This is a genomic window from Tolumonas auensis DSM 9187, from assembly GCF_000023065.1.
Classification (GTDB): Bacteria; Pseudomonadota; Gammaproteobacteria; order Enterobacterales; family Aeromonadaceae; genus Tolumonas; species Tolumonas auensis.
In genome coordinates this window covers 2296619-2527304 of sequence record NC_012691.1, presented here as the reverse complement: position 1 = coordinate 2527304, position 230686 = coordinate 2296619, and the positions used below count along the sequence as shown (strand labels likewise).

Below are 230686 nucleotides of genomic sequence, written 5' to 3'. Positions count from 1 at the left end.
ACGGATTGTTTTCGAAACCATCTTCATTGACGTTGGCAATATACATAGTTGGCTTCAGGGTCAGGAAGCTCAGATAGCGGATCACGGCTTTTTCTTCGGCACTCAGATCCAGTGCGCGCAGCATGCCAGCTTGTTCCAGCTGTGGCAGACATTTTTCCAGCACTTCCAGTTCAGCTTTGGCGTCTTTATCGCCGCCTTTGGCTTTTTTCTGGATACGCTGAATAGCGCGTTCACAGGTTTCCAAATCAGACAGCGCTAATTCGGTATTAATGGTGTCGATATCGTCAGCCGGATCAACTTTACCCGCAACGTGGATGATGTTGTCATTTTCAAAACAACGCACCACGTGACCAATTGCTTCGGTTTCACGAATGTTGGTCAGGAACTGGTTACCCAGACCTTCGCCTTTGGACGCGCCTTTTACCAGACCTGCGATATCCACGAATTCCATGGTGGTTGGCACAATGCGTTGTGGTTTGATGATCTCAGCCAGTTGATCCAGACGTGGATCAGGCATAGGAACCACACCGGTATTCGGTTCGATGGTACAGAACGGGAAGTTGGCAGCTTCGATACCAGCCTTAGTCAGCGCGTTGAACAGGGTGGACTTGCCTACGTTTGGCAAACCGACGATGCCGCATTTAAAACCCATAGTGGTTGATTCCTCAATATCAGGCGGTAGCCTTGAAGCTGTGTAAGCGATTCATGGCTTTGGTCATATCATTAGTGAATAGTATATCAGTTGCGCGCACCGCTTCGTCCAGCGCGTCGTCAATCAGTTGTTGTTCTGCTTTTGGTGCTTTGGTCAGCACAAAACCAACAACTTGTTCTTTTGTTCCGGGGTGGCCGATACCTAAACGCAGGCGATGAAATTGATTGTTATTGCCCAGTTTATTGATGATATCTTTCAGGCCATTATGCCCACCGTGGCCACCGCCTTGTTTAAACTTGGCAACACCCGGCGGCAGATCCAGTTCATCATGCGCCACCAGAATACTCTCTGGCGGGATCTGGAAAAATTTAGCCAAGGCGACGACTGATTTTCCGCTCAGATTCATAAACGTAGTCGGGATCAGCAAGCGGACATCTTGCCCGTTGATCTGAATGCGTCCGGTCAGGCCGAAATATTTAGGATCTTCGCGCAGACTGCCGTTGTAACGTTCAGCCAGCGAAGCAACATACCATGCCCCGGCATTATGGCGGGTATTGGCATATTCCGGACCGGGATTGCCCAGCCCGACAATCAGCTGTATTGGTTGTGTCATAACAAACAGTTCCGGCAGATAGAAAGAAAACTGGCCTTTATCAGGCCAGTTGCAGCGGAATGTCTTTACTGGTGCGGACAATGTTGTTCTGGGCATCCAGATAAACCAATCGCGGCTTATGCTGTGCGACTTCATCTTCGGTCATCGGCCCGTAGGCACAGATGATGATGCGGTCGCCCACAGCAGCTTTACGTGCAGCAGCACCATTCAGGGAGATCATGCGGGAACCGCGCTCACCAGAAATAGCATAAGTGGAAAAACGCTCGCCATTTTCAATGTTGTAGATATCAATCGCTTCATATTCGACGATACCGGCAGCATCCAGAAAGTCCTGATCGATTCCACAGGAGCCTTCATAATTCAGTACCGCATGGGTAACACGGGCCTGATGCAGTTTGCCTCGCAGCATGATTCGTTGCATTGCTTTTTCCTTACGTAACTCGGCTTCGGTGTGCCACAGATCACACCAGCGGCGCGACTATAAACTATCTGGTGGTTGCGCGCAAATTGACCACTAAATTATCGATCAAACGAGCTCGATTGCCCAGCCATGCGGCCATCAGAATAACAGCTTCGGTACTTTGTCCGCTCAATGGCAGCAGCGTCTCAGCATCCACAATATCAATTGCATCGGTACGGAAACCAGCCGAATTCAGTTTGTCTGCTGCTTCGGTAATCAGTGCCGGAATAGCAGTTTGCCGTGCTGGCAATTGTTCGCCGATCCAACCCATAACTTTCGCCAGTGTTGGTGCAATAAGGCGTTCTTCTGCGGTCAGGTAACCATTCCGGGAGCTGAGCGCCAGACCATCTTCTGCCCGTACTGTTGGGACTCCGATAATTTCAATCGGCATGGTCATATCACGTACCATTTTACGGATCAGCGCCAGTTGTTGGTAATCTTTCTGACCAAAACAAGCCACATCCGGCTGTACGATATTGAACAGTTTGGTAACGACCGTGCTGACACCGCGGAAATGGCCGGGACGCATGGCACCTTCCAGCAAATAAGAGATCTCCGGAACTTCCACAAAAGTCTGTGTTTCCAGACCCTGCGGATACATGATGGCCGGAGTCGGCGTGAATACAGCCGTTACACCTTCCTGTTCCAGTAATGCACAGTCGTCACTCAGCGTGCGCGGGTAATTAACCAGATCTTCTGCCCGATCAAACTGCATCGGGTTAACAAAAATACTGACGATAACGACATCAGCATGGTTCTTGGCTTCACGCACTAGGGTCAGGTGACCATTGTGCAGATTTCCCATAGTCGGGACAAACGCGATGCGTTTGCCTTGTTGACGATGTTCCCGGATAACGGCGCGCAGGGCGTCGATCTGTTCGGTGACTAACACGATCGGACTTCCTTAATTGAAGGTATGTTCAGCAGCCGGGAATTGGCCGTTGGCTACCTGCTCGACATAGAGCTGGATAGCTTTTCGTACATCTCCCGTTTCTGCCAGGAAATTTTTACTGAATTTAGGGATATAACCGGTTGTTACACCTAATGCATCCTGCATGACTAATACCTGGCCATCAGTTTGCGCACCGGCACCGATACCGATCACCGGAATACGTAATGCTTTGGTGATCCGTTCAGCCAGTTGTTCTGGCACACATTCCAGCACGACCATCTGAACACCGGCGGTTTGCAATGCTAATGCGTGGTGATAAATTTCTTCTGCCCGCTGTGCGTCACGGCCCTGAATGCGGAAACCACCGAACAGATGCACGGATTGCGGGGTTAAGCCCAGATGCGCACAGACAGGAATGCCATTGCGGTTAAGTTGTTTTACGGTGTCGCACAGCCAGTCGCCACCTTCAATTTTCACCATCTTGGCACCCGCAGCCATCAGACGGCCTGCGTTGATGCATGCGGAGTGCACATCGCTGTAACTCATGAATGGCAGGTCGGCAATCAGCAGGGCGTTTTGTACGCCACGGGCTACGTTAGCGGTGTGATAAACCATATCGTTTACTGTTACCGGTAGTGTGTCGTTATGACCCTGAACCACCATGCCCAGCGAGTCGCCAACTAAAATGGAATGAACACCTTCATCATCAAACAGACGGGCAAAGGTGGCATCGTAAGCGGTGATCATGGCGATCTTTTCTCCGCTTTGTTTCATTTTCTGCACCTGGGTCAGGCTGATTTTGCTCATAGCGACTCCTGTGAAACAATAATTAATCCGGTAGGCGGAACAGTGTACTGCGATCACAGGCAGCAACCAGTCCGGCTAACTGACGTCCATCCGGTAATGCCAGCTGTGGTGCTATGTCAAATAACGGCACCAGTACGAAAGCCCGCTGAGTCATACCGTAATGAGGGACGGTCAAACGTTCATCCTGAATAATCTGCTGTCCATACAAAAGTAAATCCAGATCCAGTGTCCGCGGACCCCAGCGCTCATCTTTACGCTCACGCCCTTGTTCCAGCTCAATGCGTTGCAATTCATCCAGCAGTGCATGGGGGGCCAGCGATGTATTCAACCGGGCTACGGCATTAATGTAGTCCGGCTGATCCTGTGGTCCCATCGGGGCTGAGCTATACAGCGGAGAACAGGAGACCAGTTCACTTGCCGGTAGCTGCTGCAGCGCTTTAATCGCCCGCAAGATCTGCACCCGGGGTTCAGTCAGATTAGCCCCGAGAGCAACAAAAACCTCAGTCATGGCGACGCTGGCCGGATTGCTGCGGATAACGACGACGGCGGTGTGGTCGTTTGCGCGGCGCATGTTCTTCGCTCTGAGGTTGTTCAACAGCAGCAGTAGTTGCCGTGGCCGTACGTGCCGGGCGGGCATGCGTATGTTCCGGACGGATAAAGTCATGTGTCTGCTGATAATCCTGCCACCAGGCGACGATATCGCGCAGACGTGGTTCAACATGCGCCCGTAATTCGAGGAAATCGAAAGCGGCACGGAATTTTGGCTGGGCAAACAGTTTTTCGGCCCGCTTGCCGGAATAGCGCGGCAGACGTTCCTGCAGCAACCAGATTTCCCGTACATCGCTGGTAAAACGACGTGGAATGGCAACCCTATGGATCTGCTGTTCAATCGCTTCGTTCATCGCCATCTGCATGGAATCCAGATAGGGCAGATTGCTTTCGTTGCTGATTTCACGCTGACGCATTGCCACTACACCCCACAGCAGGGTGGCATAGAAGAATGTCGGGGTAACCGGCTGTTCGGTTGCTACCCGCTTATCTGAGTTCGCTAATGCTTTTTCCAGGAAGCGCTCATAGGCTGAATTATTATCCGGTGTCAGCAGTTTTGCCGCTTGCGGGAACAATTGCTGGAACAGACCGAATTTACGCAGTAGCTGATAAGTGCTGAGCGCGTGCCCTGCCAGGAACAGTTTGATGGTTTCCTCAAACAGACGGGCAGACGGAATATCCTGCAGCAGAGGGGCGAGCCGGGAGATCGGTTCAGCACTGCGGTCACTGATGGTCAGGCCCAGTTTTGCGGCAAAGCGAACGGCACGCAGCATCCGTACCGGATCTTCCCGGTAGCGGGTTTCCGGATCACCGATCAGTTCCAGCTTACCTGCAGCCAGATCATTCAGTCCGCCATGGAAATCATGCAGTGAAAAATCTTTGATGTTGTAATACAGCGCGTTCACGGTGAAGTCGCGGCGTTCTGCGTCTTCCTCGATGGTGCCGTACACGTTATCGCGCAGCAGCATACCTTCTTCGGATTGTTCAGCAATATTTTTGCTGGTGTTAACCTGATGGTGATGTCCGCGGAAGGTGGCAACTTCGATGATATCACGGCCAAATACGATATGAGCCAGTCGGAAACGGCGTCCAATCAGGCGGCAATTATTAAATAATTTACGGATCTGTTCAGGATGTGCGTCAGTGACCACATCAAAATCTTTCGGTATTTTTCCCAGCAATAAATCACGCACCCCGCCACCAACCAGATATCCCTGATAACCGGCTTTATGCAGACGATAAAGCACCTTCAGTGCGTTTTCACTGATCATGCTACGAGAGATGCTGTGTTGGTCCCGGGTTAAAATACGTCGTGGTGAGCCTGAGCTGACAGCCGTTTTTTTCTCGCTGACAGCGCGCTGACGCTTTGGCGCAGCGGGTTCAGTCGGGGTTGTTTTTGGCGTCGCTGGTGTCTCTTCTTTACCAAGCACTTTGCGATACAAATTGGCGATATGGGAAAAAATAGTACACCTCGGAATTTCTGACACAAAAAAAGAGCGGGCGGTATGATAGCGCACCCCAGCGTAAATGCGAACATCGGGGCGGCCTGATCATGCTTTTTTCAGGTGGCACGGTAATTTATGGCGCTGATCCTGCTGCCTGACACACTTTTACCACCATTAACATGCAGACTACCATCCTGGGCCGGTCAGGGGTTGTTCAATTATAAGTAATGGAGAAAATATGAACATCTGGCGTTGGATTGTATTAGCCGCTGTGATTGTTGTCGTCGGGTATCGTTTTTCCTTAAATGAACAGAAACAACCTGCTGCATCAGTAAAGAAATCAACGCAGGTCGTGGTGGCGCCGGTAAAAAGAGAAGATTTTAAGGCTGGCTGGCAAGCTGTCGGGCGTGTTGTTGCGAAATCGTCGGTGGAACTGAAGCCCCGGATAGAAGGCCAGATCTCGAAAATTTTCTTTAACGAGGGGGCTTCGGTCAGCGCAGGACAAGTACTGATTGAGCTGGATGACAGTGATTACCGCAATAAATGGCAGCAGGCAAAAGCGGTTCTGCAGCAGGATCAGGCTTTGTTGAAAAAAGCGCAGGCTGATTTGAGCAGAGCGAAAGTATTGCTGCAGAAAAAGTTTGTATCTGAAGCAGATATGAATGGTTATCAGGCTGCCGAACAATCGGCTGCCGCACAGGTAAAACAGGACGAAGCCAGTCTGGCTATTGCGGCCCGTAATCTGGATTACACCAAAATCAAAGCACCTTTCAGTGGACGTACCGGCGCACATCTGGTTTCTGCCGGTGCCACCGTGCAGGCATATAACACCATACTGACTACGCTGAATCAGCTGGATCCAATATCGGTCAGTTTTACCTTACCGGAAAAATATCTTCCTGATTTACAGGAATCATTACGTACCGGTGCACTGGATGTCACCGCGCAGATTAACTCCGGCACAGCGGTCGAACAGCGTCACGGCTCGGTTACTTTCCTGGATAATAACGTTGATAGCAGCAGTGGCACGATCACACTGAAAGCCGACTTTGCCAATCCGTCAGGCGACTGGTTACCCGGGCAATATGTTACGGTGCAGATGGCAGCACGAACCTTAAAGCAAGTGCTGGTTATACCGGGAAAGGCGTTGCAGCAGGGACCGGAAGGATTGCAACTGTTTGTGGTTGATAATGGGATTGTACAGCGGATCATGGTTGAAGAACTGGCCGCAAACGATGGCTGGAGTGCAATTCAGGGTGAATTACAACAGGGTGATCTGGTGGTCACCGAAGGGCAATTCCGGCTGAATGATGGTTCACCGGTCAGTATTGCTTCAACTACCAAATCCGGAGCGGAGTAGAGATCATGCAACTCTCGATGTTATCTATCCGCCGGCCGGTGATGACTTGCCTGCTGATGGCATTCTTTACGCTGTTTGGCATTCTGGCTTACCGGGCATTGCCGGTCAGTGAATTACCGCAGATCGACTTTCCGACTATTAACGTCACAGCCAGTTTGTCAGGGGCGTCACCGGAAACGATGGCTTCGGCGGTCGCAACACCACTGGAAGGGCAGCTGGCGACCATTTCCGGTATCGATAACATTAGCTCCTCGAGTTCTCAGGGTATCACCCGGATCACGCTGCAATTTGATCTCGACAGAAATATTGATGCGGCAGCGCTGGATGTGCAGAGTGCGCTCAGCTCCGCACAACGCAAATTGCCCCAGAACATGACGTCATCGCCGTCGATGCGTAAATCGAATCCGGCGGATGCTCCCGTTTTTCTTATTGCGTTGCACTCTGATAGCTTGCCGATTTCTACGGTGACTGAGTATGCCGAAAGTAAGCTGGCACAATCACTTTCTATGCTGCCCGGAGTAGCGCAGGTTTCGGTATATGGTTCGAAACCTTACGCGGTTCGTATTCAGGCTGATCCGGATAAACTGACCGCCCATAATCTGGGACTGGATGAGCTGGCCACCGCGGTTGCGGATAATAATGTTAATCAGCCACTGGGTGATTTGGACGGTGAATTCCGTAGCTTAAGTCTGAAGAGTAACGGACAGCTTAAAAATGCAGCCGCATACCGTAAGCTGGTCGTTGCTTACCGCAATGGCGCGCCGCTTTATCTTTCCAGTATCGCGAATGTGCTGGATAGTGAGGAAAATACCCGTGTTGCCAGCTGGTTTATTGATAAGCCAGGTATCATTCTCGCGGTACAGCGGCAGGCGGGTGCCAATACGATCAGCACCGTTGATGCTGTACGTCAGGCGTTACCTCAATTTCAGTCGATCCTGCCTGATTCGATCCAGATGGATATCTTATACGATCGCAGCGAGTCGATCCGCGCCTCTATCCATGATGTGCAATTTACCTTGTTACTTTCCTGTGCGCTGGTCGTACTGGTTATCTGGTTATTCCTGCGTAATCTGTCTGCAACCGTGATCCCGGCACTGGCTGTGCCGCTGTCAGTATTAGGTGCGGTGCCGGTAATGTATTTACTGAATTACAGTTTGGATAACCTCTCTTTGCTGGCTTTGACTCTTGCGGTCGGTTTTGTGGTCGATGATGCTATCGTGATGATGGAAAATATCGTCCGCCACATGGAGCAGGGCATGGGGGCGATGCAGGCAGCAAGGAAAGGGGCCCGGGAGATCGGTTTTACCATCTTGTCGATGACGCTGTCGCTGATTGCCGTGTTTATTCCTCTTCTGTTTATGGGCGGGTTGATGGGGCGTCTGCTGCATGAGTTTGCGGTCACCATTAGTGCTGCCATTGCAGTATCAGGTCTGGTTTCGTTAACACTGACACCGATGCTCTGCAGCCGGGTGTTACGGGCGGAACAAACAACCGCAACGCAGGGTCGGTTGTCTCAATGGCTGGAGCGAGGTTTCAGCACATTAACGGAAAGTTACAGCGTGTCTCTGGTTGCCGTTCTGCGTCATCCCCGCTGGGTGATGTTCACTTTTTTTGTCAGCATGGCATTAACGGTGCTGCTGTATCAGCAATTGCCAAAGGATTTTTTACCGAGCACAGACAGCGGCCAGATCACTCTGACCACCAAAGCGGCACCGGATACTTCTTTTGCAACCTTATCCCGCATGCAGCAGCAGGTTGCTGAAATCGTGAAGGCGGATCCCAACGTTGCTGCATTTATGTCGTCGGTTGGCAGTACTGGCCCGAATGGCAGTGCCAACGGTGGATCCATGACGATCCGGCTGGTTCCGCGGGAGCAGCGTCTTTCCGCTGATCAGGTGATTGCTGAACTGCGGCAGAAGGTGAACCATATTCCGGGGCTCAGCGTCTATCTGCGTAATCCGCCGTCGATTCGTATCGGCGGCATGTCGACGGCATCCGAATATCAGTTCACCGTCCAGAGTAATGATTTTAATGAACTGACGCAGTGGCATGATCGTTTCCTTACGGCAATCAGAGCGATTCCGGGGCTGCGTGATGTGACCAGTGACCAGGAGGTCGTTGGTGCCGGTCTTTCCGTGGCCGTAGATCGCGATAAGCTTGCCAGCTACGGATTGACGTATAGTCAGGTTGAAACGGCACTGCAGAGTGCATTTGCCGCACGTCAGGTGTCTACCATTTATGCTGATACGGATCAGTATGCTGTGATTCTGGAAGTATTACCGGAACGGCAGCAGCAGGCTGCAGATTTAAGCCGGATCCGGGTACGAAATAATGATGGTGTCCTGATCAGTCTGGATACTGTCGCCAGTTTCAAACGTCAGCCCCAGACGCTCACTGTCAATCATCTGGGGACATTACCCGCAGCGACTATCTCTTTTAATATGAGTTCCGGAATGGCGCTTGGCGATGCCTTAAAAGCGTTGGATCAGGTAAAAGAAGAACTGCTTCCGCCAGCCTCAGTAGTCACCAGTTTGCAGGGCAGTGCTGCCGCATTTGCCAGTTCGCAATCCGGCATGATGGTGTTGCTGGTTCTGGCTTTGCTGGTGGTCTATGGTGTGCTGGGAATGCTGTATGAGAGTTTTGTACATCCGCTGACTATTCTTTCCGGCTTGCCCTCGGCGGGTCTGGGGGCGTTGCTGACACTGTGGTTATTCCAGTTTCCGGTCACACTGTATGCCTTTGTCGGCATCCTGTTGCTGATTGGCATCGTGAAGAAGAACGCCATCATGATGATCGATTTTGCACTGGATCGGGAGCGGGATGGGATGACGCCGGATGATGCGATACATCAGGCTTGTCTGGTGCGTTTCCGGCCGATCATGATGACCAGTATTGCCGCTCTGGCTGGCGCGTTACCGATAGCGCTGGGTTATGGCGCCGGCGCTGAATTACGTCAGCCACTCGGTGTTTCGATCGTCGGCGGATTATTGCTGTCGCAGATTGTCACGCTTTATCTGACACCGGTTATTTATCATTATCTGGCACCATGGCACGCTAAGCTGAATTTCCGCTCTTAATGATGATGAACACTGGCTGCTGTCGGCACCAGCGATAACTGCCAGTGTTTTACCGCCCATTTCAATAATGCTTCTGCACTCATATCAGCGGCCTGTTCCGGCAGCGGCTGGCCCAAAAAGGCCAGAGCCCGGCACAGCGTTGCAGCCACCGGTAATTCTTCAATCGATGGTGCATGGTTTTGTTTTGACAGTTTCAGACCATTATCCTGCAGTGCCAGTGGCAAATGCAGCCAGTCCGGTACTTTCCAGCCGAGTTGCTGATACAAGGTGATCTGCCGAACCGTCGGATCCAGTAAATCAGCGCCCCGCACCACTTCGGTAATGCCACTGTCGGCATCATCAATTACGACCGCCAGATTATAGGCAAATAAACCATCCCGGCGTTTCAGGATAAAATCTTCGCTGGCGAGATGCGGTTCAACTTCTACCAAGCCTAACAATTGATCATGAAAGGAGAGGCAAGGAGCATCGACTTTCAGACGTACGGCAGCATTCTCCGGCGGATAATGCCGGTCACGGCAGGTGCCGGGGTAGAAACCACCAGCAGCCTGGATCTGTGCCCGGGTACAGTGGCAATGATAGGTTTTTCCCTGCCGGTATAAGTCATCCAGTACAGCCTGATAGCGTTCATGGCGCTGACTCTGATACATCACCGCACCATCCCAGTACAGGCCGAATTGTTCCAGTGTACGTAAAATACCTGCAGCCGCGCCGGGTTGTTCACGTGGCGGATCGAGATCTTCGATGCGTACCAGCCAGCGTCCTTGTTGTGAACGGGCACGCAGATAACTGCCAACTGCAGCAATCAGAGAACCGAAATGTAACGGGCCTGATGGGGAAGGGGCAAAGCGTCCGATATAAGTCATAGCGTCAAGTTTATAAAATAACAAAAGGGAGCCGCAGCTCCCTTGTCATCTTGTTGCAATTTAGCCAACCAGCTGTTTTTCTTTGATTTCAGCCAGTGTTTTGCAATCGACGCACAGTTCAGCGGTCGGGCGCGCTTCAAGGCGACGAATACCGATTTCAACACCGCAGGATTCGCAATAACCGAAGTCATCTTCTTCCAGCTTTTTCAGTGTCTTTTCGATTTTCTTGATTAATTTACGCTCACGATCACGGGCACGTAATTCCAGCGCAAATTCTTCTTCCTGTGCTGCACGGTCTACCGGATCCGGGAAGTTAGCCGCTTCATCTTTCATATGATCAACGGTACGGTCAACTTCTTCACGCAGCTGGTTTTTCCATGCTTCCAGAATTTTCCGGAAGTGCTCTTTCTGCTGGTCATTCATGTACTCCTCACCAGGGGCTAACTGATAAGGGGTGACGCCCGCGATGGCCAGCGGTCCCAGAGATTTTTTGTTATCTTCTGCTGACATGCCTATCTCCTACTTTTACATGACACAGCACGTCACTGTGTGCTGGCGATGAATTTTGAGGCCGGTATCTATATCAGATGCAGCCTCGCCTCGCAAATCCGTTGGCAAAAAATGTTAGCCAAGCCTGAAACTTCATCACAACCTCACATGAAATGCCTGATTCCCGATTGTGATTTCAAACAGGCACCACTTTATGGGGACTCGGTATTACCATTTCAATGCTATCGGCAAAATAATTTCTCAAAATGAGAATTGATAACATGTACTGGTTTTCTACTATTTTAGTCCCGCATGGTTATGAATGTCCGGTTATATAGCAGAAATATGAACTATTGCTGCTTTTCATCAACTGATTGATTAAGTAACGGCCAGCGCCGTAATGGCTTATACCAGACACCGTCGGCAGCGGAGATCGATTCATACAAAATGAACTCTGAAACCTGCAATCGCAGGGCAGGCGCAGGGCACTGCGTCATAGCGCGCGCGTTACGAAACAATGTGATATGAGGGCGATAATCTGTGCTGACAGGCAAGCCAAGTTGTGTCAGCGATTCCCCTAAGCGGTTTACCAGATGCAGCAAGGGCGGGGCAGGGTGTTGCGGTCCCAGCCACAAGCAGTGGGCATGACGAAATAAACCGTATTGATCCAGTGTTAGCTCAAAGGGTGGACTGCGTAGTTCTGCGGCAACCTGATAAAGTTGCGGCAGAATATGCTCGTCCTGCATGCCCAGAAAATGCAATGTAAGATGAAAATTGTTTGCATTGACTGGTTTGCGGTGTCCTTCTTCATGCAGTTGTTGCTGACAATGATGTAAGGCACTGGCCACTGATTGTGCCGGTAGTGCAAAAAAGAGACGGCGTTGCATCAGCTATTTGCTTTGCCGTTATAAAGTTTACCGCCTTCCTGCAAATAGAGTTCAAGTACGGCTTTTCCTGCCGGTTGTTGCACATTACGGCTCACTTCAATCCCGGCGTTACTCAGATATTCATACGATTGTTCAAATACCGGGCCTTCGTCAAAACCAATAGCACGGGCATCTTCTCCCGTAGCGGCGCAGACCAAACGTTTGACTCCAGACCAAAGGATCGCCCCCATACACATGGCACATGGTTCACAGGAGGTGAATAGTTCATATTCACCGGACTGGCTGTTCAGGCTGAACTGTTGCAGACGTTGCTCACCCAGCATGATAGCCATGACTTCGCCATGCAGTGTGGAGTTATTCTGCGCTACAACCTGATTTACACCGACACTTAATAAGACGCCGCTCTGACGGTGGACAATGATGCTGGCGAACGGGCCACCGGTGCCACGCAGAACATTCTGACGTGCCAGTTCAATTGCCAGGGTCATTTTTTCTTCATCGGAATGCAGGGCTTGTTGCCAGTCCACTACCTGATTGATCCAATCCGGCAGATGAATGGCCAGCTGAGCTTGCGGGGCCTGGGTAATTGCTGTGCAGTGGTGTTGACACACGACCTGTGACTCCTCATTTAAATAATCAGCGAGGCGGCATAGTAGCATTGTTGCAGCAATAAAAAAGCGGACGATGCTGCCATCATCCGCTTATGGGTGATTAGATAAAGTTAAATAGCGGTACCGTAATAAGCGGCAGTATAAAGTGCTTTAACATCAGCTACAGTCGGTTTGCCCGGGTTAGTCAGTGTGCAAGGATCTGCGTGTGCATTCACACTCATACGATCCAGTACATCGCGGAATTTGGCTTCAGCAAAATCCACCTCATCACACGCTTTGAAACAGCATGGAATGCCTAGTTTGGCATTCAGTTGCCGTACCGATTCCGCCAGATCAGTCAGACCCAGCAATTTCTCCACCCGATCATATTTGTCGCTGAACCGGCGATTAAAGTTGATGATATAAGGCATCAGAATGGCATTTGCCAGACCGTGAGTGACACCGAATTCACCACCGATTTTATGTGCCAGAGAATGTACCAGACCTAAAGACGCATTGGTAAATGCCATGCCTGCCAGCGCAGACGCATTGTGCATGTTGAATCTGGCTTCTTTGTTATGCGGATCGCTATACGCTGTTTCCAGATTTTCCAGCACCAGCTTGATGGCTTCAATGGCATAAGGATCTGTGAATGATGTCGCAGCGATAGACGCAACAGCCTCGGTTGCATGAGCCAGTACATCCATACCGGTATTTGCTGTGATATGCGGTGGCATCAATTCAGGCAGAGCCGGATCAAGGATCGCCAGATCAGGCACCATATCGGCTGCTACAATCGGGTATTTGATATGATTTTCGGTGTCAGTAATAACAGAAAACGCAGTGATTTCTGAAGCGGTGCCGCTGGTGGAAGGGATTGCAACAAAACGGGCTTTATTACGCAGAGGCGGCATAGAGCCGACAGCAATAATATCTTCAAATTTCAGGTGAGGATGTTCATAAAAACACCACATCACTTTGGCCGCATCCAGCGCCGAACCGCCACCAATTGCGACAATCCAGTCAGGTTCAAACTCCAGCATTGCTTGCGCGCCGCGTTGAACAGTTGCTACTGACGGATTAGGTTCCACGCCATCAATGACGATACTGGTCATGCCGGCTTTTGCCAGCAGTGCCTGTGCCTGCTCCAGAAAACCAAAGCGCTTCATTGAACTACCACCGGTGACCAGTGCTGCTCGTTTGCCTTTTAATGTACTAAGGGTTTGAAGGGCATTTTCGCCATAGACGATATCGCGGGGAACAGAAAAGTGCATTACGCTCATGAGGAGCTCCTGTTATTAACTTGATAATGAAAGATGTATATCAAATGAGATTTTAATGAGTCTCAGGTTGATATCATCTTCATTCAGAACAGGAGGTGCGTCTTTGATTTACTTAACAGAATTTTTATTTTAATTATTAAAATTCAATAAGTTTTTTCTATATTTGAAGCTTGTTGTATTCAGCGTGCAGAGTGCGCTGCATGATACGAACTGTGTTGGTAAAAAGTAATTAATTGAGAACAGTAGACATTTTGCAACAGGCTACATACCAGCAATATGCTGAAAGGCAGAAGCTGCATTCTGATCTGCATATTGGTGCATTAACCAGTTGTGCATGGCATTTGCCGACATTAATCCGGTTTGGCGTTTCCACAGCGGCTTTTTACGCTGATCATTACCTTCCAGAGGTTCATAGCAGATCCAGCTGTTTTGTTGATGACCAAGGTGTTTTGATACGCTGATATTATTTGAAATATTAATAAACATAAGTTTCCTTTAATAATTATGTGCCCATGCCGGGCTGCTAATTTTTAGTTTGGTTAAAGATAAATACACATGTAAGTGCTAAAAGCAAAATGCAGAGATAACGTCCATAAGATGGAAGGCTGTGCCGGAACAACGAGACTTTCTAGAGATGATTTAGAAGAGACGGTGTAGCGAGAAAAGACAACGCAGTTATTACTTAATCATTGAGCAGAATCTAATCTATAGGGTTATCGCCCGCATAGCAAGTGCATTTAGTGAATTATTTTAGTAAATGCACTTGCTACCCACCAAAATTCAGATCATTGAGTTTCTGGGGAGATGATTATTCGAATTAATCCGGCTCAGGCAAATGTAGTCACTACCAGATAAGATGTGTAACCCGAAAAGCAGCCCAGCAGTAAAATTCCGCCGGATCGGCTGATCATTTTTTTCTTTCTCATGCCAACACCGAATATGAATAATGACAGGGTTAGTAACGTCATTACCAGAATATCGCGGGATAAAATTTCAGGATCGGTCTGCTGTGGTGAAATTGAACCGGCTATACCGACAACCATCAGTGTATTGAAAAGATTTGAACCGATAATGTTGCCCAAAGCGATGTCGTCTTCACCTTTGCGTGCTGCAACAATCGAAGAGGCCAGTTCTGGTAAGGAGGTTCCAATAGCAACAATAGTCAGGCCAATAATTAAATCACTGATGCCAAGTTGTTGCGCGATGCTAACCGCTCCCCATACCAGAAACCGCGAGCTGATGATCAAAATAATTAACCCGCTAATCATCCGGAATAATGCAAGGCGAACAGGTATGTTCGGCTGACTTGATAATTCGGTATTCATTTCATCAGCGAAAGCATCGCTTCGCTGTTTCATGCCTTGCCAGACAGTCCAGCCCATCAGTAGAAGAAAAATGACAATCAGCATGATGGCATCAAGTCTGCTCAGCACACCATCCCATAGCTGATAGATAGCGACACCGGTTATGGCTGTCAGAATTGGTAATTCTTTACGTAATATCTGTGAATGAATAGTAATCGGACAAATGACTGCAGTCAGACCAAGAATTAAGGCGATGTTAGTAATATTGGAACCGTAAGCATTACCTAGAGCGATGCCGGGATTTCCCTGTATGGCTGCCAGCGCAGATACTACCATTTCCGGCATTGAAGTACCGAAACCGACAATCACCATACCAATCAGTAGCGGGGGCATTCCAAAATAGCGAGCTGTTGCCGCTGAACCGTCAACAAACCGCTCGGCACTCCAGACCAGTACAACCAGACCTAATATTATAGCTAGTAATGGCATAGCCATTTGATTCATCCCATAACAGACGGATTATTAAAAATAATAACGAATATAAACGGATACTTCATTTCGGAAAAACAAATAGTGTATGGCAGGAATTATGAGTGGTTATTTCGTACGCATGCTGAGATAACGCAGCATGCGTACGAAATAAGGTCGCGATATGCGACCTCGTTCGATTAACGGGAACTCCCCGTTAGCTGGGTACGACACTGTCAACTGATTGAGATAATGCAGGATGACAGTGACAAGAAATGAATAATTGTTATTCACCTGGTGTTACATCAATAGATCTTAACATTTGCTTCAATTGCGCAATTCCGTCTTCACCAGGAAGAGAAACGGCCACATTGAGTATGTTGGGAGTAACTTTTTCTTCTGACCATGGACATGATGCTGTAATAACCCTGATTGGATAACCATGGAAATGAGGCAATACAAGGTCATGACTAATAAAATGCGCTTTTTGTAATTTTTCAACATTAACCATAAGTGCTCTCCTGTGGTTCACTGAGTCTTTGTTATAACAGACCTAATCCTCCCTGAATCAAACTTACATCACCAAAATTAACTTTAATTGACGGCCAACGCAGTCGGGATGGTATCTGTCTCGCATTCTGAGAAAAATAATGATTGTTTTCAAAAGAGTTAGCCGTGTTGCAATACAGGCTGATCAGTGAGTTAGGAGCACCACATGCTGAGCATGTTCCTTTGGGAATAACGGCTGGCTGTCGATGTGGAAGAGATATGCCTAAACATATACCTAAAAAGTGCGGATTCTAATGAGAGTTAATGAAAACCACTAGACAATAAAAAACCCGCAAAGCCTTTCAGCTAGCGGGTTCAATGTATGTTTTGAAACATTCTGGTACTGTTCAAAACCAATTTTTGGTGGGCTGGCGTCGTCTGAGTTTGAGTTTTATCAATTTGAATTTAAAGGTTTTTTGTGATTGATTGCTTGTTGTTGTGTTACTCTTGGTGTTACTTTTGACTATTCCACCCATATTCTTAGCTGTCTACTTAGCCAAAACTAGAGATATAGGATACCGGTTCAATTCCCTGAAGGCTCGGTTCAACTCCTCAAAAAAACATCGGTTCAACTCCCTAAGAGGCTGGTTTATCTGTCTAGTTTTTTCCGAAACCACTACATAAAACATACGCTATATAAAAGCTATGCGACTATTCTTTCTACTTTATCTTAAGCAGTTCTTCCCCGCTTGTTGTGTACGCAGTCATCGACTACGCTTTCGCGATCCCTTCTCAGGCTAGTCAGACCTTGCCTTTTCCACAGTGGTTAATTTGTCCAGCACTCGCATCAATGGCTCAAAGTGAGCTTTTACTGCCGTATCGCTGAATAGATCAGGTTGATAAATACCAGCATCATAAAAGTCATTCAGCATGACACCGCCTTTCATGTAGCGATAATTAGCCCTGTTGGGTTTCCATTCGTACTGTTAATCGGTGTGTAAGTTCACTGAGCTAACACGTTTCTGCCCCATTTTGTTTTACGACCAGCCTTAATCTAACTATCCTCAAGGCTCTAAGTGAATGTTATGAGGTTAAACTTTGAACTATTACTCGCGTTGAGCATGAGCGAGATCATGTTAAGTTACACAATGCTTTGATTTACATACGCATTAGTCTGAATATAACCTTTATGTCTATTCTTAATATCAATGGAAAGTACGTAATGACAGATCTGAACCAACTAATCGCATCGGCTGTAAAAGAATCAGGTGCGGATGACTCAATCAAATCTCAATTGACTGAATCCCTTAAGAAAGAACTGAGTGGCTACGTAAATCTCGAACTATTAAAGACCAAGTTAGAAGTATTATACAACTTCGAAAAAAACTATCTGGAACTCGTCAAAGAATACAAAGAGGAAATCAAGTTTGCTTCTACCTTGCAAGAAGATTTACGTAAAGAGCGATCAAAATTCTTCTCTGAAACATTAAAAGAAGTTTCCCATACTCTAAGCGAATCTCAGGTTGATGGTGATGTTGCATCAAAATGGCTCAAAGAACTTGTTGATAGTTACACCAAGAGCCTAGATCTTAGCAGCAGCCTAATTGAAGAACATACACTTGATACTATCGGTAAGATTCGTGCTGAGGCTAAGTTGAATAAGCCTTCTGTCGCCTCTAGTGATAACCATTAATGGAATATGACACTCACATAAAGCATCTGGTTTGTGTGCTTCACTTAGTCAAGCAACTCAAAGCTGTTCACGAAGATTTAGGCAAGAGAACCAGAGAACATTTATTGCGAGTGTTATATAGAATCATGCAAGATAAACTAGCAGAATCGAAAGTGGCTCCAACCGTCATGATGGAGCTACTAACAGCTTTACGAGAGGCAAGGGAAGACCTAGTTTTTCGAAGTGTTAATGAAGATCCTCAACTCTATTCGTCTTTCTTCCAATATGAAAAGAATGAAAACCTTTTATCACTCTCATTTGAAAGAGAATATTCAATATTTATTAATGCCAATCTGGAAAAACTTTCAATCCGTATAACTGATATAAATGATGAAGTTACGCAGAGAAAGTTAAAGCATATCACAGAAGAATTTGTAAGCTTCAAACAGTCAAAAAGCACATCTTGTATAGACTCATTCTTTTTGGAAGATAAAGTAAAACAAATCGAAAAGATATTCTCAATCTTTGATAAAGATAAAGATAGGCTTGAAGAAATCAATTACATAAGAAGGAAAGATCAAGTTCTCTTTGAAAGAGAATTTAATAGACTTTTAGGAGAACAAAATGGGGATATTTAGTCGTATTGGTGGTGCATTGCTCAATTGTATCAGCAAACCAGTAGATGTTTTATGTGAATGGGCTAGTGAGCCTTTAAAATCCAGATCTCACGAAAGGAGCGAATCCTCAAGAGAATCTGAACATAAACGCAACATGGATACATTAACTGCTCAAAAACGTTCTGAACACGAAATCAGAACAAAGGAGATGGAGCTTGAACATGAACTAAGGGCAAAAGAGAAAGAGCTAGACGTAGATCTTGAGGTCCGTAGAGTTCGTGAAATCGAAAAGGCAGTCGCCGAAATCCAAGAATGGAAAAAAGAAAAAGAGTTTGAGCGAATGGAGCGCACTACCGTAGCTATTGCTCTTTATCTTGAACAGTTAACGAAGCTAAACGTTGAAACAATCAATGCGATAGGTCATATGCAACTTGAGCTAAAGGAACGTGCTCAACAGCTTGTTTATGAAAAAACCATTCAGTATAAACAACTTCAAAATACCGCAATCGAAGAAGCGATGAACGATTTCATTAGAATCGAAGATAAATTTGGTGATAATGAAAGAGCAAAAGACATTCTAATTCGAGCTGTTGATACTAAAATGGGTAACATTATTCATACTTCAACTCGTTTCCTAGAAGAACTGAATAGAGACATTGTTAGCTTAAACCAAAGCATTGACAGGCTGACCAATCAAGGTCAAAAATTCATCGAAAATCATTTAGAGCGTTTTCATATTACTGATGCTGGTGCGCCACTTTCAATTGCCAGTGATGGAAAGACTATTCCATCGTTGAAAGACATTAACTAACCATTTGTGTAAGCCCCGTATGGGGCTTTCTACTATTGGGCAACTTAAGGCTTATTGTCACGATACATCTCCCCCCCAAGTCTTACAAAGCTGACTTACGTAAACCCTTAACTCATTTTTGTCCAAAAACAACTTAGAATAAAAAAAGAATGTTCCAACAGCAAAGGGCTTTCGCCCCTTGCTATCCCCGCAGTAAAAATCATGATCTACAACTGCTTCTTGGCATCCACCATCTTTTTTATCTCTATCCCCAACTGAATAGAACCGATGATAACGGGCAAATATTTATTGGCGGTCTCGGCTTGTTGTTGCCATTTTGGGTGCTGCGCCAGCACATCCACTGCGGATGTTAGAATTTTCTTGATTGTCATTTTAATGATTTCCTCTTCGTGTTCGTTCCTGCCACTACGGTGTGTTTTGGGGTTTAAATCACCTTTAATACACCACGCAACAAACTGTTCATCTGAAGAAAACGGGTGTTCTGTCATCTTACTCATCTGTTCAAATGCTCTGTCTAAACTTTCCGGCCTCGCATACGGGCGGAACGGATAATTGCGGATAAAGCATCCTTTCTGCTGACAAAAATGGTCCATATTTTCAACAAGAATTGAACGAGTATTTTTGCTATCAAAATAAATAACATTGTTTTCTCCTGCGTAAATACCGTGCTGTGGAACATCACCCTGATAGGTAATGATGTGGTCTGCGATTTCCATCGTTTTGTCCTCATAAGGAAATAAAATGCCCCAACAGAGGCAAAATAGGATGAAAGATAAACCTGAGAATTGGCCTTCAGCCGTTCCAGTTTTGTATTGGGTTTATTGATGGGTTTCGTAGGTGTTGCTATTGCTATACGAAGTTGGTTTTTCAGAGAAATATTTTTGGGAAGGGTGAATGCGGTGCAGTGAAAAATAGAAGGAGGTGATGAGCCTCCCTTGGTATCAAATGTTGACTAAGGTAATCAGTTGTCCCACATCAGACAGCTAAACGCTGATGTGTTGGTTGCAGGCAGCGTGACTGAAACACCTTTAACTGGTAGGGCGAGTTTCTGACCATCTGCGGTGACGATTGTTATTGATTTGGCTTTACGTAACTTAGCCCACATGTCGTAAAAGTTGTTTTCACCGACACGAGAGTTAGTTTCATAAGGCGCTTCATATTCGCTTCCGTTAACTATCAACGAAAAACCTTTAGCGGCATAAGAGCCATATTCTTGCCCTTTGACAGTGGCGGTCATAGACACCTTGGCAATATCACTGCATGCGATATATAGGCTGTTGTGCGCATCAACCACGGCGGTGTATTCGGTTGTTCCCTGACCCCAACCACTGCTCCATTGACCAGCTTCGCCATACGCCAGCGCATTGTTACTCAGCAACGCAACTATTGGTAAAAGTAATGATGCTTTCATTATTTGTTTTCCTTATCCAATGTAATAACCCAGCACATTTTGCATAAAACCACTACAAGCAATAATGCCAATAACGCCACCGATGAGTTGTGGACCAACTTTCCAGAATAGACGTTGTTTGAACATATCTTGAGCTCCATTTGCTATCAAGATATCCGGTTTGACGAAGCGACGGAATAGTTCACCGCCCATCAAACCCAGTGACAAGAAAAGTGAGCCAAAGACAAAGAACCAAAAATGCCCCCAGAATCCGAGGTGAGGTGAGCCGCCAGTAAAGAGTGAATAAATCGTGGAAACTAAAATAAAAAGTGTGGCAATAATCGGATAACGGATCATGGTTTTTTCCTTAGTATTTGTAGTGGAGTCTGTTCATCTGGACTGAAAGCGAAGGTAACCAGCCATGCGAGGATGAGTGCAGACGCATGAAATGAAGGATGTGACATGTATCGATTAACGTAAAAATTGGTTGTTTTGCGTTAATAATCAACCTTCAGGGGTGATAATCACCTTTTTAAGCCCTTACGGTCAATGAGTCTATAGCCAACTATAAAGGTTGACTGGAGGACTCATGACCGAGATCAACATTAAGCTGCTGACCAAGGCGATTGGGAAAGCAATTGCGCGCCAACGACAGCAAAAAGCCATGACGCAGGAGGAAGTGGCAGAGTACCTAAATATCGGTATGGAAGCTGTTTCCCGAATGGAGCGAGGTATTGTGGTGCCAACCATTGTCCGACTGGCTGAATTGGCTCAACTTTTTGACTGTGAGTTAACTGATTTCCTACGTGAAACCAGCAATCGTCCTACTGAGCAAAGCATTATATTAAGTCAGCAACTAGCCAGATTGAATGATACTGACCGGAAACTATTACTTAATACGATGATGCAACTGGTTGAACGACTTGCTGATTCTTAAGCATGAGTATTTGTAGTTAACTTAATTGGTTGTATTAGCCTGTTTCCCCAATTTAGGCGTTAACGTTGTTTTTCTCCGCTGTTGAATAGGCTGTTCACTGGCTATCTGATGAGTGAAAACAGCCGTTTTGTCATCGTGAACTGGTCCGTCAGGATAGAACTCTTCCATGACCAATGGTATTTCTTCCTCCGAGTCTTCGAACTGGCCGTTTTGCAGCAATTGTCGGGCTGTATGCTCCAGTTCAATCATGCCTAAACCCGCCTCTAAATCGGATTCAGCAGCGTCTTTGGCTTGGCTGATGGTAGTGGCAAGCTCCGCACCTTCCCGCAAAGTAAGGTCCACGTAATACACCGGTGTTTGATACGACAGTGTGGTGGTCTTGGCGCGAAGCTTGAGCAGTAAGGGCAGATAACGCGTATTACCGCCGCTCAATGCCTGAAAGTATTGCAGACGGGCGGCTAAGGTTCGCACCGAGTTATAACCGGTTGTTCGGAAGATGAAACTGCCTAACTCATCGCCTTGACCATCAACCTGCACATTCAATCGGCCATACAATTTGCAACCATGTTCTCGCGCATACGGGCAAAACTGCGGGCCCGCACAAGGCTGTTCTTCTGTGCCACCGGCTGCACTCACTCGTCGGGCTTTCTCTCCATCGCCAACACACAGCGGTCGTCCGGTTTGTCGGTCAAACGCACTGTATTCCGCACGCAGATTTAAGTCGGTGTCATTAAACAGCATCCGAACCGGTATCGCGCGAATTTTCTGATTCGGCGCGGCCTCTGAGAGTTTTTGATGCAGCGGGTGCAGTAACCATTCCCCCTTGTTTTTGATTTGTGTGGTTAAGGTAAAACTATCGTCTTTTTCCGGTAGCCATTTATCGTTTTTACACACTAAACGGCCAATCGAGATACGCCCGATAACGGGCGGGGTAATTGCCAGTCCTTTAATCATACGGACTCCTAATATGGGTTAATGAGAAGGATGAGCAGTGGTTTGAATGGTGAAGCGACGCGAGCCCGGAACAGGTTTGCAATATTGTTGGATCAACTCAGGGTGTTCTTGACTGATTTTATCGACATCAGCTACCAGCCGGTCTTTGGCTTTGCGCCAAGTGACTTTGCCTTGTTGGAATAACGCCGCCGTACAGGTGCCTAACGCCACTTGAATGCGTTGTTTGATTTCGGACTCTTTGCGCTCAGCGACTTCCTTCTGTTCACGTAAATTGAGTAATTCGGCAAACAGTTGGTTGTATTCCGGCGACTCCGATAAATCGAGCGTTTGACCGTTATCCGCTGGAAACAGGGATAACAGTGCTTTGCCTGCATCATCAGAGCCATCGGGCTCAGGTTGTCGGTTGTCTTGCACACAGGCCCAGAACTGCGACTCCCGTTCGATTAAATCCGCAATTTTGTCATCATCGCGTTCAATACGATAAATCCGAAAATCCTGCCCACCAATCAACACCGCTACATCGGCCCACGCATGACCCGTCACCGCCAATTGATGTAATACCTGACATTGGTAAGCAATCGGTATCCCGTCTTCCCATTGAGGTGCCGAGTGATAACCCGCCGTTTTAATTTCCAATATCCCGCAATCTGCTTTACCCACCACTTCACGGTCAAGGTTCGCCAACATGAACGGATAATCTGGATGCTGAAGTACCGCATTGACCCGTCGTACACGTCGGCCTGTTCTGGCGGCATACACTTTGGCTAATACCGGCTCTAACACCGTTCCCCAAATCACGGCTTCCTTCTCGGATAAATCCGCGGCTGGCTTACGATTGGTTTTCTCAAGCCACAGCGATAACGGGCTTTTATACGGCGATAGCCCCACGGCTACTGCTGCATCCGAAGAACCAATCCCTTGCGCTCTGATTTTCAACCATGCTTCACGGCCTAAATCAGTGGTCGAGGCCAACCGAATGGCTTGGTAATAACGTGCTTTCATAGAAACTCCAGAAATGAAAAACCCCGAGGGCAAGGCCGTTCGGGGCTACTGAATGAATGGAATAAAGGGGATAAAGAAAATAAATCAGTGAACGAGCGTTAACGCCTGTTCTAACGCTTTGTGTTTCAGTTGTGCGCCCTGACCAAACCAAGCGGAATCAAGGCGATTGTCTTGATTGCGTGCTCGACGATGATGGTCGACATATTCCGTGACCGCATTCAGTAACCCCCACGCCGTGCCACTGGCAGCCGAGTAATCTGACCCCATGCCTTCCCCCAGATACAAACCACTCACTTTCTGGAAGATTTTGGAATCGGCATTGGCTTCGCTGTACTCCGGTTCATTCAACACAATACGTAAATATTGGTCTGCTTCCTCCGGCGATACAGAGCGCTGTCCCAACTGCTTGAGATTGCGCATAAACGCATCCCAATTGGAAAAGCCCAGCCCTAATGCTTCTTTCACCTGCATTGGGTCAAACTTGGTGGAGTGCGGTATTTTCACGGCACCGGAGCTCTCCCGCGTTGCCATCTGCAAGGTGTTATTACACACCACGCGAACTGAGGTGAATTGCGCGGTCGTACATAACGTACCGTCACAACTGGTGGCTAATAACAGATAGGCTTTAATACGGTCATTGCCTTTAATGCGTGCTTCTTGACCGGTTTTCGCTAACGCCCAGAGTTTACGCCCGCCTTTTAATACCCCCGCCGTTTCTAATTCAAAACCACCGACAGACACCAAGTCTTTATAAAAGTTCAGCACCTCATGCGGCTGCACGACTTTATAACGATTGGAGACCACCGATAACGGCTCTAACGAATCAGAACGATAAAGTACCTTGGCATCGGAATGAGAACGAATATTTAACGCAGCAGAGTCCGCATTAAATAAAACGTCCGACTGTTGAATAGACCAATCCATACCCGCCTCTTTAAGCCAGATATTAATTGGTTGTTGTTCGGTGAGTTGATTGCCTAAACCGTGCCATGGTGTTGCACCGATATAAGCCATGGATGATATTTCATGAGCCATAAATATATTCCTTGTTGTTTGGTATTTACGTCTAAGGAATGATATATATTTGTAATAAATTCGGATTGACTGTTTTTTAGTGGGGCACTAATCTATTGCCACTTCTGCTATTAGTAGCAGAAGTGGCAATAAGTTCTCTATTTTGATGAGTTAGTTGTTTCGTTTTTTTCGTCGTTAATGTATTCGTTTGGACTTATAGCTTTCAGTAGTTTTTTTTTCAAATTCAATGGCCATGAAACAAATCGACATATTGAAGGTGACTCAATTATCATCTTGTAGCTCATTGCGGAATAAATGAATGCCATTTCTCTCAGCGAAAAATACAATGACATATTAGGGATGAATCCTATTGTGCACTCTATTAACTCATTTGTTGTAAGTGTTGAGTTCACTGCTTTTCTTAGGCTTTCATCATCTATTTCATTGTATGCTAAATCTTTACTTCCTAAGGCTGTGTATATTTTATTGAGAGATTTTTCAATCTTAGATGTGAAATTAATATCATATTCATCTGATTTTTCTGTTCCTATATCTAATTCTTCTTTTAGGTTTATATTCCACTCAGATAAGCAATCAATTAATGTAAAGAACTCCACGTCATTTGAAAAGATTGATGATTTATTGAAAAAGCTCATCCCATGAGATGGAATTGCTTTTTCTTTGAAGTTTTCTGTTGAAACTATCTTGTAAATGTAAGGAGTTAATGTGTTATTTTTAATATTGGAGTTGCTGGTTTTAATAAGTAGACAGATATATATCTTTGTATAAGTGGATGTTAGTCTGTAATTGGGATGGTTTTCGCTATTTTTAATTATCTTTAATGACTCCATTGCTGCGGAGTCGAAATTGAGATCATAAATTTTAATTAGGGTGTCGAGCATGTAATAGGGGGAACTATTTTTATATTTAAGGTTTTGCCTCTGGAACCAACATGAGTTTTCCCTGTCGAATCTGTGGTGGATTAAATAATGTAAAATGTGTGCGGATTTGCTCATGTATTTATCATTTAGATTTGCATGATATCTGATAGATAAGTTTTCTGTCATGTTTATTATTTTTTGTTGATTCTTTTTTCCTTTTTTTATAGATCTATTTATTTCAGTTGTTAAGTTATTTAATGACTTCCAGTGTTCGGTTTTTGTGTGCTTTGATTTGTTTATTGCGGAGAGGTAATAATAAGAGAATTCATCAATGTGATCTCTAAAATATAAAGCAAGACGCATTCCTTGTAGAGCGGACGATATCAATAAAAATAGTTCTTTACTGGCATTTTTAGAGTCTTTATTTCCTTTTTTGTTGAGTGTTTTGTGTTGTGTGATTAAATGTTCAACTCTTTCATTAATTGTTTTTTGTTTTAATGCTGACTTTAAAGATATTTTCCCTATAAATTCATTGAACTCTGTTGTTTCTTCAGTTGTTAAATTTTTATTTTTTAAGATTGCCTTTATGTAATTTCGAATCAGTACATCAAGTGGCGTTTTTTCTTCTGTTTCTAATTTTGAGTTAATAAGGTTTATAAAATGATAAATAGGGCTGTTTGTACTAAAGTTTTCAATTAAATTAAATAATAGTAGTGCAGAAAAAGGAACTATTAATTTCTTTTGAAATTCCTTGTTGTAATCTTCTTTTTCCATATCAAGCAGATATGGTGAAGAACTTAAATTTTTCATTGCTTCTTCAACAAGTTCTAATACACCACCAAGTTGAACCATCAGCTGTTCATCATTACCTGAAAGAAAAGAAACTAGCCGGTTAAGTAATACATCAGAAAAAATATCTTGTTTTGTTGTGAAGCTACGCTTTATGGAAAGTTGTTCTTTTCTGTCATCAACTAAATCACAAGCATCAAAAAGCGATGAAATGATTTCCTCATAATTAATTGATTTTACTATCACTAAATTTTTCTCCTTGTCTCTGCAGATTTTCGGAGGTTACATAAATCCAAAAACTCTAGTCTTGTTTTAACTCAACGAGCGAAGGAAAAAACATGAAAAAATTAAAGGATACAAGCATCAAGCTGATACCAATGCATTTAAACCATCTTAGTCAAATGCTATCCACTTCAAATTGTGGAAATCATATCGTCACTACAAAAGAACATACGCCTTTGGTAGGCCATAGGTGTTCCCCAATCTTCGGTGATGGTGATCGGATCATTCGAATCAAAGAGTTTGCTGCAATGATCAGTCTTAGTCGTTCAACGATCTATGACCGCTTAAACCCAAAGTCACCACGATTCGACCCTACTTTTCCTAGACCCATCAAACTTGGTGCGTCAGCGATTGGCTGGCACTTAGTCGATGTTGCTGCGTGGATTAGTTCTTTAACTTCAACAAATTGATTCTTTGGAGCGTAATTATGAATACTTTTGACAAAAATCCAGTGCAATTTCCTTTTCATGTATTACCTATTGGGTTGCAACAGGTAATCCAGAGGGTACATGCAGAAACTCAGGCACCATTACCTTTGATTGCATCTTCGTTACTTGGAGCAATGTCGCTGTCTTGCCAAGACCTTTTTGACGTGGAACCAAAGGAAAAAATGCGTTACCCAATTTCGCTATACCAAATGATATTAGCGGAATCTGGAGAACGTAAATCGACCGTAGATCGATTGCTAATGAGTGGGATTCGTGAACTTGAAGCAGAGTGGGAAATAGAGCATCAAGACCACGTATCAAACAATAAAACTGATATTTCAGTATGGGAAGTGCAATATCACGCACTTCGTAAAAAGTTACAGCAAGATATCAAGAAGGGCGAAGATCCAGAGAAAACGATAAAAGCACTAATTGAATGTTCAAATGCAAAACCTAAAGAACCAGTTCGTAAACGTGTCGTGATTAATGACATCACGACGGCGGCTATTAAAAAAATGTTGGGCACTGGTTGGCCGTCTTTAGGTCTTTATTCTGATGAAGCCGGTAGTATTTTGTTCGGTGAATTACTCAGTGATTCGGCTTTACTGAACTCATTGTGGAATGGTAGTTCCATTGAGGTTGATCGTGCCAGTACTGAGGTGTTTAAAATCGAAGATGCTAGACTCAGTTGTATGTTCATGGTTCAGCCACAACTGTTTGAAGCATACATGGCGAAAAAAGGCGAACAGTCGCGAGCTTCAGGATTCTTCGCTCGGACGCTATTTTGTGCACCTCTTTCGACGATAGGACAGAGAACAAGCGACAAAGAAGAATGGTTAATTAATAACTCAAATCCAATGGCGTTGGAGGCTTTTAACAAGCGAATTAGAGAACGATTACAAAAAGCTGTATGGCGAAGAATTACAGGACAACCTCGAGACATTATTCGGTTTTCTCCTGAAGCTAGTGCGAGATGGTCTGCTGAATTTAATCGCGTTGAATCACTGTGCACGCCGTTGGGTTCGCTAGAGAATTTTCGTGATTATGCTTCAAAGCATGCTGAACATGTATCCAGAATCGCTGGGGTTTTGGAGGGATTTTGTAGTGGTGATGCATTGGTTTCTGACCAGATCATGTATGCAGCTATAACAATAGCGAACTGGTATTTTGATTCCTTCATCTATTTGATGAGTAAAAGTTGTATTCCAGAAGAAATTAGATTTGCAGATTTACTTGATAGTTGGTTGCAACACAAAATACATAATTATCCGAATTGTGTATTTCCAAAAAATCATCTTCTAAAGTTCGGCCCCAATAGTGTTCGCTCAAAATGTTCACTGGAGAAGGCCTTAGCCACACTTTTTCAACGGGGAAAGATTAATGTATTTAAACATGGAAAAACAAACTATATTCAATATTTGCCATATGGCACACCTAGGGTTTAAAAAATAACTTCAGAGTGTTTAATTAACATCCTTCATGGATTTTTCTCATAATTGATGGAGGTTTTCTTACGTAACGTCTTATTTTTATATTAATTTTTGTTGGTATTGTAATATATGCCAATGATACATTTCTACTCTTAATGTAATTCATTTAATTAATAACGGCATAGTTAGGGGTTATCTATGCCGTTTATTGAGGTGTATATGTATTTCGATAATCAACTGACAACCATTGAATATAATAATTTAACAAACAGAATGACTAAGAACTATGGATCTTTAGATCTGTATAAGGTTAATAGAATCATAGAGACAGTGCAGAAAAGCTTACGGTATTATAGTAGGGTAAGAGCATTCAGGATAGACTTACGTTTTGCCAATGATTACATGGATGGAGATGTAGATACTCCATCCCATTTTCAACAAGCAGACCCGAAGGCAATTACTCGTTTCTTTGAATCACTTAAGAGTCAATTAAAGGTATATCGTAAAAATAAAAATATAATGGTAAGTAGAGATGATTTTAAATATATCTGGACAAGAGAGAAGGATGAATCATTTCATCATCACTACCATCTTGTTTTATTGTTTGATAAGGATGTTTATTATCATTTAGGTGATTGCTCACCTGATAACTCATCTGGGATTGCAGCTATGATTCAAAAGGCTTGGTGTAGTGCTTTAAGAGTGAGTTTTCCAGAATATGCAACATTGGTGCATTTTCCTGATAACTGTGCGTATAACCTAGAAGGTAAAAATGCGACATTACAGGATGAGAAATTTATATGGGCTTTAGAGCGATTCTTATATCTCTCTAAAGTCGATACGAAAACGACAGATGATGGTTTTCGTAATTTTGGCTGTAGTCAGTTTCCCGTTTATTCATTGTGATTGATTAGGCAAATGATGATCTGGCGCTGATGAATTAAAAACTTTGATATATCCGTGCCAATTGCTTCCCAAACGCGCTATAACGCAGTAGGATTAACCTAATACATTTTATTAGGTGCAAGCCTTTACATGCCTGCAAACGTCACTGAAAAGCGTTTAGATGCACTCCCGCAGGCAACTCGGGAGCGGCTTGCGCATATCGACTTTACCTTGATGTTTAAAGGTGAAGCGGTGCGGGCTGACTTGATCGCACGCTTCAACATCGCACCCGCTCAGGTGACGAAAGATTTCACTCTCTATCGTGAATTGGCACCTCAGAACATTGAGTATGATGCACAACGCCGGTTGCATGTTCGCAGCGCTCAGTTCCATTCTCTGTTTCAATACGACCCGCTACGCACACTGGCAACGTTGAGTCAGGGCTTTGGTGATGGTTTCTCTGGCAAACGTGGTGTGCCATTCCCTTGTGAAGCGCCACATCATCTCAATCAGCCTGCACTGTCTATTATCGCGACCTTGACCGAAGCTATTCACAAACGCAAAGCAGTTCAGATCAACTATGTCTCACTGAGCAGTGGTGAAACGCTGCGTGAGATTGTGCCGCATACACTGGTTGATAGTGGCTTACGCTGGCATGTACGCGCTTATGATCGCTTACAACACGCATTCAGAGATTTTGTACTGACGCGGGTAAAACAATGTACGTTCGTTACTGATTCAACGCTGAACGAAGCAGAGCAATCAATGAACGATGAGCAATGGAGCGCCCTTATTTCGCTCGAATTAGTGCCACACCCGAATCTCAAACATAAAGAAGCGATTGCACTTGATTACGCCATGACTGATGGCCTGAAAACCATTCAGATCAGGGCCGCGATGGCCGGTTATTTATTACGGTTATGGAATGTTGATTGTTCGGCAGACCATCACCTGACAGGGGCTGAATATCAGCTCTGGTTACGCAATTCAGCATGTCTGGCGGTGGCGCATAACGCCCTATTAGCACCAGGCATGAGTTAATTTTTATTTTAGCTGGGCATCAGCCTGGCAACAGGATAACAACATGGATCACAGCGTTCACAACAAACTGGTTTCTTTCATCTGGAGCATCGCCGACGACTGCCTGCGGGATGTCTATGTGCGTGGCAAATACCGTGACGTGATTCTGCCGATGGTGGTGCTGCGCCGTTTAGACACCTTGCTTGAGCCATCGAAAGAAGCGGTGTTGGAAGAGGTTCGTTTCCAGCAGGAAGAAATGAACGCGGTGGAACTGGATGACGAGCCATTAAAAGCGGCATCGGGTTATGTGTTTTACAACATCTCGAAATGGACGCTGAAAACCCTACATGCGGCGGCCACCAATAATCAGCAGATCTTGTTGCAGAATTTTAATGAATACCTGAATGGTTTTAGCGACAACGTCAAAGAGATCGTTGGGCGTTTTAACCTGAAATCGCAGATCCGCCATATGGCTGAAAAACAGGTGTTGCTCGATGTGGTGGAAAAGTTCATTTCACCCAACATCAACCTGACACCGCAGGAATGCGAAGATGCCTCTGGCAACAAACTTCCGGCACTGACCAACCTCGGCATGGGTTATGTGTTTGAAGAGTTGATCCGTAAATTTAACGAAGAGAACAACGAAGAGGCGGGCGAACACTTTACCCCGCGTGAAGTGATCGAGCTGATGACGCATCTGGTGTTTGACCCGCTCAAAGATCAGTTACCGCTCACCATGACCATCTACGACCCCGCCTGTGGCAGTGGTGGCATGCTTACCGAATCGCAGAACTTCATTGAAGAGAAATATCCGGCAGTGGGTGCGAGCCGCGACATTCACCTCTACGGCAAAGAGATCAACGACGAGACTTACGCGATTTGTAAGTCAGACATGATGATCAAGGGCAATGATCCCGCCAATATCAAAATCGGCTCAACCCTCTCGACCGATGAATTCTCGCACATGCGGTTCGACTTTATGCTCTCAAACCCGCCCTATGGCAAAAGCTGGGCGTCGGAGCAGAAAAATATTAAAGAGGGAACCGAGGTCATCGACCCGCGCTTTAAAGTGCAGTTGACTGATTACTGGGGCAAAGTGGATGCGAAAGGCAGTGATGCCACGCCACGTTCCAGTGACGGGCAATTGCTGTTTCTGATGGAAATGGTCAGCAAGATGAAGGCGCCGGTTAATGGCACCATTGGCAGCCGTATCGCCTCGGTGCATAACGGTTCAAGCCTGTTTACCGGCGATGCCGGTGGTGGTGAAAGTAACATCCGCCGTTATCTGATTGAAAACGACATGCTCGAAGCCATCGTGCAACTGCCGAATAACCTCTTCTATAACACCGGAATCACCACCTATATCTGGTTGCTGAACAACAACAAACCAGAACGCCGCAAAGGGAAAGTGCAACTGATCGATGCCAGTCAGTTATTCCGCAAACTGCGTAAAAATTTAGGCAATAAAAACTGCGAATTTGCGCCGGAACATATCGCCGAAATCATGCAAACCTACCTTGAATTTAACGAGGTGGAACGCCAGCTTGATGCCAATGGCGACGCCATCGGTTTAGCCAGTAAAATTTTCAATAACGAAGATTTCGGTTATTTCAAAGTCACCGTCGAGCGCCCTGATCGCCGTAAAGCGCAGTTCAGCGCCGAGCGCATTGCGCCGCTGCGTTTTGACAAATCACTCAGCGAAGCGATGGAATATTGCTATGGCGAATATAACGACAAGGTCTATCAAGCTGGTTTCTTGGCAGAACAGGGTAAACACATTACCGATTGGTGCGAGAAAAACGACATCAGCTTAAATAACAAAGCCAAAGAAAAGCTGCTCGATACCGCTTTCTGGCTCAGTTCACGCAAGTTACTCGATGCCGCACAAACGCTGATGGAAGGTGTGGGTGAGGCTGAGTTTACCGATTTCAATCTGTTTAAAGACAAGGTCGATGCAGCACTGAAAGCCAGCAGTTTGAAACTATCCGCGCCCGAAAAGAATGCCATTTTAAATGCCGTGAGCTGGTATGACGAAACCGCAGAAAAAGTGGTGAAGAAGGTGCTCAAACTCTCTGCTGATAAACTGGCGGAATTACTGGAACTCTATAGCTGCGAAGAGGGCGACCTGCCTGATTTTGGTTATTACCCGCATGGCAAGAAAGGCGAATTCGTCACGTATGAAAGCAGCAGCGATTTGCGCGACACCGAGTCCGTGCCACTGAAACAGAGCATCTATCAGTATTTCCTTGATGAAGTAAAACCGCATGTTGCTGAAGCTTGGCTGAATATGGAATCGGTGAAGATTGGCTGTGAAATCAGCTTTAATAAATATTTCTACCGCCATAAACCACTGCGTAAACTTGAAGCGGTGGCACAAGAAATCATTGATCTGGAAAAACAGGCCGATGGTCTGATTGCGCAGATTTTAGGGCTGACAACCCACTCGGCAACGGTATAGGCAGGAGACGCAAGCATGACGACGTTCACTGTAATGCCGAAGTATGAGGCGTATAAAGATTCTGGTGTTGATTGGTTAGGAGAAATACCAGAAGAATGGAGCACTCGAAAAGTAAAATATTTGTTCCGTATTGGTCGAGGGCGTGTTATCTCGCAGCAAGAACTTGATGATAATGGGTGTTATCCAGTGTATTCATCTCAGACTCAAAATGATGGGATACTAGGATACATATCAACTTTTGATTTTGATTGTGAGCAAATTACTTGGACGACAGATGGTGCCAATGCAGGAACCGTCTTTCTTCGAAAAGGTAAGCATAATTGCACAAATGTTTGCGGTACATTGCAACCAATTAACAAGCAGAAAATAAGTCTAGAGTTTTTAAAAAACGCATTATCAATTGCGGCTCAATTTTACAAGAGACCTGATACAAACGGTGCAAAAATAATGAATGGCGAAATGGCAGAGATTTTTGTCACGTTTCCGCCATTAGAAGCTCAAACCGCCATCGCTAATTTCCTCGATGAAAAAACAGCCAAAATCGACGAAGCGATTGCCATCAAAGAAAAGCAAATTGAACTGCTGAAAGAACGCAAACAGATCATCATTCAACAGGCTGTCACACAAGGCTTAGACCCGACTGTGCCGATGAAAGACTCTGGTGTGGAATGGATTGGGAAGATTCCGGCGCATTGGGAAGTTCGTCGAAGTAGATTTGTTTTTTGTCAGCGAAAAGAAAGAGCTAGATCAAATGATGTTCAGTTGTCCGCAACTCAAGCCTATGGTGTCATTCCTCAAGAGCAATATGAGGAAATGGTTGGTAGAAAGGTTGTTAAAATTTCTTTTCATTTAGACAAACGAAAACATGTAGAAATAAATGACTTTGTTATCAGCATGCGTAGTTTTCAAGGTGGTCTCGAGAGGGCTTGGGCCTCTGGGTGTATTCGATCCTCTTATGTCGTGTTACGGCCTGTAAATTCTGAAGAGATAGACGCGGGGTTTTTTAGTTATTTACTAAAACTACCCAGTTACATTAATGCCTTACAAATGACGGCAAGTTTTATCCGTGATGGGCAAGATTTGAATTTTGATAATTTTTCTCAGGTTGATTTATTCATTCCGCCTATTGATGAACAGCGCGCGATATTTTCAGCAATTCAATCTAAGGTCGATGAGATAAATAAAGCAACAGAGATATTTATTGGGCAGATCACTAAATATCAGGAATACAAAACCACTCTCATTAACAGCGCCGTTACCGGCAAAATCAAAGTGGTGTAACCATGAGCTATCAGCCACCGTTTCAGCTCACCCACACCATGATGCGCCATGTGGCCCACATCGGCGAACTGATTGGCACATGGAAGGCGGCTAATCAAAACCAGTTGGTGCCCGAGCTGCGCCGTGGCAACCGTATTAAAACCATTCAGGCATCGCTGGCAGTCGAGCAAAACACGCTGACACTGGAACAGGTAACGGCGGTAATCGAAGGCAAAACCGTGCTGGGCCTGCCAAAAGAGATTCAGGAGGTGCGCAATGCCTTTACCGCTTATGAAGCGTTAGAGCGCTGGCACCCGCAGCACATCGACGACTTACTGGCCGCACACGCCTTATTACTGCATGGCCTGATTGATGACGCAGGCCACTGGCGCAGCAAAGGGGCGGGCATCTATCGCGGTGAGCAACTCGTACATATGGCCCCACCAGCCAGCCAAATTCCACGCCTCATGGCCGATCTGTTCGCTTGGCTAGCCAACACCGATGCCCACCCGCTGATTGCCTCGGCGGCCTTTCATTACGAGTTTGAATTTATTCACCCGTTTGGTGATGGCAATGGCCGCATCGGGCGCTTATGGCAAACGCTTATTTTAAGCCACTGGCAGCCGATGCTGGCGTTCCTGCCGGTTGAAACCGTTATCAAACATCGCCAGCAAACCTATTACCAATTACTGACCGAATCTGATCAGAAAAGCGATTGTTCGGCTTTTATCGAATTTTTGCTGCAAGCGATAGAAGACAGCCTGCAAGAAGCCATTAACACCCAACCTGATACCGAAAAAACGCGGGTACAAACGCGGGTACAAACGCGGGTACAAACGCCGGAACTGATCTTGGCTTTGTTAAGCGAGCATCCGCAAATGAGTTTGGCCGAGGTCGCACAGCAGATAGAAAAATCAGTCACGACCGTCGAACGCGCCGTTGCCAAGCTGAAAACACAAGGCCGTATAGCGTTTATCGGGCCGAAAAAAGATGGTTACTGGCAGGTTATACAAGAATAAAAAATCAGGGAGAAAACATGGTAAGCCACACCAACGAACAAGCGCTGGAAGCAGCCATAGAGAAAGCCTTAACCGGCCTGTGTATGGAAGAGGTGAAAGCGGGTATTAATGAACCTGCTGGTGCTTATATCACCCAGCATAATGGTTTCCAGCAAGGTTTTCCGGCTGATATCGATAAGCAATATGCCCTCGATTTACGCTTGTTCTGGCAGTTTCTTGAAAACACGCAAGCTGAAGAATTAGCTAAGCTGAAAGTGCATCATGCCAACGACTGGCAGCGCAAAGTGTTAGAGCGTTTCGACCGTCTGATCAAAAAACACGGTGTGCTGCATCTGCTCAAGAAAGGCTTAAGTGTGGATGATGCTTACCTGACCCTGATGTATCCGGCGCCACTCGCCAGCAGCAGTCAGGCAGTGAAACAGAATTTCACCGCGAATATTTTCAGTTGCACCCGACAGGTGTGTTACTCGCAACTCAACCCGTTGCAAGAAATTGATATGGTGCTGTTTATTAACGGCATCCCGCTGGTGACACTCGAACTGAAAAACGCGTGGACGGGTCAAACCGCGCGTTACCACGGCCAGAAACAATACCGTGAAGATCGCGACATCAATCAGCCTTTGCTGAACTTTGGCCGTTGTCTGGTGCATATGGCGGTGGATACCGATGAAGTCTATATGACCACCAAACTGGCTGGTAAAGAGACCTTCTTCCTGCCATTTAATAAAGGCAATAATCACGGTCAGGGCAACCCACCCAACCTGTTCGGCCACAAAACGGCCTATCTGTGGGAAGAGGTCTTCACCAAAGTGAGTCTGGCCAACATCATTCAGCACTTTGTGCGTTTAGATGGCTCATCGAAAGACTTACTCAACAAACGCACCCTGTTCTTCCCCCGTTATCACCAGCTTGATGTGGTGCGCAGGCTGGTCGATCATGCCGCACATTATGGTGTCGGGCACACCTATCTGATCCAACACTCTGCCGGTTCAGGCAAATCAAACTCGATCACATGGGCCGCCTATCAACTGATAGAGGCGTACCCAGCAACCAATGATGTGCATGGCAGTCATGGCATCGATCAGCCGTTATTTGATTCTGTGATTGTCGTGACTGACCGCCGCCTGCTAGATAAACAGCTCAGAGAGAACATCAAAGAGTTCTCTGAGGTGAAAAACATCATTGCGCCAGCGAATAAATCATCAGAGCTGAAATCGGCCCTCGAAAATGGCAAGAAGATCATCATCACCACCATCCAGAAATTCCCGTTCATTGTTGATGGCATTAGCGACCTCAGCGACAAACGTTTTGCCGTGATCATCGACGAAGCGCACAGCTCACAATCGGGCACCGCGCACAGCAAAATGAACGAAGCGATGGGGAAAACGGAAGAAGAAGCTGAAGATATTCAAGATCTGATCTTGCAGTCGATGCTATCACGCAAGATGCGGGGCAATGCCTCTTATCTGGCGTTCACAGCAACACCGAAGAACACCACATTAGAGAAGTTCGGTCAGCGACAGGAAGATGGCAGCTATCGGCCATTCCACCTGTATTCAATGAAACAGGCCATCGAAGAAGGCTTTATTCTGGATGTGGTGGCGAATTACACCACCTATCGCAGTTATTACGAAATCAGTAAATCGGTCGAAGACAATCCGCAATTCGACAGTAAAAAGGCACAGAAGAAGTTACGTGCATATGTCGAAGGCAGTCAGGAAACCATTAATGTGAAAGCCGAAATCATGCTGGAGCATTTTATTCCGCATGTTGTGAATGCCAAGAAGCTGAAAGGGAAAGGCAAGGGGATGGTGGTGACGCAGAACATCGTGTCTGCCATTCGTTATTTCAAAGCCATTACCAAACAGCTCGACGCGATAGGCAACCCTTTCAAAGTTCTGATCGCATTCTCAGGCACAAAAGAGGTCGATGGCATTGAATATACCGAAGCTGATCTGAATGGTTTTGCTGAAAATGACACCCGCGATAAATTTGATACTGATGAATACCGCCTGCTGATTGTCGCGAACAAATATCTGACAGGGTTCGATCAGCCGAAACTCTGCGCGATGTATGTCGATAAAAAACTGGCTGGTGTGCTTTGCGTGCAAGCATTATCACGTTTGAACCGAGCAGCACCGAAATGGGGTAAGAAAACCGAAGATTTATTTATTCTCGATTTCTTTAATGCGGTGGATGATATCAAGGCCGCCTTCGACCCGTTTTACACTGCGACATCATTATCACAGGCGACCGACATTAACGTGTTGCATGAGCTAAAAGACGCGCTCGATGACGTGGGCGTGTATGAGTGGTATGAAGTCGAAGAGTTCGTTCAGCGTTATTTCAAAGGCGATGACGCCCAACTACTCAGCGGCATTATCGATGTCGCTGCCGAGCGCTTCAATCAAGAGCTGGAACTCACCAACGCAGAGCAAGTTGATTTTAAAATCAAAGCCAAGCAGTTCGTAAAAATCTACGGCCAGATGGCATCGATTATTCCTTACGACATGTTGTTGTGGGAGAAACTGTTCTGGTTCCTCAAATTCCTGATCCCGAAACTGAAAGTACAAGATCCAGAAAGCGATCTGCTGGATGAACTGCTCAACTCAGTCGATCTGGCCTCTTACGGCCTACAGCGCGTCAAACTGAATTACACCATTGATTTAGATGCACAAGAAACCACCGTTGACCCGCAGAACCCGAACCCGCGTGGTGGGCATGGCGGTGATGTCGAGACAGATCCGCTGGACGCGATCATCAATAACTTCAACGAGAAATGGTTCCAAGGCTGGAGCTCAACGCCAGAAGAGCAAAAAGTGAAGTTCGTGAACATCGCCGACAGCGTGAAAAAACACCCTGATTTCGAAGCGAAATATCAGAACAACCCTGACCCAATCAACCGCGAACTGGCATTCGAAAAGATCTTGAAAGAAGTGATGCTACTGCGCCGTAAAGATGAATTGGAGCTCTACAAGCTGTTCGCCAACGATGCAGCATTTAAAACATCATGGATGCAAAGCGTGCAGAGAATGGTTGGGGTGTGATGGTTTATTAGATAAGAAGTGAGAACAATATGTCCGAAATTATAAATAAAATAGATATAAGTAAGATATACGAGCAGGATTTAAATTTTTTATTTGGTGCTGGAGCTTCATTTGGGTTGTTTCCAACATTGGCAACACAAATGAAAGATGAAAATGGCAATTATGAAACCATCGAAACGCTTGCTCATTATTTTGAATCAAAAAACAAAAAAAATTTAAACTCTCTATTGTTCATGTACTATTACAAAGAATGTATTGAGCCTGTAATGAAATTTAACTGGAGCGAAAACAAAGGTTGGCATATTGACTTTGATGATAGAATTGAATTAGAGGTAATGAGTAATTACAAAGCGCTATTATTTACACTGTTTTCTATTTTGGATAAAAAACATCATCAAGAAAAAAAGGTTAATATATTTACAACCAATTATGATTCTTGTTTTGTTGAAGCTTACGAAGAGTTGCTTGAAGAAAATAAAACTCAGTTAAATTTAAATGACGGGTCAAATGGTTTTAAGCGAAAAGTGGTCGAAGCTAGAAATTTTGATTCAATACAGGTTAGGAAAAGCACTTTTGATAAGAATGCCACTATAGTTCCTCAGGTAAACATTATTCACCTGCATGGATCTGCTTATTGGAGAAAGAAAGGTGAATCAATAGAAGTCCAATACCATAATAACAATAATGATAGATTGATTGAGCGATTTCCAGAAAGCGAATTGAAAATATTTAAATCTTTTATTAAAAAATCTGACTCAAAAAAAGAAGAGCTAAAAATTGAATTCTCCTCTGATTTTGACGAAATAGAAAAGGAATTCTGGGTTAAGTACAATAAACTTCCAATTGTTAATCCCACAAAATGGAAGTTTTATGAAACAGTATTTGAGGAGCATTACTATCAAATGCTAAGGTATATGAGTTACCAGTTAGAAAAAAGACAATCGACATTAATTGTTTTTGGTTTTTCATTTGCAGATGAACATATTAGACATTTAGTTAAAAGGTCTCTATCCAACAATTATCTTACAATGTATATATGCTGTTTTGATGATTCCCAGCTTTCAAAGATGAAAAGCTATTTTGCTGAATATGCCAATGTTAAGTTTATTAAGATCGAACAAAACTTAAACTTCAGCGAATTCAATAATAATGTTTTTTCTATTACCCCTTTGGTGTAGGGTGGAAATATGTCTATATTGGTTGGTGAGGTAGTTGGCGTAAATGGTGTAACTGTCACGGCTAGACTTTATGAGGAATCTAACAAAGATACTTTATTCTACGGTGGGAAATTATTAAAAGGTATATCAATCAGAGAGTTCGTAAAAATAGAGCGCGGATTTAAAGAAATTATTTGTCTTGTTGAGGGAGAGTTTCTTGATGAGAAACGTTATGAAGATAATGAAGAAAAGAGATATTATATTAGGAGAGTAGAGCTAAAACCAATAGGTTATTTTGAAAAGGGAGTTTTTTTCGAGGGTATCAAGTACCTGCCTCTTATCAAAGATAGAGTATATCTTCTTGAGGAAGAGAGAGTTTCAGATATTTATGGTAAACCAGTGGACGAAGATTTCATAATAGGTCGGTTATTGAAAGAAGAAATACCAATCTCTTTGAAGTGGGATAAATTATTTAATACTCATATTGGTGTTTTTGGCAATACTGGTAGTGGGAAATCAAATACGTTAACAAAGTTATATACTACTTTATTTGAACATAAAATTGAACAAATTTGCGGGAAAAGTAGGTTTGTTGTAGTGGATTTTAATGGAGAGTACGCAACCAATCAACTGGTATCTAAAAAATACAAAACCATTTACAATCTAAACACAAAAGATGAATCAGATAAATTCCCACTATCTAAAAATGAATTCTGGAGTTTGGAATCACTTTGCATTCTATTTCAGGCTACTGCCAATACTCAAAAGCCATTTATAAATAGAATAATTAACAGCAAGGATAAATATAAAAGCATAGATAATAGCTTGGAGATTTATTTAAAGAAAACATTTGAAAGAATATTTACCGCGGCGCAACCCAAGGCTGACTCATTGGATTTGGTTAGAAATGTAGCTAGTTTGTTGGAGTTGGATGATATAAACATCTTATTGAAGTCTGTTGGTTGGAACACTACTCGATCAAATTTTTATTGCTTGTTTGGTGGTTCTACGGTTTACTTTAATTCAGAATCTAATGGTTATAACTTAGTATTTAAGTCTAAAGTCGACAGCTTGAAACTAAAAACGATAGATGCTTTCGAGGAACTAAAGCTTCGTTGTGACTTGCAGCTAATTAACGATTTGATTTTTGGCTATGTTCAATATGAGTTTATTCAGCCATTATTAAAAAGAATAGACGCATCTCTAAATGCACTTAAAAAAGTTATTTCTGTGGTGGATGAAGAAGTCAATAAAAAAACTGTTACAATTATCTCATTTAGAAAGTGCAATCAAAGTATAAAGAAAGTACTCCCATTGCTAATTGCGAAGCACTATTATCATCCTCACAGGGATAATGTTGATAATCCGCCGAAAAATACAGTTCATTTGATCATTGATGAAGCGCATAATATTTTATCTCATCAGTCAACTCGTGAAAGTGAAAGCTGGAAAGACTATCGCTTAGAACAATTTGAAGAGATTATTAAAGAGGGGAGAAAGTTCGGATTTTTTCTGACTTTATCAAGTCAGCGCCCCGCAGATATTTCTCCAACTATTATTTCACAAGTGCATAACTTCTTTATCCATAGGTTAGTCAATGAGAGAGATTTACAACTTATAGATAATTCAATCAGCACATTAGATAGTATATCGAGGAATATGATACCTAACTTATCTCGTGGGTGTTGCATTGTGACAGGAACCTCATTTGATCTCCCCATGGTTCTACAGGTTGATCTGTTAGAAAGAGAAAAACAGCCAGATAGTGAGGATGTTAATTTAATGAAGTTGTGGAGCAATGAAAGCAACATGTAGTAACCAAATTAATTTGGTTACTACAATCCAACTATTAGAGGAACATGCGCCATATGCTAGACTTTGCTTAGTTTTGACAAGGTTAAGTGGGAGCTATGCAGTTAACGAATTATCACTTTCTACAGCAAATAGCGGATCTGCCATTTGTAGAAGCTATTTACCTGTTTGGTTCTCGAGCAAGAGGGGATCATCGTGAGCGTTCGGATATCGATCTCGCTATTTTGTGTCCTAATGCTAGCGAGAGAAATTGGCAGACAATAGTAAATATTGTTGATGATGCAGATACCTTGTTGCCAATAGATTGCATCCGTTTAGATCACGAACAGCTAAGCAGCCCGTTACGGATTCAGATAGAAAAGGATAAGAGGCTGCTATATGAACGCCCAATTAAAAATTGATGCATTAGGTAATGCATTAAAACGTCTGGAAGAATCTCTTGCCTTTGATCTTTCTCAGCCATTGGTTGTCGATGCCTGTATCCAGCGATTTGAGTTTTCTATTGAACTAACATGGAAAATGCTAAAGAAATGTTTAGCAATTGAAGGTATCGAAGTTAACACTCCACGAGAAAGTATCCAGCAGGCGTATGCAATTCATTGGTTAAATGATGAGTCTGAATGGCTAAGTATGCTGAAAGATCGCGTGCTTACATCTCAAACTTACAAAGATGATCTAGCCTTAGAAATCTACCGCCGCTTGCCCGCACATTTTGCCGCAATGATGGCGCTATACCAATTGTTGAATACACGCTTCATTCAATGACTAGTGCAAGAATGAAAGTCGAGGTCTGCTGAATAGCTGAGAAAAAACAAGTCGGTACTGATATTCAGTACCGACTTGTTTATGCAGTTAATGCTTGTTAAACCGATCACAGGTTAGCTAACTATTTACTATTTTTAATCCCTTACTGCCACCCAGACTGAACCATCCTTGGGCCGCAGCCTCGATATGATCACTCCACCATTGCATCATTTTTATGCGTTGTTCAAAGTAATCACTTCGGTTGTAGGCCCGACGGATCTCATTATCATCTGCATGAGACAGCGCAGCCTCAATAACATCAGGGTTAAATTCCTGCTCGTTTAGCGTTGTGCTTCCAAGAGAGCGCAGACCATGAGCGACCAGTCGACCGCCATAGCCAAGGCGTTTCAATGCTGCATTTGCAGTTTGTTCATGAATATGACCAAGTGGATTACGATAACTGGGAAATACATGGGGTCGATGACCACTGATTGGTTTCATTCTTTCAAGCAGGGCAATGGCTTGTTTTGTTAATGGAATCCGGTGCGTTCGATCCATCTTCATCCGTTCTGCCGGAATAGTCCATATCTTAGATTCTAAGTCGATCTCATCCCATCGCGTACCGGCTGACTCGTTCGGTCGGACTAGGGTATGAAGACTCCATTCAATCTGGCAGCGGGTGGTGGCATCTAAACGACCATTGATAATGTCTGCCATCAGAAGCGGTAATTCATCGGGTCTGATTGTTGGCATGTGTTTTTTAGATGGTTTCTTGAATACTTTTCGAATATCAGCGCAAGGGTTTGCATCGAGAAGCCCGTGATTAACGGCATAAGACATAATTTCATTTACACGCTGGCAAAGCCTACGGACTGTTTCCAGCTTGCCATCGGCTTCTAACGGTCGCAGTAGAGAAATAACCATCGGGGCACGGATGAGATCTATGGTTTTGTTCGCTAGCTCTGGAAGGATATACATTTCGAGTGAACGCCATGTGTCTTCTGCATAGTCTTCAGAAACATCATGGCGCTTCATATCCAGCCATTGCCTAGCAATCTTAACGAACGTGTTACTACTTGCCTCATCTCTGGCTTTGGTAATTGCGATTTGTTCTTGCAAGTAGGTTTGTGGGTCAATGTTTTCAGATAACAACGCACGTGCTTGCCTACGCCGCTCTCTGGCAGCCGCCAAAGTAACATCAGGGTAGGGGCCAAAACTTAAATTAGCTCTTTTTTTATTGTCTGGACGGTAGTAGTTGAATAACCACATTTTGTTACCGTTGGGCTTGATCCTTAGATACAGACCATCCCCATCACCGAGGTTGTATTCTTTGTCTTCCGGCTTTGCTGTTCGCAGCTTGGAGTCGGTTAATTTGTCTTTACTCATAGAGGCATCTCCACAACAGTAACACCAAAATTGATGTTACCAGACCGGTGTTACCAATAATGTTACTATTTTTATTGGCTCTAGGTGAACTATTGTGGATTACATCGGACAATAAAAAACCCGCGAAGCCTTATGCTGCGCGGGTTTTTGTATTTCTTTGTACTGCTTCGTACAAGTATTTGGTGGAGCTGGCGGGATTTGAACCCGCGTCCGAAAAACCTACATCCTCAGTACTACATGCTTAGTCGAATCTTTAAATTCGCCACCCAGCTGCGGACCGACACGCTACTGAATAACTAGTCTGATTAGTTTTAACGCTTCCACCCCAGACAAGGTTTCCACGCGATCCTATGAAAGATGACCTTCCAATCCCCTAGGACATAGGCAAGCTAGGGTAGAAGGGCTCCGAGCAGGGTATTAAGCTGCTAAAGCGTAGGTTTCGTCGTTTGCGACTATTTTTTTGCGGTTTGTTAACGAGGCCTACCGCACCTCGGCATGCACCTTGGGTTTCGAGTGTCCCGTCGAATCCAGAATCAGCCCCAATGTGTTACTGCTACTATACCTCAGAAACAAATGCTATCCAAGGTTATCTGCCTTTGTTTTTCATCATTCGTTCTTTATCCCGCTGCCATTCACGCTCTTTCAGATCTTCTCGTTTGTCGTGTTCTTTCTTACCCTTAGCCAAACCAATTTCAACTTTGACCCAGGCACGACTCCAGTACATAGACAGAGGGATCAAGGTGTAACTCTGGCGTTCGACCAGACCAATCAGGCGCTCTAATTCGCTTTTCTTCAATAATAGTTTTCTGATCCGGGTGGGATCACAAACTACGTGAGTAGAAGCAACGTTCAATGGTGTAATCGTCGCCCCGAATAAGAAGGCTTCGCCATTTTGCAGTAACACATAGCTGTCGCCGATATGGGCTTTACCTGCTCGCAGAGATTTGACTTCCCAGCCCTGCAATGCCAGACCAGCCTCGTATTTATCTTCAATAAAATAATCGTGGCGGGCTTTTTTGTTCAGCGCGATGGTACTGTCACCGCCTTTTTTCGTTTTATTTTTACTCATGTCGCTGAAACCTTTTATAAACTTAGGTCTTCTATTATACGTACTGTAATAATGCTGTAAAACCAAAGCCACACAGGTTTAGTGATTGGTCACGGCCTCATGCTAGAATCAGCGCAGTAAGAGGAGTGATTATGGCGCGAGTTAACCGCAGTGCGCTGGTGATGTTCAGTGCAGAACAAATGTTCAGATTAGTCAATGATGTAGAAGCCTATCCATATTTCCTGCCGGGCTGTGTAACCGGAAAGGTGCTGGAGCAATCAGATGGTCAAATGGTTGCAGCAGTCAGTGTATCCAAAGCCGGTATTCATAAAACATTTACGACGCGAAATACGTTGACCCCATACAATTCCATTAATATGGAGCTTGTTGACGGTCCGTTCAGAATGTTACGAGGGATCTGGCGTTTTGTTTCCCTGGATGAGCATGCCTGCAAAATTGAGTTGGATCTGGAATTCGAATTTATGTCCCCGCTGATTGAACTGGCTTTCGGTAAGATTTTCAGAGAGCTTACAGGCGCAATGGTGCAGGCGTTCACTCAACGAGCAAAGGAGGTTTACGGTGCCTGATCAAATTCAGATTGAGGTGGTATATGCCTTACCGATGCGTCAGACAACATTGACTCTGAAAATAAATACCGGGAGCAGTGTTGAAGACGCTATCCGGGAATCAGGAATTCTTGCGAGACATCCGGAAATTGATTTGGCAGTTAATAAAGTGGGGCTATTTGGCCGGGCAGTGGCATTGAGCACCCGTCTTGAGCGGCCAACCCGCATTGAGATATACCGTCCGCTACTTGCTGATCCAAAAGAAATCCGCAGACAGCGTGCTGAGAAAGCAAAGCTGCAATCGCTGAAATAAATAAGCCGTCGAGTGGCGACGGCTTATCTCAGTTCCCCGTCTGATAGGGGAAATCAGAGCGGTCTGTAGAAATCTGCCGGAGGACGAAAATCACCGGAAACAGCAGCAAGACGATCATTTTTAAACATGAGGCGCATGTCTTTGCGCTCTGCTTTATCCCAGCCCGGTTTCAGATAATAAATGTAATACCAGACATTTGGATCATTCTGATCGGTGACCATCGGGCTACCCATCACATATATTACCTGTTCGCGGGTCATGCCAACGCGAAGCTGATCCACTTGTTTCTGTTCGACATAATTACCTTGTGGAACATCAATACGATAGACACAACCAGTAGTGGCTGACATCATCACGCCGGCTAACAGTGCCGCTATCCATTTGCGATTTTGCATGTCGGTTCTTCTTGTCTGACGGTCGATTAAGCTGTCCAGATGATAACGGGTAAATATCATCAGGGAAAGCGTTAGCCACTGATCAGCAACTCACGGGCATTAGCCAGTGTATTAGATGTGATCTGGTTGCCTCCCAGTAAGCGGGCTAATTCATGTAGCCGCATTTCCTTATCCAGCAATTGCATTGATGTTTCTGTCTGCTGACCATCATTTTGTTTAGCAACCAGATATTGCTGGTGTCCATGCCCAGCCACCTGAGGCAAATGCGTTACGACCAGAACTTGTGTCGATTCACCAAGTTTACGTAGCATTTTCCCTACAATAGATGCAGTTCCGCCACTGATCCCCACATCCACCTCATCAAAAATCAGGGTTGGTGTTGCTACGCGTTGTGCCGTAATCACCTGTATCGCCAGACTGATCCGGGATAATTCCCCCCCGGATGCTACTTTTGCCAGCCCCTGCAAAGGTTGTCCCGGATTGGTTGATACCTGAAACTCAGGGATATCAAGCCCTAATGCAGTCGGTGTCGGCGTTTCTTGCGGATGAAATACGATCTCTAATCGTCCATCCGGCATATTCAGCTGACTAATCTGTTCTGTGATTTGTTGGCTGAGTTCTGCCGCATAACGTTTCCGGCTGGCGGATAACTTTTGTGCCGCATCAAGATATTCATCCCGGGCCTGTTGTAGTGCGGTAGCTAACTCCTGTAAACGTTCATCTGCCGCACCTAACTCCTGAAGTTCCTGACGTAATTGCCGATGTTTTTCTGCCAGTTCTTCAGGTTTGACATGATGCTTACGGGCTAACTCCATTGTCTTTGAAAGACGATTTTCGACTTCAATGAAGCGGGTAGGGTCAATATCGAGATTATCAAGATAACTGCGCAACTCATAATGACTTTCTTCAATCTGGATTTTTGCATCCTGCAGCATCTGAGCGACATTTTTCAGCAGCGGATCCATCTCCCCCAACTGCTCCAGTTTATCCAGAACATTTTGCATCAATGTACCAATCGTAATGTCGTCGCCATCATGCAGTAATTGCAGACAAAACTGACTGTCATGAAGCAGCGATTCGCTGTTTGCTAACCGGGTGTGTTCAACTTCAATTTCTGCAAATTCACCGGGACGCAGTGCAAATTCATCCAGCTCCTGAACCTGATATTCCAGAAGTTGTAAGCGTGACTGACGTTGTTCCTGAGCCTGACGCAAACGTTGGCGTTCCGCATGCAAACTACGCCAGCTTTGATAATGCTGACGGGTTGAGTCCAGTAATCCCTGATGGTTAGCATAAGCGTCCAGCACGGTCAGCTGATATTCAGATTTCAGTAATAACTGATGTGCATGCTGACCATGAATATTGATCAGCGTATTGCCCAGTTGTTTCAGCTGTGCCAGAGGAACCGGAGTGCCGTTGATATAAGCCCGGGAACGCCCTTCATTTGTGATAACCCGCCGCAGAATGCATTCATCCTGTGTGTCGAGTTCATTAGCGCGCAACCATTGCTGTGCGTTCAGATTTTTTTCGATATTAAAGCGGGCGATGACATCAGCTTTATCTGCGCCATGGCGCAGCATACCGGCATCTGCCCGTTCACCAAGACAAAGACCTAACGCATCAATGGCTATTGATTTTCCCGCACCAGTCTCTCCGGTGACGCAGGTCATGCCATCACGCAGATCCAGTTCCAGAAATCGGACAATCGCAAAGTTATGAATGGTGAGTTGTGTCAGCATACCGGGCAGACTCCACTGCAGATAAACTGACTTTGAGTATATACTGTATATAGATACAGTAAAGAGGGCAGTGAATAAATTTACTGTATATTAAAACAGTTGATTGCTCCAACCTAATTTAGTGCGTAATACATTGAAATAATCATAATCTTTAGGATGCAGCAAAGTTAGCTGGTGCGGTGCCCGGCGAATAATAATTTCATCTCCGGGATGAACTGAAAGTGTAACGTGACCATCACAGCTTACATGCAACTGCTCATCAGGATTATCAGGTGAAATAACCAGTTTAACCTGACGATGTGCATCAATTACGATCGGACGACAGCTCAGTGTATGTGGAAACATTGGTACCAGCGTCATAACATCCAGTTGTGGCATAAGGATCGGTCCACCCGCAGAAAGGGCATAAGCAGTTGATCCGGTTGGTGTTGATACAATCATGCCGTCAGCCCGCTGACTGAAAACAAAACTATCATCAATATAGACTGAATATTCAATCATATGGGCTATTTTGCCCGGGTGCAGTACAGCTTCGTTGAGTGCAGTATTTGATGATTTCGGTTCACCATGGCGATAGATGGTTGTCTCCAGTAAAAAACGATGTTCAGTCTGATAATCACCGGATAGCACCTGCTGTAATGACACTTCGAAATCATGCGGAGATAAATCAGTCAGAAACCCCAGATTACCGCGGTTAACACCAATCACCGGAACATCATAACGAGCCAAGACGCGGGCTGCGCCCAGCATATGGCCGTCGCCACCCACCACTATTGCCAGATCTGCATTTTTTCCAAGTTCCACTATATCCATGCAATGCTCAGCCGGACATGGTAATTGATGTGCCAGGCGGGTCTCAGTCAGGACGTTGTAGTTTTGCTCGCGCAGGAATTTATACAATGCATTGATGGTTTGATTAACATCATCATTGTTTGCTTTGCCGAGTAATGCCAGCGTACGAAAAGCCTGAGACATGAGTTCATTCCGGAAAATACTGTGGTTTCAGTATAACTCTTTTGCCTGTTGAACCAATAAATTACCTGCAGATGAAAAATAGCCTCTTGAAAATAACAATGGCATCCCCATATTTGTGCCATTACGTAACATTCAGGTAGTGAGAGATGACTAATCAGGAACAAGTTCAGGAACCCATCAATCAGGAAACTCAGACCGCGGACCAGCAAGAAACAGTGGCGATCGAAGGTGTAGCTATTGATTCCGCTTATGTTGTCGAGCTTGAACAGAAGCTGGAACAAGCCAGTAGCATTGCTGCGGAAGAAAAAGATCGCGCGCTGAGAACCGTTGCTGAAATGGAAAACCTGCGTCGCCGTACAGCATTAGACGTTGAAAAAGCACATAAGTTTGCCTTAGAGAAATTTGTAACTGAACTGCTTCCTGTTCTGGATAATCTGGAGCGCACAATCCAGGTTGCGGACAAACAAAATGACGCAGTAAAACCATTGCTGGAAGGTGTGGAACTGACACTAAAATCAATGGCTAACAGTGTTGCTAAATTCGGTGTTATCGCGCTTGACCCGCAGGGGCAGGCATTTGATCCGAATCAGCATCAGGCTATGAGCATGATTGAAAATGGCGATGTAGCGCCGAATACCGTTATTGCTGTAATGCAAAAAGGGTATGAATTGAATGGCCGGGTGATTCGTCCGGCCATGGTGATGGTTAGCAAAGCACCAGCAGCCAGCGCAGAAGTTTAATTTATTATTTCCCCTTGAATAGATGAGGGGATAACACCATATAACTGTCAACGCCGTTTGGTGGGTTAACTTGAAAATTGCGGTTCAGCCCCCACTTAATAAATAACGGTTTAAATGTAGTAAGAAATTCTGGAGACATATCAAAATGGGTAGAATCATCGGTATTGACTTGGGCACCACCAACTCATGCGTGGCTATTCTGGATGGTGACACGGCTCGTGTAATTGAAAATGCGGAAGGCGATCGTACAACTCCTTCCATCATTGCTTACACCGATGATGGTGAAATTCTGGTTGGTCAACCAGCAAAACGTCAGTCAATCACTAACCCGAAAAACACCCTGTACGCAATCAAGCGTTTGATTGGCCGTCGTTATGAAGACGAAGAAGTACAGCGTGACATTAAAATTATGCCATTCGACATCGTGCGTGCTGATAACGGCGATGCATGGGTAGACGTAAAAGGTCGCAAACTGGCTGCACCACAGATTTCAGCTGAAGTGCTGAAAAAAATGAAGAAAACAGCCGAAGATTTCCTGGGTGAGCCAGTCACTGAAGCAGTTATTACTGTTCCGGCTTACTTCAACGATGCGCAACGTCAGGCAACTAAAGATGCTGGTCGTATCGCGGGTCTGGACGTAAAACGTATCATCAACGAACCAACTGCAGCCGCTTTCGCTTACGGCGTAAACAAAGTGCAGGGCGAACGTAAAATCGCTGTTTATGACTTGGGCGGTGGTACATTCGATATTTCCATCATCGAAATTGATGAAATGGACGGTGAAAAAACCTTCGAAGTTCTGTCTACCAACGGTGACACCCACTTAGGTGGTGAAGACTTTGATAACCGCCTGATCAACTATCTGGTAGATGAATTCAAACGTGAGCAGGGCATCGATCTGCGTAAAGATCAGCTGGCACTGCAACGTCTGAAAGATTCTGCAGAAAAAGCAAAAATTGAACTGTCATCTGCTCAGCAGACCGAAGTAAACCTGCCGTATATCACCGCAGATGCTACTGGTCCTAAGCACATGAATATCAAAGTAACCCGTTCTAAACTGGAATCTCTGGTTGAAGATCTGGTTAAGAAAACTATCGAACCACTGAAAACAGCACTGAAAGATGCGGGTTTATCAGTCAGCCAGCTGGATGACATCATCCTGGTCGGTGGTCAGACTCGTATGCCGATGGTGCAAAAAGCGGTTGCTGATTTCTTCGGTAAAGAGCCTCGTAAAGACGTAAACCCTGATGAAGCGGTAGCAATGGGTGCGGCTATTCAAGGTGCGGTACTGGCTGGTGAAAAACACGACGTACTGCTGCTGGACGTTACCCCGCTGTCACTGGGTATCGAAACCATGGGTAGCGTGATGACTACGCTGATCGAGAAAAATACCACGATCCCAACTAAGAAATCACAGGTGTTCTCTACAGCAGATGACAATCAGTCAGCAGTAACTATCCATGTACTGCAGGGTGAGCGTAAACGTGCGACTGATAACAAGTCTCTGGGTCAATTCAACCTGGAAGGCATCCGTCCTGCACCACGTGGCTTGCCACAGATCGAAGTAACTTTCGATATCGACGCGGATGGTATTTTGCATGTTTCTGCGAAAGATAAAGAAACAGGTAAAGAGCAGAACATCACTATTCAGGCATCTTCTGGTCTGTCTGATGATGAAATTCAGCGCATGGTACGTGAAGCGGAAGCTAATGCAGCTGAAGACAAGAAATTCGAAGAGTTAGTTCAGGCGCGTAACCATGCCGATGCGTTGATCCATGCTACTCGTAAGCAGATCACCGAAGCAGGTACTGCGTTGCCAGCGGATGAAAAAGCGAAAATCGATGCAGCAGTAAAAGCATTGGAAGATGCACTGAAGAGCGAAGACAAAGCAACCATCGAAGCTAAACAGCAAGAGCTGATGACCGCATCTCAGAAACTGATGGAAATTGCTCAACAGCAAGCACAGCAGCATCAGCATGCACATCAAGGCGCTGACGCTGGTGCAGATACTGCTGGTGGTAAAGCACATGATGACGTTGTCGATGCTGAATTTGAAGAAGTTAAAGACGACAAAAAATAAGCATCATTAACAGCTATTGGCAGTAATCACGGGCGTTGGGAGACCAACGCCCGTCTGTCTATACAAAAAGGTATGGATGACTCACTATGGCAAAGCGAGATTATTACGAAATATTAGGGGTTGAACGCTCTGCCGATGAGCGGGAAATCAAAAAAGCTTACAAGCGACTGGCGATGAAGTTCCACCCGGATCGCAATCCCGACAACCCTGAATCAGAAGAAAAATTCAAAGAAGCTAAAGAAGCATACGAAATTCTCTCTGATGCTCAAAAACGCGCAGCGTATGACAAATTTGGTCATGCAGGTGTTGATCCGAATCAGGCTGGCCCGGGTGGTTTTGGCGGTGGTGCTGATTTTGGTGATGTATTCGGCGATATCTTTGGCGATATCTTTGGTGGTGGTCGTCGTAGTCAGCGAGCTGCACGAGGTTCTGATCTGCGCTACAACATGGAACTGACTCTGGAAGAGGCTGTTCGGGGTGTAAGCAAAGAGATCAAAGTTCCTACGCTGGTAGAGTGTGACGAATGTCATGGCTCAGGTGCCCGTACGGGAACATCAGCACAAACCTGTCCAACCTGCCACGGTTCCGGCCAGGTACAAATGCGTCAGGGTTTCTTCGCGGTTACACAAGCGTGTCCACACTGTCATGGTAAAGGTAAGATCATCACTGATCCGTGCCGTAAATGTCATGGCGATGGCCGTGTGCAAAAAACCAAAACCCTGTCCGTTAAAATTCCGGCTGGCGTTGATACAGGTGATCGTATCCGCTTGGCTGGTGAAGGTGAAGCAGGCGAGTTTGGTGCTCCAGCCGGTGATTTGTACGTACAGGTTCATGTAAAAGAGCATCCGATTTTTGTTCGTGATGGCAATAACCTGTACTGCGAAATCCCGATCAGTTTCACCACGGCTGCTTTGGGTGGCGAAGTTGCAGTGCCGACTCTGGATGGCAGAGTAATGCTTAAGATCCCTGTTGAAACACAGACTGGCCGTATGTTCCGCCTGCGTGGTAAAGGGGTTCGCTCATTACGCTCTGGTGCTGAAGGTGATCTGCTATGTAAAGCTGTGGTGGAAACACCGGTAAAACTCAGTGACGAGCAGAAAGAATTACTGAAGCAACTTGAAGATTCACTGAACGGTTCAGGTGTGAAAACACATAAGCCAAAAGCAGATGGATTCTTTGAGGGCGTAAAACGATTCTTTGATGATCTGACAGGCTAATAATGCGGGTGTCTGTTTGTTTCGGGCAGGCGCTGAGGTATAGTCGGGTATTCCATTTTGTAGTGAGATGATATGAGTTTTTCATATCATCTTTCTCTTATTGCGTTTTCTTAACGCTAAGAAAGAACGATTAGGTCCAAGGTTATGAATCAGACTCCAATGACCGTGCTCGGCGCGGAGAAATTACGCGAAGAACTCGAGTATTTGAAGACAGTACAACGCCCACAAATCATTCAGGCAATTGCGGAAGCCCGCGCGCATGGTGATTTGAAAGAAAATGCAGAATATCACGCAGCCCGTGAGCAGCAAGGTTTCTGTGAAGGTCGCATTCAGGAAGTTGAAGCCAAGCTATCTAAGGCTCAAATCATTGATGTGACTAAATTGCCAAAAAATGGCCGCGTTATTTTTGGTGCAACAGTTACTGTGTTGAAATGCGATACAGAAGAAGAAATTACCTACCGGATCGTTGGTGATGATGAGTCTGATATCAAGTCTGGTTTGCTCTCTATCAATTCGCCGATTGCTCGTGGCTTAATCGGTAAAGAAGTCGATGACGTAGCAACTATCACGACGCCTGCAGGCAAAGTTGATTTTGAAATTGTTCAGGTTGAATATATCTGACGGCTGTGCAGGATGACGCCATCTGCTACTGAAACAAAGCAGCAGATGGCGTTGTTAGTTACTTCGGAATATGGATTTTCTTTTCTTCGGAAGGACGGAACAGAGTTAAGACATTCCCCATCACCTGCACCTGTACCGCATTGGTTTCGCGGACAATCGCGTCAACGATCAATTTCTTGGTTTCGCGATCAGCGGCAGATACTTTAACCTTGATTAGCTCATGGTGGTTTAGTGCCGCATCTATCTCGGCCAGCACACCTTCAGTCAGTCCATGCTGTCCCAGCATGACAACTGGTTTCAGATCATGAGCCAGTCCTTTCAAATATTGCTTTTGTTTGGTTGTTAAATTCATGGCACTATTTCTTCTTTATTAAATATTGAAAACGCCACATTTTAACCCCATCTACACTTTAATACTAATAGGGTTCGTTCCCAGAGTCGTTTACATGAGTAAAAAGAAGCGTACCGCCAGCTCAACACGTTGGCTAAAAGAACATTTTGATGACAAGTATGTGCAGCAGGCACAAAAACAGGGGCTGCGATCCCGTGCTGTATTTAAAATTGATGAGATTCAGCAAAAAGACAAATTGATCAAACAAGGCATGACGGTCGTAGATCTTGGTGCCGCTCCCGGAGGCTGGTCACAGTTCTGTGTTGAACAGGTCGGACCTCATGGCAGGGTGATAGCATGCGATATTCTACCTATGGATCCAATCGCCGGCGTAGATTTTCTACAGGGCGATTTCCGTGAAGAGGCAGTATTAAGTGCATTGCTGGGACGGGTTGGCGAACAGAAAGTGGATATTATTCTTTCTGATATGGCACCCAATATGTCCGGAACTCCGGCTGTGGATCAGCCACGGTCGATGTATCTGGTGGAACTTGCGCTGGAAATGTGTAAACAGGTTCTGGCTGCCAAAGGCAGCTTTGTGGTAAAAGTGTTTCAGGGTGCTGGTTTTGAAGAGTACCTAAAGGAAGTCAGATCATTGTTTTCTGTGGTCAAAATTCGTAAACCTGATTCATCACGATCCCGTTCGCGGGAAGTCTATATTGTGGCTACAGGTTTCAAACTGTAGTAACCTGAAACTATCTTAGCCATCAATTGCGAGGTTAGAGAATTGAGTGATATGGCGAAAAACCTGATCCTGTGGTTAGTTATCGCAGTAGTACTGATGTCATTGTTCCAGAGTTTTAGTCCCAGTGATAACTCAGGACGGCAGTTGGATTATTCCAGTTTTGTCCGTGATGTGGCACAAGATCAAATTCGTGAAGTGCACATTGATGGCAAGGTAATCAATGGTCAGAAGCGTGACGGTGAGAAATTCACGACTGTTATGCCGATGCAGGATAATCAGCTGATTAATGATTTGCTGAATCATAACGTTCGCGTTGTTGGTGATAAACCTGAAGAGCCTAGCTTGCTGGCAAGCATTTTCATTTCCTGGTTCCCAATGCTTCTACTGATTGGCGTATGGGTATTCTTCATGCGTCAGATGCAAGGCGGTGGCGGAAAAGGCGCCATGTCTTTTGGTAAAAGCAAAGCGCGGTTGATGGGTGAAGATCAGATCAAAACGACTTTTGCTGATGTCGCAGGGTGTGATGAAGCTAAAGAAGAAGTGAAAGAGCTGGTCGATTATCTGCGGGATCCATCCCGGTTCCAGAAACTGGGCGGTAAGATACCTAAAGGTATCCTGATGGTCGGTCAACCGGGTACAGGTAAAACTTTGCTGGCAAAAGCGATTGCTGGTGAAGCTAAAGTCCCGTTTTTCTCCATCTCAGGTTCTGATTTCGTAGAAATGTTCGTTGGTGTCGGTGCCTCCCGTGTCCGTGATATGTTCGAACAAGCGAAGAAAGCATCTCCGTGCATTATCTTTATCGATGAAATTGATGCAGTAGGTCGTCAGCGTGGTGCAGGTCTTGGTGGTGGTCACGATGAACGTGAGCAAACACTGAACCAGATGCTGGTTGAAATGGATGGTTTTGAAGGTCACGAAGCTATCATTGTGATTGCGGCAACTAACCGTCCTGATGTACTTGATCCTGCATTACTGCGTCCGGGCCGTTTTGACCGTCAGGTTGTTGTTGGCTTGCCGGATGTCCGTGGTCGTGAACAGATCCTGAAAGTTCATATGCGCAAAGTGCCACTGGGTGATGATGTTGATGCATCACTGATTGCTCGTGGTACACCGGGTTTCTCCGGTGCCGATTTGGCCAACCTGGTCAATGAAGCCGCTCTGTTTGCTGCACGAGGTAATAAACGTCTGGTTAGCATGGCTGAATTCGAGCGTGCGAAAGATAAGATCATGATGGGTGCCGAACGTAAGTCCATGGTGATGTCTGAATCAGAAAAAGAGATGACGGCATATCATGAGGCAGGTCATGCCATCATTGGTCGTCTGGTACCGGAACATGATCCAGTCTATAAGGTATCGATCATTCCTCGTGGTCGTGCCTTGGGTGTAACCATGTATCTGCCGGAACAGGATCGTTGGAGTCATTCAAAGCAGTATCTTGAGTCAATGATCTCCAGTCTCTACGGTGGCCGTTTAGCCGAAGAAATTATCTATGGCAGTGAAAAGGTAACTACCGGCGCATCAAATGACATTGAACGTGCCACTGAATTAGCCAGAAAAATGGTGACACAGTGGGGGATGTCTGATCGGTTAGGTCCAATGCTGTATGCAGAGGAAGACGGTGAAGTTTTCCTGGGTCGGTCAATGGCCAAAGCGAAGCATATGTCTGATGATACGGCTCGTATTATTGATACCGAAATCAAACAGATCATCAACCGTAACTATGATCGCTCAAAACAACTGTTATTAGATAACATGGATGTTTTACATGCGATGAAAGATGCGTTGATGAAGTATGAAACCATTGATGCACATCAGATTGATGATCTAATGTGCCGCAGAGAGGTGCGGTTACCTGCGGATTATGAGCGTGATTATAATTCGCAGAACGGCGGCGGTGCAGCTACAACAGGCACTGAAAGTAACTCTGCTAATAACGACAGCAATAATAGCTCAACACCTTCTGATACCTCGCATTAGTATTGTTTAGCATTAACCCCAGACAGTTAGTCTGGGGTTTTTTTATTGGAGAAAAATGATGATATTGACTGGCTGTGGACGTGATCTGGATCTGTCGCAACCAAGAATCATGGGGATCCTGAATATAACTCCAGATTCATTCTCTGACGGTTCTCATTTTAATCAACTGGATAAAGCCCTGTTTCGAGCAGAACAGATGGTGGCTGAAGGCGCGGATATTATTGATGTTGGCGGAGAGTCAACCCGGCCAGGTGCAGCTTATGTGTCTGAACAGGAAGAACTGGATCGTGTTGTTCCGATCATTGAACAGTTGTCCCGTAAACTGAATGTTATGATCTCTGTCGATACCTATAAGCCAGCAGTTATGGCAGAAGCCTGCCGTGCCGGTGCTCATCTGATTAATGATATCAAAGCATTACAGGAAGAAGGTGCGCTGAATGTTGCTGCTGCAAGCGATGCACTAATCTGTCTGATGCATATGCAGGGCGATCCGGAAACCATGCAACAGCAACCAGCTTACACAAATGTGATCACTGAAGTGTCATCCTTCCTCAATAACCGGGTGAATGCTTGCCTTCAGGCCGGCATCTCAGCTGAAAAGCTGATTCTCGATCCTGGCTTTGGGTTTGGTAAAACATTAGAGCAAAACTATGAGCTGCTGGGCCGAATGAAAGAATTAGATTTTCAATATCCGGTCTTGGTTGGCATGTCACGCAAAAGCATGATCGGAAACTTTCTGAACTGTTCTGTTGATGAGCGATTATCCGGAAGTATTGGTGCGGCACTCTATGCACTTACGCAGGGCGCGCGTATTATCCGTGTTCATGATGTACGGGCTACCCGTGATGCGGTTCGGGTCTTCTGGCATGCTCAGCAATACCAGATATCACATACTAACTAAACTTATCCGGATAAAACGAATGAGCAGAAAATATTTTGGTACAGATGGGGTTCGCGGCAAGGTCGGTGAAATGCCGATCACTCCTGATTTTGTAATGAAGCTAGGTTGGGCTGCGGGTAAAGTGCTGGCGAAGCAGGGCAGTAAGAAAGTATTAATCGGTAAAGATACCCGCATCTCCGGCTATATGCTGGAAGCTGCGCTGGAAGCCGGGCTTTCTGCCGCGGGTTTGAAGCCCGTATTGCTTGGCCCTATGCCTACGCCTGCGGTGGCCTATCTTACCCGAACTTTCCGCGCTGAAGCGGGTGTGGTTATTAGTGCTTCACATAACCCTTACTATGATAACGGAATTAAATTTTTCTCTGCACAAGGCACCAAGCTGCCGGATGAAATCGAGAATGCCATTGAAAAAACAATGGATGAAGACATTCGTTGTGTAGAGTCTGCACAATTGGGCAAGGCATCACGTATTGATGATGCTCCCGGCCGCTACATTGAATTTTGTAAGAGTACATTTCCAGGTGAGCTAAACCTGGATGGGCTGAAAATTGTGGTGGATTGCGCCCATGGCGCTACGTACCATATTGCGCCATCAGTATTCCGTGAATTAGGTGCTGATGTTATCACCATGGGTTGTGCTCCGGACGGACTGAATATCAATGATCATGTGGGGTCTACGGCACCACAGGCCTTGGTTGAACGAGTTTTACAGGAAAAAGCGGATCTCGGGATTGCTTTTGATGGGGATGGTGATCGCCTGATTATGGTCGACCATACCGGATATGAAGTCGATGGTGATGAGCTGTTATACATTATTGCCTGTGATCTGCAGCAACAGGGATCATTGACCGGTGGGGTTGTGGGCACCTTAATGACAAATATGGGGCTGGAAGTAGCTTTAGCTAAGCGTGATATTCCATTAGTGCGTGCTAAGGTTGGCGATCGCTATGTTATGGAACTTCTGCAGGAAAAAGGCTGGCGTCTGGGTGGTGAAAATTCCGGACACATTATCTGCCTGGATCAGACTACCACCGGTGATGGAATTGTGGCTGCTTTGCAGGTACTAAAAGCGGCCAGCCGCGCGGGAAAAACATTGTTTGAATTACGCAGCGATATCAGAAAATTCCCGCAAATTCTTATCAATGTCAGATTTGTCGGAGATCATGATCCTTTGTTGTCAGCTTCAGTGCAGCAAGCGGTACGTGATGCAGAGAAAATATTAGGACAGACTGGCCGCGTCTTGCTACGCAAATCAGGTACAGAACCGCTGCTTCGGGTCATGGTTGAAGGTGAAAATGAACAGCAGGTCCGGCAATTAGCTGAAAAGATTGCCGCAGAGGTTACCGCTGCTAAATAGTCATTTTTTGTTGTAAAAATATGCAATTAGTCGGCTTTTTTGAAAATCTGCTTGTCAGCATCAGAAAGGCTGGCTAGTATTGCCTCGCTTTCGCGGCCATGCTAGGAATAAAACTAGCGAGATTGAGAATTTATTTTTTCGATGCTAGTATCCTGCCGCTTTGCATTGCTGAAACAGCAAAATTGTTCGCTTACGGGCGTCAGAGGAATAACATGTACGAAGTTCTGCTGGTAGTTTATTTGTTAGTTGCTATTGCACTGGTTGGTCTGGTGCTGGTACAGCATGGTAAAGGTGCCTCAATGGGTGCTTCTTTCGGTGCTGGAGCTTCTAATACAGTCTTTGGTTCATCTGGTTCAGGTAACTTCCTGACCAAAAGCACTGCGATTTTGGCAATTTTGTTTTTTGTGATCAGCCTTGCTTTAGGTGCGATGACTAACAATCGTAATAAGCCTGCTGACAACTGGTCTGATCTGACAAAACCTGCTACTACTGAGCAGACTGTTGATAAACCAGCAGAAAAAGCTGTAGACGTTAAGAAAGACGCTGACGTTCCAAATTAAGATTTAAGCCCAGCTGGTGGAATTGGTAGACACGCTATCTTGAGGGGGTAGTGCCAGTAGGCGTGCGGGTTCAAGTCCCGCGCTGGGCACCAATTTAGTTGATAGCACTAACCTCAGTGTGCTATTATATGCGTAATTTGACGCGGGGTGGAGCAGCTTGGTAGCTCGTCGGGCTCATAACCCGAAGGTCGTAGGTTCAAATCCTGCCCCCGCAACCATTTTATATGATCACTATTTAAGGGTGATCAGGCTCAAGGCCCCAGTTCTTTGAACGGGGCTTTTTGTTATCCGGATTCTGTTACCACCACTCTGGTGGGCATAATATTGGGCCGTCGATGCCCTTTTTTTATTTATGGAGGGTCTATTGGCTACCTTGGAACAACGCCTGACAGAATTACTTGATGCACCTATCGTTGCATTAGGCTATGAGTTGTGGGGAATTGAATTTATCCGTGCCGGTAAACATTCTACTTTGCGTGTTTATATTGATCATGCGAATGGAATTTCGGTAGATGACTGTGCTGAAGCCAGTCATCAGGTGAGCGCATTACTGGATGTGGAAGATCCGATTACCACTGAGTATTACCTCGAGGTTTCATCACCTGGTATGGATCGACCATTACTCAAACCAGAACATTTTGCTCGGTATATCGGCCAGGTGGCGACGGTGACATTGCGGATGGCAGTGAATAACCGACGCAAATATAAGGGTACCATTAAGCAGGTTGACGGAGAGATGATCACCCTGACTATTGATGGCCGAGATGAAATTCTGGCCTTTGCCAATATTCAACAGGCAAACCTGATCCCGAACTTTGATTGACGAGGCTATTGGATAATGAATAAAGAAATCCTTTTAGTTGTTGATGCCGTTTCCAATGAAAAGGCAGTACCTCGCGAGAAGATTTTCCAGGCACTGGAAACCGCGTTGGCAACAGCAACCAAAAAGAAATATGAAGGCGATATTGAAGTTCGCGTCACAATTGATCGTAAAACCGGCGATTTTGATACTTTCCGCCGCTGGCAGGTCGTGGAAGGTGATGGGATCATGCAGAATCCATATCGCGAGATTTCATTAGATGCTGCTCAGTATGATGATCCATCGATTCAGTTAGGCGATTATGTCGAAGAACAAGTAGAATCTATTACTTTCGACCGTATCACCACACAAACTGCAAAACAGGTTATTGTTCAGAAAGTCCGTGAAGCTGAGCGTGCGCAGATTGTTGAACAATTCCGCGATCAGGAAGGCACTATCGTTACCGGTGTCGTGAAAAAAGTAAACCGCGACAGCATCATTATGGATCTGGGTAGTAACGCTGAAGGCGTTCTGTATCGTGAAGATATGCTGCCGCGTGAATCATTTCGTAACGGCGATCGTGTCAAAGGCTTACTGGCTGCGGTCAAACCGGAAGCGCGTGGTTCACAGCTGTTTATCAGCCGTACTCACCCTGATTTTCTGAAAGAATTGTTCCGCATCGAAGTACCTGAAATTGGTGAAGAAATCATCGAAATTAAAGGTGCGGCGCGTGATCCTGGTTCCCGTGCAAAAATTGCAGTTAAGACCAATGATCGTCGTATTGATCCGGTTGGTGCTTGTGTTGGTATGCGTGGCGCCCGCGTGCAGGCTGTTTCCGGTGAATTAGCTGGTGAACGTATTGATATTGTCTTGTGGGATGATAATCCTGCTCAGTTCGTTATCAATGCAATGGCGCCGGCTGATGTGGCATCTTTAATCGTTGATGAAGATAACCACACCATGGATATCGCCGTGATTTCCAGCAATCTGGCTCAGGCAATTGGCCGTAACGGACAGAACGTGCGTCTGGCTTCTCAGCTGTCAGGCTGGGAATTGAACGTGATGACTGTTGAAGATATGCAGACTAAACATCAGGCAGAAAAAGATCGTATTCTGACGTTGTTTACACAAGCTCTGGATATCGATGATGACTTTGCAGAATTGCTGGTTGAAGAAGGTTTCTCTACTGTTGAAGAGATTGCCTATGTTCCTTTAAGCGAACTGCAACGTATCGACGGACTTGATAATGAGCAAATTGAAGAGCTGCGTGAGCGGGCTAAGCAGGCTCTGAGTACACAGGCTCTGGCTAAGGAAGAAACTTTAGCCGGTGCTAAGCCAGCTGATGATCTGCTGGCATTACAAGGTATGACGCTGGATCTGGCCTATGAACTGGCTGCCCGTGGTATACCGACTCTGGAGGACTTGGCTGAACAAGGTATCGACGATCTGAGTGGTATCCCGGGAATGACCGAAGAAAAAGCCGGTGAATTGATTATGGCAGCTCGTAATATCTGCTGGTTCGGCGAGCAGGCAGAGTAAACTGCGGAGGGTAGTGAATGGCCGATTTATCAGTAAAACAACTAGCCATTGAAGTGGGAACGCCGGTTGACCGGTTAGTACAACAGTTTAAAGATGCAGGCTTAAATAAAGATGCAGATGCAATGGTAACAGAGCATGAAAAACAAGCTCTGCTGGAGCATCTGAAAAAGCAACATGGTGCTGATAATGCAGAGCCTAAACGTATGACTCTGCAACGTAAAACCAAAGGTACCCTGAGTGTTCCGGGTGCTGGTGGTAAAAATAAAGAAGTTCAAATTGAAGTACGTAAGTCGAAGACTTATGTTCATCGTTCTGTAATTGACGAAGCTCAACAACAGAAAGAAGCAGAAGAAAAGGCGCGTCAGGAAGCTGAAAAAACGCGTCAGGAAGAGTTAGCCAAAGCTGAACAGGCGCGTAAGGATGCGGAAGCCAAAGCCCGCAAAGAAGCCGAAGAAAAAGCGCGCAAAGAAGCTGAGGCCAGAAAACAATCGACAGAAGCTGCTGCTGATGATGCAGCAAAATCTCCGGATGAGAAGGCCAGAAAAGTGAAAGCTGAGGCAGATAAACGCGCAGATGAAAATGCCAAGCGAGAAGCAGAAGCATTACGCAAGAAACAAGAAGAAGAAGCTCAACGTAAAACCGAGTTGGAAGCTCAACGTAAAACCGAGTTGGAAGCACAGCGTATTGCTGAAGAAGCTCGACGTTTAGCTGTAGAAAATGAAGGTCGTTGGGCTGCTGAAGAAGAAGCTCGTCGTCGTGCCGAACTGACTGATGATGTTGGTGAAGCTGCGTCGAAGTTTGTTAAAGAAGCAGAAGCCGAACGCGAACGTCAGGATGAGAGCAAAGGCCGTCGTCGTACTGGTGTCGTTAAAGCCAAAAAATCTCCGCATGAAGAAGCTCGTGAAGAGCGTAATTCCCGTGCGAGAAAAGGCAAGCGCGCTAAAGTGCATACGCCAAACTCTATGCAGCATGGTTTCCAGAAACCGGCTCAGCCTGTTAACCGCGATATCGTGGTAGGTGAAACCATCAGTGTCGGTGAACTGGCACAGAAGATGGCAGTCAAAGCGGTTGAAGTCATCAAAGTGATGATGAAAATGGGCGCTATGGCGACCATCAACCAAATCATCGATCAGGAAACAGCACAGCTGGTTGCGGAAGAAATGGGTCACAAAGTTACCCTGCGCCGCGAAAACGAGCTGGAAGAAGCTGTATTGCAGGATCGTGATTCTACTGCTACCCGTGAAGGCCGTGCTCCGGTAGTAACTATCATGGGCCACGTTGACCATGGTAAGACTTCTTTGCTGGATTATATCCGTAAAGCAAAAGTAGCATCCGGTGAAGCGGGTGGTATTACCCAGCACATCGGTGCATACCATGTAGATACTGAAAACGGAAGTATCACCTTCCTTGACACCCCTGGTCACGCCGCGTTTACCGCAATGCGTGCCCGTGGTGCACAGGCTACCGATATCGTTGTTCTGGTAGTTGCAGCTGACGATGGTGTTATGCCTCAGACTGTTGAAGCAATCCAGCATGCTAAAGCCGCTGGCGTACCAATCGTGGTTGCTGTGAACAAGGTTGATAAGCCTGACGCAGATCCGGATCGTGTAATGAACGAATTGACTCGTTACAGCGTTATTCCGGAAGAGTGGGGCGGTGAAAACCAGTTCGTTAAAGTATCAGCGAAAAGTGGTGAAGGGATTGATAACCTGCTGAACGCAATTCTGCTGCAGTCTGAAGTTCTGGAACTGGGTGCTGTCCGTGATGCGATGGCCAGCGGTGTGGTTATCGAATCTCGCCTGGATAAAGGTCGCGGTCCGGTTGCAACAGTTCTGGTTCAGGAAGGTACTCTGCATCAGGGCGATATCGTTCTGTGTGGCTTTGAATATGGCCGCGTTCGTGCAATGCGCGATGAATTAGGTCGTAGCATTGATGCTGCAGGTCCTTCAATTCCAGTGGAAATTCTGGGTTTGTCCGGTGTGCCGTCTGCTGGTGATGAAGCAACTGTTGTTCGTGACGAGAAGAAAGCGCGTGAAGTGGCTCTGTATCGTCAGGGTAAATTCCGTGATGTGAAACTGGCTCGTCAGCAGAAAGCAAAACTGGAAAATATGTTTGCTAACATGACTGAAGGTGAAGTTTCTGAACTGAATGTTGTGCTGAAAGCGGACGTACAAGGTTCTGTTGAAGCAATTGCAGATTCTCTGAATAAACTGTCCACTGACGAAGTTAAAGTCAGAATCATCGGTTCCGGTGTGGGCGGGATTACAGAAACTGACGCAAGTCTGGCTGCTGCTTCTAACGCAATCGTTCTGGGCTTCAACGTTCGAGCTGACGCTTCTGCGCGTAAGATCATCGAATCTGAAAGCATCGATCTGCGTTATTACTCTGTTATCTATGATTTGATTGATGAAGTTCGTCAGGCAATGAGCGGTATGCTTGCGCCGGAATATAAACAGCAAATCATTGGTCTGGCTGAAGTTCGCGATGTATTCCGTTCACCGAAATTCGGCGCTGTTGCTGGCTGTATGGTGACTGAAGGTACAGTGAAACGTAATAGCCCGATCCGCGTATTGCGTGATAACGTGGTCATCTATGAAGGTGAACTGGAATCACTGCGTCGCTTTAAAGATGACGTACCTGAAGTTAAAAACGGCTACGAATGTGGTATCGCTGTTAAGAACTACAATGATGTTCGCCCAGGCGATCAGATTGAAGTTTACGAGACAGTCGAAATTCAGCGTACGCTATAATCAGTTCCGGGGGCTTGAATGCCCCCGTTTGTTCCGGAGCTAAAAATGGCAAAAGAATTTGGTCGTGCAGATCGGGTTGCGCAACAAATTCAGCGTGAAATTGCTGTGATTCTGCAACGTGAAGTGAAAGATCCCCGTGTTGGTATGGTGACTGTCTCTGATGTTGAATTGACTCGCGATTTGCAGCACGCCAAAATTTTTGTGACCTTCTTTCTGAATGAAGTAGATGACATTGAGGCCGGCGTCAAAGTGCTGAATGATGCTTCAGGTTATATTCGTATTCTGATGGGTAAAGCGATGAAACTGCGCGTAGTGCCGGAAATTCGCTTTGTCTATGACAAAACATTGGTTGAAGGGATGCGAATCTCCAACCTGGTTACTAACACTGTTCGTGATGATCAGCTTCGCCGTGGCGAGTCGCCGGATCAAAACGAGGAGGATCGTGATTAAAGATGTCTCGACGACGTCGCTTCAAAGGTCGTGATGTACACGGCATTATACTGCTGGATAAGCCTGGCGGTATCACTTCGAATGATGCGCTGCAACAAGTGAAGCGTATCTATAATGCAGCAAAGGCCGGACATACCGGTGCTTTGGATCCGCTGGCCACGGGTATGCTTCCAATCTGTTTTGGTGAGGCTACCAAATTCTCTCAATTCCTGCTGGATGCTGATAAGCGTTATCAGGTTACTGCACGGTTGGGTGTTCGCACTGATACCAGTGATTCCGAAGGTTCTGTTGTTTCGGTTCGACCGGTGGATGTGAGCGAAGATCAGCTGGCGCAGGCACTGGATAAATTCCGTGGTGATATCATGCAAGTGCCATCGATGTTTTCTGCATTAAAACATCAGGGACGCCCTTTGTATGAGTACGCGCGTGAAGGCATTGAGATTGAACGTGAAGCACGTCCAATCACAATATATTCACTGGAATTAAAAGCTTTTTCCGGGGAAGAGATTTCTCTGGAAGTTCACTGCTCCAAGGGAACCTATATTCGTTCTTTGATCGATGATTTAGGTGAACTGTTAGGTTGCGGTGCGCATGTTATCCAGTTGCGTCGTACTCAGGTAGCCTGCTACCCGAACGACAAAATGCTGAATCTTGAAAAATTGAACGAGATCCTGGATGAATGCCGGGAACAAGGTGTTCCACCTCGTGAACGACTCGATCAATACTTGTTGCCGATGGACAGCGCTGTTTACAGCTTACCGGAAGTCAATATGCCGCCAGTACTGGCCGCTTATGTGACACAGGGACAAGCGGTAATGGTGCCTCATGCTCCAATAGAAGGGTTTGTCCGTATGACGGTAGGCCCGGAAGCCGAATTTATCGGCGTTGGTGAGATCGACGATGACGGTAAAGTTGCGCCACGTCGTTTAGTCCGCATCGGTGGCGATATGCCAGATGCAGAGGAACAAGCTGAGTAGCTTGTCTGTGATTACAGCTGTGCTAGAATGCGCAGCTTCTCTGTGGGCTGAATTAGTGATCGGCTCACAGTCCATTAAACTCAGGAGTACACTATGTCACTAAATGCTGAAACTAAAGCCAAGATCGTTGCTGATTTCTCTCGCGGTACCAATGACACTGGCTCGCCAGAAGTTCAGGTTGCCCTGCTGACTGCTCAGATCAACCATCTGCAAGGCCACTTCTCAGTACATTCTAAAGATCACCACGGCCGTCGTGGTCTGCTGCGTATGGTTTCTCAGCGTCGTAAACTGCTGGATTACCTGAAACGCAAAGATGATGCGCGTTACAAAGATCTGATCTCTAAACTGGGTCTGCGTCGCTAATTCATACTTAGTGATTACTAATAAAAGGAGGCTTTTGCCTCCTTTTGTTTTTTCGTGACAGAAATGACAATTCCGCCAGAATTATATCTGAAGTCGATCTATCCCTAATTACCTATTGTGCTCGCCTTCAGCTATAATAAGCGCGCATTTTGAGCGACGAAATTAATAAAAGGAAATTCACGTGAATCCTATTGTAAAAACCTTCCCATATGGCCAGCACACTGTAACGATTGAAACAGGTGTTATGGCTCGTCAGGCAACTGCAGCTGTTATGGTCAGCATGGATGATACTGCAGTATTAGTAACTGTTGTTGGTAAAAAAGAAGCTGTTGAAGGTCGCGATTTTTTCCCGCTGACTGTTAACTATCAAGAGCGTACCTACGCAGCAGGCCGTATTCCGGGTGGTTTTTTCAAACGCGAAGGTCGCCCAAGCGAAGGTGAAACACTGACTGCCCGTCTGATTGACCGTCCTATTCGTCCTCTGTTCCCGGAAGGCTTCCTGAATGAAGTTCAGGTTGTGGCCACTGTTATGTCAGTAAATCCGGCGGTATCTCCGGATATCGTAGCGATGATCGGTACTTCTGCTGCGCTGGCTATTTCTGGTATCCCATTCAATGGTCCAATTGGTGCTGCCCGCGTTGGTTATATCAATGATCAATACATTCTGAACCCATCTGTTGTTGAGTTGCAGGAAAGCAAGCTGGATCTGGTTGTTGCTGGTACTGCAGCTGCCGTTCTGATGGTTGAGTCTGAAGCTGCTATCCTGCCGGAAGAAGTGATGCTCGGCGCGGTGGTTTATGGTCACGACCAACTGCAAACTGTTATCAAAGCAGTCAATGAATTTGCTGCTGAAGTTGGCACAAAACCTTGGAATTGGGTTGCGCCAGCAGCAAACGTAACACTGAAAGCAAAAATTGCTGAGCTGGCTGTTGCTGCAATTGGTGAAGCTTACCGTATTACTGAAAAAGCAGTGCGTTATGACGCGATTTCCGCATTGAAACAACGCATTGTTGCTGAAATTGTTGCTGCTGATGAAACTCAGGATGCAGGCGAAGTTGCTGATCTGTTCCATGAACTGGAAAGCGATGTTGTTCGTGGTCGTATTCTGCGTGGTGAACCGCGTATCGATGGCCGTGATCCACAAATGATCCGTGCTCTGAGCGTGGGTACCGGTGTTCTGCCACGTGTTCATGGTTCTGCACTGTTTACCCGTGGTGAAACACAGGCTCTGGTAGCTTGTACTCTGGGTACCGAACGTGATGCGCAAACCATTGATGAAATCACTGGTGAACGTACCGACCGTTTCATGCTGCATTACAACTTCCCACCATACTGTGTGGGTGAAACCGGCATGATGGGTTCACCTAAACGTCGGGAAATCGGTCATGGCCGTTTAGCTCGTCGTGGTGTGTCTGCTGTTATCCCTTCACAGGCTGAGTTCCCTTATGTTGTTCGTGTGGTTTCTGAAATCACCGAATCTAACGGTTCTTCTTCCATGGCTTCTGTGTGTGGTACTTCTCTGGCTCTGATGGATGCGGGTGTACCAATCAAAGCATCTGTGGCCGGTATCGCAATGGGTCTGGTAAAAGAAGGCGACAGCTTTGTTGTTCTGTCTGACATTCTGGGTGATGAAGATCATCTGGGCGACATGGACTTTAAAGTAGCTGGTACTTCTGAAGGTGTTACTGCATTGCAGATGGACATCAAAATTGAAGGTATCACTAAAGAAATCATGCAGATCGCACTGAAACAGGCTCGTGATGCGCGTTTGCACATCCTGACTGTAATGGACAAAGCGATCGGTGTTGCACGTGATGATATCTCTGATTTCGCACCTCGCATTCACACCATCAAAATCAATCCAGAGAAGATCAAAGACGTGATCGGTAAAGGCGGTTCTGTGATCCGTGCTCTGACTGAAGAAACCGGCACCACTATCGAGCTGGAAGATGATGGTACAGTGAAGATTGCTGCGGTAAGCGGTGAAGCTGCTCAGGAAGCGATCCGTCGCATTCAGGCGCTGACTGCTGACGTTGAAATCGGTCGTATCTACGAAGGTAAAGTAACTCGTCTGGCTGAATTCGGTGCGTTTGTGAACATTCTGCCAGGTAAAGATGGTCTGGTTCATATTTCACAAATCACTGATGAACGTGTGAAAGATGTTTCCGACTACCTGAAGGTAGGCGACATGGTTCGCACTAAAGTACTGGAAGTAGACCGTCAGGGCCGTATCCGTCTGTCTATCAAAGAAGCCAAACGTGATGAACTGCCTGCTGCTGAATCAGTAGCTGAATCTGCACCAGCACAGGAAGCTGTGGTTGAACAGGTTCCGATGACAGAATAAGCATCACTATTTATTGTTGCTCATAATAATCAGGACGCTTTTAGCGTCCTGATTTTTTTGTCTGTCAGAGTTGATTGAATTCGTTATCAGGCGATCCCTTCAATAATTGTTGGGATCGCCTGATAAGATGATTAAAGCTGATTCGTTGCAAACGAAGTCAGTATTTGCTCGACCAGTGAGAAACGGGTTTTGGCATCAGCGCTGGGCAGATTAAATCGCAGACGGGCCGGACCATCCATGCGGTACAGTCGTGGCTGACTCTGTATCAGGCCAACGATGAACACTGGATTGATCTTTGTTTCCTGACTGAAATCAATAAAGCCACCACGATCACCAATTTCGATACGTTTAAGACCTAATGGTTTCGCCAGTAAGCGGAAACGTGAAATCTGGATCAGATTTTGAGCTGACTGAGGTAACAGACCAAAACGGTCGATCAGCTCGATTTTCAATTCATCAATCTCTTCCTGGGTATTACAGCTGGCAATGCGCTTGTAGATGGACAAACGCATGTTTACGTCCGGAATATAGTCATCCGGCAGTAAGGCCGGAACCCGTAGTTCGATATCCGTATGATCAGAAAGCAGCTGATCCAGAGACGGTTCTTTGCCTTCCTTCAATGAATTGACTGCCTGCTCCAGCATTTCCATATAGAGGGTAAAGCCGATAGATTCGATCTGTCCGCTTTGTTCATCGCCTAGCAGTTCTCCTGCGCCACGGATCTCAAGATCGTGTGTTGCCAGCACAAAGCCAGCACCCAGATCTTCCAGTGACTCGATTGCTTCGAGACGTTTTACCGCATCTTTGGTCATCTGTTTAGGATGCGGCGTTAACAAGTAGGCATAAGCCTGATGGTGTGATCGACCGACACGGCCCCGGAGCTGATGTAACTGAGCCAAACCTAAATTATCAGCGCGATCCATGATGATGGTATTCGCACTGGGTACGTCGATGCCGGTTTCAATGATGGTTGTGCAAACCAGCAGGTTATAACGCTGATGATAAAAATCGGTCATGACCCGCTCCAGATCCCGTTCGCGCATTTGTCCATGGGCAATCGCAATCCGGGCTTCAGGTATCAATTCGCTGAGCAGTGCCGCAGTCTGGTCAATAGTTTCAACATTGTTATGCAGGTAGTAGACCTGACCACCACGTTTCAGTTCACGCAGGATAGCTTCGCGAACAACCGCTTTATCGTACTGGCGGACAAATGTTTTGATTGCGAGTCGCTTAGCCGGAGGTGTTGCTATTACTGACAGGTCGCGCATACCGGACAACGCCATGTTCAGCGTGCGCGGAATTGGTGTTGCGGTCAGGGTCAGAATATCCACATCGGCCCGCAATGCTTTGATTTTTTCTTTCTGACGGACACCGAAGCGGTGTTCTTCATCTACTACCAGTAGACCGAGATCCTTGAAACGAATATCCTCGGACAGCAGTTTATGTGTGCCGATAATGATATCGATTTTGCCTTCTGCCAGTGCTTCCATCGCGGCTTTCTGCTCTTTGGCACTTTTGAAACGACTCATCACCTCGATATTGACCGGCCAGTTGGCAAACCGATCGCGGAAGTTTTCGTAATGTTGTTGTGCCAGCAAGGTGGTAGGTACCAGCACGGCAACCTGCTTACCGGCATGGACGGCAACAAAGGTTGCCCGCATGGCCACTTCGGTTTTTCCGAAGCCGACGTCGCCACAAACCAGGCGATCCATGGCTTTAGCCTGACACATATCACCCAGCACTGAGTTAATGGCATTCAGCTGATCCGGTGTTTCCTCAAATGGGAAACCGGCTGCAAATTTACTGTAGGCCTGTTTGTCATGCCTGAATGCAAGCCCCGGTCTGGCCGCTCGTTTGGCATAGACATCAAGCAGTTCTGCTGCGACATCCCGGATTTTCTCAACGGCTTTTTTCCGGGCTTTCAGCCATGTTTCACCGCCTAATTTATGCAGGGGCGGGTTTTCACTGCCACTGTACCGGCTGATCAAATGCAAAGAGGTGACCGGGACATATAGTTTGTCGGCGCCGGCATATTCCAGTGTCAGATATTCAGCGGCAATACCGCCAGCATCTATGGTTTGCAGCCCGAGATAACGGCCAACCCCGTGATCAAGATGGACGACCGGTTGACCAATCGTTAATTCGGCCAGATTTCGTACGATAGCTTCGCTGTTGGTACTGGATTTTTTATCACGCCGACGGCGTTGTACAACTTTCTGCCCAAACAGTTCATTTTCACAGACCAGTGCGATACCCGCATCCGGCAGGATAAAACCATGTTCCAGCGGACTAACAATAATGGCATGCTGAGCAGTACCGCTGGCGAACTCATCGAATGAGTTCAGGATCGGCAATTTGAGTTGCAGTGGAGCCAGCAGCTCAAGTAAGGCTTCGCGGCGGCCTTCTGATTCCACCGAGAATAATATCCGGCCACCGAACAGGCTTAAAAAGCGTTGCAGTGCTTCCAGTGGTTCCTGTTGTTTCGCTTCTATTGTTAATTCTGGTAACGCATTGACCGGTAAATTAACCCGCCCGGCTTTTTCTTCTGCCGGTAATGTCTGGCAGTGAATTTGTGTCCGTTCTTTCAGAATGCCAAACAGCTGATCCACCGGCAAATAAAGCGTCGCGGGTGGTAGCAGCGGACGGCTTAAGTCATAACGGCGATCTTCATAGCGTTGCTGCACATCCAGCCAGAATTGTTCACTGGCCTGCTGAATATCGCCAACAGTCAGAATCAGACTGGAAGAGGGGAGATAGTCCAGCAGTGTAGCGGTCTGCTCAAAAAACAGCGGCAGATAGTATTCAATTCCTGCAGGCCATAATCCTTTACTGACCTGCTGGTAGACTGAGTCAGGTGCACGACTGGCGTCAAACAGTTCACGGAAACGCTGACGGAAGCCATCGATCGCATGTTTATCGGTAGGGAATTCGTGAGCGGGTAACAGGCGAACTTCTTTGACTGGATCATGTGAGCGCTGAGTATCCGGATCAAAGGCACGGATGGTATCAACTTCATCATCAAAGAAATCAATACGGTAAGGCTGCGATGAGCCCATAGGGAACAGGTCGAGCAGGGAGCCTCGGGCTGCGTATTCCCCATGCTCCAGTACCTGCTCGACGGCATTGTAGCCGGCATGTTCAAGCCGCTGCCGCAGATTGTGTAAATCGAGTTTATCACCGGGTTTGACCAGCAGACTGTAACCGTCAATGAAACCGGCAGGTGCTGTCCGGAGCATCAGTGTCGCTACCGGCAGGATCAGCAGACCTTGTTTCATCCTAGGAAGATGATAAAGGGTTTCTATACGCTGAGAGATAATATCCTGATGTGGTGAGAAGGTATCGTAAGGCAATGTTTCCCAGTCAGGAAACAACCGTACCGGAATGTTGTTCTCTTTGAGCAGAAAGCTGATCTCCTGCTCCAGATATAAGGCAGTTGGTGTGTCATTCACAACCAGCACTACCGGGTGATTTTGCGTTGTTACCAGCTCAGCAATCGCCAGAGAAAGACTGCTGCCATTTAATTGTCCGAAGGTAAGACGCTGATTCGCTTTTGCGTTCAGAGAAAAAGTAAAGTAATTGGTCATCAGTCAGATTCAGGTTAGTTAATGTTTTATTTTTGCCGGGTCACACGGATCGACAAACAGTGCAACACACTAAAATATTGCTCGCTCAAGGAGAACCTCTTGTTGAGCGGATGTCTTACCTTTATTATCCGCTAACTCTTGGATTGCGCAACGCTTGGAAACAGCGTGAAATCACTCATTTTTCAACCTATCAGTCTGGCGATTGGCCTGCGGTATGCCGGTGCCAGAGGTGATAATCGATTCGCTTCTTTTATCTCCATATTTTCAACCTTTGGTATTGCGATCGGTGTCATGGCGCTGATCGTGGTTAGTTCGGTCATGAATGGTTTTGAAGCACAGCTGAAAGACCGCATTTTAGGGGTTGTTCCGCATGGTGTGATCACGACCGCATCAGGTCAGTTACCTGAATGGCAGCAATATCAGCAGATTGTGACTAAGTTACCCCATGTGCAGGCGGCAGCTCCTTTTATTACCACCGAAGGGATGGTGCAAAGTCCGGGGAGTCTGGCACCGATCGCATTGCAGGGTGTGAATCCACAGAATTATCCGCAGCAGGATCTGTTGCGCCAGACGCTGGGTGATACGGCTCTGGAGCGTCTGGTTCCCGGCAAATTTAATATTATTCTGGGTGGGGCTCTGGCACAGAAGCTAGGGGTTCTGCCGGGCGATAAAGTGCGGGTGCTGGTCAGCGAAGGCAGCCGTTTTACCCCGATGGGTCGAGTACCATCGCAGCGGTTATTTAATGTTGTGGCTTTGTTTGATGTCGGTTCTCCGGTTGATGATCAGATTGCATTGATTCATCTGGATGATGCCCGTCGCTTACTACGCTATCCCGCAGAAAATGTTACCGGCTGGCGAGTATGGCTGGATGATGCTTTCCAGACGGAAGATATTGCCCAAACATCGCTGCCGTCTTCACTGATATTTCAGGACTGGCGCAAGGAACGGGGAGAGTTGTTCCGGGCTGTTGCTATGGAAAAAAACATCATGAGCATGATGCTGGTGCTGATCATTCTGGTGGCTACTTTCAATATTCTTTCTTCTCTGGTGATGGTGGTGCTGGATAAACAAGGGGAAGTAGCGATCCTGCGGACCATGGGAATGCAAAGTAAAACCGTGATGAAGATCTTCATGGTTCAGGGGATCTGGAGCGGTGTGCTGGGCGGGGTATTCGGTGCATTCGGCGGGGTTATTCTTACCCATTATCTGAACCCGGTATTACGGGTTCTCGGGCTTAATTTATATATGGATGCCGGCGGAAGCGGATTACCGGTAGAAATGCAGGTATCGCAGGTGTTGCTGATTGCATCCGGAGCATTACTGATGAGTTTTATGGCGACGCTTTATCCTGCCTATCGTGCAGCTCATATTCGTCCGGCGGAGGCGTTACGTTATGAATAATATCCTGTTGCATTGTCAGGATCTGGTGAAGATTTATCACGAAGGCGCTGTAGAGACACCGGTATTACGGGGGATTAATCTGTCAGTACTGCAAAAAGAGATGCTGGCGATAGTCGGGAGTTCCGGTTCCGGGAAAAGTACGTTGCTGCATCTTCTGGGGGCACTGGATACACCGACTCTGGGGACGGTGTTTTTTGATCAGCAGGATATTTATCAGTGGACCAGTCAGCAGCAGGCACAGTTCCGTAACCGGCAATTAGGTTTTGTCTATCAGTTTCATCACTTGCTGGGAGAATTCACCGCACTGGAAAATGCGGCGATGCCTTTGCTGATTGGCGGTATGGCAGTAAAACAAGCGACACAGAAGGCTGCTGAGATGCTGGAACGGGTCGGCTTGTCGCATCGTGTTGAACATCGTCCGGCGGAATTATCCGGTGGTGAACGGCAGCGTGTGGCCATTGCCCGTGCGTTGGTTAATCAGCCCCGGCTGGTATTGGCCGATGAACCAACAGGTAATCTGGATCATAAAAGTGCCACTGCGATTTATGAACTGATGTGTCAGTTAAACCGTGAGTTAGGCACTGCGTTTGTCGTCGTTACGCACGATCGTGAGCTGGCCGGTAAATTACACCGTCAGGTTCATATGGTGGATGGTGCATTGCTGGGAGGCGAATGATGTTTCAGCCTTTTGCGCTTTTTCTTGGGTTACGTTACAGCCGGACCCGGCGCAGCAGCCGTTTTGTCAGTTTCATTTCTGCGTCCTCGATCATCGGTATTGCCCTGGGGGTAATGGCATTGATCCTCGGGCTTTCAGCCATGAATGGTTTTGAGCGGGAGCTGCGTCAGCGTGTACTGGCAGTGATCCCGCATGCTGAAGTTGAGATGGTATCCGGTGGTTTCAGTGACTGGCAGTCTGCTTCAGCGCTGTTAAAGAAACAACCGGGTATCACTGCTGTGGCACCGCTGATTTCGCTTAATGGCATGCTGGAAGCGGGTGGAAAAATGAAAGCGGCTCAGTTGCGGGCCGTCTTACCAGCCGAAGAGAAACAGATTTCTCAGGCTGCGGAATACATGACCGGAAGTGGTCTGGATGCTTTACTTCCGGGCGAGAATGGCGTCATTCTGGGACAACAGATCGCTGACAAGCTGGGCGTGAAAATCGGTGATAGTGTCACCATGCAGGTGCCGGATAAACAGGCTCAGTCCGCGTTTTCAGCACCGATGCAACGTCAGTTTACGGTGGTTGGTTTGCTGAAACTTGGCGGGCAACTGGATGGATTTCTGGGATATATCCATCTGCAGGATGCGCAGGCTATGCTGGGCTGGCAGGATGAAGTCCAGGGATTGAGCATAGAAGTAAATGATGTGCTGTCTGCGCACACCATTGCTTATCAGGCCGCCAATCAGTTGCCATACCGTATGTATCTGCGTAGCTGGATGACCTCTCAGGGATATCTGTATCAGGATATCCAGATGGTACGTACAGTTATGTACGTTGTGTTATTGATGGTCGTTGCTGTTGCCTGCTTTAACATTGTTTCAACGCTGGTTATGGCGGTGAATGAAAAACGCGGTGATATAGCCATCCTGAAAACCATGGGAGCCAGCGACTGGCAAATCCGTCTGGTGTTTATGACGCAGGGAATGGTGAATGGCCTGGTTGGTGCGGGAAGTGGCGCTTTGCTGGGATGTATTCTGGCGCAGTATCTGTCATCCATTATTCATGGTGTAGAACGGGTGACGGGATATCAGTTCCTGAATCCGGAAATTTATTTTATCGATTTCCTGCCATCAGAATTACATCTTCTGGATGTGGCTGTTGTCACCACCGCTGCTGTCCTGATGAGCCTGCTGGCCACATTATATCCGGCATGGCGGGCCAGTCAGTTGTTACCGGCGCGAGAACTGGGGCGTTAATTCCACAGATATAAAAAACCAGCATCAGAATGCTGGTTTTTTATATTCACATTTTTTTACTGCGTTTGTGACGCAAATAAAGAATCGCCAGTATCAATACTCCGAGACCAAGCAGTGAATAAATACCGGTTTGTCCCCGGCTGATCATATGCAGTAACCAATCTCTGTTATAAGCACCATAGTCACCGATGTATACCCAGACAGGAACAGAAATACTGGCCGCCAGACCATCCATGATCAGGAATCGCCATATGGAGATCCGACGACTCATACCGGCAACGATAAAGATGGGCGAGCGTAAACCCGGTAAGAATCGGGCAACAAATAAAACCCAGTTACCGTATTTCACAAATTTTTCCTGCACCTGAGCAAACCGGTGCGGTGTAACGATGCGTCTGATTGGCGCAAAAGCCAGTATTCGCTGACCGAAGGTATGGCCTAAAGTAAACATGATGCCATCACCGATCAGAACACCCGCCATACATACAGCAAACATGGTATGTACATCAGCATAGCCTAAACCGGCAATAATCCCGCCTGCGACCAGCGTAATGTCTTCCGGAATCGGTAAACCAAAGCCGCATAACAAAAGCATAACGAAAACAGCTAAATAGCCATAATCAGAAAAAATGGAAATCAGAATGTCCATCGTATTGTCTTTTTCACCCCATTCCTGCCCGGTAGTCTCATGGTTATGTTATTCATCGCTCAGAGACAACACATAAAACTACAACAACATAATGTTGGCCGATTATGACACTCATTCGTTCATGCGTGTGTAAATCAGCGGTAGTTTTCTCCGGTTTATGTGAATCAGACGGCCTCATTCCATCTGTTTGTCTTTTTTTTATACAGAGATTCCGGTGCCAACGTCAAAAACAACAGCTGTTGACTGGTAACTCTTAACGGGAGAATAGGACAACAACTAAACAGATAAGATATAAATAGTGGAACAATTGCTGCTTGGAATGGCTCTGAGCATAGCCAGTTCTCTGCTCTGGCCTGATTTGCCTTCCAACGGATGGGGATGGATTATTCTGATATCCGGGTTAATCGTCGTTTTCCGTTATCGTTTTGCCGGTGCGGTATTACTCGGGCTGAGCTGGGCAATACTCTTTTTCAACCATGAGCTGAGCTGGCTGAAAGAGCAGCATATTTCACTCCCGGCACAGCATGAGTTAAATGTGACTGTTTCGGCTGTGTATCGAAAATCAGATCGCCAGCAACTACTGGTTTCAGTGCAAAGTATCAATCGTCAATCTTACTGGCCTGAGCCAGCCATCAGACTCACGCTTTCCGATAAAAAGACATTCCTGAAACGTGGCGACAAATTACATATTCGGGCTCGCCTGAAAATACCGCACGGACTTGGCAATCCGGCCGGATTCAACGCTGAGCGCTGGCTGCTCGGACAGGGAGTGACGGCAACCGGGAGTATTAGCAGCTTTAAACTTCTTTATCAGGCGGATAGCAGCTGGCGGGACAACTGGCTGATGAAGTCCCGTCAGCTGATGCAGAAGTTTCGTCAGCCGGAATTACTGATGGCATTGATTTATGGTGAACAGCAGGACGTAGACAAAGCGGACTGGCAAACGCTGCGGGATACCGGTCTTATCCATCTGATCGCTATCTCCGGTATGCATATCGGGCTGATTGCCTGGATTGGTATGGCGTTATCCCGCTTACTACTGCAGCGCTGGAGTGAAAAACTGCCAGGTTTACACTGGCTGGTCGGGATAGCTTTTGCTTTGTTATATAGTGCATTAGCTGATTTTTCTGCTCCCACTGTCAGGGCGTTGTGCATGTTGATTATCTGGATTGCGTTACGGCTCTGGCAACGGGAATGGTCCGGGATCCGGATCTGGTTGTTTGCTTTGGCTATCATGCTGGTAATTGAACCCTGGTCGGTATTTTCTGCCGGATTCTGGTTATCGTTCATCGCTGTCGGGATTCTGGGCGTTGCCGGATTTTTGTGGCGCAAACCCTCTTTATGGCAAATACAGTGGTTAATGACGCTGTTGCTGGTGCCAGTCCAGTTGGTGTTATTTGATGGTCTCAGTATCAGCAGTGTTCTGGTTAACTTACCTGCCGGCCCGTGGTTTACCTTTTCGATTGTGCCGGTAGCACTCATTTCCGGGCTGTTAGTGCCGATTTTCCCATCACTGGCATACATCGGATTCTGGTTGTGTGATCTTCAGCTGGACTGGCTGATGTCCGCGCTGGAATGGATCCAGACATGGGGTTCCGGCTGGATGGCAATTTCTTTTCGTCAGCAACTGCTGTTGTTCTGGGCGCTGGCGGGGTGGTTCATCTGGCGTTTCTCGCCGGTTGTCATGAAAAGGGAATTTGGCTTACTGCTATTAGCCGGGTGCGGTTTGCTGTTTGCGGGCTGTCAGTCTGAGCCGGACTGGCGGGTGGATATGCTGGATGTGGGGCAGGGATTATCCGTATTAATCAGTCAGGATGAGCGGGCTTTGTTATTTGATACCGGAGATGCTTATCAGGGAGGATATAACATGGCCGATGCCGCGATCTTCCCGATGCTGGAATACCGGGGGATCAAGCAACTGGATTATTTGATCGTTAGTCACCGCGATAAAGATCACTCGGCTAACTGGCAACGGATCGCCGGAAAGTATCCGCAAGCCCGCATTGTTTCTTCTTCTGCGCTGACAGTTGATACGTTGATCTGTCAGCGTGGACAGCAATGGCAATGGGGAAAATTACAAGTGATGGTATTATCCCCCCGATCCTCTTCCGGTGGTGATGTGAATGAAGATTCCTGCGTGTTGCGAATCAGCGATAACCAGCACAGTCTGCTGTTAACCGGTGATGCTGAACGGAAAGCGGAAGCGGAGCTTATTCGTCTGCCCCGGCAGTTATTGCAGAGTCAGATCCTGTCATCGCCGCATCACGGCAGTAAATCCTCTTCTACGCCGGATTTTATTGCTGCGGTAGCGCCGGATTATGTTGTTCATAGTGCCGGATATCAGAATCGCTGGCACCATCCTCATCCTGTCGTTTTATCTCGTTATTCGCAGTCGCAACAATGGATAACAGCTGTTGATGGTCTGGTCAGCTTTGAATTTAGTCAAAATAATACAGATATACGCCCTTTTCGTCGTTTGCAGCCCTGGTATAGGCAGATGGATGCTTGGTTAGTGGGCGATCAACCGCTAAAATGACGGGTCATTTTGCAGCAAGGTTTAAATAATTCATGTCGAACGAAGTACGCGATGCAGCGCAGAAATCCAGCTGGCCGATCCTTAAACGCCTATTGGGTTACACTGTAGGTCGTCGGAAGGGATTAGCGATAGCAGCTATCGGGATGGCGGGTTATGCGGCTGTTGATACTTACATGATATCGCTGATCAAACCGCTGCTGGATGATGGATTAAGCGGCAAAGACCCCTCAGCCATGTTGTGGCTGCCTTTTATGATCATGGGATTAGTCGCATTACGCGGTGTCTGTAACTTTACATCAGACTATTTCATGGCATGGGTTGGTAATACTGTTGTTATGCGGTTACAGCGTACCGTTTTTTCCCATTTAATGGGAATGCCGCTTTCGTTTTTTGACAAACATAATACGGGCACCCTTTTATCCAAGGTGACTTATGATGCCTCTCAGGTTTCATCTGCTGCCAGTTCAACCCTGATTTCACTCATTCGTGAGGGATGTACAGTTATTGGTTTACTGGTACTGATGTTTTACTACTCATGGCAATTATCGGTCATCTTTTTTGTCATCGGTCCCATTGTTGCGTTTCTGATTTCTGTAATCAGTAAACGGTTCCGGAAACTGAGTAAACAGTTGCAACACGCCATGGGCAATATCACCACTTCGACTGAGCAGATGCTGAGAGGCCATAAAGAAGTGCTGATGTTCGGTGGTCAGGAAATCGAAGCCAGCCGCTTTGATAAAGTGAGCAACGCGGTGCGTCAGCAGAATATGAAAATGGTTGTTGCTGATGCCGTCGGTTCCCCGATTGTTCAGTTTATTGCATCAACAGCATTAGCTCTGGTGCTGTATTTGGCTACATATCCCGAAATCAGTCAGCAATTGACGGCCGGTTCTTTTGCCGCTGTTATTTCAGCGCTCTTCGGATTGATGAAACCGCTGAAAAGTCTGACTCAGGTTAACGTGCAGTTCCAGAAAGGTATTGCAGCTTGTCAGAGTTTATTTGATGTCATTGATCTGCCATTGGAGGAAGATAATGGTCAGCTCGAACTGAAGCAGGCAGCCGGAAAAATTGAATTCAGAAATGTGACATTTACCTATCCGACTAAAGATGTACCGGCATTACGGGAAGTCAATTTCACCATTGAGCCGGGAAAAACAATCGCACTGGTTGGTCGTTCCGGTTCAGGCAAGAGCACCATTGCCAGTTTGCTCACCCGTTTTTACGACATTCAGGAAGGTAAAATTCTGCTGGATGGACATGATATCCGTGATTACCGTTTGCGTGACTTACGTCGTCAATTTGCGCTGGTTTCGCAAAATGTGCATTTATTTAATGATACTGTTGCAAACAACATCGCTTATGCGGCGGAAGAAAATTTTACTCGTGAACAAATCATTCAGGCTGCCAAACTGGCGAATGCCGATGAATTTATCGTTAAGATGCCGCAAGGCTATGACACTGTGATAGGTGAGAACGGTGCGACCTTATCCGGTGGTCAGCGTCAGCGTTTGGCAATAGCCCGTGCATTATTACGTGATATGCCGGTGTTGTTGCTGGATGAAGCAACATCCGCGCTGGATACAGAATCAGAGCGCCGTATTCAGGCCGCCCTGGAGTCACTGACTAAAAACCGTACAACACTTGTTATCGCGCATCGTCTTTCTACTATCGAGAATGCAGATGAAATTCTGGTGGTAGATGACGGCCAGATTGTTGAGCGCGGTACCCATGAGCAATTGCTGAAAATAGGTGGTGCTTATGCCTTACTTCGTCGTACCCAAATGGGCGCGCAAACCGCATGATTGAAAAACTCTGGTACCAACGTAGCTGGTTGAACTGGTTGTTTGCGCCCTTCGCAGCTTTGTTTGCGTTACTGACCACGATGCGTCGTTACGCGTACCGGGCTGGTATTTTCTCCAGTTACCGGGCTCCGGTACCCGTTATTGTGGTCGGCAACATTACTGTCGGCGGTAATGGCAAAACACCAATGGTGTTATGGCTGGTGGAGCTGCTGACTAAAGCCGGATATAAGCCAGGTGTGGTCAGCCGGGGATATGGTGGCAAAGCACCGCATTATCCTTACCTGTTACATCCTGAAACGACAGCTGCGGAAGCGGGAGATGAGCCTGTGCTGATTTATCAGCGCTGTGGCTGCCCGGTCGCGGTTGCGCCGAAGCGGGCGAAAGCTGTGCAATTGCTGGTGGAGCAATGCGGGGTGGATGTCATCATCTGCGATGATGGTTTACAGCATTATGCTTTACAGCGTGATATTGAATTTGTGGTAATGGATGGCGAGCGCCGACTGGGTAATGGCTGGTTAATGCCGATGGGGCCATTACGGGAAACAGCTTCGCGTCTGCGGCAGGTGATGGCGGTGGTTTGTAATGGTGGACAGGCCAGACCAGATGAGATCCAGATGTCATTGCAGCCGGCCCCATTACGTAATGTGCGGACCAATCATACTGCTGTGGTATCCGGTGCTGTTGATGCGATGGCGGGTATCGGATATCCGCCACGATTCTTTAATAGCTTGCTGAAGCAGGGCTACGCAGTGAATCAGCAGGTTGCTTATGCTGATCACCAGGCGTTTAATGCTGCCGAATTACACCAGCGTTTCGCACAACGTCCGCTGATTATGACGGAAAAAGATGCCGTTAAGTGCCGGGATTTTGCTCTGGATAACTGGTGGTATTTACCCGTTACTGCTCAGTTACCGGAAAAATTTGCCACCAGATTACTTGCTCAACTGAAGGAACTCAGACATGGCGCTGGATTATAAATTACTGGAAATCGTCGCTTGCCCGATCTGTAAGGGAAAGCTGAATTACGACAAAGAACGTTCGGAGCTGGTTTGCAGAGCTGACAAACTGGCTTACCCGGTGGAAGATGATATTCCGGTGCTGCTGGAAAATCGTGCCCGGCCATTAAAAGAGGAAGAGCTCCCATTATGAGTTTTGTTGTGGTGATCCCAGCCCGTTATCAATCATCACGTTTACCCGGTAAACCGCTGGCTGATATTCATGGCAAGCCCATGATTGCCTGGGTCGTGGAACGGGCAAAGCAAGCCGGTGCCAGTCAGGTGATAGTGGCTGTCGATGATGAGCGGGTTGCTGCGGCTGTTTCAGCGTTGGGCGTCGATGTCTGTATGACGGGTTCGCATCATCAATCCGGTACTGAAAGACTGGCAGAGGTCTGTGAAAAATACGCTTTTGCGCCGGATACCATCATTGTGAATGTTCAGGGTGATGAACCGCTGATCCCGCCAGCGATCATTACTCAGGTTGCAGATAATCTGGCTAACACCAGTGCGCCTATGGCGACACTGGCGGTAGCAATAGAGGATGAACATGAACTGTTTAATCCGAATGCCGTTAAAGTGGTTATGGATAAACAGGGATATGCCCTTTATTTCAGCCGGGCCACTATTCCGTGGGATCGGGATGGTTTTGCTCAGCAACCGAAACAATGGCGGCATACCTTTTTGCGTCATATCGGTATCTATGCATATCGCGCCGGATTTATTCGTCAGTATGTCAGCTGGCCGGTTAGCCCGTTAGAACAGATTGAATCGCTGGAGCAGCTTCGCGTGTTATGGCACAGTGAAAAAATCCATGTCGCGGTGGCTGCCGAGAATCCACCGGCAGGTGTTGATACGGCGGAAGATCTGGAAAAAGTTCGTCGTTTTCTGGGCAATATAAAATCTGAAAAGTAATTCCGAATCACGAATTCTAACTAGCCAGAGTTATATCTCTGGCTTTTTTGTCCCTTCATTTCTAAGCTGAATCGATTCTTCTTGTTTGCGCTTGTGTTTTTTGTAACTGAGTGTAACATTGCACAAACAAACCGTATACATTCCTCCTTAAGGACAGCATCATGACTATAGGGACAACGCTTGGCGAGTTCATCATCAAAAAACAGGCGGATTTTCCACATGCTACCGGTGAACTGACTAACTTGCTTTCTTCAATCAGTCTGGCAGCAAAGATTGTCAATCGTGAAATTAATCAAGCCGGGTTAAGTGATATTCTCGGTGCGATGGGGCGTGATAACGTTCAGGGCGAAGAACAGCAAAAGCTGGACTGGTTTGCCAATGAAAAATTCAAAGATGCGCTGGCTGCACGTGGCGAGGTTTGTGGTCTGGCCTCTGAAGAAGAGGATGACTTTGTTGCGTTTGATCCTGTCAGCGAGAAAAAATCAAAATATGTTGTACTGATCGACCCTTTGGATGGTTCATCCAATATTGATGTGAACGTGTCGGTCGGTACCATCTTTTCTATTTATCGCCGTATTACACCGTCAGATCAACCTGCAACACTGGCTGATTTTCTGCAACCGGGATACCGTCAGGTTGCCGCCGGCTATGTTATCTATGGTTCATCCACCATGCTGGTTTATACCACGGGTCAGGGTGTAAATGGGTTTACGCTGGATCCTTCAATTGGTTATTTCTGTTTGTCACATCCGGATATGAAGTTGCCGGAGCAGGGATATTGCTATTCAGTCAATGAAGGTCATTACCTTAAATTCCCGCTGGGCGTGAAGCATTACATCAAATATTGTCAGGCGGTAGATGAACAGGATAAACGTCCTTACACCTCCCGCTATATCGGTTCACTGGTGGCTGATTTCCATCGTAATCTGCTGAAAGGCGGTATTTACATGTACCCGTCAGGCACTAACGCACCCAAAGGTAAACTGCGTTTACTGTATGAGTGCAACCCGATTGCATTTTTGGCGGAACAGGCGGGTGGTAAGGCCTCTACCGGGCGTGAACGCATCCTGGCGCTGGAGCCGGAAGAGCTGCACCAGAGAACGCCTTTCTATGTGGGTTCCCGTTTTATGGTTGATAAACTGGAAGAGTTTGTCGCGCAGTATTCTGATAAGTCTGAATAAAAAAACATCTGAGTAAAAAATAAAAGGGCAGCTATCAGCTGCCCTTAATGTATCTGCATACCTGTAATTATTTGCGCATATTAACAGGCAAAACAGTACGGGTTGGTGCACCAGTGTACAACTGACGGGGACGACCGATTTTGCTCGCCGGATCAGCCTGCATTTCCAGCCAGTTAGAGATCCAGCCGATAGTACGGGCCAGCGCGAAGATAACGGTAAACATGGATGTCGGAATACCGATCGCATTCAGAATGATACCGGAATAGAAGTCCACATTCGGATACAGTTTCTTCTCGATGAAATATGGATCAGAGAGTGCAATCCGTTCCAGTTCCATTGCGACATCCAGTAACGGATGGTCACTGATATTCAGTTCTTGCAGTACGGCATGGCAGGTATCACGCATAACAATAGCGCGTGGATCATAGTTGCGGTATACGCGATGACCAAAGCCCATCAGACGGAATGGATCATTTTTATCTTTAGCGCGGGCAACGAAATGCGGGATCCGATCAACAGAACCGATTTCCTGCAGCATCTTCAGGCAAGCTTCGTTGGCACCACCGTGTGCTGGGCCCCACAGAGACGCAATACCAGCAGCAATACAGGCAAACGGATTCGCACCGGAAGAACCGGCCAGACGGACACTGGAGGTTGATGCATTCTGCTCATGGTCAGCATGCAGAACGAAGATGATATCCATCGCCCGCTCAATGACCGGATTAACCCGATACTCTTCACAAGGCACAGCAAACATCATATGCAGGAAGTTACCGGCATAACTCAGGTCATTCCGCGGATAGATGAATGGCTGACCGATAGAATACTTATAAGACATTGCTGCCAGCGTTGGCATTTTAGATATCAGGCGGTAAGCCGCAACTTCACGATGTTGCTCATGACTGATATCCAGCTCATCGTGATAGAACGCAGACAGGGCGCCAGCGACCCCGCACATAACAGCCATTGGATGAGAGTCACGGCGGAAAGCCTTGAACAGTGAGGTGATCTGTTCATGAACCATCGTATGGCGGGTTACCAGATAACGGAATTTGTCATACTGCTCTTTATTCGGCAGTTCGCCATTCAGCAGCAGATAGCAGACTTCCAGATAGTTGGAGTCTTTCGCCAGCTCAGCGATAGGGTAGCCACGATACAGCAGGATACCGGCATCACCATCAATATAGGTGAGTTTGGAAGTACAGGATGCAGTTGACAGGAAACCTGGATCATAAGTGAAATAGCCATGCGCCCCTAATGCGCGGACATCGATTACCTCCGGACCTTCAGTTCCGGACAAAATAGGCAGCTCGATCGGTTCCTGACCGGGGATGTGCAGGGTGGCTACTTTATTAGCCATAGCAAGTCTCCTTTGCAATTAAAGTGAAAGCGGTTTTCGCGTAGTAACTACGCAAAACGTCTTTTATTGTTCCTTTATAGTTCGTATAAACGCTATTGCGATTGATAGCAATAAAAAATCCTCATCGCGTCACACTTATTTCAACCATCCTGATGCCCTTTGTCAATTTGATAGCGACGTCTAAATGCATGAATGGTCACAGATTGAATGCTTAATTCATAAAATACTGTTTCTAATTGGTTAAAATTTTGTAATCAATTGGCTTGGCTGAATATACTGAAGTGGTTATTAGGTGATTTGCAGATCTTGCGGTGAAGAATGGCTGGTAAGCCTGTTTTTTAAGCACAGAGATTACAGAATCCGGACTGTGATTGCTGTCTCTGCAGCAGATCATCATAATATGTTGGATATAAAAGGAATCTTTTCATCCAGACAGTAAATTGAGTTGAATCAGTCGTTGTTGATGAGTCACCGATTCAGAAACAACACTGGATACCGGACAGGCTGCGGTTAAAGGAAAAAAATGAATATGCATGAAGATGCCGAAAATGCAGTTGTTACCTGGATTCGATCTTCCTACCTGGCGAACAGCGCTTATGTTGAAGACCTCTATGAGTCATATCTGACTGATCCCGGATCTGTTCCGCTGGAATGGCAGCGCTGTTTTGCCGGCTTAGGCTCTCCGCAGAGTGATGAACAACCTCATGCCTTGATTCGTCAGCAACTGCGCCAGCAAGTGATGCAACCCAGACGTTCTTCAGGTGTTGTCAGCGGTAGTTCTCTGGATCAAAAACAATTTCATGTATTACAGCTCATTAATGCCTACCGCTATGCCGGACACCAGTATGCCAACCTTGATCCTCTCGGACTGACGTCGAATCCGGTTATTCCTGAACTTGAGCTTTCCTATTATCAGCTGGATGCGGGTGATTTGGATCGGGAGTTTCATATTGGCAGCTACCAGGCCGGTCAGGAACGGATGACACTCCGTCATCTGCTGGATTCTCTGCGTAAAACATATTGCGGTGTTGTTGGTGCAGAGTTTATGCATATGACCTCGCAGTCTGAGAAACGCTGGATCCAGGAACGGATGGAGCAGGTGAAAGGTCAACCAGTCTGGCCGGATACCATCAAAAAGCAGGCACTGGAAGAGTTAACTGCTGCGGAAGGTCTGGAACGTTATCTGGGTGCCAAGTTCCCCGGCGCAAAACGTTTTTCACTGGAAGGCGGGGACATGCTGATCCCGATGGTGAAATCCATCATCCGTCAGGCCGGTGCGAATGACTATAAAGAGATCGTGATCGGGATGGCTCACCGGGGCCGGTTAACCATGCTGGTGAATGTCCTCGGGAAACGGCCGAAAGAACTGTTCGATCAATTTGCCGGTCATCATGGTGATGCCTGGGGAACCGGTGATGTGAAATATCACATGGGGTTCTCGTCTGATTTTGCTACTGAAGGCGGTAATGTTCATCTGGCGCTGGCATTCAATCCATCGCATCTGGAGATCGTCAATCCGGTCGTTATTGGCTCGGTCCGGGCCAGAATGGAACGACTGCATGATAATGAATTCAATAAAGTATTACCGATTACCATTCATGGCGATTCGGCTATTGCCGGTCAGGGTGTCGTTGCTGAAACATTTAATATGTCTCAGACCCGGGGCTTTGGTGTCGGTGGTACGCTGAGAATTGTGATTAACAATCAGATTGGTTTTACGACCGCCAATGTAAAAGACACCCGTTCCACCCGTTACTGTACTGATGTGGCAAAAATGGTGCAGTCTCCTATTTTCCATGTCAACGCAGATCATCCGGAAGCCGTTTTATGGGTCACGAAACTGGCGATGGATTTCCGCAATACTTTCCACCGGGATGTGGTGATCGATCTGGTTTGCTATCGTCGCAACGGACACAACGAAGCCGATGAGCCGACTGCGACACAACCGCTGATGTATCAGAAAATCCGCCAGCATCCGACAACCCGGCAGATTTATGCGGAACAGTTAGTGAAGAATGGCATTCTTGAAGAGAGTGCGGCTGAGCAAATGGTAACGGATTATCGCCAGGCATTGGATCGTGGCGAATGTGTTCTGAAAGAATGGCGTCCGATGTCTGAATTACATCAGAACTGGAATCGCTTTCTGGGGCATGACTGGCAGGAAGGTTACGATGCGGCTTACCCACTGGATCAATTGACAACACTGGCTGAGAAAATATGCCGTTATCCGGACACACATGTTTTACAGTCGCGTGTACAAAAGATCTATGAAGATCGTCTGTTGATGAGTCATGCCGAAAAAATGGCTGACTGGGGATTCGCTGAAAATCTGGCTTATGCTTCCTTATTGGTTCGTGGATTCCCTGTCCGGCTAACCGGCCAGGATTCCGGTCGTGGCACCTTTTTCCACCGCCATGCGGTATTACACAACCAGAATGATGCATCCACGTATACCCCATTGATGCATCTTGCTCCGGATCAGGCACCTTTCCGGGTTTATGATTCTGTTCTGTCGGAAGAAGCTGTTCTGGCGTTTGAATACGGCTATGCCACCGCAACACCGGATGGTCTGACGATCTGGGAAGCGCAGTTTGGTGATTTTGCGAATGGCGCGCAGGTGGTTATCGACCAGTTCCTTTCATCCGGTGAACAGAAATGGGGCCGGCTCTGCGGTCTGGTATTACTCTTGCCGCATGGTTATGAAGGGCAGGGAGCGGAGCATTCATCAGGACGCCCTGAACGTTACCTGCAAATGTGTGCACAACACAATATGCAGGTTTGTATGCCAACGACCCCCGCTCAGATTTATCATTTATTACGCCGGCAGATGTTACGCCCGATGCGCCGTCCGCTGGTGGTCTTTACACCGAAGTCTTTATTACGTCACCCGCTGGCGGTTTCTTCTCTGCAGGAGTTGTCGGAAGGACGCTTCCGGAATGCAATCGCTGAAACAGATGCGATTCCGGCGGAAGGCGTGCAGCGGGTTGTCCTCTGCTCCGGTAAGGTTTACTACGATTTACTGGAAGCGCGCCGTAAGGCGGATAATAAAGCGGTCGCTATCATTCGTATTGAACAGCTTTATCCTTTCCCCGAAGAAGAGCTGAGAGAGATCATGCAGGCTTATCAGCACGTGCAGGATTTTGTCTGGTGTCAGGAAGAGCCAAAAAATCAAGGTGCCTGGTATAACTGTCAGCACAGAATGAAACGCGTTATACCGACAGGAACTTATCTGAATTATGTTGGCCGTCCGGCATCTGCCGCACCCGCCGTAGGCTATATGTCGTTGCACTTGCAGCAGCAAAAAACATTAGTTGAAGAAGCTCTGACTATAAAATAAAAGGATACCCCATGACTTTGCAAATAATGGTGCCTGATCTTCCTGAATCTGTATCTGATGCGACCATTGGCACCTGGCACAAAAAAACTGGTGAACGCATCAAAGCTGGCGAGTTGTTGGTTGACCTGGAAACGGACAAAGTTATATTGGAAGTACCGGCTCCTCAGGATGGGATCATCGGCGATATCTTTTTTGACTCTGGCAGTGTTGTGCAGGCCAGACAATTGCTGGCTGAATTGCAGGAAGTGCCTGCGAGTGGCGAGGAGACAACAGAGAAACCAGCCCCGGCTCCTGATACCGGCGATGCCAGCGATATTCTGACGCCATCGGTGCGCCGTATTCTGGCTGAGGAAGAGGTTGACCCCTCTGTGTTGCAAGGCTCTGGCCGTGATGGTCGTCTTACACGTCAGGATGTGCTTGCTCATTTACAACGTCAGACAAATGACCCGTCGGCCACAACAGCCTTGATTGCGACTGTTGATTCTGCGACTGAGACTCCGGTCAGTGGCAGAGAGGAAAAACGGGTGCCGATGACCCGTCTGAGAAAACGCATCGCCGAGCGTTTGCTGGAAGCTAAAAATACCACGGCAATGCTGACCACCTTTAATGAGGTCAACATGCAGCCGATCATGCAGATCCGCAGTAAATATCAGGAACAGTTTGAAAAACGTCATGGTATTAAGCTCGGCTTCATGTCGTTTTATGTGAAAGCCGTCAGTGAAGCACTGAAACGCTATCCGGAAATCAACGCCTCTATTGATGAAAATGATATTCTTTATCATAATTACTTCGATATCAGCATTGCGGTATCAACAGACCGTGGACTGGTGACCCCGGTTTTACGTAACTGTGATGAGTTATCGCTGGCTGAGATTGAAAAAGGCATCAAATTACTGGCTGACAAAGCCCGTGATGGCAAGCTTTCGGTGGAAGATCTTACCGGCGGCACGTTCACCATCACGAATGGCGGTGTTTTTGGTTCATTGATGTCGACGCCCATCATTAATCCTCCGCAAAGCGCGATTCTGGGTATGCATAAAATCCAGGATCGTCCAATGGCTGTGGATGGTCAGGTGGTAATTCTTCCAATGATGTACTTGGCTCTGTCGTATGATCACCGTATCATCGACGGCCGCGAGTCTGTCGGGTTTCTGGTTCATGTAAAATCTTTACTGGAAGATCCGACCCGATTGCTATTGGATATCTAATATAACGAGAGCGACACGGTGCCGCTCCCTGAATAACGGACTATTATCATGAATTTGCATGAGTATCAGGCCAAGCAATTATTTGCTGACTACGGCCTGCCTGTGCCTTCAGGCATTCCCTGTTCTTCCGCTGATGAAGCTGTCGCTGCTACTAAAAAGCTGGGCGGCGATAAATGGGTAGTGAAGTGCCAGGTTCATGCCGGTGGCCGTGGTAAAGCCGGTGGCGTTAAAGTTGCTGGCAGTGAACAGGAAGTACGCGCTTTTGCTGACCAATGGTTAGGCAAACGTCTGGTCACTTATCAAACTGATGCCAATGGTCAGCCGGTTAATACTATTCTCGTTGAAACCTGCGGTAACATTGCCAAAGAACTGTATTTAGGCGCTGTAATCGATCGCAGTTCCCGCCGTGTCGTGTTTATGGCTTCTACTGAAGGCGGTATGGACATCGAAACCGTCGCCCACAACACACCGGAACTTATTCACAAAGCAGCTTTGGATCCATTGACTGGCCCGCAGCCATATCAGGCGCGCGAACTTGGCTTCAAACTGGGTCTGAATGCGGAGCAACTGAAACAGTTCACTAAAATTTTCCTGGGTCTGGGCAAGATGTTTGTCGCCTGTGACTTGTCATTGCTGGAAATTAACCCGCTGGTTATTACCGGCGAAGGTAACCTGCTGTGTCTGGATGGTAAAATTAACATCGACAGCAATGCTCTGTATCGCCAGCCAAAACTGAAAGCCTGGAATGATGAAACGCAGGAAGATCCGCGTGAAGTGGAAGCGGCCCGCTGGGATCTGAACTATGTCGCGCTGGATGGCAATATCGGTTGTATGGTGAACGGCGCAGGTCTGGCGATGGGCACCATGGACATCATCAAACACCACGGTGGTTTCCCGGCTAACTTCCTGGATGTCGGTGGTGGCGCGACTAAAGAACGCGTGACCGAAGCATTCAAGCTGATCCTGTCTGACAGCAAAGTGAAAGCTGTGCTGGTCAATATCTTCGGCGGTATTGTGCGCTGCGATCTGATTGCGGACGGTGTGATTGGCGCTGTGGCGGAAGTCGGTGTGAAAGTGCCAGTCGTCGTGCGTCTGGAAGGTAATAACGCTGATTTGGGCTCTAAAAAACTGGCCGAAAGCGGATTAAACATTATTGCGGCAACCAGCCTGACGGATGCAGCAGAACAAGTAGTGAAAGCAGCGGAGGCGGTGGCATGAGTATCCTGATTAATAAAGAGACCAAGGTCATCTGTCAGGGCTTCACCGGCTCGCAGGGTACATTCCATTCTGAACAAGCGATTGCTTACGGCACACAAATGGTGGGCGGGGTATCACCGGGTAAAGGTGGTTCAACCCATTTGGGACTGCCGGTATTCAATACCGTGCGTGACGCCGTAGAAACGACGGGTGCTACCGCATCTGTTATCTATGTTCCGGCACCATTTTGTAAAGACGCCATTCTGGAAGCCATTGATGCGGGTATCCAGCTGATCGTTTGTATTACTGAAGGCATTCCGACACTGGATATGCTGCAGGTAAAATGTCGACTGGATGAAACCGGTGTCCGTATGATCGGCCCTAACTGTCCGGGTGTCATCACACCGGGTGAATGCAAGATCGGCATCATGCCGGCTCACATTCATCTGCCGGGTAAAGTGGGCATTGTTTCCCGTTCCGGTACGCTGACGTATGAAGCAGTAAAACAGACGACCGATGCCGGCTTTGGTCAGTCCACTTGTGTGGGTATTGGTGGTGATCCAATTCCTGGTTCCAACTTCATTGATATCCTGAAACTGTTCCAGGAAGATCCTGAAACAGAAGCGATCGTAATGATTGGTGAAATTGGCGGTACTGCGGAAGAAGAAGCGGCAGCCTTTATCAAAGCCAATGTAACCAAACCCGTGGTTTCCTATATTGCTGGTGTCACTGCCCCTGCAGGTAAGCGTATGGGTCATGCTGGCGCTATTATCGCTGGTGGTAAGGGCACGGCAGCGGAGAAGTTTGCCGCCCTGGAAGAAGCGGGTGTGAAAACCGTGCGTTCCCTGGCGGATATCGCGGTCGGTTTGCGCGAAGTGACTGGCTGGAAATAATAAAAATTATCGGCTGATATGGCAGATACAAGAAAGGCTCCTTAAGGAGCCTTTCTTATTTTTGCTGAACTGATGATTAAGCAGCGAAGTTTTTCGCAGCAAATTCCCAGTTCACCAGAGCCCAGAAGGCTTCCATGTATTTCGGACGCAGATTACGGTAGTCGATGTAATAAGCATGTTCCCAGACGTCTGCAGTCAGAACCGGAGTAACGCCATCGGTCAGAGGGCAACCCGCGTTAGATGTGTTCTGCAGCGCCAGAGAGCCATCTGCCTTTTTCACCAGCCAGGTCCAGCCTGAACCGAAGTTGGTAACAGCAGACTTAGTGAATTCTTCTTTGAATTTTTCAAATGAACCGAAAGTTGCAACGATTGCATCCGCCAGTGCGCCGGTTGGTTCTCCGCCACCATTTGGTGACAGGCAATGCCAGTAGAAAGTATGGTTCCATACCTGAGCTGCATTGTTGAAAATACCGCCGCTGGAGCCTTTGACGATCTCTTCCAGAGATTTGTTTTCGAACTCAGTGCCAGGGATGAGATTGTTCAGGTTCACCACATAGGTGTTATGGTGTTTACCATAGTGGTACTCCAGGGTTTCCTGAGAGATGTGTGGTGCCAGTGCATTTTTTTCATAAGGCAGAGCTGGTAATTCAAAAGCCATTGAAATTCTCCTCTTTGATTAACACGGTCTCTATAGGTCAGACCTTTTTGCTAAATTGATTTATAGCAAATTTTAACTCATATATACTACATATTGTTGTAAAAAATTTAACATTTAATATACATCAATAGAAAGATAGTGGCATTGTCAGACCATCCTGACGGCTATAACCCTACAAAAGGTAGCGTTGTTAAGCCGTAATGATGGAGTAAAATCAGTACGATTTCAGTTATGAGGCGCAATCATGGAAACCATTGAGAAGATCAAGCAACAAATCGCAGAAAACCCTATCCTGCTGTATATGAAGGGCTCACCGAAGTTGCCAAGCTGTGGCTTCTCATCACAGGCCTCACAGGCTCTGATGGCATGTGGTGTACCTTTTGCCTATGTGGATATTTTGCAGAATCCGGATATTCGTGCAGAGTTACCTAAATATGCTGACTGGCCAACTTTCCCGCAATTGTGGGTAGAGGGTGAGCTGATTGGTGGTTGTGACATCATGCTGGAAATGTTTCAGCAGGGTGAACTGCAGCCATTATTGAAAGCAGTTCATGCCAAACAAACGGCTGCAGAATAAGTCTGTAACGGGAGTGAAATTATTTACTCCCGTTGACTCAGTTAACAAATAACATTTGATTGTATTGACGTTAACTGTTCACTATCCTCTGGCTTTGTTATGATTCATTCGTATCAACTATATAAGGCCACACACCGTGTTTAAGGCTCAAAGCCCAGCGGGGCTTGCTGAAGAGTACATTATCCGATCTATCTGGAATCACCGTTATGCTCCAGGCTCTATTTTGCCGGCAGAACGGGAGTTATCAGAAGTGATCGGCGTAACTCGCACCACATTACGCGAAGTGCTTCAGCGACTGGCCCGGGATGGCTGGTTAACGATACAGCATGGCAAACCTACGCGGGTGAATAACTTCTGGGAAACATCCAGCCTGAATATTCTGGATACTCTGGCTAAGCTGGAGCAGGAGAAATTGCCGCAGTTAGTGGAACAGTTATTTTCTGCCCGTACGAATATCAGTGTTATTTTTATTCATTCCGCACTGAAACGGGATGCTTTCTCCGTGCTTTCGGTTCTGGCTGAACGTACCAGGCTGAATGATTCGGCAGAAGCCTATATTGATTTTGATTATCAGCTATACCATGTATTGGCGTTAGCATCCGGTAATCCGATATATGCCTTAATTTTCAATGGATTCAAGAGTCTTTATCGTCGTATTGGTCGTTATTACTTCTCGGATCCTGCTGCACGTGCCTTAGCGATGAAATTTTATGATGAGCTGGCAGTCATTGCAGAAAGCGGAAGTTTAAATTCAGCGAAAAGTATCGTCCGTCAATATGGTGCAGATTCCGCGAAGATCTGGCAGGAGTTAAGAAAAAACCTGAATGACTCGACAATATTCGAAGGCTGATATTGTTTGAATACTTCTTCCGCATAAAGCCTGTTGCTGACTGCGGATGTCTCGTTTCATGTGGATCTGCGCGCGCATCAACGATATGTTCCCCGTTTAGTCTGGATTCAGCATCATACGTGATACAGAAATGGCGAAAAAGCACAGATAACGTGGTGCGTTTGAGGGGAAACAACAGATGAGGTTATGCTGGAAATGACAAAAATGATACAGCAGAAAGGGCGGCGGCCTGATAAGCCACATCTCGGCACTCAAGTCGTTCGCTTCGGCTGCTTCCTTCCGGACCTGACCGGGTTCACGAACTATTGATGCGAGAGGACCCACCAGGCCGCCATCACAGAAACGCGGCCGATATTATCAGACCCTCTGTAAATTGCAACAATACCTTCAAAAAACAATTCACTGAAAATTCTAAAGATTTTATAGCTAATCGCCGATCGGTATAATTTTAGAAACCAGTTGTCCCTGAATACCGTCTATATACATGCGCTCCAGCGCTTCTCTCTGTGACGTTGTTTCAACACCTTCCGCGATGACCACGCATCCTAACCGATGTGAGATCTCAATGATCATGCGAACAAACTGTTGGCTGGTGCCGTCGCGTTCAATCGTTTCAACTAAATAAGAATCGAGTTTAATGTAGTCAGGGCGTAGTTCCCGATACAGACGGAATGAGCCTAATCCCCGGCCAAATTTTGAAATACAGGACCGACAGCCCACTCTGCGCAGCATTTCAAACATCCGGATGCTGGCAGCCAAATGACAATCAAGAATTTCTTCGTCAATTTCAAAGACCAGATTCGGTGTAATATCTTGTTCTTGCAATAAACGTTGCTCAAGCCAGACTATAAAAGACGAGCTAAATAATGCACTGGCACTCAGATTCAGGCCCCAGCGGGCTACATTTTCCGGATGAAGTTTATGTTGTTGCAGCAAACTTTCTATGACTAACTCTTCCAGTTTACCCATGGTGCCATGCCGCATGGCCATGGCATAAACAGTTTCACTTGGGAGTGATTGCTGATTCGGGCCAATAAAGCGGGGAATGATTTGAATATAGTTATTGATGGCCATGTTGAGCGGCTGAATAGCCTGACCTGAAAAACTGATACCGTGAGATTCAAGAATCGATTGTATGGTGTGTTGCCAATGGCTTTCTCCCTGAAATGCATCACCAGCGTTTTCCTCCTGCAAATACCAGCCATTCACCACGTTGGTTTGTGCTTTTGCCAGCGCTAAATCTGCACGGGATAAAGGCTGTTCGGGCGGTTGTCCGGGATGCAGAAATGTGATGCCGGAGTAGGCAATACTTTCTGCCAGAATTTGCAGTTGTAAATTATCAAAGAGCTGTTTTAACTCTTTTCCTAAGATAGGTGCTATGGATGCTGAAGCATTTGGAAGCAATATGGCGTAGTCACTGCCTGAAAGCCGGTAAACATAATGGGTCGAGAATCGCTGACTGACGGATTGAACTATTTCTGCAATCGCAAGCAGATACTGATCGCCGGCTATCCTGCCGCGCTGGTGATTGATTGTGGCCAGTTCAGTCGATCGGATAAGACATAAGCAAGCCTGATCAGACAGGGTTTCCCGTTGTAAGAATTCAGTCAGATCTTTGCGGAAGGCACTGCGGTTCTGAAGGCCGGTCAGATTATCCTGCAAAACCCGGTGTTCCAGTTCCGAATTGATTTTTTTTATCCGGTCGACATCTTTATTCAGAGCGTCTTTTGTTTGCTGAACGGCAGATGTCAGGAAAGGAAAAACACCGGAAGAGGGCTGATTGGCTGTTAACTCGGAAGCGATCAGTTTTTCTGCTTTTTTCAATAAAACCTGATGGTTCCAGTGCAAAGCCAGCAATGAAAGTATAAGTATTCCGCTTGATATGAGTAGCAGTTCCGAACTGACTGTATCTGCCAACCAGAAAGTAAGAACAAGCATATTACTTATCACGGTTAACAACAAAATGAGCCATAAAGATAACCATTGCCTGTGATAGATAGAGTGCTCTTTCATCCCTGGCTCCTGTCTGATTTTGTCCGGATTTTTTTCACGATCCCTTCTCTATAAACAATACTTCATCCTCTGCCGATGTGTGTTCCGGCCCATCATTTTTATTGTCTAATCAATGTGCTCTGAGTAGCAAAATAGAAGAATTATTATCAGTAAGCTTAGATTCGTGATCTCTCGAATGGAACTTGTTTCATTTAAGGAACATTATGGTTTTGTTGCAATGGATTGGTAATGAACTAGCTCGCTCCATTTGGCAACCAAACGTGTCTTTTAGTTGTTATCACGGGAGGTTTTTATGGTTTCAGTAGATCCGCAGGGCATGACGCAGGCCAGAGAAGCAATCAATCAGACGCTGGCACTGGTTTTGGCGGGAGGAAGAGGTAGTCGGTTGAAGCAACTGACTGATAACAGAGCAAAACCAGCCGTACATTTCGGCGGTAAGTTCCGTATCATTGATTTCGCGCTTTCTAATTGTATTAATTCAGGGATCACCCGTGTTGGCGTTGTAACACAATACAAATCTCACAGCCTTCTTCGTCATATCCAGGCTGGCTGGTCTTTTCTGCGTTACCAGATGAATGAATTTATTGATTTGCTTCCGGCGCAACAGCGTCTGGATGAAGTGAATTGGTATCGTGGTACCGCCGATGCGGTTTATCAAAACGTGGATATCATCCGCGATTACGCCCCTAAATATGTATTAGTTCTTGCCGGTGACCATGTCTATAAAATGGATTACGCCAGCATGCTGCTCGATCATGTGCGTCTGGGCGGTAAAGTGACCGTTGCATGTATCGAAGTGCCTAAACATGAAGCAACCGCTTTTGGTGTAATGGCTATCGATGACGATCGTCAGATCACTCAGTTTGTAGAAAAACCTGCAGATCCGCCAACGATACCGGGCAACTCTGAAGTCTCTCTGGCATCAATGGGGGTTTATGTTTTTGATGCAGACTACTTGTACCAGTTACTGCAGGAAGATCAGCTGGACGAAGGTTCTCGCCGTGATTTTGGTATGGATATCATCCCTAAAGTGGTTCAGTTAGGTGTTGCTTACGCACATCCATTCAGCATGTCCTGCGTTGGTTGCAAGGATCATGATGATGAGAAAGACAATCAATGTTACTGGCGTGATGTAGGTACTGTTGATTCTTTCTGGGAAGCCAATATGGATCTGGCCTCTGTTGTGCCGGAACTGGATGTGTATGATGAAAGCTGGCCGATCTGGACTAACCAGCGTCAATTGCCTCCTGCCAAGTTTGTACAGGACTACATGGGGCAGTCAGGCAGTACACTGAACTCGGTTATTTCCGGTGGTTGTATTGTCAGCGGTTCAATTATTCACAACTCGGTACTGTTTTCCGGTGTCAGAGTGCATTCCGGATGTACGCTCGATGGGGCAGTTATCTTCCCGGATGTAATCATTGGCCGTGGATCCCGCTTGCGCAAAGTTATCATTGATAAACATTGTGATATTCCACCGGGAACTATCATCGGTGAAAATCCGGCCGAAGATGCAAGACGTTTCCATCGGAGTGATAACGGCGTGGTGTTAGTTACCCGTTCAATGCTGGATAAGCTGAGAGAATAATAAAAGTTTGTATTAACAAGAGAGGCCGCAGTTGCGGCCTCTCTTATTTTTATTGCTGCGTAATCACCCAATGCTGGAATGCTTTCCGCGTCTGTGGATCCGCACGGTTGTACCAGTATTTCAGCATTTCCAGTGCTTGCAGATTCTTGTTACCGGAAACTGTATTTGTCAGAGCAGCTTGTTGCACATTACCACCTGCTGACACAGTGCCGTCTTCATTGATAACGGGTTGCTGAAATGCTTTACCCAGCGCCAGCAATTCTTCCTGATAATCCCGGCCAATCTGTAAGCCTTCTTTTTTCGGTAATTCAAAGATATTAGCTTCTTTAATGGCTTTGGTATTTTTATCGACCAAATGCAGTTTCTGATTTTTCAGAAAAGCTTTTGCCTGCGCTGACTCTCTGATTAACGGTAAATCGAACGTCAGTTGTTCTTTGCCGTTAGTCTTGAAGTTAACAACCAGCGGTTCGCCACTCACCAGATCAACGTTGTTTTTGGTACTGTAGTTACCTTCGAAACGTATGACTAACTGATGTTCACCTTCAACCAGATTGAGCTCTGAACTGTTTCCTTTATATGGTTTACCATCGATCAGGTTGGTTGTATAAGGACGGGGAACTACTACTGTGGTGTCAGCCAATGCAGATGTGCAGGCAAATATTGCTAACAGAGATAAAGAACGGGACAACCAGGTACGGAACAGCACTGTCATAACGAATCCTTGATAACGGTTATTTCTAAGACAGCATTCTAATCTTCTATTTATTCAGAGCAAGAACAGATGAAATGCTGTGGGCTCTATAGAGTCTTCTTTGTGTGATTCTAATGTGATTGATGTCACTTAAAATAATATCAGAATAAAGAAGTTTAATTTCTAATATGTCTTTAACTTTCTTTTTTACAATCTTTTGCACTGCATTGGGGCTCAAAAAAAGATAATTGCACCACAATTTTACTGTTGTTTGAATTGACATATAAACTGTTGATGTCGTCACATTTTCTTGTTAGATTCACAAAGAGGTAGCACTCATGTGCTACCGCACAGGGAAATAAAAAAAGACTCGGTGTTTAATTACAGTAGGCATTAAATTATGAAAAAACAATTCTGGCAGTAGTAACTTCCTCTCTGTTTGCTGCATCTGCCAATGCGGCTGTTGTATATGATAAAGATGGTCAACAACTCGATTTCTACGGTCAGTTGCGCTACATGGCTGGTCAGAAAGATAACTACAAAGATACAGATAAAACAGTCACTGAAGGTAATGCTAAAGCAGGTGAAGCTGAAAACTTTGGTGGTGACAGCCGTGTTCGTATCGGTACCAAAGGTAAATGGGCTACCGGCTACAATGATGTGGCTCTGATTGGTAAACTGGAATGGCAGGTTGCCTCTCAGGGCAATGACACCAGCGATGGTGATAACGATGGCACTTTTGATGCGCGTTATTCCTGGATTGGTGCTGATTTCGGTAACGGTATTCAGTCTATGGTTGGCGCAATTGCGAGCCCTTATGCTCAACTGACTGATACCACGGATACTTATGAGAACTACTCTGGTGGTGTAGAAGATCAGTCTACTGGCGATATTTGGGATGACGGCGTAGCGGTAACTTATGCTGCTGATGGCTGGGATCTGCGTTCAGCGGTTGCATTCAGCGATGAAGAAAAAACTAATTCAGATCTGAGCGGTGATGATGCCAAAACTCAGACTCGTTATGGCGTAAGCGCTGGTTACACCTTCCCAATCAATGAAGTATCTAGCCTGAAACCTGTTCTGGCGTACCAGGCAGAAGAAGGTAAAACTACAGACGGTTTGGATTATACCAATTCACAGTATGCTGCTGGTCTGGGTTATACCTATGATGCATTCTATTTAGCATCAACCTATGGTCAGGCTAAATATGATACCGACACTCAGGATACAGACAAAGACACAGTCTGGAGTGTAGTTGCTTCTTATAAAATGCTGCCTGAGTGGACAGTACTGGTGAACTATGGCTTGGTTGATCCGCACAATGCTGGCACCAATGGTGATGCATCTGGTTCATGGGGCGAATATTATGTGCTGGCAACTCAGTATGACATCACAGCCAAAGCAAAAGCATTCGCTGAATATAAAATCAATCAGGTTTCTGGCCAGGACGACAACTACATTGTTGGTCTGCAATATACCTTCTAATTTCGCCTGAAATTAGCTGATTGTTATGAAGCCGCCTTCGGGCGGCTTTATTTTTGTGCGTTTGTTGTACCTCATTAAGCGCAATGATTGCATTCAGCCTGCAGGCTGCTAACCTACACGTTTTGATTTTATCTTCTGAAACTCACTACCATGAACCGTAACACGCTAGATTTCATCCAATCCTGTATTGCCACCATTCCTGATTATCCAAAACCAGGGATCATCTTTCGTGATGTCACCAGTCTGGTGGAACATCCGCAGGGATTTCATCAGACAATCGAACTGCTGAAAGAACATTATCAGTCGATGTCGTTTGATAAAGTGGTGGGGACGGAGGCTCGCGGTTTTATTTTTGGTGCGCCGTTAGCTTATGCATTACAGCTTGGTTTTATTCCGGTGCGTAAACCGGGCAAATTACCCCGTTCTGTGCTGGAGCAAAGCTATCAGCTGGAATATGGTGAAGATTGTCTGCAGATGCACTGTGATGCAATTAAGCCCGGCGAGAAAGTTCTGGTCGTGGATGATCTGCTGGCAACCGGTGGTACTGTTGAAGCCACAATCAAGATGATCCGTGAGGCGGGTGGTATTGTGGAACATGCGGCATTCGTTATTTCCCTGCCTGATCTGGGTGGTGAAGAGCGTCTGACGGCAATGGGTGTGAACGTTCTTAAACTGGTTGATTTTCCCGGACATTGATCCGTTAACAGGCAGATATGGCATATCAGGTTCTTGCACGTAAATGGCGCCCGCGTAACTTTCATGAGGTTATGGGGCAGCAACATGTCTTACAGGCATTATCCAATGCATTGGATCAGGGCCGACTGCATCATGCTTATCTGTTCAGTGGTACGCGCGGGGTGGGGAAAACCACGATTGCGCGTATTCTGGCGAAATGTCTGAATTGCGAAACTGGTATTACCTCCCGGCCATGCGGACAATGCAGTGCTTGCCGGGAAATTGATCAAGGTAACTTTGTCGATCTGTTAGAGATTGATGCCGCTTCCCGTACAAAAGTGGAAGATACCCGTGATTTACTGGATAACGTGCAATATAAACCGGCCCGGGGCCGCTTCAAGATCTATCTGATCGACGAAGTGCATATGCTGTCACGGCATAGCTTCAATGCACTGTTGAAGACACTGGAAGAACCGCCGGAGCATGTGAAATTCCTGCTGGCTACCACGGATCCGCAGAAATTACCGGTGACAATTCTTTCCCGCTGCCTGCAATTCCATCTGAAAGCACTGACTCGTGAGCAGATTGTTGAACAATTGCAGCGTGTGTTGCAGGCAGAACAACTAACTTATGAACCTGCGGCGTTAAGTCTGCTGGCCAAGGCAGCGCAGGGCAGTATGCGGGATGCGCTGAGCTTAAGTGATCAGGCGATTGCTTACGGCAATGGTCTGCTGCAGGCTGAAACTGTACAGCAGATGCTGGGTACACTGGATCACCGGCAGCTTTATCAGATTTTATCGTTATTGGCGGCCCGTGATGGTGCTGCTCTGATGCAGCAGATTGGTTCTCTGGCTGAGCTGGCTCCTGATTATGATCAGCTGCATGTTGAATTAGCGAGTCTGTTGCACCGGACTGCCATGTGGCAGTTGTTGGGGCAACAGACTGAACCGGGTGCTGATGATACGGAAGAGTTACAGCTGCTGGCGGAACAGATCCCGCCGGAAGAACTCCAGCTTTACTATCAGATCACACTGAATGGCCGTAAAGAATTACCGTTGGCTCCTGACGGGCGTAGTGCACTGGAAATGACCTTGCTGCGGATGCTGGCGTTTGCCCCACGGGCGGGCCGTCCGGCAATAACTGAACAGCCGCAATTGATTCACCGGAATACAGCGCCGGCAGCTTCGTTTGTGGCAACACCGGCCAGACCTGACGTTATTCCTGCCGCTGTTCCGGTTGCTCCTCCTGTGACAGCAAGTGCTGCTGTTGAGGATCTGGCGATGCAAGCCAAACTCATGCAGGAACAAGCTGAATTGATGGCTCAGGCTGAGCAGGAAATGCAACCCCGGCCATTGCCTGTTAGTCCGCCGGTGACTGAGGCTCCGGCACCAGTTGCCGTTATTCCTGCGGTTGCACCGGCGACACCGGCTGCATCCGGACCTGAAGTGAATAATTCAGGGGTGCAGGATATTATTCGTTTAAGAAATCAGTTACGCAGTCGCCGTCAGCAAGCTGAAAATCAGACCGAAAGTCATGTCACGCCTGCGGTAATGCCTGCGCGTATCCCGGCAAACCGGGGTGAGATCGCTCCGTTACCTGCAACCGCGGCACCAGCCAGAACGGTAGCCCCTCAGGATGTACAGCCACAGGTAGCCGGAAATCGGGCATTAAGTGATGATTTACCGCCGTGGGAATTACCACCGCTGACCGCGTATCAGGATCAGGAAGCATTTATTTCCCCGGTGGATAGTGAGCAGGACAATGCTGCGCCGTCGTTTAAGCAGCGCCAGTCTGATCGGTTCACGCCTTCCGCACCGCCGGTGATGCAATCTAATCCGGCACCGGTCAGCCGTTTGCCTGAAACGGATGAAGACGATGACTCGGTGTGGCGGAGTAATGAATTACTACTGCGAAGCAGTGATCAATGGGCACAAACAGTCGCTAAATTACCTGTTGCCGGCCGGGTGCGACAACTGGCTATGCAGGCGGTAGTTACTGATCAGCAAGCTGACAGCTGGCACTTACAGATCCGAAATGAAGCTCGTCATCTGGCTCAGCCTCGGATGGTACAGGAACTGGCAGAGGCAATATCAACCATATTGCCAACGGCCATAAATTTGCAGGTTGAGCCGGTAGTGCAACTGGCGCTGCCTTGTCCGGCAGAAATTGAGCAGCAGGAGCGGATCCGGCTGCAGCAGGAAGCGGAACTGTTATTGCTGTCTGATCCGAATGTTCAGTTTTTACAGCAACGGTTTGGCGCTACGCTGGATGATGGTAGTATTCAGCCATTGAAAACAGATACCACCGCTTCCGGCGACTGAAGCGGACTGAAACCACAACCAAATAGAAATTGAGTGAGGAAACATGTTCGGTAAAGGTGGAATGGGCAATTTGATGAAGCAGGCGCAGATGATGCAAGAGCGCATGCAGAAAATGCAGGAAGAAGTGGCAAAGATGGAAGTCACTGGTGAATCAGGTGCCGGTATGGTCAAGATCACTATTACTGGCAGCCACAATGTCCGCCGTGTCACTATCGACCCAAGTCTGTTGCAGGATGATGATCAGGAAATGCTGGAAGATCTGATTGCTGCTGCTTTTAATGATGCCGTGCGTCGGGCTGAAGAACAGAATAAAGCTAAAATGGCTGAAATTACCGGTGGTATGCAATTGCCGCCTGGTTTCAAAATGCCATTCTGATCCCGTTCCGGCGATCATTCGTATCTGACAGGTCGTAGTGATAAGCTACGGCCTGTTTTCGTTTCTTACTCTGTGGATGTATAACGCATGAAGTTCAGCCCACTACTGGATGCTCTGATCCGTGAATTACAAGTATTGCCTGGTGTCGGACCCAAATCGGCACAACGGATGGCATTTCAGTTGCTGGAGCGCGAACGTAAACGTGGTATGCAGTTAGGGCAAACCCTGCAGCGGGCTCTGACGGAAATTGGCCATTGTCAGCATTGCCGTACTTTCACTGAAAACTCGTTATGTGATATCTGTGCGAATCCGAAACGGGCGGAGAGTGGCCAGCTCTGTATCGTCGAGACACCGGCTGATGTGGCGGCGATTGAACAAACGCATCTTTATTCCGGTCGTTATTTCGTACTGATGGGGCACTTATCTCCGCTGGATGGCATTGGTCCGAAAGAGCTGGGGCTGGATCAACTGGATAATGTGCTGCAAGGCGGCCAGTGGAAGGAGGTGATTCTGGCGACCAATCCAACCATTGAGGGTGATGCGACGGCATTTTATATTGCCAGCATGGCGAAACGGTATCAGATCAATATCACCCGTATTGCGCATGGTGTCCCGGTTGGCGGGGAGCTTGAACTGGTGGATGGAACTACATTGTCGCATTCATTAAGCGGTCGTCGTCCGCTGGAGTAACCTTTTCTTTCAATATACTACGTCAGGGCATTTTCCTGACTTGAAAATCAGCCATTCATCCCCATCTTGTTTTCTGTACCAGAAATTCCCCGTAAATCAAGGAAAGCAAGATGACAGAAACTGTTCATATGGAAACCCATGGGTTTCAGACTGAAGTTAAACAACTGTTGAACCTGATGGCGCACAGCCTCTATTCCAACAAAGAGGTTTTCCTGCGTGAACTGATCTCTAACGCGGCGGATGCGGCTGATAAGCTGCGCTTCAAAGCGTTGTCCGATGCTGATTTATATGAAAATGATGGTCAGCTGCATGTCCGTCTGTTGATTGATAAAGAACAGCGCACCCTGACTATCTCCGATAACGGTATCGGTATGAGCCGTGAAGATGCAATCCAGCATCTGGGCACCATTGCCCGTTCCGGCACCAAAGATTTCTTCCAGAATTTAAGCGGTGATCAGAGCAAAGATTCCCAACTGATTGGTCAGTTTGGTGTGGGTTTCTATTCTGCCTTTATCGTGGCAGACAAAGTCACTGTAATCAGCCGTGTTGCTGGTCAGACTCATGATAAAGCGGTTCGTTGGGAATCGGTTGGTGATGGCAGCTTTACGGTGGCTGAAGTCACCAAAGACAGCCGTGGTACCGATGTGATCCTGCATCTGAAAGAAGATGAAACCGAATTCCTTGACGATTATCGTCTGCGTTCCGTGATCGGCAAATATTCTGATCACATCAGCATTCCGGTAGAACTGTGGAAAGCACCAGAAGCTGCCGAAGGTGAAGATAAACCGGCGACTGAAGGCGCTTGGGAACAAGTTAACCGTGCAACGGCACTGTGGACTCGTTCTGCCAAAGAGATCAAAGACGAAGAATATAGCGAATTCTACAAACACGTATCTCATGATTACGAAGATCCCCTGACCTGGTCGCACAATCGTGTCGAAGGCAACATGGAATACACCAGTCTGCTGTATATTCCGGCCCGTGCGCCTTGGGATATGTGGAATCGTGAACAGAAACATGGCCTTAAACTGTATGTACAGCGCGTATTCATCATGGATGACGCTGAACAGTTCATGCCAACTTACTTGCGTTTCGTAAAAGGTGTGCTGGATTCCAACGATCTGCCACTGAACGTTTCCCGCGAGATCCTGCAAGACAACAAAATTACTGCGCAGCTGCGTAAAGCTTGCACCAAGCGTGTTCTGAGCATGCTGGACAAGATGGCTAAAGATGATGCTGATAAATATCAGAAGTTCTGGGGTGAGTTCGGTAATGTACTGAAAGAAGGTCCGGCGGAAGATTGGGCTAACCGTGAAGATATCGCCAAACTGCTGCGCTTTGCCTCTACCCATAACGACAGCAATGCTCAGACTGTCAGCCTGACTGATTACGTATCCCGCATGAAAGAAGGTCAGAACAAGATCTATTTCATCATTGCAGACAGTTATGCTGCGGCGAAAAATAGCCCGCATCTTGAACTGTTACGCAAAAAAGGCGTTGAAGTTCTGCTGCTGTGGGAGCGCATCGACGAATGGCTGATGAACCATCTGTCAGAGTTCGATGGCAAAAAACTGATTTCAGTGACCAGTGGCGATCTGGAACTGGGCGATCTGGAAGATGAAGAGAGCCGTAAGCAACAGGAAGAGACTGCTAAAGCCAATGCCGGTCTGATTGAGCGTCTGAAAACTGCACTGGGCAGCGAAGTTGCGGATGTACGTGTATCACATCGTCTGACGGAAACTCCGGTATGTGCGGTGACTGATGGTCATGGTATGAGCAGCCAGATGATGAAACTGATGAAGGCGGCTGGTCAGCCAGTGCCGGAGCAGAAATACATTCTGGAAGTGAACCCGGAACATGCACTGATCCACCATATCGCCGATGTGCAGGATGAAGAACGCTTCAAAGAGTGGGCGTTATTGCTGCAGGAACAGGCGCAACTGACCGAACAGGGTGGGTTGACTGATCCGAGCAGTTTCGTTGCCCGCATGAACCGCTTACTGCTGGGGTAATTTAATTACTTCCAATATTCAAAAGCCGTGCCTGTCACGGCTTTTGTTTGGGTGAAAAGGTTGAGGAATGGCGCAAAAACGTGTACTTTTTGCGCCCTAAGTAAGGTTATCTGAAACAGAGGCTAAAATAGATATGCGTATCATTCTGCTAGGCGCACCAGGCGCAGGGAAGGGCACTCAGGCACAGTTCCTGATGGAGAAGTATGGTATCCCGCAAATTTCTACCGGGGATATGCTGCGTGCTGCTATCAAAGCGGGCACAGCACTGGGGCTGCAGGCTAAAGCGGTAATGGACGCAGGTCAGCTGGTTTCCGATGAACTGATCATCAATCTGGTTAAAGAACGCGTTACTCTGGAAGACTGCAAAAACGGTTTCCTGCTGGACGGATTTCCTCGCACCATTCCTCAGGCTGATGCGATGAAAGAAGCGGGTATCAACGTTGACTTCGTTCTGGAATTCGATGTGCCGGACGAAGAAATCGTGAAACGTATGAGCGGCCGTCGTGTGCATGCCGGTTCTGGTCGTGTTTACCATGTGGTATTCAATCCGCCGAAAGAAGAAGGCAAAGATGATGTTACCGGCGAAGCGCTGAGCATCCGTGCTGATGATGAAGAAACCACAGTGCGTAAGCGCCTGGATATCTACCATCAGCAGACTGAACCGCTGGTTGGTTACTACAAAAAAGAAGCAGAGCTGGGCAACACCCGCTACAGCAAAATCGACGGTACTCAGCAAGTTGCTGAAATCAGTAAACAACTGGCCGTATTGTTAGGCTAACTGTTTGTTTTAACAATCTGATCGATTTAATGATAACGCCCGTACCAGAAATGGTTCGGGCGTTATACTTTATGGCAGACAACAAAAGGACAGAAACTCATGACAGAGAAACAAGGCGTTATTCTGGTCAATCTGGGAACACCTTCTGAAGCAACACCTTCAGGCGTACGCGCGTTTCTGCAAGAGTTTCTGATGGATAAGCGGGTTGTCGGGATCCCGCATCTGCTCTGGTGGCCTTTACTGAACGGAATCGTTCTGCCATTGCGCTGTAAGCGCGTAGCGCATGCATATCAGCAAATCTGGCTGGCAGAGGGGTCTCCGCTGCTGGTTTATAGTCAGGCCCAGCAAAAGGCATTACAAACGCTTCTGGGCGGTCAGGTTATCGTTGAACTGGCGATGACCTACGGTCAGCCCTCTTTGCAGGATGCATGGCGACGTCTGAAGGCTCAGGGAGTAACGCAGATTCTGCTGTTGCCGCTTTATCCGCAATACTCGTCAACGACGACTGCCTCGGTCGCGGATGCATGGCAACGTGTCATGGCAAATGAACATCATGTGCCGTCGTATACATTGCTAGGGCAGCATTATCAGTTTCCTGCATATATCAAAGCACTGGCTGATTCTGTTCGCCGGGAAGGTTTCGCAGCAAACTGGGATGATCTGTTATTGTTCTCCTTTCATGGAATTCCTGAACAATATGCTGAACGTGGCGATCCTTATCCTCAGCAATGTAAAGAAACAGCAGAAGCGGTTGCCCGGGAATTGGGGTTATCTGCCTCGCAATGGCAACTCAGTTTTCAATCGCGTTTTGGCAAACAGAAATGGGTTGAACCTTATACGGATACTCTGCTGCGGCAATTACCCGCGCAGGGGAAAAAGCGATTGTATGTGGTTTGCCCGGCATTCAGTGTGGATTGTCTGGAAACGCTGGAAGAAATAGCCGAAGAGGGGAAGGAGACATTCCTGCAAGCCGGTGGCGAATTTTTTCATTATATTCCGGCATTAAATGCTGATCCGGGGTATATGCAGGCCCTTGCCTCGTTGATTCGTCACTGGCTGAGTCGTGTTCAGTGTTAAAAAATTCAGCACAGCACACAGTATCCTGAAATTAACACACTATAGTTATCCTGTGGTGGTTGATTAGTCAGGAGAAATGCGATGGATCTAAGTGCTTATCAACGAATGGATGCCAATATTTTACTTGGCATTGTGAATGAGAAACTGAGACTGGAATGTGCAGATCTGGGCGAATTATTGCTGCGCTATGATATGTCGCAGGATGCGCTGAATAAAAAAATGTCTTCTATTGGTTATCATTACGATGAAATGAGTAATCAGTTCAAAGCTAACCACTGAACATCAGATTAGAGATTAAGGGCGGCTCAGGCCGCCTTTAATTTATTCAAAGGATAAGCCCGTAGATAGCAAACATAATGGGTGCTATCAGCGCGGTGAGAATACCGCACACCACTAATGCCAGAGAGGAAAACGCTCCCTGGGTAACTCCGCGTTCAGTGGCAGCTGCCGTGCCAATCGCATGAGAACATGCACCAATTGCCAATCCTTGTGCCTGAGGGTCGGTTACACCGAATAGTTTCAGTAGCGGGAAACCAATTACAGCACCGGAAATTCCCACCATAATCACCACTGCGGCAGCGATGGATGGGATCCCACCCAGACTTTCGCTGACACTCATCGCCAGCGGAGTGGTGATTGAGCGGGTGGCGATGCTTCGGGTGATCTCTTCGTCAATTCCCATTGCCCGGCAAATCAGCATGCTGGTCAGTATGCTGATCACAACGGAAACTGAGCAACAGATCATGATGGGTTTTATTTTGGCTTTGATATGAATCATTTGCTGATAGAGCGGTAAAGCCAGTGCGACCACAGCTGGTTTCAGCAGCCAGTTGATGATCCAGGTTCCATCCATAAAATCCTGTAATGGTAACTGACCAAAATGCAGAATCAGCATCAGGACAACCATGGGGATCAGCAGCGGATTAATGAACGGCAACGGGATCCGTTGATAGAGCTTTCGCGTAAGCCAATACAGTAAGATAGTTAACGGCAGTGCCAGATAGAGCATCATTGATTCATCCTCTGGAAGATCCGGCCAACAATCAGCAGTATCAATACCATCCCCAGGAACACATTAAAAATAATGGCACCCAGAGAGCTCATGAAGGTGTCCATATATCCTAACAGCCCGACCGCGACAGGTATAAACAACAAAGCCATATGTTTCAATAAGATACTGGCACCCATCTCAATCCAGTGCAATTTCACTAATTGCAGATTCAGCAGGATAAACAGCAATAGCATACCGAGTATGCTGTCAGGAAAACGGAAAGGCAGAACAGCAGCAATAGCTTTACCAGCCTGGAGACAGGCCAGGATCACCAGAAAATCACGTGTAATACGCAGTATCCGGTGTGATACGTAGCGAATAGCAGACATGAATATACGGGATAAAGTAGATTTGAGTCACATTTTATCACGAGCAGATAAAGGTAGGCAGAAAAAAAGACCCGCCGGAGCGGGTCTTAATCAGTATTATTACAATGAATCGTTGTGCACATCCAGTACTGCACGGCCTGACGGGTCAGCCAGTTCTTTGAACTTGGCATCCCATTCCAGAGCTGCCGGAGTAGAACAAGCAACAGATTTACCGTAAGGAACACACAGCGCTGCAGATTCCAGCGGGAAATGTTCTTCGAAAATAGAGCGGTAGTAATACGCTTCTTTGGTCAGCGGAGTGTTGATCGGGAAACGATAAGCAGCAGCTTCCATCATCTGATCAGTCACTTCTGTTTCTACCAGTTCTTTCAGACTGTCGATCCAAGAGTAGCCAACACCATCAGAGAACTGCTCTTTCTGACGCCATGCCACTTCTTTCGGCAGATAATGTTCGAAGGTTTCACGAACAATGTGTTTCTCGATCTTGCCGTTACCGCACATTTTATCTTTCGGATTCAGACGCATAGCCACATCCATGAACTCTTTGTCCAGGAATGGAACACGCGCTTCCACACCCCATGCTGCCATTGATTTATTGGCACGCAGGCAATCGTACATATGCAATTGGCTCAGCTTACGTACTGTTTCTTCATGGAATTCTTTGGCATTTGGCGCTTTATGGAAATAGAGGTAACCACCAAACAACTCATCAGCACCTTCACCAGACAGTACCATCTTGATACCCATGGCTTTGATGACGCGAGCCATCAGATACATTGGGGTGGAGGCACGAATAGTGGTGACGTCGTAAGTTTCAATGTGATAAATCACATCACGGATCGCATCCAGACCTTCCTGCACGGTAAACAGAATGTCATGGTGAATAGTACCCAATGCATCAGCTACTTTACGTGCTGCTGCCAGATCCGGTGAACCTTCCAGACCCACAGCAAATGAATGCAATTGTGGCCACCAGGCTTCGCTCTTACCGTCATCTTCAATACGACGGGCAGCAAAACGTTTGGTAATAGCAGAAACGACGGAAGAATCCAGACCACCAGACAGTAATACACCGTAAGGTACGTCACACATCAGCTGACGCTGAACGGCATCTTCCAGTGCGTCACGCAACGCCAGTTTGTCTGATTGATTGTTTTCAACAGCACTGTATTCCATCCAGTCACGGGTGTAATAACGGGTAGGTTCTGCACCGTCTTTGCTCCACAGGTAATGTCCTGGTGGGAATTCAGCAACAGTTTTACAGACAGGAACCAGCGCTTTCATTTCTGAAGCAACATAGAAGTTACCGTGTTCGTCACGACCTGTATAAAGAGGAATGATCCCCATATGGTCACGACCAATCAAGTAAGCGTCTTGTTCTGCGTCATACAGTATGAAAGCGAAAATGCCGCTTAAGTCATCCAGAAAGGCGGTGCCTTTTTCTTTATACAGCGCTAGGATAACTTCACAGTCAGAACCAGTCTGGAATTTAAAATCAACGGTCAGATTTTTTTGCAGATCTTTATGATTATAGATCTCGCCATTAACAGCCAGGACGTGGGTATGTTCGGGATTATACAGTGGTTGCGCGCCATTACCGGGATCAACAATCGACAGACGTTCATGCACAAGAATCGCTTTGTCATTGCTATATACACCGGACCAATCAGGACCGCGGTGACGTAGACGCTTAGACATCTCCAGTGCTGTTTTGCGTAATGCAACAGCATCAGATTTGATGTCCAGAATACCAAATATCGAACACATACTTCCATTTTCCTCGAATAATAGGGCCCCACGCAGGCCATTATGACCGAATATTCAATCTGCCAGAGAGAGGGCGGATCCTGCAAGCAGAAAAACTGCGGAGATGAACCATTTACTGGCTTTTCTCTCCCGCTTCGCCACCTGAATTTGCCATGACTATACCATTACTCCTGCATACTCTCACGGTCTTTGCATAAAACAGAAGAGCAAACGGCTGTAAATACAACATCACAAAAGGAAATAAGAGCTTTTTTCATTATTAGACCTTGTTTTCGTGGACAGGATCAGTTTCATTACACCGGACAAACTAAACTCAGGAGGGCTATGGCGTGGAGTCATTTATTGCGGGGCTACCCAAAGTTGAATTGCATTTACATATAGAAGGTACGCTTGAGCCCGAACTGACCTTTGCTCTGGCTGAACGGAATGGCATTTCATTACCTTATGCCGACGTGGAGAGTTTACGTGCGGCGTATAATTTTTCTGACCTCCAATCCTTCCTTGATCTTTATTATCAGGGGGCCGATGTATTGCAGACAGAGCAGGATTTTTACGATCTTACCTGGGCTTATCTGATGCGCTGTCGTCAGGATCGCGTCATGCATACCGAGATTTTCTTTGATCCGCAAACGCATCTGGATCGCGGTATTGATTTTGCGACTGTTATTGGCGGTATTCATTCGGCGTTGGTTGCAGGCAGAAAAACATTAGGTGTCAGCTCATGTCTGATCATGTGTTTCCTGCGACACCTCAGTGAAGAATCAGCCTTTGAAACATTAGAAAAAAGCTTGCCATTCAAAGCATGGATTGATGGTGTCGGACTGGATTCATCAGAAGTGGGTAATCCGCCTCAGAAATTTGCACGCGTATTTGCTAAAGCTTGTGAACTTGGATTCAGAGTAGTAGCGCATGCCGGTGAAGAAGGGCCTGCCAGTTATATTTGGGACGCCTTGGACGTTCTGAACACCGAGCGAATCGATCATGGTGTCCGTTGTGTGGATGATCCCTTGCTGGTGGCTCGTTTGGTTGCTGAACGCATTCCCTTGACGGTCTGTCCGTTATCGAATCTGAAACTGCGGGTTTTTGATTCGATGGCCGATCACAATATCCTCGACTTACTGGATAAAGGGGTTTGTGTAACTGTAAATTCAGATGATCCGGCTTATTTTGGTGGTTACATGAATGAGAACTATCAGGCGTTAGCCGATTCTCTGATGGCATCTAAAGAGCAAATTCGCCGTCTGGCTCTGAATAGTGTTGAAGCCTGCTGGTTGCCGGAAAAAGAGAAAGAAGTATTACGTAATCGTATTCTGGCTTATGTCTGATCTTTATTCTTTGTGTAAATTTTCTGCGTACATGGATAGTACGCGTTGCTTTTTGTATTAGCAGGATCGGTGACGCACGGATAAAATTTTTCTATCATGCACGCTTGAATATCGATTTGAATGGGCCTGAAATGACCAAAGATCCCGCGTTGGACCATAAATTACCACTCGCTTTATTGCATCCGCGTTATTGGATGACCTGGTTCAGTATTTTTTTGCTGGCATTATTAGCCTGGATGCCTGTGCGTTTGCGGGATGCATTAGCGGCATCATTTGCAAATCTGCTGCTTCGTTTCTCATCCAGACAATGTTATGCCGCACGCCTTAATATTGGTCTTTGCTTTCCTGAATTAAGTGATGAAGAACGCGAAGCTATGCTGTATCGCAGCATTTCTGTTGGTCTGAAAGGTTTCTTTGCACTAGGTGAACCGACATTTTTGCCTTCTTCATTATTTCTGCGTCGCATCAAACCGAATGGTTGGGAACATGTAGAGTCTGCCCTGCAGACCGGAAAACCCATTATTTTTATGATCCCGCATACCTGGACCATTGATGCCTGTGGCCTCTATTTTTCCGGTATGGGCTTACAAATGTGCACTATGATGCACAACGCCAGAAATCCGGTATATGACTGGTTTCTGAACCATCAGCGTGTGCGCTTTGGCGGTAAGGTGTATGAACGTAGTGCCGGTTTGAAACCAATTATCAAAGATATGCGTAATGGCTATCACTTCTTTTATCTTCCGGACCAGGATCATGGGCATGAGGCAAGTGTATTCGTTTCATTGTTCGGGGTTCCGAAAGCAACACTACCTGCACTGCCTAAATTAGCCAAACTTTCCGGCGCAATCGTGTTACCCGTTTTGGCTACATATAATGAAACAAGCCGAAAATATGAGCTACAAATAAGACCCGCGATGGCACCATATCCCACATCAGATCTGATGGCCGATGTTCAATATATGAATACAGAGATCGAATTTTTGCTCAAAAACCAACCGGAACAATATATGTGGTTTCTGAAGTATTTTCGTTCTTTGCCTGACGGTGGTAAGCGTTCATATCGTCCTGAATAAACTGGCTTTTTATACATGTGTATGGTTGTTTAATGTACAGTGTGAAACCGTTTTCACCATACGCATTAAACGTGCCCACTTTTGATGGAAAAGCCAAAAAATTTGCGATTATCGATAACCCGATGCTATAGTGATCACATCTTGTTCAACTTAACTGATAAAACCTACAAAGGAGTGTAGTGCCGCACAGGGGCGGTTTGTTTAAATCAGGTGAATCAGCGCCATTGTCGGTAGCTGAAAAACTCTGGGAGCATCGTTGCATGAAGTTATTTGCCAGGTTATTTCTGGTGTGTGGAGCATTAAGCGCTCTGCTACCCCTGACAGTAAATAGTGCAGACAACTTAGAGTCTGTAAAATCTACGTCATCACTCATGGCAGACCGGGAACAAGACGTTCCTGATTTTGATTCGATAAAGGACGCTGAACAACGTAAGCGTGCATTTGTCGCCTATCTTCTGCCTTCCTATCAACAGGTCACCTCGGATATATTGTCTCAACGTAAACAGCTGGGAAAATTACAACAGCAGTTGCAGGATGGGATTTTGTTATCTGATGGGCAACTGACATGGTTACAAGGTGTAGCCAATCAATATCGTCAGGAACTGACCGATAACCATAGCGATGATATTGATCGTCTTCTGGTTCGTGTTGATATATTGCCGCCGGAATTAGTTTTTAGCCAGGCAGCCACAGAATCTGGCTGGGGTACATCCCGTCTGGCCAGGAAATCTAATAATTACTTTGGTCATTTCTGCCAAAGTGCCAGCTGCGGCATAACGCCATACCGTTCCAATGTGGTTAGAGCAAAAAAATTCAGCTCACCGGAAATGGCGGTACGTGCATATATGCAGAATCTGAATTCGCATCCGGCCTACAGTAAGGTTCGTGAACTTCGTGCCGATATGCGAGCTAATGAACAGCCTATGGATGCTGTCGTGTTAGCCAAAGGTTTACGGCGTTACTCGACTCAGGGTGACGGTTATGTCAAACGGATACAGGGTATGATCCGTTCTAACAAACAATACTGGCGTTCATCAGGTATGAATCCAGCTATTCACCGCCGTTAATCTGGTTCTGCAGAAAAAAGCGCCGTTTAAAATCGGCGCTTTTTTATTAGGTGTATCAATTCAGCTCGATAATCTCTACACGGTCATCCGGCTCAATAACCATTAATTGTGGTACAGCGGGAATATCCGGTTTATCAAAAGCAATATCGCCTCCATCAATTACGCCACTGCTACTGTTGATCGATTTAAAGTCAAACAGCTTATGATCCATCAGATGGCTTGGTGTGATGTTTTGTATGGCATTAAACATGGTTTCAATCCGCCCCGGGAAACGACGATCCCACTCATTCAGCATCTCTTTCATTGCTTTGCGTTGCAGATTTTCCTGAGAGCCGCAAAGGTTGCATGGGATGATCGGGAACTCTTTCCATTCGGCATAACGGATCAGATCTTTTTCGTGGCAGTAAGCCAGTGGCCGGATAACAACATGCTTACCATCATCACTGACCAGTTTTGGCGGCATAGCTTTTAACTTGCCGGCATAAAACATATTCAGCATCAAGGTTTCCAGAATATCATCACGGTGATGTCCTAATGCAATTTTAGTCGCACCTAATTCACTGGCAGTACGATATAAAATACCGCGACGCAGACGGGAACAGAGAGAACAGGTAGTTTTACCTTCCGGGATTTTTTCTTTCACGATCGAGTAGGTATCTTCTTCTACGATCTTATATTCCACACCGATACTATCAAGATACTGGGGCAACACTTCTGGCGGAAATCCCGGTTGCTTCTGATCGAGGTTAACTGCCACAATATCGAAATTAATCGGTGCACTGGCCTGCAGATTTCGCAAAATATCCAGCATAGCAAAGCTGTCTTTTCCGCCAGATAAACAAACCATCACACGATCACCTTCTTCGATCATGTTGAAATCAGCGATAGCCTGACCGATGTGTCGGCGCAGACGTTTTTGTAGTTTGTTATTGTTATATTGTTGCTTGGCGGAAAGATCTTGCATCGTGGCTGAACCCCAAAAAAGACAGGCCGCAATTATAGCGGCCGTCACTTCAGGAGCAAGTAAAGTAATATTATTCGTACGCTTTAACTACCAGCAAATCCCCCTGGATACTGTCTACAACTCGTTCAGCAGTATTACCAATAAAAGCGGCAGACCAGCCGGTACGGCCTACACTACCAAGAATAGTCAATTCAGCATCCAGAGAGTGCGCCAATTCCGGTAAGACATCTTCTGGCATCCCTTCGACAATATGGATACATTCAGCCGGAATATCGAACTTACGGGCGTATTCTTCCATCTCGGTCTTATGATGTTGCTGCATTGCATCACTATATAGTTCAGGGCTGAAACCCGGTAATTCAAGCGCAATATTTACGATAGGGGCAGGGAACGCATTAACCAGATGAAGATTAGCTTTCGCTAATTGGGAGATAACTTTTGCTTCATGAATAATTCTTTCATTCAGCGACATTTGTTCCGGTTCATCGCTGATATTGATGGCAGCTAGAATATTACCACCTGCAGGCCAGCCATGATGTTTTGTTACCAGAACCGGGCAAGGACACTTGCGCAGTAAATGCCAGTCACTTGGCGTAAAGATAAAAGATTTTAGCAGCGAATGATGATGAGCACTGGTGATCACCAAATCATGCCCATGTTCTTTCACTTCCTGAAGAATACATTCAAAAGGACGACTGTGCCAAATCACTTTAGGCTCAATATCAAGACCTTCGGCCTGATAAGGTTTGATCATACCGGAAAGCCAGCCAAGACGATGAGTTACCACCCCTTGCCGCATTTCTTCTCGCTCTTCATTCGATAAAATTGAAGTTATTTCATACGAGAAATCATAAATCGCAAGAAATACTTTGATTCGGGTAACATCCTCTAACCTGGCCAGTTCCACCGCACGCAATAATGCTGGTTGTTCAGGCATGGTCGGATCGATTACTACCAGGATATTCCGATATTTAATCATAGGAGCCTCCTTGGGTAACGATATAGCTATGATTACTACATTATTCAGCGTAGTCGATTTATAGCGAGATAACCGTTAGATCAAGCATACTCCGTAAGGTATTTATTTCCAGAGACTATTCGGGTGTTTGATTTCCGGCTGAACCTGCTATTTGGGATAGTGCGGCAGGGTCAAGAATGGTCACATATTTACCTTTAACCTTGATCAATCCTATCTTCTGAAAGCGTCCGAGCAGCCGACTGATGGTTTCTACGGTAAGGCCTAAATAATTACCTATATCACCGCGTGTCATCGCCAGACGGAATTCTCTGGGAGAGAAACCACGCTGGGAGAAACGGGTTGACAGGCTGTTAAGAAATGCAGCCAGACGTTCTTCAGCATTTTTCTTCGACAGTAATAAAATCATCTCCTGATCACAGATAATTTCATTACTCATCAGACGCATTATCTGCTGACGTAGTTTGGACATTTTACCGGAGAGTTCATCCAGTACTTCATAAGGGATTTCACAGACCATGGATGTTTCCAGCGCCTGTGCGAATGAGGGGTGATACTGTCTGGTGACAGCATCAAAGCCAACCAGATCGCCGGCTAAATGAAAGCCAGTTATCTGTTCATCACCTTGCTCGGTAATTGTATAAGACTTAACTGTTCCGGAACGAATAGCAAATAACGATTTTAACTCATCACCGGCTTTAAATAATGTTTCGCCTTTCTGGATGGGTTTTTTTCGTTCAATGATGGAGTCAAGAAGGTCTAATTCGGAGGTGTTAAGCGAAAAAGGGATGCAGAGTTGGCTGATACTGCAATCATGACAATGAATAGTACCGCCACACGATGGAGGTCTTTTAGCTTTTGCTTTGTCCTGGATCATCTTGACGCTATTTGATTTTTGATTTTAGTCAAAAATATACCATTAACCGGGGTGGTTTGGGTAGCAATAATGATGAGCTTTTATCTGTGAACGTAAGGGTATCGGTAAATAAATCCGCCGTTGAATATGACAACGGCGGATTTTGAGTCTTATCGGGCTTCAGGGCGTCCGGCTGGAGCTGATGCCTGTTGCTTCAGAGTAGAAGTGCCTGCTGCACGGCCACTACCATTTACCGGCTTACGCTCATAAGGAGGATAATCTCCTTTTGGCTGAGCTGGTGGTAAAGGCATTTCGGCAGGACGAGTCATTGCAGCATTAGCAAAACGGACACGTTCAATCAAACCATGAGCCTTGGGTTTATTAACAACAACCGCAGTTGCGGTGCTGATAACAACAGGTTCTGATTTAACTGTTTCTTCCACTGCTACGGGTTCAGCAATCACAACGACAGGTGCTGCTATTTCCACAGCGATAATGGTCTCTGCTGTTGTCTGCATATCAGAAGCAGCCTGTTCAGTAACTACCGCTGCTTCAGGTGACTCAATCACCGTCACTTCGGTTTTTTCTGCAGGTTCTGCTACCAGCGATGTTTCCGCAACAACTGGTGTTTCAACAGGGCTTTCAGAAACGACTACCTGAGGCAAAGCATCAGCTTGTTGCTGTGGAATTACTTCTGTCACAACTACCGTTTCCACAGCCTGTTCCTGAACTGGTGCTTCAGAAACTGTCTCGGTGGACGTTACAGTCTGAATTGCTTTTTCTTCCGCATTCCGTTCAGCGTTATTGCGGCGACGGCGTGTACGAGGTTGTGCTTCTGCCACTACTGTTTCAGTTTCAGGCTTCGCTGCAACAATCTCAGTTTGGACTGTTTCATCGCTTATCCGTACTTTCTTACGCATATTGCGGCGTTCACGACGTTCTTCAACACGCTGTTCTTTACGGGATACATCCTGTTGTTCTTCAGCCACTGCAGCAGGTGCAGGTACTTCATTGCGTGGCTTACGTTCTTTAGGCGTACGCTCAGGTTTAACTGCTGGCGACTCTTTTTCAACGTTATTGTCACGTACAGAAGGTCGGTCAGTTCGTTCCGCCCGGTCTTGTCGAGGGCGACGAGGCTGACGAACCGGAGTGGTCTGAGTTTTTTCTTCTGGTGCTGCAGTACCAGCAACATCTTCTTCACGGTTACGCGCAGCATAGGAGGTATTACGTTTACGGTTATTATTGCGGTTATCACGACGACGCGGTTGCGGACGCTCTTTAACCGGTGGTTTTTCTTCTGCTACCTGAGTTTCAGCAGAACCTTTAAATAATGCACCAATAAAGCCGAATAGGCGTGACAGTAAACCTTCAGCTGCTGGTTTTGCGACAACCGGAGTTGGGGTATTAACTGGCGTTGGAGCCGGTACACTCGGTGCAACGAAACCCTGCAAGGCTGGTTGTTCTGCCGGTGCAATAATCTGCTGTGGTTTTGGTTGATATTCTTCAACCGGAGCTTCAGTTTTTAATTCATAACTGAGTGCATCGCTTTCTTCGCCTGAACGGAAACGAGACACTTCAAAGTGTGGCGTTTCCAAACGAGTATTTGGAATAATCAGCAACTGAACTTTGTGGCGTTGTTCGAGCGTTAGCACTGCCTGACGTTTTTCGTTAAGCAAATAAGCGGCAACATCAACAGGAACCTGAGCAATAACCTGCTCAGTATTATCTTTCAGTGCTTCTTCTTCGATAAGACGCAGGATACTCAGTGCCAGCGATTCATTGTCACGGATGAAACCCTGACCACTGCAACGCGGGCAGACATGAGTACTGGACTCATTCAGTGAAGGACGTAAACGCTGACGGGATAATTCCAGCAGCCCGAAGCGGGAAATACGGCCTAACTGAATACGTGCACGATCCTGACGCACGGCATCACGCAGACGATTTTCAACTTCACGCTGATGGCGGACAGGCGTCATATCGATAAAGTCGATAACGATCAACCCACCTAAATCGCGCAGACGCAATTGACGGGCGATTTCATCGGCTGCTTCCAGATTGGTTTGCAGAGCCGTTTCTTCAATATCACCACCCTTGGTTGCCCGGGATGAGTTGATATCAATAGAAGTCAGCGCTTCGGTCGGATCAATAACGATTGAACCACCGGATGGCAAACGCACTTCACGCTGGAAAGCAGATTCAATCTGACTTTCGATCTGGAAATGAGTGAAAAGTGGAATTTCACTTTTATACAGTTTTACGCGATTGACGAAATCCGGACGAACCAATTCAATATGTTGTTTAGCTCGTTCAAAAATGGTTTCACTATCAATCAGGATTTCACCGATATCCCGGCGCAGATAGTCACGAATAGCGCGAACAATAACGTTACTTTCCTGATGGATCAGGAATGGCGCTGCCCGGTTGCTGGATGCTGTTTTGATAGCATTCCAGTGTTTCAGCAGGATATTCAGATCCCACTCCAGTTCTTCCTGTGATTTACCGACGCCTGCGGTACGAACAATCAATCCCATTCCGGACGGGACTTCCAGACCGTTCATGGCTTCTTTCAGTTCAGTACGTTCATCACCCTCAATCCGGCGGGAAATACCACCGGCGCGGGGGTTATTCGGCATCAGAACCAGATAGCTGCCAGCCAGACTGATAAAGGTAGTTAACGCAGCACCTTTATTGCCACGTTCTTCTTTATCAATCTGAACGATAACTTCTAAACCTTCTTTGATCACTTCTTTGATATTAGGGCGACCGTGGAAGGTATAGTTTTCAGGAAAATATTCGCGGGCAATCTCTTTGAGCGGCAGGAAACCATGGCGCTCAGCACCATAATCAACGAAGGCTGCTTCCAGACTTGGCTCGATACGAGTGATTTTCCCTTTGTAAATGTTGGCTTTTTTCTGCTCATGGCCCGGATTTTCAATATCCAGATCATAAATACGCTGCCCATCAACGAGGGCTACACGCAACTCTTCTTCCTGAGTTGCGTTAATAAGCATTCTTTTCATTCAAATCTCTGTTTTTGTAAATTGTTTTGATTATGTACTTCACCGTTGCTTGAAACAGACACTACCGGCCTCGGGTCTTAATGGCATGTATTGGCAACCTCCCGGTTGGGACATGCGTGAGGCGCACTTTTAGGTGCGTTCATGTTTCCTCCCTTGCGACAAGGGGGCGAGTGAAGAATCGATGATTTTCTGATACGTAGGCAACAACCAGCCTTACGCTTTATATAGAAAATCACTTCATTATTCCATTTTCCGTTGAAGCAGCGCAAGGCATGCTGTAATGAGTTTGCGACAATCATCAATGGCTGAGTTAGAATTAATACATGAATAATACAAATCCTGGCGTACAGTTCATCACTATTGATGCTGAGCAAGATGGACAACGCATAGATAACTTTTTGAAAACTCAGCTAAAAGGGGTTCCTAAAAGCCTCATTTACCGTATTTTGCGCAAAGGAGAGGTGCGAGTTAATAAAAAACGCATTAAACCTGAGTATAAACTCTGTGTTGGCGATGAGATTCGTGTTCCTCCTGTTCGGGTAGCCGAAGAGAATGAACTGCCTTCGTCCAAACTCGGTTCAGTGCAAGCATTGGCTCATCAAATCATCTATGAAGATGAAGCGATCATTGTGCTGAATAAACCATCAGGTTTAGCTGTCCACGGTGGCAGCGGACTGAGCTTTGGCGTGATTGAAGGGCTACGGGCGTTAAGACCGGAAAGTCGTTTTCTGGAACTGGTGCACCGTCTGGATCGGGATACTTCAGGGCTATTGTTAGTTGCCAAAAAGCGCAGTGCATTGAAACATCTGCATGAGCAGTTACGTGTCAAAACGATGCGTAAGCAATATCTCGCACTGGTACGTGGTCAGTGGCAGCCACATGTGAAAGCGGTGAATGCACCTTTGCTGAAAAATATCCTGCAATCCGGAGAACGGATTGTTCGTGTGAACAGTGAAGGTAAACCCTCTGAAACCCGTTTTCAGATCATGCAGAAATTTGCGCATGCAACATTAGTGATGGCGAGCCCGATTACGGGGCGCACACATCAGATTCGTGTGCATACGTTGCATGCGGGTCATCCGATTGCCTGTGATGATAAGTATGGTGAACGTGACTTTGATGAGCAGGTAAAAAAAGCGGGTTTACATCGCTTATTCTTGCATGCTTATCGTCTGACATTTACACATCCTGTTACAGGGAAGGAAATGTCCGTGGAGGCGCCGCTGGACAAAGAGTTGCAATCAGCGTTGGATCGTTTGGAAAAATAATATGAAAGAGTATCAACTCATCATTTTTGACTGGGATGGTACGCTGATGGATTCGGTCAGTCGGATCGTTTCCTCTATGCAAAAAGCAGCGCAGGTCTGTAATTTACCTGTGCCTGCTATTCATTCGGTCAAAGACATCATCGGACTTAGTTTGCAGGTATCGATGCAACGGTTGTTTCCTTTAGCATCAGATGAACAGCGTAATATGTTGATTCAGCATTATAGTAATTACTATAAGCATCTTGATGATACGCCAACCCCGCTGTTTTCCGGTGTTAATGGCATGATGAGGCAATTGCATGCTAACGGAAAACAACTGGCTGTCGCGACAGGTAAATCACGTAGCGGCCTGGAGCGCGTGTTGGCGGAAACAGAAATGGCGGAGCTGTTTTGTAGCTGCCGTGGTGCAGATGAAGCAAAATCAAAACCGGATCCGCTTATGCTGCAACAGATCCTGGATGAGCTGAAGCTGCCGGCACACAAGGCTGTTATGGTAGGGGACTCGGTACATGATCTCGCCATGGCCAAGGCTATCGGCATGGATAGCATCGGGGTAACCTGGGGCGTGCATGACAGAGCTTTGCTGGAACAACATCAACCAGTTGCTATTGTCGACTCAGTTCCTGATTTACATCTGCATCTGAACGCCCGGCGTTTATCATGATGAAATACTCCTGGCATCGTGCTTACGGGCCAGGAGTTATTCTTATAGCGGTAATTCAAGTTCCCATGCGGCAAGCATATCAACCAACGCTATCAGTGGTAGTCCAATCAGACTATTGGGGTCACGACCTTCCAGCTGACGAAATAAAGTGATACCTAAACCTTCAGATTTAAAACTGCCGGCACAGTCAAACGGGGCTTCCGCCTTTATATACCGCTTAATTTGTCCTGATGACAAGCTCCGGAAATGAACATGAAAGGGCTCAGCCAGTAGCTGGTAGCGCGCCTGAGCGGCATCATACAAACATAAGCCGGTATAGAAGCTGATCCTCTGACCTGACGCTGCCTGTAACTGGGCTATGGCTGCTGATTCTGAGCCTGGCTTTCCAACAACCATGCCGTTTATGGTACAAACCTGATCGCTGCCGATAACCCAGCTCCCCGGATTCTGACTGGCAACCGCTTTCGCCTTTTCCAGTGCCAGACGCTGTACCAATTGCTCAGCCGATTCGCCCTGTCGTGGTGTTTCATCAACATGGGGCGCCATACACCGGAAGGGCAGGGCCAGCTTTTCCAGAAGAGCCCGTCGGTAGACTGATGTTGATGCCAGTATCAAATCAGGTGCGTTCATAGTGGTTTTTCCTTTGACTATCTTGGGTTGTGTCTATATCATGCCCGCCTTATGCAAAAGGTGAAACTGCCCATAAAGATCGACCCAGTACGTTGCGCTGCCAAACGCCTTGATTATCAGGGAATTGTTGAAGCTAAGCATATGCCACGTCTGGCCGAATCCTCGAAGAGAATTGTTGGTGATATTGAAGCCACTCTGAGTCTTTTCACTGACGCTCAAGGTTTAGTAGTTCTGCAGGGTACTGCGGAAGTTACATTAATCGTTGAGTGTCAGCGTTGCTCAGGTGAATTTGAATACCACTGCAAGGCTGCGTTTTCGTATACTCCTCTTTTGAAGAATACGATAGAGGATGAGCTGCCGGAATCTTACGAGCTCGTTGAGCTTGATGAGAACGGTGAGTTTGATCTTAATGAGCTACTCGAGGATGAATTAATTCTCAGTATGCCGATAGTGGCTATGCACCCAGAGGACGAATGTCCAATGGCTGGTGCGCAAATGACGTGGGGTGAGATCAATCCTGCTGATGAGCGCCCTAACCCGTTTGCTGTTCTAACTAGTTTGAAACGCAAGTAAGTTAATTAGGAGTAAGGTCAATGGCCGTACAACAGAACCGTAAAACCCGTTCACGCCGTGGTATGCGTCGTTCACACGATGCACTGACTGCTGCGCAGCTGAGCGTTGATTCAACCAGCGGTGAAACTCATCGTCGTCACCACGTGACCGCTGATGGTTACTACCGTGGCAAAAAGGTAATCTAAGTTCTGTAACGCGGATCTGCCTTTTGTCTGTTCTAACGGTAGCGTTAGATGCCATGGGGGGGGACTTCGGTCCCTCCGAAACAGTGCCTGCCGCTGCGCAGGCACTGTCGCTTTTGCCAAAGCTGAATATTCTTCTTGTTGGTGATCAAAACCAACTTGTTCCACTGCTGCAACAACACGCGCTTTCTTCTCATCCCCGTTTACATTTAGTTCACGCATCCCAATCTGTATCTATGGCTGAACGTCCTGTTATTGCTTTGCGCAATAAAACAGATTCTTCCATGCGAGTTATGCTGGAGTTGGTTAGTTCAGGTCGGGCGCAGGCATGTGTCAGTGGCGGGAATACCGGCGCATTGATGGTTATGGCGATGCGGGTGCTCACAATGTTGCCGCATCTGAAACGGCCTGCATTATGTTCATCCTTGCCTAACCTGCACGGGCGACACACCGTCATGCTCGATCTGGGATGTAACGTGAATTGTACCCCTGAGATGCTATGGCAATTTGCTTGCCTGGGGGATTTATTTGCAAAGCATGTTCATGCTGTTTCTTCTCCGAAAATTGCTTTATTAAATGTCGGAGAAGAGGTCATCAAGGGCAGCAAACTTGTTCAGGAGACGGCTAAATTACTGGCTTCTGATAAGCAATTTAACTACATTGGTTTCCTGGAAGGAGATCAACTTATTTCTGGTCAGGCCGATGTTATCGTCTGTGATGGCTTCACCGGAAATATTGCATTGAAGACCGCAGAAGGGATTGCCCGGTTTTTTTATAGCCAAATAAAAGCCTCTAATGAGGCTGATAAAGTAAAAAACAAGTCAAATACGGCTGCAGAAATACAAACCTCTTTGTCAGTGATGCATCCTGACCACTATAATGGTGCCAGTCTTCTGGGGCTAAATGGTATCGTAATTAAAAGTCATGGGCGCGCCGATCGGCGAGCTTTATCCAATGCCATTCTGCATGCAGTGGCTGAGATCGAACAACAATTACCGCGTCGGATCTCAGAACGCTTTATTGCAGAACACACATACGAGCGCTAATTCACTTTATGTTCAGTAAAATTCTTGGTACGGGTAGTTATGTACCCGCAAAGGTTCGTACTAACGCTGATCTTGAGCGTATGGTCGAAACCAGTGATGAATGGATCGTGGAAAGAACCGGTATCCGGGAACGTCGTATAGCCGGCGATAATGAAACTGTTGCTTCATTGTCGTTTCAGGCTGCACAACAGGCGTTGTCAGCGGCAGGCATTCCCGCTGCTGAGCTGGATATGATTATCATTGCTACTACGAGTGCTGAAAATGCGTTCCCGGCAGCAGCTTGTGAATTACAGGCTATGCTTGATTGCCCCGGTATTCCTGCATTTGATCTGGCAGCGGCTTGTGCCGGGTTCACCTATGCCCTCAGTGTGGCAGATCAGTTTATTCGTGCTGGAAATGCTAAACATATTCTGGTTGTTGGTGCAGATACATTATCCCGTGCGTGTGAGCCAAATGACCGTGGCACAATCATTTTATTTGGTGATGGTGCCGGTGCTGTTGTATTAGGTGCATCAGAACAGCAAGGTATTTTGTCCACACATTTATTCGCAGATGGCCGTTATGGCGAATTACTGAAATTACCTCAGGTACAACGCGGTTCTGATGATACCGAAAACGCCTATATGTATATGAAAGGTAATGATGTATTTAAGGTTGCGGTAACTCGTTTGAGCGAACTGGTGACTCAGACACTGGAAGCTAATCACATCGACAAATCCGAGCTGGATTGGCTGGTCCCGCATCAGGCTAACTGGCGTATTATCAGTGCAACCGCGAAAAAATTAGGCATGTCGATGGATCAGGTGATCCTGACACTGGATCGTCACGGTAATACATCTTCTGCGTCAGTACCTATTGCGCTGGATGAAGGTATCCGTGATGGCCGTATCAAGCGTGACCAATTATTACTGCTGGAAGCCTTTGGTGGTGGATTCACCTGGGGTTCTGCTCTGATTCGTTATTGATAATAAAGGAAATAAAAATGAGTAAGTTTGCAATTGCCTTTCCGGGACAAGGTTCTCAGAGCGTGGGCATGCTGGCTGAACTGGCTGAAGCCTATCCCATCATTAAAGAAACATTTGCAGAAGCCAGTGCGGTATTAGGCTATGACCTGTTTGAATTGGTAACACAAGGTCCGGCTGAAGAACTGAATAAAACCTGGAAAACACAACCGGCATTGCTGACCAGCTCTGTTGCTTTATGGCGTTTATGGCAAGCACAGGGCGGCGCAACTCCTGCTGTGATGGCGGGCCATAGCTTAGGTGAATATTCTGCACTGGTATGTGCAGGCGCATTGAATTTTACCGATGCAGTTAAACTGGTTGAACTGCGTGGTCAGGCTATGCAGCGTGCCGTGCCGGAAGGTGTTGGCGCCATGGCTGCCATTATCGGTCTGGATAACGATTCTATTGCTGCTAACTGTGAAAAAGCAGCTGAAGACCAGGTTGTTTCTCCGGTTAACTTTAACTCACCTGGTCAGGTGGTTATTGCTGGTCATAAAGAAGCGGTTGAGCGTGCTAACGTACTGATGAAAGAATCCGGTGCTAAACGTGCCCTTCCTTTGCCAGTTAGCGTGCCATCTCATTGCGCATTGATGAAACCAGCTGCGGATGAACTGGCTGTTGCTTTGGATGCCCTTGACGTTAAAGCGCCTGTTATTCCGGTTATCAATAATGCTGATGTAGCGACTGTTACTGATCCGGCAGCGATTAAAGACGCATTGATTCGTCAGCTGTACAGTCCGGTACGTTGGACTGAGACAGTTGAAAGAATGGCGAATGAAGACGTCACTTTTGAGATCGAAATGGGACCAGGTAAAGTATTAACTGGTCTGGTGAAACGTATTGATAAACGTGTAGATGGCTGTGCAATCAATGATGTTGCAGGTCTGCAGGATGCGTTGAGCAAAGTTCAGTAAGAGGAATGAGAATGAATTTTCAAGGTAAAGTAGTACTGGTCACAGGCGCCACTCGCGGTATTGGTAAAGCGATTGCTCAGACATTTGTAAGCCGTGGTGCGACTGTTGTAGGTACTGCAACCAGCGAATCAGGTGCTGCAGCTATCAGTGAATATCTGGGTGAAGCGGGTACCGGATTGGTATTGAATGTGACCGAGCAGGCTTCTATTGATGCATTGTTTGCAGCTATCAAAGCTAAATATGGTGAAGTTGATATTCTGGTCAACAATGCGGGTATCACTCGTGACAATCTGCTGATGCGTATGAAAGATGACGAATGGGATGACATCATCCAGACCAACTTGTCATCGGTATATCGTTTATCTAAAGCCGTATTACGCAGCATGATGAAAAAACGTCATGGCCGTATCATCAGCATTGGTTCTGTTGTTGGTACTATGGGCAATGCTGGTCAGACGAACTATGCTGCTGCTAAAGCGGGCTTATTAGGCTTCACCAAATCCCTGGCGCGTGAAGTGGGTTCCCGTGGAATCACTGTCAATGCTGTTGCTCCAGGTTTTATTGAAACAGATATGACGCATGTTCTTAATGATGAACAGCGTAACGGTATTCTGAGTCAGGTCCCGGCTGGTCGCTTGGGATCTGCTCAGGAAATTGCTTCTGCAGTGGCATTTTTGGCCTCTGATGAGGCCGCTTATATCACCGGTGAGACTTTGCATGTCAATGGTGGTATGTACATGGTTTAAGATTCGTTTGGGGGTGTTTTTGACGGAAAATAGAGGAATTTTTCTAAAATCCTGAAGGGACAGCCCCCAAGAGTATTGCAAACTATGAACAATTGAATACACTACGACAACACACGCATTTGCGTATTTCTAAAGGAAAAATCAGGTCATGAGTACTATCGAAGAACGCGTAAAGAAAATTATCATTGAACAACTGGGTGTTAAAGAAGACGACGTTAAATCAGCAGCATCTTTTGTTGATGATTTAGGTGCTGACTCTCTGGATACCGTTGAGCTGGTAATGGCGCTGGAAGAAGAGTTCGATACTGAAATCCCTGATGAAGAAGCAGAAAAGATCACTACTGTTCAAGCTGCTATCGATTACATCCTTTCTCATCAGGAATAATCGCCTGACAGCAGGAGCGTGGTTCTAACGCTCCTGTTTCTTGTTTTAACATCCGTTATTTTCCTCCCGGAGGCTTTCCTGTGTCAAAGCGCAGAGTAGTGGTGACCGGCCTGGGGATGTTGTCTCCCGTAGGTAACACTGCTGAAGAATCTTGGCAGACCTTGTTAAAAGGCCAAAGTGGTATCACCTCCATCGATCATTTCGATACGACTGACTTCCCAACCAAATTTGCAGGTCTGGTGAAGAATTTTGATCCCGAAGAACATGGCATCAGCAAAAAAGACGCCCGTAAAATGGATTTATTCATTCAATACGGTGTTGCTGCTGGTATTCAGGCTCTGGCCGACTCTGGTCTTGAGATCACTGACGCTAATGCGCATCGCGTTGGTGTAACCATTGGTTCTGGTATCGGTGGTCTGGGTTTGATTGAATCAAACCATAACAGTCTGTTAGGTGGTGGCCCGCGTAAACTGAGCCCGTTTTTTGTTCCTTCCACGATCATCAACATGGCGGCAGGTCATCTGTCCATCATGAAGAAATTGCGTGGTCCTAACATCGCGATCACAACTGCATGCTCTTCTGGTACTCATTCGATTGGTTTTGCCGCTCGCATGATTGCCTATGGTGATGCAGATGCCATGGTGGCTGGTGGAACAGAAAAAGCATCAACCCCTATGGGTATGGGTGGTTTCGCTGCTGCGAAAGCATTGTCTGCCCGTAACGATGAACCACAAAAAGCAAGTCGTCCATGGGATAAAGACCGTGATGGTTTTGTTCTTGGCGATGGTGCCGGTGTGGTGGTTCTGGAAGAATACGAGCATGCAAAAGCGCGTGGCGCTAAGATTTATGCTGAACTGATCGGTTTCGGTATGAGCGGTGACGCTCATCACATGACAGCCCCGCCAGAAGATGGCAGAGGTGCTGCGCAGGCGATGCAGAATGCGATCCGTGACGCAGGTATTGCTCCGGAAGCCATTGGTTATATCAATGCACACGGTACTTCTACACCATTAGGTGATAAAACAGAACTGCGTGCAGTGAAAAGCACATTTGGTGCGCATGCCAATAATCTGATGGTTAGCTCAACTAAATCGATGACAGGTCACCTCTTGGGTGCTGCTGGTGCGATTGAAGCTATCATCACTGTTCTGGCATTGCGTGATCAGATCGCTCCTCCGACTATCAATCTGGATAATCCGGATGATGAGTGTGATTTGGATCTGGTCGCTAATGTTGCCAAACCAGGTAATTTTGAGTGTGCATTATCTAACTCGTTTGGTTTCGGTGGTACTAACGGTTCACTGATTTTTAAACGCGTTTAACGCTCGATATTATTTCAAAGGGCCTGATACACTGTTATCAGGCCCTTTTTATTTGTGATCATTTTATGCTTCTGGTTAATGGTTCATCTGTTACTAAGGTTTCAGCCCAGGATCGGGGCTTAACACTGGGTGACGGTATGTTCACCACTCTGCATCTGAAAAACCATCAACCCCAGCTATGGAAATTTCATATACAACGATTACGTGAAGGGTGTGCGCGGCTTAAGTTGCCATTGCCGGATCTGGATTCGTTATATGAACAGTGCTGCCAGCTAGCTGCCGGCGATGATGAAGCATGCGGTAAAATAATCATTACCCGGGGGAGTGGAGGGCGTGGATATAGCCCTCAGGGGTGCCAGTCACCTACCATTATTGTTTCTTCACATCCCTATCCGGTTCATTACAATGTCTGGCAGCAGCAAGGTATTTGCTTAGGTGTTGCTGAACAGCGTTTAGGATGGCAGCCAATGCTGGCTGGTCTTAAGACGTTAAACCGGCTTGAGCAAGTGTTGCTGAAGGATGAACTGGATAGCAGGGGAATGGCTGAGGCGGTTGTTCTTGATTGGCAGGGCAATGTTGTTGAAGCGGTTACGGCCAATTTGTTTTGGCGAAAAAATAATCGTTTTTTTACGCCTGACTTGCAACAATCCGGGGTGTGTGGTGTGATGCGCGCCTTTGTTATACAGCAACTGGCCGATTGGCAATATGTTGTTGAATCAGTATCGTCAGAGCTGGATATACTGCTGGATGCAGATGAAGTCTGGATGACAAATGCACTGATGGGGATTGTACCGGTAACAGGAATAAAAGATGTCAAATATGAAGATCATCGCTTTGCTAAGCGCCTGCAAAACGCGTTGGCTGCGTTGGCCTAAGAAAATACGCATATTAACAGCCGTTATGGCGATTGCATTGTGTGCGTTTACTGCATGGGGTTCCTGGAGCTGGCAGCAACTTGATTCTGTGCTGCTGAAAGGAAATTCTCGGCTTTATACCGTGGCGAAAGGTGCTAAAGCGAAAGATGTTTTGGTGGAATTAGCGGCCGAACCTGTTTCACCATTCTGGTCTGTCGTCTGGTTAAAATTGCATCCTGAACTCAGTCAAATCAAAGCCGGCACTTATAAAATAGAAAAGGGCTGGAACGTTAAACATGCGCTTTTGGTGTTTGTCAGCGGTAAGGAAGCTGTTTTTTCCGTCACGCTGATAGAAGGTCAACGTATTGAGGACTGGTTGCTAGCGCTCAGTAAATCGCCGTATCTGGAGCAACCATTAACACCTGATGATCTCAACAGCCTGCGCAGTGAATTCAATATAGAGCAGGAAAATATAGAAGGTTGGTTTCTGCCCGAAACTTATTCTTATACTGTCGGCTCAACCAGCCGGGATATTTTGCGCCGGGCGCATAATGAGATGAAGGGCTATCTGGAAAAAAACTGGAAAAACAGAGATAAATCAGTTCCTTATGATTCACCTTATGAAGCCCTGATCATGGCTTCGATTATTGAGAAAGAGACAGGTAAAGTGGATGAACGCCCTCGTATTGCATCTGTCTTTGTGAATCGTTTAAACAAGAAAATGAAACTGCAGACTGATCCGACCGTTATCTATGGTGTTAAAGATCGTTATGACGGGAATATCCGCCGCCGGGATCTGGAAGACGACAATCCATATAACACCTATGTGATTGACGGGTTGCCTCCTACACCGATTGCGATGCCGGGGAAAGCTGCTATCAAAGCAGCATTACATCCGGATAAAACTAATTATCTCTACTTTGTGGCTAAGGGTGGTGGAGCTCATAAGTTCTCAACTTCTTTGGCAGAACATAATAATGCGGTAAGACGCTATGTGCTGGAGCAATAGATGAGCGGTAAGTTCATTGTCATTGAAGGTTTGGAAGGTGCCGGGAAAAGCACGGCAGTTAGCTATGTTCTGGACTGGTTACGCCAGCATGGTATTACTCGGATAGAGACAACCCGTGAACCTGGTGGTACGCCGCTGGCAGAAAAAATGCGTAGCATAGTGAAAGAAGTGCACGATGAACCGCTGACTGTTCAGGCTGAATTGCTGCTGATGTATGCCGCCAGAGTTCAGTTGGTCGAAAACCGCATTAAACCAGCCTTGCAAAGCGGGTACTGGGTTGTGGGAGACAGGCATGATCTCTCTTCTCAGGCTTATCAGGGCGGTGGCAGGGGGATCGATCCGGTACTGATCAGCCAGATCAAGCAGGCTGTACTGGGGGATTTTGCGCCGGATCTGACTTTATATCTGGATATTGATCCGGCGATTGGTCTGCACCGGGCCAGACAGCGCGGTGAATTAGATCGTATTGAACAGGAGGCTCTGGCTTTCTTTCAGCGCACCCGGGCGCGTTATCTGGAATTAGCCAGACAAGACCCCCGGATATCTATCATTGACGCCAGTCAGACACCTGAGCAGGTACAAGCAGCCATCAATGCTGCACTGGAGCAGGCTTTATGTATCCATGGCTGATGCCATACTGGCTCCGGTTTCAGCAGGTTTTTGCCAGCAAGCGACTGCCTCATGCATTTTTGCTGGTCGGACCGGCAGGAATAGGTAAATCAGCATTAGCCGTTCAATGGGCCTCTCTGTTTTTGTGTGAACAACCACAACAGAATACACCTTGCGGTAAGTGCCATGCCTGTCAGTTATCCGGTAAACAGACGCATCCTGACTGGCATGTATATGGCGCCGATGATGCTAAATCCATTGGCGTAGATATTATCCGCCAACTGTCAGCTCAATTGATGAACAGTCCGCAATTGGGACGAGGGAAGGTTGCCGTTATTCTGCAAGCGGAACGGATGACCGAAGCTGCAGAGAATGCGTTATTAAAAACGCTGGAAGAGCCACCCGGTAATAGCTTGTTAATATTGCAGGCTGAATCAGCAATGAAGTTGTTACCTACCATTGTCAGCCGTTGTCAGGTCTGGACATTGCAGGCTGAAGAACAACAGGCGCTGACATGGTTACAACAACAATTGCCTGGCCGGGAAATCACACCCGCGCTCTTGCGCCTGAATCAGGGGGCTCCGCTTCGTACGCTGGAATATCTGAATGAAGGTGGTGAACAGCAACGGCTGGCAGTCATTAATGCGCTGGATGCATACCGGCAGCAACCCTGGACTATCAGCAGTCTGACCAAATGCTGGGTCTCAGCTATGCCGGTCACATTTGAGTGGCTGAGCCGGTTATTGCTGGATGCGCTGAAACTGCAACAAGGTGTGGTTATGCAGCAATTACCGTTCGCGGATCATCCGGCTTTATTGTCATTTCTTGCTCAGCGTCCTGCTGAGCGTTTATTAGAAAGTTTGCAACAGCTATTGCTACTGAAGCAATCTTTGCTGGATATGCCATCAGCTGTGCCGTCTATTCTCTTTGCCGACTGGCTAAATCAACTTCTTACCAAGGAATAACAAGTGTTAGTGGATTCTCATTGTCATCTTGATCGCCTCGACTACGACAAGAAACACCATGATCTGGCTGATGTATTACATAAAGCTGGGCAACGGGGTGTCAGTCATTTCTTATCCGTATCGGTAACGCTGGAAGCCTTTCCGGCGATGTTAACGTCAGTGCTGCCTTATCCTAATGTGTTTGCTTCCTGTGGTGTGCATCCGCTGGATCTGGAATCACCATGGAGTGGTGAGTTGCTGCGTGAGCTGGCTGTACATCCCCGGGTGGTTGCGATCGGCGAAACAGGATTAGATTACTACTACAGCACTGAAAATAAAGCGGAACAGCAGCACGCGTTCCGTGAACACATCCGCGTTTCCCGTGAGCTGAAAAAACCAGTTATTGTGCATACCCGCGATGCCAAAGCAGATACTCTGGCCATTTTACGGGAAGAGCAAGCCGGTGAAGTCGGTGGTGTATTGCATTGCTTCACTGAAGACTGGGCGATGGCGAAAGATGCGCTGGATCTGGGGATGTATATTTCTATTTCCGGGATTGTGACATTCCGTAATGCGGATGCACTAAGAGAAGTGACCCGCCAGATCCCGGCTGATCGTTTACTGATTGAAACTGACTCACCATATCTGGCTCCGGTGCCGCATCGCGGACACCAGAATGAGCCAGCCTATGTTGCTGATGTGGCTAAATTTGTCGCAGAACTGCGTGGCGTTTCGACGGAGTCACTGGCTGAGCAAACCAGCGAGAATTTCTTCCGTCTGTTTGCTCAGGCTCAACGCTGAATACCATGACATCAGCACAGCTCAGATAGACTGAAACTGTGCGGATGTCTGCTGAAACTCTGCTAAATAATCGATATGGACACCTTCAATCCCGCTGGTGTCTCCCTGATGCGCATCTCCCTGACTATAGAGCACGACTCTGTCAGCTTGTGATGAACCTAATGAACGGACAAAACGAATAAAATCCGCCCGTGAAAGTTGTTCGAGTTTTATGGCTACCTGTTCTCTCTGGCGGAAAGAGAAATCACGGCTGCCAATACTTCCCCATAATCGCTGACTGCGGGCACGTAAGTTGGCATCTGCTTCGGTCAGTTGACTGATCAGTCCCTGTTTGTTGCTTTGCCAGGTTTGCTCATTCATTTCTAGTAATTGCATATGGAAGGCATCAATAAATAACTCTATTGCAGCCAGCAAACCATCAGGTGCCATGACCGGAGACTGAACATAAAATACCAGTCCCGGATGCCGGTTCAGGGGTAGATTGCCTGTTCCGACGACATAGCCAAGCTGTTGCTGGGTTCGTAAATCGTGGAAGAAAGGTGAAGACATAATGTGGTTGGCCAGCGTATAGCAGGCAATGCTGTTCGCATCTTTCTCCGGTGACTGATAATACAGCAGCAGTGCCGAGTCATTATGCGGACATGGGCATTCATAGAGCAACGTACCGGCATTACGAATATCGACTAAACGACGACGGGTCTCTCTGCTGGGCAGGCTATTCGGTGTAATTTCCCGCTCCAGAAGACCGGCAATCTGGCGGACTTCATCTTCCTGAATATCGCCATGCGCCAGTACCTCCAGATGTACCGCCTGAAACAGACGTCGCATGAATTGGGGTAATTCAGACGGTGTGACGTTCTCTAAATGGGAAAGTAATGCTTCAACCGGAGGATTATTGGGTTGTAACAAACTTGTCAGCTGACTGAATAAATGGGCTATCGGCCGGCCTTTGTTCTGATTACGCCAGTGACGTAATAATTGTTCCCGGATCGAATAGAAGCGTTCCGGTTCATAATGTCCTGCGGTGCGGTTTTTCAGCAATAGTTCAAGCAGGTGATACAAACGGCAGCTGAAGCCACTGAGCTGTATGGTAAAACCACCCTGATGAGCATAAATATTGTAATTCAGTCCGGCAATTTCGGCGGGATAAGTGAATTCATTCAGATGATCAAGCAGCAGATCAACCATCAGCCTGGTCATCGCAATGTGATAGGGGGACTGTACGGCATGCTCGCTGTCTACGGCGATGAATAAACTGGCTTTCGGTGTGGCAAAAGAATCATCCTGCAGATGCCAGACTCGCAGTCCGGCCCGATGGATCAAGCGGTGCGGGATCGATTGTGGTTCTGCATTCGGGCGCACGGTAAACCGATCCGGAAGAAATGAATTTGGTTCCGGCAGTCTGTAACGTTTGGCGTCGGGTAATGCGGCGTTACGCCAGATATTCAGCCAGGCTGTTTCGATTGGCTCGACTCGATAAGGTGTGTCATACCAGGCAGCAATCTTGTCTGTTTCTGTTTCCGGCGCTATCAGCGTGATCCGCATATTATCCGGCGTCATGAAACGCAGCATCTCCCGGATTTGTGCAGCATCAAGCCCGGTCATCAGATAATCGCCTCTGATCACATCCTCCGGGGCATAATGGAACAGATTCATCGACAGATGCGAGACATTATCTAAAGGGCGGGAGTGTTCCTGCACCAGATACATCGTTTTCAGCAAAGTCGCTTTTTCTTCATACCTCCAGTCATCCATACCTTGTTCAGTGAGCAAGCGCAGAAAGCTGAACAGATGTTCTATGATCGAGGTTTCATGCTCCAGCCCTTTGGGCGTGAGCGAGAAATTAACCTGAAAATCCCGGAAATTGGAGCCACCGATACCACCTCCGGCAGACAATGCGCTAATCCAACCTTGCCGTTTCATATAGCCAAACAGACTGCCTTTACCTTCATAACCCAGCAAATGGCTGATGTAAGTTAATGGCTTGGTTGGATAATCAGCATCGACATTGGGTAGGGCGAAACTTACGGATAACCGGCGTAACTCTTTGAGCGGTCTGATTTGAATTCTGAGCCGGAGATCCTGCTCCCGGTATAACGGCGCGGATATCGTTGTGGCAGGGAGTGACGGACGGCAGATAACAGCAGAAAAGAATTGTCGTATCGCAGTTTCCTGATCAGCAAGTGACCAGTCGGATTGTAAAACCAGCGTCATCCGATCTGCACTGTAGTGCTGTTCAAAAAATGCTTTTACTTCTTCCCGCAGTGATTCTCCCGGATTCTCATGCAGCGTTTCCAGATTTCCGACGGAAAACTTACTGAACGGATGCGCCGGATTTACGGTTTCCTTATGTACCTGATAACTACGGCGGACATCATCGCTGATTTTCAGCCGGTATTCAGAGTCGATAGCGTGTCGTTCACGTTCTACGAGTTCAGCATTAAACGTCGGGTTAATAAAAAACTGTGAAAAGCGATGCAGTGCTGCGCCGAAAAACTCAGTCGATATATCAAAGAAATAATTGGAGTGTTCTGTGCCTGTCCAGGCATTATGATTGCCGCCATGCTGTGCGATAAAAGCCTGGTATTCACCGGGATGAGGGAATGATTCGGTGCCAAGAAACAGCATATGCTCCAGAAAATGTGCCATTCCCTGACGCTGAGGCGGATCGGAAAAATGACCGCATTCGACCGCCATTGATGCAGCTGATCGCTCCGCAACCGGATCATGAATCAATAAAACGCGTAATCCATTTGATAACCCGAGATAGCGGTAATCACATCTGTCATCTGGTGCTCGGTATATCTGCATAAGATCTGCCGTCTGATAATTATTCTTATATTATCGGCCGTTATTTTAAGAAGGTGCAAACCGTTTCATAACTTGTTGATTGTTTCCCTGATCTGAAGGCAGTAGTATTTAGTCAATAAGGACATTAAAGGCTGACTTAATGAAAATTATTGTAATGCGTCATGGTGAAGCTGCTCACGAAGCCGGGCGTGATGATCTGCGTCCGTTAACGGATAAAGGCCGTAAACAGTCGGTAAAAATGGCTGAATGGGTGTCCGCGGAGTTACCTCGCCTTGATCGTGTGTTGGTAAGCCCGTTCTTACGGGCACAGCAGACATGGGAAGCTATTCGCCCATGTTTACCTGTACCCGCTCAGGTTGAAGAAATTCAGGACCTTGTACCCTATGGCCGGGTTGAAGCGGTAACTGATTACTTACGGGCTCTTGATGATGATTATATTTTAATTATCAGTCATTTACCTTTGGTTGGTTATATTGTTAACGATTTGTGTGCTAATGCAGTGCCGCCGATGTTTGTAACATCGGGCATGGCTGGTGTGACGCTTCAGGATGGAAACGGCCGGTTAGACTGGTTAGAAGGCCCGCATACGTTCCGTTAATAATTTTTGAATTGTGCATAGTCTCTAATTTTAGAAATTCGCATCAACCTGCTGATTGAAATGGGGTATTGCAGCCCCGACTATACTTAGTACAGAGGGTGAATTGCGATACGGAGATGGACTGTGCGCATTTTTAAAAAATACTTTCCGGCATTAATTGCCAAATATGTCAGAACTTTTTTTCGTGGCCGATTATATATTCATGGCCGTGGTGGGTATGAATTCGAAAATGGCAAAGTTGTGATGCCGCCCGAAGCGGATCAGGTGCATCGGGCAACAGTACAGGAACTAAATCATAAAATTGCAGAGATCACAAAAAAAGCAGCCTGACCGGCTGATTTCTGCAAAGACAGTATGTTGTTCAGATGTTTTGCTCTATGAGCACGAGTATAGCTGCATCACCGCCCCAGAGCTTCGGTGCCTGGTGAAATGCCATCACGTCAGGATGTTGTGCCAGCCATAACGGGATCCTCTGTTTCAGTATATTCTTACCATGACCATGCATAACACAGGCACAACGAATGTGCTGGCGCCGGCAAGCTTCAATTAATGCCGCCAGTTCTGATTTGGCCTGCTGTTGTGTCAGTCCATGTAAATCCAGCATCATGTCGGGAATATAATCACCGCGACGTAGTTTTTTCACCTCATAGGTTGAAACGTCGGCGCGACAGTATTTTACCGGCCCATCCTGGTTCAGCAGTGGTTCATATTCATCCGAAAAGTAGTGCAGTGCCTGCTGCGTTTCACGAATTTCGCGGATTTGTGCTTTCTGCTTGATCGCCGGAGAATGCAAACGTATGGTATCCTGCTTTATTGGCCGGGCACCTGCGATAGCCTCTCGAAAGAGGCTGACATCCTGGTCATCCAGTGTATTTTTTTTGCTCATAATTCGGTTAGTCGTGCCTGATATACTAAACAGCAGTGTGCAGTTTAACGCGACAACCGGATCAACCGGAGGCGCATTTGGATAATATCAATGTTGATGAGGTCATCGACGAATTCAGAACCCTCAATGATATGCTGCGTTGGGCTGTCAGTCAGTTTAATGCTGCGGGTTTATTTTATGGCCATGGTACTGATAATAGTTGGGATGAAGCAATTCAATTGTTATTACCCGCATTAGATTTACCTCCGGTGATTGACAGCGATCTGCGTCAGTCGCGTTTAACCCGTACAGAGCGATCACATTTAGCTGGTCTTATCCAGCAACGCATTGAACAGCGGGTTCCGGCACCCTATCTGACGAATAAGGCCTGGTTTGCCGGTATGGAATTCTACGTTGATGAGCGGGTTCTGATTCCGCGCTCACCAATTGCCGAGCTTATTCACAAGCGTTTTACACCGTGGTTACAGCATGAGCCGACCCGGATCATGGATCTGTGCACCGGCTCAGGCTGTATTGCGATTGCTATGGCGCATACTTTCCCGGCTGCTGAAGTGGATGCGCTGGATCTGTCAGAGGATGCACTGGCTGTTTGTGAAATGAATATTGAGATGCATGGCATGCTGGGGCAGGTTATTCCTATCTGTTCCGATCTGTTTGATGCGCTGCCTGCCGGTGACAAATATGATCTGATTGTATCGAATCCACCGTATGTAGATGTGGAAGATATGTCTGATCTGCCGGAAGAGTTTCATCATGAACCAGAAATGGCATTAGCCGCCGGTGATGATGGCTTGGATCTGGTACGCAGAATTCTGGCAGAGGCAGGCGAGCTGCTGAAAGAGAATGGTGTGCTGGTTGTAGAAGTAGGAAACAGTATGGTGCATTTGGCTGCACTGTTTCCGGAAGTCGAATTTGAATGGATTAAATTTGAACAGGGTGGCGATGGCGTCTTTGTACTGACAAAAGCACAACTGGATCAGTATCAACCGTTATTCACACAAGCATTGAGTTAGGGACATTATGGCAGGCAATACTTTCGGACAATTATTTCGGGTCACAACCTTCGGTGAAAGCCACGGGCTGGCTTTAGGGGCGATTGTGGACGGCTGTCCTCCTGGTATGGAATTAACGGAAGCTGATTTACAGGGTGACCTGGATCGTCGTAAACCGGGGACATCCCGTTTCACTACACAACGCCGTGAAGATGATGAGGTGAAAATCTTATCTGGGGTGTTCGAAGGGAAAACGACCGGGACTTCCATTGGTTTGCTGATTGAGAATACGGATCAGCGTTCTAAGGATTATTCAGATATCAAAGATCTGTTCCGTCCGGGACATGCTGATTATACCTATCATCAGAAATATGGTATCCGCGACTATCGTGGTGGTGGCCGTTCCTCTGCACGTGAAACAGCAATGCGTGTTGCTGCCGGTGCCATTGCGAAAAAGTATCTGAAAGAACATTGCGGCATCGAGATTTTTGGCTATCTGGAACAACTCGGACCAATCAAGGCTGAACGATTCGATAAATCGATTATTGAAAATAACCCGTTCTTTTTTGCTGATCCGGACAAACTGGATGAGCTTGATGCCTATATGCGGGATCTGAAGAAACAGGGCGATTCTATCGGCGCTAAATTAAAAGTAATCGCGACCGGCGTTCCTGTTGGTTTGGGTGAACCGGTTTTTGATCGTTTAGATGCTGAAATTGCACATGCAATGATGGGTATCAATGCGGTTAAAGGTGTCGAAGTGGGCGATGGTTTTGCTGTTGTTGAGCAGCATGGCTCTGAACACCGGGACCCTATGCGTCCGGATGGTTTCCTGAGTAATCATGCTGGTGGCATTTTGGGCGGAATCTCCAGCGGGCAGGAAATTGTGGTCGGGTTGGCGCTGAAACCGACCTCCAGCATCATGGTACCGGGTGAAACTATTGATAAGCAGGGTAATCCGGCTGAGATGGTAACGCGTGGTCGTCATGATCCTTGCGTCGGTATCCGTGCTGTTCCTATTGCTGAAGCCATGCTGGCGCTGGTGCTGATGGATCATCTGCTTCGCCATCGTGCGCAAAATTTTGATGTGGTAACGGAAACGCCAAAGCTTAAATAAACGAAAGACTTTATTCGTTAACCGAGCTGAAAAGACCGCCAATTGGCGGTCTTTTTGTTTTCATCTGTATAACATCCGAAAATATTATTGATTCTCTTCTTCAAACGTTTTATGCAGATGAAGTGGCTTTTCCATACCTTTGCGCATTCTGATATTGAGCATTTCAACAATCAGTGAGAACGCCATGGCGGTGTAGATGTAGCCTTTCGATATATGCAGATCGAAACCTTCCGCAATCAGAGCCATACCAACCATGATCAAGAATGCCAACGCCAGTATTTTCAGCGTAGGATTGGTATCGACAAAGTCGCCGATGGGCTTGGCTGCAAACATCATGATGCCTACGGCAATCACGATAGCCAGCACCATCACAGGCACATGATCGGCCATACCAACTGCGGTAATTACAGAATCCAGACTGAATACGATATCCAGAATGGCGATCTGAACTAGCGTGGACAGAAAGCTAACCTGTTTTTTGTTCTCATGATGTTCTTCAGAACTGCCTTCCATACTGGAATGTATTTCGTGGGTACTTTTCCAGATCAGGAACAGACCACCGATAATCAGGATCAAATCGCGTCCGGAAATCGCTTCGTCCATCACAGTAAACATAGGGTTCGTCAGACGCATCACCCAGGCCAGAGAAAGCAATAACAGAATACGGGTTCCCATTGCACCTGCCAGACCAAAGACACGGCCGCGCTGGCGTTGTTCTGGTGGCAGTTTGGAGACCAGAATGGAAATAAAAATGATGTTGTCTATACCTAATACGATTTCCAGCAGTGTTAAGGTAGCCAGAGCTACCCACGCTGAAGGATCGACCATCCATTCAAACATAGTGTTATCCAGTAAAAAGTGACCAATAAAAATAATTAAACCGCTGCAGAGTCTAACAGTCTGATCTTATCGCGGTTAGCAGGAAAAAACGAAGTGATTGTTCGGTTTAACTGATATGTATATCTCCGGTAATATAAGGCAAAGGAGATATTGCCTATTATTGCACAGCTAATGATTGAAGGAGATATGTGTGAAATCAATTATAGATCAAATCAAAGGTCATCGTTCTATCAGAGCTTATACTGAGCAGCCTATATCCTCTGAACAGTTAGATGCCATCCTGGCCGCGGCACAGCAGGCACCGAGTTCCAGTTTTCTGCAGGCAGTATCTGTTATCCGTATTACTGATAAAGCTTTGCGTGAACAGATTATGCGTCTGGCTGCTGAACAGTCTTATATTGCCAGTGCGGCCGAATTCTTACTCTTCTGTGCTGATTTTAACCGTCATGTCCAGATTGTTCCGGAAGCAAAAACAGGCTTTGTTGAACAGTTATTAATAGGGGCGACTGATGCAGCCATGATGGGACAAAATGCGCTGTTGGCAGCAGAATCGCTTGGCCTGGGTGGCGTATATATTGGCGCAGTACGGAATCATCCTGCAGAAATTGGTCAGTTACTCGGTTTACCCGAGCTAGTTATTCCGTTGTTTGGCTTATGTCTGGGCTATCCGGCACAAGACCCGCAAGTAAAACCGAGATTACCGCGTGGACTGGTTGTATATGAAAATCAGTATCAGCCTGTGGATAGGGCATTACTGGAACAATATGATGATGAGATGCGCACTTATTATGCGTCTCGCGGCAGTAACAACAAGGATCAGAGCTGGACGAGCCAGATCCGTAGCATTCTAAGTAAGGAAGCGCGACCATTCATGCTGGGCTATCTGCAGCAGCAGGGGTATTGCAAAAAATAGTCTGGTAACACAGGCAACAGTGCAGAAATAAAAAAAGCCTTCAATATATGAAGGCTTTTTTATAAAGCTTTGACTTTAGTTATCCCTATCAGCTCAGCCGACAGGGATAACAGCATCAGAAATTATTTTTTCTTTTTGCCTTCGTCTTTTTTAGCTTCTTTGACTTCTTCACCAACGGTTACTGCTTCTGGAGCATAAGCACGGCCGTAGTAAGAGTCCAGCAACAGTTGTTTCAGTTCAGAGATCAATGGGAAACGTGGGTTAGCACCAGTACATTGGTCATCGAACGCTTCAACAGCCAGTTGGTCAACTTTAGCCAGGAACGCAGCTTCGTTCACGCCAGCATCACGGATAGATGCAGGGATGTCCAGCTCAGCTTTCAGGCCTTCCAACCAAGTCAGCAGTTTTTCAACTTTAACACCAGTACGGTCGCCAGCAGCGGTCAGACCCAGGTGATCAGCGATTTCTGAATAACGACGACGTGCTTGTGGACGGTCGTATTGAGAGAACGCAGTCTGTTTAGTTGGGTTGTCGTTCGCGTTGTAACGGATTACGTTAGCGATCAACAGGGCGTTAGCCAGACCGTGAGGAATGTGGAACTCAGCACCCAGTTTGTGAGCCATAGAGTGGCACACGCCCAGGAAGGAGTTCGCGAACGCGATACCAGCGATGGTAGCTGCGTTGTGTACTTTCTCACGAGCAACAGGGTCTTTAGAACCGTTTGCGTAGCTGCTTGGCAGGTATTCTTTCAGCAGTTTCAGTGCTTGCAGAGCTTGACCGTCTGAGTATTCGTTAGCCAGTACAGAAACATAAGCTTCAACAGCGTGAGTTACCGCATCAACACCACCGAACGCACACAGTGACTTAGGCATGTTCATAACCAGGTTCGCATCAACGATAGCCATGGTTGGAGTCAGCTCGTAGTCAGCCAGTGGGTATTTAACGCCACCGTTCAGGTCGTCAGTAACTACCGCGAATGGAGTAACTTCAGAACCGGTACCGGAAGTAGTAGTGATACATACCAGGTCAGCTTTGATACCCATTTTAGGGAACTTGTAGATACGTTTACGGATGTCCATGAAACGCATTGCCAGTTCTTCGAAATGAGTTTCTGGGTGCTCGTACATAACCCACATGATCTTCGCAGCGTCCATTGGTGAACCACCGCCCAGCGCCAGGATTACGTCTGGTTTGAAAGAGCGCATCATCTCTGCACCTTTCTTAACGATGGTCAGAGTTGGGTCTGCAGCCACTTCGTAGAATACTTCTACTTCCATGCCTTTGTCTTTCAGGATGGTAACCAGTTCGTCAGCATAACCGTTGTTGAACAGGAAGCTGTCGGTAACAACCATTGCGCGTTTTTTGCCTTCCAGGTCAGTCAGTGCAATTGGCAGAGAACCGCGACGGAAGTAAATTGATTTAGGAAGTTTGTGCCACAGCATATTTTCTGCTCGCTTAGCTACTGTCTTCTTGTTGATCAGATGTTTTGGACCTACGTTTTCAGAGATGGAGTTACCACCCCATGAACCACAACCCAGAGTCAGAGAAGGAGCCAGGTTAAAGTTGTACAGGTCACCGATACCACCATGAGAAGTAGGGGTATTGATCAGGATACGAGCAGTCTTCATCTTGTCACCGAAGTAACGAACGCGATCGTCGTTCTTGTCCTGGTCGGTGTACAGAGCTGAAGTATGACCGATACCGCCCAGATCAACCATCTGGCAAGCGAAGTCAACAGCTTCAGTGAAGTCTTTAGCACGGAACATACCCAGTGATGGAGACAGTTTCTCGTGAGCGAATTCTTCTTCGTAGCAGATTTTAGCGCCTTCCCCGATCAGGATCTTGGTGTCAGAAGGAACTTTGATGCCAGCCAGTTCAGCGATTTTGGTCGCTGGTTGACCTACGATTGCCGCATTCAGGGCACCGTTGATCAGCAGTACTTTACGAACTTTGTCAGCTTCATCTTTGTTCAGGATATAGCCGCCGTGAGAAGCGAAACGCTCTTTCACTGCGTCATAAACTGAATCAACTACGATAACAGCCTGTTCAGAAGCACAAACTACGCCGTTGTCGAAAGTTTTAGACAACAGGATAGAAGCTACAGCACGTTTGATGTCTGCAGTTTCATCGATAACAACTGGAGTGTTACCTGCGCCTACACCGATAGCTGGTTTACCTGAAGAGTAAGCCGCTTTAACCATCGCAGGACCACCAGTAGCCAGGATCAGGTTAATGTCCTGGTGTTTCATCAGGTAGTTAGACATTTCTACAGATGGGGTATCGATCCAGCCAACGATGTCAGCAGGTGCACCGGCAGCAACAGCAGCATCCAGAACGATACGTGCAGCAGCAGCAGTAGAATTTTTAGCACGTGGGTGCGGGGAGAAAACGATACCGTTACGAGTTTTCAGTGCAATCAGAGATTTGAAGATTGCAGTAGAAGTCGGGTTGGTAGTTGGAACGATACCGCAGATGATACCGATTGGTTCAGCGATAGTGATGGTTCCGAAAGTTTTGTCTTCTTCCAGGATGCCACAAGTTTTTTCGTCTTTGTATTTGTTGTAAATGTACTCAGATGCGAAGTGGTTTTTAGTCACTTTATCTTCAACGATACCCATGCCTGATTCAGCTGCTGCCATCTGAGCCAGAGGAATACGGGCATTGTTTGCTGCCAGAGCAGCAGCGCGGAAGATTTTGTCTACCTGTTCTTGGCTGAAAGTTGCGAATTCGCGTTGAGCTTTTTTAACGCGGACAAGCAGTTCATCCAATTCAGCAACGTTGGTTACTGGCATACATTTCTCCTAGTGAGTTTGAAAAACGGTTTATTAAGGCACGTACATCACTATAGCAGCTGTATTTATAGTGTGACTTAGTAAACAATTTTCGTAGTCGATTATAGAAGTAGGTAATGCGTAAAAATTTGATCCAAATCAATTTTAGTAAACGGACCCTGTAATTTATGTCTGAATTTACTCTATGAAAGCGATTGTGAGATATATTCAACAGAAATACGAGACATGTTCAACAGAACAATAGTCACTAAATGGTTACAAAATTTACAAAACAAAATTTTTGACATTTTTGTAACCAAATCATCACAACCCCGCGTCAGATAAGGCGATGATCCAGAATACCTCCTGAGCTGCTTTCTATCTTTTACTGAAATCTGAAGCGTAAAATTCTATACCGGTCTCACCATTTGAGCTGTTTTTTATATGGACTGACCATGTTTTGTTTGTATTCGGACTTAGTGTTCCGTTGATGACAATAAAATGCATTCGGATAAAAAAAACTAATCCTTAATGTGATGGGCATAAATTTATCTCTCTGGTGAAGAAATCCTGTTTTAGCTACTCTTGGCACTAATTTCTGACATACTTATTTCCTACTTATCTGAGCCTGTTGTCATACTATGGATCCATTATCTTTTTCGGTTTATCTGAAGTTTTTTATTGGTCTTACCGCCATCATTAATCCGTTGGGATTGCTGCCGGTATTTGTCAGTCTGACCAGTCAGCAGACACCACAGGAGCGGCTGCGGACAAATACGACAGCTAATTTCGCCGTTATGGTGATCCTGTGGGTATCCATGTTTTTCGGCCAGATCATCCTGGATGCGTTTGATATTTCGATTGCATCATTCAGGATTGCGGGTGGTTCGCTGATTGTGCTGATTGCCTGGTCGATGCTGCAGGGTAAACTGGGCGAAGTGCGTCACAATAAAGAAGAAAAAGGTGACACTCTGGCGAAAGAATCAATTGCCGTTGTTCCGCTGGCATTACCGCTGATGGCGGGTCCCGGAGCAATCAGTTCGACCATTGTTTATTCATCACAATTCAATTCTGCACAACAATTGCTGGGCATGAGCCTGGTTGTCGTGGTTTTTTGCTTCTCATCCTGGCTGATATTCCGTGCGGCACCTTTGCTGTTTCGCCTGATGGGACGTACCGGTATCAACGTGGTGACCCGTATCATGGGGTTGATCATGATGTCGCTGGGTATTGAAATTATGGTTGCCGGTATCAAACACATGTTTCCGGTGCTGGCATAAGACTCGGGCAAGTGACGGAAATTGCTACGAAATTGTAAAAATGAGCATTTGCCGTGATTCATATGAATATAGTCAAAAGCACTTTTGCTGAGTATATTTAACATTTTCCCTACAAAAAGAGCTGAAAATGAACAACGTTAAACGTCATCCGAAAGGCGAGCTGATTATCCGTACTCAGGCGATGCCTGCAGATACTAATCAGAATGGCGATATCTTTGGTGGCTGGATTATGTCCCAGATGGATTTAGCTGGCGGCATGCTGGCGACAGAAATTGCAAGGGGACGTATTGCGACTGTTGCGGTTGAAGGCATGACTTTTCATCAGCCAGTGAAAGTGGGGGACGCGGTGTGTGTTCACGGTGAATGTACCCGCGTCGGCAGAACCTCGATGACTGTCCATTTAGAAGTCTGGATCAAGCCGCTGCTGCGTTCCGAAAGTTATGAGCGTTACTGCGTCACCGAAGGCGTTTTTACGTATGTCGCTATCGATGACGCCGGGCACCCGCGTGCGGTACCCAAAGATTAATTTTCAGATTTTACTTCTTCAGTTCTGACCTTCAATGTTCCCTGGTGTAGCTGAACATTCAGCATTTCTCCGGTAGTCACTTGCTGACTGCTATGGATCAGCTCACCTTTTGCATTGGTAGTGACGGAATAGCCTCTGGCCAACACTTGCAGTGGACTTAATGCATGTAACTGGCCGCTCAGCCGGGATAGCGTTTGTGCGCTGTCCTGTTGTTTGCTCTGCATTGCATTCAATAAACGCTGATACAGATAAGCATGCTGTTTTTGCAGATTTGGGAGCTGCCGTTTGGGCGAAACCTGCTGCAGGCGCTGATGCTGAGACATCCACTGCTGGTTTGCCTGCACTAACGTTTGTGTCATTACACGTTCCAGACGAAATTGTAATTCATCTTGTTTTTGTATTTTCTGCTGTAACTGATATCTGGGGTTTTGTGTATTTAATCTGGCGTATTGCTGTTGCCAGGCTATTTGGTGCTGCTGTAGCCGTAGCTGTATCGCCTGTTGCAGACGATGCTGATATTGCGCTAACCGGTGTAGTTGTTGCTGTTGATCGCGGCTGACTAATTCTGCAGCGGCAGAAGGGGTTGGGGCGCGAAGATCAGCCGCAAAATCTGACAAGGTCACATCTGTTTCATGTCCGACCGCACTGACAATCGGGATCGGACTGTTAGCGATTGCTCTGACTACGAGTTCATCATTAAAACACCAGAGATCTTCCAGTGAGCCACCGCCACGGCCGATGATCAGCAAGTCGCATTCATTGCGTCGCCAGGCAGTCTCCAGCGCATTCAGCAATGCCGGCACTGCACTCTCTCCCTGTACGGCGCTGGGATATAAGATCACCGGTAATGCCGGATCGCGCCGGGCCAGAATGGTCAGCATATCGTGAATGGCTGCACCGGTCGGGGAGGTGATAATCCCGATCTGTTTCGGTTGGGTTGGCAATGCGCGTTTACGGCGAGGATCAAACAAACCTTCCGCCATTAACCGGGCTTTTAATGCTTCCAGTTTCATCTGCAGTAAACCGTCACCGGCGGGCTGCATTTTCTCGACGATCAGCTGGTAATCGCCGCGGGCTTCATAGAGCGAAAGCTGTCCCTGAACGAGTATTTGCTGGCCATTTTGCGGGCGGAAGCTGACGCGACGGTTTTGCCCTTTAAACATGGCGGCCCGGATTTGGGCCTGCTGATCTTTTAGGGTGAAGTACCAGTGTCCTGAACTGTGCTGTACCAGATTGGATATTTCTGCGGTCAGCCAGACCAGCCCCATTTCCTGTTCCAGAAGGAGCCGAACCACATTATTTAGCCGGCTGACGGTATAGATTACTGGTTGAGATATAGCCACTGGAACGCTCTTGATTCACTGGATCAGAGGCTAATAATAACAACGACCTGCGACAGTGGTAAAAAAAATTGTGATTTAAAACGCAAAATTGCTTTACCAACCCCTATGAAGTGCCTAAAATCTCGCTGCAATATTTTACCCACCCCCTTTCATTAATTAACGGTGAGATGTTGCCATGTTACGCATAGCCAAAGAAGCACTGACTTTTGACGACGTTCTGTTAGTCCCTGCTCATTCAATCGTTCTTCCTAATACCGCAGATCTGCGCACTCATCTGACAAAAGATATCGTGCTGAACATTCCTATGGCTTCCGCTGCAATGGATACCGTAACTGGTGCTCGCTTAGCGATTGCACTGGCACAGGAAGGTGGTCTCGGCTTCATCCATAAAAACATGTCTATCGAACAGCAGGCGGACAAAGTTCGTCGCGTTAAAAAGTTCGAAAGTGGCATCGTGACTGATCCGGTAACCGTTCGCCCAGACATGACTATTGCTCAGATCAAAGAGCTGACTTTCATGAGCGGTTTTGGTGGCTTCCCAGTTGTAGACACTGACGGTTCACTGATGGGTATCATCACGGGTCGTGACGTGCGTTTTGTGACCGACCTGAGCATGAAAGTGCATGAAGTGATGACGCCAAAAGCGCGTCTGGTCACTGTGCATGAAAATGCATCCCGTGAAGTGGTTCAGGCTTTGATGCAAAAACACCGCATCGAGAAAGTGCTGATCGTTAACGATGATTTCAAACTGACCGGTATGATCACGGTTAAAGATTTCCAGAAAGCAGAAAGCAAACCGAACGCGTGTAAAGACGCAATGGGTCGTTTACGCGTAGGTGCCGCCGTTGGTGCTGGTGCTGGTAACGAAGAGCGTGTTGCTGCACTGGTTGCTGCGGGTGTTGACGTGCTGTTGATTGATTCTTCACATGGTCATTCACAAGGCGTACTGGATCGTATTCGCGATACACGTAAAGAATATCCAAACCTGCAGATCGTAGGTGGTAACGTGGCGACTGCGAAAGGTGCGGAAGCTTTGGTTGACGCGGGTGTGAGCGCTGTTAAGGTCGGTATCGGCCCTGGCTCTATCTGTACAACCCGTATCGTCACCGGTTGTGGTGTGCCACAAATCACCGCTATCTCTGATGCTGCTGGTGCACTGGAAGGTTCAGGTATTCCGGTCATCGCTGACGGTGGTATCCGCTTCTCTGGCGATATCGCTAAATCTATCGCGGCGGGTGCAAGTCTGGTAATGGTAGGTTCTATGTTCGCGGGTACTGAAGAGTCTCCAGGCGAAATTGAACTGTATCAGGGCCGTTCATTTAAATCTTACCGTGGTATGGGTTCATTAGGCGCGATGTCTAAAGGTTCTTCTGACCGTTATTTCCAGACTGACAATGCAGCAGACAAGCTGGTTCCGGAAGGTATCGAAGGTCGTGTTCCTTACAAAGGCTGGCTAAAAGAGATCATCCATCAACAAATGGGTGGTTTACGCTCTGCCATGGGCCTCACAGGTAGTGCTACAATAGAAGACTTGCGTACCAAGGCAGAATTCGTGAAGATCAGTGGTGCAGGGATCCAGGAATCCCACGTCCATGATGTGACGATTACGAAAGAAGCCCCGAACTATCGCATGGGCTAAATTGACAAACAGTCAGGGCGCAAAGCGCCCTGATTTATTTCATACGAGAACAGGCGTTTTCGTATTGGCCACTCCTTAATGATGATTAGGACGACCATGAGCAAAAATATTCATAAACATCGTATTCTGATCCTGGACTTCGGGTCGCAATATACTCAGCTGATTGCACGTCGTGTGCGTGAAATTGGTGTGTATTGTGAACTGTGGGCGTGGGATGTTACTGAAGAGCAGATCCGTGAATTCAATCCGGATGGGATCATTCTGTCAGGCGGCCCGGAGTCAGTGACTGAATCTGACAGCCCGCGTGCTCCGGAATATGTATTTAATGCTGGTGTACCTGTGCTGGGCGTGTGCTATGGCATGCAGACCATGGCTGAACAGCTGGGTGGCAAAGTAGAAAGCTCTGACAAGCGTGAATTCGGCTACGCCAAAGTCAAGCTGGTAAAAGACAGCGAACTGTTCCACAACATTGAAGATGCGATCACAGAAGATGGTCGTCCTGAGCTGGATGTGTGGATGAGTCATGGCGATAAAGTCATGGAAATTCCTGTTGATTTTGTCACGATCGCTGTAACACCGACTTGCCCGCATGCGGCAATGGCTAATGAAGCCAAACGTTTCTATGGTGTGCAATTCCATCCTGAAGTAACGCACACTGTACAAGGCGCCCGTATGCTGGAACGCTTTGTTAAAGAGATCTGTCACTGCGAGGCTCTGTGGACACCAGCTACCATCATCGAAGACGCGGTTGCGCGTATCCGTGAGCAGGTAGGTACTGACGAAGTTATTCTGGGTCTGTCCGGCGGTGTGGATTCTTCCGTCGTTGCGATGCTGATCCACCGCGCTGTCGGTAAACAATTGACCTGTGTGTTCGTGGATAATGGCTTGCTGCGTCTGAACGAAGGTCAGCAGGTCATGGAAATGTTCGGCGATCATTTTGGCCTGAACATTATCAAGGTAGATGCGGAAGAACGTTTCCTGTCTGCACTGAAAGGTATTGCTGATCCTGAACTGAAACGTAAAGCGATCGGCCGTGTGTTTGTTGAAGTTTTCGATGATGAATCGAAAAAACTGAAAAATGCAAAATGGCTGGCGCAGGGCACTATCTATCCGGACGTGATCGAATCAGCGGCATCCAAGACTGGTAAGGCACATGTGATCAAGTCTCACCATAACGTGGGCGGTTTGCCTGACGATATGAAGATGGGTCTGGTTGAGCCACTGCGTGAACTGTTCAAAGACGAAGTTCGCCGCGTGGGTCTGGAACTGGGTCTGCCTTACAACATGCTGTACCGTCATCCGTTCCCAGGCCCAGGCTTAGGCGTTCGTGTACTGGGTGAAGTGAAGAAAGAGTATTGCGACCTGCTGCGTCGTGCTGATGCGATCTTCATTGAAGAGCTGCATAACGCCGATCTGTACAACAAAGTCAGCCAGGCATTCACTGTCTTCCTGCCGGTACGCTCTGTTGGCGTAATGGGCGATGGTCGTAAATATGACTGGGTTGTTTCACTGCGCGCAGTAGAAACCATCGATTTCATGACCGCGCATTGGGCACATCTGCCTTATGACTTCCTAGGCCATGTTTCTAACCGTATTATCAATGAAATCAACGGCATCAGCCGCGTGGTTTATGATATTTCCGGTAAGCCGCCAGCAACGATTGAGTGGGAATAGTAAATTACTGTTTCCTGATGTCTACAGACATCTATTGATGGAATGTAAGCCCCTAATTTTAGGGGCTTTTTTCTGCCATTCATGGTTGGCTGTTATCCAGCAGCTTCATTTTTAACAATAGTGAGCCGTATGCAATCACGACAGCTTTATATCTTTATCGGTGGGCCTTTAGATGGTCAGGCGCTTAGCATCCCAACAGAACAAGACACCGTTGATGTGCAGGATGAGAACAAAGCAGCCAAGCGAATTCAGTATCGTAAGCGCCTGTTAGATGTTAATGGGAAACAGTTTTCAGTATTTGCCATTGCAGATGTTTCTGAACAGCAAATTGAAAAAGTGAAGACACGTTGGCAGGCGTATTTCCAATAATTCAAAAGTACATTACAGCAAAGCGGTTACAAGATGCTTGTTCGACACTGCTGGCGAGTGCAACGGATGCCTCATTTGATTTTACCTGATATCGCCTTTACGTTATTAACGGCAATTGATGAGCACAATTCATAATACTATTACGATTTTACGCGATTATCTTTGAGCTCATTGTCGTTAAACTACTCACAAGATAATTTGGCTGCACATCCATTCTCTATCTGTACACACAACCCAATACGCTTGATGCGCCGTCTCGTTTTCGTTCGCATGTTTTCATGTGCATGGTTACATCGTTTCCATAGTTATACAGGTTTCAAGGATATTGTTATGAGTGATACGGCAGAAAGCATAGTGTTTCAACCGCATGAATCAGCCAAAGTTAAAACGACGGTTTGGTTGATGTCGATATTAGGTGCCTTAATGGCATTCACATCACTATCAACCGATATTTATCTGCCCGCTATGCCGCAAATGGCCAGCGAACTGCAGGGGAATGTTGAATTAACGGTTACCGGTTTTCTGCTCGGGTTTATGGTGGCCCAATTGATTTGGGGGCCAATCAGTGATCATTTAGGTCGACGCATTCCGTTATTCATTGGCATGGTGCTGTTTGTGATCGGTTCTATTGGCTGTGCGGGGTCACAAAGCCTTGAACAGATTGTATTTTGGCGGGTATTCCAAGCGTTGGGGGCTTGTACTGGGCCGATGTTGGCGCGTGCGATGATACGCGATCTGTTTTCCCGCACCGAAGGTGCCCGGATGCTGTCGACGCTGGTGATCATCATGGCCATCGCCCCGATTGCCGGGCCGGTGTTGGGCGGTCAGATCATCAAGTTTTCAACGTGGCACAGCATTTTCTGGCTGTTAGCCATTATCGGTTCGTTGATGTTTGTTTCGCTGTTTTGGTTGCCAGAAACGCTGGCAGCGGAAAAACGGGTAAAAGCATCATTTGCATCGGTGTTTACCAATTATCAGCGCTTACTTAAAAACGGCGCGTTCATGAAATACACGCTCTGTGTAACGTTGTATTACGTGGGGGCTTATGCCTTTATTACCGGCTCTCCGGCGGTTTATATCTCTTATTTTGGCATCGATGCGCAATATTACGGTTGGTTATTTGCGGTGAATATTGTTGGTGTCATGACGGTGAGTTTTATCAACCGTTCTCTGGTGCGCCATATTTCATTACAGCGATTGCTCAGAGTTTCCAGTTTAGTAGCCGCTGTCGCCATGATCATTATGGCCTTGTCGGTAAAAATGAATGTGGGTGGTCTTTATATTATTTTGGTCATGGTATTTATCTATTTTTCGATGAATGGTGTGATTGCGGCTTCATCAACGGCCGCAGCGTTAGATGAAGTGCCGGAAATTGCGGGTTCAGCATCGGCATTGATTGGGGCATTACAATATGGCAGCGGCATTATTTCATCGCTGTTGCTGGCCTATTTTGGCAATGACACGCCGTGGACAATGACATGGATCATGATGCTGTTCACCTGTGGTAGTGCGCTGGTAGTGCGCATCAAGACGGCAGAGAAGGCATAAGATACTCATGTTATAATTCAGGCCGATTTTATAGGCTGGATCAGAGACCCACGGAATGTGGGTTTCTTTTTATTGAGTTGATGATGCATACACTTGAACAATTACGTGCTGGTGAATTACATGGCATTCGCCGCTTAACACTCTGCTGCGGTTTAACGGCGTTTCCGCAAGAAATTTTCTCATTATCAGACTCACTGGAAATACTCGATCTGTCGGGTAATCAGCTCTCTTCATTGCCAGATGACCTCGATCAGCTGACCAAACTAAAGGTCATTTTCTGTTCGCAGAATCAGTTTACTGAATTGCCTGCTGTGCTGGGGCGTTGCCAGTCTCTTGGTATGATTGGTTTTAAAGCGAATAAAATCCGCCATGTTCCGGCAACATCACTGCCTGCAAAGTTGCGTTGGTTAACGCTGACGGATAACGAGATAGAGGCATTACCACCAGAAATCGGCGATTGTCATGCTCTGCAAAAATTGATGCTGGCAGGAAATAGACTGCAAGCATTGCCGGAGACATTGGTTAATTGTCAGCGGCTGGAATTGATCCGTATTGCTGCTAATCAACTGCATACATTTCCAACATGGTTGCTTTCTTTACCTCGTTTATCCTGGCTGGCGTATTCCGGAAATCCGTTTAGTGCCGCGTTGGAAGCGGGAGCGTTGGCCGATTCATCTCTTGATGATATTCATTGGGATAGTCTGGAACTTGACCAGTTATTGGGGGAAGGGGCTTCAGGCGTCATTCACCGGGCAAAATATGGTTATGCTGATGCAGATACTTGCCATGTTGCGGTGAAGTTATTTAAAGGCGACGTGACCAGTGACGGTTTACCGCAGTGCGAAATGGCGGCCTCGGTCAGTGCCGGAGAGCACCCCAATCTGATCAATGTGCTCGGCAGAGTGACAGCGCATCCATCCGGCGTAAATGGCTTAGTGATGGCATTGATCGACGCAGAATTTAGTAATCTTGCTGGTCCGCCGAGTTTGGATTCCTGTACCCGCGATGTTTACCCTGCAGATACCCGTTTTGAGCTGCCGGTAGTATTGCGCATTGCTCAAAGTATTGTTTCTGTTGCGCAGCATTTGCACCAGCAAGGGATCATGCACGGCGATCTTTACGGACATAATATTCTGCATTGCGGCGAGGGGCGAACCTTGCTCGGTGATTTCGGTGCGGCTTCATTTTATGCAATTGATAATCGAACAATAGCCGATGGGCTACAGAAGCTGGAAGTAAGGGCTTTTGGTTGCATCTTGGAGGAGTTGATTGAGCGGTGTATTGCATCCGACATGGCGCAGAGCGCGCTTTATCTTCTCAACGAGTTGAAATCAGCCTGCATGTGCGAGGAAAATCAGTTGCGCCCTGGTTTTGATGCAATTGGTCAGCAACTTGCGTTTATCAGCAAAGAGTTCGAGTTAAAAACTGAACATGCCGGAGCGGTGTGAGAGGTCGTGCGTTGAAATTATTCATCATCGAATAACGGCAGTGTCGGGGATGTGTCAGTTTCCGGCGTTGCCGTTTGTTTTTGTGCGGCCAGTAAACGGCGGTATTTACGCTGGCGGCACAATCGGATGATTTCGCGCTGTTGTGCCGGACTATATTTTAGCCATTGAAAGCGTTCTTCACGCGAACGAAAACACCCCAAACAATAACCTTTGTTATCAGTTTCACAATAACCGATACAAGGGCTGGGGATTGGGAATAGTTCCAGTTGTTCCTGATGGTTGGCTTCATTCATGCTGCATCGCCACCATTAATGGCCGGTCAGAACTTGTAGACTACCACCATTCCATAGGTTTTATCGCCATTCAGCGTATTCATTTTCGGTGCGACATACCATTTATCGGTGGCATATGCGCCAACCGCCGCGCCAAGTGTACCAACGGCTGCATCCAATAGTGAAAAACTATGTCCGTTTGTCGAATCGTAAATTTCACCGGCAAAAGCGACAGACGTGCTGATAGTGAAACCGACCCAGGCAGGTTCCTGAACTTCCGGCCAGAATTGATCCACCACATAGGTAGATGCACCTGCCAATGCTGTATGGCCGGCAAAATGACTGAACTCAGCGCCGAAGCTGTCGTTAGCTTGAACGGCTGAGCTTGCCAGCATGCTGCTCAGCAGGATCCATGTCATTGATTTCATCCTACAGTCCCTCATGTGATGAACGGCCAAACGTTCTTTTAACGTTAAGTTTAGAACTCTTTTGGCGATACCCTTCGCATTTCTGAGGAAATTTACTGATTTTGCCAAATGGAACACAGGATCATTTCTACCATTAACGTATTGATCAGGATGTGAGAAAAATTCTGGCTTAGATCAGACGTTCTGGGCTTGAAAAGGATGCCGGTGTATATATCAGGGGACCTTTAGCATGAGCGAGATAGCGTTAGCCATCTGCATTTTATCGTTGGTAGCCATAATCGGTTTATGGATTGGGAACTGGCGGATTTATGGCGTTGGTCTGGGAATCGGTGGGGTATTGTTTGGCGGGATCGCGATAGGTCATTTTGCCAAGCTGTATGGCCTGGAAGTTAATCTGCATACGCTTGAATTTATTCGTGAATTCGGACTGATTTTGTTTGTATACACTATTGGTATTCAGGTCGGCCCCGGTTTTTTTGCTTCATTGCGGACATCGGGTCTTAAGCTGAATTTGTTTGCTGCGCTGCTGGTTGTTCTGGGCTGCATTGTTGCCGTGATCCTGCATAAGATTTGGGGAATTCCACTGCCCGTGATTCTGGGGACTTATTCCGGTGCAGTAACGAACACGCCATCGCTGGGGGCGGGTCAGTTAATGCTCTCAGAATTAGGGGCTGATTCCAATGTTATGACGCTGAGTTATGCCGTTGCTTATCCGTTTGGCATCTGCGGTATTCTGCTGTCTATGTGGTTGATCCGGTTTGTGTTTCGCATCAATGTTGATAGTGAAGCCCGGCTTTATCAGCAACAATCCGGTCTGGGGCATGGCAATCTGCAGACCATGAATATTGAAATTCGTAACAGTAATCTGAGTGGCCTGACTTTGCAGGAGATCCCTGATCTTGAAGAGGGGGAAGTGGTTTGCTCCCGTCTGAAACGAGGGGATGTACTGATGGTGCCGAAGCCGGATACGGTGGTCCAACTGGGTGACTTACTGCATTTGGTGGGAGATAAAAAAGCACTGAAAAAAGTCCGGCTGGTGATTGGTGAGGAGGTCGCAACCTCATTATCTACGCAGGGTACGGAGCTGCGGGTTGAACGGGTCGTGGTCACTAATGAGAAAGTGCTAGGTAAAACACTGGGCGATCTGGAACTGAAAAGTAAGTTTGATGTGGTGGTATCCCGCTTGAATCGTGCCGGGATCGAGCTGGTTCCCGGAAGTGGTTCCAGTCTGCAGTTTGGGGACATCCTGAATCTGGTGGGAAGACCAGAATCGATTGAAGCGGTGGCGGGTCTGGTTGGTAATGCGCAGCATAAGCTGCAGCAGGTACAGATGTTGCCGGTATTTTTAGGGATCGGGTTGGGTGTGATCGTGGGATCGATCCCGTTTTACATTCCCGGATTTTCTGCTGCTTTGAAACTGGGGCTGGCGGGTGGGCCGCTGGTGGTTGCGCTGATCCTGTCACGTATCGGCAGTATCGGTAAGCTGTATTGGTTTATGCCGCCCAGTGCTAACCTGGCACTGCGTGAGATAGGCATTGTACTGTTCCTGTCAGTGGTAGGGCTGAAATCAGGCGGTGAGTTTGTTTCCACGCTGGTGGACGGAGACGGCCTGCTGTGGATGGCCTGCGGTGCGGTCATTACGTTGTTGCCATTGCTGGTGGTCGGTTTTCTGGCGCGGGTTTTCGGAAAGATTAATTATTTATCGCTGTGCGGTATGCTGGCAGGATCAATGACCGATCCGCCTGCACTGGCATTTGCTAATGCGATGCATCCGACCAGTGATGCGGCTGCTCTATCGTATGCTACGGTTTATCCAATGGTCATGTTCCTGCGTATTATCTCGCCGCAATTACTGGTGATCTTGTTGTGGAGCGGGGGATAGTAGCCGCTGAAAATAACAAAGCCACCTGTGTCGGTGGCTTTGTTTTATGGGTGAAAAATTAAGCCAGTAATTCGCGAGCTTTACTCAGCACATTCTCATCACTGAAACCAAACAGCTTGAACAGCTGCTCCGCCGGGGCGGATTCACCGAAACTGGTCATGCCAATCACGGTGCCGTCGAGGCCGGTGTAGCGCTGCCAGTAGTCGGCAATGCTCGCTTCAATCGCCAGTCGGGTGCGGACCGCTTTCGGCAGAACTTGCTCTTTGTATTCCGCCGGTTGCTTGTCAAAGCGCTCGGTGCACGGCAGGGAGACCACGCGGACTTTTCTGCCTTCGGCCTGCAATGTGTTGGCAGCGTTAACCGCTAAACCCACTTCCGAACCGGTGGCTATGATGATCAGCTCCGGGGTACCGTCACAATCCAGCAGGGTGTAACCACCGCGTTCAATGTTACTGACCTGTTGGGGTGTTCTTGGCTGTTGGGTCAGCGCCTGGCGGCTGAATATCAGCGCACTCGGGCCATTGGCGCGTTCAATCGCCGCTTTCCACGCCACCGCACTTTCCACCTGATCACACGGACGCCAGGTTTCCATGTTCGGAGTCAGGCGCAAGGAGGCGAGTTGTTCCACCGGCTGGTGGGTCGGGCCGTCTTCACCCAGACCAATCGAGTCATGGGTATACACAAAAATAGTGCGTTGCTTCATCAGCGCGGCCATACGGACTGCGTTGCGGGCGTATTCCATAAACATCAGGAAAGTGCCGCCGTAAGGAATGAAACCGCCGTGCAGAGTCACGCCGTTCATAATCGCCGACATGCCAAACTCACGCACGCCGTAGTGCAGGTAGTTACCCTGCGGCACTTCAGCGCTGACATCTAATGCTGATGTATGACGGGTCAGGTTGGACGGTGCTAAGTCGGCAGAGCCACCTAATAATTCAGGCAGGATTTTCGCGTAGGCATTCAGTGCTTTCTGGCTGGCCTGACGGGAAGCGATATTGGCCGGATTGGCCTGTAAATCTGCGATATAAGCGTTGGCCTGTTCCGCCCAGTTTTGTGGCAGTTTGCCGGTGCTACGGCGCAGCAATTCTGCGGCGAGTTCCGGGTATTCTGCGCGGTAGGCACTGAAATGCTGCTGCCAGCTGGCCTGATGGTGCTGGCCCTGTTCTTTGGCATTCCATGCCTGATAGATATCTTGTGGAATTTCAAACGGCGCATGCGGCCATTTCAGGAACTCACGCACCTTGGTGACTTCGTCTTTACCCAGTGGTGCACCATGACAGTCGTGACTGCCGGATTTATTCGGTGAACCGTAACCGATAATGGTTTTGCAGCAAATCAGCGTTGGCTGCGTGGTATTGGCCTTGGCTTCCTGAATCGCCATCTCGATTTCCTGTGGATTATGCCCATCCACGGAGTCCAGTACCTGCCAGCCATAGGCACGGAAACGCGCCGGGGTATCATCGGTAAACCAGCCATCGACATGACCGTCAATCGAAATACCGTTGTCATCCCAAAACGCAATCAGCTTGCCCAGCTCCAAGGTTCCTGCTAACGAACAGACTTCATGCGAAATCCCTTCCATCAGACAACCATCGCCCATAAAGGCATAGGTGTAGTGGTCAACGATGTCATGGCCGGGTTTATTAAACTGTGCCGCCAGTGTTTTCTCCGCTAAAGCCATACCCACCGCATTGGCAATGCCCTGACCGAGCGGGCCGGTGGTGGTTTCGATACCCGGCGCATAGCCGTATTCCGGATGGCCCGGCGTCTTACTGTGCAGCTGACGGAATTGTTTTAACTCAGCCAGCGGCAGGTCATAACCGGTGAGATGCAGCAGGGAATATAACAGCATAGAACCATGACCGTTGGAGAGTACAAAGCGGTCGCGGTTGATCCAGGTTGGATCAGCCGGGTTATGCTTTAAATGATGACGCCACAGCACTTCGGCGATATCTGCCATCCCCATCGGGGCACCGGGGTGGCCGGAGTTGGCTTGTTGCACGGCATCGACACTGAGCATACGCACGGCATTAGCCAGGGTTTTGGGGTCTAAACTCATTTAGAAAACTCCAGAAATCAGATAAATAGTAAAAAATTAGGGAAGATATCGGCGGTCAGCGTGTCGTTGCAGACGTATTGGCAGAGGTCAGTTATCCCTGTCGGATGACCCTCCGCGCCAAGGATGGCGCGGCGGAGCGTCCATGGATGGATTTACAGCGAGTCAGGAGACAGGGATAACTGTCCGACCCGCTGTACAGGCAATACCGCAAACACACTAAAAAACTTACGCCAACCGCGTTGCCAGCAACTGCTCCAGCTTCACCTGGTCAATCGCAAAGTTACGGATGCCTTCCGCCAGCTTCTCGGTCGCCATCGCATCTTCATTGTGCTGCCAGCGGAACTCCGCTTCGGTCATGGCGACAGGGCGTGGCAGACGCAGACCGTCATCAGCCAGCTGACGTACCAGCTCACCGGACTGCGCTTCCAGATCCTGCAGCAGGTTCGGGCTGATAGTCAGGCGGTCACAACCGGCCAGCGCCAGCACTTCTTCTGCACTGCGGAAGCTTGCGCCCATCACCACGGTGGCATAGCCGTGCTGCTTGTAATACTGATAAATCGCTTTCACCGACTTCACGCCCGGGTCATTGTCGGCGGTATACGACTGGCCGGTTTTGGCCTTGTACCAATCCAGAATACGGCCGACAAACGGTGAAATCAGGAACGCACCGGCTTCGGCACAGGCGCGGGCCTGAGCGAATGAAAACAGCAGCGTCAGATTGCAGTTGATGCCTTCTTTTTCCAGTTGTTCGGCGGCACGGATGCCTTCCCAAGTGGAAGCAATCTTAATCAGCACGCGCGAACGCGGGATGCCCTGATACTCATACAACCCAATCAGCTTGCGGGCTTTTTCGATGGTGGCGGCGGTATCAAAAGAGAGACGGGCATCAACTTCGGTAGAGATACGACCCGGCACATGTTTTAGCACTTCACAGCCAATCGCCACAATCAGACGGTCGGCGGCTTCTTCGACCTGCACGGCGGCATCCGAAGAGAGATGTTTCGCCTGCGCAATCACGCTTTCCAGCAGCGGGGCATATTCCGGGCTGGAAACGGCTTTTAAAATCAGCGATGGGTTAGTGGTGGCATCTTCGGGGGAATACAATTTAATGGCGGGTAATTCGCCAGTGTCGGCGACGACCGTAGTAACGGCACGTAATTGGTTTAACAAACTGCTCACAATAGCTCCTTGTCGCTCTGAAAGGCTATACCCTTCGTACTTGAAGTTGCAGCTGCGTTGACGGCGTTCTCTCACCCCAATCACATAGTCTATCTATGCTCATGGGGATTCATTCTCTTGTCGCCTTGCTGCAACTCCAATTACTTTGGGTATATGTCGAGGTTTATACAAAAGTTATACCCCCGTTAGGTAACGGGGGCGTTAAATTTATTTACAAAGTTTGTAATAGACCTCATTCCAGAGAATTTCTTTCTTCAATTCAGGAATGGTGGTGTTCTCATCAATCAGCAGGAATTCAATACCCATCATTTCTGCGAAGGTACGCAGATACTCGGCATCAACGGCCTGACTGAACACGGAGTGGTGAGCTGCACCAGCCAGGATCCAGGCTTCGGCACCGACTTCCAGATTTGGTTTTGGTTCCCACAAGGCGCAGGCTACCGGCAGTTTTGGTAAGGACTGCGGAAGATCCACCACATCCAGATTGTTCACCACCAGACGGAAACGGTTACCCATATCGATCAGGCTGGCGTTAACGGCTTTGCCGGCTGGAGCAGAGAACAGCAGGCGGGCAGGTGGTGCTTTTTGACCGATACCGAGGCGTTGTACATCCAGCACTGGTTTCTTGCTGGCAATAGAAGGACACACTTCCAGCATGTGAGCACCCAGTACCAGATTGTTACCGTCTTCCAGATGGTAGGTGTAGTCTTCCATAAAGGAGGTGCCGCCAGGCAGACCGGTTCCCATCACTTTCAGTGTTCTGAGCAGCGCGGCTGTTTTCCAGTCACCTTCGCCACCGAAACCATAACCCTGTTGCATCAGACGCTGGCACGCCAGGCCTGGTAACTGATGAATGCCGTAGAGATCTTCAAACGTCGTGGTGAACGCACCGAAACCGCCGTCCTGCAGGAATTTTTTCATTCCCAGTTCCTGACGGGCTGCTTCGTACAGTGACTCGCGATAAGCGCCACCCATTTTGACGGCATCAGTCAGGGTGTAAATGGTTTCATATTCATCCAGCAAAGCGTTGATATCACCGGTGGAGACATCATTGATCACTTTGACCAGATCGCCGACCGGATGGTAATTCACCTGATAGCCGAACTGGATTTGTGCTTCGACTTTATCGCCTTCGGTTACCGCCACATTGCGCATGTTGTCACCGAAACGGGCGACTTTCATCTTACGGCTGTCATAGACCGCGGCGGCAATACGCATCCAGCGGGCAATTTTTTCGTGTGCACCTTTATCTTCCCAGTAGCCAACGACCACGGTACGCGGCAGACGCAGACGGGCACCCATGAAGCCGAACTCACGACCACCGTGTGCGGTCTGGTTCAGGTTCATAAAGTCCATATCGATCTCGCCCCATGGCAGATCTTTGTTGAACTGGGTATGGAATTGCAGCAGTGGTTTATTCAGCTGGCTCAGTGCCGGGATCCACATCTTGGCTGGCGAGAAGGTATGCATCCACACCATGACGCCGACGCACTGCTCACTGTGATTGGCATCGCGGGCGATAGCAGAGATTTCATCCAGCGTCGTACCGGTTGGTTTCAGCACAATTTTCAGTGGCAGGCCGGCTTTTTCATTCAGTTGATTGGTGATGGTCTGCGCATGATCAGCGACTTGTTTCAGGGTTTCTGCGCCATACAGATGCTGACTGCCGACTACAAACCAGACTTCTAACTGTTTTAAAAATTCCATTGTCATTTCCTCGTATTTTATTTGGTGTTTTGACCGTAATAAGCGTTTTTGCCATGTTTGCGCTGGTAATGTTTTTCCAGCATGTAATCGGGCAGTGCAGGAGCCTGCGGATTGAGCTGATGTGTGATCCAGGACATCCGGGCTACTTCTTCCAGCACCACTGCGTTGTGTACTGCGTCATGGGGATCTTTGCCCCAGCTGAACGGACCATGATTGGCAACCAGAATGCCGGGCATGGTCAGTGGCGGTGTATCGTGCAGCGTTTCGACGATCAGATGTCCGGTCAGACCTTCATAGTCTTCGCTGACTTCTGATTCAGATAACAAACGGGTGCAGGGGACGTTACCGTGGAAGTAATCGGCCTGCGTGGTGCCCTGGATCGGGATCGCACGGCGTGCCTGAGCCCAGGCGGTGGCATGCGTGGAGTGGGTATGTACCACACCACCCAGTTCCGGGTAACGGCGGTACATCACCAGATGGGTTGGCGTGTCGGATGATGGACGCAGGTCGCCTTCAACACGGTTGCCATTGAGATCCAGCACCACCAGATCATTGATCCGCATCTTGTCGTAGCTGACGCCACTGGGTTTGATCACGACCAGTCCTCGGTCGCGATCGATACCACTGACATTGCCCCAGGTGAAGGTCACCAGGTCGTAACGGGGCAGGTCGAGATTGGCCTCCAGTACCTGTTGCTTCAGTTGTTGCAGGCTCATGCTGATTTCCCCTCGTTATACAGTGGCTCAGCTGCAGCACCCCATTGCTGATAGCGTTGATACAGCGCTTCGTATTCAACAACTTTCTCTGGTTGCGGCTGATAGGTGCGTTCGATCGCACTGGCCATTTTTTCCTGTGCGGCACCGATGGACGGATAAAGGTCAGCGGCCACGGCAGCAAAAATTGCAGCGCCCAGTGCACAGCATTGATCTGAGGCGACAACCTGGATCGGACGGTTCATCACATCGGCACAGACCTGCATTACAGTCGACGATTTACGGGCAATACCACCCAGTGCGGTGACCTGCTCGACCGGCACCTCCTGACTGGTCATACAATCCATGATGCTGCGGGCACCGAAAGCGGTAGAGGCAATCAGTGAACCGTACAGATCCGGCGCATCACTCCCCAGATTTAAGCCGGTGATGGTGCCTTTCAGTCGCTGGTTCGCGTAAGGCGTACGGCGGCCATTGAACCAGTCGAGCACAACCGGTAAATGCGCCAGATCGACTTGTTTATCCCAGGCCTGAGTCAGGGATGGCAGCATTTGCTGTTTGTAATTTTCCAGCGCGGTTTTCAGTTCCGGATAGGTTTTGGCCAGCTGATCCAGCGGCCAGCTCAGCAGACGCTGATACCAGGCATAAATATCACCGAAAGCGGATTGTCCGGCTTCCAGACCAATCATCCCCGGCACCACACTGCCATCAACCTGTCCGCAGATACCGGCGATTGCACGTTTACCAATGGTTGCGTAGTCCGCGATCAGAATGTCGCAGGTGGAAGTGCCAATCACTTTTACCAGCGTATTCAGGCTGGCTCCGGCACCCACGGCACCCATATGGCAGTCGAAGGCACCACCGGCGATCATGACATCATCAGGCAGATGCAGGCGTGCGGCCCATTCCGACGTGATTTTCCCGACTGGTACATCAGCAGTCCAGGTCTCAGTGAACAGCGGGTAATCCAGATCTTTCGTCAGTAACGGATCTAACGCATTCAGGAAGTCAGCTGGCGGTAATCCACCCCATTCCGGATGCCACAGTGATTTGTGTCCGGCAGAACAGCGGCCACGTTTGATATTTTTCGGTGCCTGTGTGCCGCTCAGCAGCGCAGGAACCCAGTCACACAGCTCGATCCAGTTGCAGGCGGCTTCACGCACGGCTGCATCAGCGCGGGAGACGTGCAGGATCTTCGCCCAGAACCATTCAGAAGAGTACACACCACCGATGTAGCGGCTGTAATCGGCAAATTTTCCGCTGTGACACAGTTCAGTGATCGCTTCTGCTTCCGTAATGGCGGTGTGATCTTTCCACAGAACAAACATCGCATTCGGATTACGGGCGAACTCTTCCCGCAGTGCCAGAACATTACCATCGGCATCAATCGGCGCAGGTGTTGAACCGGTAGTATCTACACCGATCCCCCTGATTGCGGTCCGCTGAGCCGGTTCCAGCAGTGAAACGACTTGCTGAACGGCTTGTTCCATCGATTCGATGTAGTCCAGCGGGTGATGGCGGAATTGGTTATTGATCGCGTCGCAAAATTTGCCTTCGCTCCAGCGTGGGTAATAGACCACGTGGGTGGCCAGCTCGGCACCGTCCCGGCAACGTACGGCTAATGCACGTACGGAGTCGCTGCCGAAGTCCAGACCGATGACGATGTGCTCAGACATGGTGTTCTCCTGAAAAAATAAAAGTAATGGAATGACTGTGATGGAAACCATAGGAGATGTTGGCCATAACCAGTTAGTAATCGGCTGCTGTAAATATGGATATATTTGCTGTCAGGATGGTTTATGGAAGGCAGTTCAAAATTTGATATGTGACGAAATTGCTAAAGATATAGACGAAATAGCTACAATTTTTCTGCGTGATCTACCTCTCTAAATTTTTCCGGGAAAACGATTACAACTAATAGCGTTCAATCAGCGAAGTCGATAAACATCTGTTTTAGCTTGCTGTTTTTCGGATTTAAACCAACACACTCAATTGAATCATCAAATAATTGAACTTATTGATACAACAGCTGGAGACATTGCCATGAATAAAATGGTTAAAAATCTAATCGTTGCAGGTTTGGCGCTTGGTATAGCAAATACTGCTTTTGCTGAAGAAAAGCTGAAGTTGGGATTTTTGGTAAAACAGCCGGAAGAGCCTTGGTTCCAGACCGAATGGGCTTTTGCGGATAAAGCAGGTCAGGATCTGAATTTTGACGTGATCAAGATTGCAGTACCGGATGGTGAAAAAACACTGAACGCTATCGACAGCCTGGCGGCAAACGGGGCGAAAGGCTTCGTCATCTGCACACCGGATCCAAAGTTAGGCCCGGCGATTATGGCCAAGGCGAAGAGCATGGATCTGAAAGTCATTACTGTTGATGACCAGTTTGTGAATGCCAAAGGCAATCCAATGACGGATGTTCCGCTGGTGATGATGGCAGCGACCAAAATCGGTGAACGTCAGGGTCAGGAACTTTACAAAGAGATGACTAACCGCAAATGGGATGTGAAAGAAACCGGCGTGTTAGCGATCACTGCTGATGAACTGGATACCGCACGTCGTCGTGTAGAAGGTTCTCTGAGCGCGCTGAAAGCGGCTGGCTTCCCTGAAGCACAGATTTTTAGTGTACCAACCAAAGCCAATGATATTCCTGGTGCACTGGATGCGGCGAACTCCATGCTGGTACAGCATCCTGACGTGAAAAACTGGCTGATTGTCGGTATGAACGACAACACCGTATTAGGTGGTGTGCGTGCGACTGAAGGTCAGGGCTTTAAGGCTGCCAATGTGATTGGTATCGGTATCAATGGTGTTGATGCGGTGAACGAACTGTCTAAAACCAGCGCTACCGGCTTCTTCGGTTCTCTGCTGCCAAGTCCGGACATTCACGGTTACAAGAGCATTCAGATGCTGAACGACTGGGTAGTGAACGGCGTTGAACCAGCGAAATTCACTGAAGTTACCGACGTGGTGCTGATCACTCGTGACAACTTCAAAGTTGAGCTGCAGAAAAAAGGTCTGTAATCGGAATCAATAAGCTCCGGCATGGGTTGTCCCCCATGCCGGGCGCGGAGTGAAAAAATGAATCAGTCAGTCCCTTATCTGGAATTTTGCGGCATCAGCAAGGAATTTCCCGGCGTGAAAGCACTGCAGAATGTCTCCTTCTCCTGCCGCGAAGGAACCGTGCATGCACTGATGGGTGAAAACGGTGCCGGTAAATCCACTTTACTGAAAATTCTCAGTGGTTTTCAGGCACCGTCTAATGGCGTCATCAAATTGGGTGGCACGGAAAAGGCGTTCCAGAATACGGTGGACGCACTGGAAAGCGGTATTGCCATCATTTATCAGGAGCTGCACCTGGTCCCGGAAATGACCATTGCAGAAAACATTTATCTGGGTCAGCTGCCGACTAAGCATGGCTTCATTGATAAAGAAAAACTTTATCAGGATGCAGCTCGCCAGCTCGCTCGTTTGGGTATGGATGTTTCACCGGAAACCCCGCTGAAATATCTCTCTCTCGGACAATGGCAAATGGTCGAAATCGCCAAAGCGCTGACACGCGACGCGCGGGTGATTGCCTTCGATGAACCGACCAGCAGCCTTTCGTCCCGTGAAATTGAACAGTTATTCCGCGTCATCCGCCAGTTGCGGGATGAAGGGAAAGTCATCCTGTACGTCTCGCATCGTATGGATGAAATCTTCGAACTCTGTGACGCCATCACCGTGTTCAAGGATGGACAATTCGTCCGCACCTTTGAATCAATGCAGGAAGTGGATCGTGATCTGCTGGTGAAAACCATGGTGGGACGCGATTTAACCGACATCTACGGCTATGAGCCACGTCCGCTGGGTGACATGGGGTTAGAAGTAAAAAATCTGATGGGGCCGGGCTTGAAAGAACCGGTGTCATTCCATGTCAAACGCGGTGAAATCCTGGGGATTTTTGGTCTGGTTGGTGCCGGGCGCAGCGAGATGATGAAACTCATCTTTGGTGCGGACAAGATGGTTTCCGGCGAGATCTCGGTATTTGGCAAACAGGTGCCGATCCGTAATCCGATTGATGCGATCCACAGCGGCATCATGCTCTGTACCGAAGACCGTAAGGCGCTCGGGATCATCCCGATCCACTCGGTGCAGGAAAACATCAATATCAGTGCCCGTCGGCATAAGGCGCGTGGCGGCTTCATCATCAATCAGAAATGGGAAGATGAGAACGCCCGGCTGCGTATCCGCGATATGCGCGTGAAAACGCCCTCGCCACAGCAGGCCATTATGAATCTGTCCGGTGGTAATCAGCAGAAAGCCATTCTGGGCCGCTGGCTGTCGGAAGACATGAAAGTGATTTTGCTCGACGAACCAACCCGCGGTATCGACGTCGGTGCCAAAAATGAAATCTATAACGTGATTTACGATCTGGCCAAATCCGGTATCGCCGTGGTGGTGGTGTCCAGTGAGTTGCCAGAAGTTCTGGGCGTCTCGGATCGCATCATGGTCATGCGTGAAGGAAGGGTATCCGGCGAACTGCTGCATACCGATGCCAATGAAGTGAAAGCCCTGCATCTGGCTATGCCAGCCAGATAATAACCGGTTTTGGATTTGAGATAACGAGGAGTTTTACCATGGCAATAACCACTGCTGCACAAACAACAGCAAAAAAAGAGACAAGTAGCTCAGGGCTGCAACTCGCCCGCATATGGGACCAATACGGCATGCTGGTGATTTTCGCCATCCTGTTCCTGCTGGCCAGTGTGCTGATTCCGAACTTTGCCAGCCTGATCAATATGAAAGGGCTGGGTCTGGCAGTTTCAATGTCCGGCATGGTTGCCTGCGGCATGCTGTTCTGTCTGGCATCCGGTGAATTCGATATGTCCGTGGGATCTATCGTAGCCTGTTCCGGTGTTACCTGTGCTGTCGCCATTAATGCGACCGAAAGTATCACCATGGGTGTGCTGGCCGGTTTGGGCGTCGGCGCACTGTTCGGCCTGATCAACGGTATCGTCGTGGCGAAGTTCAAGATCAACGCCCTGATCACCACACTGGCTACTATGCAGATGGCGCGCGGGATGGGTTATATCATCTCTGATGGTAAAGCGGTCGGTATTGTGGAAGAAAGTTTCTTTGATATCGGTAACTCTGCCATGTTCGGTATTCCGACACCGGTCTGGATCACGGCAGTCTGCTTCGTGATTTTCGGTCTGCTGCTGAACAAAACCACCTTTGGACGTAATACGCTGTCGATGGGGGGTAACGAAGAAGCTTCGCGTCTGGCGGGTGTAAACGTAGTCCGTACCAAGATCATCATCTTTACCATGACCGGTCTGATCTCTGCACTGGCCGGCATCATTCTGGCGTCCCGTATGACGTCCGGTCAGCCAATGACTTCCATCGGCTTCGAACTGATTGTTATCTCCTCCTGCGTACTGGGCGGGGTTTCCATGAAAGGTGGTATCGGTAAGATCTCTTACGTGATTGCCGGTGTGCTGATCCTCGGTCTGATGGAAAACGCCATGAACCTGCTGAATATCTCTCCGTTCGCACAGTATGTGGTGCGTGGTCTGATCCTGCTGGCTGCCGTACTGTTCGACCGTTACAAACAAGTTCGCAAAGCACGTGTTTAGTGTTCACCCCAGAACACATTTTGTTGGCCAGCGGCAACGCTGGCTTTTTTTCCTTCAGAGGCATTGCGATGGTATCAACCAACAAATGGTAACGTTTACATAAAGAACTTGAACATTTGTGATCGAATTCACTTCCTCAGTGGATTTATCTCCGTCGGATGCAACAAATTAGTGGTGGCTGAATACAATGCACAGAGCTGACTTTTTTACCGAGAAGCTATTTTCCGCTATGTCCACCATGCAAAAAGATAAACCTAAACAGCTGAATCCGTTGCTGCCGGGCTATGCGTTTGATGTGTTCCTGGTTTCAGGAATGACGCCAATAGAAAAAAACAGTGCACTGGATTTTGTCATTGATCGTCCGAATGGCATGAAAGGTTACATCATTAACCTGACGGTCAAAGGGAAGGGTAAGATTTTTTCCGGAGAGAAGGAGTTTACTGTCGAACCGGGTGATCTGCTGTTATTTCCGCCGGAAGCAGTACATTACTACGGCCGTGCAGACGACAGTGATGAATGGTATCACCGCTGGGTCTATTTCCGACCCCGGGCTTATTGGGCTGACTGGCTGAAATGGCCACATGAGGTGGAAAAGGTCGGGCGCATTACATTGCCGGATTCACATCTGGCGGATGAGTTCGATAGCCTTTTTCTGGGGATCGAAGAAACACATAAAGAGATCCGTCCAATGTCAGAACAGCTGGCGATGAATCTGCTGGAGCGGTTACTGATCCGTTGCTATGAGATCTCGTCGCTGGCCGATCATACGCCGATGGATCACCGTATTCTGGAGGCTTGTCAGATATTAAGCGCGTCACTTTCAGCAGAGATCACGATTGAGGCATTGGCAGAGCAGGTGTTTTTGTCACCCTCGAGACTGGCGCATCTGTTCCGTGAACAGGTCGGGGTCAGCATTGTGCGCTGGCGCGAAGATCAGCGGATCATCCGCGCCAAACTATTGCTGCAGACTACCCCCATGCCGGTTGCAGTCATCGGTCAGCAGGTGGGGTATGACGATCAGCTCTATTTTTCCCGGGTGTTTAAAAAGCGGGTCGGGGTCAGCCCGAGCGAATACCGCAAGAACGCCAGCCCGCTCTGATTAACCATCCACCGGGTGTGCAGGCGTTGGCAGCAACAACTGATAAAAGGCCAGATCGAGCCAGTCGCCAAACTTGAAGCCGGCATGACGGATGGTACCGGCATGCACAAAGCCCAGTTTTTCATGCAGTGCAATGCTGGCCTGATTGCTGGCATCAATGCTGCCAATCAGTGTGTGATAATTCTGCTCTTTCGCTAAGGCAACAAGGCGCAGCATCAGAATGTTTGCAATGCCTTTGCCACGATGAGCCTTAGCGACATACACCGAATGCTCTAATGTGTATTTGTTGGCCGGGTAGGCACGGAAGCTGCCATAACTGGCAAAGCCCATCAGTTCCCCCTGCGCATTTTCGATGCCGATCACCGGATAGTTACCGGTCTCTTTATTTTTAAACCAGGTAACCATGTTTTCCATGGTGCGGGCCTGATAATCATACAGCGCAGTGGAGTGCAGAATGGCATCGTTGAAGATGGCAAGAATCGCGGCGGCATGCCGCTCATAACTACATTGAATTATTTGCATGAGAAAGTGGGTTATACCGGAATTGCGATGAATGATAGCATAAGTGCATTCTTGTTAGCGGTATGTAAAAACGTAATGTCTTATTCAAAATGGAATTTATTTCGCAAGGGCTGGATTGATACTTTGCCGCTGGTGGTGGCCGCCGCCCCGTTTGGCGTGCTGTATGGCGCACTGGCGATCGATAATGGCTTAAGTTTCTGGTCGGTGTTGGGCATGTCACTCATGGTTTATGCCGGTGCCTCGCAATTTATTGCCGTGACTTTACTGGCTTCTGCAACCGCATTTCCTGTTATCTGCCTGACGGTGTTTATCGTCAATCTGCGGCACATGCTCTATGCCGCCACGTTGATGCCGCATGTGCGGGAAATATCACTGCCTCGTCGTACATTAATGGCTTTCTGGCTCACCGATGAAACCTTTGCCGTGGTCAGTCAGCGTCTGCAGACCGAAGTGCAGCGCGGTGAACTGGTCTGGTATTACCTGGGCTCAGCGCTGTTTATGTATTCCAACTGGGCATTGTGTACGCTGGTCGGTATCACGTTGGGCCGTCAGTTGCCGAACATGACGGAGTGGGGGCTGGATGTCGCCATGGTGGTGGCGTTTGTCAGTATTGTGGTACCGGCATTGAAGAAATTCCCGCAATGGGCCTGTGCTGCTGTGGCGGTGGTGTGCAGTATTCTGATGCGCGACTGGCCGAATCAGAGCGGGCTGATGGTCGCCTCGTTGCTGGCGGTGGTAACCGGTATGGTGCTGGAAAAAGGAATGAAGAAATGAATCACTGGACATTGATCATCGGCATGATGCTGGTGACCTTCCTGCCGCGCTATTTACCTTTACTGCTGGCCGGAAAGATGGAATTTCCGGAGTGGCTGGAACGTGCTTTCAACTATGTACCAATTGCGGTGCTGAGCGCCATCATCGCGCAAACTACGCTGATCCATGACGGAGCCGTGCAGCTGACCTGGAACAATGCGCATCTGATTGCGGCGCTGGTGGCTTTTGTGGTTGCACTGAAATGTCGTCAGCAGTTAGTTGTGATCAGCTGTGGCTTATTGGCCTTTGGGTTGATGCGCTGGTGGTTTTGATTTGACATGAAAAAGAATGCCGGCATTTCGCCGGCATTTTTGTCTGATTGCGTTAGCGGAAAATTATTTTCCCAGCAAACGCTGATGCAGTTTCTGCACTACCAGCGAAGCATCTGATTCCGGAACCAGGAAGCAGAGGTTGTGGGTGCTGGCACCGTAGCAGATCATGCGTACGTTATGTTCGCTGACCGCATCGAATACCTGAGTACCCACGCCATTCACTTCGCTCATGCGGTTACCGATCAGCGCAACCAGCGCCAGATCGTTTTCCACTTTCACTTTACAGAATGCATTCAGTTCGTCCAATACTCCGTCATGCAGCACAGAACGACCGGTAGATGAGCTACCGGTTTGATCCAGGGTGATCGCCACGCTAACTTCAGAGGTCGTGATCAGATCAACCGAGATGCCGTGTTTCGCCAGAATCGAGAATACCTGCGCCAGGAAACCGCAGGCATGCAGCATGTTCGGGCTGTGCAGGGTCAGCAGGATCTGGTTACGGCGTAATGTGACTGCACGGAACAGCGGGCTGGATTCAGTGGTGTCGCGCACCCAGGTACCGCCGGCTGAAGGTTCTTTACTGGAACCAACGAATACCGGAATACCTTTACGCACTGCCGGTTGCAGCGTCGCCGGATGCAGTACTTTGGCACCGAAGGTCGCCATTTCAGCGGCTTCAGAGAACGTGATTTCCGGGATTGGATGCGCTTCTTTTACCAGTCGTGGATCGGTGGTGTAGATACCCGGTACGTCAGTCCAGATCTCCAGCTCGTCAACACCCAGCGCTTCTGCCAGCAGTGCCGCACTGAAATCGCTGCCACCACGGCCCAGCGTGGTTGTCTGACCGTCAGCGTTAGCACCGATAAAGCCCTGAGTGATCACGATATGATCTTTCAGCAGCGGAGCCATGTCCTGCTGCGCCAGATTATGGATCGCTTCAATTGCCGGAGTGGCACGGCCAAAGCGGCTGTCAGTACGCATGATTTTACGCACGTCAAACCATACGGCTTTATGACCCAGCTGATTCATCATTTCGGTAAACAAGCGGGTAGACATCAGTTCACCCTGTGCCACCAGACGATCTTCCAGTGCAGCATCGCTGTTCTGGGTTGCTTGGCGTGCCATGTCAGCAATCTCTTTTAAAATGCCATCCATGGTTTCGCGCAGCAGGGAAGGGTTACCTAATTCACTCAGAATATTGTCCTGAATGGTTTTCAGTTTTTTCAGGTGAATTTCCTGCTCGGCAGCAGATAAAGTTCCGCGCGCCAGATCAACTAGCAGGTTGGTTACACCAGAGCTGGCGCTCAGCACCACCACACGGGTGTTAGCAGTTTGGGTAACGATGGCTGCGCAACGGCGCATGGCTTCGGCATCGGCGACACTTGTGCCACCAAATTTAGCAACAGTAACCTTGCTCACGGGCTCTCCTTGAATAAGCAGGTATAACAAACTGATACAACGAAGGTGCAACTTGTGCGGCAGGAAGGGAATTCTTTCCAGCCAGAAGCGCTCCACCCTCAGGTGACAGCCCGGAGGATTCAGCCCCCGCAGCCGACAAACAACATCGCCAAAGATGATGGTTATCTCGGCGTTACACCCCCTGACTGACCTTCAACGGTTTTGGCACCTGTTGTCAGCGACCTGGGTAACGCTCCTCTTCTGGCCCCATTTAACGTATCAGCCGATGGCAAATTCCATGCGCATCTGAGCTGTGTCCAATGGGGTGCAAATTTATGCATTTGCCCGCCTATTCTAACAGGCGAACACCAAAAAGGGGAATCCTTACTGCACGATCAGAGGTAAACAAAAATAAATATTGAATGATTTCAGTGCTTTTTGTGAGGGGGAAGTGTGATGAAGGTTTTACTTTATGTTAATGGCGGGTAACGAGTGCAACAAACTGTGACGACTGACACGAACCACTATGGGGCAAGTTGATAGATTGCGCTCCGTGGAAACCAGAAATCTCCATTGCCAAACCGGGGCCGGACTATTTTACGGCCCCGTCTTTTTTTGCTTCTTTTACTTCTTACAAATCTTTCATCAGAATTTTTGAACGGCGCTGGTAGTTATACAGGCGTTGTTTTTCCATTGGCAACGCGCTGACTTCGACGTGCTCGAATCCGCGTTCACGGAACCAGTGGATTGAACGGGTCGTCAGTACAAACAGCTTTTTGATATTTTTGGAACGAGCCAGATCTTCAATCTGAGAAACCATCCGATCGCCGCGGTTCGAGCTGCGGTATTCCGGATGAACGGCGACACACGCCATCTCTGCCATCGCTTCTTCCGGGAACGGGTACAGCGCTGCACATGCGATGATCATCCCGTCACGCTCAATGATGAAGAAGTTATCAATCTGCATTTCCAGCTGTTCGCGGGAACGCTTAACCAGAATGCCTTCAGCTTCCAGCGGACGGATCAGATCCATAATGCCGCCGATATCATCAATCGTCGCCTGACGTGCCTGTTCAGCACTGTGACGAACAATCTGCGTACCGATACCATCACGGGTAAACAGTTCCTGCACCAGCGCACCATCTTCACGATAACTGACCAGGTGGCTGCGGGAAACGCCAGAGCGGCAGGCAGCAATTGCAGCACGGAAATAACGTGCGGTACCTGAACTGTCATCGCCCAGTTCTTCCAGGCGGGTTAAATATTCTTCAGCCTGTTCAGGGAACAGTTCTGCCACCACCTCGCCATCATCGTTGATAACGCCCTGATGAGAACAGAATGAAATGAGCTTGTCTGCCTTGAGTGCGATGGCAACTTTAGCCGAGACTTCTTCAGAGCTGACGCTGAAGCTTTCACCGGTCACCGAGAAACCAAGTGGTGAAATCAGCACAATATTCTGCTGATCCAGCTGACGTTTGATGCCATCGGCATCGACGCGGCGTACGCGGCCGCCATGAAAGTAGTCAACACCTTCATCGACACCTAATGGCTGCGATGTCACGAAATTGCCACTGACCACGTTCAGGTTAGCGCCTGCCATCGGGGTATTGATCAGCCCCATCGACATTTTCGCCATGATATCCAGCTGCAAACCACCACAGACTTGTTTGATGACACTGAATGTTTCATCATCAGTTACGCGAACATGCTTATGAAAACGCAGCGGGATATTATCCTGAATCAGTGCAGCATCAATTTGTGGACGGGCACCAAAAACCAGTACCAGCCTGATCCCCAAACTATGTAATAGTGCAATATCCGCAATCAGTGATGAAAAGTTTTCGTCAGCAATGGTTTCGCCACTCAGCATGATAACGAATGTAGAACCACGGTGATGGTTTACATAAGGGGTAGAATGACGAAACGCATGAACCAGCATCGCATCTCTTTCGCGTACCATAGTCGGTAATGTCCTAACATCAAAAGTAGCGCTATGATCGTGAAAAACAACGCTGGCATCAAGTATAAATAATCATATTTTTTGATTTTTTATGTATTCTGCGGGTTGCGGGAAATAAATATGAGGGGACAGAAAAATGGTAAAAGCGATCTGTTTTGATTTTGACGGCACGCTGGTGGATTCCGAGCATCTGCATTATGCCTCATGGCAGGCGGAATTGCAGCCGTTTGGCTGTTCGCTGGAAAAAAGCCGGTATATGGCACAGTTCTCAGGGGTGTCTACTTACGCGACTGCAGAAACACTCATCCGTGACTATCAGTTGCCGATTACGATTGAGCAGCTAATGGATAAGAAAACGGCCCGTTTTCTCGCTTTATTGCAGACTGAATTGCCGGTACCGATGCCCGGCGCGGAAGCTTTGCTGCAAAAAATACAGCAAACAGAACTGGCCATGGCGCTGGTGACAGGATCATACCGGTGTGAAATCGAACCGGTGCTGGATAATCTGGGCTGGCGTGATTTCTTCCCGCTGATTGTTACCCGTGATGATGTACAACATGCCAAACCGCATCCTGAGCCGTATCTGACCGCGCTTGAACGGTTAAATCTCTCTGCTGCTGAATGTCTGGCGCTGGAAGATTCACCGACCGGTATCCGCAGTGCGCATGACGCGGGGCTTACTGTTTTAGCCGTTACGACGGTGCACACTACGCTGTCTGCGGATGTCGGTTACAGCGCGATTTTTTATTCGCTGCAGGAAGTGGGAGAGCATGTCAGACAACTGGTTTCAGCGTCGTTTGCTAAAGAATGATGTCACTGCTTTATCTACTTTGCAGAATCAGTCAGATATCACATTAAAAAGTTGTCATTCCGGCTAAAAAACGAGTATTAAATCAGTAGGATACCTACAGAAAATACGGGGAGTCACGGATGTTGAACAAACAGGTCAATTTTATCGTGGATAGTCAGGGCAACCGCGTTGCGGCGGTGGTTCCTATCGATATATTTGACGACTTAATGGTTCTGCAAAAAGCATTGATGACAAACAAACCCGGCGAACGGGAGTTATACCGTTTTCTGGTAAAAGATGCCGAGGCCAGTGGTTACCCGGTCGGACAACGTTATAAGCCCGGCTTTATGATCACTCAGGGATCGACCGCAACGCTGGAACAGGCGGGATCTTTGCGGCAGGCGGTGATCGATCTGCGTAATAATTTACTGGTGAAAGGCGTGCTGGTGCGCACTAAAGATAATTACCTTTTTACGGATGACTATCTGTTTAACAGCCCGAGTCTGGCTGCCAGTCTGATTGCCGGGAATAACCGCAGTGGTCTGGATGCCTGGAGTAACGATTCTGGTTTCACGCTGAAGAAATCCGGCTATGGGAAAAAATAGCAGCTGATGTTTATTACCCGCCAGACGGGGTTTCTGCTGACCCGGCAAAGTCGTGATGTCGCAGACCATGCTCAGGTGGAATACTGGCTGGCTACTGACGATGGTCCGGTTCGCCTGTTGCTAGATGGTGAGTTACTCAGCTTTTATCTGCCGCAACGGGATAAAGAGCGCGCATTAGAATTATTCCGCCAGCATCATCTGCATGGCCGTCTGCGTACCACCTCTCTGCTCACTTTCCAGCATGAACCGGTACTAGCTTGCTGTTTCCCGACGTTATCGGTCTATCACCGGGCCGTTGAATTACTGCGGCTGCATCAGATCGAAATTCATGAAAGTGACCTGCGTTTTGCCGATGTCTGTCTGATGCAGCGGTTTATCACTGCCGGTATGCGTTTCAGCGGTCATTACCGGCAACGGGCCGGCTTTCGTGAGATTAAGGTCACCGCGCTGGAACCTGCCGAGGTGACCCCCAAATTCCGTGTGTTGTCACTGGATCTTGAATGTGCCATGAGTGGCGAACTGTATTCCGTTGCGCTGTTGCTGCGGGAGCCGGATGGTCGTGAAATATCGCAGGTGATCATGGTCGGTGCTCCGCAACCCGCAGAGATGAATATTGAATGGGTGAATGACGAATTTTCGCTGTTACTGGCACTGGAGCGCTGGTGGTTACACCATGATCCGGATTTAATCATCGGCTGGAATGTGGTGAATTTTGATTTTCGTTTACTGCTGCGACGGGCTGAATTCCATAAGCATCCATTGCGCTGGGGCAGGGGGCAAAGCCTGATGCGCTGGCGTCCATCAAGAATGGATGATCAACAGGGACAACTGCTTCTGCCTGGCCGGATGGTGCTGGATGGTATTGAAGCCCTGAAATCAGCGACGTTCCGCTTTGAACGCTACGGGCTGGAGTCGGTAGCTCAGGAGCTGCTTGGCCGCGGGAAAGCGATTCATGATCCCGATGACCGGATCGCCGAGATCACCCGGTTATTTCATCACGATAAACCGGCGCTGGCACATTACAATCTGGAAGATTGCCGGCTGGTACTGGAAATTTTCGATAAGTGTCACTTAATTCCGTTTCTCTGTTTACGTAGCCAGCTGACCGGGCTGGAACTGGATCGCTACGGCGGTTCAGTGGCTGCTTTTACTAATCTGTATATTCCCCGCTTACATCAGGCTGGCTTTGTTGCACCGAACTTACCGTACGGCGCGGTTGCTACCTCACCCGGCGGCTACGTGATGAATTCACTGCCCGGTTTTTACCATGATGTGCTGGTGCTGGATTTTAAAAGCCTGTATCCCAGTATCATCCGCACCTTTCATATTGATCCGCTGGCGTTAGTGCACGGCTTACAGGAGCCGGAAGAGGAGACCATTCCGGCTTATGTTGGCGGCCGCTTTTCGCGGAAACATCATATTCTGCCCGGCTTGATCGATCATCTGTGGCAGGCGCGGGAACAGGCTAAAGCGGACCATGATCAGCCACGCTCACAAGCCATCAAGATCCTGATGAATGCGTTCTATGGGGTGATGGGCTCAGTCGGCTGTCGTTTTTTCGATCCGCGACTGGCTTCCGGTATCACGATGCGCGGGCACTGGATCATGCAGGAAACCCGCACCTTTATTGAGTCGCATGGTTATACCGTCATTTATGGCGATACTGATTCAACGTTTGTCTGGCTCAAAAACCGTGTCAGTCCGGAACAGGCGCAGCAGATTGGTAAAACACTGGTAACGCAGATCAATCAGTGGTGGCGGGAGCGCCTGAAGCAGGAGATGCAGCTCAATTCCTGTCTGGAATTGCAGTTTGAGCGTAATTATCACCGTTTTCTGATGCCGACATTACGGGGAACCGAACTCGGCAGCAAGAAGCGTTACGCCGGGCTTTGCCATGAAAATGGCGGGGATAAACTGGTCTTTAAGGGGATGGAAACGGTACGTTCCGACTGGACGGAGCTGGCCAAGATGTTCCAGACCGGACTCTATGAACGTATTTTTCAGGAGCAGGATCCGCGGGAGTTTATCCGGGAAACCATCGAAAAAACACAACGCGGTGAACTGGATGAATGTCTGGTTTACCGCAAACGGTTACGTCGCAAACTCGACGATTATGACAAAACGCAGCCGCCGCATGTACGTGCCGCCAGACTGGCTGATGAGATCCGCCGGCAGCGGGGATTGCCGCCGCGTTATCAGCACCGAGGCTGGATTGAATATGTGATCACCACGCAGGGTCCGGAGCCGGTGGCCTACCAGCAGCATCCGCTGGATTATCAGCATTATATTGAGAAACAGCTCAAACCGGTGGCCGATGCCATCCTGCCTCATATTCATCTGCACTTCGATCAAATCGTCGATACGCAGCTGTCATTGTTTTAATTAATTCGTCTTTGTTTCCATAATGTTGCAAAAATGTATGCCATATGTAATGGCATGTTTTTTGATGAACATATCTATCGGAAAAAAGGATTTTCCTCACAAAAAACACTTTATTTTGCGGGGAGAATCATTACACTGAATCTTATTAATAATGATTCTCAATAACTGGTGGTTAGGTATGTTACTGTCTGAATTAACACCGGGACAAACAGCCCGCATAGTGAGCCTGGCGCAACTTGAACCAGCCATAAGACGCAAACTGATGGCGATGGGTGTATTACCTTCGTCTGAAGTCCGTTTTATCCGGCAGGCGCCGATGGGTGATCCGCTGCAAATCGCGACATCCAGCATTACACTATCGATTCAGACAGCCTTAGCCCGTTTAATAGAGGTGCAAGCCGTATGAGTCATCACATCGTCACAGTCGGTAATCCTAACAGCGGGAAAACATCCCTTTTCAACGCGCTGACCGGTGCCAACCAGCAGGTCGGTAACTGGAGCGGGGTCACGGTTGATAAAAAGACCGGCCAATTTCAGTTTGAAGACTATGCCTATGAGCTGGTCGATCTGCCGGGTATTTATGCTCTCGAGAGCCGTGACAGTTCTATCGATGAACAGATCGCCTTCCGTTATGTGATGAATAATAAGCCGGATCTGGTGATCAACGTGGTTGATGCCAGCAGTCTGGAACGTTCGCTGCTGCTGACATTGCAACTCCGGGAACTGGGGCTGCCAGTGCTGGTGGTGCTGAACAAATACGATGTACTGAAACGCCGGAACCAGTCTATCGACACGAATAAACTCAGTGAAAAGCTGGGTTGTCCGGTTGTCGCGCTGTCTGCCTATAACCGCCAGGAAGTGCTTTCATTTAAAGCTATTTTGCCGGCACTGATTGAACAGACGCAGGCTACTCAGGCATTAGCGCTGACTTATGGTGAAGAAATCGATGTGCTGGTGAACCAGCTTGCATCACAGCTAAACCATCCGCATTTATCGGCTCGTGGTTGTGCACTGCGTCTGCTGGAGCAGGATCCGGTGGTTGAAGAATCGATGGCCGGGCAGATCTCCGGTTCAGCGATGCAGCAGGTTGCGCACTTACAGAAAGCGCAGGATCTGGATCTGACGCTGGCAGATGCCCGCTTCAGCTATGTCTATAACGAATGCCGTCCGACATTGCGTCAGCATGGCAAACTGAGTCAGAAACGCAGTGAACAGCTGGATAATCTGCTGCTGAACCGCTGGTTAGGTCTGCCATTCTTTCTTGGCATGATGTATCTGATGTTCCTGTTTGCCATTAATCTCGGCAGCGCATTTATCGACTTTTTCGACATTCTTGCCAGCGGTATTTTTGTCGAAGGCTCCCGCGTGCTGTTTGAACACATCGGCTTACCAGAATGGCTGATTTCATTGCTGTCTGATGGTTTTGGCAGTGGTATCCAGACGGTTGCCACCTTTATTCCGGTGATTGGTTTCCTGTATATGTTTCTGGCGGCGCTGGAAGCATCGGGTTATCTGGCCCGCGCCGCCTTTGTGGTGGATCGCCTGATGCGTTATCTGGGTCTGCCGGGTAAGGCGTTTGTGCCGATGCTGATGGGTTTTGGCTGCTCGGTGCCTGCGTTCATGGCAACCCGTACGCTGAATTCAGAACGTGAACGTATGCTGACCAATGCGATGGCACCGTTTATGTCCTGTGGTGCGCGTTTACCGGTTTATGCGCTGTTCGCGGTGGCATTTTTCCCTGAATCAGGCCAGAACGTGGTATTTGCGCTGTATCTGCTGGGTATTCTGGCGGCAGTCTTTACCGGTCTGGTACTGCGTAACACGATCCTGCCGGGCAAGAGCGAATCTTCCATCATGGAGATGCCGGATTACGAATTGCCACGTCTGAGCTATATCTTCCTGAAAACCTGGCAGCGCCTGAAGATCTTCATCCTGGGTGCGGGCAAAGTGATTGTGTTGCTGGTAGCCGTACTGAGTGTATTTAACTCCATGGGCACTGATGGTTCTTTCGGTAACCAGAATAACGGTAAATCACTGCTGGCTGTGGCTGCTCAGAAAGTAACACCGGTGTTATCACCGCTGGGTATTCAGCAGGACAACTGGCAGGCTACTGTCGGTATCATTACCGGTATTTTCGCGAAAGAAGCCGTGGTTGGTACGCTGAACACGCTGTATCAGTCTGATGCGACTGGTGAAGAAGATGCTGCTGAATTCAGCCTGTGGGCAAAAGTGACAGAAGCTGTCGAAACGATTCCGGCTAACCTGGCGGGTATCAATGTCAAAGACCCGGCCGGGCTGGATATTGGTGATATCACCGATCAGCAGGCGGCGGCAGAAAGTCAGGAAGTTGATGTTTCTATCTATGACAACATGCAGCAGCATTTTGCCGGTGCGGCTGGGGCATTTGCTTACTTGTTGTTCGTGCTGCTTTACATGCCATGTTCTGCGGCGATGGGGGCTTTGTTCCGTGAATCAGGTCGTAACTGGGCAGTTTTTGTCGCCATGTGGTGTAACCTGCTGGCGTTTGCTGCATCGACACTGTATTTCCAGGTGGCAACATTTAACAGTCATCCGACCACCAGTTTATTCTGGATCGTGTTCTACGTTGGCGGCTTCCTGTTACTGACTCTGGGAATGCGTCACCGTGGTGACATTCTGCTGAACAAGAAGGTGCTGATATGATCCTGCGTGATATTGCTGATTGTCTGCAGCAGCAACAACGTATGACCGGGCGCGAACTGGCCCGGCAGTTTCAGACCTCGGAAGATGCCATTGATGCCATGATTGGTGTCTGGATGCGCAAAGGGCGGGTGCGTAAAGTATCCGCCGGTGGTTGCAGCGGTAGTTGCTGTGGCCAGCGCAGTGAGATTTACTACGAATGGCAGCCGGAAGGATTGATCGGCTTCATTCAGAAAAACTAACCTCTGAACGCGTCCGGCATTGCTGGGCGCGTTGCTTTTTGACGCCTATAATGGTTCCTCTCTGCATTGTTATGAGGTGCCCGTCATGCTCTCCCTCGCGATTATTTCTGATGTTCACGGCTGTTATCCATCCCTGCAAAAAACGCTGCAACATGCGGAACAATTTCATCCGGATTATTATCTGCTGCTGGGCGATGTACTGAATCATGGCCCGCGCAATCCGGTGCCGGAAGGATATGCGCCACCTGAAGTGGCTGCGTTACTGAATCCGCTACGGGAAAAAATTATTGCGGTAAGAGGCAACTGCGACAGCGAAGTGGATCAGATGTTACTGCAGTTTCCCTGTCTGGCGGCACACAATCAGCTGCTGCTTGGCGGTCGGCGCTGGTTTATGACGCATGGCCATCTGTATGAAGCGAGTGAGTTGCCTTTGGCAGCGGGGGATGTGCTGCTGAGTGGCCATACGCATATTGCCGGCATCGATCTGGATGAAAAGGGCATTTACCGGATCAATCCCGGCTCGATCACTTTCCCGCGCAATGGTGCTGAGGCCAGCTATGCGGTATACGCCAATGGTGAATTGCAGATTATCGGACTGGACAGCCATCAGGTACTAGCAAGATCAGACTTCCGGACTAAGTGATACGGAGATACTCCCCGCTGGCTGAATTTTATTTTCTGAAACTCACTGTAACGCTGTTTGTGAGTTTCAGCATGCTTTACACCTTATTTTCATCATTTCTCTGCTTTTATCCACGTCATAGGCGTATATTTCGCCAAAATATAGTCATCAGTAAACTCACCTTTATGTAACTAATTTTTGTTACATATCTTTTATCCGGAGCTGCTATGTTAGCCGAAAAACACTACCGTCCGTTGTTCCACTTTGCGCCGGCTTTTGGTTGGCTGAATGACCCGAATGGCCTGGTTTATAAAGATGGTGAATATCATCTGTTTTATCAGTATTACCCCGGCGACAGCGTCTGGGGACCGATGCACTGGGGACATGCGGTAAGTACCGATCTGCTGTCATGGACGCATCTGCCGATTGCACTTGTGCCTGATGAACTGGGGATGTGTTTTTCCGGTACAGCTGCTGTTGATAAGGGTGACAAGTCCGGTTTGTTTGGCGGAAAAGATGGCTTGCTGGCCTATTACACCATTGCGGCCGAGAAGCTGCCGGATGATGTGGACTTTCCGCAGAGCCAGGGGCTGGCATACAGTGCGGATAACGGTCGTCACTGGACAAAATACAGTGGCAATCCGGTTATCCCTAATCCCGGTCTGCAGGACTTCCGCGATCCGAAAGTGTTCTGGCATGAACCTTCGCAGCACTGGATTATGGTGGTTACGCTAGGGCAAAAAGTGGGCATTTACCGTTCTGCCGACGCCAAAAACTGGCAGTTCAGCTCTTCTTTCGGTGAAGGCCATGGCGCGCATGATGAGCGGGCGTGGGAATGTCCGGATCTGTTTGAAATCAAGGTAGAAGGGCAGAGCGAAAGTCGCTGGATCCTGATCGTCGGGGTTCAGCGTGAGGCTTACATTGCGGGCTCAGGCACCCAGTATTTTGTCGGCCGGTTCGATGGGGAACATTTCAGCAACGACAATACGCCGGAAACTGTACTGTGGCTCGACTATGGCCGTGATTTTTACGCCACGCAAACCTGGGCAGATATTCCGCAAGCTGACGGGCGTCGTCTGGCGCTTGGCTGGATGAGCTGCTGGCCTTACGCCAACCATTTGCCGACGCAGAGCTGGCGTTCAGCGATGAGCATTCCGCATGAATTAACCCTGAAACCAACCGATGACGGTTTGCGGATACATCACGCCTTTATCCGTGAACTGAAAAATACTCTGGCGGATAATCATCAGTTATACGGTATGTCATGCGCAGCGCCGGCATCACTGTTTGATATTGAATGGACCGAAGCCTTACAGATCAAACTGGCGGTATCGCTGGAAGATAACAGTTCTCTGATGCTGTCTCCCATGCAGGGCACGCAGTTGATTCTGACAGCACAGAATAATGAATTGGTGCTGCAGTGTTTACGTCAGGGGGCTTACGGTAATGAAGCTTACGATCAGGGTTTCCCGCATGATTATGTGATCCGGTTAGGTGTTAACCGTAAATTGACGCTGGAGTTGTTACTTGATCGCTGCTCGGTCGAATTGCTGGTGGATGAAGGGCGTTATTCCATCACTAATCTGGCATTTCCGGAACAAGGGCCGGAACACACATTGCGTGCTGAATTAACAACCGGGGCGGTTGTGGCGGATGCCGAATGGCATTTGCTGACCCCGGGCAAATAAGATACGGAACATAAATGGCTACGATAAGAGATGTTGCTCAATTAGCGGGGGTGTCAATTGCCACGATTTCCCGTGTATTGAATAATTCCGATAAGGTTTCACCCGATACCACTGCGCATGTGCGCGCCGTGATTAAAGAATTGGGTTATGTCTATAGTCCGCCGCTCGGCAACCGCCGGGCTGGTGCGGATCGCCAGTTGTTGTTTGCGATTATTCTGCCTACGCTGGCAAACCCCTATTTTTCCGAGTTGCTGGATATAGTGGAACAGGAGGCTCAATACCTCGGCCGGGCCTTGCTGGTGTTTAATTCGCGTGGAGACGCCCAGCGGGAACTGTCGCTGCTGAATGCCTGCCGGCAATACAAGATTGATGGTTTGTTTATTATTCCCTGTTCCCGTGGTACAGAGCATCTGATGACGATCAGTAATCAGCCATTTCCGATCGTGGCTCTGACACAACTGGTGCCTGGCATGACCAGCGTTGCGGTTGATCATATCGAAGGGGGTGCCCAGATTGCAGAACACCTCGTGAGTATGGGACACACGAACATTGGCTATCTTGGGGCCATTGATGAGACAGAGCAGAAGTTTGGTGGTTTCCGAGACAAACTGGCAGAGTTAGGCGTACCGCTATCTCCGGATAATATTATTCAGACGCCGGCACTCACCGCGGTTGAACTGGCGGATCGCTTTAAAGAATATCTGGATAACCATCCGTCACTGCCATTCTCGGCGATTTTTGCTTTTAACGATGTGGCCGCACAACAGGTGATGGATGTGTTGCTGCAGCGCGGTTATCAGATCCCGGAGCAGATACAGGTCGTTGGCTTTGATAATACCCTGCTGGCGCAGGTGATGAATATCAGCAGCGTTGCTCAGCCAATGCGTGAAATCGGCCGTTTAGGCTGTCAGGAGATGATACGGCTGATCGAAGGTAAAGAGATGGACACGCATCATCTAACCCTGTCACCACGTCTGGTATTGCGTAACAGTTCCGTCAAGGTCAATAAGCGTAAGTTTTAAGCGGACAGGGTGCTCAGACGCAGCGGACGGTTCAGCAGTGATTCAATATGTGGCTGTTGTTCGCTGCCGGTTCGGTAGGCGAGATAAACCGGGCGGAGCAGCACTTGTACGCCTTCCACGAAATGCAGTTCGCCATTTTTCAGGTGACTGGCGATGAGATGCTGTGGCAGATAAGCGACACCGCCATGTTTCAGCAGATGATGTAATGCCTGCTGAGCCGAACTGGTCTGCAGTGTAGGCATTCGTTGCAATAATTCCGCAGGAACTGTTGCCGAACCCATGTTGGTGTTCCAGTCGGGCCAGATCACGGCCTGTTCTGTCAGCATGCTGGTATTCAGACCAGAAGTCCGGCTGACCAGACACAGCTGAAATTCACCAACCTGCTGAACGCTCACTTCATCAATCTTGCTTGGTTCGGTTATTACCGCCAGATCGAGCGAGCGCTCCAGTAGCTGCCGGCAAAGCTGTTCACGATTCCCTGTTTCCAGCCGCATGGCCTGATTCTGCTGTTCACTGAACCAGCCATCCAGCCATTGCTGTAATCCCATTTCCCAGCAGACCTGCGGTGCTCCGATAACGAGCTGATGCTGCATAGCATCATCTCTGATCAAAGCCTGCTTGGCTCGGCCCAGGGTCTGCAGTATCGTTTCTGCATAGGGGAGGAGATGTTCACCCGAGAGAGTGAGCTGGATATTATTGCGATGGCGGGCGAAAAGACTGACCCCCAGCTGCTGTTCCAGCTGGCGGATACGAAAACTCACCGCCGATTGTGTGAGATACAAATTCTCGGCGGCGCGTCCGAAGTGACGGGTTTTGCTGACCTCAATAAAAGTGCGCAGCAGATCCGTGTCCATTACTCCAGTGACTCTTCTACCGTTTCGAAGCTGCCTTCGTCTCCGTTAGAAGTGCACAGACGGTGTACGCGGCGCGGGCCGATCACCTTGACATATTTCAGCCATACTTTAGCGAACGGGTTACCAGCGGCGTCGCCAGCTTTTACGCGTTCAACAAAAGCAGCTTCAACATCATCTTTTGGCTCTCTTTTGCCTTGGTACAGTTCCATCATGGCATGTCCATGGCGTTCCAGCAGATCACTCTCACCAACAGTAAAGTTACCGCTGCGGCGAATGCCACGTGGGAAGTGCTGCAGATCGTTAAAACGTTTTTCTGATTCAAAGCTCATGGTGTATGAGTACCTCTGTTATTCCATCGCGGGGAAGTATGTTCAGCATCGCGCATACTTAAAAATCGAGTTTTTTTTCTTTATGATAAATTATTTTTATCGATGATAAATGTTACGTCTAAGTGTATTTTTCTTGTACTGTTTGATAGCTATAGGTAATTCATTCAGGGTTGCATGATCCGCTGTAACAGGTCGCTTTCGTGCAGAGCCCGCTTCACTAATGCATAGCCACCCATCGTGCCTTGCCCCTGAAAATGAGCTTGGTCTAAATGTAGCTCATGATGAAAATTGGGCAGCGACTGGCGTTGAATTTGCTGCAGTAATGCAGGAAACAACACCGTAGCACTTTGTACGATTTCGCCGGCCAGCAGGATCTTTTCCGGATTAAACAGATTGACCAGTATTGCCAGTACACGACCCAGATTTTCCCCGGCCTGACGTATTATTTGTACGGCGACCGGATCATGCCGGATTGCAGCCTGACAAATTTGTTCAATAGTCAGATTTTCGTTTTGCAGCGAACTGGTATGGCCTTTAGCCAGCATGGCTCTGGTCTGGGCAATGATCGCCTTATTGGAAACCATCGTTTCCAGGCAACCAAAATTGCCGCAGTGGCAGTGTTCGCCGAACGGATCAATCTGGATGTGGCCGATTTCACCTACGTTACGGTTCCTGCCGAGTAACAGCTGTCCGTTGCTGATAATGCCGGCACCTGCACCATGATGAATACTGACCAGAATGAAATCCTGACAGCCTTGGGCTGCACCCAGATAGTATTCTGCCAGCGCCAGCGCCCGGGTATCGTTACCAATATAGATCGGCAGATCGGTTATGGATTGCAGCCGTTGCGCCAGTTCCAGATTGGCGATCTGATGATTCGGCGAATAAAGTACAGTACCGGTCTGCGGATCAACCAATCCGGCCATGGTAATGGCTACCGCAATAAATTTTTGTTTGTTTCGGGCTATCTGCAACTGTTGCTGAATGGCTTGCTGCAGTGCGGCCACAATTCCTTCCGCATCATGCTGTAACAGGGTACTGACGGTATGCTGATGAATCGCACCGGACAGATCCATAACGCTGCAGTGCAGTTCTTCCCGGCCCAGACGGCAGGAGATAAACAGAAAAGCGGCCTGCTCGGTGGTCAGGGAAATAGCAGGGCGGCCACCGGTTGAAGCTTGCTGTGCGACTTCCTTGATCAGTCCGTGTTCCAGCAACTGGCGGGTGATATTAGTGACGCTGGCCGGAGCCAGCGCACTGATCTGAGCAATATCCACACGCGAGATCGGGCCTTGTGTATCAATTAAGCGATACACTAATGCTGCATTGACCTGCTTTAGCAGTTCATGATTGGCAACCCGTTCTCCGTGTGAACTCATTCGACATCCTTTGTCCAGTGTCCGTTTACCATGGTGTTCATGATCTTGAATTCTTTAGTGAACAACGTCAGGTTGGCGACGTATCCCGGCTGAATCGCACCTAGTTTATCTGCCTCGCCGATAGCCCGGGCAGGATAAAGTGTTGCCATGCGCACCGCTTCATCCAGTGGCAAACCCGCCTGTTCCACTAATAACTGCACACCTTCTACCATGGTCAGGGCCGAACCACCAAGTGTTCCGTTACTATCTTCACAGCGACCGTTGCGTAAAAAGACTTCTGCGCCACAAAAATCAAACTTTTCGAAGCCTTCCGGTGGCATGGCTGCCGCTGTAGCGTCTGTCACCAGACACAAACGTTCGCCCATGACTTTTTTCGCCAGCCGGACGTTGGCCCAGTGCACATGGAAGCCATCCGCGACCACACCGGTATAAATATTATCACGGTCATAAATTGCACCAACAATGCCCGGTGTCCGGCCATTTTCAGTGGCTGTCATGGCATTATATAAATGGGTAGCAAAGCGTATGCCAGCATCAAATCCCGCCATCGCCTGTTCATAGGTTGCAGCGGAATGACCTATGCTGACCGTCACGCCGGCATCAGCCAGCTGACGGATATGCCGCGGCTGATTAAGCTCCGGCGCCAACGTGAGTTTTTTCAGCCAAGGTGCCTGCTGACACAGATAAGCAATCATCTCGTCGGAAGGCTGACGCAGCTGTTCTTCCGGATGAATCCCGCGGCGTTTCGGGTTGGTATACGGCCCTTCCAGATGCATGCCCAGCACCTGATGCTGGTGTTGCTGCATAAACTGTCTGGTGGCGGTGATAGCTTGCTGAATGACTTCATCGCTGTCACTGATCAAAGTAGGCAGAAAGCTGGTGGTGCCGGAGCGCAGATTGGTACGCTGCATGTGTGCCAGCGTGGCCACATCCGGCGTGTCATTAAACATCACCCCGCCACAGCCATTCAGTTGCAGATCGATAAAACCGGGGCAGAGCAGGTGACCCTGCATATCTTGTTGCGGCAGATCAGCCGGAAGCACTGCCTGTGGTAACAGCGCGACCACTTTTCCCTCGGCAACCACAACGGCTGTATCCGTCAGCCGTTGATAACCAGTCAGGAGTACACTGTTACAAAGCGCGTACATGTTTTTCTCCTTAATATTTTGCTAATTCCGGGGCTTCCAGCTGCTGGAAATAACGCAGCGTTTTTACTTTCAATTCCATCGTTGCGGCTTCATCGCAGACAATCAGACCACGCGGATGCAGTTGCAGTGCAGAAACTGTCCACAAATGGTTCACGCTGCCTTCTATGGCCGCTTGTACTGCCAGAGCCTTGTTGTGTCCGGTGGCGAGGATCAGGATCTCTTCCGCATCCATCAGTGTACCCACACCAACCGTCAGGGCGAGTTTTGGCACCTGATTTATGTCGTTATTAAAGAAGCGAGCATTATCGATCAGCGTTTCCTGTGTCAGGGTTTTAATCCGGGTACGGGAGCGGAGTGAAGACGCCGGTTCGTTAAAAGCGATATGACCATCGCTGCCAACACCGCCGAAAAACAGCTTAATACCACCCAAAGTGGTGATCTTGGCTTCATAGGCCGCACATTCTGCCAGCAGATCTGAGGCGGTACCATCCAGAATATTGATGTTTTCTCTGGGAATATCGATGTGATTAAAGAAGTTATCAAACATAAAACGATGATAACTCTGCGGATGGTCCGCGCTTAAACCAACATATTCATCCATATTGAACGTGACCACATTGGCGAAGCTGACTTCACCCTGCTGGTACAGTTTGATCAGTTGTTCATAGGTCGTCAGAGGGGTGCCACCGGTTGGCAAACCCAGCACGAATGGACGTTCCGCAGTTGGTGCGAACTGATTGATGCGGTCAGCAATATAACGGGCAGACCATAAACCAACCTGAGCTTTATCTTTTAACGGCAGCATACGCATTTTTGTGTTTCTCCATGAGGTCTTACTACTTATTTTTAATTGTGAATAAACATCCCGATTATTGCAATTGCGAAGCGCGATATTTTTACGAAAATGAGCTTTGTGTGGCGCGAATCACAGAACTTAGTTTGTATCTTAAACTAAGATAATTGTGGGGCTGCACAAATGCACTTATGGAGAGGAACACATGAATATACTGGGTTATACGCAAAAACTCGGCAAAGCCATCATGCTGCCGATTGCGATACTGCCGGTAGCGGCAATTCTGCTGCGACTGGGGCAGGCAGATATGCTGAACATACCCTTTATGGCTCAGGCCGGGGGAGCCATCTTCGGACAATTGCCGTTACTGTTCGGTATCGGTATTGCCATTGGTTTATCAAAAGATGATGCCGGTGCTGCCGGCCTGGCCGGTGCGGCAGGGTATCTGGTGCTGACCGAAGCGGCGAAAACCATCAATCCCGAGATCAACATGTCGTTCTTTGGCGGTATTGTGGCGGGTATTGTTGCTGGTCATGTTTATAACCGTTTCCACGCGACCAGTTTGCCGGCATATCTGGCGTTTTTCGGCGGTAAACGACTGGTGCCGATCATGACCGGTCTGATCTGTCTGATACTGGCCGGTATCAGCGGGGTTGTATGGCCGGCCATTCAGCATGGTATTGATACCTTCGGTCATGCAGTGGCGAATTCCGGCGCGATTGGTGAGTTTGCCTATGGTTTGCTGAACCGCGGCTTAATCCCGGTCGGCTTACACCATGTCATGAACTCGATTTTCTGGTTCGGCCTTGGTGAATGTACCAAAGTGACCTATGAACTGGGTTCCGTAATACAGAACGTCTGTCTGGCACCGGATGTTGTTGAAACCCTGACTGTTGGCGGCGCGGTGCCGGGTGTTGATGGTGGCATCATTAAAGAAATTGCTGCTCAGGCGGCGCGCGGTGACCTGAACCGTTTCTTTGCCGGCGATCATACTGCGGGCGTCTTCATGACTGGTTTCTTCCCAATCATGATGTTTGGTCTGCCTGCTGCGGCATTTGCCATGTATCTGGCGGCACCGAAAGATCGTCGTGCCCAGGTGGGTGGTTTGCTGCTCTCTGTTGCGCTGACCGCATTCCTGACCGGTGTTACCGAACCACTGGAATTCATGTTCATGTTCCTGGCACCGGCGCTGTATGTTGCTCATGCAGTCTTGACCGGGGTCTCGCTGGTGGTGACCAATGCGCTGGGCGTACTGCACGGTTTTGGTTTCTCAGCCGGGTTGTTCGACTTCGTCATCAACTGGGGGCTGGCCACAAAACCGGCGTTACTGCTGGTGATTGGTCCGGTATTCGGTGCGATTTACTTCACCGTGTTCTATACCGCCATCAAATGGTTTGATCTGAAAACACCGGGTCGTGAAACAGACAGTGATGACGTACAAACCTTTACCGGTGCATCTAAAGATATGCAGACGTTGGCCAACAACTATCTGGTTGCATTGGGCGGTGAAGAAAACCTGACCCAGATTGATGCCTGTATCACCCGTCTGCGTCTGTCAGTCCGTGATATGAAACAAGTGAATGAGAAAGCATTAAAAGCGCTGGGAGCCAGTGGCGTGGTGAAATTAAATGCCACTAACCTGCAGGTGGTGCTTGGTCCACAAGCTGAAATTGTGGCCGGCGCGATGAAAGCAGCCATTGCCGGTTAGGTAAATCCGTTCATATCCGCCACTGTCCGGTCTGCCGGCAGTGGCTTTGTTTTGTGTGGCAAATCATCTTTTTGCACAATAGTTAGACAATCTGAAGCTGCTTTCGCTATTCAAACTTTTGATTTGGTAAATACCTATTGAGCGCAGTGTCATAAATATGGATGATACTCGGTTAACGTATACAAAAAGATACTCACTATCCGAGGTGAATGATGACCCAAGCGGAGCATCGACCAACCAATTTTATCCGTCAGATCATTGATGAAGATCTGGCCAGCGGCAAACACAGCTCTGTAGCAACTCGTTTTCCACCAGAGCCTAACGGTTATTTGCATATCGGCCACGCCAAATCTATCTGCCTGAATTTCGGTATTGCCCGTGATTATCAGGGAACCTGTAACCTGCGTTTCGACGATACCAATCCGGTAAAAGAGGACGTGGAATATGTTGAATCTATTCAGCGTGACGTGCAGTGGCTGGGGTTTGAGTGGAATGGTGCGGTACGTTATTCCTCGGATTATTTCGATCAATTACACGCTTATGCAATTGAACTGATCAATAAAGGTCTGGCTTATGTCGAAGAACTGACCGCCGAGCAGATCCGCGAATACCGTGGCACGCTGACTCAGGCCGGTAAAAACAGCCCGTTCCGTGATCGCAGTGTAGAAGAAAACCTGGCGCTGTTTGAAAAGATGAAAGATGGCGGCTTCAAAGAAGGTGAAGCGTGCCTGCGAGCCAAAATAGATATGGCATCGTCTTTCATGGTGATGCGCGATCCGGTTATCTACCGTATCAAATTTGCCGAACATCATCAGACCGGTAACAAGTGGTGCATCTATCCGATGTATGACTTCACCCACTGTATTTCGGACGCACTGGAAGGCATCACGCACTCTATTTGTACGCTGGAGTTCCAGGATAACCGCCGTCTGTATGACTGGGTTCTGGATAATATCTCTATTCCTTGTCATCCACGTCAGTATGAATTCAGCCGTCTGAATCTTGAATATGCCATCATGTCCAAGCGTAAGCTGAATCAACTGGTGACTGAAGGTGTTGTTGAAGGGTGGGATGATCCGCGTATGCCGACTGTTTCCGGTCTGCGTCGTCGAGGTTATACCCCGGAAGCTGTGCGTGAGTTCTGCAACCGTATCGGTGTAACCAAGCAGGACAACACCGTTGAAATGAGTGCGCTGGAATCCTGCATTCGTGAAGATCTGAACGAGCGTGCGCCACGTGCGATGGCAGTATTGGATCCGCTGCGTGTTGTGCTGGAAAATTATCCGGAAGATTTGGTTGAAGAACTGAACATTCCGAACCATCCGAATATTCCTGAAGCGGGTGAACGTCTGGTGCCATTCAGCCGTGAGATTTATATTGATCGCGCTGATTTCCGTGAAGAAGCCAACAAGCAATACAAACGTCTGGTGATGGGTAAAGAAGTGCGTCTGCGCCACGCTTATATCATTAAAGCAGAACGCGTTGAAAAAGATGCGGAAGGCAATATCACCACCCTGTATTGCAGCTGCGACCGTGACACGCTGGGCACCAATCCGGCCGATGGTCGTAAAGTGAAAGGTGTTATCCACTGGGTATCAGCTCCGCATGCGCTGGATGCGGAAGTGCGTCTGTATGATCGTCTGTTCAGTGTGGCAAATCCGGGCGCAGCCGAGGATTTCCTGAGCACGATCAATCCGCAGTCACTGCGCATTGTGCCACATGCGAAACTGGAACCATCACTGCGTGATGCCAAACCGGAATTTGCATATCAGTTCGAACGTGAAGGCTATTTCTGTGCGGACAGCAAACTGTCATCCGCAGAGAAACCGGTGTTCAATCTGACCGTTGCATTGCGTGATACCTGGGTTGGTTAAACGCCGTCCAGGACTGCAAACAAAAAACGCCGGGTGTTAAATCCGGCGTTTTTATATCTGAATTTCATCTGCCCGTTATTAATAGTGCGGGGGCGGGGTCTCTTCACTCTGACTGGCCACCTGGCTGACGACCATCTCTTTCATCCGGTTGATCAGCAAGCTCATCTGATGGCGTAATTTGTCCAGATCCTGCTGTTGCAGGGTCAGTGCCTGGTTCAATATTTCAATGGTATCATCCTGAAAAGCCAGCCGGCTTTCCAGCTGCTCGATACGTTCATTAAGCTCATTTATCTGCTGTAACATTGTTTCACTCTTCATCTGTCATCTGACGCATTATATGCCTTATCATTTTTCTCACAATTACCTTTATTTGCCTGTTGTTAGATTACAACTGGCGGTAGTATAAAGCGCTTGCTTAGATAGCCTCTCGTTAATAAAAACAGAGAGCCGGATTTGTTCTCGTGGAGAAAATAATGAAAAAAATGATCAAGATGTCTTTGTTGGCGGTTGCAGTGACAGTATCTCTGGCAGCTTGTCAGAAAGAAGAAGTAAAAGCGCCTGTTGCTGACAAAGTTGAGCTGAAAACATTCGAACAGCAATCAGCCTATGCGATTGGTCTGTCTATGGGACGTTACATCAATTCTACTCTCTCCCGTCAGCAGGATTTGGGTGTAAAACTGGATAACGAATTGATTCTGGACGGCGTAAAAGACGGTCTGGCGAAAAAAGCCCAGATGAGCGATGCTGATATTGAAAAAGCACTGAAAGCATATGATCAGAAGATCAACGAAGCTGCTACCAAGAAAGCAGAATCTGATGCCAAAGCAAGCTTAGACAATGGTAAAAAATACCTGGACGATAATGCCAAGAAACAAGGCGTTACCGTAACCAAATCCGGTCTGCAATACGAAGTATTGACGATGGGTACTGGTGAAAAACCAAAAGCGACCGATGAAGTTCGCGTTCATTATCTGGGCACACTGACTAACGGTACTAAATTCGACAGCTCTTATGACCGTAAAGAACCAGCTGAATTCCCGCTGGATCGTGTTATTCCGGGCTGGACCGAAGGCGTGCAGTTGATGCCGGTTGGTTCTAAATTCAAATTCACTCTGCCAGCTAACCTGGCTTACGGTGAACAGGGCGCTGGTTCTATTCCGCCAAACTCTGTACTGGTGTTTGAAGTAGAACTGCTGGAAATCGTGAAAGATCAGGCGAAACCAGCAGAAGCTGCACCTGAAGCTAAGAAATAATATTTGAGCTTCTTCCGGCACTGCTGTTTGTGTAGTGCCGGATGCCTTCCTTATTCGTCTCATCCGTTCCCGCTAATCTCATGCCAATCCGTTGTAATAAAGCCTGTGATGCCAGATTACTGCTGTGGCTGTTGGCCGTAATAATGCTTTGCGGGTAGAGCGCCAGCCAATGTTGCATGACGGCGGTAACCGCTTCCGTCATTAACCCCTGTCGCCAATACATGGGTTGTAACCAGTAACTGAGATCGTCACATTTTTCTTCGGCATAGTTCTCTTGTCGCTGCAAACTCACCAGACCTATCAGATTTTCTTCTGCTGCACGCCGTATTGTGTAACAACAACCGTTACCGCTCTGATGCTGTTTTTGCTGTGAAATGACCCAGCGAAGTAACTGCATATCAGAGACCGGCATCTGGCAGCCGACGCTGGCCTGCACAAAAAGAGGGTCATTCACGATAGTGCTGATCCCGTTCACATCCCTTAATTCTACAGGTCGTAAACATAACCGGATTGTGGATAGCGGTGGCATCATGCAAATAACTGGCTGATACTGAATACAGAGTTAAATTGATAATAACCCGGATTGTCGGAGCGGAGGTGCAATATGTTCATTATTTCCCTGACGTATAAAGTCGATATCGCACAGATTGAAGCACATATGGATGCACATAAAAAATATCTGCAGGAACAGTATGATGCCGGTCATTTCATCGCTTCCGGACGTAAAGTTCCAAGAACGGGCGGGATTATTCTGGCGCGTTCAGAAAGTCTGGAGACACTGGAGCCGCTTCTGGCTGCAGATCCATTCCATCTGCATAAACTGGCAGACTATGAAATTACCGAATTCATGCCGACCATGGTCGGTGATGAATTCCGCAATTTACTTGGCGTCTGAAAGGGTTAACAGCTCCGGTTTTGCTGCCGGAGCTGCTGTTTACCGTGAAAATTAAGGCCGGTGCGCACTGGCTGTGCGTTGTAGTGTCTGATATTCACCTAACACGGGCTGTTCCAGCAGATAACGTCGCAACATATCTTGTGCGGCGAACGCGACAATGCGGTGTTGCAATGAAACATCCAGTGTTCTGATATATAACGTCTGTGCCCAGCCATGCAGACCATTCCACAATGCGATTGGATACTGCTGATCTTTCGCTGTGCCGACCGCCAGTGTTAAACGGGAATGATGCTGGATGTGCTGTAGCAATTCATCGGCGCTATCCGGTAAATGCTGGTGATAATCAGCGCAAAGCTGAGGAATAGCCGGTGCCAGCTGAGTTAACAGCTCACCACAGGTACTGCCTTCCAGAATTTCCAGCGAACCAGGCAGCAATTCTGCCAGTTTTGCCGGCATATCCAAGGTATCGGTTGCTACCAGATACGGGGTGATCACCGAAAGCAGTTGTTTTTCCGCAGTGGCAAAATCAGCATCACCATGCTGGCTGATCAGCTTCATCTCAATCGTCGGCATGGAAGAACGATAGCCGAGTTCGATATGTTCAGGCCAGGTTAATGGATCGAGCTGGTCACTCAGCGCAGATTCAGAAATACCAAATGTGAAGTAGCGACGAACCACGGCTGCGCCGGAAGGGTATTTTTGTTGCAGATCCGGGATGATCTGCTGCTGCACCATTTGCTTGAATTCATTCGGAACGCCCGGTGTGAAATAGCAGATGGCTTTGTTGATTTGCAGTTTAAACCCACAGGCGGTGCCAATCGGGTTATCCAGCACGGTTGCACCCTGCGGTAACATTGCCTGCTTACGGTTGCTGACCGGCATCACACGCCCGCGGGCGGTAAATTTCTGTTCCATATTGGCCAGCCAGTCGCTGTTCAGTTCCTGCGGAACACCAGTAACCTGAGCTACTGCATCTGTGGTTTTATCGTCAGATGTGGGGCCTAAGCCGCCATTAAAGATGATCACATCGGCTATCAGACTGCGTTCGTGTAATACATCAGTTAAATCATCCATACGATCGCCAACGGTCTGACGACGGCGCACCTGCCAGCCTTTTTCCAGCAATTGCATACTCAGCCAGGATGCATTGGTATCAACGGTGAAACCGGTAAGGACTTCATCACCGGTCGTAATAATTTCAATGATCATTATGGTACCAATATGTTTGATGAGGCATTTTCATGCTGACAATCAGTTACTGTTGGCCCCGATTGAGGAGCCAATAGTAACTAATGCGGGTTTGCCGCAGATTATTTCCGGCAAACGAGAAGATAATCATACTCGCCTGCGGCTCTGATTCAATTTCCTAAATTAATTTCGTCACTGCATTGCGCGGTCTCGCCGGTTCATCATCAGGCCAGATCCCATTTTAATCATGTGATTCAGACAGAATATTTTGCAGCAATGATCGTTGTTATTTCGGCCAACGTAATTCTGGATAGGGCGATCAGAAGGGGATCTTGGTGACAGATCTCACAGGATGGTGTAGATTTCCGGATGTCCAGACGTTTTTACTGATAGATGTGGGAGCAAGTCATGCCAATCAAAATTCCCGACCAATTACCTGCTGCAGGTGTGCTGACCGAAGAGAATATCTTCGTGATGACAGACAGCCGCGCTGCGCATCAGGATATCCGGCCATTAAAAGTGTTGTTACTGAACCTGATGCCGAAAAAAATTGAGACGGAAATTCAGCTGATGCGCATGCTCTCCAATTCGCCATTGCAAGTGCTGGTGGATTTATTGCGTATTGATGATCGCGAATCAAAAAACACACCGAGGATCCATGTTGAAACCTTTTATCAGGATTTTGATCAGATAAAAGATAACAAATATGATGGTCTGATCATCACCGGTGCTCCGCTGGGGTTGGTGCAGTTCGACGATGTTGTGTATTGGGACACGCTGATTAAGATCATTGAGTGGTCGAAGAAAAATGTCACCTCGACGCTGTTTCTCTGCTGGGCGGCACAAGCGGCTCTGAAAGTGTTATACGGGCTGGAAAAACAGACCCGTGGTGAGAAACTGTCAGGCGTCTATTATCACCACAAGCTGGAACAGCAGGATCCGCTGGTTCGTGGTTTTGATGATGTTTTTCTGGCACCGCATTCCCGGTATGCCTCTTTTGAAGGCGACTTCATCCGCGCTAACACCGATTTGCGGATTTTTGCTGAATCAGAAGAAGCGGGTGTTTATCTGGCTGCAACGAAAGACTGTCGTCAGGTGTTCGTCACCGGGCATCCTGAATACGACGCCGAAACGCTGCATCATGAATATCACCGTGATCTGACCGCCGGGATCAATCCGAATGTGCCGGCAAATTATTATCCGGGCAATGATCCGGCCAGGCCGCCATACCATAGCTGGCGTAGTCACGGACATCTGTTATTCTCTAACTGGCTGAACTACTACGTTTACCAGCTTACGCCTTATGATCTGGATACTCTGGATCAGAAAGCCGGGGGCGTGGACTGGGAAATTTAGTCTGGTCACAATACAAATCTGGTAACAATAGAAAATAGCACAACACTGCGCCGGCATGGATGTCGGACAGTTTCGTTTCAGAATCATCTGCATCACCGATATTGAGGAAGCCGCCCGTGGTCGTAAAGGTAAATACATCAGCACTGCATCAGTCATTACAGGAACGTATTCTGCTCATTGATGGTGGCATGGGCACCATGATCCAAAGCTATCAGCTACAGGAAGCAGATTTTCGTGGTGAGCGTTTTGCCGATTGGCCTTCAGATCTCAAAGGCAACAACGATTTATTAGTGCTGACTAAGCCAGACGTTATCGCGGCGATTCATGATGCCTATCTGGCTGCTGGTGCGGATATTCTGGAAACCAACAGTTTTAATGCCACGCGCATTGCGATGGCCGATTACCACATGGAAGAATTATCAGCGGAAATCAACCGCGAAGCAGCACGTCTGGCGCGTAAGGCTGCGGATGAGTGGAATGCGAAAACTCCGCAGAAACCACGATTTGTCGCAGGCGTATTAGGCCCGACTAACCGTACAGCCTCCATTTCACCGGATGTGAACGATCCGGGTAAGCGTAATGTTACCTTTGATGCATTAGTGGAAGCGTATAAAGAATCGACAGAAGCCCTGATCGAAGGTGGCGTTGATATCATCATGATTGAAACCATCTTTGATACGCTGAATGCCAAGGCCGCTTTCTTTGCTGTTGATACTATTTTTGAAAAGCTCGGTTTCAAATTACCGGTGATGATCTCCGGAACCATCACTGATGCCTCCGGTCGTACCTTGTCTGGTCAGACAACAGAAGCTTTCTACAACTCACTGCGTCATGCCGAACCACTGTCATTTGGTCTGAACTGCGCGTTGGGCCCGAAAGAGCTGCGTCAGTATGTGCAGGAACTGGCACGCATCAGTGAAACCTATGTTTCAGTACATCCGAATGCGGGCTTACCGAATGCCTTTGGCGGTTATGATCTGGAAGCCGATGAAATGGCGGAGCATATCCGTGAATGGGCGGAGTCCGGCTTCCTGAACATGGTGGGTGGCTGCTGTGGTACCACGCCTGAGCACATCCGGGCTATGGCCAAAGCGGTGGACGGTATCAAACCGCGCGTGCTGCCGGAATTACCGGTCGCCTGTCGTCTTGCGGGTCTGGAACCACTGACCATTGATGAAAATTCCATGTTCGTGAACGTCGGGGAGCGTACTAACGTTACCGGTTCTGCCAAATTCAAACGTCTGATCAAAGAAGAGCAATACGACGAGGCGCTGGATATCGCTCGTCAGCAGGTAATCAGCGGCGCGCAGATCATCGATATCAACATGGATGAGGGCATGCTGGACGCACAGGCGTGTATGGTGCGCTTCCTTAATCTGATTGCATCTGAGCCGGATATTTCCCGTGTACCAATCATGATCGATTCCTCGAAATGGGAAGTTATCGAAGCGGGTCTGAAATGTATTCAGGGCAAAGGCATCGTTAACTCTATTTCCATGAAAGAAGGGGAAGAGAAGTTTATCGCCCAGGCGAAATTGCTGCGTCGTTACGGTGCGGCGGTGATCGTGATGGCGTTCGACGAAGTCGGACAGGCGGATACCCGTGCGCGTAAATTCGAGATCTGTCAGCGTGCATACAAGATCCTGACGGAACAAGTCGGCTTCCCGCCGGAAGATATTATTTTCGACCCGAATATTTTCGCTGTCGCAACCGGTATTGATGAACACAACAACTATGCGGTTGATTTCATCGAAGCGGTTAAAGACATCAAAACCAATTTACCGCATGCCATGATTTCCGGTGGTGTTTCCAACGTCTCGTTCTCCTTCCGTGGTAACGATCAGGTTCGTGAAGCCATCCACTCCGTGTTCCTGTATTACACCATCAAAAATGGTATGGACATGGGGATCGTGAACGCTGGTCAGCTGGCAATTTATGAAGATATTCCGGCTGAGCTGAAAGAAAAAGTGGAAGCGGTGGTGCTGAACACCCATCCGGGCGCTACGGAAGAGTTGCTGATCATTGCGGAAAAATATCGCGGTGGCGCGGCACAACAGGCGATTGACCCACGTGAGCAGGAATGGCGCAGCTGGCCGGTCGGTAAACGACTGGAACATGCGTTAGTAAAAGGCATTACTGACTTTATTGATGAAGACACCGAAGAAGCGCGTCAGCTGGCAGCCCGTCCGATCGAAGTAATTGAAGGGCCGCTGATGGCTGGCATGAACGTGGTCGGTGATCTGTTCGGTGCCGGAAAAATGTTCCTGCCGCAGGTCGTAAAATCTGCACGTGTGATGAAACGCGCGGTGGCTTATTTGCAGCCTTACATTGAACAAGGCAAGAGTGCTGGTCAAACCAACGGCAAGATTGTCATGGCGACGGTAAAAGGCGATGTGCATGACATCGGTAAGAACATTGTCGGTGTCGTGCTGCAGTGTAATAACTATGAGATTGTCGATCTCGGTGTCATGGTGTCTTGCGAGAAGATCCTGCAAACAGCGCGCGAAGTGAATGCCGACATTATCGGTTTATCGGGTTTGATTACTCCGTCACTGGATGAAATGGTCCATGTCGCGAAAGAGATGGAGCGTCAGGGCTTTAAGATCCCACTGATGATCGGTGGCGCGACCACATCCAAAGCGCATACTGCCGTGAAAATTGAACAGAACTACAGTGAGCCTGTGGTTTATGTTTCCAACGCGTCCCGTGCCGTCGGTGTGGTGCAGAATCTGCTCAGTCAGGAACAGAAAGCCACTTTTGTTGAGCGTCTGCGCCAGGAATATGTGCTGGTGCGTGAACAGCACAGCCGTAAACAACCCCGTACACCACCGGTCACGCTGGAAGAAGCTCGTGCTAATGCGCTGAAACTCGACTGGCAGAATTATCAGCCGCCGAAACCCAAACAATTGGGCGTCAAGGTCATTGACGATGTCGCTATTGCGACACTGCGCGACTATATCGACTGGACGCAATTCTTCCTGAGCTGGGAGCTGGCGGGTAAATTCCCACGGATTTTGGAAGATGAAGTGGTGGGCGAAGAAGCGAAACGTCTCTATCACGATGCCCTGGCGATGCTGGATCGTTTACAGACGTCCGGTGAAGTTAAAGTCAGTGGCATTATCGGTCTGTTTGCCGCAAACCGGGTGGGTGATGATGTTGAAATTTACACTGACGAGTCACGCAGTCAGGTAGCGCAGACGTTCCATTTCCTGCGTCAGCAGACCAATAAAGTGATGCAGGCCCGTAATGGCGAAGTGTTCCCGAATTACTGTCTGGCCGATTTTATTGCACCGAAAGAGAGTGGTGTTGCTGATTACTTTGGTAGTTTTGCGGTAACCGGTGGGATTGGTGAAGCCGAGTTGGCAGAGCAGTATAAAGCTGCCGGCGATGACTATAATGCGATTCTGATTCAGGCGGTCTGCGATCGTCTGGCGGAGGCGTTTGCTGAATACCTGCATGCTCAGGTGCGTAAAGAATACTGGGGCTATGCCGCGGATGAAAATCTGACCAATGAAGAGCTGATCCGCGAGAATTATCAGGGTATCCGCCCGGCACCGGGTTATCCTGCCTGTCCGGAACACACCGAAAAAGGTACGCTGTGGCAGTTACTGGGCGTGGAGCAGGCAATTGGTATGAAGCTGACCGATTCCTATGCCATGTTACCGGCAGCAGCTGTATCTGGTTTCTATTTCAGTCATCCGCAGTGTAAATATTTTGCGGTGGCCGGAATACAAAAAGACCAGGTTGAAGACTATGCGGCCCGTAAGGGAATGACTCTGGCTGAGGCTGAGCGCTGGCTGGCGCCAAACCTGGCTTACGATGTCGAATAGACATTACAGTCTATATGATTTTTCAGGGCCCATCGCGGGCCCTGTGTGTTTTTTGAGCAAAAAAATAAACCAAGGTTGAGCACAGATCACAAGAACTGCAATTTTCTTGTAAAGGTTCCGAATGTAGCATTGAACTAATGATCTAAGCCCTATAATCTGGCTACCTCTTGGCAGAGGGTGATTTCTGTTACGTTATGAATAATAAAGGATAGCGGGTATGCTGAAAAATATATTGATTGTTATTGAACAGGCAGTAAACAAATGCCTGGATCTGGATTTAACTAAATTTAATAAAATTGAAATCGTGGTTAGCGCCAGCCAGAAGACTCTGCCCGTTGAGTTTGTAAAAGAGTTGCTGCGGATCCAGACCCAGTGCGGTTCACCGGTAGAATTACTGACTACCAAGGGAACCGGCGGCCATCACGTTGAAATGTATCTGGCCTGGTTGTTAGGTCGTCACATTGAAAAGATGCCGGATGCTAATATCACCGTTATTGCCAACGATATTGATGCTGAAAGCTTACTGAGCAATTGTATCGATGAAGAATATCATGAGCGTATCTGCATTATTCAGGACGGTACACCCGCATCTGCAGAGTTGAAACTTGAAAAGCCTGCACAGAAAAAAGCACCGGTAGAAACAGCTTCAGCTGCACCGGCCGAAGAGAAAGTGAAGCAGGCGGATAGCAAGCTGATTTCTAAACTGATGGAACGCAACGATATTCTGGAAGCGCGTCATCCAATCACCGGCGAACCACTGCCTTCACCAATAAATAGTTAATGTTTTTATGTAATTATTCATTGCTGATATGAATCAGTCCGGTAAAAAATGCCAACGCGACCTGGATGCGTTGGCTTATTTTTTTCAGAACCCGCCTCATCTTCCCGGTATAAAATGCAAAATCGCCGAGCTGTCTGATCTTCCTGCATTACTGCATATGGAACGGTATTGTTTTAATCCTTTTCTGGCATTTGGCCGGCGGCGCTGGCGTTATCTGATTGCAAAATCTTCATGTAGCACCATTCTGTTATTTCAGCAGGAAACACTGGTGGCCTATCTTTGCCTGTTGCCTCATCGGGGCTGGCAGGGGCTGGAGATCCGTTCTCTGGCCGTGCATTGGTTACACCGTCAAAAAGGGCTGGGGCGCTGGCTGATGCATCTGTCACAGTCGTTAGCACAACAGTGGCATCTGAAGTCTCTCTATCTGTCAGTTGATTGTGAGAATACAGCCGCCCGGACGTTGTATCAGCAATCAGGTCTGCAAACTTCAGCAAAGCTGGCTGATTACTATGGCATGGACAGACACGGGCTGCGGATGCGGCTTGATTTTCGGGACTGACTTGTTTTTTGGACTGACTTGGTTTTTTTGAACTAACTTAGTTTTTGGGAACAGGTCGCCGGTAACGTGGAGTGACCCGAGGGGCGGTCGGGCTTGATACTAAGCATCACATCAAGCCCCTCTCGTTACGGAGTCACTCTATGAAAGTCGCTATTATCGGTGCCGGCAGCACGGTGTTCATGCGTAATATCGTGCGCGATTTGCTGCAGCAACCTGCCTTAACATCCACCCATATTGCTTTGCAGGATATCGACAGCAAACGCCTTCAGGAATCACAACTGGTCGCCCGACAGATCATTTCCGCGCTGAAGGTTCCGGCTACGGTAAGCGCCAGTCTGGATCGCCGTGAAGTATTACAGGGCGCGAATGTGGTTATCACCATGTTTCAGGTTGGCGGTTATAAACCCAGTACGGTTGTTGATTTTGATATTCCGAAAAAATACGGTTTACGTCAGACCATCGCGGATACATTAGGCATTGGCGGTATCATGCGTGGCTTACGTACGGTGCCGGTACTGGTGGATGTTGCCCGTGAGATGCGGGAATTGTGCCCCAATGCGTTGCTGATGAACTACGTTAACCCGATGGCGATCTTAAGTCTGGCGGTACAACGTATGGTGCCGGAAATCCAGTATGTCGGTCTGTGCCATTCTGTGCAGGGAACGGCGGAAGAATTGGCGCATGATCTGGGTGTTGAGCCAGCGAATCTGGTTTACACCTGTGCCGGTATCAACCATATGGCGTTTTATAACCAATTTACGCAGCGTCTGCCGGATGGCTCAACAGAAGATCTCTATCCGCGTCTGAAAGCGCTGGCGGCGGAAGGTAAAGTGCCGGATGGTAACCGGGTACGGTATGAAATTCTGCGTAAATTCGGTTATTTCGTAACGGAATCGAGCGAACATTTTGCCGAATATTCACCGTGGTTTATTAAACGGGATCGTCCCGATCTGATCGAGAAATTCAATATTCCGCTGGATGAATATCCGCGCCGCTGTGAAAAACAGATGGCGGATTGGGCGGCAGAGCTGCAGCGCATCGAAACGCAGCATGACATCGAAATCAAGCAGAGTCGTGAATATGCTGCCTCCATCATCAACTCGCTGGCGACCGGTGAACCATCCGTCATTTACGGTAACGTGCTGAACAACGGGTTGATCGATAATCTGCCGCAGGATTGTGCGGTCGAGGTGGCTTGTCTGGTGGATCGCAACGGTGTGCAACCGGTGAAATTCGGCAACGTACAACCACAACTGGCAGCGTTAATGCGCACCAACGTCAATGTACAGCAGCTGACAGTGGAAGCATTGATGACGGAAAATCCGGAATATATTTATCATGCCGCTTACCTGGATCCGCATACCAGTGCCGAACTGGATTTAGATCAGATCCATGATCTGGTCGATGACTTGCGCCGTGCGCACGGTGACTGGTTACCTAAATTTGCACGTCTGTAATGACCGGCAGGCAGGGAAGAGGAGACAGCATTATGCTGTCTCTTTTTCTATGGGTAGTAGCAGTGCACCGGCATTGCTGCGGGTATTCAGGCGATATTGGTGTGGTGTTACGCCGACCAGTTTATGAAATGATTCGTAGAAACGGCTCATGGCACTGAAGCCGGTGGTGAGTGAAATATCCAGTATTGAACGATTGGTTTCCGCCAGTAACGCGCGGGCATGGTTCACTTTCATCATGGTGATGTGATCTTTGATGGAATAACCCATCACTTGCTTAAACAGATTCATCGCATAATTCGGGTGTAATTGCACCTTTGCGGCTACTTCGTTAACCCGGATCGCTTCATGATAATGTTCGGCAATAAAGCTCAGCATCTGCTGGATGTAGCGGATTTTACGTTCATTCATCTGCAGACTGTGCAGTTTACCGGGGGAGGTGTGCAGCAGTTCTTCCCAGCCGGAGACAGCCACGCGTTTGATCATCAGCGTGATCTCTTCCTGCATCAGCTGATATAAACCGTGCGAATGACAGAGACTGTCATTGTGCCAGCGACGCAGTTCGTGTGAACCAAACAAATCTTTTGCGGTTGAGATCACGACGCTGCCATGCAGGACTTTATTCAGTAGCAGATCATCAACCGGCAGACCCAGAAAACGGGACAGCGGAATGTTGATGACCCCCATCTGAGTGCAGTTTTCACACTCAATCAGGCGATGAGGGATCACTCCCCAGAACAAGCCGATATGTCCTTCCGGGAGTTGGATTAATTGGTCATTGATAAGATAACGGACCGGGCCGCCAAACGGAATGTTCACTTCCACCTGTCGATGCCAGTGATAGCCCGGCATATCGCCGGGCTGACGGAACTCCACACTTAATACTTCATCGGCCTGTAGCCAGCTTAATGGGCTTATTTCCGTCGGATCTTGCATTTTATAACTCCGGAAAATGCAGTTATTACGCGTTTCCTGCCGCCAGAATTTCTTCAATCCGTGACAGTTCTTTCGCGCTTAACTCACAGAAATGAGGGGCAGCAATCGCGTCATCAATCTGACTGGTTTTACTGGCACCAATCAATACTGAGGTGATTGCTGGTTGGCGCAGAACCCACTGCAATGCCGTCTGCGATAATTTTTGCCCCCGCAGATAGGCAACATGGTTCAGTTCACTAATCACTTTCAGGCGTGTATCGGTAATATCAGCCGGTTTGAGGAAACGACCATCTTTCGCGGCCCGCGAATCGTCGGGGATACCATTCAGATAACGATCGGTCAGTAAGCCACCCGCCAGCGGTGAGAAAGCGATACCGCCGATCTGTTCTTCGGCCAGTACATCCAGCAAGCCGTTTTCTACCCAGCGTTCAAACATGGAATATTTCGGCTGGTGGATGATGCAGGGCGTGCCGAGCGCTTTCAGGATCTGCGATGCCCGTTTGGTTAGCTCTGCCGGATAATTGGAAAGTCCGACATACAGTGCCTTACCCTGACGCACAATCAGATCCAGTGCAGCCATGGTTTCTTCCAGCGGCGTATTCGGATCGGGGCGGTGGTGATAGAAAATATCCACGTAATCCAGATCCATACGTTGCAGGCTTTGATCCAGACTGGAGATCAGATACTTTTTACTGCCACCATCACCATATGGACCGGTCCACATCGGATAACCGGCTTTGGTTGAAATCACCAGTTCATCACGCAGGGAACAGAAATCCTGTTTCAGGATCTTGCCAAAGTTCTCTTCGGCAGAACCCGGTGGCGGACCGTAGTTATTGGCCAGATCGAAATGCGTTATGCCGCAGTCAAACGCATGCCGGATTAATTTTCGCGCGTTGTCCTGAACCGCGGTATCGCCAAAGTTATGCCACAAACCCAGACTGATACGGGGTAGTTTCAGTCCGCTCTGGCCACTACGGCGATAATGCATCTGGCTATAGCGTTCATCATTAGGTAAATAATCCGACATGCTTTCCTCCGGTATATACAATTTCTTTTCTGTAATCAGGCAGCTACCTCGAATGCTGCCCGGATCAGTCGTCTTGTATATTCCTCTTTTGGATCATCCATCACCGTGACGGTATCACCCATTTCGACTAAATCTCCGTGTCGCATCACCATAATCCGGTGACATAAAGCCCGTACCACACGTAAGTCATGGCTGATAAACAGGTAGGAAAGATTATGTTTCTGCTGTAACTGACGCAGCAGCTGGATGATCTGATTCTGAACGGACAGATCGAGCGCTGAGGTTGGTTCGTCCAGCAGAATGAATTCCGGCTCCATCGCAATCGCTTTGGCAATCGCAATACGCTGACGCTGGCCACCGGAGAATTCATGCGGGAAGCGATCCAGTGCAAATGGCGCGAGACCGGATTCCTGCAATGCCTGAATAGCACGCTGTTCACGATCGGCATCATCCGTACCGATGTTATTGATGATCATCCCTTCCTGAATGATCTGACGCACGGTCATACGCGGATTCAGCGACGAGAAGGGGTCCTGAAATACAATCTGCATGCGTTTACGCAGTGGGCGCATCGCTTTGCGGTCACGATCATGCAGCGTGATACCGTCGTAAATCATTTCACCTTCCGACTCAATCAGACGCAGAATCGCGTGACCCAGCGTGGTTTTGCCGGAACCGGATTCACCGACGATACCGAGGGTTTCACCGCGGCGTAGCGTCAGATCCAATCCTTTTACTGCCTTGAATCGTTTTTCCGGGCGACGTAACCACCAGTTACCTGGTTCTGTGACAAAAGAAACCTGTACGTTTTTTCCTTCCAGAATCACCGGGTTTTCAGCCGGTACGGCCGGTGCGGTGCCTTTCGGTTCGGAGTTCAGCAGATGCTGCGTGTAAGCGTGGGTCGGCGTCGTAAACAGGTTTTCAGTTTCATTGTTTTCCACCACTTTCCCGTGCTGCATGACATACACCCAGTCGGCATATTTGCGCACGATAGTCAGGTCGTGGGTGATCAGCAGCACGCCCATGTGGAATTTTTCCTGCAACCGTTTCAGCAGATTCAGGATTTCCGCCTGTACCGTTACATCCAGTGCGGTTGTCGGTTCATCCGCAATCAGCAGGTCGGGTTTGTTTGCCAGCGCCATGGCTATCATCACGCGCTGACGCTGACCGCCGGACATCTGATGCGGATACTGGTCAATGCGTTTTTCCGGATCCGGCAGCTGCATCTCAGTCAACAGAGAGAGCACCTGCTCACGGATTTCCTGTTTGGACATCGCGCGGTTATGCTCACGGATAATTTCGCCGATTTGATCTCCCACGGTGTAGATCGGGTTCAGCGAGGTCATCGGTTCCTGGAAGATCATGCCGATCTTTTTCCCGCGGATTTTGCGCATATCCTGCTCGTCATACTGGCTCATGTCTTCGCCATGCAGGGTGATGCGGGTATCTTTGCCGACAATCGCGCTCTTCGGCAGTAATTTCATCAGTACTCGGGCGGAGATGGATTTACCGGAACCGGATTCACCCACCAGCGCCACCGTCTGACCTTTGTAGATTTTGAAGGAAACATCGCGTACTGCCTGGGCAATACCGCCTTCGGTTCTGAAATCGACCTGAATGTTTTCAGCGTTCACTAACAGGGTTTGTTCATTCATCTTAAAATCCTCGCTTAACGACCTGAGTACGGATCAACCGCATCGCGCAGACCGTCACCGGCAGCGTTGAAAACTAATACTGAAACCAGAATGAAACCGACAGGGGCCAGCAGCCATGGGTAAGAACCCAGTACCTGATAATCACGGGCAGCATTCAGTAACAAACCGAGACTGATCATTGGCGGACGAATACCGACGCCGAGGAAGCTCAGGAAGCTTTCCGTCAGGATAAAGGTCGGGATCATGCCGGTAGCAACGACGATCACATGCGACAGTACGTTTGGCAGAATGTGATGCACCACAATCCGACCATCAGAAGCACCGGCAGCGATGGCTGATTTCACATAGTCCATTTCACGTAACACCAGCGCTTTACCGCGCACTTCACGCGCCAGCTGTGCCCATTTCAGACAACCCAGCAGCAGTACGAACAGGATGAAGGTGGTTTGTGGCGACACAGTTTTTGGCAAAATCGCAATCACTGACAGATACAGCGGCAACTCCGGGAAAGCCAGCATCAGCTCAACCACACGCTGGATCCACAAGTCCGCTTTACCGCCCAGATAACCGGAAGTAATACCAACCAGACTACCGACAATCACGCAGATTGAGGTGATCAAACCCGCCATCAGCAAGGTGACGCCCATACCATGGAAAATACGGCTCAGCTCATCACGACCCATCCCGTCAGTGCCGAGAATGTAGATGTTCTGGTTGTCCTGCGCGGTAAACAGATGGGTATTGAAAGTCATTCCGAGGAATGAATATTCCCAGCCTTCACTGAAAAATTGCAGATAAACCTTTTTCTCAGTGTTCTGTACATATTTTGGTTCAAATGTTTCCGGATCAAAGGTGGTTTCATACGGATAAACAAACGGACGCACCGAAAAACCGTCATCGCTGAAGAAATGAATGCCCTGTGGCGGCAGATACACATCTTCATTACTGCGTTGCGCCGGATCCTGCGGGGCAAAGAAAGAGGCAAAGATAGCCAGAATCAGCATGGCCAGAATCAGCCACATGGAAACCAGCGCTAATTTATTACGTTTAAAACGACGCCAAACCAGAGCCAGATAACGTTCGTCGTTTGATTTTGGCCGTTCGCGCGGATCCTGTTCCAGGATGATTTCAGATTGCATAGTGTTCTCCACGATAAAACCCTCTTATCAGGACAGACGGACACGAGGGTCCAGCAAGGCCAGTGTAATGTCGGCAATCAGATTACCGATAACCAGTGTGGTAGCCAGGATGAGCATGCATGAAGCGACGACGAAGACGTCCTGATCCTGCATGGCTTGGACAATCAATGGGCCGACGGTTGGCAGGGCAAATACAATCGCGATTTCCAGCTCACCGGCAATCATGTAGGGCAGGGCAACACCCTGGAACATGATCATCGGATGCAGTGCATTCGGCACGATATGACGGAACAGCACCCGCATCGGTGACAGCCCTTTGGCACGGGCAGTTTCAACATATTGCGCCTGCATGACGTCCAGCATATTGGAACGCATCACACGCAGGTTTTGCGCCATACCACCGAAGATAGCCACCAGCAGCACCGGCCAGATATGTACCAGCAGGTTGCCGAATTTAGCCAGACTCCAGGGTGCCATGGTGTATTCAGGCGAGAACAGTGCGGCCACGTTGGTAGAACCGAAATGGAACACCAGCAGATAGAGCATGATCAGCGCCAGTACAAAACGGGGTGTTGTCATGCCGATGAACGCGAAGATAGTCACCAGCGTATCGGCAATGCTGTATTGCCGCGTGGCAACAAAAATACCTAGCAAAGTACCGATCACGGTGGAACCGAAATGGCACATCAGTGCTATCAGCAAGGTCATCGGCAGACGATCCATGATCAACTGGCTGATGGGCTTGTTATAAGTATAAGAATCGCCGAAATCCCCTTTGGTGACAATATTGCCGACCCAGCGGATGTACTGTACCGGCAGCGGGTCATTCATACCGTGTTCTTCACGATATTTGTCCGCCATTTGCTGAGCATCCTGCTCGCTCATTCCGGACATGGTAACTGCCTGGCTTTTTACTCTGTCGGCATAATCTCCCGGAGGGATCTGAATCAGAAAGAACGAAATCATGCTGAGGATGAGCAGCAAAGGGATCGCAGCCAGCAAGCGCTTGATGATAAAACCGAACATAGTGCATTCCTTGTTGACGGCCGGTCACGACGACATTCTGTGACCGGTTTGTTAACTCCACCCTTCGTACTTGAAGTTACAGCGTCGTTGACAGCGTTCTTCACCCCAATCACATAGCATTTCTATGCTCATGGGGATTCATTCACTTGTCGCCTAGCTGTAACTCCAATTACTTTGGGTATACAACGTGTTGATTTACCGATTACTCAGGTAGTTTGCCTGGCATCAGTTCTTCAACCGGAGCAGATTTCGGATCGATCCAGATACGCTCGCGCATAATGGAATCTTCTGCCCACTGGAAGCTCATGATTGGCGTTCCTGGCGGTACGTTTTTCAGACGTTTGTTCAGGATCAACGCCCCCGGAACAGAAACCAGACCAACGTGATAGACGTTCTCAGTGAATACCTTGTTGTATTTGTTGAGAATTTCCAGCTGTTTGCTCAGATCCGGCTCGTGCTGGAACTGATTGATCAGGCTGACCAGATCTTTTTCAAACGGCAGCAGATTCTGTGGCTTGGCTTTGGTACCTTTATGCCAGTACGGAGTCTGGTCGTGTACCGGGGCCAGCGCTTCGGCCAACTGAACCGGCTGAATGTATTCGTTATCGTTACGACGGATAAAGAAGTCATAAGCACTGGCACCTAAAGCGGCATCAACCTGAGCACCCTGCATCGGACGAGGGATCACCTTGATACCGACCTCACGCAGCATGGATACCAAACCTTCCGACAGTGACGTTTCACCCGGACCATCTGGTGTCACCATGGTGATTTCCAGGTCCTGACCTTTGGTCGGGCCGTCAGTCCAGTTCACAATGCCGTTACCATCGGTGTCTTGTAAGCCCACATCCGCCAGTAGCTCTTTAGCCAGTTTCGGGTTGTAACCGTAGTACACAACGGAACCATCATTCACCATACCTTCCGGATACAGACCACCGGCATACGGACGTGAGAATGGACCGCGCACCATGGTCTGACCTAACGCATTACGATCAATCGCATGACTGATGGCCTGACGGAACTTCAGCTGACGGTTCAGCAGACGGATCGCTTTTTCACGTTCATCGGTCGCACCCAGATCTTCAGACAGGTTCATAAACAGCGACCAGCCTAAGAAGCGCGGGCTGAAATCCAGACGTGCCGGTGAGTCCGCCTGTTTGGATTTTTTGATCGACTCAACGTAGTTGGTCGGGTTTTCCATGTTGGCGTAATCAGCGTTACCGGCGACGGTTTGTACTTCACGATCAGTCCAGGTAGACAGTTTGAAGCGCAGCTCATCCATGTAAGGCAGTTGCTGACCTTTTTCGTCAACCTTCCAGTAGTAAGGGTTACGACGCAGCACGATCATCTGATCGGCTTTGTGATAGACCGGCGCCCAGGCACCCATAGTGACAACAGGAACCTTGTCCGCAGGCAAGGCATTGGCGTAACTGCTGTAAGTGGCTTCTTTGTTGTACTTAGGATGGAACTGCTTCAGCACATGCGCAGGTCCCGGGCACATACGGAAGAACGCCATGCTGTACAGATACTGGGTCGGACGCGGCTCTTTGAAGGTCCAGCGAATGGTGTTTTTATCCACGGCTTCCAGCGTGGTGCCTTTGCCATACGTATCGGCGTTCGCCCATGCCGTAACATGCTGATCCAGAATGTTGTCATTCCACAGGAACATCACGTCATCGGATGAGAATGGCTTACCATCCGACCATTTAGCATCTTCAATCAGATGCATAGTCAGCTGTTTACCGTCGTCAGACCATTCCCAGCTTTTTGCCAGGTTAGGCAGCGGAGTCTGTTCTTCTTTTTTGATCGTAGTCAGCGGACCAGTACGGGTCAGACATTCTGCAACGGTATATTCAGTGCCACCCCAGCCTGAATTTTTACCGGCATTGTAGTTCCAGCCTTCCGGACGACCGCCACTAACCATGCGGAATACACCACCATACACACCCGGACCATCCGGCATGCCTTTGCTGTTGAATACCATCGGCTCTTTAGGCAGACGATCTTTCACTTCTGGCAGCTTGCCTTCTTTAACCAGCTTATTCACCCATTCCGGTTCTGAATAAGAAGGCAACGCTTTGTATTCCATCAGATCTTTCTGCGACAACAACATCGCTTTCCCTTGTCCTGGGAAGGGTTGTCCTTTCGGTAACGCGGCTGGTTCAGCGTCTGCGGCAAAGGCATGAGGCACCATACCGAGAACACCTGCAACGCAAAGTGACAATAAGCTGACTTTGAATGTGTGTTGTTTCATTCACTTGTCCTTGTTTTTACTTATCTGAGTGAGATTTCTCTCTTTCTAACCTGAAGCTGCTACGGCACTGCACTTATTCCGTATACAGGTCTTGATTTTTTGGGTAAGCGCCGTGGCGCTTACACGGCTTCCAATTTGATTAACATAGCGCTTTCCGGATCCATCACCGGCAGAGCAATCCCGGCTTTTGCTAACCAGGCACCGCTCAGAGTGGTTTCCTCTTCCAGCCACAATGGCAGTTTTTTCATAATGCCACCGGTACGCAGATTGGCCGGTTGATCCAATACCGTCAGACGATATTGTTTTGCCGGATCAAGTCCATCAAAACGGGCAGTGCCGGACAGAGTATAAGTTGGCATCGCCAGCTGACTGAACAGGAACACCGCACTGGATTGGTCCTGAGCAATCACGCCATTGATCTGCAGTGCAGCGTCATGGTGATCGATACGTACCACTTTGCCGCTGTGCAGCAATGGGCGGATCTGTTTATGCAGTGCAATGTAATGGGTAAAACCGGCACGCTCTTCGGCGCTTTCCTTGACCGGATCCAGTTCGACACCCATATGACCAAACAGTGCAGTCAGACCGCGGAAACCAATGCTGTGTGTGCGACGGGTACAGTGACAATGACGACCACCAATGTGCGCGCCCATCACTTCCGGTGGGAAGAAATAGCTCATCCCTCGTTGAATATGCTGACGTTCCAGCGCATCGTTATTATCAGAAGTCCAGAAGCGGTGAGTGCGTTTCAGAATTTCATAATCGATACGACCACCACCGGACGCACAAGATTCAAATTCTACTTTCGGATGACGCTGACGCAGCTCATCGAACAGGTCATACAGTGCTTTCGTCTGACCATCCAGTGCCGCATAACCGTCATGACCCGGCTGAACGACTTCGCGGTTCATATCCCATTTCACATAAGCGATGTCATAGCTGCCCAGCAGATTGTCCATGCGTTCCAGCAGGTAATCGAAAACTTCCGGTTTTTGCAGATCCAGCACGTACTGATAACGACCGGTCGGTTGCTGATAGCCGTCAACAGCCAGTAACCAGTCCGGATGTGCACGGAACAGATCGGAGTCCGGATTGATCATTTCCGGTTCAACCCAGATCCCGAATTCCATACCTAAGCCACGGACATGGCTGACGACTGGCTCCAGACCATTCGGATATTTTTTGGTATCCAGATACCAGTCACCCAATGCGGCCAGATCATTGTTACGGCCTTTAAACCAGCCATCATCAATAATGAAACGTTCCACACCCAGCTCTGCGGCCCGGCTGGCCATCTGCATGATGTATTCCGGATCGTGATCAAAATAGATCCCTTCCCATGTGTTCAGATGTACCGGACGTGGTTTGTCTTCCGGGAAGTGCACGATCTGATCACGGACAAACTGGTGGAACGCATGGCTCATGCCATTCAGACCCAGAGCACTGTAAGTGGCATAGACCCATGGAGTACTGATACTTTCGCCTTCCGCCAAAACGATTTCACCGGAGAAATAAAGTGCTTCCGCCTGTACAAAACGGCGACCATCGGTTTTCACGTCAGAACGCAGGCGATGGTTACCACTCCACGCCAGATGGAAGCCCCAGACTTCACCTTGTTGTTCGCTAAAACCGGCAGCACCCTGCATCAAGCCAGGGAAATATTCATGAGAAGTACGGCCACGACGGTTTTCCTGCTGATAACCACCGTGTTTGACTTTCACGCGGTGCGGCTGGAATTCACGAACCCAGCGACCATGGAATGCCATCAGCTCATCAGCACGTTCCGGCAACGGTAAGGTCACCGCGAAGCGATCCACCTGATAATTCTCAGGCTTCAGGTTGGTTAAGGTATGGCGAACCTGCAATACATCGGTTTTTGGATCCAGATTCAATTCACACACCAGGCGCAAACCAGCAATCGGATCTTCAGTGGTGAGCAGCAGATTATTGTTGTCCTGCCGGATCGATTTGAAATTGAATACCGGAGACCAGTCCAGTCCCTGACGGTGACCTTCCATACCCGGGCTGCTGAATACGCCACGGCCTTGTTCCGGACTGATCGTCACCGGAGTGTCAACATCCAGACGACCATTCGGTACTGCGCGTCTTACTGCCTGAATCGCCGCCGCATCGACACCGGAAATTTTGTCGCCCCAATATAAAATTTCAACGGCAGGTGAGGTCTGAATAATCAGATCAGACGTCTTGCCTTGCAGATGAACTACGTTTTCCTTCATTGTTCGCATACTCCGTCATGGAATCGGTTTAAACGGTAATTCTGATGGAGTGAAGGTAATCCAAAACGTTTCGGATCAATACCGAAACGTTTTGGATTTGTGATTGAACGCAAAATGACATCAATCAGGAAAATAGAAATGCGAGCTGGTTAACGTTTTGGTATGGAATAATAGGGGAGTCAGAAAGCGAGGCGCAGATCTTTTACGGTATTGCCTTCGACAATTTCAGGTTCCCACAGCACATGCAGATTTTCTGGTTTTTCACCCTGAATGAGAGCGAGCGTCATAGCTGCAATCTGCTTGCTTTTCTTTTCGGAAGTGGATAGTTGTATGCTTGTCATCTGACAATTTGAAAGTGTATCCGGTGGCAAATCATCATAGGTAATAAAAGAGATATCTTCCCCGGGTACCAGTCCTGCTTGTTCTGTTGCCATGATTGCACCATCGGCCAGCATACCGCTATCTATCAGAATAGCGGTAGGCCGATCCTTGTATGCAAGAATTTCTTTCATTGCCGCCAGTCCGCTCCGGCGATTGCGGGCGAATTGCAGAATATAGTGTTCAGGTAGCGGAATACCGGCAGCCTGCATTTCTTTAATAAAACCGTCTTTGCGCTGGTTGACGAATGCCCGTTGATCATTACCACCCAGAAAAGCTATTTGCTGATGTCCTCTTTCTAATAAATAACGCACAGCGTGGCGGCTTCCGGCTTCGCAGTCAAAGTCAATCCAGGCATATGGCTTGCTGGTGTTGCAACGACCGAAGGAGAGGAATTTATGGCCGCGTGATTGCAGATAATTGATACGGGGATCTTCGTCTAACACGTCCATGACGATCAGCGCATCGACCCGGCCACTTTCTATCAGACTAACGTAGGGGGAATGCCCGTGATGTTCCTGATCCGATACCATGACGATATCAATATTAAAATCCGCAAAGGCACTGGTGATACTGGCGACAATATCCAGCAGATTCGGATCATACAGTGCGGCGGTAACCATCGGATAAACCAGGCCAACCGCATCGGTTCTGCCGGTTTTCAAACGACGGGCTGAGGCATTCGGTAAATAACCCCGTGCTTCGGCTGCTGCCATGATCAGCTGACGCGTGTGTTCCGCAACATCACTATAGCCGTTGAGACCACGGCTGACTGTGGTGATCGAAATACCTAATTCCTGAGCAATAGCTTTCAGTGACATAATTCTCTACAACAAAAAGAGGATATAACCCGAACTTATTACTGTATGGGATATATATTTTCTTTTCCAGAGAACGGTTACAGCTGACACAAAACTCTGTTTAACTCTGTGAGCTGGCACCAAAAAATAACGCCCCATATACAGGGGCGTTATGCAAAATAACCAGCGAAAACAGACGAAATTAGTCGTCGATGCTACGCAGCAGAGCGTTGATACCAACCTTGGAACGGGTTTTGGCGTCAACTTTCTTCACGATTACAGCGGCATACAGGCTGTATTTACCACATTTGGATGGCAGTGAACCGGAAACAACCACAGATCCTGGTGGTACTCGACCGTAGTGGATTTCGCCGGTTTCACGATCATAAATACGGGTAGACTGACCGATGAATACGCCCATGGAAATTACAGAGCCTTCACCTACAATCACGCCTTCAACGACTTCAGAACGGGCACCGATGAAGCAGTTGTCTTCAATGATAGTCGGGCCAGCCTGCAGTGGTTCAAGAACACCACCGATACCAACGCCACCAGACAGATGCACATTCGCACCGATCTGAGCGCAAGAACCAACGGTTGCCCAGGTATCAACCATAGAACCTTCACCAACATATGCGCCAATGTTGACGTATGATGGCAGCAGCACTGCGTTACGGGCAATGAAAGAACCTTTACGTACGGTTGCTGGTGGAACAACACGGATCGATTCCTGTTTGAAACGTTCTGGCGTGTAGTCAGCAAATTTCAACGGAACTTTGTCGTAATACTGAGTGCCGGCACCTTGCAGTACAGCGTTATCATTGATGCGGAAGTACAGCAAAACTGCCTTCTTCACCCATTGATGCACCACCCATTCTCCGGCGATTTTTTCTGCTACGCGGATCTGACCTGCGTCCAGCATGTCGATAGTTTGCAGCACCGCTTCACGAACAATCGGATCGACGCTGTTTGGAGTAATGCTATCGCGACGCTCGAATGCGTCGTCAATGATATGTTGTAAATCAGACATGTTTCTCTCCCTAAAAAAACGGTTCTTTTTATCACATTTCGTCGGATGGATTTAGTTTTTCTATCAGTTTTTCTTCCAGCTTTTTCTTATCATCATCCGCTAATGGCAAACCATCATTGCGTGACAGGCTGAAAAAGTCCTCGACACGTTCCCCGATAGTCGTGATTTTGGCCGCATGCACTTCCAGTTCACATTCCTGGAATACTGAACCGATACGAGCCAGTACACCCGGACTGTCCAGCGCCACCAGTTCTATCAGACTGTACTTATGATCACCTTTAACCGGTAAATAGGTTACCCGGGTCGGTACCTGGAACTGACGGTGACGACGCGATAATGGACGAGATGGTGGCAAAGCATAGCCCGGACGACTTAATGCCTGCGCCAGAGACTGAATAATCATCGGTACACGATCGGTTACGACCGGATCACCGTTAGGTTCCATCACGACAAAGGTATCCATGGCGAAGCCTTCTTTGGACGTCATAATCTGGGCATCGTGAATGTTCAGATTCTTGTGATCCAGAATTGCTGCCACGGTGGCAAACAAATTAGGCATATCATGGCAGTAAAGGAATATTTCACTACCACCACGGGTTTTGTGATTACCAAATACCACCAGCGGTGTATTTTTTCCGTCCCGGACATGATCCTGTATATGCCGGGTATGCCATGCAATCTGTTCCGGGCCGTGACGCATGAAATAATCCGCTTTAAATTGTTGCCAGAGCAGATTCACTTCTGATTCGTTATAACCCTGAATTTTCAGGATCAACATGGCCTGGCGCTGATTTTCACGGATACGCAGGCGCATATCCGGCGGACTTTCCAATCCTTGTCGCAATGCCCGCTGAGTGGCAAAAAAGAGTTCTTTCAGCAGCGTGCCTTTCCAGTCATTCCATAATGAATCGTTGGTCGCACAGATATCTGCCACGGTCAGGCAGTAAAGATATCCCAGATGTTCTTCATCCCGGACTGCACGGGCGAATTCGGTGATGACATCCGGATCATAAATATCGCGGCGCTGTGCGGTTACGGAGAACAACAGATGGTTTTTAACCAGCCAGGCGACCAGACGCCCTTCGTAACGATCCAGCCCATGCAGATCGCAGAAATTGCGTGCATCGCTTGCACCTAATTCAGAGTGGTCGCCACCACGCCCTTTGCCTATATCGTGGAACAGTGCGGCAATAAACAATAGTTCCGGTTTATTCAGACGGTTGTAAGTCTCGAAAAACAAAGGGTGCAACTTGGCGCGTTCAGTCTGCTGGAAGCGATAAATATTTTTCAGCAAACGGTGGGTATGTTCATCCACCGTATAAGCATGGAACATGTCAAATTGCATCTGCCCGACAATCTGATTCCACTGGGGTAAATAAGCCGCGAGGATCCCGTGTTCATGCATCAGAGTGAAAGGCAGCGATATTCCGCGGGGATGGCGCAAAATAGCCATAAAGCGCTCGCGGCATTCCGGCAGATCCTGCAGGGGGATGATCAGACTCCGGCGGGCATCGCGCAACGCACGCAGGCAGGAAGAATAGATGCCGGTGATTTCCGGATTTTCAGCGATCTGATAAAACAGCTCGAGCATTGTATGCGGTGAATTTATGAAAACTGCCGGTTCCAGCACATCAATATGTGTACCGCGCACGATGAAGTTTTCATTCAGCAGTCTGGTTTTAGTTGACTCATTCCCCAGGATCGCTTCATCGAACAACTGTAACAGCATTTCATTCAGCTCAGTGATATGACGCACTGTCTGAAAGAAGCGTTTCATCATTTGTTCAACCGGTGCATTACCTTCACCCGGATAGCCCAGCATTCTGGCTACCACCCGCTGCCGATCAAACAGCAGCCGGTTATCATTTTTCTGAATCGCCAGATGCAATGCGAAACGCACCCGCCACAGAAAATTCTGACAATCCTGTAACTCCAGATATTCCGCTTTGTTCAGAAAGCCAAAGCTGGTCATTTCCTGTAACGACATTGCGCCATACTGACGACGGGCAATCCAGGTAATGATCTGAATGTCACGCAAACCACCCGGATTGCTTTTTACATCCGGTTCCAGCAGAAAAGCCGTATCCTGAAATTGCTGGTGCCGCAACATCTGCTCTTCGCGCTTGGCCCGGAAAAAGGCATCACTTGGCCAGAATTTAGGTGGCTGTATGGATTCCTGCAGTGCTTCGAATGTCGGAACTGAACCGCAAATAAGGCGACTTTCCAGCAGGTTAGTTGCGACGGTAATGTCTTCTTTCCCTTGCTGAATACACTCTTTCAGCGTTCGTACCGCATGGCCGATATCCAGACGTAAATCCCACAACAACGTTAAAAACTGGCTGATGGATTCACCCTGTGCAGGCGTGATGTTCTTTTGACTTAATACCAGAATATCGATGTCGGAATGGGGATGTAACTCGCCGCGACCATAACCACCCACGGCAATTAATGCCAGAGATGCGTGGTGATCCAGACCGAATTTTTGCCACAGGCGGGACAGAAGAAGATCAGTAAATTCAGAACGGGCCGCGACCAGCGTCAGAACATCTTCCTGCGCTTCAAATTGTTCCTGTAACCAGGCTTGAAGGAGGGATAACAGTTCTTTACAGCGGGGGATGGTCAGTTGTTCGTCGGGTATGGCATCTGGGTTCAGTTGTTCCGGAAGCATAAGCAATTCCAAAGGGTTAGGCTCCGCTTCACTGCGGAGCCGGGGATAAATCAGCTATGGTGCAATACGCGCTCCAGTGCTTCATCTTTACGTAAAGTCAGGACCTCACATCCATCTTCGGTAACAAGCAAAGTATGTTCCCACTGGGCGGATAAGCTGCGATCCTTGGTAACGACAGTCCAGTCATCTTTTAAAACGCTGCATTGCGGTTTGCCTGCATTAATCATTGGCTCAATGGTGAAACACATGCCAGCCTTGATGACGGCGCCTGTACCGGCTTTACCATAGTGCAGAACCTGTGGTTCTTCATGAAAACCTTTACCAATGCCATGCCCGCAATATTCACGTACGACGGAATAGCCATGTCCTTCAGCGTGTTTTTGGATCGCCGCACCAAAATCACCCAGGCGCGCACCAGGTTTGACCATTTTGATGGCTAGATAGAGACATTCCAGCGCTACACGGCACAAACGTTCTGCCATGATGCTGCCTTTACCAATGATAAACATCTGTGACGTATCACCATGATAGCCATCTTTGATCACTGTGATGTCCATATTCACAATGTCGCCCTCTTTCAGCTTTTTATCCGGAGAGGGGATGCCATGGCAGACCACATGGTTGATTGAAATGCAGGTTGATTTAGGAAAACCGTGATAATTCAGCGGTGCCGGAATGGCTTTCTGCACATTCACAATATAATCGTGGCAGATATTATCCAGTTCTTCAGTGGTGATACCGGCTTTCATATACGGAGCGATCATCTCCAGTACTTCTGCCGCCAGCCGGCAGGCCACACGCATTTTTTCGATTTCTTCCGCGGTTTTAATAATGATGGACATAATATTTCTCTGAACTGAAAACCTGTAACCGATCGACAGGTATAATGTTTCACCGATTTTATAGACAATAGAAAATGAGTGCTAGTCTCAACAACAGCAATGTTCCTTTATTGTTCATGCTAAAACGCATGGTTTTACCTATTTAAAGTGGCGCCGCAAGCGCCTTTATGGTATAAAGCCGCCCGAACGGAGAGCTCTCCGATTTCATCAATTAATCTTAAATACCACACACACATCTATAACCCGCTCCGGGGTGCCTACATGGTCGGAGTGAGGGATGTGTGGAGGCCCAACCCCAAAGAGGAATAAAATGGCTAAAGTTTCTATGCGCGACATGTTGCAGGCAGGTGTTCACTTCGGTCACCAGACTCGTTTCTGGAACCCAAAAATGAAGCCGTTCATCTTCGGTGCCCGTAACAATGTACATATCATCAACCTGGAAAAAACTGTTCCAATGTTTGATGACGCGCTGAACTACCTGTCCAGCGTTGCTTCTAAAAAAGGCAAAATTCTGTTTGTTGGTACTAAACGTGCCGCAACCGAAGCCGTTAAAGAAGCCGCAGCTAACTGCGAGCAGTTCTATGTGAACCACCGTTGGTTAGGCGGTATGCTGACTAACTGGAAAACTGTTCGTCAGTCAATCAAACGTCTGAAAGATCTGGAAGCTCAGTCACTAGACGGTACCTTCGAAAAGCTGACCAAGAAAGAAGCGCTGATGCGTACTCGTGAAATGGAAAAGCTGGAGAAGAGCCTGGGCGGTATCAAAGACATGGGCGGCCTGCCTGATGTTCTGTTCGTAATCGACGCTGATCACGAACATATTGCTATTAAAGAAGCTAACAACCTGGGTATCCCAGTTGTATCTATCGTTGATACCAACTCAAACCCAGATGGCGTGGATTACATCATTCCAGGTAACGATGACGCGATCCGTGCTGTACAGCTGTATCTGAACGCTGCTGCTGATTCAATCAAAACTGCACGTGAATTAGATATCGTTGTTCAGGCTGAACAAGACGGTTTTGTTGAAGCTAACTAATTTTAGTTAGGCCCTGACACGAATCGTACAGGTTTGAGGGGCCCCTGTGGCCCCTTTTTGCTGTAACTGGCATTTACCTAATTTGAGGATGGATGACATGGCAGATATTACTGCTGCAATGGTTAAAGAACTGCGTGAACGTACTGCCGCAGGTATGATGGATTGTAAAAAAGCGCTGACCGAAGCGAATGGCGATATTGAACTGGCCATCGAAAACATGCGTAAATCTGGTCAGGCGAAAGCGGCTAAAAAAGCAGGCCGTATCGCAGCTGAAGGTATCATCATTGCCCGTTCAGCTGGCAATGTAGCAGTTATGCTCGAACTGAACTGCGAAACTGACTTCGTAGCTAAAGATGCAAGCTTCCGTGCTCTGGGCGAAAAAGTAGCTGAAATCGCACTGGCAGACAAAATCGCTGATCTGGAAGTTCTGAAAAATACAGACTTCGGTAATGGCGAATCTGTTCAGGTTACTCTGAACAACCTGATTGCTAAGATCGGCGAAAACATGAACCTGCGTCGCATCGTCATCGCAGAAGGCGACAACCTGGCTACTTATATCCACGGTTCCCGCATTGGTGTTATCACCAAACTGGTTGGTGGTGATGCTGATCTGGCTAAAGATCTGGCTATGCACGTTGCTGCTAACAGCCCACAATTCGTTAAACCTGAAGACGTTTCTGCAGAAGTTGTTGCTAAAGAACGTGAAATCCAGGTTGATATCGCGATTAACTCTGGCAAGCCAAAAGAAATCGCAGAGAAAATGGTTGAAGGCCGTATGAAGAAATTCACCGGTGACATTTCTCTGACTGGTCAGCCATTCGTTAAAGATCCTTCCGTGATCGTTGCTGATCTGCTGAAACAGAAAGGTGCTGATGTTCAGGACTTTATCCGTTTCGAAGTAGGTGAAGGTATCGAAAAACAGGAAACTGATTTCGCTGCTGAAGTTCAGGCACAAATTGCTGCCATGAAAGGTTAATCGAACCATCGGCTAAATACAGACCGCGACATATGTCGCGGTCTTTCTATGAGCGGGAAATAGAGCAATGAGCACTCATCCGAAAACTGCATATAAACGTGTTCTACTGAAACTAAGTGGCGAAGCCCTGCAAGGCGCTGAAGGTTTTGGTATTGACCCTGCTGTACTGGATCGTATGGCGCAGGAAATCAAGGAATTGATCGAACTGGGCGTCGAAGTTGGTCTCGTTATTGGTGGCGGTAACCTGTTCCGTGGTGCTGGTCTGGCAAAAGCCGGTATGAACCGCGTAGTAGGTGATCACATGGGTATGCTGGCGACCGTGATGAATGGTCTGGCAATGCGTGATGCACTGCACCGCGCCTATGTAAATGCCCGTTTGATGTCAGCTATCAATCTGCAAGGTATCTGTAACGATTACAACTGGGCAGAAGCCATCAGTCTGTTGCGTAACGGACGTGTTGTAATTTTCGCTGCCGGTACAGGTAACCCATTCTTTACTACCGACTCTGCTGCTTGTCTGCGTGGCATTGAGATTGAAGCGGAAGTTGTATTAAAAGCCACCAAAGTAGATGGCGTATTCTCTGCTGACCCGGTGAAATTCCCTGATGCGGAACTGTATTCAGAACTGGATTACAACGAAGTTCTGGACAAAGAATTGAAAATTATGGATCTGGCGGCATTTACTCTGGCTCGTGACCATAATCTGCCTATCCGTGTATTCAACATGAATAAACCAGGTGCACTGCGTCGGGTGATCATGGGTGAACGCGAAGGCACTTTGATCCATCACAAAAATAAATAATCAGACTTTCGTTTTGGCTCTATAAAGTCTTTAATATGATGCGTCTGCCAAATCAAGCGAAAAAGGATACAGATTGTGATCAATGAAATTAAAACTGATGCAAAAGATCGCATGACTAAAAGTGTTGATTCACTTAAGTCTCATATGTCAAAAATCCGTACTGGTCGTGCACAACCGGCATTACTGGATGGGATCATGGTTGAATATTATGGTTCTGCGACTCCATTGCGTCAGGTAGCCAACGTGGTTGCTGAAGATTCACGTACCCTGGCAGTTTCCGTTTTTGACCGTTCTATGATTCAGGCGGTTGAAAAAGCAATTATGACTTCTGATCTGGGGTTAAACCCATCATCAGCAGGTACGACTATTCGTGTGCCATTGCCTGCGTTGACTGAAGAACGTCGTAAAGACCTGATCAAATTAGTACGAGCAGAAGCAGAGCAAGCCCGTGTTTCGGTGCGAAATGTTCGTCGCGACTGCAATGCTGATCTGAAAGCACTGTTGAAAGATAAAGACATCTCTGAAGACGATGATCGTCGTGCTCAGGAAGAGATTCAGAAGCTGACTGACAGCTTTGTGAAACTGGTTGATGACTTGTTAGCCGCTAAAGAAAAAGAGCTAATGGAAATCTAAGCAGCTAATCAGGTATAGTACGGGCGCCGTGCAGCACGCTGCATGGCGCCTTTTTTATATGGAGGAATCATGACATTACCGGATGCCATCTCGGAGATTGCTAATCAATCTATGCCGAAGCATGTCGCTATTATCATGGATGGTAATGGACGTTGGGCGCAACAACGGGGGAAAATTCGTGTTGCAGGCCATAAAGCCGGTGTAGCCTCCGTTCGTCAGGTTGTTTCTATTGCTTCCCGTATGGGAATAAAGGCACTGACACTATTTGCTTTTTCCAGCGAAAACTGGCGCCGTCCTGAGTCTGAAGTATCGGCTCTGATGGAATTGTTTATGTTTGTGCTGGGGCGCGAAGTTCGTAAATTACATGATGGTAATATCCGTCTGCGTGTAATAGGTAATATCCATGGCTTCAGTGAGCGGCTGCAAAAGAAAATTCATGATGCAGAAGCGCTGACAGCAAATAACACGGGTATGACGCTTAACATAGCGGCCAATTATGGCGGGCAATGGGATATTGTTCAGGCATGTCAGCAGATCGCTGAAAAAGTTGCTCAGGGTGGTCTGCTCCCGGAACAAATTGATGAATCATTATTGTCTCAGCATCTTTCTATGGCAGATATTCCTGATGTTGACCTGTTAATCCGGACAGGTGGTGACCATCGGATTAGTAATTTTTTACTTTGGCAGATAGCTTATGCCGAACTATTTTTCACCCCTGTGCTCTGGCCGGATTTTGGTGAAGATCAATTTATGGAAGCCATTGCTTCGTTCGTTTCCCGTGAACGCCGTTTTGGTTGTACTGGCGATCAAATAAAGGAATGGCTGGTGTCATCAGCCAAAAACGTATAATAAAAGGGATATCTTTAGTTGAAACAAAGAATTATAACGGCCTTAATTTTAATCCCGCTGGCAATTGGCTGGCTGTTTTATCTTCCGGTTGAGTATTTTTCACTCCTGGCCACATTGTTGTTTTTTCTGGCTGGCCGGGAATGGGGGCGTTTTGCTTCCCCAGAGTTGGCGACGCTTTTTGCTGTTACGTATACCGTTATACTGATCGCGAGTTATTATTTTGCTCCTTTGCAATTCATCCTGAATGGCCAGCTTCAGCCACTGATCTGGGGCATATTGCTGACTGCCATTGTCTGGTGGGTAGGCGCGCTGGCGATGATCATGCGATATCCCGGACATGAAGCCTGGTGGCAAAAACGCAAATGGATACAATGGTTATTCGGTTTATGTACGTTGTTGCCTTTTTTCTGGTCACTTCTGGTGCTGCGCGGATATCCATTTCACCATGATCCTGGCGCCGGTAGCTGGGTTTTATTATTCGTGATGTCTTTAGTCTGGGTCGCGGATACCGGTGCTTATTTCACAGGCCGTGCGTTCGGCTCCCGTAAATTATTACCCGCAGTTAGCCCGAATAAAACCATTGAAGGATTACTTGGCGGGGTGGGGGCTGCAACCTTGCTGGCGGTAATCGTAACCATCAATGTTCATAGTTCCGTGAAACAGAGCGTTGCGATTATCATCAGTTCAATGCTGGCGGTGCTGGCATCGGTTCTGGGTGATTTGACTGAAAGTTTGTTTAAACGGGTTGCTGGTATCAAAGATTCAGGATCATTATTACCCGGACATGGTGGTGTTTTAGATCGGATTGACAGTCTGACTGCTGCTTTGCCCGTGTTTGTCGTAAGTTATCTGTTAATTAGTTAAGGTTTATAGCATGCAGTATCTGACCATCCTCGGATCTACTGGGTCGATAGGTCGCAGTACACTGGATATCGTACGACGACATCCGGATCGGTTTGCGGTAACCGCGTTGACGGCGAATCAGGGTGTTGCCCAGATGATGTCAGATTGTCTGGAGTTTCATCCTTCCTATGCTGTTATGGCTGATGAAGCCTCTGCAATCGCATTGAAAGAAGCATTGGCAGGCCACAAACTGAAAACAGAAGTACTGACTGGTACTGATGCATTGTGCCAGGTCGCAGCTCATTCATCAGTTGATATCGTTATGGCTGCAATAGTCGGTGCTGCTGGCTTATTACCGGCCATGGCGGCAATCAAAAAGGGTAAAACTGTCCTGCTTGCAAATAAAGAAGCGCTGGTTATGTCTGGCCGCTTGTTTATGGATGCAGCGCATCACTATAGTGCCCGGATCCTGCCAGTCGATAGCGAACATAATGCTATTTTTCAGTGCCTTCCTGCTGAAGCTCAGTCTGCTTTGGGTAATTGTGATTTGTCCGCTGCTGGCGTCGATAAAATTCTGCTGACCGGATCGGGTGGTCCATTCCGTTATACATCATTATCTCAGTTGAGCTCAGTAACGCCTGAACAGGCGGTTGCTCATCCTAACTGGTCTATGGGACGTAAAATCTCAGTTGATTCCGCGACCATGATGAATAAAGGTCTGGAGTTTATTGAAGCCAAATGGCTGTTTAATGCCACAGAAGAGCAGATTCAGGTCATCATTCATCCGCAATCAGTGATCCATTCTATGGTTCAGTACCGCGATGGTTCTGTGCTTGCCCAGATGGGACAACCTGACATGCGGACACCCATAGCGCATGCACTGGGTTTCCCGGAGCGGGTTGCGTCGGGCGTGAGTCCCCTTGATTTCTCCCGTGTCGGTGAACTTTCGTTTTTGCCTGTTGATTTTGAGCGTTATCCTTGTCTTAAATTAGCGATAGAAGCTTGCTGGGCCGGACAGGGCGCAACCACTGCGCTTAATGCCGCGAATGAAATTGCTGTCGATGCCTTCTTAAGCGGCAAGATTGGTTTTACGCAGATACATACTGTGGTTTTGGATGTGCTTTCAGAGTTAAAGCAGGCTAATATCAATGACTTGGAATCTATTCTTGCCATTGATGCCGAGGCCAGGCTAATGGCTCATCAGAAAATTACGAGGTTAGCTGTATGAGTGCCGGATTGTGGAATTTAGCTTCGTTTCTGATTGCGCTGATTATCTTGATCGCCGTGCATGAGTGGGGACATTTCTGGGTTGCCCGCCGTTGCGGAGTAAAAGTTCTGCGGTTTTCATTAGGCTTCGGAAAGGTTCTCTGGAGTAAAAAAGGCAGCGATGGCACAGAATATTCTCTTTCGCTGATCCCGCTTGGCGGATATGTGAAAATGCTGGATGAGCGCGTTGAATCGGTTCCCGATGAACTGCGCGCTCAGGCATTCAATAACCAATCGGTTGCAAAACGTGCTGCAATTGTAGCGGCAGGTCCGCTTGCCAACTTTGTTTTCGCGGTGGTGGCTTTCTGGCTGGTTTTCTTGCTTGGTGTGCCAGGTGTTAAACCTGTCATTGGTGAAATATCGCCAACATCGATTGCTTATCAGGCCGGATTACGCAGCGGTATGCAAATTCTGCAGGTGAATCAGCAAGCGGTGACTGATTGGGAAGGTGTCAGTTATGGCTTTGTTGGTGCAGCCGGACAAGCAGAAATAAAGCTGACCGTAGAATCCGAACCGGGGGTACAACAACAAATTCATTTACCTCTGGCTGATTGGAAACTTAGCCCGGATGAACCGTTGCCATTCCGCATACTGGGGTTCAGTCCGCTTGGGCCAGAGATTTTGCCTGAAGTGGCAAAATTAACACCGGGTGGTGCGGGCGAAAAGGCGGGTCTCAAAGCAGGCGATAAGATTCTCTCTGTTGATGAACGTCCGGTCACAGACTGGCAGCAGTTTGCCCGGATTATCCAGCAATCACCGGAAATTCCGTTACAGCTGCAGGTATCACGTGATAGCCAAACGATATCTGTTACATTAACTCCGGCACGCAAAGAGACCAAGGATAGGGTTGTCGGATTCGCTGGTCTGATGCCGGTGGTTAAGCCATTACCGGAAAAATATCTGACCGAGACACGTTATGGCCCGCTGGATGCTGTTTCACATGCGCTGAAACGTACGGCAGAGGTCACTAAACTGACGTTAGATGTTGTGGGGAAATTGCTCACCGGGACTATATCAGCAGATAATTTGAGCGGACCAATATCGATAGCGAAAGGGGCTGGTGATAGCGCAGGGTTTGGTTTGGTTTATTTCCTGGGTTTTCTGGGACTAATCAGTGTTAACCTTGGTATCATGAATTTATTACCTTTGCCTGTGCTGGATGGTGGTCACTTGCTGTTTTTTGGTATTGAAGCACTGTTACGTCGTCCGGTTCCCGCTAAGGTACAAGATATAGCATACCGAATCGGTGCAGCCTTATTGATGTGTTTGATGGCTATTGCGTTGTTCAATGATTTCACCCGTTTCTAACGGATAGACAAGGATCTCAATACAACATGGCGTTTAAAAAAGTTTTAACTGCATCATGCCTGCTGGCGTGCAGTTTGATTGGACAGGCTCAGGCGGCTGACGCCTTTATCGTAAAAGACATTCGTATTGAAGGTTTGCAACGTGTCACTCTGGGTGCAGCGTTGCTGAGTCTACCCGTTCGGGTGGGTGATAAACTGGATAGTAATACCAGTGCGAATGCTGTTAAGCGTCTTTACTCATCTGGTAACTTTGATGATGTAAAATTATTGCGCGACGGTGATGCACTGGTTGTTCAGGTGAAAGAACGCCCAACAATCAGCCAGATTGAATTTGATGGCAATAAAGATATCAAAGAAGAGCAGCTGAAACAGACGCTGGAATCCAGTGGTGTCCGTGTGGGTGAAGCATTAGATCGAACCATGCTACGTAGCCTGGAAAAATCACTGGAAGACTTCTATTACGGCGTAGGTAAATATTCCGCCAAAGTCCAGGCTGTCGTCACACCATTACCGCGTAACCGCGTTAATCTGAAATTCAAATTTATCGAAGGCGTATCCGCCAAGATCCAGCAGATCAACATTGTTGGTAACACCAAATTCCCAGAAGAAAAACTGATTGCCCAGTTATCGTTACGTGATGATGTGCCATGGTGGAATTTCATGGCTGATCAAAAATATCAAAAGCAAAAACTGGAAGCGGATATCGAAACGCTGCGTTCTTATTATATGAACCGGGGTTATGCCAAGTTTAAAGTTAATTCCACGCAGGTATCCATGACGCCTGATCGTAAAGGATTGTATGTCACTCTGAATATTCATGAAGGTGAACAATACACAATCAACAATATCGATCTGAAAGGCAATTTTGAGGGACATGGCGCTGAAATGCGAAACCTTATTCCATTGGAAAAAGGGGCTATGTATTCAGCTGCAGATGTTACTCATACCGAAGAAGTGCTGTCAAAATATCTGGGTCGGTTTGGTTATGCTTATCCTAAGGTGACAACTTATCCATCAATGAACGATGAAACCAAACAGGTTGACCTGAATATCAATGTTGAGCCAGGTCCGCGTGTGTATGTTCGTCGTATTAATTTCACGGGTAACCAGATCACCAAAGACGAAGTCTTGCGTCGTGAAATGCGTCAGATGGAAGGTGCATGGTTGTCAGGCGACAAGATTGAAAGTTCAAAAGCGCGTCTGGACAAACTCGGCTATTTTGAAAAAGTAGATGTGCAGCCGCACCGTGTTGCCGGTCGGGAAGATCAGGCTGATCTGGATGTGGATGTCAAAGAACGCTCTGTCGGTTCAATCAATGGTGGTATCGGGTACGGTACAGAATCAGGGATGAGTTTCCAGGCTGGTATTCAGCAGGACAACTTCTTTGGTTCCGGGAATAAAGGTGCCATTAACTTTGAAACCAACAAATACAGTAGAAACGTCGAGTTAAGTTTTACCGATCCGTATTTCACGGTGGATGGCGTGAGTCTGGGCGGTAAAGTTTATTACAACAAATTTACAGCCGGTGATGCCAACCTGGTTGATTATGACAATGAGACTGTTGGTGCCCGTGTTTCGCTGGGGTATCCGCTGGATGAACTGAATAATCTGGAATATGGCTTAGGTTATGAGCATAACAAACTGTCTAAGACCACCAACTATGCGCAGATTAATAAATTCTGGTACATCAACTCAATCGATTTAACCGACGACGGTCATGCAATCTTTGATGATTATGATGTGTCATTAACCTGGACACGGAATAACCTGAACAAAGGGGTATTCCCGACTCAGGGTAACCGCCAGCAGGCATCTGGTAAAATAACCATTCCGGGTTCTGATCTACAGTTCTATAAAATCAGCTTCGAAGATGCGCACTATTATCCGTTTGATCGTGATCATTTCTGGGTCGTAGCAGGCCGATTTAAAACGGCCTATGGTAATGGTTATGGCCAGAAAGATGGCTACGATCAGGTGCTGCCATTCTTTGAAAATTACTATGCCGGTGGCAGTCAATGGATGCGTGGTTTCCGCTCGAATGCAGTTGGTCCAAGAGCGTTACAGCTAGACCGTTCTGATATCAGCGGACCTATGGTTTATCCGGAAAGTAAAACTGTTGGTGGTAACGCACTGGCTGTTGCTTCTGCTGAATTGATTGTGCCTACGCCGTTTGTCAGTGATACCTATCGCGGTCAATTGCGTACCACATTCTTCTATGACGTAGGTACAGTCTGGGATACGACTTTCGATGATAGTCTGTATACCTGTGGTTATGCTTGTGACCGTTATTATGACTATGCAAGCCCTTCTAATATTCGCATGTCTGTAGGTATTTCTTTGCAATGGCTGTCACCAATGGGGCCATTGGTGTTCTCGTTTGCTCAGCCAATCAAGAAAATGTCGGGTGATCAAACTGAAGTGTTTAACTTTAATATCGGACGCACATTCTGATCGCGTCAAACAGGAGTTATATAAGTGAAAACCATGATGCGTGTTGCTGCTTTATCTGTTGCTATGATGTCTTTGGGTTCTGTTGCATCAGTACAAGCTGCTGATGCCGATATTGCAGTAGTGGATATCGGTAAGGTTTTACAGGAAATTCCACAGCGCAAAGCGATTGAAAGCAAGCTGAAAAGCGAATTTGATTCCCGCGTTCGTGAAATGCAACGCATGGAAACAGAAGGACAGACACTGGCTGCCAAGCTGAAAAAAGATGAATCTTTTATGAGTGCAGCTGAGCGTACTAAATCACAGCGCAGATTGTCAGAACTTCAGGCTGAGTTTAATGTGAAAGCTCAGGCTCTGCAGGAAGATCAGCGCCGTCGTTTTAGTGAAGAACAGAAAAACGTAATCGAAAAAATCAAGACCGCTGTTGACAGTATCGCGAAATCAGAAGGCTATGAGATGGTGTTGAATCGTCAGGCAGTGTTATATACCAACGATGAAAGCGATATTACAACTCAAGTGATCCAGCAAGTTAGTAAAGGCAACTAAGTAATGACCATCACCCTGGGACAACTCGCTCAGCATTTAGGTGCTGAGCTGCACGGCGATGCTGATGTGATTATCCAGCGTATTGCTAATCTGGAAACGGCACAGGCCGGGGAAATTGGCTTTTTATCTGATAGTAAATATCAGCAATATCTGGCAACAACCCAGGCGAGTGCTGTTCTGCTCAGAGCTGCAGATTTAGCTATGTGTCAGACTAATGCTCTGGTGGTAAAAGACCCTTATATCGCGTTTGCCCGTGTGGCGCAGTTGCTGGATAGCACGCCTGCACCAGCTGTTAATATTCATCCTTCAGCGGTTATTGCGGATGATGTGCAACTGGGGCAGGGCGTTGCTGTTGGCGCGAATGCAGTAATTGAAACCGGGGTTGTTCTGGGTGATGGTGCAATTATAGGTGCTGGTTGTTTCGTTGGTAAAAACAGCAAGTTAGGTGCCAGAAGCAAACTGTGGGCTAACGTAACCATTTATCATAATGTACGGATTGGTGATGATTGTCTGGTTCAGTCCGGTACAGTGATCGGTGCCGATGGTTTTGGCTACGCCAATGAACGTGGTGAGTGGATCAAAATTCCGCAACTGGGTGGTGTGGTGATTGGTAACCGTGTAGAGATTGGGTCAAATACCTGTATCGATCGCGGTGCGATTGATGACACTCGCATCGCTGATAATGTCATTATCGACAATTTATGCCAGATCGCGCATAACGTTGAGATTGGCTATGGCACAGCTATTGCTGGCGCAGCTACATTTGCTGGTAGTACCAAGATAGGCAAATATTGTATCATAGGCGGAGCTTCCGTCTTTAATGGTCATATTGAAATTTGTGATCAGGTTACGGTCACTGGTATGGCCATGGTCATGCGTTCCATTACGGAACCAGGGTTATACTCTTCCGGCATACCGGCTCAAACCAATAAAGAATGGCGAAAAACCGCAGCGCGTACACTGCATATCGATGATATGTATAAGCGTCTGTCTAATATTGAGAAATTGCTCGATAAGCAAGAACAAAAGTAAAAGGATCCTGGTTTGAACAACGAACTCAATCAGCTTGATATTCAAGATATTTTACAGCTGCTGCCTCACCGTTACCCTTTTTTGATGGTGGATCGTGTCGTTCATTATGAAATGTCAGAAGAACGTAAAGTGTTGCGTGCAATAAAAAATGTTTCTTTTAATGAGCCTTTCTTTCAGGGACATTTTCCTGAACGACCAGTGTTCCCGGGAGTCCTGATTCTGGAAGCAATGGCACAGGCAACCGGCATCCTGGCATTCCGCATGGTTGGTAAGCCTAATCCGGGTGAACTGTATTATTTTGCTTCTATCGATAATGCGCGTTTTAAACGTCCTGTTGTACCGGGAGATCAACTGGTACTGGATGTTGAATATCTGAAAGAACGCCGTGGTATCGCCAAGTTTACCGGTGTCGCTACAGTAGATGGTGAACTCGTTTGTTCTGCAGAACTCATGTGCGCCAAACGTTGAGAGAATGCCTGTGATCGATCCTAGCGCTAAAATTCATCCCTCCGCGATTATTCATCCGAATGCAGTTATTGGTGCAAATGTAGAAATTGGTGCCTTTACTTGTGTTGAAGATGAAGTTGAGATCGGAGAAGGCACATGGGTTGGTTCTCATGTGTTAATTAAAGGGCCAACCAAAATTGGCCGTAATAACAAAATTTTTCAGTTCTCATC

General features: G+C 47.8%; 205 protein-coding genes, 2 tRNA genes, 2 other RNA genes and 1 riboswitch (2 of these 210 cut by a window edge). Of the genes, 131 read left to right on the top strand and 78 right to left on the bottom strand.

Features of this window, described 5'->3' with window-relative positions; translation table 11 throughout:
* The 7 genes from ychF to pcnB form a co-directional block, all read right to left on the bottom strand.
* Positions 1–652, bottom strand: the 5' portion of a protein-coding gene (ychF, locus tag TOLA_RS11700) for a redox-regulated ATPase YchF (RefSeq protein ID WP_015879371.1). Its footprint begins 440 nt before the window's first position; the window shows 652 of its 1092 coding nt (coding positions 1–652); its start codon is at positions 650–652; its stop codon lies beyond the left edge, outside the window.
* A gap of 19 nt (positions 653–671) precedes the next feature.
* Positions 672–1265, bottom strand: coding sequence for an aminoacyl-tRNA hydrolase (gene pth, locus TOLA_RS11695; RefSeq protein ID WP_015879370.1), 594 nt, complete (start codon positions 1263–1265; stop codon positions 672–674).
* A gap of 40 nt (positions 1266–1305) precedes the next feature.
* Positions 1306–1686, bottom strand: coding sequence for an aspartate 1-decarboxylase (gene panD / locus TOLA_RS11690; protein ID WP_015879369.1), 381 nt, complete (start codon positions 1684–1686; stop codon positions 1306–1308).
* Between the two features lie 64 nt (positions 1687–1750).
* Positions 1751–2617, bottom strand: a complete 867-nt coding sequence (panC, locus tag TOLA_RS11685; protein WP_015879368.1) for a pantoate--beta-alanine ligase — start codon at positions 2615–2617, stop codon at positions 1751–1753.
* 12 nt (positions 2618–2629) lie between these two features.
* Positions 2630–3424: a 3-methyl-2-oxobutanoate hydroxymethyltransferase gene (gene panB, locus TOLA_RS11680; protein WP_015879367.1), complete on the bottom strand. Its 795-nt coding sequence runs from the start codon at positions 3422–3424 to the stop codon at positions 2630–2632.
* A gap of 22 nt (positions 3425–3446) precedes the next feature.
* Positions 3447–3932 (bottom strand): 2-amino-4-hydroxy-6-hydroxymethyldihydropteridine diphosphokinase, encoded by a 486-nt coding sequence (gene folK, locus TOLA_RS11675; protein ID WP_015879366.1) that lies wholly within the window; start codon positions 3930–3932, stop codon positions 3447–3449.
* Positions 3925–5451 (bottom strand): polynucleotide adenylyltransferase PcnB, encoded by a 1527-nt coding sequence (gene pcnB / locus TOLA_RS11670; protein WP_041609873.1) that lies wholly within the window; start codon positions 5449–5451, stop codon positions 3925–3927. The genes folK and pcnB overlap by 8 nt, the downstream gene beginning before the upstream one ends.
* A 205-nt stretch (positions 5452–5656) precedes the next feature.
* Between pcnB and TOLA_RS11665 the strand changes: the two genes are divergently transcribed.
* Both TOLA_RS11665 and TOLA_RS11660 read left to right on the top strand, forming a co-directional pair.
* Positions 5657–6778, top strand: coding sequence for an efflux RND transporter periplasmic adaptor subunit (locus TOLA_RS11665; RefSeq protein ID WP_015879364.1), 1122 nt, complete (start codon positions 5657–5659; stop codon positions 6776–6778).
* Positions 6779–6783: 5 nt separating this feature from the next.
* The gene (locus TOLA_RS11660) at positions 6784–9855 is read left to right on the top strand and encodes an efflux RND transporter permease subunit (protein WP_015879363.1); all 3072 of its coding nucleotides are present in this window, start codon (positions 6784–6786) and stop codon (positions 9853–9855) included.
* On the opposite strand, the gene gluQRS is transcribed toward TOLA_RS11660, so the two are convergent.
* The 8 genes from gluQRS to TOLA_RS11620 form a co-directional block, all read right to left on the bottom strand.
* Positions 9852–10721, bottom strand: coding sequence for a tRNA glutamyl-Q(34) synthetase GluQRS (gene gluQRS / locus TOLA_RS11655; RefSeq protein ID WP_015879362.1), 870 nt, complete (start codon positions 10719–10721; stop codon positions 9852–9854). The two genes, TOLA_RS11660 and gluQRS, sit on opposite strands and share 4 nt — an antisense overlap.
* Before the next feature lie 60 nt (positions 10722–10781).
* Positions 10782–11231, bottom strand: a complete 450-nt coding sequence (gene dksA, locus TOLA_RS11650) for an RNA polymerase-binding protein DksA (RefSeq protein WP_015879361.1) — start codon at positions 11229–11231, stop codon at positions 10782–10784.
* Positions 11232–11560: 329 nt separating this feature from the next.
* Positions 11561–12097: an RNA 2',3'-cyclic phosphodiesterase gene (thpR, locus tag TOLA_RS11645; RefSeq protein ID WP_015879360.1), complete on the bottom strand. Its 537-nt coding sequence runs from the start codon at positions 12095–12097 to the stop codon at positions 11561–11563.
* On the bottom strand, positions 12097–12708 hold the full coding sequence (locus TOLA_RS11640) for a nucleoside deaminase (RefSeq protein WP_015879359.1): 612 nt from the start codon (positions 12706–12708) through the stop codon (positions 12097–12099). Before TOLA_RS11640 ends, thpR begins: the two co-directional genes overlap by 1 nt.
* 110 nt (positions 12709–12818) lie before the next feature.
* The gene (locus TOLA_RS11635; protein ID WP_015879358.1) at positions 12819–13970 is read right to left on the bottom strand and encodes an iron-containing alcohol dehydrogenase; all 1152 of its coding nucleotides are present in this window, start codon (positions 13968–13970) and stop codon (positions 12819–12821) included.
* 261 nt (positions 13971–14231) lie between these two features.
* On the bottom strand, positions 14232–14456 hold the full coding sequence (locus TOLA_RS11630; protein ID WP_015879357.1) for a hypothetical protein: 225 nt from the start codon (positions 14454–14456) through the stop codon (positions 14232–14234).
* A gap of 341 nt (positions 14457–14797) precedes the next feature.
* Complete coding sequence (locus TOLA_RS11625) at positions 14798–15769, bottom strand: calcium/sodium antiporter (protein ID WP_015879356.1); 972 nt, start codon at positions 15767–15769, stop codon at positions 14798–14800.
* 259 nt (positions 15770–16028) lie between these two features.
* Positions 16029–16253 carry a hypothetical protein gene (locus TOLA_RS11620; protein ID WP_015879355.1) on the bottom strand — a complete coding sequence of 75 codons (225 nt, stop codon included), beginning with the start codon at positions 16251–16253 and terminating at the stop codon, positions 16029–16031.
* A gap of 1200 nt (positions 16254–17453) precedes the next feature.
* Between TOLA_RS11620 and TOLA_RS11615 the strand changes: the two genes are divergently transcribed.
* From TOLA_RS11615 to TOLA_RS11605, 3 genes are read left to right on the top strand one after another with little or no spacing between them, the layout of a single operon-like run.
* Entirely contained in the window at positions 17454–17924 is a 471-nt protein-coding gene (locus TOLA_RS11615; RefSeq protein WP_015879354.1) for a hypothetical protein, read from the top strand.
* Positions 17924–18541, top strand: coding sequence for a hypothetical protein (locus tag TOLA_RS11610; RefSeq protein WP_015879353.1), 618 nt, complete (start codon positions 17924–17926; stop codon positions 18539–18541). The genes TOLA_RS11615 and TOLA_RS11610 overlap by 1 nt, the downstream gene beginning before the upstream one ends.
* Complete coding sequence (locus tag TOLA_RS11605; RefSeq protein WP_015879352.1) at positions 18528–19331, top strand: hypothetical protein; 804 nt, start codon at positions 18528–18530, stop codon at positions 19329–19331. Before TOLA_RS11610 ends, TOLA_RS11605 begins: the two co-directional genes overlap by 14 nt.
* Before the next feature lie 206 nt (positions 19332–19537).
* Here the strand turns inward: TOLA_RS11605 and TOLA_RS11600 are convergent, their stop codons facing one another.
* The 3 genes from TOLA_RS11600 to TOLA_RS11590 all read right to left on the bottom strand — a co-directional run bounded on the left by TOLA_RS11600 (position 19538) and on the right by TOLA_RS11590 (position 21078).
* Entirely contained in the window at positions 19538–20047 is a 510-nt protein-coding gene (locus tag TOLA_RS11600) for a hypothetical protein (RefSeq protein WP_015879351.1), read from the bottom strand.
* 245 nt (positions 20048–20292) lie between these two features.
* Complete coding sequence (locus TOLA_RS11595) at positions 20293–20742, bottom strand: hypothetical protein (RefSeq protein ID WP_015879350.1); 450 nt, start codon at positions 20740–20742, stop codon at positions 20293–20295.
* A 12-nt stretch (positions 20743–20754) separates the two neighbouring features.
* On the bottom strand, positions 20755–21078 hold the full coding sequence (locus TOLA_RS11590) for a hypothetical protein (RefSeq protein WP_015879349.1): 324 nt from the start codon (positions 21076–21078) through the stop codon (positions 20755–20757).
* A 232-nt stretch (positions 21079–21310) separates the two neighbouring features.
* On the opposite strand from TOLA_RS11590, the gene TOLA_RS11585 reads away from it, so the two are divergent.
* The gene (locus TOLA_RS11585) at positions 21311–21658 is read left to right on the top strand and encodes a helix-turn-helix domain-containing protein (protein ID WP_015879348.1); all 348 of its coding nucleotides are present in this window, start codon (positions 21311–21313) and stop codon (positions 21656–21658) included.
* Between the two features lie 21 nt (positions 21659–21679).
* On the opposite strand, the gene TOLA_RS11580 is transcribed toward TOLA_RS11585, so the two are convergent.
* The 4 genes from TOLA_RS11580 to TOLA_RS11565 form a co-directional block, all read right to left on the bottom strand.
* Positions 21680–22612 (bottom strand): recombination directionality factor, encoded by a 933-nt coding sequence (locus TOLA_RS11580; protein ID WP_015879347.1) that lies wholly within the window; start codon positions 22610–22612, stop codon positions 21680–21682.
* Positions 22613–22630: 18 nt separating this feature from the next.
* Positions 22631–23614, bottom strand: a complete 984-nt coding sequence (locus tag TOLA_RS11575) for a YqaJ viral recombinase family nuclease (RefSeq protein ID WP_015879346.1) — start codon at positions 23612–23614, stop codon at positions 22631–22633.
* Positions 23615–23698: 84 nt separating this feature from the next.
* Positions 23699–24649: a DUF932 domain-containing protein gene (locus TOLA_RS11570; RefSeq protein ID WP_015879345.1), complete on the bottom strand. Its 951-nt coding sequence runs from the start codon at positions 24647–24649 to the stop codon at positions 23699–23701.
* 137 nt (positions 24650–24786) lie between these two features.
* Positions 24787–26544: a hypothetical protein gene (locus tag TOLA_RS11565; RefSeq protein ID WP_015879344.1), complete on the bottom strand. Its 1758-nt coding sequence runs from the start codon at positions 26542–26544 to the stop codon at positions 24787–24789.
* A 92-nt stretch (positions 26545–26636) separates the two neighbouring features.
* On the opposite strand from TOLA_RS11565, the gene TOLA_RS16545 reads away from it, so the two are divergent.
* The 12 genes from TOLA_RS16545 (at position 26637) to TOLA_RS11510 (ending at position 41861) form a co-directional block, all read left to right on the top strand.
* Positions 26637–26990 (top strand): helix-turn-helix transcriptional regulator, encoded by a 354-nt coding sequence (locus TOLA_RS16545; RefSeq protein WP_015879343.1) that lies wholly within the window; start codon positions 26637–26639, stop codon positions 26988–26990.
* Between the two features lie 17 nt (positions 26991–27007).
* The gene (locus TOLA_RS11560) at positions 27008–28453 is read left to right on the top strand and encodes a YfjI family protein (protein WP_015879342.1); all 1446 of its coding nucleotides are present in this window, start codon (positions 27008–27010) and stop codon (positions 28451–28453) included.
* A 183-nt stretch (positions 28454–28636) separates the two neighbouring features.
* Complete coding sequence (locus TOLA_RS11555) at positions 28637–29344, top strand: inovirus Gp2 family protein (RefSeq protein ID WP_049759187.1); 708 nt, start codon at positions 28637–28639, stop codon at positions 29342–29344.
* A 129-nt stretch (positions 29345–29473) separates the two neighbouring features.
* Positions 29474–30364 carry a WYL domain-containing protein gene (locus TOLA_RS11550; protein WP_015879340.1) on the top strand — a complete coding sequence of 297 codons (891 nt, stop codon included), beginning with the start codon at positions 29474–29476 and terminating at the stop codon, positions 30362–30364.
* Positions 30365–30407: 43 nt separating this feature from the next.
* Entirely contained in the window at positions 30408–32801 is a 2394-nt protein-coding gene (locus TOLA_RS11545) for a type I restriction-modification system subunit M (RefSeq protein WP_015879339.1), read from the top strand.
* A gap of 15 nt (positions 32802–32816) precedes the next feature.
* Positions 32817–34082 (top strand): restriction endonuclease subunit S, encoded by a 1266-nt coding sequence (locus tag TOLA_RS11540; RefSeq protein ID WP_015879338.1) that lies wholly within the window; start codon positions 32817–32819, stop codon positions 34080–34082.
* 2 nt (positions 34083–34084) lie between these two features.
* Positions 34085–35080 carry a Fic family protein gene (locus tag TOLA_RS11535; RefSeq protein WP_015879337.1) on the top strand — a complete coding sequence of 332 codons (996 nt, stop codon included), beginning with the start codon at positions 34085–34087 and terminating at the stop codon, positions 35078–35080.
* A 17-nt stretch (positions 35081–35097) separates the two neighbouring features.
* Positions 35098–38127, top strand: a complete 3030-nt coding sequence (locus tag TOLA_RS11530; RefSeq protein ID WP_015879336.1) for a type I restriction endonuclease subunit R — start codon at positions 35098–35100, stop codon at positions 38125–38127.
* A gap of 29 nt (positions 38128–38156) precedes the next feature.
* Positions 38157–39305: an SIR2 family protein gene (locus TOLA_RS11525; RefSeq protein WP_015879335.1), complete on the top strand. Its 1149-nt coding sequence runs from the start codon at positions 38157–38159 to the stop codon at positions 39303–39305.
* A 9-nt stretch (positions 39306–39314) separates the two neighbouring features.
* Positions 39315–41099 (top strand): ATP-binding protein, encoded by a 1785-nt coding sequence (locus TOLA_RS11520; protein WP_015879334.1) that lies wholly within the window; start codon positions 39315–39317, stop codon positions 41097–41099.
* Positions 41100–41194: 95 nt separating this feature from the next.
* Positions 41195–41497, top strand: coding sequence for a nucleotidyltransferase domain-containing protein (locus TOLA_RS11515; RefSeq protein ID WP_015879333.1), 303 nt, complete (start codon positions 41195–41197; stop codon positions 41495–41497).
* Positions 41475–41861 carry an HI0074 family nucleotidyltransferase substrate-binding subunit gene (locus TOLA_RS11510; protein ID WP_015879332.1) on the top strand — a complete coding sequence of 129 codons (387 nt, stop codon included), beginning with the start codon at positions 41475–41477 and terminating at the stop codon, positions 41859–41861. Before TOLA_RS11515 ends, TOLA_RS11510 begins: the two co-directional genes overlap by 23 nt.
* A 117-nt stretch (positions 41862–41978) precedes the next feature.
* Here the strand turns inward: TOLA_RS11510 and TOLA_RS11505 are convergent, their stop codons facing one another.
* The 3 genes from TOLA_RS11505 to smpB all read right to left on the bottom strand — a co-directional run bounded on the left by TOLA_RS11505 (position 41979) and on the right by smpB (position 44295).
* A complete protein-coding gene (locus TOLA_RS11505; protein WP_015879331.1) occupies positions 41979–43226 on the bottom strand; it encodes an integrase domain-containing protein in 1248 nt (415 codons plus the stop codon).
* A gap of 180 nt (positions 43227–43406) precedes the next feature.
* Positions 43407–43767: a transfer-messenger RNA gene (gene ssrA / locus TOLA_RS16540) on the bottom strand.
* A 45-nt stretch (positions 43768–43812) separates the two neighbouring features.
* Positions 43813–44295 (bottom strand): SsrA-binding protein SmpB, encoded by a 483-nt coding sequence (gene smpB / locus TOLA_RS11500; RefSeq protein WP_015879330.1) that lies wholly within the window; start codon positions 44293–44295, stop codon positions 43813–43815.
* 131 nt (positions 44296–44426) lie between these two features.
* Here smpB and TOLA_RS11495 point away from each other — a divergent pair, with 131 nt between their 5' ends.
* Positions 44427–44861 (top strand): SRPBCC family protein, encoded by a 435-nt coding sequence (locus tag TOLA_RS11495; protein ID WP_015879329.1) that lies wholly within the window; start codon positions 44427–44429, stop codon positions 44859–44861.
* Positions 44854–45153 (top strand): RnfH family protein, encoded by a 300-nt coding sequence (locus TOLA_RS11490; RefSeq protein WP_015879328.1) that lies wholly within the window; start codon positions 44854–44856, stop codon positions 45151–45153. Before TOLA_RS11495 ends, TOLA_RS11490 begins: the two co-directional genes overlap by 8 nt.
* Before the next feature lie 53 nt (positions 45154–45206).
* Here the strand turns inward: TOLA_RS11490 and TOLA_RS11485 are convergent, their stop codons facing one another.
* The 3 genes from TOLA_RS11485 to nadK all read right to left on the bottom strand — a co-directional run bounded on the left by TOLA_RS11485 (position 45207) and on the right by nadK (position 48262).
* Positions 45207–45548 carry an outer membrane protein assembly factor BamE gene (locus tag TOLA_RS11485; protein ID WP_041609527.1) on the bottom strand — a complete coding sequence of 114 codons (342 nt, stop codon included), beginning with the start codon at positions 45546–45548 and terminating at the stop codon, positions 45207–45209.
* Positions 45549–45619: 71 nt separating this feature from the next.
* Positions 45620–47287, bottom strand: coding sequence for a DNA repair protein RecN (recN, locus tag TOLA_RS11480; protein ID WP_015879326.1), 1668 nt, complete (start codon positions 47285–47287; stop codon positions 45620–45622).
* A 90-nt stretch (positions 47288–47377) separates the two neighbouring features.
* Positions 47378–48262, bottom strand: a complete 885-nt coding sequence (gene nadK / locus TOLA_RS11475; protein ID WP_015879325.1) for an NAD(+) kinase — start codon at positions 48260–48262, stop codon at positions 47378–47380.
* A 146-nt stretch (positions 48263–48408) separates the two neighbouring features.
* Here nadK and grpE point away from each other — a divergent pair, with 146 nt between their 5' ends.
* The 4 genes from grpE (at position 48409) to greA (ending at position 52920) form a co-directional block, all read left to right on the top strand.
* Complete coding sequence (grpE, locus tag TOLA_RS11470) at positions 48409–49002, top strand: nucleotide exchange factor GrpE (RefSeq protein ID WP_015879324.1); 594 nt, start codon at positions 48409–48411, stop codon at positions 49000–49002.
* 145 nt (positions 49003–49147) lie between these two features.
* Positions 49148–51082, top strand: coding sequence for a molecular chaperone DnaK (gene dnaK, locus TOLA_RS11465; protein WP_015879323.1), 1935 nt, complete (start codon positions 49148–49150; stop codon positions 51080–51082).
* A gap of 86 nt (positions 51083–51168) precedes the next feature.
* Positions 51169–52299: a molecular chaperone DnaJ gene (dnaJ, locus tag TOLA_RS11460; RefSeq protein WP_015879322.1), complete on the top strand. Its 1131-nt coding sequence runs from the start codon at positions 51169–51171 to the stop codon at positions 52297–52299.
* Between the two features lie 144 nt (positions 52300–52443).
* Entirely contained in the window at positions 52444–52920 is a 477-nt protein-coding gene (gene greA, locus TOLA_RS11455; protein WP_015879321.1) for a transcription elongation factor GreA, read from the top strand.
* Between the two features lie 58 nt (positions 52921–52978).
* Here greA and yhbY read toward each other — a convergent pair whose 3' ends face one another.
* Positions 52979–53272, bottom strand: coding sequence for a ribosome assembly RNA-binding protein YhbY (gene yhbY / locus TOLA_RS11450; protein WP_015879320.1), 294 nt, complete (start codon positions 53270–53272; stop codon positions 52979–52981).
* Positions 53273–53366: 94 nt separating this feature from the next.
* Between yhbY and rlmE the strand changes: the two genes are divergently transcribed.
* From rlmE to pnp, 14 genes are all read left to right on the top strand, one after another.
* Complete coding sequence (gene rlmE, locus TOLA_RS11445; RefSeq protein ID WP_015879319.1) at positions 53367–53996, top strand: 23S rRNA (uridine(2552)-2'-O)-methyltransferase RlmE; 630 nt, start codon at positions 53367–53369, stop codon at positions 53994–53996.
* 42 nt (positions 53997–54038) lie between these two features.
* Positions 54039–55973, top strand: a complete 1935-nt coding sequence (gene ftsH, locus TOLA_RS11440; RefSeq protein WP_041609526.1) for an ATP-dependent zinc metalloprotease FtsH — start codon at positions 54039–54041, stop codon at positions 55971–55973.
* A gap of 58 nt (positions 55974–56031) precedes the next feature.
* On the top strand, positions 56032–56874 hold the full coding sequence (folP, locus tag TOLA_RS11435; protein ID WP_015879317.1) for a dihydropteroate synthase: 843 nt from the start codon (positions 56032–56034) through the stop codon (positions 56872–56874).
* Positions 56875–56893: 19 nt separating this feature from the next.
* Positions 56894–58228 (top strand): phosphoglucosamine mutase, encoded by a 1335-nt coding sequence (gene glmM, locus TOLA_RS11430; RefSeq protein ID WP_015879316.1) that lies wholly within the window; start codon positions 56894–56896, stop codon positions 58226–58228.
* Between the two features lie 212 nt (positions 58229–58440).
* Entirely contained in the window at positions 58441–58788 is a 348-nt protein-coding gene (secG, locus tag TOLA_RS11425; protein ID WP_015879315.1) for a preprotein translocase subunit SecG, read from the top strand.
* Between the two features lie 7 nt (positions 58789–58795).
* A tRNA-Leu gene (locus TOLA_RS11420) sits at positions 58796–58880 on the top strand.
* A 49-nt stretch (positions 58881–58929) separates the two neighbouring features.
* Positions 58930–59006: transfer RNA gene (locus TOLA_RS11415), tRNA-Met, on the top strand.
* Between the two features lie 146 nt (positions 59007–59152).
* Positions 59153–59611, top strand: a complete 459-nt coding sequence (rimP, locus tag TOLA_RS11410) for a ribosome maturation factor RimP (protein WP_015879314.1) — start codon at positions 59153–59155, stop codon at positions 59609–59611.
* 15 nt (positions 59612–59626) lie between these two features.
* Positions 59627–61126 carry a transcription termination factor NusA gene (gene nusA / locus TOLA_RS11405; RefSeq protein WP_015879313.1) on the top strand — a complete coding sequence of 500 codons (1500 nt, stop codon included), beginning with the start codon at positions 59627–59629 and terminating at the stop codon, positions 61124–61126.
* Positions 61127–61143: 17 nt separating this feature from the next.
* Entirely contained in the window at positions 61144–63876 is a 2733-nt protein-coding gene (gene infB / locus TOLA_RS11400; protein ID WP_015879312.1) for a translation initiation factor IF-2, read from the top strand.
* Positions 63877–63921: 45 nt separating this feature from the next.
* Positions 63922–64326: a 30S ribosome-binding factor RbfA gene (gene rbfA / locus TOLA_RS11395; RefSeq protein WP_015879311.1), complete on the top strand. Its 405-nt coding sequence runs from the start codon at positions 63922–63924 to the stop codon at positions 64324–64326.
* Positions 64327–64328: 2 nt separating this feature from the next.
* A complete protein-coding gene (gene truB, locus TOLA_RS11390) occupies positions 64329–65303 on the top strand; it encodes a tRNA pseudouridine(55) synthase TruB (RefSeq protein WP_015879310.1) in 975 nt (324 codons plus the stop codon).
* A gap of 93 nt (positions 65304–65396) precedes the next feature.
* Positions 65397–65666 (top strand): 30S ribosomal protein S15, encoded by a 270-nt coding sequence (gene rpsO / locus TOLA_RS11385; protein ID WP_015879309.1) that lies wholly within the window; start codon positions 65397–65399, stop codon positions 65664–65666.
* Between the two features lie 181 nt (positions 65667–65847).
* Positions 65848–68010 carry a polyribonucleotide nucleotidyltransferase gene (pnp, locus tag TOLA_RS11380; protein ID WP_015879308.1) on the top strand — a complete coding sequence of 721 codons (2163 nt, stop codon included), beginning with the start codon at positions 65848–65850 and terminating at the stop codon, positions 68008–68010.
* 131 nt (positions 68011–68141) lie between these two features.
* Here the strand turns inward: pnp and mfd are convergent, their stop codons facing one another.
* Positions 68142–71594: a transcription-repair coupling factor gene (gene mfd / locus TOLA_RS11375; RefSeq protein WP_015879307.1), complete on the bottom strand. Its 3453-nt coding sequence runs from the start codon at positions 71592–71594 to the stop codon at positions 68142–68144.
* 165 nt (positions 71595–71759) lie between these two features.
* Between mfd and TOLA_RS11370 the strand changes: the two genes are divergently transcribed.
* From TOLA_RS11370 to lolE, 3 genes are read left to right on the top strand one after another with little or no spacing between them, the layout of a single operon-like run.
* Entirely contained in the window at positions 71760–72995 is a 1236-nt protein-coding gene (locus TOLA_RS11370) for a lipoprotein-releasing ABC transporter permease subunit (RefSeq protein WP_015879306.1), read from the top strand.
* Positions 72988–73671: a lipoprotein-releasing ABC transporter ATP-binding protein LolD gene (lolD, locus tag TOLA_RS11365; RefSeq protein ID WP_015879305.1), complete on the top strand. Its 684-nt coding sequence runs from the start codon at positions 72988–72990 to the stop codon at positions 73669–73671. The genes TOLA_RS11370 and lolD overlap by 8 nt, the downstream gene beginning before the upstream one ends.
* Positions 73671–74912, top strand: a complete 1242-nt coding sequence (gene lolE / locus TOLA_RS11360; protein WP_015879304.1) for a lipoprotein-releasing ABC transporter permease subunit LolE — start codon at positions 73671–73673, stop codon at positions 74910–74912. The genes lolD and lolE overlap by 1 nt, the downstream gene beginning before the upstream one ends.
* Positions 74913–74958: 46 nt before the next feature.
* Here the strand turns inward: lolE and TOLA_RS11355 are convergent, their stop codons facing one another.
* On the bottom strand, positions 74959–75561 hold the full coding sequence (locus TOLA_RS11355) for a DedA family protein (RefSeq protein WP_015879303.1): 603 nt from the start codon (positions 75559–75561) through the stop codon (positions 74959–74961).
* Positions 75562–75859: 298 nt separating this feature from the next.
* Between TOLA_RS11355 and TOLA_RS11350 the strand changes: the two genes are divergently transcribed.
* From TOLA_RS11350 to fbp, 6 genes are all read left to right on the top strand, one after another.
* Complete coding sequence (locus tag TOLA_RS11350; RefSeq protein WP_041609525.1) at positions 75860–78097, top strand: DNA internalization-related competence protein ComEC/Rec2; 2238 nt, start codon at positions 75860–75862, stop codon at positions 78095–78097.
* Positions 78098–78129: 32 nt separating this feature from the next.
* The gene (gene msbA, locus TOLA_RS11345) at positions 78130–79899 is read left to right on the top strand and encodes a lipid A ABC transporter ATP-binding protein/permease MsbA (RefSeq protein ID WP_015879301.1); all 1770 of its coding nucleotides are present in this window, start codon (positions 78130–78132) and stop codon (positions 79897–79899) included.
* Entirely contained in the window at positions 79896–80876 is a 981-nt protein-coding gene (gene lpxK / locus TOLA_RS11340; RefSeq protein ID WP_015879300.1) for a tetraacyldisaccharide 4'-kinase, read from the top strand. Before msbA ends, lpxK begins: the two co-directional genes overlap by 4 nt.
* Complete coding sequence (locus tag TOLA_RS11335) at positions 80860–81048, top strand: Trm112 family protein (protein WP_015879299.1); 189 nt, start codon at positions 80860–80862, stop codon at positions 81046–81048. The genes lpxK and TOLA_RS11335 overlap by 17 nt, the downstream gene beginning before the upstream one ends.
* A complete protein-coding gene (gene kdsB, locus TOLA_RS11330; RefSeq protein ID WP_015879298.1) occupies positions 81045–81809 on the top strand; it encodes a 3-deoxy-manno-octulosonate cytidylyltransferase in 765 nt (254 codons plus the stop codon). Before TOLA_RS11335 ends, kdsB begins: the two co-directional genes overlap by 4 nt.
* A 161-nt stretch (positions 81810–81970) precedes the next feature.
* Positions 81971–82990 (top strand): class 1 fructose-bisphosphatase, encoded by a 1020-nt coding sequence (gene fbp, locus TOLA_RS11325; protein ID WP_015879297.1) that lies wholly within the window; start codon positions 81971–81973, stop codon positions 82988–82990.
* Between the two features lie 67 nt (positions 82991–83057).
* Here fbp and gltA read toward each other — a convergent pair whose 3' ends face one another.
* The gene (gene gltA / locus TOLA_RS11320; RefSeq protein ID WP_015879296.1) at positions 83058–84350 is read right to left on the bottom strand and encodes a citrate synthase; all 1293 of its coding nucleotides are present in this window, start codon (positions 84348–84350) and stop codon (positions 83058–83060) included.
* Between the two features lie 523 nt (positions 84351–84873).
* Between gltA and TOLA_RS11315 the strand changes: the two genes are divergently transcribed.
* Genes TOLA_RS11315 through sucD form a run of 4 tightly spaced genes read left to right on the top strand, consistent with a single transcriptional unit; the run spans position 84874 to position 90985 of the window.
* Positions 84874–87687 carry a 2-oxoglutarate dehydrogenase E1 component gene (locus tag TOLA_RS11315; protein WP_015879295.1) on the top strand — a complete coding sequence of 938 codons (2814 nt, stop codon included), beginning with the start codon at positions 84874–84876 and terminating at the stop codon, positions 87685–87687.
* An 11-nt stretch (positions 87688–87698) separates the two neighbouring features.
* Positions 87699–88895 carry a 2-oxoglutarate dehydrogenase complex dihydrolipoyllysine-residue succinyltransferase gene (odhB, locus tag TOLA_RS11310; RefSeq protein WP_015879294.1) on the top strand — a complete coding sequence of 399 codons (1197 nt, stop codon included), beginning with the start codon at positions 87699–87701 and terminating at the stop codon, positions 88893–88895.
* 48 nt (positions 88896–88943) lie between these two features.
* On the top strand, positions 88944–90113 hold the full coding sequence (sucC, locus tag TOLA_RS11305) for an ADP-forming succinate--CoA ligase subunit beta (protein ID WP_015879293.1): 1170 nt from the start codon (positions 88944–88946) through the stop codon (positions 90111–90113).
* The gene (gene sucD / locus TOLA_RS11300; protein ID WP_015879292.1) at positions 90110–90985 is read left to right on the top strand and encodes a succinate--CoA ligase subunit alpha; all 876 of its coding nucleotides are present in this window, start codon (positions 90110–90112) and stop codon (positions 90983–90985) included. The genes sucC and sucD overlap by 4 nt, the downstream gene beginning before the upstream one ends.
* 76 nt (positions 90986–91061) lie before the next feature.
* Here sucD and sodB read toward each other — a convergent pair whose 3' ends face one another.
* The gene (sodB, locus tag TOLA_RS11295) at positions 91062–91643 is read right to left on the bottom strand and encodes a superoxide dismutase [Fe] (protein WP_015879291.1); all 582 of its coding nucleotides are present in this window, start codon (positions 91641–91643) and stop codon (positions 91062–91064) included.
* A gap of 244 nt (positions 91644–91887) precedes the next feature.
* Here sodB and grxD point away from each other — a divergent pair, with 244 nt between their 5' ends.
* Together grxD and fadR are read left to right on the top strand one after the other, a co-directional pair.
* Positions 91888–92220, top strand: a complete 333-nt coding sequence (gene grxD, locus TOLA_RS11290) for a Grx4 family monothiol glutaredoxin (protein WP_015879290.1) — start codon at positions 91888–91890, stop codon at positions 92218–92220.
* A 136-nt stretch (positions 92221–92356) separates the two neighbouring features.
* Positions 92357–93070 (top strand): fatty acid metabolism transcriptional regulator FadR, encoded by a 714-nt coding sequence (fadR, locus tag TOLA_RS11285; RefSeq protein ID WP_015879289.1) that lies wholly within the window; start codon positions 92357–92359, stop codon positions 93068–93070.
* A 228-nt stretch (positions 93071–93298) separates the two neighbouring features.
* Here the strand turns inward: fadR and ffs are convergent.
* Positions 93299–93395, bottom strand: an RNA gene (gene ffs / locus TOLA_RS16415) — signal recognition particle sRNA small type.
* A 101-nt stretch (positions 93396–93496) separates the two neighbouring features.
* The gene (locus tag TOLA_RS11280; protein ID WP_015879288.1) at positions 93497–95083 is read right to left on the bottom strand and encodes an EAL domain-containing protein; all 1587 of its coding nucleotides are present in this window, start codon (positions 95081–95083) and stop codon (positions 93497–93499) included.
* 292 nt (positions 95084–95375) lie between these two features.
* Here TOLA_RS11280 and glgC point away from each other — a divergent pair, with 292 nt between their 5' ends.
* Positions 95376–96671, top strand: coding sequence for a glucose-1-phosphate adenylyltransferase (gene glgC, locus TOLA_RS11275; protein WP_015879287.1), 1296 nt, complete (start codon positions 95376–95378; stop codon positions 96669–96671).
* Positions 96672–96720: 49 nt separating this feature from the next.
* Here the strand turns inward: glgC and TOLA_RS11270 are convergent, their stop codons facing one another.
* Complete coding sequence (locus tag TOLA_RS11270) at positions 96721–97383, bottom strand: DUF2057 domain-containing protein (RefSeq protein ID WP_015879286.1); 663 nt, start codon at positions 97381–97383, stop codon at positions 96721–96723.
* A 495-nt stretch (positions 97384–97878) separates the two neighbouring features.
* Here TOLA_RS11270 and TOLA_RS11265 point away from each other — a divergent pair, with 495 nt between their 5' ends.
* The 9 genes from TOLA_RS11265 to TOLA_RS11225 all read left to right on the top strand — a co-directional run bounded on the left by TOLA_RS11265 (position 97879) and on the right by TOLA_RS11225 (position 107055).
* Positions 97879–98847, top strand: coding sequence for a porin (locus tag TOLA_RS11265; RefSeq protein ID WP_041609524.1), 969 nt, complete (start codon positions 97879–97881; stop codon positions 98845–98847).
* A 150-nt stretch (positions 98848–98997) separates the two neighbouring features.
* On the top strand, positions 98998–99543 hold the full coding sequence (apt, locus tag TOLA_RS11260) for an adenine phosphoribosyltransferase (RefSeq protein ID WP_015879285.1): 546 nt from the start codon (positions 98998–99000) through the stop codon (positions 99541–99543).
* A gap of 17 nt (positions 99544–99560) precedes the next feature.
* Positions 99561–101843: a DNA polymerase III subunit gamma/tau gene (gene dnaX / locus TOLA_RS11255; protein ID WP_015879284.1), complete on the top strand. Its 2283-nt coding sequence runs from the start codon at positions 99561–99563 to the stop codon at positions 101841–101843.
* Positions 101844–101886: 43 nt separating this feature from the next.
* Entirely contained in the window at positions 101887–102219 is a 333-nt protein-coding gene (locus tag TOLA_RS11250) for a YbaB/EbfC family nucleoid-associated protein (RefSeq protein ID WP_015879283.1), read from the top strand.
* 87 nt (positions 102220–102306) lie between these two features.
* Complete coding sequence (gene recR / locus TOLA_RS11245) at positions 102307–102909, top strand: recombination mediator RecR (RefSeq protein WP_015879282.1); 603 nt, start codon at positions 102307–102309, stop codon at positions 102907–102909.
* A gap of 110 nt (positions 102910–103019) precedes the next feature.
* A complete protein-coding gene (gene htpG, locus TOLA_RS11240) occupies positions 103020–104921 on the top strand; it encodes a molecular chaperone HtpG (protein ID WP_015879281.1) in 1902 nt (633 codons plus the stop codon).
* Positions 104922–105054: 133 nt separating this feature from the next.
* Complete coding sequence (adk, locus tag TOLA_RS11235; RefSeq protein WP_015879280.1) at positions 105055–105699, top strand: adenylate kinase; 645 nt, start codon at positions 105055–105057, stop codon at positions 105697–105699.
* 99 nt (positions 105700–105798) lie between these two features.
* Entirely contained in the window at positions 105799–106776 is a 978-nt protein-coding gene (gene hemH / locus TOLA_RS11230) for a ferrochelatase (RefSeq protein ID WP_015879279.1), read from the top strand.
* Positions 106777–106857: 81 nt separating this feature from the next.
* Positions 106858–107055, top strand: a complete 198-nt coding sequence (locus TOLA_RS11225) for a DUF4250 domain-containing protein (protein ID WP_015879278.1) — start codon at positions 106858–106860, stop codon at positions 107053–107055.
* A gap of 46 nt (positions 107056–107101) precedes the next feature.
* On the opposite strand, the gene TOLA_RS11220 is transcribed toward TOLA_RS11225, so the two are convergent.
* The 3 genes from TOLA_RS11220 to asnB form a co-directional block, all read right to left on the bottom strand.
* Positions 107102–107788, bottom strand: coding sequence for an LrgB family protein (locus TOLA_RS11220; RefSeq protein ID WP_015879277.1), 687 nt, complete (start codon positions 107786–107788; stop codon positions 107102–107104).
* Positions 107785–108156: a CidA/LrgA family protein gene (locus TOLA_RS11215; protein WP_015879276.1), complete on the bottom strand. Its 372-nt coding sequence runs from the start codon at positions 108154–108156 to the stop codon at positions 107785–107787. Before TOLA_RS11215 ends, TOLA_RS11220 begins: the two co-directional genes overlap by 4 nt.
* Positions 108157–108255: 99 nt before the next feature.
* Positions 108256–109923, bottom strand: coding sequence for an asparagine synthase B (asnB, locus tag TOLA_RS11210; RefSeq protein ID WP_015879275.1), 1668 nt, complete (start codon positions 109921–109923; stop codon positions 108256–108258).
* A gap of 329 nt (positions 109924–110252) precedes the next feature.
* Between asnB and TOLA_RS11205 the strand changes: the two genes are divergently transcribed.
* From TOLA_RS11205 to TOLA_RS11195, 3 genes are all read left to right on the top strand, one after another.
* The gene (locus tag TOLA_RS11205; RefSeq protein WP_015879274.1) at positions 110253–111248 is read left to right on the top strand and encodes an adenosine deaminase; all 996 of its coding nucleotides are present in this window, start codon (positions 110253–110255) and stop codon (positions 111246–111248) included.
* A 131-nt stretch (positions 111249–111379) separates the two neighbouring features.
* Positions 111380–112324 carry a lauroyl-Kdo(2)-lipid IV(A) myristoyltransferase gene (gene lpxM / locus TOLA_RS11200; RefSeq protein ID WP_015879273.1) on the top strand — a complete coding sequence of 315 codons (945 nt, stop codon included), beginning with the start codon at positions 111380–111382 and terminating at the stop codon, positions 112322–112324.
* 260 nt (positions 112325–112584) lie between these two features.
* Positions 112585–113391 carry a glucosaminidase domain-containing protein gene (locus TOLA_RS11195; protein ID WP_015879272.1) on the top strand — a complete coding sequence of 269 codons (807 nt, stop codon included), beginning with the start codon at positions 112585–112587 and terminating at the stop codon, positions 113389–113391.
* A 55-nt stretch (positions 113392–113446) separates the two neighbouring features.
* On the opposite strand, the gene ttcA is transcribed toward TOLA_RS11195, so the two are convergent.
* The 4 genes from ttcA to rne form a co-directional block, all read right to left on the bottom strand.
* Positions 113447–114355, bottom strand: coding sequence for a tRNA 2-thiocytidine(32) synthetase TtcA (ttcA, locus tag TOLA_RS11190; RefSeq protein WP_015879271.1), 909 nt, complete (start codon positions 114353–114355; stop codon positions 113447–113449).
* A 70-nt stretch (positions 114356–114425) separates the two neighbouring features.
* Entirely contained in the window at positions 114426–115334 is a 909-nt protein-coding gene (gene uspE / locus TOLA_RS11185) for a universal stress protein UspE (protein ID WP_015879270.1), read from the bottom strand.
* A 115-nt stretch (positions 115335–115449) separates the two neighbouring features.
* Positions 115450–116208, bottom strand: a complete 759-nt coding sequence (locus tag TOLA_RS11180; RefSeq protein WP_015879269.1) for an FNR family transcription factor — start codon at positions 116206–116208, stop codon at positions 115450–115452.
* 149 nt (positions 116209–116357) lie between these two features.
* The gene (rne, locus tag TOLA_RS11175) at positions 116358–119210 is read right to left on the bottom strand and encodes a ribonuclease E (protein ID WP_015879268.1); all 2853 of its coding nucleotides are present in this window, start codon (positions 119208–119210) and stop codon (positions 116358–116360) included.
* Positions 119211–119533: 323 nt separating this feature from the next.
* Here rne and rluC point away from each other — a divergent pair, with 323 nt between their 5' ends.
* Complete coding sequence (gene rluC, locus TOLA_RS11170; protein ID WP_015879267.1) at positions 119534–120478, top strand: 23S rRNA pseudouridine(955/2504/2580) synthase RluC; 945 nt, start codon at positions 119534–119536, stop codon at positions 120476–120478.
* Between the two features lies 1 nt (position 120479).
* Positions 120480–121142, top strand: coding sequence for an HAD family hydrolase (locus TOLA_RS11165; protein ID WP_015879266.1), 663 nt, complete (start codon positions 120480–120482; stop codon positions 121140–121142).
* A 42-nt stretch (positions 121143–121184) separates the two neighbouring features.
* On the opposite strand, the gene TOLA_RS11160 is transcribed toward TOLA_RS11165, so the two are convergent.
* Complete coding sequence (locus TOLA_RS11160; protein WP_015879265.1) at positions 121185–121772, bottom strand: Maf family protein; 588 nt, start codon at positions 121770–121772, stop codon at positions 121185–121187.
* A 51-nt stretch (positions 121773–121823) separates the two neighbouring features.
* On the opposite strand from TOLA_RS11160, the gene yceD reads away from it, so the two are divergent.
* The 13 genes from yceD to TOLA_RS11095 all read left to right on the top strand — a co-directional run bounded on the left by yceD (position 121824) and on the right by TOLA_RS11095 (position 132161).
* A complete protein-coding gene (gene yceD, locus TOLA_RS11155; protein WP_015879264.1) occupies positions 121824–122345 on the top strand; it encodes a 23S rRNA accumulation protein YceD in 522 nt (173 codons plus the stop codon).
* A 20-nt stretch (positions 122346–122365) separates the two neighbouring features.
* Positions 122366–122530, top strand: coding sequence for a 50S ribosomal protein L32 (gene rpmF / locus TOLA_RS11150; protein ID WP_015879263.1), 165 nt, complete (start codon positions 122366–122368; stop codon positions 122528–122530).
* Between the two features lie 23 nt (positions 122531–122553).
* Positions 122554–123573: a phosphate acyltransferase PlsX gene (gene plsX, locus TOLA_RS11145; protein WP_015879262.1), complete on the top strand. Its 1020-nt coding sequence runs from the start codon at positions 122554–122556 to the stop codon at positions 123571–123573.
* Between the two features lie 8 nt (positions 123574–123581).
* On the top strand, positions 123582–124538 hold the full coding sequence (locus tag TOLA_RS11140; RefSeq protein WP_015879261.1) for a beta-ketoacyl-ACP synthase III: 957 nt from the start codon (positions 123582–123584) through the stop codon (positions 124536–124538).
* Positions 124539–124555: 17 nt separating this feature from the next.
* Positions 124556–125491, top strand: a complete 936-nt coding sequence (gene fabD, locus TOLA_RS11135) for an ACP S-malonyltransferase (protein ID WP_015879260.1) — start codon at positions 124556–124558, stop codon at positions 125489–125491.
* 11 nt (positions 125492–125502) lie between these two features.
* Complete coding sequence (gene fabG / locus TOLA_RS11130) at positions 125503–126237, top strand: 3-oxoacyl-ACP reductase FabG (protein ID WP_015879259.1); 735 nt, start codon at positions 125503–125505, stop codon at positions 126235–126237.
* Between the two features lie 148 nt (positions 126238–126385).
* Positions 126386–126622, top strand: a complete 237-nt coding sequence (acpP, locus tag TOLA_RS11125) for an acyl carrier protein (RefSeq protein WP_015879258.1) — start codon at positions 126386–126388, stop codon at positions 126620–126622.
* A gap of 80 nt (positions 126623–126702) precedes the next feature.
* The gene (fabF, locus tag TOLA_RS11120) at positions 126703–127944 is read left to right on the top strand and encodes a beta-ketoacyl-ACP synthase II (RefSeq protein WP_015879257.1); all 1242 of its coding nucleotides are present in this window, start codon (positions 126703–126705) and stop codon (positions 127942–127944) included.
* Between the two features lie 65 nt (positions 127945–128009).
* Positions 128010–128819 (top strand): aminodeoxychorismate lyase, encoded by an 810-nt coding sequence (gene pabC, locus TOLA_RS11115; protein WP_015879256.1) that lies wholly within the window; start codon positions 128010–128012, stop codon positions 128817–128819.
* Positions 128764–129807, top strand: a complete 1044-nt coding sequence (gene mltG, locus TOLA_RS11110; RefSeq protein WP_425358059.1) for an endolytic transglycosylase MltG — start codon at positions 128764–128766, stop codon at positions 129805–129807. Before pabC ends, mltG begins: the two co-directional genes overlap by 56 nt.
* On the top strand, positions 129808–130437 hold the full coding sequence (tmk, locus tag TOLA_RS11105) for a dTMP kinase (protein WP_015879254.1): 630 nt from the start codon (positions 129808–129810) through the stop codon (positions 130435–130437).
* Positions 130422–131381: a DNA polymerase III subunit delta' gene (holB, locus tag TOLA_RS11100; RefSeq protein ID WP_015879253.1), complete on the top strand. Its 960-nt coding sequence runs from the start codon at positions 130422–130424 to the stop codon at positions 131379–131381. The genes tmk and holB overlap by 16 nt, the downstream gene beginning before the upstream one ends.
* 3 nt (positions 131382–131384) lie before the next feature.
* Positions 131385–132161: a TatD family hydrolase gene (locus tag TOLA_RS11095; protein ID WP_015879252.1), complete on the top strand. Its 777-nt coding sequence runs from the start codon at positions 131385–131387 to the stop codon at positions 132159–132161.
* Between the two features lie 21 nt (positions 132162–132182).
* Here the strand turns inward: TOLA_RS11095 and TOLA_RS11090 are convergent, their stop codons facing one another.
* Positions 132183–134972 (bottom strand): insulinase family protein, encoded by a 2790-nt coding sequence (locus TOLA_RS11090; protein WP_015879251.1) that lies wholly within the window; start codon positions 134970–134972, stop codon positions 132183–132185.
* A 139-nt stretch (positions 134973–135111) separates the two neighbouring features.
* Here TOLA_RS11090 and sixA point away from each other — a divergent pair, with 139 nt between their 5' ends.
* Positions 135112–135570, top strand: a complete 459-nt coding sequence (gene sixA, locus TOLA_RS11085) for a phosphohistidine phosphatase SixA (protein WP_015879250.1) — start codon at positions 135112–135114, stop codon at positions 135568–135570.
* Between the two features lie 123 nt (positions 135571–135693).
* Positions 135694–135900, top strand: a complete 207-nt coding sequence (locus tag TOLA_RS11080) for a DUF1107 domain-containing protein (protein WP_015879249.1) — start codon at positions 135694–135696, stop codon at positions 135898–135900.
* Positions 135901–135931: 31 nt separating this feature from the next.
* Here the strand turns inward: TOLA_RS11080 and smrB are convergent, their stop codons facing one another.
* Positions 135932–136456, bottom strand: a complete 525-nt coding sequence (gene smrB, locus TOLA_RS11075; RefSeq protein WP_015879248.1) for an endonuclease SmrB — start codon at positions 136454–136456, stop codon at positions 135932–135934.
* A gap of 77 nt (positions 136457–136533) precedes the next feature.
* On the opposite strand from smrB, the gene prmB reads away from it, so the two are divergent.
* Both prmB and aroC read left to right on the top strand, forming a co-directional pair.
* The gene (prmB, locus tag TOLA_RS11070) at positions 136534–137469 is read left to right on the top strand and encodes a 50S ribosomal protein L3 N(5)-glutamine methyltransferase (RefSeq protein ID WP_015879247.1); all 936 of its coding nucleotides are present in this window, start codon (positions 136534–136536) and stop codon (positions 137467–137469) included.
* A 7-nt stretch (positions 137470–137476) separates the two neighbouring features.
* A complete protein-coding gene (gene aroC, locus TOLA_RS11065) occupies positions 137477–138565 on the top strand; it encodes a chorismate synthase (protein ID WP_015879246.1) in 1089 nt (362 codons plus the stop codon).
* A gap of 84 nt (positions 138566–138649) precedes the next feature.
* Here aroC and TOLA_RS11060 read toward each other — a convergent pair whose 3' ends face one another.
* Positions 138650–139405, bottom strand: a complete 756-nt coding sequence (locus tag TOLA_RS11060) for a TerC family protein (RefSeq protein ID WP_015879245.1) — start codon at positions 139403–139405, stop codon at positions 138650–138652.
* A gap of 190 nt (positions 139406–139595) precedes the next feature.
* Between TOLA_RS11060 and nfsA the strand changes: the two genes are divergently transcribed.
* The gene (nfsA, locus tag TOLA_RS11055) at positions 139596–140318 is read left to right on the top strand and encodes an oxygen-insensitive NADPH nitroreductase (RefSeq protein WP_015879244.1); all 723 of its coding nucleotides are present in this window, start codon (positions 139596–139598) and stop codon (positions 140316–140318) included.
* 122 nt (positions 140319–140440) lie between these two features.
* Here nfsA and adhE read toward each other — a convergent pair whose 3' ends face one another.
* Positions 140441–143110 carry a bifunctional acetaldehyde-CoA/alcohol dehydrogenase gene (gene adhE, locus TOLA_RS11050; protein WP_015879243.1) on the bottom strand — a complete coding sequence of 890 codons (2670 nt, stop codon included), beginning with the start codon at positions 143108–143110 and terminating at the stop codon, positions 140441–140443.
* 620 nt (positions 143111–143730) lie between these two features.
* Here adhE and TOLA_RS11045 point away from each other — a divergent pair.
* Positions 143731–144369 (top strand): YchE family NAAT transporter, encoded by a 639-nt coding sequence (locus TOLA_RS11045; RefSeq protein WP_015879242.1) that lies wholly within the window; start codon positions 143731–143733, stop codon positions 144367–144369.
* 127 nt (positions 144370–144496) lie between these two features.
* Positions 144497–144895: an acyl-CoA thioester hydrolase YciA gene (yciA, locus tag TOLA_RS11040; RefSeq protein WP_015879241.1), complete on the top strand. Its 399-nt coding sequence runs from the start codon at positions 144497–144499 to the stop codon at positions 144893–144895.
* Here yciA and xseA read toward each other — a convergent pair.
* Entirely contained in the window at positions 144892–146238 is a 1347-nt protein-coding gene (gene xseA, locus TOLA_RS11035; protein ID WP_015879240.1) for an exodeoxyribonuclease VII large subunit, read from the bottom strand. The genes yciA and xseA overlap by 4 nt on opposite strands.
* A 175-nt stretch (positions 146239–146413) precedes the next feature.
* Between xseA and guaB the strand changes: the two genes are divergently transcribed.
* The 5 genes from guaB (at position 146414) to TOLA_RS11010 (ending at position 152916) form a co-directional block, all read left to right on the top strand.
* The gene (gene guaB / locus TOLA_RS11030) at positions 146414–147877 is read left to right on the top strand and encodes an IMP dehydrogenase (protein ID WP_015879239.1); all 1464 of its coding nucleotides are present in this window, start codon (positions 146414–146416) and stop codon (positions 147875–147877) included.
* 96 nt (positions 147878–147973) lie between these two features.
* Positions 147974–149551 carry a glutamine-hydrolyzing GMP synthase gene (guaA, locus tag TOLA_RS11025; RefSeq protein WP_015879238.1) on the top strand — a complete coding sequence of 526 codons (1578 nt, stop codon included), beginning with the start codon at positions 147974–147976 and terminating at the stop codon, positions 149549–149551.
* Positions 149552–149680: 129 nt separating this feature from the next.
* Positions 149681–149920 carry a hypothetical protein gene (locus TOLA_RS11020; protein ID WP_015879237.1) on the top strand — a complete coding sequence of 80 codons (240 nt, stop codon included), beginning with the start codon at positions 149681–149683 and terminating at the stop codon, positions 149918–149920.
* 330 nt (positions 149921–150250) lie between these two features.
* Positions 150251–151468 (top strand): multidrug effflux MFS transporter, encoded by a 1218-nt coding sequence (locus TOLA_RS11015; RefSeq protein WP_015879236.1) that lies wholly within the window; start codon positions 150251–150253, stop codon positions 151466–151468.
* A gap of 83 nt (positions 151469–151551) precedes the next feature.
* On the top strand, positions 151552–152916 hold the full coding sequence (locus TOLA_RS11010; protein WP_015879235.1) for a leucine-rich repeat-containing protein kinase family protein: 1365 nt from the start codon (positions 151552–151554) through the stop codon (positions 152914–152916).
* A gap of 17 nt (positions 152917–152933) precedes the next feature.
* Here TOLA_RS11010 and TOLA_RS11005 read toward each other — a convergent pair whose 3' ends face one another.
* Complete coding sequence (locus TOLA_RS11005; protein WP_015879234.1) at positions 152934–153209, bottom strand: DUF1289 domain-containing protein; 276 nt, start codon at positions 153207–153209, stop codon at positions 152934–152936.
* Between the two features lie 26 nt (positions 153210–153235).
* On the bottom strand, positions 153236–153616 hold the full coding sequence (locus tag TOLA_RS11000) for a hypothetical protein (protein WP_015879233.1): 381 nt from the start codon (positions 153614–153616) through the stop codon (positions 153236–153238).
* Between the two features lie 229 nt (positions 153617–153845).
* On the opposite strand from TOLA_RS11000, the gene TOLA_RS10995 reads away from it, so the two are divergent.
* Positions 153846–155498, top strand: coding sequence for a putative transporter (locus tag TOLA_RS10995; protein WP_015879232.1), 1653 nt, complete (start codon positions 153846–153848; stop codon positions 155496–155498).
* A gap of 58 nt (positions 155499–155556) precedes the next feature.
* Here TOLA_RS10995 and tkt read toward each other — a convergent pair whose 3' ends face one another.
* The 5 genes from tkt to TOLA_RS10970 form a co-directional block, all read right to left on the bottom strand.
* On the bottom strand, positions 155557–157557 hold the full coding sequence (tkt, locus tag TOLA_RS10990; protein WP_015879231.1) for a transketolase: 2001 nt from the start codon (positions 157555–157557) through the stop codon (positions 155557–155559).
* A gap of 225 nt (positions 157558–157782) precedes the next feature.
* Positions 157783–158736 (bottom strand): transaldolase, encoded by a 954-nt coding sequence (tal, locus tag TOLA_RS10985; RefSeq protein ID WP_015879230.1) that lies wholly within the window; start codon positions 158734–158736, stop codon positions 157783–157785.
* Positions 158737–158943: 207 nt separating this feature from the next.
* Positions 158944–160443, bottom strand: a complete 1500-nt coding sequence (gene araA / locus TOLA_RS10980; RefSeq protein WP_015879229.1) for an L-arabinose isomerase — start codon at positions 160441–160443, stop codon at positions 158944–158946.
* A gap of 17 nt (positions 160444–160460) precedes the next feature.
* Positions 160461–161159 (bottom strand): L-ribulose-5-phosphate 4-epimerase, encoded by a 699-nt coding sequence (locus TOLA_RS10975; protein WP_015879228.1) that lies wholly within the window; start codon positions 161157–161159, stop codon positions 160461–160463.
* On the bottom strand, positions 161156–162832 hold the full coding sequence (locus TOLA_RS10970) for a ribulokinase (protein ID WP_015879227.1): 1677 nt from the start codon (positions 162830–162832) through the stop codon (positions 161156–161158). Before TOLA_RS10970 ends, TOLA_RS10975 begins: the two co-directional genes overlap by 4 nt.
* 367 nt (positions 162833–163199) lie before the next feature.
* Between TOLA_RS10970 and TOLA_RS10965 the strand changes: the two genes are divergently transcribed.
* The 4 genes from TOLA_RS10965 to araC all read left to right on the top strand — a co-directional run bounded on the left by TOLA_RS10965 (position 163200) and on the right by araC (position 167876).
* Positions 163200–164183: an arabinose ABC transporter substrate-binding protein gene (locus TOLA_RS10965; protein WP_015879225.1), complete on the top strand. Its 984-nt coding sequence runs from the start codon at positions 163200–163202 to the stop codon at positions 164181–164183.
* Between the two features lie 57 nt (positions 164184–164240).
* Positions 164241–165740 (top strand): L-arabinose ABC transporter ATP-binding protein AraG, encoded by a 1500-nt coding sequence (araG, locus tag TOLA_RS10960; protein ID WP_015879224.1) that lies wholly within the window; start codon positions 164241–164243, stop codon positions 165738–165740.
* A 38-nt stretch (positions 165741–165778) separates the two neighbouring features.
* The gene (gene araH / locus TOLA_RS10955; RefSeq protein ID WP_015879223.1) at positions 165779–166777 is read left to right on the top strand and encodes an L-arabinose ABC transporter permease AraH; all 999 of its coding nucleotides are present in this window, start codon (positions 165779–165781) and stop codon (positions 166775–166777) included.
* 187 nt (positions 166778–166964) lie between these two features.
* Complete coding sequence (araC, locus tag TOLA_RS10950) at positions 166965–167876, top strand: arabinose operon transcriptional regulator AraC (RefSeq protein ID WP_041609521.1); 912 nt, start codon at positions 166965–166967, stop codon at positions 167874–167876.
* On the opposite strand, the gene TOLA_RS10945 is transcribed toward araC, so the two are convergent.
* Entirely contained in the window at positions 167877–168398 is a 522-nt protein-coding gene (locus tag TOLA_RS10945) for a GNAT family N-acetyltransferase (RefSeq protein WP_015879221.1), read from the bottom strand.
* Between the two features lie 75 nt (positions 168399–168473).
* Between TOLA_RS10945 and TOLA_RS10940 the strand changes: the two genes are divergently transcribed.
* Positions 168474–169172, top strand: coding sequence for an AzlC family ABC transporter permease (locus tag TOLA_RS10940; RefSeq protein ID WP_041609860.1), 699 nt, complete (start codon positions 168474–168476; stop codon positions 169170–169172).
* Positions 169169–169483 (top strand): AzlD domain-containing protein, encoded by a 315-nt coding sequence (locus TOLA_RS10935; protein ID WP_015879219.1) that lies wholly within the window; start codon positions 169169–169171, stop codon positions 169481–169483. Before TOLA_RS10940 ends, TOLA_RS10935 begins: the two co-directional genes overlap by 4 nt.
* A 63-nt stretch (positions 169484–169546) precedes the next feature.
* Here the strand turns inward: TOLA_RS10935 and lysC are convergent, their stop codons facing one another.
* On the bottom strand, positions 169547–170902 hold the full coding sequence (gene lysC, locus TOLA_RS10930) for a lysine-sensitive aspartokinase 3 (protein ID WP_015879218.1): 1356 nt from the start codon (positions 170900–170902) through the stop codon (positions 169547–169549).
* 77 nt (positions 170903–170979) lie between these two features.
* Positions 170980–171150: riboswitch (Lysine riboswitch) on the bottom strand.
* Positions 171151–171512: 362 nt separating this feature from the next.
* Complete coding sequence (argA, locus tag TOLA_RS10925; protein WP_015879217.1) at positions 171513–172841, bottom strand: amino-acid N-acetyltransferase; 1329 nt, start codon at positions 172839–172841, stop codon at positions 171513–171515.
* 136 nt (positions 172842–172977) lie between these two features.
* Here argA and TOLA_RS10920 point away from each other — a divergent pair, with 136 nt between their 5' ends.
* From TOLA_RS10920 to TOLA_RS10880, 9 genes are all read left to right on the top strand, one after another.
* The gene (locus TOLA_RS10920) at positions 172978–173652 is read left to right on the top strand and encodes an HAD family hydrolase (RefSeq protein ID WP_015879216.1); all 675 of its coding nucleotides are present in this window, start codon (positions 172978–172980) and stop codon (positions 173650–173652) included.
* A gap of 119 nt (positions 173653–173771) precedes the next feature.
* Positions 173772–174236 carry a DUF4357 domain-containing protein gene (locus TOLA_RS10915; RefSeq protein WP_015879215.1) on the top strand — a complete coding sequence of 155 codons (465 nt, stop codon included), beginning with the start codon at positions 173772–173774 and terminating at the stop codon, positions 174234–174236.
* Positions 174237–174242: 6 nt separating this feature from the next.
* Positions 174243–176618, top strand: a complete 2376-nt coding sequence (locus tag TOLA_RS10910) for a DNA polymerase II (protein ID WP_015879214.1) — start codon at positions 174243–174245, stop codon at positions 176616–176618.
* Positions 176619–176796: 178 nt separating this feature from the next.
* A complete protein-coding gene (locus TOLA_RS10905; protein ID WP_015879213.1) occupies positions 176797–177024 on the top strand; it encodes a FeoA family protein in 228 nt (75 codons plus the stop codon).
* Entirely contained in the window at positions 177021–179300 is a 2280-nt protein-coding gene (gene feoB, locus TOLA_RS10900; protein ID WP_015879212.1) for a Fe(2+) transporter permease subunit FeoB, read from the top strand. The genes TOLA_RS10905 and feoB overlap by 4 nt, the downstream gene beginning before the upstream one ends.
* Positions 179297–179539, top strand: coding sequence for a FeoC-like transcriptional regulator (locus TOLA_RS10895; RefSeq protein ID WP_015879211.1), 243 nt, complete (start codon positions 179297–179299; stop codon positions 179537–179539). The genes feoB and TOLA_RS10895 overlap by 4 nt, the downstream gene beginning before the upstream one ends.
* An 85-nt stretch (positions 179540–179624) precedes the next feature.
* Positions 179625–180182: a phosphodiesterase gene (gene yfcE, locus TOLA_RS10890; protein ID WP_015879210.1), complete on the top strand. Its 558-nt coding sequence runs from the start codon at positions 179625–179627 to the stop codon at positions 180180–180182.
* Positions 180183–180388: 206 nt separating this feature from the next.
* Positions 180389–181849, top strand: coding sequence for a glycoside hydrolase family 32 protein (locus TOLA_RS10885; protein ID WP_015879209.1), 1461 nt, complete (start codon positions 180389–180391; stop codon positions 181847–181849).
* Positions 181850–181863: 14 nt separating this feature from the next.
* A complete protein-coding gene (locus TOLA_RS10880) occupies positions 181864–182871 on the top strand; it encodes a LacI family DNA-binding transcriptional regulator (RefSeq protein WP_015879208.1) in 1008 nt (335 codons plus the stop codon).
* Here the strand turns inward: TOLA_RS10880 and hdfR are convergent.
* From hdfR to nagB, 5 genes are all read right to left on the bottom strand, one after another.
* Positions 182868–183725, bottom strand: coding sequence for an HTH-type transcriptional regulator HdfR (gene hdfR, locus TOLA_RS10875; RefSeq protein WP_015879207.1), 858 nt, complete (start codon positions 183723–183725; stop codon positions 182868–182870). The two genes, TOLA_RS10880 and hdfR, sit on opposite strands and share 4 nt — an antisense overlap.
* The gene (locus TOLA_RS10870) at positions 183725–184054 is read right to left on the bottom strand and encodes a MaoP family protein (RefSeq protein WP_015879206.1); all 330 of its coding nucleotides are present in this window, start codon (positions 184052–184054) and stop codon (positions 183725–183727) included. The genes hdfR and TOLA_RS10870 overlap by 1 nt, the downstream gene beginning before the upstream one ends.
* Positions 184055–184218: 164 nt before the next feature.
* Positions 184219–185433, bottom strand: a complete 1215-nt coding sequence (locus TOLA_RS10865; RefSeq protein WP_015879205.1) for an ROK family protein — start codon at positions 185431–185433, stop codon at positions 184219–184221.
* Positions 185430–186581: an N-acetylglucosamine-6-phosphate deacetylase gene (nagA, locus tag TOLA_RS10860; protein ID WP_015879204.1), complete on the bottom strand. Its 1152-nt coding sequence runs from the start codon at positions 186579–186581 to the stop codon at positions 185430–185432. The genes TOLA_RS10865 and nagA overlap by 4 nt, the downstream gene beginning before the upstream one ends.
* Positions 186582–186591: 10 nt before the next feature.
* The gene (gene nagB / locus TOLA_RS10855) at positions 186592–187392 is read right to left on the bottom strand and encodes a glucosamine-6-phosphate deaminase (protein WP_015879203.1); all 801 of its coding nucleotides are present in this window, start codon (positions 187390–187392) and stop codon (positions 186592–186594) included.
* A 187-nt stretch (positions 187393–187579) separates the two neighbouring features.
* Here nagB and nagE point away from each other — a divergent pair, with 187 nt between their 5' ends.
* Positions 187580–189082 carry an N-acetylglucosamine-specific PTS transporter subunit IIBC gene (nagE, locus tag TOLA_RS10850; protein ID WP_015879202.1) on the top strand — a complete coding sequence of 501 codons (1503 nt, stop codon included), beginning with the start codon at positions 187580–187582 and terminating at the stop codon, positions 189080–189082.
* A 212-nt stretch (positions 189083–189294) separates the two neighbouring features.
* The gene (gene glnS, locus TOLA_RS10845; protein WP_015879201.1) at positions 189295–190956 is read left to right on the top strand and encodes a glutamine--tRNA ligase; all 1662 of its coding nucleotides are present in this window, start codon (positions 189295–189297) and stop codon (positions 190954–190956) included.
* A 78-nt stretch (positions 190957–191034) separates the two neighbouring features.
* On the opposite strand, the gene TOLA_RS10840 is transcribed toward glnS, so the two are convergent.
* The gene (locus TOLA_RS10840; protein WP_015879200.1) at positions 191035–191259 is read right to left on the bottom strand and encodes a SlyX family protein; all 225 of its coding nucleotides are present in this window, start codon (positions 191257–191259) and stop codon (positions 191035–191037) included.
* 170 nt (positions 191260–191429) lie between these two features.
* Between TOLA_RS10840 and fkpA the strand changes: the two genes are divergently transcribed.
* The gene (gene fkpA, locus TOLA_RS10835; protein WP_015879199.1) at positions 191430–192209 is read left to right on the top strand and encodes an FKBP-type peptidyl-prolyl cis-trans isomerase; all 780 of its coding nucleotides are present in this window, start codon (positions 191430–191432) and stop codon (positions 192207–192209) included.
* On the opposite strand, the gene TOLA_RS16380 is transcribed toward fkpA, so the two are convergent.
* Positions 192199–192738 (bottom strand): GNAT family N-acetyltransferase, encoded by a 540-nt coding sequence (locus TOLA_RS16380; RefSeq protein ID WP_281054828.1) that lies wholly within the window; start codon positions 192736–192738, stop codon positions 192199–192201. The two genes, fkpA and TOLA_RS16380, sit on opposite strands and share 11 nt — an antisense overlap.
* A gap of 75 nt (positions 192739–192813) precedes the next feature.
* On the opposite strand from TOLA_RS16380, the gene TOLA_RS10825 reads away from it, so the two are divergent.
* Positions 192814–193104 (top strand): YciI family protein, encoded by a 291-nt coding sequence (locus tag TOLA_RS10825; protein WP_015879197.1) that lies wholly within the window; start codon positions 192814–192816, stop codon positions 193102–193104.
* A gap of 51 nt (positions 193105–193155) precedes the next feature.
* On the opposite strand, the gene TOLA_RS10820 is transcribed toward TOLA_RS10825, so the two are convergent.
* The gene (locus TOLA_RS10820; protein ID WP_015879196.1) at positions 193156–194313 is read right to left on the bottom strand and encodes a CinA family nicotinamide mononucleotide deamidase-related protein; all 1158 of its coding nucleotides are present in this window, start codon (positions 194311–194313) and stop codon (positions 193156–193158) included.
* 387 nt (positions 194314–194700) lie between these two features.
* Here TOLA_RS10820 and metA point away from each other — a divergent pair, with 387 nt between their 5' ends.
* The 5 genes from metA (at position 194701) to melA (ending at position 202275) form a co-directional block, all read left to right on the top strand.
* The gene (gene metA / locus TOLA_RS10815; protein WP_015879195.1) at positions 194701–195648 is read left to right on the top strand and encodes a homoserine O-acetyltransferase MetA; all 948 of its coding nucleotides are present in this window, start codon (positions 194701–194703) and stop codon (positions 195646–195648) included.
* A 116-nt stretch (positions 195649–195764) separates the two neighbouring features.
* Positions 195765–199478, top strand: coding sequence for a methionine synthase (metH, locus tag TOLA_RS10810; RefSeq protein ID WP_015879194.1), 3714 nt, complete (start codon positions 195765–195767; stop codon positions 199476–199478).
* A gap of 217 nt (positions 199479–199695) precedes the next feature.
* Complete coding sequence (locus TOLA_RS10805; protein ID WP_015879193.1) at positions 199696–200259, top strand: hypothetical protein; 564 nt, start codon at positions 199696–199698, stop codon at positions 200257–200259.
* Between the two features lie 70 nt (positions 200260–200329).
* Positions 200330–200818: a GNAT family N-acetyltransferase gene (locus TOLA_RS10800; protein WP_171804913.1), complete on the top strand. Its 489-nt coding sequence runs from the start codon at positions 200330–200332 to the stop codon at positions 200816–200818.
* Between the two features lie 140 nt (positions 200819–200958).
* Complete coding sequence (melA, locus tag TOLA_RS10795; RefSeq protein WP_015879191.1) at positions 200959–202275, top strand: alpha-glucosidase/alpha-galactosidase; 1317 nt, start codon at positions 200959–200961, stop codon at positions 202273–202275.
* Positions 202276–202305: 30 nt separating this feature from the next.
* Here the strand turns inward: melA and melR are convergent, their stop codons facing one another.
* From melR to map, 11 genes are all read right to left on the bottom strand, one after another.
* A complete protein-coding gene (melR, locus tag TOLA_RS10790; protein ID WP_015879190.1) occupies positions 202306–203208 on the bottom strand; it encodes a transcriptional regulator MelR in 903 nt (300 codons plus the stop codon).
* Between the two features lie 25 nt (positions 203209–203233).
* Positions 203234–204238, bottom strand: coding sequence for an aldo/keto reductase (locus tag TOLA_RS10785; protein ID WP_015879189.1), 1005 nt, complete (start codon positions 204236–204238; stop codon positions 203234–203236).
* Between the two features lie 35 nt (positions 204239–204273).
* A complete protein-coding gene (locus tag TOLA_RS10780) occupies positions 204274–205893 on the bottom strand; it encodes an ABC transporter ATP-binding protein (protein ID WP_015879188.1) in 1620 nt (539 codons plus the stop codon).
* A gap of 14 nt (positions 205894–205907) precedes the next feature.
* On the bottom strand, positions 205908–207032 hold the full coding sequence (locus TOLA_RS10775) for an ABC transporter permease (RefSeq protein ID WP_015879187.1): 1125 nt from the start codon (positions 207030–207032) through the stop codon (positions 205908–205910).
* 27 nt (positions 207033–207059) lie between these two features.
* Positions 207060–208058, bottom strand: a complete 999-nt coding sequence (locus tag TOLA_RS10770) for an ABC transporter permease (RefSeq protein WP_015879186.1) — start codon at positions 208056–208058, stop codon at positions 207060–207062.
* 202 nt (positions 208059–208260) lie between these two features.
* Positions 208261–210312 (bottom strand): ABC transporter substrate-binding protein, encoded by a 2052-nt coding sequence (locus TOLA_RS10765; protein ID WP_015879185.1) that lies wholly within the window; start codon positions 210310–210312, stop codon positions 208261–208263.
* A 119-nt stretch (positions 210313–210431) separates the two neighbouring features.
* Entirely contained in the window at positions 210432–212549 is a 2118-nt protein-coding gene (locus TOLA_RS10760; RefSeq protein ID WP_015879184.1) for an alpha-galactosidase, read from the bottom strand.
* 179 nt (positions 212550–212728) lie between these two features.
* Positions 212729–213748, bottom strand: coding sequence for a LacI family DNA-binding transcriptional regulator (locus TOLA_RS10755; RefSeq protein ID WP_015879183.1), 1020 nt, complete (start codon positions 213746–213748; stop codon positions 212729–212731).
* Between the two features lie 181 nt (positions 213749–213929).
* Positions 213930–214757: a 2,3,4,5-tetrahydropyridine-2,6-dicarboxylate N-succinyltransferase gene (dapD, locus tag TOLA_RS10750; protein WP_015879182.1), complete on the bottom strand. Its 828-nt coding sequence runs from the start codon at positions 214755–214757 to the stop codon at positions 213930–213932.
* A gap of 31 nt (positions 214758–214788) precedes the next feature.
* Positions 214789–217425, bottom strand: a complete 2637-nt coding sequence (glnD, locus tag TOLA_RS10745) for a bifunctional uridylyltransferase/uridylyl-removing protein GlnD (protein WP_015879181.1) — start codon at positions 217423–217425, stop codon at positions 214789–214791.
* Positions 217426–217475: 50 nt separating this feature from the next.
* The gene (gene map, locus TOLA_RS10740) at positions 217476–218267 is read right to left on the bottom strand and encodes a type I methionyl aminopeptidase (protein WP_015879180.1); all 792 of its coding nucleotides are present in this window, start codon (positions 218265–218267) and stop codon (positions 217476–217478) included.
* Positions 218268–218577: 310 nt separating this feature from the next.
* Here map and rpsB point away from each other — a divergent pair, with 310 nt between their 5' ends.
* From rpsB to lpxA, 13 genes are all read left to right on the top strand, one after another.
* Positions 218578–219306, top strand: coding sequence for a 30S ribosomal protein S2 (gene rpsB, locus TOLA_RS10735; protein ID WP_015879178.1), 729 nt, complete (start codon positions 218578–218580; stop codon positions 219304–219306).
* Between the two features lie 97 nt (positions 219307–219403).
* The gene (tsf, locus tag TOLA_RS10730) at positions 219404–220282 is read left to right on the top strand and encodes a translation elongation factor Ts (RefSeq protein WP_015879177.1); all 879 of its coding nucleotides are present in this window, start codon (positions 219404–219406) and stop codon (positions 220280–220282) included.
* 67 nt (positions 220283–220349) lie between these two features.
* Positions 220350–221084, top strand: coding sequence for a UMP kinase (gene pyrH / locus TOLA_RS10725; protein WP_015879176.1), 735 nt, complete (start codon positions 220350–220352; stop codon positions 221082–221084).
* 75 nt (positions 221085–221159) lie between these two features.
* On the top strand, positions 221160–221717 hold the full coding sequence (gene frr / locus TOLA_RS10720) for a ribosome recycling factor (protein WP_015879175.1): 558 nt from the start codon (positions 221160–221162) through the stop codon (positions 221715–221717).
* A gap of 69 nt (positions 221718–221786) precedes the next feature.
* Positions 221787–222566, top strand: a complete 780-nt coding sequence (gene uppS / locus TOLA_RS10715) for a polyprenyl diphosphate synthase (RefSeq protein ID WP_015879174.1) — start codon at positions 221787–221789, stop codon at positions 222564–222566.
* 18 nt (positions 222567–222584) lie between these two features.
* On the top strand, positions 222585–223430 hold the full coding sequence (locus TOLA_RS10710) for a phosphatidate cytidylyltransferase (RefSeq protein WP_015879173.1): 846 nt from the start codon (positions 222585–222587) through the stop codon (positions 223428–223430).
* A gap of 10 nt (positions 223431–223440) precedes the next feature.
* Complete coding sequence (gene ispC, locus TOLA_RS10705) at positions 223441–224637, top strand: 1-deoxy-D-xylulose-5-phosphate reductoisomerase (protein ID WP_015879172.1); 1197 nt, start codon at positions 223441–223443, stop codon at positions 224635–224637.
* Positions 224634–225983 (top strand): sigma E protease regulator RseP, encoded by a 1350-nt coding sequence (gene rseP / locus TOLA_RS10700; RefSeq protein WP_015879171.1) that lies wholly within the window; start codon positions 224634–224636, stop codon positions 225981–225983. The genes ispC and rseP overlap by 4 nt, the downstream gene beginning before the upstream one ends.
* 26 nt (positions 225984–226009) lie before the next feature.
* A complete protein-coding gene (bamA, locus tag TOLA_RS10695; protein WP_015879170.1) occupies positions 226010–228433 on the top strand; it encodes an outer membrane protein assembly factor BamA in 2424 nt (807 codons plus the stop codon).
* A gap of 33 nt (positions 228434–228466) precedes the next feature.
* Positions 228467–228976: an OmpH/Skp family outer membrane protein gene (locus tag TOLA_RS10690; RefSeq protein ID WP_245534253.1), complete on the top strand. Its 510-nt coding sequence runs from the start codon at positions 228467–228469 to the stop codon at positions 228974–228976.
* Between the two features lie 3 nt (positions 228977–228979).
* The gene (gene lpxD / locus TOLA_RS10685; RefSeq protein ID WP_015879168.1) at positions 228980–230008 is read left to right on the top strand and encodes a UDP-3-O-(3-hydroxymyristoyl)glucosamine N-acyltransferase; all 1029 of its coding nucleotides are present in this window, start codon (positions 228980–228982) and stop codon (positions 230006–230008) included.
* A gap of 12 nt (positions 230009–230020) precedes the next feature.
* Positions 230021–230476: a 3-hydroxyacyl-ACP dehydratase FabZ gene (gene fabZ, locus TOLA_RS10680; protein ID WP_015879167.1), complete on the top strand. Its 456-nt coding sequence runs from the start codon at positions 230021–230023 to the stop codon at positions 230474–230476.
* A gap of 10 nt (positions 230477–230486) precedes the next feature.
* Positions 230487–230686, top strand: the 5' portion of a protein-coding gene (lpxA, locus tag TOLA_RS10675) for an acyl-ACP--UDP-N-acetylglucosamine O-acyltransferase (RefSeq protein WP_015879166.1). The gene runs 592 nt beyond the window's last position; 200 of the gene's 792 nt are visible here — the first part of the coding sequence; it begins with the start codon at positions 230487–230489; the stop codon falls past the right edge of the window.

What these genes read in the sequence shown, in the direction of transcription:
- pyrH (WP_015879176.1), top strand. Translation starts at nt 220,350, where the DNA reads ATGAGCACTCATCCGAAAACTGCATATAAACGTGTTCTACTGAAACTA.
- yciA (WP_015879241.1), top strand. Translation starts at nt 144,497, where the DNA reads ATGAACAACGTTAAACGTCATCCGAAAGGCGAGCTGATTATCCGTACT.
- TOLA_RS10870 (WP_015879206.1), bottom strand. Translation starts at nt 184,054, where the DNA reads ATGAGCTTTGAATCAGAAAAACGTTTTAACGATCTGCAGCACTTCCCA.
- TOLA_RS10910 (WP_015879214.1), top strand. Translation starts at nt 174,243, where the DNA reads ATGTTTATTACCCGCCAGACGGGGTTTCTGCTGACCCGGCAAAGTCGT.
- rbfA (WP_015879311.1), top strand. Translation starts at nt 63,922, where the DNA reads ATGGCAAAAGAATTTGGTCGTGCAGATCGGGTTGCGCAACAAATTCAG.
- TOLA_RS10885 (WP_015879209.1), top strand. Translation starts at nt 180,389, where the DNA reads ATGTTAGCCGAAAAACACTACCGTCCGTTGTTCCACTTTGCGCCGGCT.
- TOLA_RS10995 (WP_015879232.1), top strand. Translation starts at nt 153,846, where the DNA reads ATGAGCGAGATAGCGTTAGCCATCTGCATTTTATCGTTGGTAGCCATA.
- TOLA_RS11140 (WP_015879261.1), top strand. Translation starts at nt 123,582, where the DNA reads ATGTTCAGTAAAATTCTTGGTACGGGTAGTTATGTACCCGCAAAGGTT.
- TOLA_RS11625 (WP_015879356.1), bottom strand. Translation starts at nt 15,769, where the DNA reads ATGGCTATGCCATTACTAGCTATAATATTAGGTCTGGTTGTACTGGTC.
- rseP (WP_015879171.1), top strand. Translation starts at nt 224,634, where the DNA reads ATGAGTGCCGGATTGTGGAATTTAGCTTCGTTTCTGATTGCGCTGATT.
- melR (WP_015879190.1), bottom strand. Translation starts at nt 203,208, where the DNA reads ATGCAAGATCCGACGGAAATAAGCCCATTAAGCTGGCTACAGGCCGAT.
- glnD (WP_015879181.1), bottom strand. Translation starts at nt 217,425, where the DNA reads ATGCTTCCGGAACAACTGAACCCAGATGCCATACCCGACGAACAACTG.
- msbA (WP_015879301.1), top strand. Translation starts at nt 78,130, where the DNA reads ATGTCGAACGAAGTACGCGATGCAGCGCAGAAATCCAGCTGGCCGATC.
- apt (WP_015879285.1), top strand. Translation starts at nt 98,998, where the DNA reads ATGAACCGTAACACGCTAGATTTCATCCAATCCTGTATTGCCACCATT.
- gltA (WP_015879296.1), bottom strand. Translation starts at nt 84,350, where the DNA reads ATGGCTAATAAAGTAGCCACCCTGCACATCCCCGGTCAGGAACCGATC.
- TOLA_RS11270 (WP_015879286.1), bottom strand. Translation starts at nt 97,383, where the DNA reads ATGACAGTGCTGTTCCGTACCTGGTTGTCCCGTTCTTTATCTCTGTTA.
- TOLA_RS11355 (WP_015879303.1), bottom strand. Translation starts at nt 75,561, where the DNA reads ATGGACATTCTGATTTCCATTTTTTCTGATTATGGCTATTTAGCTGTT.
- TOLA_RS11525 (WP_015879335.1), top strand. Translation starts at nt 38,157, where the DNA reads ATGTCCGAAATTATAAATAAAATAGATATAAGTAAGATATACGAGCAG.
- TOLA_RS11280 (WP_015879288.1), bottom strand. Translation starts at nt 95,083, where the DNA reads ATGAAAGAGCACTCTATCTATCACAGGCAATGGTTATCTTTATGGCTC.
- mfd (WP_015879307.1), bottom strand. Translation starts at nt 71,594, where the DNA reads ATGACCAATTACTTTACTTTTTCTCTGAACGCAAAAGCGAATCAGCGT.
- TOLA_RS10915 (WP_015879215.1), top strand. Translation starts at nt 173,772, where the DNA reads ATGTTGAACAAACAGGTCAATTTTATCGTGGATAGTCAGGGCAACCGC.
- TOLA_RS10880 (WP_015879208.1), top strand. Translation starts at nt 181,864, where the DNA reads ATGGCTACGATAAGAGATGTTGCTCAATTAGCGGGGGTGTCAATTGCC.
- lpxM (WP_015879273.1), top strand. Translation starts at nt 111,380, where the DNA reads ATGACCAAAGATCCCGCGTTGGACCATAAATTACCACTCGCTTTATTG.
- guaA (WP_015879238.1), top strand. Translation starts at nt 147,974, where the DNA reads ATGAGCAAAAATATTCATAAACATCGTATTCTGATCCTGGACTTCGGG.
- adhE (WP_015879243.1), bottom strand. Translation starts at nt 143,110, where the DNA reads ATGCCAGTAACCAACGTTGCTGAATTGGATGAACTGCTTGTCCGCGTT.
- TOLA_RS10935 (WP_015879219.1), top strand. Translation starts at nt 169,169, where the DNA reads ATGAATCACTGGACATTGATCATCGGCATGATGCTGGTGACCTTCCTG.
- araH (WP_015879223.1), top strand. Translation starts at nt 165,779, where the DNA reads ATGGCAATAACCACTGCTGCACAAACAACAGCAAAAAAAGAGACAAGT.
- TOLA_RS10820 (WP_015879196.1), bottom strand. Translation starts at nt 194,313, where the DNA reads ATGATCATTGAAATTATTACGACCGGTGATGAAGTCCTTACCGGTTTC.
- TOLA_RS11315 (WP_015879295.1), top strand. Translation starts at nt 84,874, where the DNA reads ATGAATATGCATGAAGATGCCGAAAATGCAGTTGTTACCTGGATTCGA.
- rluC (WP_015879267.1), top strand. Translation starts at nt 119,534, where the DNA reads ATGAATAATACAAATCCTGGCGTACAGTTCATCACTATTGATGCTGAG.
- TOLA_RS10755 (WP_015879183.1), bottom strand. Translation starts at nt 213,748, where the DNA reads ATGTCACTGAAAGCTATTGCTCAGGAATTAGGTATTTCGATCACCACA.
- kdsB (WP_015879298.1), top strand. Translation starts at nt 81,045, where the DNA reads ATGAGTTTTGTTGTGGTGATCCCAGCCCGTTATCAATCATCACGTTTA.
- grpE (WP_015879324.1), top strand. Translation starts at nt 48,409, where the DNA reads ATGACTAATCAGGAACAAGTTCAGGAACCCATCAATCAGGAAACTCAG.
- TOLA_RS11550 (WP_015879340.1), top strand. Translation starts at nt 29,474, where the DNA reads ATGCCTGCAAACGTCACTGAAAAGCGTTTAGATGCACTCCCGCAGGCA.
- araA (WP_015879229.1), bottom strand. Translation starts at nt 160,443, where the DNA reads ATGGAATTTTTAAAACAGTTAGAAGTCTGGTTTGTAGTCGGCAGTCAG.
- TOLA_RS11015 (WP_015879236.1), top strand. Translation starts at nt 150,251, where the DNA reads ATGAGTGATACGGCAGAAAGCATAGTGTTTCAACCGCATGAATCAGCC.
- bamA (WP_015879170.1), top strand. Translation starts at nt 226,010, where the DNA reads ATGGCGTTTAAAAAAGTTTTAACTGCATCATGCCTGCTGGCGTGCAGT.
- panB (WP_015879367.1), bottom strand. Translation starts at nt 3,424, where the DNA reads ATGAGCAAAATCAGCCTGACCCAGGTGCAGAAAATGAAACAAAGCGGA.
- TOLA_RS10895 (WP_015879211.1), top strand. Translation starts at nt 179,297, where the DNA reads ATGATCCTGCGTGATATTGCTGATTGTCTGCAGCAGCAACAACGTATG.
- guaB (WP_015879239.1), top strand. Translation starts at nt 146,414, where the DNA reads ATGTTACGCATAGCCAAAGAAGCACTGACTTTTGACGACGTTCTGTTA.
- TOLA_RS11215 (WP_015879276.1), bottom strand. Translation starts at nt 108,156, where the DNA reads ATGTCTGCTATTCGCTACGTATCACACCGGATACTGCGTATTACACGT.
- sixA (WP_015879250.1), top strand. Translation starts at nt 135,112, where the DNA reads ATGAAAATTATTGTAATGCGTCATGGTGAAGCTGCTCACGAAGCCGGG.
- TOLA_RS10825 (WP_015879197.1), top strand. Translation starts at nt 192,814, where the DNA reads ATGTTCATTATTTCCCTGACGTATAAAGTCGATATCGCACAGATTGAA.
- melA (WP_015879191.1), top strand. Translation starts at nt 200,959, where the DNA reads ATGAAAGTCGCTATTATCGGTGCCGGCAGCACGGTGTTCATGCGTAAT.
- hemH (WP_015879279.1), top strand. Translation starts at nt 105,799, where the DNA reads ATGACAGAGAAACAAGGCGTTATTCTGGTCAATCTGGGAACACCTTCT.
- nagA (WP_015879204.1), bottom strand. Translation starts at nt 186,581, where the DNA reads ATGTACGCGCTTTGTAACAGTGTACTCCTGACTGGTTATCAACGGCTG.
- infB (WP_015879312.1), top strand. Translation starts at nt 61,144, where the DNA reads ATGGCCGATTTATCAGTAAAACAACTAGCCATTGAAGTGGGAACGCCG.
- TOLA_RS11560 (WP_015879342.1), top strand. Translation starts at nt 27,008, where the DNA reads ATGAATACTTTTGACAAAAATCCAGTGCAATTTCCTTTTCATGTATTA.
- TOLA_RS10965 (WP_015879225.1), top strand. Translation starts at nt 163,200, where the DNA reads ATGAATAAAATGGTTAAAAATCTAATCGTTGCAGGTTTGGCGCTTGGT.
- TOLA_RS11495 (WP_015879329.1), top strand. Translation starts at nt 44,427, where the DNA reads ATGGCGCGAGTTAACCGCAGTGCGCTGGTGATGTTCAGTGCAGAACAA.
- nagB (WP_015879203.1), bottom strand. Translation starts at nt 187,392, where the DNA reads ATGCGTATGCTGCCGTTAAAAGATAAAGCTCAGGTTGGTTTATGGTCT.
- rpsO (WP_015879309.1), top strand. Translation starts at nt 65,397, where the DNA reads ATGTCACTAAATGCTGAAACTAAAGCCAAGATCGTTGCTGATTTCTCT.
- holB (WP_015879253.1), top strand. Translation starts at nt 130,422, where the DNA reads ATGTATCCATGGCTGATGCCATACTGGCTCCGGTTTCAGCAGGTTTTT.
- TOLA_RS11045 (WP_015879242.1), top strand. Translation starts at nt 143,731, where the DNA reads ATGGATCCATTATCTTTTTCGGTTTATCTGAAGTTTTTTATTGGTCTT.
- yhbY (WP_015879320.1), bottom strand. Translation starts at nt 53,272, where the DNA reads ATGAATTTAACAACCAAACAAAAGCAATATTTGAAAGGACTGGCTCAT.
- smpB (WP_015879330.1), bottom strand. Translation starts at nt 44,295, where the DNA reads ATGAGTAAAAATAAAACGAAAAAAGGCGGTGACAGTACCATCGCGCTG.
- TOLA_RS11575 (WP_015879346.1), bottom strand. Translation starts at nt 23,614, where the DNA reads ATGAAAGCACGTTATTACCAAGCCATTCGGTTGGCCTCGACCACTGAT.
- TOLA_RS11510 (WP_015879332.1), top strand. Translation starts at nt 41,475, where the DNA reads ATGAACGCCCAATTAAAAATTGATGCATTAGGTAATGCATTAAAACGT.
- gluQRS (WP_015879362.1), bottom strand. Translation starts at nt 10,721, where the DNA reads ATGACTTATATCGGACGCTTTGCCCCTTCCCCATCAGGCCCGTTACAT.
- TOLA_RS11615 (WP_015879354.1), top strand. Translation starts at nt 17,454, where the DNA reads ATGACAGATCTGAACCAACTAATCGCATCGGCTGTAAAAGAATCAGGT.
- acpP (WP_015879258.1), top strand. Translation starts at nt 126,386, where the DNA reads ATGAGTACTATCGAAGAACGCGTAAAGAAAATTATCATTGAACAACTG.
- yceD (WP_015879264.1), top strand. Translation starts at nt 121,824, where the DNA reads ATGCAAAAGGTGAAACTGCCCATAAAGATCGACCCAGTACGTTGCGCT.
- TOLA_RS11635 (WP_015879358.1), bottom strand. Translation starts at nt 13,970, where the DNA reads ATGAGCGTAATGCACTTTTCTGTTCCCCGCGATATCGTCTATGGCGAA.
- TOLA_RS10760 (WP_015879184.1), bottom strand. Translation starts at nt 212,549, where the DNA reads ATGAAGGAAAACGTAGTTCATCTGCAAGGCAAGACGTCTGATCTGATT.
- fbp (WP_015879297.1), top strand. Translation starts at nt 81,971, where the DNA reads ATGACTATAGGGACAACGCTTGGCGAGTTCATCATCAAAAAACAGGCG.
- TOLA_RS11545 (WP_015879339.1), top strand. Translation starts at nt 30,408, where the DNA reads ATGGATCACAGCGTTCACAACAAACTGGTTTCTTTCATCTGGAGCATC.
- recN (WP_015879326.1), bottom strand. Translation starts at nt 47,287, where the DNA reads ATGCTGACACAACTCACCATTCATAACTTTGCGATTGTCCGATTTCTG.
- pabC (WP_015879256.1), top strand. Translation starts at nt 128,010, where the DNA reads ATGCTTCTGGTTAATGGTTCATCTGTTACTAAGGTTTCAGCCCAGGAT.
- TOLA_RS11595 (WP_015879350.1), bottom strand. Translation starts at nt 20,742, where the DNA reads ATGAAAGCATCATTACTTTTACCAATAGTTGCGTTGCTGAGTAACAAT.
- map (WP_015879180.1), bottom strand. Translation starts at nt 218,267, where the DNA reads ATGTCCATCATTATTAAAACCGCGGAAGAAATCGAAAAAATGCGTGTG.
- folP (WP_015879317.1), top strand. Translation starts at nt 56,032, where the DNA reads ATGATATTGACTGGCTGTGGACGTGATCTGGATCTGTCGCAACCAAGA.
- ispC (WP_015879172.1), top strand. Translation starts at nt 223,441, where the DNA reads ATGCAGTATCTGACCATCCTCGGATCTACTGGGTCGATAGGTCGCAGT.
- grxD (WP_015879290.1), top strand. Translation starts at nt 91,888, where the DNA reads ATGGAAACCATTGAGAAGATCAAGCAACAAATCGCAGAAAACCCTATC.
- odhB (WP_015879294.1), top strand. Translation starts at nt 87,699, where the DNA reads ATGACTTTGCAAATAATGGTGCCTGATCTTCCTGAATCTGTATCTGAT.
- htpG (WP_015879281.1), top strand. Translation starts at nt 103,020, where the DNA reads ATGACAGAAACTGTTCATATGGAAACCCATGGGTTTCAGACTGAAGTT.
- TOLA_RS11665 (WP_015879364.1), top strand. Translation starts at nt 5,657, where the DNA reads ATGAACATCTGGCGTTGGATTGTATTAGCCGCTGTGATTGTTGTCGTC.
- tsf (WP_015879177.1), top strand. Translation starts at nt 219,404, where the DNA reads ATGGCAGATATTACTGCTGCAATGGTTAAAGAACTGCGTGAACGTACT.
- TOLA_RS11535 (WP_015879337.1), top strand. Translation starts at nt 34,085, where the DNA reads ATGAGCTATCAGCCACCGTTTCAGCTCACCCACACCATGATGCGCCAT.
- TOLA_RS10920 (WP_015879216.1), top strand. Translation starts at nt 172,978, where the DNA reads ATGGTAAAAGCGATCTGTTTTGATTTTGACGGCACGCTGGTGGATTCC.
- fabD (WP_015879260.1), top strand. Translation starts at nt 124,556, where the DNA reads ATGAGTAAGTTTGCAATTGCCTTTCCGGGACAAGGTTCTCAGAGCGTG.
- fabG (WP_015879259.1), top strand. Translation starts at nt 125,503, where the DNA reads ATGAATTTTCAAGGTAAAGTAGTACTGGTCACAGGCGCCACTCGCGGT.
- TOLA_RS10805 (WP_015879193.1), top strand. Translation starts at nt 199,696, where the DNA reads ATGCTGAAAAATATATTGATTGTTATTGAACAGGCAGTAAACAAATGC.
- TOLA_RS11570 (WP_015879345.1), bottom strand. Translation starts at nt 24,649, where the DNA reads ATGGCTCATGAAATATCATCCATGGCTTATATCGGTGCAACACCATGG.
- TOLA_RS11265 (WP_041609524.1), top strand. Translation starts at nt 97,879, where the DNA reads ATGGCTGGTCAGAAAGATAACTACAAAGATACAGATAAAACAGTCACT.
- araC (WP_041609521.1), top strand. Translation starts at nt 166,965, where the DNA reads ATGCACAGAGCTGACTTTTTTACCGAGAAGCTATTTTCCGCTATGTCC.
- dksA (WP_015879361.1), bottom strand. Translation starts at nt 11,231, where the DNA reads ATGTCAGCAGAAGATAACAAAAAATCTCTGGGACCGCTGGCCATCGCG.
- TOLA_RS10765 (WP_015879185.1), bottom strand. Translation starts at nt 210,312, where the DNA reads ATGAAACAACACACATTCAAAGTCAGCTTATTGTCACTTTGCGTTGCA.
- rpmF (WP_015879263.1), top strand. Translation starts at nt 122,366, where the DNA reads ATGGCCGTACAACAGAACCGTAAAACCCGTTCACGCCGTGGTATGCGT.
- adk (WP_015879280.1), top strand. Translation starts at nt 105,055, where the DNA reads ATGCGTATCATTCTGCTAGGCGCACCAGGCGCAGGGAAGGGCACTCAG.
- TOLA_RS11225 (WP_015879278.1), top strand. Translation starts at nt 106,858, where the DNA reads ATGGATCTAAGTGCTTATCAACGAATGGATGCCAATATTTTACTTGGC.
- TOLA_RS11515 (WP_015879333.1), top strand. Translation starts at nt 41,195, where the DNA reads ATGCAGTTAACGAATTATCACTTTCTACAGCAAATAGCGGATCTGCCA.
- lolD (WP_015879305.1), top strand. Translation starts at nt 72,988, where the DNA reads ATGAATAATATCCTGTTGCATTGTCAGGATCTGGTGAAGATTTATCAC.
- TOLA_RS11585 (WP_015879348.1), top strand. Translation starts at nt 21,311, where the DNA reads ATGACCGAGATCAACATTAAGCTGCTGACCAAGGCGATTGGGAAAGCA.
- rpsB (WP_015879178.1), top strand. Translation starts at nt 218,578, where the DNA reads ATGGCTAAAGTTTCTATGCGCGACATGTTGCAGGCAGGTGTTCACTTC.
- TOLA_RS11160 (WP_015879265.1), bottom strand. Translation starts at nt 121,772, where the DNA reads ATGAACGCACCTGATTTGATACTGGCATCAACATCAGTCTACCGACGG.
- TOLA_RS11555 (WP_049759187.1), top strand. Translation starts at nt 28,637, where the DNA reads ATGCCGTTTATTGAGGTGTATATGTATTTCGATAATCAACTGACAACC.
- uspE (WP_015879270.1), bottom strand. Translation starts at nt 115,334, where the DNA reads ATGATTAAATATCGGAATATCCTGGTAGTAATCGATCCGACCATGCCT.
- TOLA_RS11600 (WP_015879351.1), bottom strand. Translation starts at nt 20,047, where the DNA reads ATGGAAATCGCAGACCACATCATTACCTATCAGGGTGATGTTCCACAG.
- argA (WP_015879217.1), bottom strand. Translation starts at nt 172,841, where the DNA reads ATGGTACGCGAAAGAGATGCGATGCTGGTTCATGCGTTTCGTCATTCT.
- TOLA_RS11485 (WP_041609527.1), bottom strand. Translation starts at nt 45,548, where the DNA reads ATGCAAAATCGCAAATGGATAGCGGCACTGTTAGCCGGCGTGATGATG.
- sucD (WP_015879292.1), top strand. Translation starts at nt 90,110, where the DNA reads ATGAGTATCCTGATTAATAAAGAGACCAAGGTCATCTGTCAGGGCTTC.
- recR (WP_015879282.1), top strand. Translation starts at nt 102,307, where the DNA reads ATGAAGTTCAGCCCACTACTGGATGCTCTGATCCGTGAATTACAAGTA.
- TOLA_RS10905 (WP_015879213.1), top strand. Translation starts at nt 176,797, where the DNA reads ATGTTACTGTCTGAATTAACACCGGGACAAACAGCCCGCATAGTGAGC.
- TOLA_RS11195 (WP_015879272.1), top strand. Translation starts at nt 112,585, where the DNA reads ATGAAGTTATTTGCCAGGTTATTTCTGGTGTGTGGAGCATTAAGCGCT.
- TOLA_RS10945 (WP_015879221.1), bottom strand. Translation starts at nt 168,398, where the DNA reads ATGCAAATAATTCAATGTAGTTATGAGCGGCATGCCGCCGCGATTCTT.
- TOLA_RS10940 (WP_041609860.1), top strand. Translation starts at nt 168,474, where the DNA reads ATGTCTTATTCAAAATGGAATTTATTTCGCAAGGGCTGGATTGATACT.
- TOLA_RS16380 (WP_281054828.1), bottom strand. Translation starts at nt 192,738, where the DNA reads ATGCCACCGCTATCCACAATCCGGTTATGTTTACGACCTGTAGAATTA.
- TOLA_RS11000 (WP_015879233.1), bottom strand. Translation starts at nt 153,616, where the DNA reads ATGAAATCAATGACATGGATCCTGCTGAGCAGCATGCTGGCAAGCTCA.
- TOLA_RS11020 (WP_015879237.1), top strand. Translation starts at nt 149,681, where the DNA reads ATGCAATCACGACAGCTTTATATCTTTATCGGTGGGCCTTTAGATGGT.
- tkt (WP_015879231.1), bottom strand. Translation starts at nt 157,557, where the DNA reads ATGAGTTTAGACCCCAAAACCCTGGCTAATGCCGTGCGTATGCTCAGT.
- rlmE (WP_015879319.1), top strand. Translation starts at nt 53,367, where the DNA reads ATGAGTAAAAAGAAGCGTACCGCCAGCTCAACACGTTGGCTAAAAGAA.
- TOLA_RS11335 (WP_015879299.1), top strand. Translation starts at nt 80,860, where the DNA reads ATGGCGCTGGATTATAAATTACTGGAAATCGTCGCTTGCCCGATCTGT.
- nadK (WP_015879325.1), bottom strand. Translation starts at nt 48,262, where the DNA reads ATGTCTCAGGCTTTTCGTACGCTGGCATTACTCGGCAAAGCAAACAAT.
- TOLA_RS11540 (WP_015879338.1), top strand. Translation starts at nt 32,817, where the DNA reads ATGACGACGTTCACTGTAATGCCGAAGTATGAGGCGTATAAAGATTCT.
- TOLA_RS11005 (WP_015879234.1), bottom strand. Translation starts at nt 153,209, where the DNA reads ATGAATGAAGCCAACCATCAGGAACAACTGGAACTATTCCCAATCCCC.
- dnaJ (WP_015879322.1), top strand. Translation starts at nt 51,169, where the DNA reads ATGGCAAAGCGAGATTATTACGAAATATTAGGGGTTGAACGCTCTGCC.
- dnaX (WP_015879284.1), top strand. Translation starts at nt 99,561, where the DNA reads ATGGCATATCAGGTTCTTGCACGTAAATGGCGCCCGCGTAACTTTCAT.
- TOLA_RS11060 (WP_015879245.1), bottom strand. Translation starts at nt 139,405, where the DNA reads ATGTTTGAATGGATGGTCGATCCTTCAGCGTGGGTAGCTCTGGCTACC.
- lolE (WP_015879304.1), top strand. Translation starts at nt 73,671, where the DNA reads ATGTTTCAGCCTTTTGCGCTTTTTCTTGGGTTACGTTACAGCCGGACC.
- nagE (WP_015879202.1), top strand. Translation starts at nt 187,580, where the DNA reads ATGAATATACTGGGTTATACGCAAAAACTCGGCAAAGCCATCATGCTG.
- pth (WP_015879370.1), bottom strand. Translation starts at nt 1,265, where the DNA reads ATGACACAACCAATACAGCTGATTGTCGGGCTGGGCAATCCCGGTCCG.
- smrB (WP_015879248.1), bottom strand. Translation starts at nt 136,456, where the DNA reads ATGAGCAAAAAAAATACACTGGATGACCAGGATGTCAGCCTCTTTCGA.
- TOLA_RS11580 (WP_015879347.1), bottom strand. Translation starts at nt 22,612, where the DNA reads ATGATTAAAGGACTGGCAATTACCCCGCCCGTTATCGGGCGTATCTCG.
- TOLA_RS16545 (WP_015879343.1), top strand. Translation starts at nt 26,637, where the DNA reads ATGAAAAAATTAAAGGATACAAGCATCAAGCTGATACCAATGCATTTA.
- TOLA_RS10690 (WP_245534253.1), top strand. Translation starts at nt 228,467, where the DNA reads ATGATGCGTGTTGCTGCTTTATCTGTTGCTATGATGTCTTTGGGTTCT.
- lpxK (WP_015879300.1), top strand. Translation starts at nt 79,896, where the DNA reads ATGATTGAAAAACTCTGGTACCAACGTAGCTGGTTGAACTGGTTGTTT.
- TOLA_RS11630 (WP_015879357.1), bottom strand. Translation starts at nt 14,456, where the DNA reads ATGTTTATTAATATTTCAAATAATATCAGCGTATCAAAACACCTTGGT.
- rne (WP_015879268.1), bottom strand. Translation starts at nt 119,210, where the DNA reads ATGAAAAGAATGCTTATTAACGCAACTCAGGAAGAAGAGTTGCGTGTA.
- araG (WP_015879224.1), top strand. Translation starts at nt 164,241, where the DNA reads ATGAATCAGTCAGTCCCTTATCTGGAATTTTGCGGCATCAGCAAGGAA.
- sodB (WP_015879291.1), bottom strand. Translation starts at nt 91,643, where the DNA reads ATGGCTTTTGAATTACCAGCTCTGCCTTATGAAAAAAATGCACTGGCA.
- TOLA_RS10970 (WP_015879227.1), bottom strand. Translation starts at nt 162,832, where the DNA reads ATGTCTGAGCACATCGTCATCGGTCTGGACTTCGGCAGCGACTCCGTA.
- TOLA_RS10780 (WP_015879188.1), bottom strand. Translation starts at nt 205,893, where the DNA reads ATGAATGAACAAACCCTGTTAGTGAACGCTGAAAACATTCAGGTCGAT.
- secG (WP_015879315.1), top strand. Translation starts at nt 58,441, where the DNA reads ATGTACGAAGTTCTGCTGGTAGTTTATTTGTTAGTTGCTATTGCACTG.
- feoB (WP_015879212.1), top strand. Translation starts at nt 177,021, where the DNA reads ATGAGTCATCACATCGTCACAGTCGGTAATCCTAACAGCGGGAAAACA.
- TOLA_RS11010 (WP_015879235.1), top strand. Translation starts at nt 151,552, where the DNA reads ATGCATACACTTGAACAATTACGTGCTGGTGAATTACATGGCATTCGC.
- TOLA_RS11530 (WP_015879336.1), top strand. Translation starts at nt 35,098, where the DNA reads ATGGTAAGCCACACCAACGAACAAGCGCTGGAAGCAGCCATAGAGAAA.
- thpR (WP_015879360.1), bottom strand. Translation starts at nt 12,097, where the DNA reads ATGCAACGCCGTCTCTTTTTTGCACTACCGGCACAATCAGTGGCCAGT.
- glnS (WP_015879201.1), top strand. Translation starts at nt 189,295, where the DNA reads ATGACCCAAGCGGAGCATCGACCAACCAATTTTATCCGTCAGATCATT.
- TOLA_RS11520 (WP_015879334.1), top strand. Translation starts at nt 39,315, where the DNA reads ATGTCTATATTGGTTGGTGAGGTAGTTGGCGTAAATGGTGTAACTGTC.
- nusA (WP_015879313.1), top strand. Translation starts at nt 59,627, where the DNA reads ATGAATAAAGAAATCCTTTTAGTTGTTGATGCCGTTTCCAATGAAAAG.
- metA (WP_015879195.1), top strand. Translation starts at nt 194,701, where the DNA reads ATGCCAATCAAAATTCCCGACCAATTACCTGCTGCAGGTGTGCTGACC.
- TOLA_RS10775 (WP_015879187.1), bottom strand. Translation starts at nt 207,032, where the DNA reads ATGCAATCTGAAATCATCCTGGAACAGGATCCGCGCGAACGGCCAAAA.
- uppS (WP_015879174.1), top strand. Translation starts at nt 221,787, where the DNA reads ATGACATTACCGGATGCCATCTCGGAGATTGCTAATCAATCTATGCCG.
- fkpA (WP_015879199.1), top strand. Translation starts at nt 191,430, where the DNA reads ATGAAAAAAATGATCAAGATGTCTTTGTTGGCGGTTGCAGTGACAGTA.
- hdfR (WP_015879207.1), bottom strand. Translation starts at nt 183,725, where the DNA reads ATGGACACGGATCTGCTGCGCACTTTTATTGAGGTCAGCAAAACCCGT.
- TOLA_RS10770 (WP_015879186.1), bottom strand. Translation starts at nt 208,058, where the DNA reads ATGTTCGGTTTTATCATCAAGCGCTTGCTGGCTGCGATCCCTTTGCTG.
- asnB (WP_015879275.1), bottom strand. Translation starts at nt 109,923, where the DNA reads ATGTGTTCGATATTTGGTATTCTGGACATCAAATCTGATGCTGTTGCA.
- dapD (WP_015879182.1), bottom strand. Translation starts at nt 214,757, where the DNA reads ATGTCTGATTTACAACATATCATTGACGACGCATTCGAGCGTCGCGAT.
- TOLA_RS11620 (WP_015879355.1), bottom strand. Translation starts at nt 16,253, where the DNA reads ATGGTTAATGTTGAAAAATTACAAAAAGCGCATTTTATTAGTCATGAC.
- truB (WP_015879310.1), top strand. Translation starts at nt 64,329, where the DNA reads ATGTCTCGACGACGTCGCTTCAAAGGTCGTGATGTACACGGCATTATA.
- TOLA_RS11250 (WP_015879283.1), top strand. Translation starts at nt 101,887, where the DNA reads ATGTTCGGTAAAGGTGGAATGGGCAATTTGATGAAGCAGGCGCAGATG.
- aroC (WP_015879246.1), top strand. Translation starts at nt 137,477, where the DNA reads ATGGCAGGCAATACTTTCGGACAATTATTTCGGGTCACAACCTTCGGT.
- TOLA_RS10865 (WP_015879205.1), bottom strand. Translation starts at nt 185,433, where the DNA reads ATGAGTTCACACGGAGAACGGGTTGCCAATCATGAACTGCTAAAGCAG.
- yfcE (WP_015879210.1), top strand. Translation starts at nt 179,625, where the DNA reads ATGCTCTCCCTCGCGATTATTTCTGATGTTCACGGCTGTTATCCATCC.
- ttcA (WP_015879271.1), bottom strand. Translation starts at nt 114,355, where the DNA reads ATGCAAGATCTTTCCGCCAAGCAACAATATAACAATAACAAACTACAA.
- mltG (WP_425358059.1), top strand. Translation starts at nt 128,764, where the DNA reads ATGAAGATCATCGCTTTGCTAAGCGCCTGCAAAACGCGTTGGCTGCGT.
- TOLA_RS11660 (WP_015879363.1), top strand. Translation starts at nt 6,784, where the DNA reads ATGCAACTCTCGATGTTATCTATCCGCCGGCCGGTGATGACTTGCCTG.
- folK (WP_015879366.1), bottom strand. Translation starts at nt 3,932, where the DNA reads ATGACTGAGGTTTTTGTTGCTCTCGGGGCTAATCTGACTGAACCCCGG.
- glgC (WP_015879287.1), top strand. Translation starts at nt 95,376, where the DNA reads ATGGTTTCAGTAGATCCGCAGGGCATGACGCAGGCCAGAGAAGCAATC.
- glmM (WP_015879316.1), top strand. Translation starts at nt 56,894, where the DNA reads ATGAGCAGAAAATATTTTGGTACAGATGGGGTTCGCGGCAAGGTCGGT.
- TOLA_RS11605 (WP_015879352.1), top strand. Translation starts at nt 18,528, where the DNA reads ATGGGGATATTTAGTCGTATTGGTGGTGCATTGCTCAATTGTATCAGC.
- TOLA_RS11610 (WP_015879353.1), top strand. Translation starts at nt 17,924, where the DNA reads ATGGAATATGACACTCACATAAAGCATCTGGTTTGTGTGCTTCACTTA.
- sucC (WP_015879293.1), top strand. Translation starts at nt 88,944, where the DNA reads ATGAATTTGCATGAGTATCAGGCCAAGCAATTATTTGCTGACTACGGC.
- greA (WP_015879321.1), top strand. Translation starts at nt 52,444, where the DNA reads ATGAATCAGACTCCAATGACCGTGCTCGGCGCGGAGAAATTACGCGAA.
- TOLA_RS11505 (WP_015879331.1), bottom strand. Translation starts at nt 43,226, where the DNA reads ATGAGTAAAGACAAATTAACCGACTCCAAGCTGCGAACAGCAAAGCCG.
- TOLA_RS11165 (WP_015879266.1), top strand. Translation starts at nt 120,480, where the DNA reads ATGAAAGAGTATCAACTCATCATTTTTGACTGGGATGGTACGCTGATG.
- TOLA_RS10975 (WP_015879228.1), bottom strand. Translation starts at nt 161,159, where the DNA reads ATGAGCCTGCAACAACTGAAGCAACAGGTACTGGAGGCCAATCTCGAC.
- lpxD (WP_015879168.1), top strand. Translation starts at nt 228,980, where the DNA reads ATGACCATCACCCTGGGACAACTCGCTCAGCATTTAGGTGCTGAGCTG.
- TOLA_RS11590 (WP_015879349.1), bottom strand. Translation starts at nt 21,078, where the DNA reads ATGATCCGTTATCCGATTATTGCCACACTTTTTATTTTAGTTTCCACG.
- TOLA_RS11180 (WP_015879269.1), bottom strand. Translation starts at nt 116,208, where the DNA reads ATGATCCAGGACAAAGCAAAAGCTAAAAGACCTCCATCGTGTGGCGGT.
- TOLA_RS10785 (WP_015879189.1), bottom strand. Translation starts at nt 204,238, where the DNA reads ATGTCGGATTATTTACCTAATGATGAACGCTATAGCCAGATGCATTAT.
- dnaK (WP_015879323.1), top strand. Translation starts at nt 49,148, where the DNA reads ATGGGTAGAATCATCGGTATTGACTTGGGCACCACCAACTCATGCGTG.
- TOLA_RS11090 (WP_015879251.1), bottom strand. Translation starts at nt 134,972, where the DNA reads ATGCAGATATACCGAGCACCAGATGACAGATGTGATTACCGCTATCTC.
- tmk (WP_015879254.1), top strand. Translation starts at nt 129,808, where the DNA reads ATGAGCGGTAAGTTCATTGTCATTGAAGGTTTGGAAGGTGCCGGGAAA.
- panD (WP_015879369.1), bottom strand. Translation starts at nt 1,686, where the DNA reads ATGCAACGAATCATGCTGCGAGGCAAACTGCATCAGGCCCGTGTTACC.
- TOLA_RS11220 (WP_015879277.1), bottom strand. Translation starts at nt 107,788, where the DNA reads ATGATGCTCTATCTGGCACTGCCGTTAACTATCTTACTGTATTGGCTT.
- TOLA_RS10840 (WP_015879200.1), bottom strand. Translation starts at nt 191,259, where the DNA reads ATGTTACAGCAGATAAATGAGCTTAATGAACGTATCGAGCAGCTGGAA.